This is a genomic window from Luteimicrobium album, from assembly GCF_030161555.1.
Taxonomy (GTDB): Bacteria; Actinomycetota; Actinomycetes; order Actinomycetales; family Cellulomonadaceae; genus Luteimicrobium; species Luteimicrobium album.
In genome coordinates this window covers 3,974,189-4,183,861 of record NZ_BSUK01000001.1, presented here as the reverse complement: position 1 = coordinate 4,183,861, position 209,673 = coordinate 3,974,189, and the positions used below count along the sequence as shown (strand labels likewise).

General features: G+C 73.1%; 230 protein-coding genes, 6 tRNA genes, 1 other RNA gene and 25 pseudogenes (1 of these 262 running past the window's edge). 145 read left to right on the top strand and 117 right to left on the bottom strand.

Translation table 11 applies throughout. The features are described from left to right. The 3 genes from QQK45_RS21650 to QQK45_RS21640 all read right to left on the bottom strand — a co-directional run. Positions 1 to 229, bottom strand: a 229-nt coding sequence (locus QQK45_RS21650) for a hypothetical protein (protein ID WP_284294880.1), incomplete at its 3' end; no start/stop codon positions are given. After that, positions 229 to 1,236, bottom strand: coding sequence for a major capsid protein (locus tag QQK45_RS21645; protein ID WP_284291177.1), 1,008 nt, complete (start codon positions 1,234 to 1,236; stop codon positions 229 to 231). The genes QQK45_RS21645 and QQK45_RS21650, both read right to left, overlap by 1 nt. A gap of 16 nt (positions 1,237 to 1,252) precedes the next feature. Continuing rightward, positions 1,253 to 2,008, bottom strand: coding sequence for a hypothetical protein (locus QQK45_RS21640; RefSeq protein WP_284291175.1), 756 nt, complete (start codon positions 2,006 to 2,008; stop codon positions 1,253 to 1,255). Positions 2,009 to 2,106: 98 nt separating this feature from the next. Between QQK45_RS21640 and QQK45_RS21635 the strand changes: the two genes are divergently transcribed. Further along, on the top strand, positions 2,107 to 2,268 hold the full coding sequence (locus QQK45_RS21635) for a hypothetical protein (protein WP_284291173.1): 162 nt from the start codon (positions 2,107 to 2,109) through the stop codon (positions 2,266 to 2,268). Position 2,269: 1 nt separating this feature from the next. On the opposite strand, the gene QQK45_RS21630 is transcribed toward QQK45_RS21635, so the two are convergent. The 5 genes from QQK45_RS21630 to QQK45_RS21610 all read right to left on the bottom strand — a co-directional run bounded on the left by QQK45_RS21630 (position 2,270) and on the right by QQK45_RS21610 (position 7,653). Beyond that, positions 2,270 to 3,373, bottom strand: a complete 1,104-nt coding sequence (locus QQK45_RS21630; protein WP_284291171.1) for a phage minor capsid protein — start codon at positions 3,371 to 3,373, stop codon at positions 2,270 to 2,272. 13 nt (positions 3,374 to 3,386) lie between these two features. Next, positions 3,387 to 4,940 carry a phage portal protein gene (locus QQK45_RS21625; protein ID WP_284291169.1) on the bottom strand — a complete coding sequence of 518 codons (1,554 nt, stop codon included), beginning with the start codon at positions 4,938 to 4,940 and terminating at the stop codon, positions 3,387 to 3,389. A gap of 155 nt (positions 4,941 to 5,095) precedes the next feature. Next, positions 5,096 to 6,433: a PBSX family phage terminase large subunit gene (locus QQK45_RS21620; RefSeq protein ID WP_284291167.1), complete on the bottom strand. Its 1,338-nt coding sequence runs from the start codon at positions 6,431 to 6,433 to the stop codon at positions 5,096 to 5,098. Beyond that, positions 6,420 to 6,923 (bottom strand): hypothetical protein, encoded by a 504-nt coding sequence (locus QQK45_RS21615; RefSeq protein ID WP_284291165.1) that lies wholly within the window; start codon positions 6,921 to 6,923, stop codon positions 6,420 to 6,422. Before QQK45_RS21615 ends, QQK45_RS21620 begins: the two co-directional genes overlap by 14 nt. A gap of 172 nt (positions 6,924 to 7,095) precedes the next feature. Then, on the bottom strand, positions 7,096 to 7,653 hold the full coding sequence (locus QQK45_RS21610; RefSeq protein ID WP_284291163.1) for a hypothetical protein: 558 nt from the start codon (positions 7,651 to 7,653) through the stop codon (positions 7,096 to 7,098). A gap of 675 nt (positions 7,654 to 8,328) precedes the next feature. Between QQK45_RS21610 and QQK45_RS21605 the strand changes: the two genes are divergently transcribed. Then, positions 8,329 to 8,979 carry a hypothetical protein gene (locus tag QQK45_RS21605; RefSeq protein ID WP_284291159.1) on the top strand — a complete coding sequence of 217 codons (651 nt, stop codon included), beginning with the start codon at positions 8,329 to 8,331 and terminating at the stop codon, positions 8,977 to 8,979. A 154-nt stretch (positions 8,980 to 9,133) separates the two neighbouring features. Here the strand turns inward: QQK45_RS21605 and QQK45_RS21600 are convergent, their stop codons facing one another. From QQK45_RS21600 to QQK45_RS21505, 20 genes are all read right to left on the bottom strand, one after another. Beyond that, entirely contained in the window at positions 9,134 to 9,688 is a 555-nt protein-coding gene (locus QQK45_RS21600; protein ID WP_284291157.1) for a GNAT family N-acetyltransferase, read from the bottom strand. Between the two features lie 28 nt (positions 9,689 to 9,716). Continuing rightward, positions 9,717 to 10,256, bottom strand: a complete 540-nt coding sequence (locus QQK45_RS21595) for a crossover junction endodeoxyribonuclease RuvC (RefSeq protein WP_284294879.1) — start codon at positions 10,254 to 10,256, stop codon at positions 9,717 to 9,719. Then, on the bottom strand, positions 10,253 to 10,543 hold the full coding sequence (locus tag QQK45_RS21590) for a hypothetical protein (protein ID WP_284291153.1): 291 nt from the start codon (positions 10,541 to 10,543) through the stop codon (positions 10,253 to 10,255). Before QQK45_RS21590 ends, QQK45_RS21595 begins: the two co-directional genes overlap by 4 nt. Before the next feature lie 16 nt (positions 10,544 to 10,559). Then, entirely contained in the window at positions 10,560 to 11,027 is a 468-nt protein-coding gene (locus tag QQK45_RS21585; RefSeq protein ID WP_284291151.1) for a hypothetical protein, read from the bottom strand. Next, positions 11,024 to 11,227 carry a hypothetical protein gene (locus QQK45_RS21580; protein WP_284291149.1) on the bottom strand — a complete coding sequence of 68 codons (204 nt, stop codon included), beginning with the start codon at positions 11,225 to 11,227 and terminating at the stop codon, positions 11,024 to 11,026. The genes QQK45_RS21585 and QQK45_RS21580 overlap by 4 nt, the downstream gene beginning before the upstream one ends. A 209-nt stretch (positions 11,228 to 11,436) precedes the next feature. Then, complete coding sequence (locus tag QQK45_RS21575) at positions 11,437 to 12,372, bottom strand: DNA primase family protein (RefSeq protein WP_284291147.1); 936 nt, start codon at positions 12,370 to 12,372, stop codon at positions 11,437 to 11,439. Next, positions 12,369 to 13,094 carry a hypothetical protein gene (locus QQK45_RS21570; RefSeq protein WP_284291146.1) on the bottom strand — a complete coding sequence of 242 codons (726 nt, stop codon included), beginning with the start codon at positions 13,092 to 13,094 and terminating at the stop codon, positions 12,369 to 12,371. Before QQK45_RS21570 ends, QQK45_RS21575 begins: the two co-directional genes overlap by 4 nt. 850 nt (positions 13,095 to 13,944) lie before the next feature. Next, positions 13,945 to 14,088 carry a hypothetical protein gene (locus tag QQK45_RS21565; protein WP_284291145.1) on the bottom strand — a complete coding sequence of 48 codons (144 nt, stop codon included), beginning with the start codon at positions 14,086 to 14,088 and terminating at the stop codon, positions 13,945 to 13,947. Beyond that, positions 14,085 to 14,330, bottom strand: a complete 246-nt coding sequence (locus tag QQK45_RS21560; RefSeq protein ID WP_284291144.1) for a hypothetical protein — start codon at positions 14,328 to 14,330, stop codon at positions 14,085 to 14,087. The genes QQK45_RS21565 and QQK45_RS21560 overlap by 4 nt, the downstream gene beginning before the upstream one ends. 102 nt (positions 14,331 to 14,432) lie before the next feature. Then, positions 14,433 to 15,941, bottom strand: coding sequence for a hypothetical protein (locus tag QQK45_RS21555; protein WP_284294877.1), 1,509 nt, complete (start codon positions 15,939 to 15,941; stop codon positions 14,433 to 14,435). After that, entirely contained in the window at positions 15,938 to 16,135 is a 198-nt protein-coding gene (locus tag QQK45_RS21550; RefSeq protein WP_284291140.1) for a hypothetical protein, read from the bottom strand. Before QQK45_RS21550 ends, QQK45_RS21555 begins: the two co-directional genes overlap by 4 nt. After that, entirely contained in the window at positions 16,132 to 16,329 is a 198-nt protein-coding gene (locus QQK45_RS21545; protein ID WP_284291139.1) for a type 2 periplasmic-binding domain-containing protein, read from the bottom strand. Before QQK45_RS21545 ends, QQK45_RS21550 begins: the two co-directional genes overlap by 4 nt. Next, positions 16,326 to 16,583, bottom strand: a complete 258-nt coding sequence (locus tag QQK45_RS21540; RefSeq protein ID WP_284291138.1) for a hypothetical protein — start codon at positions 16,581 to 16,583, stop codon at positions 16,326 to 16,328. The genes QQK45_RS21545 and QQK45_RS21540 overlap by 4 nt, the downstream gene beginning before the upstream one ends. Then, the gene (locus tag QQK45_RS21535) at positions 16,580 to 16,999 is read right to left on the bottom strand and encodes a WhiB family transcriptional regulator (RefSeq protein ID WP_284294876.1); all 420 of its coding nucleotides are present in this window, start codon (positions 16,997 to 16,999) and stop codon (positions 16,580 to 16,582) included. The genes QQK45_RS21540 and QQK45_RS21535 overlap by 4 nt, the downstream gene beginning before the upstream one ends. Before the next feature lie 31 nt (positions 17,000 to 17,030). Further along, entirely contained in the window at positions 17,031 to 17,405 is a 375-nt protein-coding gene (locus QQK45_RS21530; protein WP_284291136.1) for a hypothetical protein, read from the bottom strand. A gap of 16 nt (positions 17,406 to 17,421) precedes the next feature. Further along, positions 17,422 to 17,634: a hypothetical protein gene (locus tag QQK45_RS21525; protein WP_284291135.1), complete on the bottom strand. Its 213-nt coding sequence runs from the start codon at positions 17,632 to 17,634 to the stop codon at positions 17,422 to 17,424. Next, on the bottom strand, positions 17,631 to 17,996 hold the full coding sequence (locus QQK45_RS21520; RefSeq protein WP_284291134.1) for a hypothetical protein: 366 nt from the start codon (positions 17,994 to 17,996) through the stop codon (positions 17,631 to 17,633). Before QQK45_RS21520 ends, QQK45_RS21525 begins: the two co-directional genes overlap by 4 nt. Further along, the gene (locus QQK45_RS21515) at positions 17,996 to 18,343 is read right to left on the bottom strand and encodes a Kelch repeat-containing protein (protein WP_284291133.1); all 348 of its coding nucleotides are present in this window, start codon (positions 18,341 to 18,343) and stop codon (positions 17,996 to 17,998) included. Before QQK45_RS21515 ends, QQK45_RS21520 begins: the two co-directional genes overlap by 1 nt. Before the next feature lie 80 nt (positions 18,344 to 18,423). After that, complete coding sequence (locus QQK45_RS21510) at positions 18,424 to 18,618, bottom strand: hypothetical protein (protein WP_284291132.1); 195 nt, start codon at positions 18,616 to 18,618, stop codon at positions 18,424 to 18,426. Next, on the bottom strand, positions 18,615 to 18,881 hold the full coding sequence (locus QQK45_RS21505) for a helix-turn-helix transcriptional regulator (protein WP_284291131.1): 267 nt from the start codon (positions 18,879 to 18,881) through the stop codon (positions 18,615 to 18,617). Before QQK45_RS21505 ends, QQK45_RS21510 begins: the two co-directional genes overlap by 4 nt. Before the next feature lie 215 nt (positions 18,882 to 19,096). On the opposite strand from QQK45_RS21505, the gene QQK45_RS21500 reads away from it, so the two are divergent. From QQK45_RS21500 to QQK45_RS21455, 10 genes are all read left to right on the top strand, one after another. Continuing rightward, positions 19,097 to 19,603, top strand: coding sequence for a radical SAM family protein (locus QQK45_RS21500; protein WP_284291130.1), 507 nt, complete (start codon positions 19,097 to 19,099; stop codon positions 19,601 to 19,603). A 33-nt stretch (positions 19,604 to 19,636) separates the two neighbouring features. Continuing rightward, a complete protein-coding gene (locus QQK45_RS21495) occupies positions 19,637 to 20,611 on the top strand; it encodes a hypothetical protein (protein WP_284294872.1) in 975 nt (324 codons plus the stop codon). 364 nt (positions 20,612 to 20,975) lie between these two features. Then, positions 20,976 to 21,221: a hypothetical protein gene (locus QQK45_RS21490; protein WP_284291128.1), complete on the top strand. Its 246-nt coding sequence runs from the start codon at positions 20,976 to 20,978 to the stop codon at positions 21,219 to 21,221. Positions 21,222 to 21,229: 8 nt separating this feature from the next. Next, positions 21,230 to 21,682, top strand: a complete 453-nt coding sequence (locus QQK45_RS21485) for an ImmA/IrrE family metallo-endopeptidase (RefSeq protein WP_348525096.1) — start codon at positions 21,230 to 21,232, stop codon at positions 21,680 to 21,682. Positions 21,683 to 21,747: 65 nt separating this feature from the next. Beyond that, positions 21,748 to 22,398, top strand: coding sequence for a hypothetical protein (locus tag QQK45_RS21480; protein ID WP_284291126.1), 651 nt, complete (start codon positions 21,748 to 21,750; stop codon positions 22,396 to 22,398). 7 nt (positions 22,399 to 22,405) lie between these two features. Next, positions 22,406 to 23,857 (top strand): recombinase family protein, encoded by a 1,452-nt coding sequence (locus tag QQK45_RS21475; RefSeq protein ID WP_284294871.1) that lies wholly within the window; start codon positions 22,406 to 22,408, stop codon positions 23,855 to 23,857. Positions 23,858 to 23,989: 132 nt separating this feature from the next. Beyond that, a complete protein-coding gene (locus QQK45_RS21470; protein ID WP_284291224.1) occupies positions 23,990 to 24,355 on the top strand; it encodes a hypothetical protein in 366 nt (121 codons plus the stop codon). A gap of 114 nt (positions 24,356 to 24,469) precedes the next feature. Further along, positions 24,470 to 24,874, top strand: coding sequence for a hypothetical protein (locus tag QQK45_RS21465; RefSeq protein WP_284291222.1), 405 nt, complete (start codon positions 24,470 to 24,472; stop codon positions 24,872 to 24,874). 312 nt (positions 24,875 to 25,186) lie between these two features. Next, positions 25,187 to 25,624 carry an NYN domain-containing protein gene (locus tag QQK45_RS21460; protein WP_284291220.1) on the top strand — a complete coding sequence of 146 codons (438 nt, stop codon included), beginning with the start codon at positions 25,187 to 25,189 and terminating at the stop codon, positions 25,622 to 25,624. A gap of 115 nt (positions 25,625 to 25,739) precedes the next feature. Then, positions 25,740 to 26,072 (top strand): hypothetical protein, encoded by a 333-nt coding sequence (locus QQK45_RS21455; RefSeq protein ID WP_284291218.1) that lies wholly within the window; start codon positions 25,740 to 25,742, stop codon positions 26,070 to 26,072. Positions 26,073 to 26,188: 116 nt separating this feature from the next. Here QQK45_RS21455 and QQK45_RS21450 read toward each other — a convergent pair whose 3' ends face one another. From QQK45_RS21450 to QQK45_RS21350, 22 genes and pseudogenes are all read right to left on the bottom strand, one after another. Next, the gene (locus QQK45_RS21450; RefSeq protein WP_284291216.1) at positions 26,189 to 26,506 is read right to left on the bottom strand and encodes a hypothetical protein; all 318 of its coding nucleotides are present in this window, start codon (positions 26,504 to 26,506) and stop codon (positions 26,189 to 26,191) included. Beyond that, positions 26,503 to 27,102 carry a peptidoglycan-binding protein gene (locus QQK45_RS21445; RefSeq protein WP_284291214.1) on the bottom strand — a complete coding sequence of 200 codons (600 nt, stop codon included), beginning with the start codon at positions 27,100 to 27,102 and terminating at the stop codon, positions 26,503 to 26,505. The genes QQK45_RS21450 and QQK45_RS21445 overlap by 4 nt, the downstream gene beginning before the upstream one ends. 68 nt (positions 27,103 to 27,170) lie before the next feature. Continuing rightward, positions 27,171 to 27,605: a cation:proton antiporter gene (locus QQK45_RS21440; protein ID WP_284291212.1), complete on the bottom strand. Its 435-nt coding sequence runs from the start codon at positions 27,603 to 27,605 to the stop codon at positions 27,171 to 27,173. A gap of 39 nt (positions 27,606 to 27,644) precedes the next feature. After that, positions 27,645 to 28,340, bottom strand: a complete 696-nt coding sequence (locus tag QQK45_RS21435; protein ID WP_284291209.1) for a hypothetical protein — start codon at positions 28,338 to 28,340, stop codon at positions 27,645 to 27,647. Next, the gene (locus QQK45_RS21430; RefSeq protein ID WP_284291206.1) at positions 28,330 to 28,557 is read right to left on the bottom strand and encodes a hypothetical protein; all 228 of its coding nucleotides are present in this window, start codon (positions 28,555 to 28,557) and stop codon (positions 28,330 to 28,332) included. The genes QQK45_RS21435 and QQK45_RS21430 overlap by 11 nt, the downstream gene beginning before the upstream one ends. After that, positions 28,557 to 29,396: a hypothetical protein gene (locus tag QQK45_RS21425; RefSeq protein WP_284294875.1), complete on the bottom strand. Its 840-nt coding sequence runs from the start codon at positions 29,394 to 29,396 to the stop codon at positions 28,557 to 28,559. Before QQK45_RS21425 ends, QQK45_RS21430 begins: the two co-directional genes overlap by 1 nt. A 22-nt stretch (positions 29,397 to 29,418) precedes the next feature. Next, entirely contained in the window at positions 29,419 to 30,585 is a 1,167-nt protein-coding gene (locus QQK45_RS21420; protein ID WP_284291202.1) for a DUF5047 domain-containing protein, read from the bottom strand. A gap of 1 nt (position 30,586) precedes the next feature. Continuing rightward, the gene (locus tag QQK45_RS21415; RefSeq protein WP_284291200.1) at positions 30,587 to 31,387 is read right to left on the bottom strand and encodes a hypothetical protein; all 801 of its coding nucleotides are present in this window, start codon (positions 31,385 to 31,387) and stop codon (positions 30,587 to 30,589) included. After that, positions 31,387 to 32,724 (bottom strand): hypothetical protein, encoded by a 1,338-nt coding sequence (locus QQK45_RS21410; protein WP_284291197.1) that lies wholly within the window; start codon positions 32,722 to 32,724, stop codon positions 31,387 to 31,389. Before QQK45_RS21410 ends, QQK45_RS21415 begins: the two co-directional genes overlap by 1 nt. Then, positions 32,721 to 32,957, bottom strand: a complete 237-nt coding sequence (locus tag QQK45_RS21405; protein WP_284291195.1) for a hypothetical protein — start codon at positions 32,955 to 32,957, stop codon at positions 32,721 to 32,723. The genes QQK45_RS21410 and QQK45_RS21405 overlap by 4 nt, the downstream gene beginning before the upstream one ends. Next, positions 32,906 to 34,969 carry a hypothetical protein gene (locus QQK45_RS21400; RefSeq protein ID WP_284291193.1) on the bottom strand — a complete coding sequence of 688 codons (2,064 nt, stop codon included), beginning with the start codon at positions 34,967 to 34,969 and terminating at the stop codon, positions 32,906 to 32,908. Before QQK45_RS21400 ends, QQK45_RS21405 begins: the two co-directional genes overlap by 52 nt. Before the next feature lie 212 nt (positions 34,970 to 35,181). Next, positions 35,182 to 35,652 carry a DUF7426 family protein gene (locus tag QQK45_RS21395; protein WP_284291191.1) on the bottom strand — a complete coding sequence of 157 codons (471 nt, stop codon included), beginning with the start codon at positions 35,650 to 35,652 and terminating at the stop codon, positions 35,182 to 35,184. Positions 35,653 to 35,673: 21 nt separating this feature from the next. Then, positions 35,674 to 36,087, bottom strand: a complete 414-nt coding sequence (locus tag QQK45_RS21390) for an IPT/TIG domain-containing protein (protein ID WP_284291189.1) — start codon at positions 36,085 to 36,087, stop codon at positions 35,674 to 35,676. A gap of 26 nt (positions 36,088 to 36,113) precedes the next feature. Continuing rightward, positions 36,114 to 36,389: pseudogene (locus tag QQK45_RS23545) on the bottom strand (phage tail tube protein); the annotation flags it as partial. A gap of 88 nt (positions 36,390 to 36,477) precedes the next feature. Then, a complete protein-coding gene (locus tag QQK45_RS21385) occupies positions 36,478 to 36,918 on the bottom strand; it encodes a minor capsid protein (RefSeq protein WP_284291187.1) in 441 nt (146 codons plus the stop codon). Continuing rightward, positions 36,918 to 37,256 (bottom strand): hypothetical protein, encoded by a 339-nt coding sequence (locus tag QQK45_RS21380; protein ID WP_284291185.1) that lies wholly within the window; start codon positions 37,254 to 37,256, stop codon positions 36,918 to 36,920. Before QQK45_RS21380 ends, QQK45_RS21385 begins: the two co-directional genes overlap by 1 nt. Continuing rightward, entirely contained in the window at positions 37,256 to 37,573 is a 318-nt protein-coding gene (locus QQK45_RS21375; protein WP_284291183.1) for a hypothetical protein, read from the bottom strand. The genes QQK45_RS21380 and QQK45_RS21375 overlap by 1 nt, the downstream gene beginning before the upstream one ends. 167 nt (positions 37,574 to 37,740) lie before the next feature. After that, positions 37,741 to 38,169 carry a hypothetical protein gene (locus QQK45_RS21370; protein ID WP_284291181.1) on the bottom strand — a complete coding sequence of 143 codons (429 nt, stop codon included), beginning with the start codon at positions 38,167 to 38,169 and terminating at the stop codon, positions 37,741 to 37,743. 70 nt (positions 38,170 to 38,239) lie between these two features. Then, on the bottom strand, positions 38,240 to 38,563 hold the full coding sequence (locus QQK45_RS21365) for a hypothetical protein (RefSeq protein WP_284291179.1): 324 nt from the start codon (positions 38,561 to 38,563) through the stop codon (positions 38,240 to 38,242). Further along, positions 38,563 to 39,426 carry a major capsid protein gene (locus QQK45_RS21360; protein ID WP_348525379.1) on the bottom strand — a complete coding sequence of 288 codons (864 nt, stop codon included), beginning with the start codon at positions 39,424 to 39,426 and terminating at the stop codon, positions 38,563 to 38,565. Before QQK45_RS21360 ends, QQK45_RS21365 begins: the two co-directional genes overlap by 1 nt. Then, positions 39,423 to 39,569 carry a hypothetical protein gene (locus QQK45_RS21355; protein WP_284294873.1) on the bottom strand — a complete coding sequence of 49 codons (147 nt, stop codon included), beginning with the start codon at positions 39,567 to 39,569 and terminating at the stop codon, positions 39,423 to 39,425. The genes QQK45_RS21360 and QQK45_RS21355 overlap by 4 nt, the downstream gene beginning before the upstream one ends. A gap of 16 nt (positions 39,570 to 39,585) precedes the next feature. Then, the gene (locus QQK45_RS21350; RefSeq protein ID WP_284291175.1) at positions 39,586 to 40,341 is read right to left on the bottom strand and encodes a hypothetical protein; all 756 of its coding nucleotides are present in this window, start codon (positions 40,339 to 40,341) and stop codon (positions 39,586 to 39,588) included. A gap of 98 nt (positions 40,342 to 40,439) precedes the next feature. Here QQK45_RS21350 and QQK45_RS21345 point away from each other — a divergent pair, with 98 nt between their 5' ends. Next, positions 40,440 to 40,601: a hypothetical protein gene (locus QQK45_RS21345; protein WP_284291173.1), complete on the top strand. Its 162-nt coding sequence runs from the start codon at positions 40,440 to 40,442 to the stop codon at positions 40,599 to 40,601. Between the two features lies 1 nt (position 40,602). On the opposite strand, the gene QQK45_RS21340 is transcribed toward QQK45_RS21345, so the two are convergent. The 5 genes from QQK45_RS21340 to QQK45_RS21320 all read right to left on the bottom strand — a co-directional run bounded on the left by QQK45_RS21340 (position 40,603) and on the right by QQK45_RS21320 (position 45,986). Further along, positions 40,603 to 41,706 (bottom strand): phage minor capsid protein, encoded by a 1,104-nt coding sequence (locus tag QQK45_RS21340; RefSeq protein WP_284291171.1) that lies wholly within the window; start codon positions 41,704 to 41,706, stop codon positions 40,603 to 40,605. A gap of 13 nt (positions 41,707 to 41,719) precedes the next feature. Next, positions 41,720 to 43,273: a phage portal protein gene (locus QQK45_RS21335; RefSeq protein WP_284291169.1), complete on the bottom strand. Its 1,554-nt coding sequence runs from the start codon at positions 43,271 to 43,273 to the stop codon at positions 41,720 to 41,722. A gap of 155 nt (positions 43,274 to 43,428) precedes the next feature. Then, a complete protein-coding gene (locus tag QQK45_RS21330; protein WP_284291167.1) occupies positions 43,429 to 44,766 on the bottom strand; it encodes a PBSX family phage terminase large subunit in 1,338 nt (445 codons plus the stop codon). Further along, a complete protein-coding gene (locus QQK45_RS21325) occupies positions 44,753 to 45,256 on the bottom strand; it encodes a hypothetical protein (protein ID WP_284291165.1) in 504 nt (167 codons plus the stop codon). The genes QQK45_RS21330 and QQK45_RS21325 overlap by 14 nt, the downstream gene beginning before the upstream one ends. A 172-nt stretch (positions 45,257 to 45,428) precedes the next feature. Next, a complete protein-coding gene (locus tag QQK45_RS21320) occupies positions 45,429 to 45,986 on the bottom strand; it encodes a hypothetical protein (protein WP_284291163.1) in 558 nt (185 codons plus the stop codon). A 675-nt stretch (positions 45,987 to 46,661) separates the two neighbouring features. Here QQK45_RS21320 and QQK45_RS21315 point away from each other — a divergent pair. Continuing rightward, complete coding sequence (locus QQK45_RS21315; protein ID WP_284291159.1) at positions 46,662 to 47,312, top strand: hypothetical protein; 651 nt, start codon at positions 46,662 to 46,664, stop codon at positions 47,310 to 47,312. A gap of 154 nt (positions 47,313 to 47,466) precedes the next feature. Here the strand turns inward: QQK45_RS21315 and QQK45_RS21310 are convergent, their stop codons facing one another. The 11 genes from QQK45_RS21310 to QQK45_RS21260 all read right to left on the bottom strand — a co-directional run bounded on the left by QQK45_RS21310 (position 47,467) and on the right by QQK45_RS21260 (position 53,678). After that, complete coding sequence (locus QQK45_RS21310) at positions 47,467 to 48,021, bottom strand: GNAT family N-acetyltransferase (protein ID WP_284291157.1); 555 nt, start codon at positions 48,019 to 48,021, stop codon at positions 47,467 to 47,469. Between the two features lie 28 nt (positions 48,022 to 48,049). Further along, positions 48,050 to 48,235 (bottom strand): hypothetical protein, encoded by a 186-nt coding sequence (locus QQK45_RS21305; protein WP_284291155.1) that lies wholly within the window; start codon positions 48,233 to 48,235, stop codon positions 48,050 to 48,052. 349 nt (positions 48,236 to 48,584) lie between these two features. Then, a complete protein-coding gene (locus QQK45_RS21300) occupies positions 48,585 to 48,875 on the bottom strand; it encodes a hypothetical protein (RefSeq protein WP_284291153.1) in 291 nt (96 codons plus the stop codon). 16 nt (positions 48,876 to 48,891) lie between these two features. After that, a complete protein-coding gene (locus QQK45_RS21295; protein WP_284291151.1) occupies positions 48,892 to 49,359 on the bottom strand; it encodes a hypothetical protein in 468 nt (155 codons plus the stop codon). Beyond that, complete coding sequence (locus QQK45_RS21290) at positions 49,356 to 49,559, bottom strand: hypothetical protein (protein ID WP_284291149.1); 204 nt, start codon at positions 49,557 to 49,559, stop codon at positions 49,356 to 49,358. Before QQK45_RS21290 ends, QQK45_RS21295 begins: the two co-directional genes overlap by 4 nt. 209 nt (positions 49,560 to 49,768) lie before the next feature. Then, positions 49,769 to 50,704, bottom strand: coding sequence for a DNA primase family protein (locus QQK45_RS21285; RefSeq protein WP_284291147.1), 936 nt, complete (start codon positions 50,702 to 50,704; stop codon positions 49,769 to 49,771). After that, positions 50,701 to 51,426: a hypothetical protein gene (locus QQK45_RS21280; RefSeq protein WP_284291146.1), complete on the bottom strand. Its 726-nt coding sequence runs from the start codon at positions 51,424 to 51,426 to the stop codon at positions 50,701 to 50,703. Before QQK45_RS21280 ends, QQK45_RS21285 begins: the two co-directional genes overlap by 4 nt. Before the next feature lie 850 nt (positions 51,427 to 52,276). Further along, on the bottom strand, positions 52,277 to 52,420 hold the full coding sequence (locus QQK45_RS21275) for a hypothetical protein (RefSeq protein ID WP_284291145.1): 144 nt from the start codon (positions 52,418 to 52,420) through the stop codon (positions 52,277 to 52,279). Next, complete coding sequence (locus QQK45_RS21270) at positions 52,417 to 52,662, bottom strand: hypothetical protein (RefSeq protein WP_284291144.1); 246 nt, start codon at positions 52,660 to 52,662, stop codon at positions 52,417 to 52,419. The genes QQK45_RS21275 and QQK45_RS21270 overlap by 4 nt, the downstream gene beginning before the upstream one ends. Positions 52,663 to 52,764: 102 nt before the next feature. Further along, positions 52,765 to 53,400 carry a hypothetical protein gene (locus QQK45_RS21265; protein ID WP_284291143.1) on the bottom strand — a complete coding sequence of 212 codons (636 nt, stop codon included), beginning with the start codon at positions 53,398 to 53,400 and terminating at the stop codon, positions 52,765 to 52,767. 41 nt (positions 53,401 to 53,441) lie between these two features. Next, positions 53,442 to 53,678 (bottom strand): hypothetical protein, encoded by a 237-nt coding sequence (locus QQK45_RS21260; protein ID WP_284291142.1) that lies wholly within the window; start codon positions 53,676 to 53,678, stop codon positions 53,442 to 53,444. 147 nt (positions 53,679 to 53,825) lie between these two features. Between QQK45_RS21260 and QQK45_RS21255 the strand changes: the two genes are divergently transcribed. Beyond that, positions 53,826 to 54,299, top strand: a complete 474-nt coding sequence (locus tag QQK45_RS21255) for a hypothetical protein (protein ID WP_284291141.1) — start codon at positions 53,826 to 53,828, stop codon at positions 54,297 to 54,299. On the opposite strand, the gene QQK45_RS21250 is transcribed toward QQK45_RS21255, so the two are convergent. The 10 genes from QQK45_RS21250 to QQK45_RS21205 all read right to left on the bottom strand — a co-directional run bounded on the left by QQK45_RS21250 (position 54,271) and on the right by QQK45_RS21205 (position 57,215). Beyond that, entirely contained in the window at positions 54,271 to 54,468 is a 198-nt protein-coding gene (locus QQK45_RS21250) for a hypothetical protein (RefSeq protein ID WP_284291140.1), read from the bottom strand. The two genes, QQK45_RS21255 and QQK45_RS21250, sit on opposite strands and share 29 nt — an antisense overlap. Beyond that, the gene (locus tag QQK45_RS21245; protein WP_284291139.1) at positions 54,465 to 54,662 is read right to left on the bottom strand and encodes a type 2 periplasmic-binding domain-containing protein; all 198 of its coding nucleotides are present in this window, start codon (positions 54,660 to 54,662) and stop codon (positions 54,465 to 54,467) included. Before QQK45_RS21245 ends, QQK45_RS21250 begins: the two co-directional genes overlap by 4 nt. Then, on the bottom strand, positions 54,659 to 54,916 hold the full coding sequence (locus QQK45_RS21240; RefSeq protein WP_284291138.1) for a hypothetical protein: 258 nt from the start codon (positions 54,914 to 54,916) through the stop codon (positions 54,659 to 54,661). The genes QQK45_RS21245 and QQK45_RS21240 overlap by 4 nt, the downstream gene beginning before the upstream one ends. Beyond that, positions 54,913 to 55,368, bottom strand: coding sequence for a WhiB family transcriptional regulator (locus tag QQK45_RS21235; protein ID WP_284291137.1), 456 nt, complete (start codon positions 55,366 to 55,368; stop codon positions 54,913 to 54,915). The genes QQK45_RS21240 and QQK45_RS21235 overlap by 4 nt, the downstream gene beginning before the upstream one ends. Continuing rightward, a complete protein-coding gene (locus tag QQK45_RS21230; protein ID WP_284291136.1) occupies positions 55,365 to 55,739 on the bottom strand; it encodes a hypothetical protein in 375 nt (124 codons plus the stop codon). Before QQK45_RS21230 ends, QQK45_RS21235 begins: the two co-directional genes overlap by 4 nt. Before the next feature lie 16 nt (positions 55,740 to 55,755). Further along, complete coding sequence (locus tag QQK45_RS21225; RefSeq protein ID WP_284291135.1) at positions 55,756 to 55,968, bottom strand: hypothetical protein; 213 nt, start codon at positions 55,966 to 55,968, stop codon at positions 55,756 to 55,758. Then, positions 55,965 to 56,330 carry a hypothetical protein gene (locus QQK45_RS21220; protein WP_284291134.1) on the bottom strand — a complete coding sequence of 122 codons (366 nt, stop codon included), beginning with the start codon at positions 56,328 to 56,330 and terminating at the stop codon, positions 55,965 to 55,967. Before QQK45_RS21220 ends, QQK45_RS21225 begins: the two co-directional genes overlap by 4 nt. Continuing rightward, a complete protein-coding gene (locus tag QQK45_RS21215; protein ID WP_284291133.1) occupies positions 56,330 to 56,677 on the bottom strand; it encodes a Kelch repeat-containing protein in 348 nt (115 codons plus the stop codon). The genes QQK45_RS21220 and QQK45_RS21215 overlap by 1 nt, the downstream gene beginning before the upstream one ends. An 80-nt stretch (positions 56,678 to 56,757) precedes the next feature. Further along, positions 56,758 to 56,952 carry a hypothetical protein gene (locus QQK45_RS21210; protein ID WP_284291132.1) on the bottom strand — a complete coding sequence of 65 codons (195 nt, stop codon included), beginning with the start codon at positions 56,950 to 56,952 and terminating at the stop codon, positions 56,758 to 56,760. Then, positions 56,949 to 57,215, bottom strand: coding sequence for a helix-turn-helix transcriptional regulator (locus QQK45_RS21205; protein ID WP_284291131.1), 267 nt, complete (start codon positions 57,213 to 57,215; stop codon positions 56,949 to 56,951). Before QQK45_RS21205 ends, QQK45_RS21210 begins: the two co-directional genes overlap by 4 nt. 215 nt (positions 57,216 to 57,430) lie before the next feature. Between QQK45_RS21205 and QQK45_RS21200 the strand changes: the two genes are divergently transcribed. The 23 genes and pseudogenes from QQK45_RS21200 to ssrA all read left to right on the top strand — a co-directional run bounded on the left by QQK45_RS21200 (position 57,431) and on the right by ssrA (position 73,312). Further along, entirely contained in the window at positions 57,431 to 57,937 is a 507-nt protein-coding gene (locus tag QQK45_RS21200) for a radical SAM family protein (protein WP_284291130.1), read from the top strand. Positions 57,938 to 57,970: 33 nt separating this feature from the next. Beyond that, entirely contained in the window at positions 57,971 to 58,945 is a 975-nt protein-coding gene (locus QQK45_RS21195) for a hypothetical protein (protein ID WP_284294872.1), read from the top strand. Positions 58,946 to 59,309: 364 nt separating this feature from the next. Next, positions 59,310 to 59,555: a hypothetical protein gene (locus tag QQK45_RS21190; protein WP_284291128.1), complete on the top strand. Its 246-nt coding sequence runs from the start codon at positions 59,310 to 59,312 to the stop codon at positions 59,553 to 59,555. A gap of 8 nt (positions 59,556 to 59,563) precedes the next feature. Further along, positions 59,564 to 60,016: an ImmA/IrrE family metallo-endopeptidase gene (locus tag QQK45_RS21185; protein ID WP_348525096.1), complete on the top strand. Its 453-nt coding sequence runs from the start codon at positions 59,564 to 59,566 to the stop codon at positions 60,014 to 60,016. A 65-nt stretch (positions 60,017 to 60,081) separates the two neighbouring features. Then, positions 60,082 to 60,732, top strand: coding sequence for a hypothetical protein (locus QQK45_RS21180; RefSeq protein ID WP_284291126.1), 651 nt, complete (start codon positions 60,082 to 60,084; stop codon positions 60,730 to 60,732). Beyond that, complete coding sequence (locus QQK45_RS21175; protein ID WP_348525322.1) at positions 60,671 to 62,191, top strand: recombinase family protein; 1,521 nt, start codon at positions 60,671 to 60,673, stop codon at positions 62,189 to 62,191. The genes QQK45_RS21180 and QQK45_RS21175 overlap by 62 nt, the downstream gene beginning before the upstream one ends. After that, positions 62,188 to 63,093: pseudogene (locus tag QQK45_RS21170) on the top strand (TadA family conjugal transfer-associated ATPase); the annotation flags it as partial. The gene QQK45_RS21175 and the pseudogene QQK45_RS21170, both read left to right, overlap by 4 nt. Beyond that, a pseudogene (locus QQK45_RS21165) lies at positions 63,093 to 63,949 on the top strand (type II secretion system F family protein). The pseudogenes QQK45_RS21170 and QQK45_RS21165, both read left to right, overlap by 1 nt. After that, entirely contained in the window at positions 63,946 to 64,887 is a 942-nt protein-coding gene (locus tag QQK45_RS21160) for a type II secretion system F family protein (RefSeq protein WP_284294870.1), read from the top strand. Before QQK45_RS21165 ends, QQK45_RS21160 begins: the two are co-directional and overlap by 4 nt. 85 nt (positions 64,888 to 64,972) lie before the next feature. Then, positions 64,973 to 65,212, top strand: coding sequence for a hypothetical protein (locus QQK45_RS21155; protein WP_284295157.1), 240 nt, complete (start codon positions 64,973 to 64,975; stop codon positions 65,210 to 65,212). Continuing rightward, positions 65,209 to 65,619 (top strand): TadE/TadG family type IV pilus assembly protein, encoded by a 411-nt coding sequence (locus QQK45_RS21150; RefSeq protein WP_284294869.1) that lies wholly within the window; start codon positions 65,209 to 65,211, stop codon positions 65,617 to 65,619. Before QQK45_RS21155 ends, QQK45_RS21150 begins: the two co-directional genes overlap by 4 nt. Then, entirely contained in the window at positions 65,616 to 66,065 is a 450-nt protein-coding gene (locus QQK45_RS21145) for a pilus assembly protein (protein WP_284294868.1), read from the top strand. The genes QQK45_RS21150 and QQK45_RS21145 overlap by 4 nt, the downstream gene beginning before the upstream one ends. Next, complete coding sequence (locus QQK45_RS21140; RefSeq protein ID WP_284294867.1) at positions 66,062 to 66,517, top strand: pilus assembly protein TadG-related protein; 456 nt, start codon at positions 66,062 to 66,064, stop codon at positions 66,515 to 66,517. The genes QQK45_RS21145 and QQK45_RS21140 overlap by 4 nt, the downstream gene beginning before the upstream one ends. A gap of 345 nt (positions 66,518 to 66,862) precedes the next feature. Further along, complete coding sequence (locus QQK45_RS21135) at positions 66,863 to 67,294, top strand: hypothetical protein (RefSeq protein WP_284294866.1); 432 nt, start codon at positions 66,863 to 66,865, stop codon at positions 67,292 to 67,294. Positions 67,295 to 67,387: 93 nt separating this feature from the next. After that, on the top strand, positions 67,388 to 68,503 hold the full coding sequence (gene prfB, locus QQK45_RS21130; protein ID WP_284294865.1) for a peptide chain release factor 2: 1,116 nt from the start codon (positions 67,388 to 67,390) through the stop codon (positions 68,501 to 68,503). Positions 68,504 to 68,662: 159 nt separating this feature from the next. Next, complete coding sequence (gene ftsE, locus QQK45_RS21125) at positions 68,663 to 69,358, top strand: cell division ATP-binding protein FtsE (RefSeq protein WP_284294864.1); 696 nt, start codon at positions 68,663 to 68,665, stop codon at positions 69,356 to 69,358. After that, complete coding sequence (ftsX, locus tag QQK45_RS21120) at positions 69,355 to 70,110, top strand: permease-like cell division protein FtsX (RefSeq protein ID WP_348525321.1); 756 nt, start codon at positions 69,355 to 69,357, stop codon at positions 70,108 to 70,110. Before ftsE ends, ftsX begins: the two co-directional genes overlap by 4 nt. Next, a complete protein-coding gene (locus tag QQK45_RS22755) occupies positions 70,107 to 70,268 on the top strand; it encodes a hypothetical protein (RefSeq protein WP_348525320.1) in 162 nt (53 codons plus the stop codon). Before ftsX ends, QQK45_RS22755 begins: the two co-directional genes overlap by 4 nt. Before the next feature lies 1 nt (position 70,269). After that, the gene (locus QQK45_RS21115) at positions 70,270 to 71,391 is read left to right on the top strand and encodes a coiled-coil domain-containing protein (RefSeq protein WP_284294863.1); all 1,122 of its coding nucleotides are present in this window, start codon (positions 70,270 to 70,272) and stop codon (positions 71,389 to 71,391) included. Beyond that, a complete protein-coding gene (locus QQK45_RS21110; protein ID WP_284294862.1) occupies positions 71,388 to 71,753 on the top strand; it encodes a M23 family metallopeptidase in 366 nt (121 codons plus the stop codon). The genes QQK45_RS21115 and QQK45_RS21110 overlap by 4 nt, the downstream gene beginning before the upstream one ends. Before the next feature lie 124 nt (positions 71,754 to 71,877). Further along, the gene (gene smpB / locus QQK45_RS21105; RefSeq protein WP_284294861.1) at positions 71,878 to 72,348 is read left to right on the top strand and encodes an SsrA-binding protein SmpB; all 471 of its coding nucleotides are present in this window, start codon (positions 71,878 to 71,880) and stop codon (positions 72,346 to 72,348) included. Positions 72,349 to 72,591: 243 nt separating this feature from the next. After that, complete coding sequence (locus QQK45_RS21100) at positions 72,592 to 72,810, top strand: hypothetical protein (protein ID WP_284294859.1); 219 nt, start codon at positions 72,592 to 72,594, stop codon at positions 72,808 to 72,810. Positions 72,811 to 72,943: 133 nt separating this feature from the next. Beyond that, positions 72,944 to 73,312: a transfer-messenger RNA gene (ssrA, locus tag QQK45_RS21095) on the top strand. A gap of 57 nt (positions 73,313 to 73,369) precedes the next feature. Here the strand turns inward: ssrA and QQK45_RS21090 are convergent. Then, positions 73,370 to 73,750: a hypothetical protein gene (locus QQK45_RS21090; protein WP_284294858.1), complete on the bottom strand. Its 381-nt coding sequence runs from the start codon at positions 73,748 to 73,750 to the stop codon at positions 73,370 to 73,372. 563 nt (positions 73,751 to 74,313) lie between these two features. Between QQK45_RS21090 and QQK45_RS22750 the strand changes: the two are divergent. The 10 genes and pseudogenes from QQK45_RS22750 to QQK45_RS21040 form a co-directional block, all read left to right on the top strand. Next, positions 74,314 to 74,844, top strand: a pseudogene (locus QQK45_RS22750) (ROK family protein); the annotation flags it as partial. A gap of 478 nt (positions 74,845 to 75,322) precedes the next feature. After that, entirely contained in the window at positions 75,323 to 76,663 is a 1,341-nt protein-coding gene (locus QQK45_RS21080; RefSeq protein ID WP_284294857.1) for an extracellular solute-binding protein, read from the top strand. 180 nt (positions 76,664 to 76,843) lie between these two features. Further along, positions 76,844 to 77,704 (top strand): carbohydrate ABC transporter permease, encoded by an 861-nt coding sequence (locus QQK45_RS21075; RefSeq protein ID WP_284294856.1) that lies wholly within the window; start codon positions 76,844 to 76,846, stop codon positions 77,702 to 77,704. Further along, entirely contained in the window at positions 77,701 to 77,826 is a 126-nt protein-coding gene (locus QQK45_RS21070) for a hypothetical protein (RefSeq protein WP_284294855.1), read from the top strand. The genes QQK45_RS21075 and QQK45_RS21070 overlap by 4 nt, the downstream gene beginning before the upstream one ends. Before the next feature lie 35 nt (positions 77,827 to 77,861). Further along, positions 77,862 to 78,611 (top strand): carbohydrate ABC transporter permease, encoded by a 750-nt coding sequence (locus QQK45_RS21065; RefSeq protein WP_284294854.1) that lies wholly within the window; start codon positions 77,862 to 77,864, stop codon positions 78,609 to 78,611. Position 78,612: 1 nt separating this feature from the next. Next, on the top strand, positions 78,613 to 79,608 hold the full coding sequence (locus QQK45_RS21060) for an ROK family protein (RefSeq protein ID WP_284294853.1): 996 nt from the start codon (positions 78,613 to 78,615) through the stop codon (positions 79,606 to 79,608). A 35-nt stretch (positions 79,609 to 79,643) separates the two neighbouring features. Then, positions 79,644 to 80,426 carry a glucosamine-6-phosphate deaminase gene (gene nagB / locus QQK45_RS21055; protein ID WP_284294852.1) on the top strand — a complete coding sequence of 261 codons (783 nt, stop codon included), beginning with the start codon at positions 79,644 to 79,646 and terminating at the stop codon, positions 80,424 to 80,426. 145 nt (positions 80,427 to 80,571) lie between these two features. Further along, complete coding sequence (locus QQK45_RS21050; RefSeq protein WP_284294851.1) at positions 80,572 to 81,912, top strand: extracellular solute-binding protein; 1,341 nt, start codon at positions 80,572 to 80,574, stop codon at positions 81,910 to 81,912. Between the two features lie 30 nt (positions 81,913 to 81,942). Then, entirely contained in the window at positions 81,943 to 82,302 is a 360-nt protein-coding gene (locus QQK45_RS21045) for a DUF3039 domain-containing protein (RefSeq protein WP_284294850.1), read from the top strand. A 134-nt stretch (positions 82,303 to 82,436) separates the two neighbouring features. Further along, positions 82,437 to 84,188, top strand: a pseudogene (locus QQK45_RS21040) (DEAD/DEAH box helicase). Between the two features lie 80 nt (positions 84,189 to 84,268). On the opposite strand, the gene QQK45_RS21035 reads toward QQK45_RS21040, so the two are convergent. After that, the gene (locus QQK45_RS21035) at positions 84,269 to 85,651 is read right to left on the bottom strand and encodes a nicotinate phosphoribosyltransferase (RefSeq protein WP_284294849.1); all 1,383 of its coding nucleotides are present in this window, start codon (positions 85,649 to 85,651) and stop codon (positions 84,269 to 84,271) included. A 106-nt stretch (positions 85,652 to 85,757) separates the two neighbouring features. On the opposite strand from QQK45_RS21035, the gene clpS reads away from it, so the two are divergent. The 9 genes and pseudogenes from clpS (at position 85,758) to rdgB (ending at position 91,025) form a co-directional block, all read left to right on the top strand. Further along, the gene (gene clpS / locus QQK45_RS21030; RefSeq protein ID WP_431310354.1) at positions 85,758 to 86,057 is read left to right on the top strand and encodes an ATP-dependent Clp protease adapter ClpS; all 300 of its coding nucleotides are present in this window, start codon (positions 85,758 to 85,760) and stop codon (positions 86,055 to 86,057) included. After that, positions 86,027 to 86,727, top strand: a pseudogene (locus tag QQK45_RS21020) (DUF2017 family protein). The gene clpS and the pseudogene QQK45_RS21020 overlap by 31 nt, the downstream one beginning before the upstream one ends. After that, on the top strand, positions 86,724 to 87,158 hold the full coding sequence (locus tag QQK45_RS21015; RefSeq protein ID WP_284294847.1) for a MarR family transcriptional regulator: 435 nt from the start codon (positions 86,724 to 86,726) through the stop codon (positions 87,156 to 87,158). The pseudogene QQK45_RS21020 and the gene QQK45_RS21015 overlap by 4 nt, the downstream one beginning before the upstream one ends. Then, on the top strand, positions 87,155 to 87,541 hold the full coding sequence (locus QQK45_RS21010; protein WP_284294846.1) for an ROK family protein: 387 nt from the start codon (positions 87,155 to 87,157) through the stop codon (positions 87,539 to 87,541). Before QQK45_RS21015 ends, QQK45_RS21010 begins: the two co-directional genes overlap by 4 nt. Positions 87,542 to 87,975: 434 nt before the next feature. Next, positions 87,976 to 88,779, top strand: coding sequence for a glutamate racemase (gene murI, locus QQK45_RS21005; protein WP_284294845.1), 804 nt, complete (start codon positions 87,976 to 87,978; stop codon positions 88,777 to 88,779). Continuing rightward, positions 88,779 to 89,012: pseudogene (locus tag QQK45_RS22745) on the top strand (MBL fold metallo-hydrolase); the annotation flags it as partial. The gene murI and the pseudogene QQK45_RS22745, both read left to right, overlap by 1 nt. Before the next feature lie 134 nt (positions 89,013 to 89,146). Further along, on the top strand, positions 89,147 to 89,581 hold the full coding sequence (locus QQK45_RS22740; RefSeq protein ID WP_348525319.1) for an MBL fold metallo-hydrolase: 435 nt from the start codon (positions 89,147 to 89,149) through the stop codon (positions 89,579 to 89,581). Positions 89,582 to 89,601: 20 nt separating this feature from the next. Then, the gene (gene rph, locus QQK45_RS20995; RefSeq protein WP_284294844.1) at positions 89,602 to 90,393 is read left to right on the top strand and encodes a ribonuclease PH; all 792 of its coding nucleotides are present in this window, start codon (positions 89,602 to 89,604) and stop codon (positions 90,391 to 90,393) included. Next, positions 90,390 to 91,025, top strand: a complete 636-nt coding sequence (gene rdgB, locus QQK45_RS20990; protein WP_284294843.1) for an RdgB/HAM1 family non-canonical purine NTP pyrophosphatase — start codon at positions 90,390 to 90,392, stop codon at positions 91,023 to 91,025. Before rph ends, rdgB begins: the two co-directional genes overlap by 4 nt. A gap of 3 nt (positions 91,026 to 91,028) precedes the next feature. Here the strand turns inward: rdgB and QQK45_RS20985 are convergent, their stop codons facing one another. The 3 genes from QQK45_RS20985 to QQK45_RS20975 are packed head-to-tail and all read right to left on the bottom strand — an operon-like array spanning position 91,029 to position 92,655. Continuing rightward, a complete protein-coding gene (locus QQK45_RS20985; protein ID WP_284294842.1) occupies positions 91,029 to 91,445 on the bottom strand; it encodes a DUF3054 domain-containing protein in 417 nt (138 codons plus the stop codon). Beyond that, positions 91,442 to 92,086 carry a Pr6Pr family membrane protein gene (locus tag QQK45_RS20980; RefSeq protein ID WP_284294841.1) on the bottom strand — a complete coding sequence of 215 codons (645 nt, stop codon included), beginning with the start codon at positions 92,084 to 92,086 and terminating at the stop codon, positions 91,442 to 91,444. The genes QQK45_RS20985 and QQK45_RS20980 overlap by 4 nt, the downstream gene beginning before the upstream one ends. Further along, the gene (locus QQK45_RS20975; RefSeq protein ID WP_284294840.1) at positions 92,083 to 92,655 is read right to left on the bottom strand and encodes an NUDIX hydrolase family protein; all 573 of its coding nucleotides are present in this window, start codon (positions 92,653 to 92,655) and stop codon (positions 92,083 to 92,085) included. Before QQK45_RS20975 ends, QQK45_RS20980 begins: the two co-directional genes overlap by 4 nt. A gap of 115 nt (positions 92,656 to 92,770) precedes the next feature. Between QQK45_RS20975 and trxA the strand changes: the two genes are divergently transcribed. Next, positions 92,771 to 93,148 (top strand): thioredoxin, encoded by a 378-nt coding sequence (trxA, locus tag QQK45_RS20970; protein ID WP_284294839.1) that lies wholly within the window; start codon positions 92,771 to 92,773, stop codon positions 93,146 to 93,148. Positions 93,149 to 93,169: 21 nt separating this feature from the next. Here the strand turns inward: trxA and QQK45_RS20965 are convergent. Together QQK45_RS20965 and bcp are read right to left on the bottom strand one after the other, a co-directional pair. Then, a tRNA-Leu gene (locus QQK45_RS20965) sits at positions 93,170 to 93,252 on the bottom strand. Positions 93,253 to 93,353: 101 nt separating this feature from the next. Continuing rightward, a complete protein-coding gene (gene bcp / locus QQK45_RS20960; protein WP_284294838.1) occupies positions 93,354 to 93,833 on the bottom strand; it encodes a thioredoxin-dependent thiol peroxidase in 480 nt (159 codons plus the stop codon). A 269-nt stretch (positions 93,834 to 94,102) separates the two neighbouring features. On the opposite strand from bcp, the gene QQK45_RS20955 reads away from it, so the two are divergent. Together QQK45_RS20955 and QQK45_RS20950 are read left to right on the top strand one after the other, a co-directional pair. Further along, the gene (locus QQK45_RS20955) at positions 94,103 to 94,399 is read left to right on the top strand and encodes a GroES family chaperonin (RefSeq protein WP_284295138.1); all 297 of its coding nucleotides are present in this window, start codon (positions 94,103 to 94,105) and stop codon (positions 94,397 to 94,399) included. Between the two features lie 53 nt (positions 94,400 to 94,452). Then, positions 94,453 to 94,528 (top strand) — tRNA-Lys (locus QQK45_RS20950). 107 nt (positions 94,529 to 94,635) lie between these two features. Here the strand turns inward: QQK45_RS20950 and QQK45_RS20945 are convergent. Continuing rightward, positions 94,636 to 98,550, bottom strand: a complete 3,915-nt coding sequence (locus QQK45_RS20945; protein WP_284294837.1) for a discoidin domain-containing protein — start codon at positions 98,548 to 98,550, stop codon at positions 94,636 to 94,638. Positions 98,551 to 98,686: 136 nt separating this feature from the next. Here QQK45_RS20945 and trmB point away from each other — a divergent pair, with 136 nt between their 5' ends. The 3 genes from trmB to QQK45_RS20930 all read left to right on the top strand — a co-directional run bounded on the left by trmB (position 98,687) and on the right by QQK45_RS20930 (position 100,592). Further along, positions 98,687 to 99,442 (top strand): tRNA (guanosine(46)-N7)-methyltransferase TrmB, encoded by a 756-nt coding sequence (gene trmB, locus QQK45_RS20940; protein ID WP_284294836.1) that lies wholly within the window; start codon positions 98,687 to 98,689, stop codon positions 99,440 to 99,442. A 16-nt stretch (positions 99,443 to 99,458) separates the two neighbouring features. Further along, positions 99,459 to 100,397, top strand: coding sequence for an ATP-grasp domain-containing protein (locus QQK45_RS20935; protein ID WP_284294835.1), 939 nt, complete (start codon positions 99,459 to 99,461; stop codon positions 100,395 to 100,397). Between the two features lie 120 nt (positions 100,398 to 100,517). Then, positions 100,518 to 100,592, top strand: a tRNA-His gene (locus QQK45_RS20930). 52 nt (positions 100,593 to 100,644) lie between these two features. Here the strand turns inward: QQK45_RS20930 and orn are convergent. After that, positions 100,645 to 101,313 (bottom strand): oligoribonuclease, encoded by a 669-nt coding sequence (gene orn, locus QQK45_RS20925; protein WP_284294834.1) that lies wholly within the window; start codon positions 101,311 to 101,313, stop codon positions 100,645 to 100,647. Between the two features lie 541 nt (positions 101,314 to 101,854). On the opposite strand from orn, the gene QQK45_RS20920 reads away from it, so the two are divergent. After that, the gene (locus tag QQK45_RS20920; RefSeq protein WP_284294833.1) at positions 101,855 to 102,451 is read left to right on the top strand and encodes a phosphatase PAP2 family protein; all 597 of its coding nucleotides are present in this window, start codon (positions 101,855 to 101,857) and stop codon (positions 102,449 to 102,451) included. A 7-nt stretch (positions 102,452 to 102,458) separates the two neighbouring features. Here QQK45_RS20920 and QQK45_RS20915 read toward each other — a convergent pair whose 3' ends face one another. From QQK45_RS20915 to QQK45_RS20900, 4 genes are all read right to left on the bottom strand, one after another. After that, positions 102,459 to 103,082: an energy-coupling factor transporter transmembrane component T family protein gene (locus QQK45_RS20915; protein WP_284295137.1), complete on the bottom strand. Its 624-nt coding sequence runs from the start codon at positions 103,080 to 103,082 to the stop codon at positions 102,459 to 102,461. Further along, on the bottom strand, positions 103,082 to 103,774 hold the full coding sequence (locus tag QQK45_RS20910; RefSeq protein ID WP_284295136.1) for an energy-coupling factor ABC transporter ATP-binding protein: 693 nt from the start codon (positions 103,772 to 103,774) through the stop codon (positions 103,082 to 103,084). Before QQK45_RS20910 ends, QQK45_RS20915 begins: the two co-directional genes overlap by 1 nt. A gap of 86 nt (positions 103,775 to 103,860) precedes the next feature. Next, the gene (locus QQK45_RS20905) at positions 103,861 to 104,367 is read right to left on the bottom strand and encodes a biotin transporter BioY (protein ID WP_284294832.1); all 507 of its coding nucleotides are present in this window, start codon (positions 104,365 to 104,367) and stop codon (positions 103,861 to 103,863) included. A 5-nt stretch (positions 104,368 to 104,372) separates the two neighbouring features. Next, positions 104,373 to 104,495 carry a hypothetical protein gene (locus tag QQK45_RS20900; RefSeq protein WP_284294831.1) on the bottom strand — a complete coding sequence of 41 codons (123 nt, stop codon included), beginning with the start codon at positions 104,493 to 104,495 and terminating at the stop codon, positions 104,373 to 104,375. Positions 104,496 to 104,798: 303 nt separating this feature from the next. Between QQK45_RS20900 and QQK45_RS20895 the strand changes: the two genes are divergently transcribed. Further along, the gene (locus QQK45_RS20895) at positions 104,799 to 105,110 is read left to right on the top strand and encodes a TrmO family methyltransferase domain-containing protein (protein WP_284294829.1); all 312 of its coding nucleotides are present in this window, start codon (positions 104,799 to 104,801) and stop codon (positions 105,108 to 105,110) included. 9 nt (positions 105,111 to 105,119) lie between these two features. Here QQK45_RS20895 and QQK45_RS20890 read toward each other — a convergent pair. Beyond that, a tRNA-Arg gene (locus QQK45_RS20890) sits at positions 105,120 to 105,195 on the bottom strand. A 79-nt stretch (positions 105,196 to 105,274) separates the two neighbouring features. Between QQK45_RS20890 and QQK45_RS20885 the strand changes: the two genes are divergently transcribed. The 10 genes from QQK45_RS20885 (at position 105,275) to QQK45_RS20840 (ending at position 116,236) form a co-directional block, all read left to right on the top strand. Then, positions 105,275 to 107,026 (top strand): GTPase, encoded by a 1,752-nt coding sequence (locus QQK45_RS20885; protein ID WP_284294828.1) that lies wholly within the window; start codon positions 105,275 to 105,277, stop codon positions 107,024 to 107,026. Then, positions 107,023 to 107,286 carry a hypothetical protein gene (locus tag QQK45_RS20880; RefSeq protein ID WP_284294827.1) on the top strand — a complete coding sequence of 88 codons (264 nt, stop codon included), beginning with the start codon at positions 107,023 to 107,025 and terminating at the stop codon, positions 107,284 to 107,286. The genes QQK45_RS20885 and QQK45_RS20880 overlap by 4 nt, the downstream gene beginning before the upstream one ends. Continuing rightward, the gene (locus QQK45_RS20875) at positions 107,217 to 107,936 is read left to right on the top strand and encodes a GTP-binding protein (protein ID WP_348525378.1); all 720 of its coding nucleotides are present in this window, start codon (positions 107,217 to 107,219) and stop codon (positions 107,934 to 107,936) included. The genes QQK45_RS20880 and QQK45_RS20875 overlap by 70 nt, the downstream gene beginning before the upstream one ends. Further along, positions 107,933 to 108,562: a hypothetical protein gene (locus QQK45_RS20870; protein ID WP_284294825.1), complete on the top strand. Its 630-nt coding sequence runs from the start codon at positions 107,933 to 107,935 to the stop codon at positions 108,560 to 108,562. The genes QQK45_RS20875 and QQK45_RS20870 overlap by 4 nt, the downstream gene beginning before the upstream one ends. A gap of 90 nt (positions 108,563 to 108,652) precedes the next feature. Beyond that, complete coding sequence (locus QQK45_RS20865; RefSeq protein ID WP_284294823.1) at positions 108,653 to 109,225, top strand: single-stranded DNA-binding protein; 573 nt, start codon at positions 108,653 to 108,655, stop codon at positions 109,223 to 109,225. A 164-nt stretch (positions 109,226 to 109,389) separates the two neighbouring features. Then, positions 109,390 to 111,072 carry an energy-dependent translational throttle protein EttA gene (gene ettA / locus QQK45_RS20860; protein ID WP_284294822.1) on the top strand — a complete coding sequence of 561 codons (1,683 nt, stop codon included), beginning with the start codon at positions 109,390 to 109,392 and terminating at the stop codon, positions 111,070 to 111,072. 96 nt (positions 111,073 to 111,168) lie between these two features. Next, complete coding sequence (locus tag QQK45_RS20855) at positions 111,169 to 113,103, top strand: dynamin family protein (RefSeq protein ID WP_284294821.1); 1,935 nt, start codon at positions 111,169 to 111,171, stop codon at positions 113,101 to 113,103. A gap of 361 nt (positions 113,104 to 113,464) precedes the next feature. After that, positions 113,465 to 114,733, top strand: a complete 1,269-nt coding sequence (locus QQK45_RS20850) for a P-loop NTPase family protein (protein ID WP_284294819.1) — start codon at positions 113,465 to 113,467, stop codon at positions 114,731 to 114,733. A gap of 67 nt (positions 114,734 to 114,800) precedes the next feature. Beyond that, entirely contained in the window at positions 114,801 to 115,298 is a 498-nt protein-coding gene (locus QQK45_RS20845; RefSeq protein WP_284294818.1) for an acyl-CoA thioesterase, read from the top strand. A gap of 20 nt (positions 115,299 to 115,318) precedes the next feature. Further along, the gene (locus QQK45_RS20840; protein WP_284294817.1) at positions 115,319 to 116,236 is read left to right on the top strand and encodes an MOSC domain-containing protein; all 918 of its coding nucleotides are present in this window, start codon (positions 115,319 to 115,321) and stop codon (positions 116,234 to 116,236) included. Here QQK45_RS20840 and QQK45_RS20835 read toward each other — a convergent pair. Genes QQK45_RS20835 through QQK45_RS20825 form a run of 3 tightly spaced genes read right to left on the bottom strand, consistent with a single transcriptional unit; the run spans position 116,143 to position 119,078 of the window. Next, on the bottom strand, positions 116,143 to 117,714 hold the full coding sequence (locus tag QQK45_RS20835; RefSeq protein WP_284294816.1) for an SDR family oxidoreductase: 1,572 nt from the start codon (positions 117,712 to 117,714) through the stop codon (positions 116,143 to 116,145). The genes QQK45_RS20840 and QQK45_RS20835 overlap by 94 nt on opposite strands. Before the next feature lie 21 nt (positions 117,715 to 117,735). Then, a complete protein-coding gene (locus QQK45_RS20830; protein WP_284294815.1) occupies positions 117,736 to 118,677 on the bottom strand; it encodes an acyl-CoA thioesterase in 942 nt (313 codons plus the stop codon). A 2-nt stretch (positions 118,678 to 118,679) separates the two neighbouring features. Further along, a complete protein-coding gene (locus QQK45_RS20825; protein WP_284294814.1) occupies positions 118,680 to 119,078 on the bottom strand; it encodes a globin in 399 nt (132 codons plus the stop codon). 102 nt (positions 119,079 to 119,180) lie between these two features. On the opposite strand from QQK45_RS20825, the gene QQK45_RS20820 reads away from it, so the two are divergent. Then, complete coding sequence (locus tag QQK45_RS20820; RefSeq protein WP_284294812.1) at positions 119,181 to 119,702, top strand: PTS sugar transporter subunit IIA; 522 nt, start codon at positions 119,181 to 119,183, stop codon at positions 119,700 to 119,702. A 7-nt stretch (positions 119,703 to 119,709) separates the two neighbouring features. Here the strand turns inward: QQK45_RS20820 and QQK45_RS20815 are convergent, their stop codons facing one another. Further along, entirely contained in the window at positions 119,710 to 120,480 is a 771-nt protein-coding gene (locus QQK45_RS20815; protein ID WP_284294811.1) for a mechanosensitive ion channel family protein, read from the bottom strand. Between the two features lie 165 nt (positions 120,481 to 120,645). Here QQK45_RS20815 and malQ point away from each other — a divergent pair. Further along, positions 120,646 to 122,858 (top strand): annotated as a pseudogene (gene malQ, locus QQK45_RS20810) (4-alpha-glucanotransferase). 24 nt (positions 122,859 to 122,882) lie between these two features. On the opposite strand, the gene pepN reads toward malQ, so the two are convergent. After that, positions 122,883 to 125,453: an aminopeptidase N gene (gene pepN / locus QQK45_RS20805; protein WP_284294810.1), complete on the bottom strand. Its 2,571-nt coding sequence runs from the start codon at positions 125,451 to 125,453 to the stop codon at positions 122,883 to 122,885. 814 nt (positions 125,454 to 126,267) lie between these two features. Beyond that, complete coding sequence (locus tag QQK45_RS20800; protein WP_284295155.1) at positions 126,268 to 126,438, bottom strand: hypothetical protein; 171 nt, start codon at positions 126,436 to 126,438, stop codon at positions 126,268 to 126,270. On the opposite strand from QQK45_RS20800, the pseudogene QQK45_RS20795 reads away from it, so the two are divergent. From QQK45_RS20795 to QQK45_RS20785, 3 genes and pseudogenes are all read left to right on the top strand, one after another. After that, positions 126,356 to 126,906: pseudogene (locus QQK45_RS20795) on the top strand (mycothiol-dependent nitroreductase Rv2466c family protein). The gene QQK45_RS20800 and the pseudogene QQK45_RS20795 overlap by 83 nt on opposite strands. Positions 126,907 to 127,031: 125 nt before the next feature. Further along, complete coding sequence (locus QQK45_RS20790; protein ID WP_284294809.1) at positions 127,032 to 127,640, top strand: hypothetical protein; 609 nt, start codon at positions 127,032 to 127,034, stop codon at positions 127,638 to 127,640. Positions 127,641 to 127,725: 85 nt separating this feature from the next. Further along, entirely contained in the window at positions 127,726 to 128,226 is a 501-nt protein-coding gene (locus QQK45_RS20785) for a hypothetical protein (protein WP_284294808.1), read from the top strand. A gap of 78 nt (positions 128,227 to 128,304) precedes the next feature. Here QQK45_RS20785 and QQK45_RS20780 read toward each other — a convergent pair. Further along, positions 128,305 to 130,358 (bottom strand): annotated as a pseudogene (locus tag QQK45_RS20780) (M13 family metallopeptidase). A gap of 76 nt (positions 130,359 to 130,434) precedes the next feature. Between QQK45_RS20780 and QQK45_RS20775 the strand changes: the two are divergent. After that, positions 130,435 to 130,883: pseudogene (locus QQK45_RS20775) on the top strand (ribose-5-phosphate isomerase). A gap of 30 nt (positions 130,884 to 130,913) precedes the next feature. Continuing rightward, a complete protein-coding gene (locus QQK45_RS20770; protein WP_284294807.1) occupies positions 130,914 to 132,014 on the top strand; it encodes an Fpg/Nei family DNA glycosylase in 1,101 nt (366 codons plus the stop codon). 25 nt (positions 132,015 to 132,039) lie between these two features. Here the strand turns inward: QQK45_RS20770 and QQK45_RS20765 are convergent, their stop codons facing one another. Then, positions 132,040 to 132,942 carry a LysR family transcriptional regulator gene (locus tag QQK45_RS20765; protein WP_284294806.1) on the bottom strand — a complete coding sequence of 301 codons (903 nt, stop codon included), beginning with the start codon at positions 132,940 to 132,942 and terminating at the stop codon, positions 132,040 to 132,042. A gap of 93 nt (positions 132,943 to 133,035) precedes the next feature. On the opposite strand from QQK45_RS20765, the gene QQK45_RS20760 reads away from it, so the two are divergent. The 4 genes from QQK45_RS20760 to QQK45_RS20740 all read left to right on the top strand — a co-directional run bounded on the left by QQK45_RS20760 (position 133,036) and on the right by QQK45_RS20740 (position 136,817). Beyond that, a complete protein-coding gene (locus tag QQK45_RS20760) occupies positions 133,036 to 134,307 on the top strand; it encodes an MFS transporter (RefSeq protein ID WP_284294805.1) in 1,272 nt (423 codons plus the stop codon). Between the two features lie 72 nt (positions 134,308 to 134,379). Then, the gene (locus QQK45_RS20755) at positions 134,380 to 135,279 is read left to right on the top strand and encodes a GNAT family N-acetyltransferase (protein WP_284294804.1); all 900 of its coding nucleotides are present in this window, start codon (positions 134,380 to 134,382) and stop codon (positions 135,277 to 135,279) included. Beyond that, on the top strand, positions 135,219 to 136,478 hold the full coding sequence (locus QQK45_RS22735) for a sterol carrier protein domain-containing protein (RefSeq protein ID WP_348525318.1): 1,260 nt from the start codon (positions 135,219 to 135,221) through the stop codon (positions 136,476 to 136,478). The genes QQK45_RS20755 and QQK45_RS22735 overlap by 61 nt, the downstream gene beginning before the upstream one ends. A gap of 9 nt (positions 136,479 to 136,487) precedes the next feature. Next, the gene (locus QQK45_RS20740) at positions 136,488 to 136,817 is read left to right on the top strand and encodes an MGMT family protein (RefSeq protein WP_284294802.1); all 330 of its coding nucleotides are present in this window, start codon (positions 136,488 to 136,490) and stop codon (positions 136,815 to 136,817) included. A 6-nt stretch (positions 136,818 to 136,823) separates the two neighbouring features. On the opposite strand, the gene QQK45_RS20735 is transcribed toward QQK45_RS20740, so the two are convergent. The 8 genes and pseudogenes from QQK45_RS20735 to QQK45_RS20700 all read right to left on the bottom strand — a co-directional run bounded on the left by QQK45_RS20735 (position 136,824) and on the right by QQK45_RS20700 (position 143,636). Further along, the gene (locus QQK45_RS20735) at positions 136,824 to 138,053 is read right to left on the bottom strand and encodes a CynX/NimT family MFS transporter (RefSeq protein WP_284294801.1); all 1,230 of its coding nucleotides are present in this window, start codon (positions 138,051 to 138,053) and stop codon (positions 136,824 to 136,826) included. Then, on the bottom strand, positions 138,050 to 138,787 hold the full coding sequence (locus QQK45_RS20730) for a FadR/GntR family transcriptional regulator (RefSeq protein ID WP_284294800.1): 738 nt from the start codon (positions 138,785 to 138,787) through the stop codon (positions 138,050 to 138,052). The genes QQK45_RS20735 and QQK45_RS20730 overlap by 4 nt, the downstream gene beginning before the upstream one ends. An 81-nt stretch (positions 138,788 to 138,868) precedes the next feature. Further along, positions 138,869 to 139,925: pseudogene (locus tag QQK45_RS20725) on the bottom strand (LLM class F420-dependent oxidoreductase). Positions 139,926 to 140,001: 76 nt separating this feature from the next. After that, the gene (locus QQK45_RS20720) at positions 140,002 to 141,042 is read right to left on the bottom strand and encodes a DUF1648 domain-containing protein (protein ID WP_284294799.1); all 1,041 of its coding nucleotides are present in this window, start codon (positions 141,040 to 141,042) and stop codon (positions 140,002 to 140,004) included. A gap of 184 nt (positions 141,043 to 141,226) precedes the next feature. Further along, positions 141,227 to 141,322, bottom strand: a pseudogene (locus QQK45_RS23540) (GntR family transcriptional regulator); the annotation flags it as partial. Between the two features lie 182 nt (positions 141,323 to 141,504). Continuing rightward, a complete protein-coding gene (gene epsC / locus QQK45_RS20710; protein ID WP_284294798.1) occupies positions 141,505 to 142,101 on the bottom strand; it encodes a serine O-acetyltransferase EpsC in 597 nt (198 codons plus the stop codon). Between the two features lie 162 nt (positions 142,102 to 142,263). Continuing rightward, positions 142,264 to 143,199, bottom strand: a complete 936-nt coding sequence (gene cysK / locus QQK45_RS20705) for a cysteine synthase A (RefSeq protein WP_284294797.1) — start codon at positions 143,197 to 143,199, stop codon at positions 142,264 to 142,266. Between the two features lie 366 nt (positions 143,200 to 143,565). After that, positions 143,566 to 143,636 (bottom strand) — tRNA-Gly (locus QQK45_RS20700). A gap of 121 nt (positions 143,637 to 143,757) precedes the next feature. Here QQK45_RS20700 and QQK45_RS20695 point away from each other — a divergent pair. The 7 genes and pseudogenes from QQK45_RS20695 (at position 143,758) to QQK45_RS20665 (ending at position 149,313) form a co-directional block, all read left to right on the top strand. Then, positions 143,758 to 143,831: transfer RNA gene (locus tag QQK45_RS20695), tRNA-Pro, on the top strand. Between the two features lie 22 nt (positions 143,832 to 143,853). After that, the gene (locus QQK45_RS20690; protein WP_284294796.1) at positions 143,854 to 144,234 is read left to right on the top strand and encodes a cupin domain-containing protein; all 381 of its coding nucleotides are present in this window, start codon (positions 143,854 to 143,856) and stop codon (positions 144,232 to 144,234) included. A 161-nt stretch (positions 144,235 to 144,395) separates the two neighbouring features. Further along, positions 144,396 to 145,792: pseudogene (tig, locus tag QQK45_RS20685) on the top strand (trigger factor). A 255-nt stretch (positions 145,793 to 146,047) separates the two neighbouring features. Beyond that, positions 146,048 to 146,697: pseudogene (locus QQK45_RS20680) on the top strand (ATP-dependent Clp protease proteolytic subunit). A gap of 40 nt (positions 146,698 to 146,737) precedes the next feature. After that, positions 146,738 to 147,436: an ATP-dependent Clp protease proteolytic subunit gene (locus QQK45_RS20675; RefSeq protein ID WP_284294795.1), complete on the top strand. Its 699-nt coding sequence runs from the start codon at positions 146,738 to 146,740 to the stop codon at positions 147,434 to 147,436. 184 nt (positions 147,437 to 147,620) lie between these two features. Continuing rightward, the gene (gene clpX / locus QQK45_RS20670) at positions 147,621 to 148,919 is read left to right on the top strand and encodes an ATP-dependent Clp protease ATP-binding subunit ClpX (protein ID WP_284294794.1); all 1,299 of its coding nucleotides are present in this window, start codon (positions 147,621 to 147,623) and stop codon (positions 148,917 to 148,919) included. 68 nt (positions 148,920 to 148,987) lie between these two features. Continuing rightward, positions 148,988 to 149,313, top strand: a pseudogene (locus tag QQK45_RS20665) (chorismate mutase). A 7-nt stretch (positions 149,314 to 149,320) separates the two neighbouring features. On the opposite strand, the gene QQK45_RS20660 reads toward QQK45_RS20665, so the two are convergent. Further along, positions 149,321 to 150,208 (bottom strand): dihydrodipicolinate synthase family protein, encoded by an 888-nt coding sequence (locus QQK45_RS20660; protein ID WP_284294793.1) that lies wholly within the window; start codon positions 150,206 to 150,208, stop codon positions 149,321 to 149,323. A gap of 72 nt (positions 150,209 to 150,280) precedes the next feature. Here QQK45_RS20660 and QQK45_RS20655 point away from each other — a divergent pair, with 72 nt between their 5' ends. Together QQK45_RS20655 and QQK45_RS20650 are read left to right on the top strand one after the other, a co-directional pair. Then, positions 150,281 to 151,165, top strand: a complete 885-nt coding sequence (locus tag QQK45_RS20655; protein ID WP_284294792.1) for a LysR family transcriptional regulator — start codon at positions 150,281 to 150,283, stop codon at positions 151,163 to 151,165. A gap of 131 nt (positions 151,166 to 151,296) precedes the next feature. Next, positions 151,297 to 152,517, top strand: a complete 1,221-nt coding sequence (locus tag QQK45_RS20650) for a baeRF2 domain-containing protein (protein ID WP_348525317.1) — start codon at positions 151,297 to 151,299, stop codon at positions 152,515 to 152,517. 178 nt (positions 152,518 to 152,695) lie between these two features. On the opposite strand, the gene valS is transcribed toward QQK45_RS20650, so the two are convergent. After that, positions 152,696 to 155,470, bottom strand: coding sequence for a valine--tRNA ligase (valS, locus tag QQK45_RS20645; protein WP_284294791.1), 2,775 nt, complete (start codon positions 155,468 to 155,470; stop codon positions 152,696 to 152,698). Between the two features lie 506 nt (positions 155,471 to 155,976). Here valS and QQK45_RS20635 point away from each other — a divergent pair. The 6 genes and pseudogenes from QQK45_RS20635 to QQK45_RS20615 all read left to right on the top strand — a co-directional run bounded on the left by QQK45_RS20635 (position 155,977) and on the right by QQK45_RS20615 (position 160,358). Beyond that, the gene (locus tag QQK45_RS20635; protein WP_284294790.1) at positions 155,977 to 156,969 is read left to right on the top strand and encodes a helix-turn-helix transcriptional regulator; all 993 of its coding nucleotides are present in this window, start codon (positions 155,977 to 155,979) and stop codon (positions 156,967 to 156,969) included. 2 nt (positions 156,970 to 156,971) lie between these two features. Then, positions 156,972 to 157,970, top strand: a complete 999-nt coding sequence (locus QQK45_RS20630; protein WP_284294789.1) for a TIGR03557 family F420-dependent LLM class oxidoreductase — start codon at positions 156,972 to 156,974, stop codon at positions 157,968 to 157,970. Then, on the top strand, positions 157,967 to 158,359 hold the full coding sequence (locus QQK45_RS20625) for a hypothetical protein (protein ID WP_284294788.1): 393 nt from the start codon (positions 157,967 to 157,969) through the stop codon (positions 158,357 to 158,359). Before QQK45_RS20630 ends, QQK45_RS20625 begins: the two co-directional genes overlap by 4 nt. 45 nt (positions 158,360 to 158,404) lie before the next feature. After that, positions 158,405 to 159,061: pseudogene (locus QQK45_RS20620) on the top strand (coenzyme F420-0:L-glutamate ligase); the annotation flags it as partial. Positions 159,062 to 159,183: 122 nt separating this feature from the next. Beyond that, positions 159,184 to 159,336, top strand: coding sequence for a hypothetical protein (locus QQK45_RS23535; RefSeq protein WP_431310358.1), 153 nt, complete (start codon positions 159,184 to 159,186; stop codon positions 159,334 to 159,336). A gap of 41 nt (positions 159,337 to 159,377) precedes the next feature. After that, complete coding sequence (locus tag QQK45_RS20615) at positions 159,378 to 160,358, top strand: prenyltransferase/squalene oxidase repeat-containing protein (RefSeq protein ID WP_284294787.1); 981 nt, start codon at positions 159,378 to 159,380, stop codon at positions 160,356 to 160,358. Positions 160,359 to 160,380: 22 nt separating this feature from the next. Here the strand turns inward: QQK45_RS20615 and QQK45_RS20610 are convergent, their stop codons facing one another. Then, positions 160,381 to 160,611 (bottom strand): hypothetical protein, encoded by a 231-nt coding sequence (locus QQK45_RS20610; RefSeq protein WP_284294786.1) that lies wholly within the window; start codon positions 160,609 to 160,611, stop codon positions 160,381 to 160,383. A gap of 172 nt (positions 160,612 to 160,783) precedes the next feature. Beyond that, positions 160,784 to 161,386: an HhH-GPD-type base excision DNA repair protein gene (locus QQK45_RS20605; protein WP_284294785.1), complete on the bottom strand. Its 603-nt coding sequence runs from the start codon at positions 161,384 to 161,386 to the stop codon at positions 160,784 to 160,786. A gap of 57 nt (positions 161,387 to 161,443) precedes the next feature. On the opposite strand from QQK45_RS20605, the gene QQK45_RS20600 reads away from it, so the two are divergent. Together QQK45_RS20600 and QQK45_RS20595 are read left to right on the top strand one after the other, a co-directional pair. Beyond that, complete coding sequence (locus QQK45_RS20600; protein ID WP_284294784.1) at positions 161,444 to 161,935, top strand: 8-oxo-dGTP diphosphatase; 492 nt, start codon at positions 161,444 to 161,446, stop codon at positions 161,933 to 161,935. A gap of 385 nt (positions 161,936 to 162,320) precedes the next feature. Then, on the top strand, positions 162,321 to 162,728 hold the full coding sequence (locus QQK45_RS20595) for a glycosyltransferase family protein (RefSeq protein ID WP_284294783.1): 408 nt from the start codon (positions 162,321 to 162,323) through the stop codon (positions 162,726 to 162,728). A gap of 45 nt (positions 162,729 to 162,773) precedes the next feature. On the opposite strand, the gene cofD is transcribed toward QQK45_RS20595, so the two are convergent. The 4 genes and pseudogenes from cofD to QQK45_RS20575 form a co-directional block, all read right to left on the bottom strand. Then, entirely contained in the window at positions 162,774 to 163,772 is a 999-nt protein-coding gene (cofD, locus tag QQK45_RS20590; protein ID WP_284295134.1) for a 2-phospho-L-lactate transferase, read from the bottom strand. Between the two features lie 310 nt (positions 163,773 to 164,082). Next, positions 164,083 to 164,643 (bottom strand): annotated as a pseudogene (locus QQK45_RS20585) (ATP-binding cassette domain-containing protein); the annotation flags it as partial. After that, a complete protein-coding gene (locus QQK45_RS20580; protein ID WP_431310311.1) occupies positions 164,640 to 165,743 on the bottom strand; it encodes a putative F420-0 ABC transporter permease subunit in 1,104 nt (367 codons plus the stop codon). The pseudogene QQK45_RS20585 and the gene QQK45_RS20580, both read right to left, overlap by 4 nt. A 5-nt stretch (positions 165,744 to 165,748) precedes the next feature. After that, positions 165,749 to 166,801 (bottom strand): putative F420-0 ABC transporter substrate-binding protein, encoded by a 1,053-nt coding sequence (locus QQK45_RS20575; RefSeq protein WP_284294781.1) that lies wholly within the window; start codon positions 166,799 to 166,801, stop codon positions 165,749 to 165,751. A gap of 318 nt (positions 166,802 to 167,119) precedes the next feature. Between QQK45_RS20575 and QQK45_RS20570 the strand changes: the two are divergent. From QQK45_RS20570 to QQK45_RS20560, 3 genes and pseudogenes are all read left to right on the top strand, one after another. Further along, a pseudogene (locus tag QQK45_RS20570) lies at positions 167,120 to 167,844 on the top strand (SDR family oxidoreductase). A gap of 570 nt (positions 167,845 to 168,414) precedes the next feature. Beyond that, on the top strand, positions 168,415 to 170,361 hold the full coding sequence (locus QQK45_RS20565; protein ID WP_284294780.1) for a glycosyltransferase family 29 protein: 1,947 nt from the start codon (positions 168,415 to 168,417) through the stop codon (positions 170,359 to 170,361). Next, positions 170,358 to 171,443, top strand: coding sequence for a hypothetical protein (locus QQK45_RS20560; protein ID WP_284294779.1), 1,086 nt, complete (start codon positions 170,358 to 170,360; stop codon positions 171,441 to 171,443). Before QQK45_RS20565 ends, QQK45_RS20560 begins: the two co-directional genes overlap by 4 nt. A gap of 17 nt (positions 171,444 to 171,460) precedes the next feature. Here the strand turns inward: QQK45_RS20560 and QQK45_RS20555 are convergent, their stop codons facing one another. Then, positions 171,461 to 172,873: a basic amino acid/polyamine antiporter gene (locus QQK45_RS20555; RefSeq protein ID WP_284294778.1), complete on the bottom strand. Its 1,413-nt coding sequence runs from the start codon at positions 172,871 to 172,873 to the stop codon at positions 171,461 to 171,463. Positions 172,874 to 173,220: 347 nt separating this feature from the next. On the opposite strand from QQK45_RS20555, the gene QQK45_RS22730 reads away from it, so the two are divergent. The 16 genes and pseudogenes from QQK45_RS22730 to QQK45_RS20490 all read left to right on the top strand — a co-directional run bounded on the left by QQK45_RS22730 (position 173,221) and on the right by QQK45_RS20490 (position 189,393). After that, positions 173,221 to 173,484, top strand: a complete 264-nt coding sequence (locus QQK45_RS22730; protein ID WP_348525316.1) for a hypothetical protein — start codon at positions 173,221 to 173,223, stop codon at positions 173,482 to 173,484. Continuing rightward, the gene (locus tag QQK45_RS22725; RefSeq protein ID WP_348525377.1) at positions 173,436 to 173,984 is read left to right on the top strand and encodes a class I tRNA ligase family protein; all 549 of its coding nucleotides are present in this window, start codon (positions 173,436 to 173,438) and stop codon (positions 173,982 to 173,984) included. Before QQK45_RS22730 ends, QQK45_RS22725 begins: the two co-directional genes overlap by 49 nt. 16 nt (positions 173,985 to 174,000) lie before the next feature. Then, the gene (locus tag QQK45_RS22720) at positions 174,001 to 175,674 is read left to right on the top strand and encodes a class I tRNA ligase family protein (RefSeq protein WP_348525315.1); all 1,674 of its coding nucleotides are present in this window, start codon (positions 174,001 to 174,003) and stop codon (positions 175,672 to 175,674) included. Then, entirely contained in the window at positions 175,659 to 176,576 is a 918-nt protein-coding gene (locus QQK45_RS22715) for a DUF5915 domain-containing protein (RefSeq protein ID WP_348525314.1), read from the top strand. The genes QQK45_RS22720 and QQK45_RS22715 overlap by 16 nt, the downstream gene beginning before the upstream one ends. After that, positions 176,573 to 178,000 (top strand): bifunctional folylpolyglutamate synthase/dihydrofolate synthase, encoded by a 1,428-nt coding sequence (locus QQK45_RS20545; protein WP_284294777.1) that lies wholly within the window; start codon positions 176,573 to 176,575, stop codon positions 177,998 to 178,000. Before QQK45_RS22715 ends, QQK45_RS20545 begins: the two co-directional genes overlap by 4 nt. Positions 178,001 to 178,289: 289 nt before the next feature. Beyond that, positions 178,290 to 179,285 (top strand): dihydroxyacetone kinase subunit DhaK, encoded by a 996-nt coding sequence (dhaK, locus tag QQK45_RS20540; protein WP_284294776.1) that lies wholly within the window; start codon positions 178,290 to 178,292, stop codon positions 179,283 to 179,285. Positions 179,286 to 179,351: 66 nt separating this feature from the next. Continuing rightward, entirely contained in the window at positions 179,352 to 179,993 is a 642-nt protein-coding gene (gene dhaL / locus QQK45_RS20535; protein ID WP_284294774.1) for a dihydroxyacetone kinase subunit DhaL, read from the top strand. A gap of 89 nt (positions 179,994 to 180,082) precedes the next feature. Further along, positions 180,083 to 180,286 (top strand): annotated as a pseudogene (locus tag QQK45_RS22710) (PTS-dependent dihydroxyacetone kinase phosphotransferase subunit DhaM); the annotation flags it as partial. Positions 180,287 to 180,486: 200 nt separating this feature from the next. Next, entirely contained in the window at positions 180,487 to 180,741 is a 255-nt protein-coding gene (locus QQK45_RS22705) for an HPr family phosphocarrier protein (protein WP_348525313.1), read from the top strand. A gap of 223 nt (positions 180,742 to 180,964) precedes the next feature. After that, the gene (locus QQK45_RS20525) at positions 180,965 to 181,375 is read left to right on the top strand and encodes a DUF4233 domain-containing protein (protein ID WP_348525312.1); all 411 of its coding nucleotides are present in this window, start codon (positions 180,965 to 180,967) and stop codon (positions 181,373 to 181,375) included. Between the two features lie 42 nt (positions 181,376 to 181,417). Then, positions 181,418 to 181,852 (top strand): nucleoside-diphosphate kinase, encoded by a 435-nt coding sequence (ndk, locus tag QQK45_RS20520; RefSeq protein WP_284294773.1) that lies wholly within the window; start codon positions 181,418 to 181,420, stop codon positions 181,850 to 181,852. Between the two features lie 81 nt (positions 181,853 to 181,933). Next, positions 181,934 to 185,508, top strand: a pseudogene (smc, locus tag QQK45_RS20510) (chromosome segregation protein SMC). A gap of 444 nt (positions 185,509 to 185,952) precedes the next feature. Beyond that, positions 185,953 to 186,273 (top strand): hypothetical protein, encoded by a 321-nt coding sequence (locus tag QQK45_RS20505; protein ID WP_284294771.1) that lies wholly within the window; start codon positions 185,953 to 185,955, stop codon positions 186,271 to 186,273. Positions 186,274 to 186,359: 86 nt separating this feature from the next. Further along, positions 186,360 to 187,541, top strand: a complete 1,182-nt coding sequence (gene ftsY / locus QQK45_RS20500) for a signal recognition particle-docking protein FtsY (protein WP_431310310.1) — start codon at positions 186,360 to 186,362, stop codon at positions 187,539 to 187,541. A gap of 182 nt (positions 187,542 to 187,723) precedes the next feature. Further along, on the top strand, positions 187,724 to 189,058 hold the full coding sequence (locus tag QQK45_RS20495; protein ID WP_284294770.1) for an ammonium transporter: 1,335 nt from the start codon (positions 187,724 to 187,726) through the stop codon (positions 189,056 to 189,058). After that, entirely contained in the window at positions 189,055 to 189,393 is a 339-nt protein-coding gene (locus QQK45_RS20490; protein ID WP_036951550.1) for a P-II family nitrogen regulator, read from the top strand. Before QQK45_RS20495 ends, QQK45_RS20490 begins: the two co-directional genes overlap by 4 nt. Here QQK45_RS20490 and QQK45_RS22700 read toward each other — a convergent pair. Further along, a complete protein-coding gene (locus QQK45_RS22700; RefSeq protein WP_348525390.1) occupies positions 189,390 to 189,716 on the bottom strand; it encodes a hypothetical protein in 327 nt (108 codons plus the stop codon). The two genes, QQK45_RS20490 and QQK45_RS22700, sit on opposite strands and share 4 nt — an antisense overlap. Here QQK45_RS22700 and QQK45_RS22695 point away from each other — a divergent pair. The 17 genes and pseudogenes from QQK45_RS22695 to QQK45_RS20415 all read left to right on the top strand — a co-directional run bounded on the left by QQK45_RS22695 (position 189,630) and on the right by QQK45_RS20415 (position 203,556). Next, complete coding sequence (locus tag QQK45_RS22695; protein WP_348525311.1) at positions 189,630 to 190,679, top strand: [protein-PII] uridylyltransferase family protein; 1,050 nt, start codon at positions 189,630 to 189,632, stop codon at positions 190,677 to 190,679. The genes QQK45_RS22700 and QQK45_RS22695 overlap by 87 nt on opposite strands. Further along, positions 190,640 to 190,951: pseudogene (locus tag QQK45_RS22690) on the top strand (HD domain-containing protein); the annotation flags it as partial. The gene QQK45_RS22695 and the pseudogene QQK45_RS22690, both read left to right, overlap by 40 nt. Before the next feature lie 353 nt (positions 190,952 to 191,304). After that, a pseudogene (ffh, locus tag QQK45_RS20480) lies at positions 191,305 to 192,932 on the top strand (signal recognition particle protein). Positions 192,933 to 193,033: 101 nt separating this feature from the next. After that, on the top strand, positions 193,034 to 194,149 hold the full coding sequence (locus tag QQK45_RS20475; RefSeq protein WP_284294769.1) for an amidohydrolase family protein: 1,116 nt from the start codon (positions 193,034 to 193,036) through the stop codon (positions 194,147 to 194,149). 191 nt (positions 194,150 to 194,340) lie between these two features. Beyond that, positions 194,341 to 194,772, top strand: a complete 432-nt coding sequence (gene rpsP, locus QQK45_RS20470; protein ID WP_284294768.1) for a 30S ribosomal protein S16 — start codon at positions 194,341 to 194,343, stop codon at positions 194,770 to 194,772. Further along, on the top strand, positions 194,772 to 195,011 hold the full coding sequence (locus tag QQK45_RS20465; RefSeq protein WP_036951536.1) for an RNA-binding protein: 240 nt from the start codon (positions 194,772 to 194,774) through the stop codon (positions 195,009 to 195,011). The genes rpsP and QQK45_RS20465 overlap by 1 nt, the downstream gene beginning before the upstream one ends. Positions 195,012 to 195,119: 108 nt before the next feature. Beyond that, positions 195,120 to 195,449: pseudogene (locus QQK45_RS23530) on the top strand (ribosome maturation factor RimM); the annotation flags it as partial. Positions 195,450 to 195,550: 101 nt separating this feature from the next. Beyond that, on the top strand, positions 195,551 to 195,679 hold the full coding sequence (locus QQK45_RS23630; RefSeq protein ID WP_488803266.1) for a hypothetical protein: 129 nt from the start codon (positions 195,551 to 195,553) through the stop codon (positions 195,677 to 195,679). 1 nt (position 195,680) lies between these two features. Then, positions 195,681 to 196,480 (top strand): annotated as a pseudogene (trmD, locus tag QQK45_RS20455) (tRNA (guanosine(37)-N1)-methyltransferase TrmD). A gap of 229 nt (positions 196,481 to 196,709) precedes the next feature. Next, on the top strand, positions 196,710 to 197,069 hold the full coding sequence (gene rplS / locus QQK45_RS20450; RefSeq protein WP_284294767.1) for a 50S ribosomal protein L19: 360 nt from the start codon (positions 196,710 to 196,712) through the stop codon (positions 197,067 to 197,069). Between the two features lie 132 nt (positions 197,070 to 197,201). Beyond that, positions 197,202 to 198,014, top strand: a complete 813-nt coding sequence (gene lepB, locus QQK45_RS20445) for a signal peptidase I (protein WP_284294766.1) — start codon at positions 197,202 to 197,204, stop codon at positions 198,012 to 198,014. Between the two features lie 5 nt (positions 198,015 to 198,019). Continuing rightward, positions 198,020 to 198,862, top strand: coding sequence for a ribonuclease HII (gene rnhB / locus QQK45_RS20440; RefSeq protein WP_431310353.1), 843 nt, complete (start codon positions 198,020 to 198,022; stop codon positions 198,860 to 198,862). Positions 198,863 to 198,928: 66 nt separating this feature from the next. Continuing rightward, positions 198,929 to 199,228, top strand: coding sequence for a DUF2469 domain-containing protein (locus QQK45_RS20435; RefSeq protein WP_036951525.1), 300 nt, complete (start codon positions 198,929 to 198,931; stop codon positions 199,226 to 199,228). Positions 199,229 to 199,354: 126 nt separating this feature from the next. Next, positions 199,355 to 199,714: a YraN family protein gene (locus QQK45_RS20430; RefSeq protein ID WP_284294764.1), complete on the top strand. Its 360-nt coding sequence runs from the start codon at positions 199,355 to 199,357 to the stop codon at positions 199,712 to 199,714. Next, the gene (locus QQK45_RS20425; protein WP_284294763.1) at positions 199,711 to 201,243 is read left to right on the top strand and encodes a YifB family Mg chelatase-like AAA ATPase; all 1,533 of its coding nucleotides are present in this window, start codon (positions 199,711 to 199,713) and stop codon (positions 201,241 to 201,243) included. The genes QQK45_RS20430 and QQK45_RS20425 overlap by 4 nt, the downstream gene beginning before the upstream one ends. Further along, positions 201,236 to 202,486 carry a DNA-processing protein DprA gene (gene dprA, locus QQK45_RS20420; RefSeq protein WP_284294762.1) on the top strand — a complete coding sequence of 417 codons (1,251 nt, stop codon included), beginning with the start codon at positions 201,236 to 201,238 and terminating at the stop codon, positions 202,484 to 202,486. Before QQK45_RS20425 ends, dprA begins: the two co-directional genes overlap by 8 nt. 104 nt (positions 202,487 to 202,590) lie before the next feature. After that, positions 202,591 to 203,556 carry a tyrosine recombinase XerC gene (locus QQK45_RS20415; protein WP_431310309.1) on the top strand — a complete coding sequence of 322 codons (966 nt, stop codon included), beginning with the start codon at positions 202,591 to 202,593 and terminating at the stop codon, positions 203,554 to 203,556. A gap of 9 nt (positions 203,557 to 203,565) precedes the next feature. On the opposite strand, the gene QQK45_RS20410 is transcribed toward QQK45_RS20415, so the two are convergent. Continuing rightward, positions 203,566 to 204,165, bottom strand: coding sequence for a murein hydrolase activator EnvC family protein (locus QQK45_RS20410; protein WP_284294761.1), 600 nt, complete (start codon positions 204,163 to 204,165; stop codon positions 203,566 to 203,568). Between the two features lie 398 nt (positions 204,166 to 204,563). On the opposite strand from QQK45_RS20410, the gene rpsB reads away from it, so the two are divergent. The 6 genes from rpsB to rlmN all read left to right on the top strand — a co-directional run. Further along, complete coding sequence (gene rpsB, locus QQK45_RS20405; protein WP_284294760.1) at positions 204,564 to 205,580, top strand: 30S ribosomal protein S2; 1,017 nt, start codon at positions 204,564 to 204,566, stop codon at positions 205,578 to 205,580. A gap of 120 nt (positions 205,581 to 205,700) precedes the next feature. Further along, the gene (tsf, locus tag QQK45_RS20400; protein WP_284294759.1) at positions 205,701 to 206,540 is read left to right on the top strand and encodes a translation elongation factor Ts; all 840 of its coding nucleotides are present in this window, start codon (positions 205,701 to 205,703) and stop codon (positions 206,538 to 206,540) included. A gap of 228 nt (positions 206,541 to 206,768) precedes the next feature. After that, positions 206,769 to 207,509, top strand: a complete 741-nt coding sequence (gene pyrH, locus QQK45_RS20395) for a UMP kinase (RefSeq protein ID WP_284294758.1) — start codon at positions 206,769 to 206,771, stop codon at positions 207,507 to 207,509. An 80-nt stretch (positions 207,510 to 207,589) separates the two neighbouring features. Further along, positions 207,590 to 208,147, top strand: coding sequence for a ribosome recycling factor (gene frr / locus QQK45_RS20390; protein ID WP_284294757.1), 558 nt, complete (start codon positions 207,590 to 207,592; stop codon positions 208,145 to 208,147). Continuing rightward, positions 208,147 to 209,112: a phosphatidate cytidylyltransferase gene (locus tag QQK45_RS20385; protein ID WP_284294756.1), complete on the top strand. Its 966-nt coding sequence runs from the start codon at positions 208,147 to 208,149 to the stop codon at positions 209,110 to 209,112. The genes frr and QQK45_RS20385 overlap by 1 nt, the downstream gene beginning before the upstream one ends. Positions 209,113 to 209,147: 35 nt before the next feature. Beyond that, on the top strand, positions 209,148 to 209,673 hold the start of the coding sequence (gene rlmN / locus QQK45_RS20380; RefSeq protein ID WP_284295129.1) for a dual-specificity RNA methyltransferase RlmN. 620 nt of this gene lie beyond the right edge of the window; the window shows 526 of its 1,146 coding nt (coding positions 1-526); the start codon lies at positions 209,148 to 209,150; its stop codon lies beyond the right edge, outside the window.

Sequence of the window (209,673 nt, the reverse complement as noted above, 5' to 3'; positions counted from 1 at the left end):
CGAGGTCGACCCCGTGCTCGGCGGCGTACGCCTTGAGCTCGGGGGCCTTCCAGCTCGCCGACGGGTCGCCCTCCGGGAAGGGCGGCGTCTCAGGCGCCTCGACCGTGTAGCCGTGGCGCGCGAAGTACGCCAGCGCCGCGGCGTCCTCCGTCTCGCCGGTGCCGTCCTTGAAGTCGACGCCGACGACGGTCCCGTTGAACCCCGCTACGGGGGTGCGCACGGTAGCCATCAGTCGCCCTGCACCTTGATGTTGCGCAGGACGGCCGCGGCCTTCGTCGCCTTGAGAGCGACACCGACCGGGCCGAGCTCGACCTCGCCCTTCTTCACCGCGCCGGGCGTGGTGAAGTCGGGCAGGAACGTGGCCACGAGCTGGCCGCCGACGGTCGAGATTCCGTGGAACCCGTCGAGCCCGACGCGGTACGCGTACAGGTCCGTCAGGCCAGTCGTCGAAACGGTCGCGACCGTGCGGGTCTCGATCGGGATGATCGGGTCGTTCGTCCCGGCCTTCGCGCCCGGGTCGGCGAACACGATCGACCCGTACTGCTCGCGGACGATCGGGCGCCCGTTCTGCCCGACGAGCCCGTCGACCGGGTTCTGCGTGTACATCCCGGCGCGGCGGGCCGCGGCCCGGAATCGAGCGAGCGCCTTCGCGTTGCCGAGCACGATCGTCGGTGTGCCGTCGAGGAGCGCGAGGAACTCGTCGATGACGTCGAGCGCCACGTTCGCGGCGTTCGCGTCCGAGAACGAGGACCAGTCCGTGACCACGTCGACGTTCATCTCGGTGTCAGACCCGGTGAGGGCCTTGTCGAGACCGTCGAAGCCGTTGGCGTCGGTCGCGGTGTCGCCGTTGATGACGAGGTCCTGGAACTTCGTCCGCGTCGCCTTGATCTTCTGGTTGAGGTTGAGGGTCACGGCACCCGACGCGGCGGGCCCGAGCTTCGCGACGACGCGGTCCACCTCGAAGCTGCCGCCCATGACGGCAAGGTCGGTCGTGTACCGGGTCGTGGTGACGTTCTGGGCCGTGTACTCGCTGTTGATCGCGCGGGTCGCGGCGGTGGGCTGGGTGACGAGACGGCGGTACCCGTAGGTCAGGGTGTCGCCGCCGCCGGACGGGTTGACGACGTCGTCGAAGACGAGGGAGTCGAGGATCTCGGACTCCTTGCGGAACTCGTCGATGACGGCGACGTCGACGTCGTCCTGGGTGTTGTTCTTGGCCTCTACGAGGGTGACGGGCATGGGTAGGCTCCTTGGGCTACTGGCCGTACGCCGCGGTGACGGCGTCGGCGAGGGACTTGGGCTTGGTCTTCTCGCCGGTCCCGCCGGCGTGGTCGACGCTGGACGCTCCGACCGCCTGGGTCGCGAGCTTGGGGTTGTCCTTGACCGCGTCGGTGATGGCGGTCTTCACCGCGTCGGCGAAGCCGTCGTCGGTGGGGTCGAGGTCCGCGACCTTCGTCAGGAAGGCGCGGGAGTCGAGGAGGGCGCCGGGATCGGCCTTGAGGCCGGGGGCGGCGCGGAACACGGCGAGCTCGACGCGCGCCTGCCGAGCCTCGGACGCGGAGTCGGCGGCGGTCTTGGCGAGCTTGGCGGGGTCGGGTGCCTCGTCGCCCTTGACGAGGCCGAGGGCCTTGCCGATCTCCTGGGCGAGGGCGTCGCGGGCCTCCTGCGCGGCGCTCTGCTTCGCGTTGACGCGGGCGTCGCCGGCCTCCTTGCGCAGGTCGCCGATGAGCTTCTGGACGCCGGGCGGCAGGGAGTCGACCTTGCCGTCCCACTCGCCGCCGTCGTCGCCCTTCGGCTGCTGCACCTGGCGCTGCTGGACGGCCGCGGCGAGGTCAGCGGGCGACGGCGTGGTCGGCTTCTGCCCGTCGTCGCCCGGTGCGCTCTCCTGGCTGGCGCCGTCGGGGCCGGCGATGGCGTCGGCGGGCGCGGAGAAGAAGCGCAGGCGCTCGAAGCGGCGGGGCATGCCCGGGGTGGGCAGGGTGACGTGCGTGATGCTGGTGGTGTGGAACATGGTCCAGTGCCTCCCGGGCGCTGTTGTGGGTGGTCGGCCCTACGGTTCGGGCCAGGTCGCACGCACCAGGCGCGCGACCAACGAAGGGATCGGACGACATGGCAGAGAAGGCAAGCGCGGACGCGCTCGAGGCAGCGATCGTGAAGCTCGCGGCGAAGGCGCAGGAGGCGCCCGGGGCACACGCCCTGGAGTACTCCACGGCGGCGAAGGACCTCGCGGAAGCGCGCGCGTGGCTCCTGAACCCGGCGCAGCCGCACTGAGCTAGCGCGCCTTCCCGATCTGCTCGCGCGCCGACTGCCGCTTCAGCTCCGGGTTCGCCGCCAGGTGAGCCCGGAGTGCGGCCTGCCACTCCGCGACCTTCGCCGCCGCGGCCCGGCGGCCGGGCTCGTCGAGGGCGATCGCCTCGCGCATCTTCCACGTTCGGATCCCGCGCTCGAGCGCTCGCTGCCGCTGCTGCGCCTCGTACCCCTCAGGCGAGCTGCGCGGCTTCGGCGCGACCGTGGCACCCGGCACGTACGCGTTCAAGCTGTGCCGGCAGTTCGGGTGCTGGAACCCCGCCGCCCGCGCCTCGGCCACCGACCCGGCGACGTGGACCTTCACCGGCTGGCCCGTCGTCGCGGACCGGACCTCGACCGTCCCGACGGACTGCCCGCTGATCGAGAGAACCTTGCCCTCCCACGGTCGGCACAGCGGGCACTCCCGCGGCGCGTCCGACACGAGCACCAGGTCCAGGCCCGACGCCGAGAGCGTCGCGACGTGCCCTTGGATCGCGGCCCCGCCGGCGCCGGTGCGCACGGCCATCTCGACGTACGACGCGAGCTGCCACCGCCGCCCGGCCGAGTCCGTGAACCCGCCGATCCCGCGACCCAGGAGCCCGTCCATCGCCTGCTGCGCGGCCTGCCGGCGCGTCTGCGCCCCGACGACGACCGTCGACGCGGCCTGCGCGACGACCCGCTGGTACGCGTCCGTCGACGCCCGCAGCACCGTCGCCGGGAGGGCGCGGAGCTTCCACGTCGTCTCCGCGGCGATCTGCTGCACCGCGGCCTGCGCCGCCGGCGACAGTGACGGCACCTCGAGGCCGAGCGCGGTCAGGTCGGCGGCCGCCGCGCCCTCGCCCGCCGCCGCGGCGTCGAGGATCACCTGCAGCAGCTCCTTCGTCGCCGCGTCCTGCACGGTCGCGAGCTGCTCGGCGATCTCCCGGCGCAGCGCCTCGAGCTGCAGCGCCTTCTGTTCCGCCCAGTCCGGTGCGTCCAGGCCTCGTGCGACGCGGTCGCGGATGAGGCGGAGGACGACGAGCTCGGCCTGCGCGTACAGGGTGGAGACGCGGCGCGCGAGGCGCTCACCGAACGACGGGTCGACCGGCACGACGGGCCTCCCGTCAGAACGTCGGGACGGTGTCCGGGGACGTCAACGACTGCTCGGCGACGATCCGGGCGACCTCCTCGTCGACCTGCTCCTTGCCCCAGTCCGGGTGCACGAGCTGCACCTTGACCTGGGTCGAGGCGGCGCGGCCGGCTTCGAGGGCCTGCGCGGTCTGCGCGAGCGTCAGGACGCTGTCCTGCACGGAGTCCGGGAACGTGACCGTGACGTGCGCGCTCGTGTCGAGCTGGGTGCCGAACACCGAGGCGTCGATCGTGAGCATCTTGCCCATGAGCTGCTGCACCGCGGGCCGCTCGAGCCGGATCTTCCGGTCCCGCGTCTGGAACGACGCCCGCTCCCGGGCATGCACCTCGGTAGCTGTGATCGCCCCGCCGTCGCCGCCGTCCTCACCGAACGTCGCACCGGCGTACCCGGCGGACTGGATGATCCGTGCGACGAGGCTGTCGGCGGTGCGCAGGTGCTCGTCGACGCGGATAGCGAACTGCTGCGCCGTGATTGCGAGCGCGCCGTTGACGTCGCCGAGCGGGGCCTTGACGGCCTCGTACACCTCGGCGTCCAGGTCGAACGACGCGCCCTTGCCGGGCCCGGCGTCCTGGAGGTACGTCGTCGGGACGATGAGGCGGGCCTTCGCGAGGCGGATGTCCCGCATCAGCGACGACCACGTCTCGTCGAGGTTGTCCATCAGGCCCTCGACGCCGTCCAGGTCCGAGCGGCCGAGCGCGCGGCCGATCGGGTGGTCCCGCCACCGCCGCTGCGGTGTCTGGTTCGGCACGTACACGACGGCGAGGCCCGGGGTGCGGCCCGCGGCGAGCGCACCGTCCGCTGCGACGAGGTCGGCGAGCGGCGCCGTCGCCGGCTGCTCGACGAGCGGGACCCCGCGGCCGAGGTTGTCGCCGGTGCCCTCGTACAGGGCGTGGAAGACCAGCCCGAAGCCGGCCGGGTCGAGCTCGTGGCGCTCGAGGTGCCGCCACACGGTCCCGCCGTGGTGACCGACGACGTGCCAGAACGTGACAGCGACAAGGCGCCCCCACCGGAACTCGGGGAGCGCGGCGTCGGCGTCGACCGTCGTGACGAACGGGGCGTCGGCGAGCTGCGGGTCCCACGTGACCCGGTGGTACCGGCCACCGAGCGCGGCGCCGAGCTCCGCCCCGGCGGCGAGCGTGGTGGCGAGGGCGTCGTCGACGTACCCGGCCACGCGCGCGTTCGTCGCCGTGTCCTCGCTGTCGGTCGTGACGACGGGCGGTTCCGCGTACAGCAGGTCCGCCGACGCGCGGCACAGGTCCGCGGCGATCGGGACGTGGGTCTGGTCGCGGCGCTGCGCGAGCCCGTTGTCGGGTCGGCCCCACCAGAACCTGGCGAGGGACCCGACGACGCCGCCGGCGTACTGGGCCCGGCGTGTGGTGGACGCGCGGTCGTCGCGCTGCGCCGTCCGGTACGCCGCGGTGAGGCGGTCGGGGGTGCCGACGTACCAGGCGTCCCAGACGTCCTGCTGGGTGCGGATCGGGGCGAGGACCTTCGGGGGCCACGCGGTGCCGTTCTGGGGCAGCGGCATGCGGGCCTCCTCGGTGGTGTGGGACGCTCGGGCCGTGGACGGTGTGAGCTGGCTGTATCTGGTCGTGCTTCTCGTCGTGCCGATCGCCTACACCGTGTACATCCGGAGGCGCGACAACCCGGAGCTTCGGAAGCGTCGCCGCGGTCGGTAGCCGGTCAGTCGGTCGTGTCGGCGCCGGGCGCGTCGTCCATCGCGGGTGCGACGGGGACGGCGGAACGCCAGTCGTGGCGGGTCGTGTAGATCGCGTACCGCAGGGCGTCGACCTCGTCGTCGTCGGCCTTCACCGGCGCCGTCTCACCACGCGCGGTGGCCTTGTCGTCCCACACGTACCCGGTGATCCGTTCGATCAGACGAGGGCACGTCGCCGACACGACGAGCTTGTCGACGGCGAGCAGCGACGCGATGAGCTGGATGCCGGGCAGGACGGCTTTGTGGGCGTTGCGGACGCCGGGGACGCCGTCGTGGAACAGCTGGTGCCGGAACGACGCCGCGGCGGAGTCGACGGCGACCCACTCGGGTCGCTGCCACGCGTCGTGCGGCCGGGCGGCGAGCCAAGTGCGCAGCGAGGTGGCGTGCTCGCCGATCGTCGCGTGCCCCGGCGCCCACTCGTCGAGGACGTACAGCCGGTCCCCGGTCGCGCCGTCGCGCGTGTCGGGCCCGACGCCGAGGAGGTAGCCGCGGGTCGCGTGCTGGTCGCCGTAGTCCACGCCGAGCGCGAGCACCCGGTCCATCGTGGGGAGCGCGTCGGGGTCGATGACGTGGCGGGCTGGGTCCCACTGCTCGTAGACGGCGCCGGCGGCCTGGACCCACTCGCCGAGGATGAACCGGCGGTACCAGAGGCCCACGTACTCGCGCTGCACCTGCTCGACGTAAGCGGGGTCGAGGTGCGTGTTGTCGGTGAGGCGGAACCGGTGGACCTGGTAGCCGAGCTCGGCGGCGCGGTCGATGACCTGCCGCTTGAGCCAGTGCGCGGGCCCGTCGGGGTTCGTCGTCGCGAACAGCTGCGCTCCGGGCACGGACATGCGGCCGAGGAGCTGCGTCCAGAACGCCTCGCTGACGAGGGTCGACTCGTCGACGTACGCGCCGGCCACGGTCAGGCCACGCAGCACGGCCTCGGAGCGGGCGTCAGACGCGCCGAGGACGTGAACCGTCCGCCCGAGGATGACGCCAGTCGGTGCGCCCGCGGTGTACGCGACGTGCCGTGCCAGGGTGCCGAACAGGGACGGGTCCTTGAGGGGGCCGAAGACGTTGCGGGCGATGGACTCGCGGGTGCGGCCGACGACGACGAGCTCACCACCGCGCGGGGCCTTCGCGACGAACAGCAGCCAGCGCAGCAGCGACGCGATCGTCTTCCCTGACCGGATGCTCCCAGTCCACTGGACGACGCGGGCGTCCGCGTGGGCGATAGAGCGGATCTGCGCGGGGAGAGCTGCTGGCGGACGGCGGCGACGACGGCCGGCGTCGCGGTCGCGACGGGCGTCATGGTGCACCATCCTGGTCGGCGGCGGCAGTGATCGCGTTCGCGATGCCGTCGAGCATCGACAGGGCGTCGACGATCCCGCCGTCCGCGTCGTGCACGGCGATCTTCAGCGACCGGTCGATCGCGGCCCCGGCGGCCTGGACGAGCTTCAGCTTGTCCGAGGGGATCGGCTCCGGGGCTTCCTTCTCGTCGTAGTCGTGGTCCTTGCCGCCCCAGTCCCAGTACAGGTGCGGCCTCCACAGCTGGGACCGCAGGCGTTCGGCGTCCTCGAGGAGCGCGAGCTCGAGCGCCGCGCGCCGGCCGCGGGCGTCGGTGACGTTCGCGGTCGTCGCGGCGAGGGTCGCGGTGCGGTCGACGAGGATCCCGAGGTGCTGCATGCGGCGCCCGACGGCGGTCTTGGACCGGTCGAGCTCGGCGGCCATGTCGCGGACGGAGTGGCCGGCGGCGGCGAGGTCGCGCAGGTGTTGGTCGTCGGCGGCGGTCCAGGGGCGGGCAGCGGGCATCGCTCGTCACCTGCCTGGGCTGGTCTCACCGCGCCGGGCGGGCTGTTGACGTCGCGCGGACATGGGGCGACCCCCGGAGCTGGTGGGCTCGACGGGGGTCGTGTGGGTGTGTTCGGGCATGCCGAACGCACGCCCAGTATGCGGGCCTGTGGATAAGGGGTCAAGGCGCAGGTCAGTCCGGCGTGTCGTCGCTCGGCACGCCGTGCTCGTCGACGCGCTGCAGCCCGCCGTTCTCGAAGCGGCGCCACCACCGACCGGCCACATCGCGGAACGTCATAACGGCACGAGCGCGCCCGTCAGCTTCGAGCACGCGCTCGGGTGCGACGTAGGCCATGGGGGCGCCAGGTGGGAGGACGGCACAGTGCGTGACCTCGATCCAACGATTCGTGCTGTCGGTGACGAGGCCGACCTCGACGTCGAACACGGTCTGCTCCGAGCCGTTGAAGACGACTGCGGCGTCCACTGACGTCATGAACGTCGAGCCCAGCCGAGGGCCGACCTCGCGTTGCTGGACCTCATGCCAGGCGATGACCCTGAGCGCCTGCGCCTGGCGCGCAGCCGTGTCGCTTGCAATCTGCTCGGCGACGCGGACCTCGCGCGCCCGCTCGCGGTCATCGCGCGTGACCCACCAGCGAACGAGTGCGACGACGCTGGACGCGGCGACGATGACGAGCGCGCCGAACGATCCGATGGACGAGAGCACGTCCCACGTCGTGGTGGTGTCCTGCATGGGCCGGAGCGTACCGGCCGCCGCCCACCTCACGCCGCGGTGGCCGCGCTCCGGTGCGCGAGCACGGCGAGCCACGTCCCCGCGTCCCATCGCAGGGGCTGTCCGTCGTCGTCGCGGCAGGTGCGGCACAAGACATCGGCGGCGTCGCCGGCGTACTGCCATCCGGGCGCGAGGTACAGGCGCCGATTGCAGTCAGGGCACGGCGGGAGCGCCGAGGGTGCGGGCGTCCAGGGCTGCTCGTCGTCGTGGGCTTCGTCGAGGAGCGCGCGGCAGCGACGCGCCCAGGCGGTGAGGTCGTGGGCGGCGTCGCGGACCGGGGCCGGCCGCCGTGCCCTGACGCGATGGCGTGGTCGACGAGCACGGGCAGGCGCCCGATGGCGTCGAGGGTCTGGCGGTCGCCGTCGGGCCGGAACCGCGCCTGCTGGAACAGGAGCAGCGTGAGCGTGGACTCGTGGCGGCGGACGGCCGCGGCGATGTCGAGGGCGAGGTTCGCGGCGGGCCCGTTCCAGGGGATGCGGTGGATGTCGGCGCGCCCGCCGAGCTGCGACTCCGCGACGGTGTTCGAGGCGTGGGGGATGAGGGCGTTGACGCGGCGGAGGAGGCCGTGGGGTGCGGCGGTGAGGGTGCGGGCGGTGGTGTAGAGCTCGTCGACAGCGATCACGGTTCCTCCTGCTCGTGGATTCCATCCTTGACACGTGGCGTTCTCGGATGGAGCGTCTCGGCATGGGGCCGAAGAAGAAGAAGTGCGAGTCCTTCGCGATCTTCGAGAAGAACAACGCGCGAGCAAGCTTTCTGATCCAGGACTTCACGCTGGCTCGGAAGGCTGGGCGGCCGCAGGAGATCGAGCGCGCTCTGCTGCAGGGTGCAGTCGTCTTTTCGATCGGGGCGCTGGACAATTTTGTCCACGAACTGATCCTCGAAATTGTGCCCCGGTTCGGCGGAAACGGTGACGCGCTGCACGAGCCGCTTCGCAACATCGCGAGAGACGACCCGGCCCTCGCGCTCCGTGTTGCGCTGGCACCGACGCCTGAGCGTCGGCGTGAGGAGTTGCAAGCAGCGCTCGATAAGTGGCTGGAATCGAAGTCCTTCCACGGAGTCAGCGCGGTCGTCAACGGGCTGAAGTACTGCGGCGTTGACTTGTCGGAGGTGGGGTTGCCGACGAACTGGCGAGCGCGCGTCGAACACTTCACGGAGATGAGACACAAGATCGTGCATCGAGGGATGAGGCCGAGCCTGACCGTCGAGAACGCAACGGAGTGTGTCGATCTGATGGGTCGGCTCGCCGCCAACATCAACGACGAGGCTGTCAAGAAGTACCACCCGTAACTCGCGGCTTCGACGCAGCCAATGAATCTGCCAACGCGCGAAAACCGTGACATCGCCGCGATGTGAGCGAATCGTGACACCGACCATGGACCCATCGTCCACACTGCAGTCAACACACACGGGACGCCCATGGGACGTCCCGGCGACGACTCTGCTACTGGAAGCTCTGTGCCGCGGGGCGCTTGTAGAAGTAGAACGCGACCTCGTCGGCGCCACGCTCGGGGAACCACCTCTTGCCGAGCAGGTTCGGGAGCGGCTGGCCAGGCTCGGTGATGGTGAAGCCGTGGCGACGGTAGAACTTCTCGAGCTGGTCCGCCTGCAGGTCTGCGGTGACGACGCCGAACCATGCGCGGACGCCTGTGGAGGCGAGGCGAGTCTCGAGGTGGTGCACGAGCGCGCCGCCAATGCCGCGGCCGCGGGCGTTCGGCTCAACCGCCAGTAGGTCGAGTTCGCTGTGCTTGTCCAGCACGTTCGCGTAGGGTCCTCGGCTCCCCAGGATCGCGGAGCCGGCCGCGACTTGTGCACGGCACGAGAGTGCAGCGCCGAGGAGGTGACCGTCTTCGTCGCGGGCCTGAGCGATGACGGGGGCGTAGAGGTAGTCGTGCTCCGGCGCGGGCACGGCGTTGGGTGCGATGCCGTGAATCGCACTCGCGAAGAGCCGCTGGACGGCGGCGCGTTGAACGGTCGTGACTGCCTCGGTGATCTGCACGGCGTCACCGTATCGGTGAAGGTCACGTTCACGCAGCGAGCTCCTCGAGATCGGGCCACTGGCCGCCGTTCATGGCGGCGAGGTGCGTGGCGGGGACGTCGTCGATGGGGTGGCCGAGGTGGCGTGCGCCCATGGCGGCGAGGATGAGGGCGTCGGCTTCGTCGTTGCCGGTGATGTCGACGGTGGGGTGGCGGCGGATGACGGCGGCGAGCACCTGGTCCTTGCCGGCGTTGCCCTTGCCGGTGGCGTACTTCGCGCGGGTGGTGGGCGGGACGACGGCGACGGCGTCGACGTGCTGGACGATGCGGTCGATGACAAGCCACCACAGGCCGGCGCGTTCGGTGGCGTGCGGGGATCGTGCGGCGTAGGCGAGGCCTTCGATGACGACGAGGTCGGCGCCGTCGGTCCAGGAGGCGACGTTCGCGACGATGCGGCGGAGGCGGTTGTGGCGGCCGTGGAGGTCGTCGTGGTCGGGCTTGGTCTGGATGCGGTCGACAGCGGCGTGGCGGCCGGCGATGACGGCGACGCCGGTGGAGGTGAGGGAGAGGTCGAGGCCGACGATCTTCACGCGTGCGCCTCCAGTGTCCCGTACCAGGCGGCGTCGTAGCCGAGTCTGCTCAGGATGTCGGCCCGTAGCGTGTCGGTCTCTCCGGGGAAGCTCGCGGAGCCGTCGGCGAAGGTGGTGGCGAGGGCGGCGAGCATGTTCGCGGTGCGCAGCTCGTGGGCGACGGCGAGGCTCGCTTCCGTCTGGGCCTCGGCGAGCAGGTACCGGGCGTGGTCCGGGTCGGCTGTGTAGGCGCGGTCCAGGCGGTCTCCGGCCCGGTCGGCGTGGCTGTTCGAAGGCAGGTTGGGCATGGGGTGCTCCTTGGGGTCAGTACGGCGGTTCGCCGTGCATGGGGTCGGCGGTGCGGGTGGTGCGGAGGCGCAGGGGTGCGCGTGAGAGGGGTGGGCGCCCGCAGACGTGGGCGGCGAGGACGACGACGTGGTCGGCGGGTGCGAGGCGGGCCAGGGGTGGGACGTGGGGTTCGTGGCGGGGTGTGAGCTCGTGGCGGCCGGCGAAGGTCCAGAGCTGCCAGGTGGGGGTGTCGAGGATGACGGCGGCGGCTTCGAGTTGTGGGGTGAGGGGGTGGGGGTCGCAGCGTGCGAGGCCGGCGCAGCGGGGTGCGTCGAGGCCGACGACGGTCCAGCGTGCGCAGCGGGGGCAGGGGCGTGGAAGGGCTCGTCCGGAGGCGAGGGTGGGTGTGGCGCCGTGGGTGGTGGTGAAGGCGGTGACCCAGGCGGGCTCGGAGGTCGCGGCGGCGTCGAGGTCGTCGGGTTCGAGGTCGAACAGGGCAGTCATGCTCGTTTCGCCGCCTCGATGAGGAGTGCGGCGACGTCGCGGTGCAGCTCGTTGCGGCGTACGGCGTTGCTGGGCGGCGTCGCGGCCAGGGTCGCGAGGAGGTACGACCAGGCGTACCCCATGAGCTCCTTGTCGGTGCTGGAGCTCGCGAGGCGGTCGGCCCAGAAAGGGTCAGGCACCGAGGCGGCCGGGTCGTTCATCGGGTTCCTCCGTCGTGGTGGTCGTGACGCGTGATGCGTGGGTTGGGTATGACGGCAACGCACGTACGTACGTGCGGGCGTAGGGCGTCATGTTGGAAAGTCGCGTCATCGCGTCACCACGCGTCATAACTGCAGGTCAGAGCGCGTGACGCGTGCTGTGGGTACGCGTCACGAACAGGCACGCACGCGTCACGATTCGTTGCCATGGGCTACCGCCACCCCTGCTGGTCGAGGCGCTCGTCGAGGGTCGGTGACGCGTCCCGTGACGCGTCGGGGCCGTCGTCCTCGATGTCGTTGAGGCGGATGCCGGCGAGGTATCGGGCCGAGTTCGACCGCTCGGTGCGGATCCCGTACTTCGACCGCAGCGCGACGGTGAACGTCTTCGGGGACATGGGGGTTGCGCCGGCGTCGGTGCACCACCGCTCGTACGCGGTGCGCAGCTGCGCGGACCGCACGCGCAGGTCCTGCCGGTTCGGGTCGCCGGTGACGCAGCAGTCGGTGACGAACCCGGCGACGGTGTCCTGTTCGGTCTCGTACGCCTTCGTGGCTGCGGTGACGGCGTCGGGGGCGGCGAGGCCGCGGGCGAAGTAGTCGGCTGCGCCGCGGATCGCCCACGCGAGGATCGCGGGGCCCTCGTCGGCGATGAGGCGTTCCTCGAGGTCCTTGACGCGGGCGCCCTCGGGGACGGTGTGCACGAAGGGGACCATGACGACGCGCCGCCAGAACGCGAGCCCGCCGACCCGGACCTCCGGTTCGTGGTTGGACAGGACCCACAGGGTGTGGGTGGGCGTGAAGTCGAAGAGGTCCTCGCGCATGAACCGGGCGGAGATCGTGTCCTTGCCGGTCAGGGACTTGATGCGGGCCTCGTCGAACGTCTGGCCCTCGTTGATCTCGGAGGTGACGGTGAGGCGCTGTCCTTGCAGTCGGGCGAGCTCGGTGGGGTGCCCGTGGTTGCGGGTCGCGAGGAGCATCTCGGCGGGCGCTTGGCCGGAGTACCCGTCGGCGCCGAGGCCGACGATGTGCTGCAGGGTCGACATGAACGTCGACTTGCCGTTGGCGCCGGACCCGTGGGCGAAGAAGAAGACCTGGTCGAGGACGGCGCCGACGAGGGACATGCCGACGGCGCGCTGGACGAAGGCGATCATGTCGGGGTCGCCGGCGAACGTGTCGGCGAGGAACCGGTCCCACAGGGGTGGGACGCGTCGAAGTCGGGCGCGACGGTGGTGGTGCGGGTGTGCAGGGCCGCGGGGTCGGGTTGGGACAGTGTCCCGGTGCGCAGGTCGACGATGCCGGCGGGGGTGTTGAGCTCGTAGGGGCGAGCGTCGAGCTCCTTCGCGGCGACGACGATGCGCTGGTCGGATTGGGCGAGTCGCAGGACGTCGGTGACGCCGCGGGCGCTGAGGGCTTTCTTGCGGTAGGTCTCCCAGCCTTCGCCTCCGGGGAGGCGGCGGACGAGGGTGCGGGCGTGTTCGCGGACGAGCTCGCGGTCGTCGACGGACCAGTGGTGGCCGGTCCATGTGAGCCATCGTCCGCGGCCGGTGGCGTAGCGGACGGTGTCGGCGTGGGCGTCGACGAACAGGAGGGCGGTGTTGTCCTGGTCGGGGGTCGCGACGCGGTCGGCGACCTGCTCGGGGGCGGGCTCGTCGACGACGTGGAGCTGCGGGCGCGGCGCGGGCGGGACGGGGAGCGCGCCGTCGGCGGTGGGGGCGATGAGGCCGGCGAGGTCGTCGGCGGTCGGGTGGTCGGGCACGGGGCGCAGAGCGGTGGCGCGCTGCCCGAATCCGGCGGCGGCGAGGGCCTTGGCGGCGGCGGTGTGGTCGCCGCCGTGCTCGAGGACGGCGAGCGCGCCGAGCTTCGTGTACGGCACCTCGGGGGCGAAGTCGGTGGACGAGGTGAAGACGTAGAGGCGGTCGCGGTCGTCGGCGTGCCCGGTGGTCGCGCTGATGCCTTGCCCGCGGTCCTTGCCGGGGCGGAGCCAGTAGCGGGTGCGGCCGCGGGCGGAGACGAGGGTCCAGCCGTGGGGGTGAGGATGTCGGCCCAGTCGGTGCGGTTCTCGTAGTCGTCGCCGGGTGTGACGCCCTGGGTGGGGTCGTGCGGGGCGACGGGCGTCGACGTGGTGGCGTGCTCGGGCTGCTCGTCGAGGGTGCGCAGGATCGCGCAGAACGCGTCGAGCTCCTCGGGGGTGAGGACGGCAGCGTCTGCAGGACCGCCGGCGAGCCGCACCCACGGGCGCCCGGATGCGTGGTGGCGTGACGGGGCGACGACGACCTGGCCGCCTTCGCCGCGGGTCTCGGCGAGGACGAGGCCGTCGGCGGCCCGCGCGAGCTTCTGGTTGCCGAGGACGGGCTGGTGGGAGTCGGTGCGGACGTGGAAGTGGACGCCGCCGGACGGGGAGTGCTCGAGCCACCCGGAGGTGACGCGGGCCCACAGGTCGCCGAGGCCGGTGTCGGTGGCGAGCTGCGCGAGGTCGGGGAGGTGGTGGGCGGCGCGGCCCTCGATCTCGATCATGACGGCGTTGCCGGAGACGTGGCCTTGGACGACGCCGAGGTCGTAGCCGGGGTGGGTGAACCAGGCGCGAACCCGGGAGTCGTCGGGGCGCTGGTCGGTGTACTGCTTCCAGGCGGTGAGGGCGGGGGCCTTGGTGCCGTCGTCGCGGATGGGGATGACGGAGTAGCCGGCGTCCAGCAGCTCGAGGGCGGCGGTGAGGACGTCGTTGGTCACTGGGGCTCCTGGTCGTCTTCGGTGAGGCGGTCGATGCGGTCGTCGTCGAGTTCGTTGTCGGGCGGGTCGGGGTGCTCGGTCTCCCAGAGGTCGTGGGCGCGCCAGAAGGTGGTGTGTGCGGCGGCCGCGAGCGTCGTCATCGCGCGTTCCGGAGGCTCTTCGTCGCGACGGCGATGGCGCCAGCCGACCGGTGCAGGATCGACGCCGCGTTCCGGTTGACGTCGGCCCGCGCCGCGTCGTCGATCGGAAGGAGCCACCACGTCGACGACTCGGGCCCGGCAGACCACACCGACCAGCGACCGCGAAGACCGTCGACGGCGAGCACGTTGCCGGGTCGGACGTCGCCGGAGCGGAACGGCTGGGGGAGCTTGGTGTCGGTCATGTCGTCCTCCCGGGACGTCGAAGGTGTTGGAGGTGCTGGTGGTCCCCGCGCCCCGGATCGAACGGGCTGGGGCGCGCCGGTTGCGCGCGCGGGGTGCCGCGGTCAGGCGGCGGTGCGCAGGAGCGCGATGACGGACGCGTCGAGGCCGGTGGCGCCGGCGATCGTGGCGTCGTCGAGGCCGAGCGCGACGAGCTGCCGCGCCTTCTCCCCGGCGTCGGAGCCCGACGGCGCGGGGGCGGGCGGCGCTGCCTGGACCGGCGTCGTCGTCGGGGCCGGGGTGGTGCCGAGGAAGTCGCCCGACTGGGCCGCCTTGTCCGGGGCGGCGTACTGGGCCTCCCAGAGCTTGCGGTCGGAGTACCCGCGGGTCTTCGACGGCTCCGTCCCGACGAACGAGACGGTGAGGGTGCCCCCGACCTCGAGGCCCTTGGCGCCGGACTTCTGCACGGCGGCGCGGACGGCGTCGTGCACGGACTTCGACCCGGGCGCCTTGGAGCCCTTGACGTAGACGGCGCGCACGCCGTCGTCCTCGGGGTCGTCGCGCAGGTCGGTGGCGAGGGTGACGACGAGCTGCATGCGCGGGTCGCCGTTGTCCCAGGTGAGGAGGTTCCCGTCGAGGTCGGTCTGCTGGCGGACCTCGACGGACTGGACCTTGCCGGTCACGGTGTAGCCGACGGCGTCGTCGCGCCCGAAGGCGGACTTCGAGCCGGACCCCATGAGGAAGTCGTTGGTGTCGGTCATGGTGGTGCTCCTTGTGGTGTCGGTACTGCGGTGGGTTGGGGTCACCCGAGGAGGTCGGCGAACGCCTTCTCGGGAGCGTGGTGGCCGGGCGGGTTGAGCCCGGCGCCGTCGGGGAAGCGCGCGCAGTCGTAGCAGTGCCGCGCCCTGGGGAGGCTGGTGATCCACGCGTCGCGCTGCTCGACGCCCAGGGCGTCCTCGAGGGCGCGGAGGTTGTCGTGGAGGCGGTTGGCGCGGTCGAGGGCGGCGACGGCGCGGGCGCGGTCGTGGGGGCGTGCCACCAGATCGCGTCGTCGAGTCCGCGCACGCTGTTGCGGGGCAGGTAGACGATCGAGACGTGCTCGACGCGGATCCCGGCGTCGTTCCACCCTTCGCGTAGAGGTCGGCCTGGACCCGGTAGACGGGCGAGGGTCCGACCTTGGCGGCGGTGAGGGTGGACGCGCCGACGAGCTTCCAGTCGATGGTCAGGCCGGCGGCGACGTCGAGAGCGTCGGTGGATCCCCAGATCTCCTGGCCGCCGATGTGGCCGACCATCGTCTTCTCCTCGACGAGGTACCGGCCCGGCCGCTGGTTGAGCCAGGCGTTCATCTCGCGGTCGAGGAGGACGCGCTCGAGGTTCTCGTGCATCGCGGTCCCGACGTACGGGAGCCACGCTGTGCTCGGGAGCTGCTCCCACTGCGCGAGCTTCGCGGCGAGGCAGTGGTCGCAGTCGGTGCCGATCTCCGAGGGCCCGATGATCTTCTGGTGGTTCCGCGGCTTGTTGGCGATCGCGTCCTCGACGAGCGTGCGCAGCTCGCGCAACGCGACGTCGGGGGCGGTGCCGGTGTGCAGGTACGCGTCGCGGTACTCGGTCGCGAGCGCGGACATGGCCGTCATGACTCGCCCCGCGTCAGCTCGATGACCAGCTGGGCGTACTCGGCGGCCGCGTGGGCGTTGTTCTGCGCGGCGATGCCGGCGAGGTGAGCGAGCGCTCGGCGCGTCTCGGCGCCACGTGCGGCGATCACGCGAGCACGCGTCTCGGCGTTCATCTCCCGGAGCTGCCCGACGCTGATCGGGGGCAGTGTGCTCATCGGTACGTGTCCTTCCTGGCGTCGTTGCGGGACAGCTGGGCCGCGATGTCGCGGCGCTTGTGGCGTTCGAGGTAGCGGTGCACCTGGCGGGGGAGCCACCCGAGGTCTGCGGCGACGGCGAGCGTCGTCGCACCGTCCGCGGCGGCGGCTTCGATGCGGGCGAGGCGGTGCCGGGCCCGCAGGACGGCCGTCACGGGACGACCCGGTCGTCGGACCAGGCGTAGGCGCGCATGCTCTTGTCCTGGTGCGGGCCGTCGTGCCCGGGCCGCCGGTCGCAGACCGCGATGTGGTAGATCGGGTGGCCGGCCTGCGTCAGGTACGCGATCGAGTCCGTGATGCGCTCGGCCCCGCACTGCACGGCGCCGCGGGCGCGAGCGCCGGCGCGGATCGTGGGAAGGCCCGCCTGCGACGACGGCGGGTGCACGGTGGGCTGCTCGTCGCCGGTCATGCTGCGACCGCCACGACGTGGACGCGCTCCGGCTTGGCGTTGCGCTTCACGCCGCCCCACACCCCGTACTGCTCCCGTGCGGCCTCCGCGCGCTCGGCGCACAGGGCCTTGACCGGGCACACCGCGCAGAACGCTGCCGCGCGGGCGACGTCCGACGGCGCCTCGGAGAACCACAGATCGGGGTCGAGGGACCTGCACACCGCCGACTCGACCCAGTCGCCGGCCAGGGCGCGGCGCGCCGCGACGTGCGGCTCGACGACCTTCGTCGCGATCGTCTTCGGCATGACGGGGATGACACCGCCGCCGGCGAGCTCGCGGCTGTAGCAGGCGCCGCACTTCCCGTGACCGGCGAGCTGCTTGGACCCGGCGGGCCACTCGTCGCGCGGCAGACCGCGGACGCGGAGCGGACGCCGCACTCGGCGCAGGTCGTGGGCGCTGCGACGGCGGTCATCGGACCGTCACCGTGCGCGCGCCCGCGACCTGGAAGGGGCGCAGCTGGGCGGGGGACATGTGCTCCTTGACCGCGGCCGTGTCGATCGCGGCCCGGTAGAGCACCGGGTGCTGCGCCGGCCCGAACGCCTCGGCGAGCTTCTTCGTGTCCAGGCGCGCCGGGACGGTCACGATGACTTTGAGCTGCCCGGCCTGCGTCGTCCCGTCCGGGAGGAGCGCGCGGAGCTGGGTGTCGATCGCGGCGATCTCCTCGTCGATCGAGGTCTTCTCGTCGCGGAGCTTGGCCTTCCGGATCGCGAGCTGTTCGACGACGACGAGCTGGTCGTCGGTGAGGCCGTCCGACGTCGGGGTGGCGATGTCGTTGGTGGTCATGGTTGTGGGTCTCCGTTCAGGCGGCGAGGGCGTGGGTGGACAGCGGCTCGAAGGTGCGGAGCCGGGCGGCGAGGTCGTACCGGCCGAGGCGGTGCAGGGTCTTCTCGAGCGAGTTCGCGGAGCAGTACCCGAGGCGCTTCGCGGCGGCGGTGAGGCCGACGCCCCAGGACGCGAGGAACTCGGCGTCCTCGATGACGGCGGCGGCGCGCGGGGGACGGGCGGTCTTCATCGGGGCCTCCGGGTGTTGACGACGTGCAGGCGGACGAGGAGGCCGAAGCCCGCGGCGGCGAGCCCGACGGCCGTGAAGTGCGCGGCGGACAGGTTCCGCGCCGACAGGGCGAGGACGAGGCCGGCGGCGATGAGGCCGAACGCGGCGGCGGCGACGATCGCGACGCCGAGCGGGTTCGGGCCCGACGCGGGGCGGCGGGCGTGCCGGGGCGGACCGTCGGCCTGCTGGACGCGGGCGACGGCGGCGGCGGTCTGCTCGGCGAGGTGCGCGTCGAGGCGGTGGGCGCGGGCGGCGCGGAGGTCGAGGACCTCGGCAGGCGCGCGGTCGGCCGCGTGGGAGCTGAACTGCCAGCGCCCGCCCATCAGGCGGCCTGCTCGGTGAGCTCGTAGTCGATCGGCGCGTCGACCTCGGACGGGTCGGTGACGGCGAACCCGAAGTCGGTGCGGTCGAGGCGGTACCAGGTGTTGGTCTCGGGGTCCCACCACTCGCCGGTGATGGCGTTCGCGCCGGCGCGTCGCGCGCGGTCGGGGATGCTCAGCGTCGAGGTGACGGTGACGACGGTGTGCTTGGGGGAACCGCGGTGACGGCCTGGGACGGGCGGGCAGGTTTCGCCGTTGCGGGCGGCGAGCTTCGCGCGCTCTTCCTGGAACTGCAGCTTGCCGGTGAGGGGCCCGGGCTTCGCGTGTCGGGGGAGGTGCTGGGTGTTCATGGGACGATGTCTCCTGTTCGATCGATGAAGCCCGGTGTCTCGTGGTAGGGGTGCCGGGCTTCGTTGTGTTCTGCTTGGGTTCAGGCCGCGTCGGGTGCGGTCTGGGTCTGCTGGCCGCGCTGGGCGGCAATGAGCTGCTCGAGCTCTTCGATGGACGGCCCGCCGGCGACGTGGGCGCGGCGCGCAGCCTCCGCGACCGGCAGGGAGTCGCGGACACGCCGTCCCTCCGCGATGCACGCACCCGCCTTCGCGATCGCTTCGTCACGCGTCGTCACACCGCCACCTGACGAACGGAGCCGGCCGCGTTTGTCACTCGATGCGCGCGAGATCCGACATGGGCCTCGAAGAGGTCCTCCACGTCGCGGTCGAGGTACTTCGCAATCGTGCTGCCGAGATCTTGCGAGCAGCCGCGCATGGCGCCTGTCTCTAGGGCCGAGATTGCCGCCTGCGTGCAGCGCGCGAGCGCCGCGAGGTCGTACTGGGTGTATCCGGCTCGGAGCCTTGCGCGACGGATCGCACCGGGGTCCTTGACTCGCATCCACACCTCCCTGAGGAATCTGACTTTCGGTCGTCGGGTGACCATCGTGCCTCCGTTTGTCCCGGGTGACAAGTGGAGCCTGCCGCGCTTGTCACGCACTTGTCAAGAGGTGCGCACGAACTTGCAGGTCAGGCCGTAAGGTGGCGCTGTCACTTGTGTGTTCCCCTAGGGCCGAAGGTGGCATCAGCGAGAACAGCGCCGACAGGATCGGGACCGTGACCAAGAATCCACTCACGCTGAGGGACGTTGCGCTCAGGGCATCGGAGCGAGCTGGAGGGCTGCAAGGGCGAGCGCTCGATCGCGAAGCCAAACGGCGCGGCCTCACACTCTCGTACACGACGGTCGACAAGATCATCGCGGGCACCTACACCTCTCGGCCTACGCGCCGCACCCTCGAAGCGCTCGCCGAGCTTTCCGGCGTTCCGCTCGTCGAGGTCCTGCTGGCTGCCCGTGAACCGCTTCCGGTGCAGCCGCTCGCCGAACTCCTGCCGCCTGACGCGGATCTGCTCTCCGCCGACCAGCGTCGCGTGGTCGTTGACATCGTGCGGCAGTTCGCGCGGTCCAATCGTGAGCTCGACGAGGCGCGCCGCGATGCAGAGTCCTCCGCCGCGCTCGCCCCCGACGCGCTTGCGCTAGCGGCTCGCCCCGGAGTGCCGGCCGCCGCGCCTGACGCGACATCGGGGGAGGAGTCGCAGGACTCAGGCTCGGATGAGCCGTCGTGAGCGACAGCTCCAGGCGATAGATAGGGGTAGCAGGTGTTCGGAGCACGAGTCTTCGAGTTCTGGGTGACGCGGGGACCATCGAAGCGCACGCGCCTCGATCTCGGCGAGCCGTGGGGGAGCGCCAGTGCCTCTGCGGAAGACCTTCTGGTGGCGTGCGGCGAGTCGCTGATGACGCGCGGGCTGGTCTCCGGGGTGCCGGATCTTCGCCGACCTGCCGAGTGGGAGGAGGACCCGCACCCTCCACGCGAGACTCCCCAACTGCGCTGTGACGACGTCCGCGCCGTTGGCCCGGGGCAGACGCTCTACAAGCTGAAGCACGGCTACCACGGCGAGTTCGACGAAGCGCTAGGCCGCGACGGCGCGGTCGACATCTCGCAGCGTGCCCCAGTCCACGAATACCGAGCCCTGCTGTTTGTCCCTGAGTCAGGACCCGAAGGGCGTCTCGTGGTTGAAACGATCGCGAGGACATGCCCCATCACGATGTTGGTTCGATGGTTGGGCTACGAAGGCTTTCGGCTCGATGCTGACAGGTGGCTGCGTCCCAAGGTCAACCAGGTTGCGGATCGTCGCCGGATCATGGAGCTCATCCGGAACGCCGAGAAGGTCACCGCAGAACTGCGGCAGTACCGGCCCAGCGAACCGGGGCGTCGAAGGTCTGTCGCCACCAAGCTGACGCACCACGTCGACGCGGACTACGAGCGTGAGGGTCTCCTTCGCGAGGCCCTCCGATGGGCGGAGGGTGGCGGTGACTCCGAGTACGTCGTCAGGATCGAATCTATCGCCGGCTACAGCCCAGAGGCTCTCGATGAGACTGGCCTCCGGTTCGACGATGCCGCTCTGGTTGTCGAGAATGACGAGGGCCGCAAGACGATCCGGCCCGATTCGATCCGCGCACTGTTCACGTACGAGTTCAGCGCGGATCTACCGCTCGACGACGACTCCTGGATCGCAAGTGCGCGCTCCCTCCTCAGTGGGACACTGTCAGAGGGCACCGATATAACCATCTGAACCAGGGAGCCGATCTGAGGAGCGTGACGCGATGCCTATGGGTCCGGCCGAGCTCTTCTTGCGACACTGGGAGGGACTGGCCGATCTCAGGAACCACCGGGGCGGAGCACCCGACTGGTGGTCCCGTGGGTTCCTCTACGGCATCCCGGTCGCACTGGCCGCAGTAGCGTTCTGGCGCCATTGGTCCGTAGCGACAGTTGCCGATGCCCTGATCGGGGGCTTCGCCCTCCTTGGCGGGGTCCTCATAGCGGTCTTCGCTCAGATTGCGGCCTGGAGAAGCCGCCTCGACGAACGGGCTGGCCGGCGCCCCGCGTCAGAGGCTCCAGCTCGGAGATCCGTCGACGCAGCGGCCGCTCACGCTCTCGTGGGTGTCATCGCTTGCTGCGCTGCGACCGCGGTCGCCGTCTTCGTCAAGGCTGGATTGGCGCCGACGCGCCTTTGGAACAGCCTCGCTGTCGGACTCGGCGCTTACGTGCTCCTCCTGGTTGTCCTCATCGTCAACACGGTCTTCGAGGGGTACGAAGCGAACGTGGATCCGGCGGTTCGTGAAGCTGATGACGAACTGCAGCGCCGCGAACCTCCGGAGCTAACGGTGCGCCACACCGCCTAGATTCGAACATGCGTTCGACAGTGGCCTCGGGCGGCGGTACGTTCACCTCGATGTTCCATCCCTGGCGTGCACTCGCGAACCGGCCCCACATCCGACTCCACTGGGCCGTCCTACCTGGACTCCTCGGCTTCACAGACGGCCGCACCATGATCGTTCTGCACCCGCACCAGACCCAGGTGCAGCGCCGCTGCACCCTCGCGCACGAGCTCGCACACGTCGACCTCGGCCACACGGACGGATGCCGGCGCCGTGACGAACAGGCAGCACGTGCGCTGGCCGCCCGGCGGCTCATCGACCTCGACGACCTCCTCGCCGCATGGAAGTGGGCGACGTCCGAGGCTGAGCTGGCTGACGAGCTGTGGGTCGACGTCGACACGCTCCGCGCCAGGATCGAACACCTCACCGACGACGAGAAGGGTCGCGTCGCCGCGATGATCCTCAACCAAGACGACCCCGCATGACGCGCTCACAGACTTCACCCGTTCGCACGGTTCGTCGCCTCGGCGCGGTACGGGATGATCCGTCCATGCCTCGTAAGTACGCTCTCGCAACCATCACTGTCGTCGCAGCTGGGACGCTCGCCGCGTGCTCGTCATCGGGCCCCAGTGCACCGCCCGTCACGGTGACGGCGACCGTCACTCAGACAGTCCAAGCCCAGCTCAAGCCGACCCCCACCGCTGAGGTCACACCGACCGCGGCTCCGACGAGCGCGCGAGGGAACGTGGAGAAGAAGGCCGGGGAGTGGGGCTGGGTGTCAGGTTCGAACGGGGACAATCTCGGGGACGCGGCATTCCAGATCCGGGTCACGAAGATCAAGGTCGACCCCACATGCGACGGCCAGTTCGCCACCAAGTCGAAAGCTGGCCACCTCGTCGCGCTCACGGTCGAAGCGCGCACGTCGAAGGAACTCGTGAAGGCGCTGTCGCTCACCGGAGGCACGGCTCTCGGTATCGGTCCAGCCACCTGGTCGCTCATCGGTTCAGACGGCTACAACCAGTCGAACCCCGCGACAGCAGCCGCGTTCGCATGCGCAGATGACTCCGAAGTGATCCCCACATCGATCGGCCCAGCACAGAAGGCGAAGGGCTTGGTCGTGCTCGACTCCAAGACCAAGCATGGGGTCGTCGTGTACAGCCTCAACGGCCAGGGCGACACGGGCTGGGAGTGGAAGTTCTGACCCGCCTATGACTCCTCGTGCTGGCCTCCGCCCCGTCCCCGACACGCCGCCGCGCGCGGTCCTCTACCTGCGCCAGTCGACCTACCGCGAGGAGTCGATCAGCCTCGAGCTGCAGGAGACCGCCGGACGCGACTACTGCGCCCGCCACGGATACGACGTCGTCGCCGTCGAAGCCGACCCCGGCATCTCCGGGCGCACCTGGAAGCGGCCCGCTGTTCAACGCGTCATGGACATGATCGAGACCCGCGCCGCCGACGTCGTCGTCCTGTGGCGCTGGTCCCGCCTGTCCCGCAACCGCAAGGACTGGGCCATCGCAGCCGACCGCGTCGACGTCGCCGGCGGCCGCATCGAATCCGCCACCGAACCCAACGACGGCACCGCCGCGGGCCGGTTCGCGCGCGGCGTCATGACCGAGCTCGCCGCGTTCGAGTCCGAACGCATCAGCGAGCAGTGGCAGGAGGTCCACGCCTCCCGCGTCGCCCGCGGCCTCCCACCCGGCGGGAAGCTCCCCTGGGGGTGGGCCTGGGCCGACGGCGCCGTCACCCCCGACCCCGACACGGCCCCGTACATCGAGCAGGCGTACCGCCGGTACCTCGCCGGCGCAGGGCACCGCGAGCTCGCAGCCTGGTTCAACGGCCTCGGCCTCAAGCCGATGCACGCCCCCGCGTGGCACGACACGACGATCGTGCAGTGCCTCGACTCGCCGATCCACGCCGGGTACGTCGTCTACCACGGCGAGCTCCACGACGGCGCGCACCAGGGCATCGTCGACGTCGAGACGTGGGAGGCGTACCGGGCCGAGCGTGAGGCGCGCGCGGCAGAGCGGCAGGTGAAGCGCCGGTACCTGCTGTCTGGGATCGCGCGGTGCGAGTGCGGGGCCGGGATGAACGGGTACCGCATCGCCCCGTCGGCGCGGAACCGGCAGCGTGAAGGGTTCCTCGGGTACCGGTGCGGGGACTTCGGCCGCGCCGAGGGACACGGGCCGCGCTGGTCGATCTCCTTGCGCCTCGTCGAGGACGCCGTGCTCGCGTGGCTGCGCGACGTCGCGGACGACGTCGAGAACACCGCGGCCCGGGCCGCCGTCGAGGGATCGGACGCGCGCCTCGAGGCGCAGCGCATCGCCCGCGAGATCACCGGCCTGGACCGCCAGCTCGCCGCCCTCACCGGGCACCTCGCCTCGGGGCTTGTGCCGGAGGCCGCGTACCGGGTGACGCGCGACGAGATCATGGAGCGCCGCGACCGGCTCACGTCCGGCCTCGCCGCGGCGGAGCGGCTGATCGTGCGCATGCCCGACGACCCGTCGAAGATCGCGCGCGAGGTCCTGGCGGACTGGGTGACGCTCCCGGTCGAGGCGAAGCGGTCCGCGCTGCGGGCTCTGATCGCGCGGGTCGAGGTGCGCTTCGAGGAGCGGCGCGCCGACGTCGTCCCGGTCTGGAGCACTCTGCGTCCCATCGGATAGCGGACGGAAACCGGCGACGCCGAGAGTGCTGACCGGGTGAGAACAAGGCCTCCGACTTAAGTTGCCCGAATCAAGGGTTGAGGCTTCAACCATCGCGCGGCGCCGTGGGTGGCGGCGGGGACTCTCGGGGCCATGGGTAGGCAGGACGAGTTCACCGCGGCGTGGCGGGCGACGCGGCATGACCCGGTCGAGCGGCTGAAGATCGCGCGCACGACGACGGACCGTGAGGTGCTCGCGATCGTCGCGCCGGAGTGGTTCGACCATGACGCCGCGCTCGAGCTCGTGCACGCCGTGCTCGGCAACCCGGTGTGCAGCGGGTCGATCGCCGGCCGGTACGTCGGTCACCGCGACGCCGGGGTGCGCCTGCTGCTAGCACGCCGGTCCGACGCGCACGACCCCACCCTGCAGGTCCTGGCGCTCGATCTCGACGACGACGTGCGCGCCGCCGCGCGAGCCGCGCTCGACGCACGCCCGGTCCGGCCGATGCACGGCGTGTGACACGATTCTCGGCGTGGAAGCTCTGGACGCCGTTCTGTGGTGGCTCGCGAGCGTCGTCGTCGTGGTGCCCGTGGCCGTCCTGACGAAGCGCCGCATGGACCGCAAGGCGCGGCGGTGACCTGGACGGCAGCCCAGCTGACCGGCGAGCTCGGCGTGCGCGAGCACCGGGTCGCACGCCTCGCACGTACCTGGGGTTGGGAGCGGACCGGCCACGCGTGGCTCTTCACGGACGAGCAGGCCGACCTGATCCGTGAGCACGTCCGCACGTGGGACACGAGGACCCCGGCGGTGTGCAGCGTGGACGGGTGCGACGAGCGCGCCTCCGCGAAGGGGATGTGCCACCCCCACTACCTCCGTGTCTGGCGCCACGGGTCGACCGAGGCCCGGACCGGCGGCGAGCACCAGCGCGCCAAGACCCACTGCCCCCACGGGCACGAGTACACCCCCGAGAACACGATCGTGTACCCGTCCGACGGGCGGCGACGATGCCGGACGTGCCGGCTCGAGGCGTCGAGTTGACGGTGTGAGTTCCGACACCGTTACGGCTTCGTTACACCATCCGCCGAGCGAACTTGCTATGGTCCTCGCATAGCTCCCCACCGTCCTCCGGGACTGGTGGGGCTTTTTCTACCCGGAGGGGCACGATGGAGCGTCGCTCGGTCAAGCTGGTGATCGACTACCAGAACATCCATCTCACCGGCCATGGCGTGTTTGTGCCGGACTCCGTGCCGCGGCACGAGTCGCTCATTCACCCTCTACTTCGCGAATCAGTGGCTGTCCGTGCGCAACCATGTGCTCGCCAGCACCGCGATCGCAAGCCATGACGATCCGGTGCAGTACGTGATCGAGAAGGTCGTCGTCTATCGCGGCCTGCCGTCGAACACGGAGAACCCGAACGCGTACCGGAGGAACCTGGCGCAGCAGTCGGAGTGGACCCGCGACCCCCGCGTTGAGGTCATCCATCGCGGACTTCGCTACAGCTGGGTCAACGGGGAGCGGCACGCCCAGGAGAAGGGCGTCGACGTTCTCGTAGCCCTGGATTTCGTCCGCTCAGCCGATCGGGGTGACGCCGATGTCGTCGTCCTGGCATCTCACGACACTGACCTTGAGCCCGCGCTTGCAGCTGCCTTCGAGAGCGGCAAGGTCGGAGTCGAGACGGCAGGTTGGGACGGGTGTCGTGTGCTCAGGGTGCCGGGCCGACGCGTCTGGCACACCCGACTGCATGGAGACGCCTTCGTCAGAGCAAGAGATCGCAAGGACTACACGTAGCACGACAACGCCCCCGCTCACCTCGCGAGAGGTGAGCGGGGGCGGTGTCGTGTGCGGGGTGATACTTTCCGGTGGCATCTGGTGCCGCTGGCTCGAACGGTGGCAGGCTCCGCGCATGTCCACTGAGCGCAGGTTCATGCGGTTCGTCTACGAGTTCGAGGTCGAGGTCGAGGACCTCATCGATGGAGCGGTCTTCCGGAACGACGTCCTCGGGGACGGTGAGGGCAACATCGTCGGGATGCTTGCCCGTGAGGAGCCCGAGTTCGAGGTCGCCAGCACGTTGCTCCGGATGACGAGTGACATGTTCGGGCCCGGAGGGCGCCGCGCGGGGCTGAAGTTCGTCAGCGGATCCATGATGCCGCGGTACGTCGACGAGAACGGGAACTACACCGAGTTCACGTTGCCTCCGGTGCCGGGCCGCAACGACGGGTCGCTCGAGATGTCGTGAGGTCGTCGTCGCGGCCCCCGGCGCAGCACGACCGGACTGGCATGGCGCCTGCGGCCTCGTTGACAGCGAGCACGGCCCCGCAGTGTGGGCACTTCGTGATGATCACGTCACGGCCGTCAGGCATCGGGGGTGAAGTCCGGTGAGGGGTTGGTGACGTCGGGGTCGGAGATGACCGCCGTGCCGTCGTCGGGGACCGCGGGCGGCGCCTGGTCGGCGGGCTTGTCGGCGGTGAGGTGGAGGAGCGCGAGGACACCGCCCGCGGCGCCGACGACGCCGGCGAGCGAGGTCAGCCAGTCGGTGACGGACTGGGCGCGCTCGGACGCGTCGGCTGCGAGCGACGGGTCGACGATGCCGAGCCCGAGGGTCACGACGCCGGCGACCACGCCGATCACGTAGACGGCCTTGCGGTACTTCTTCGGGATCGTGATGCTCACAGGGTCACCCCGTAGGTCTTGAGGGCGGCGACGGTCTTCGGGCCGACGATGCCGTCGACGACCAGGCCCGCGCGCTTCTGGAACTCGCGCACGGCGGCCTCGACCTTCGGGCCGAAGATTCCGTCGACGGCGAGCTTCGCGTACGCGGGGAACTTCTTGTTCAGGCCGCGCTGGAGGTTCTTGACCTTCGTGCCGGTCGAGCCCTTCTTGAGCACGGAGCTCGATGCCTTCGCGGGCTTCGAGGGGGCGGGCTTGTGCGTGTCCCGGCTCGGCACGTAGTCGTAGTGCCACCGCTCGTTCTTGTCCTGGATCCACCCGTAGGCGGCGGCGTGCGCCTCGAGCCACGCGTAGTCCGCGGACCCGAAGTCGACCGCCTCGCCCCGGCAGTGGTTGGACTGGCTGGGCGGCAGGGCGAAGTTGTAGCCCGGCTTCCCGGCCTTGTACCCGTCGTAGAGGACCTGCTGGTCCGCGGTCGACCGGTAGGCGGACGTCACGTGGAACGCCGACCCACGGGCCTTCTGCATGCGCGCGAACGACGCCGCGGCGTCGGGCATGAGCCGGTGGCCGGCCTTGTCGATGGTGGTGAGCGTGCTCATCGTGGGTGCCTCCTGGGCAGGGCGAAGGGCCCCGACGTCGGGCGACGGCGGGGTGAAGGTGGGGTGGGTCAGTCGCGGGTGAGGTGCTCGTCGAGGCGTTCGGCGACCTCGGTGACTGCGGCCTCGACCCGGGAGAGCGTGCGGGCGGTGCGGCGTTGCGCGCCGGCGTTCTGTGCGGCGGCCTTCGCGACCCGTTCGACGGCGTCTGTCAGATGGTCGACGTCGTCGCGCAGGTTACGGTCGTGGTCGTTCTGGACCTGCGCGCGGATCGTCTCCGAGGTCTGCTCAGCGCGTGACTGCTGCTCGCGGATCTCGGCTAGGACCTCGCCGTGGTGGCGGAGCTCGCGGTGCGTGCGCCGGTTCAAGAGCCTCGCGAGGACCGGCGCGACGATCGCCGTGATGACCACGGACCCGATCGTCGCGATCAGCCAGTCGTGCCCGGTTGGCGCCGGGGCGGCGGTGTCGTCGGCGAACTCGGCCCAGAGGGTCACGACCAGGTGCATGCGGGGTCCTCCTCGCGTGGTGGGGGTGGCGCGTGGGTGTCAGTCGGCGATCTTCACGGCCGTGAGGAATGGGCTGTAGTAGGCGGAGGCGATGGTTAGCGCGCTGCCGCTGTTCTGGCCGAGCCTGATACCGAACGCCATTCCGCCCGTCGATGCGCGGTAGACCGAGCTGACGTTCAGCGAGTCGACGGACCCGGAGCTCTTCACCTGGGCGAGTGCGACGTTCGCTCCGAAGCTGCCGTCGGAGTTGACCACGCTGAGGTACAGGGACCGGACCCCGGTTGCGTTGGACGGGAACGCAGCCTGCGCGGACAGCGACCACAGGCCCTTGGGAACAATCAAGCACCCGACCTGTGACCCGGTCCCCAGGGTCACGCCGCCGGACAGCTCGGAGCCCGTCGCTCCTGCGAACGTGTACAGCGTGTCGGTTCCGGACGGGATCGACTGGCCGGCCACCGAGTTCTGGAAGCGGCGACCGAACACCGCCGGAGTGCTCTTCCAGACGAGGAGCCACTGTCCGCCGATCGCGTAATAGAGCGCCTTCTCACCCGTGACGGCCTTGAACATGCCGTCGGCTGGGGAGGGGATCGCGGACTGGAGCGCGGTGAGGGTCGGGTACTGCTCGGTGGACCTGTCGAGCAGGAAGCTGAACAGCCCGGATAGGTGGTCGGGGACCTTGGGCGGGTCGTTGTAGTCCGGGAGGCCGGTGAATCCCTGGCGCGGGTCAGTCTGCATCGGTGGGCTCCTCGGGCTGCGCGGGGACGGGTGGGTCGGGGTAGTCGGCCGCGACCGCGACCACGGACGTGGAGGTGATGACCACGGACCGCACCGTGTCGGGGTCGAAGCCGAGCGCCCGGAGCACGTCGACGGGCGGCGTGGTGTTGTCCACGGGTGTCGGGTCGGTGGCGGCCTGGGCGGTGTCGTCGCTCGCCCCGTCTGGGGTGTCGGTCATCAGGAGCCTCCCGAGTAGGTGATGAGCAGCTGCCCGGTACCGCTGTCGTCGCCGTCGCTGTCCTGGTGGGAGAAGAACGCGTCCAGGGACGTGGCGGGGGCGTAGAACCCGATCCCGGCGATGGTCGAGGCGAGCCACGCGGTGACCCACGCGGCGGGCACGGTGAGCACCTGGATCTCGCCGATGATGAACGTCGGGAACCGGATCGGCCCGTACCCGGGCGCCCACGCCGGCGCCCCTGAGGGCAGTGCGGTGTAGGTGTGGGCGTACATGATCGGGGCGACCGGGTGGGCCGAGCCGGAGCCGCCGGCGAACGTGGACGAGCAGCGCAGGATGATCTGGACCTGGGAGATCGTCGCGCCCGAGGGGACGGAGGCCGCGAGCGGGTAGGTCAGCGCCGTGGCGTGGAGGTAGTTGTACGGCGGCCGGTGCCCTTCGGTGTCGCCGGCCTGGGCGTCGGAGAGTCCCTGCTCGATGAACGTCCGAGAGAAGTCCGAGTCGGTGGCGTCGGTGTCGGCCCACCACCAGGCGCCGGGCGCGGACCCGTCGGTCGGGATCTCCTGCTCGCCGCCGTAGTTGTGCGACGGCAGCACGAGCACCTGCTGGTCGGGCACGAGCACGGGACGCGGGGTGGCCTTGGAGACCACGAGCCAGCCCGTGGTGTGCGGGACCACGGACACCCGGTCACCGACCGCGGGGGACGGGTAGGCCGACGACGCCCACGACAAGGACGTCGTCGTGGACCCGTCCTCGAACGCGACGGTCACGAGCTGCTGGCCGGTGTCCACGGCGGTGATGAACCCGAACCGGGGCTGGGCGGGGAGCATCTGGGCGACCATGCGCCGGATCGCGGCGGGGAGGTCATGAGTCCGTCACCGCCCCGACGTCGCGTGTCGCCACGGAGAACTGGCCGCCCGGGACGAGGGGCAACGTGAAGTTGTCGACCATGTGCCGCCGTGCTGTCGCGAACACCCGGCCGGGGTCGGTGACGATCTCGACGACGTCGAGGGCTTCGAGCCCGGCGTGCGGGATCGTGGCCAGGTCCAGGGACTCCGCCCCGCCCGTGGACAGGGCGAGCTGGGTGGACGCGGCAGCCTGGCAGTCGGCGAGCGTGGTCAGGCTGGGCATCGACACGACCTTGGTGACCTTCCCGTAGGCGCCCGTGTCGGGGTCGCCGTAGAACGTCGGGGACGTCGGGTCCTTGTCCCAGTCGACGCCCGTGGTCGCGACCGTCGCACCGTCCGGGGTCGAGCCCTGCACCGCGACCCGGTTGTAGACCCCGGTGCGCGAGGACGTCCGCGCCGCCTCGAGGAGCGACCCACCCGCCTGGGGTTGGAACCGCCACACCGGCTTCGTGGCCAGGGTCGGCAGGTCCGTGATGACGAACCGGCCCGTCGGGTCGGCGTAGACTTGGACGGACAGCGACGCCGCGAGCTCGCTGATCGCCGTCCACCGGTCATCCCACGTCGTCGGCGTCACCCGGCGGTCCCGGCGGGTCAGCACCGCGACCTCCGCGTCGGGCAGGGTCTCGAGGATGAGCTGGCGGATGATCGCGATCCCCGACGGGTTCGAGAACGTGCGGGGCGCGGTGAAGATGTCGTCGACCACGTAGGCCTCACGCGAGACGCCGGCGATCGTGACTTCCGTCAGGCCAAGGTCCGACCCGGCGCCGGAGTCGATGCGGAACCGGCCGACCGGGACCACGAGCAGCGTCCCGTCCGCAGCGACGAGGGCGTGCCGGACCCGGAGCTCTTGGCCGTAGTGGCCCAGGACGTCCGAGGGCAGCGACGGGAGCGCCGGGACCTGGGTGTAGGTGCCCGACCGCAAGAACGGCGGCACCGTGATGTTGATGCTGCGCCGCGCCGACTGGGTGCGGTCCACCGTGATGGACCCGCCCGTGATCGGCAGCGACACCACCGACCCGTCAGGCCAGCGCACCGGCTGGCCGGCCCGCCATACGTCGGCGAAGACCCGCAGCCCGTGCGAGGCGACCAGGGTCTCCCCGTAACCGCCGGGAACAGGCCACATGTCAGTAGCTCCCCGTCGCCAGGTCCAGGTACGTCGGCACACCGTCCAGGAGGTCCTGATAGGTCGCGAACCGGTCCGCGACCTGGTTGTAGGTCATGCCCGAGAAGCCCGTGGCGTCGCCGGCGGGCATCGCGACCTGGTCGACCGTGAGGGTGTGGACTCGCCACCCAGACACGTCCGAGCGTGCACGGCCCGGGTTCGACGTCGACCACGACGTCACCTGGTAGTACCCGGACGGGAGTTCCGGCTCGGCCGGTTGCCCGGTCTGCAAGAGCACGACCCCACCGGGTGCGCCTTCGAGGACCGCTGCGAGCGCGGCGAGCTGCCCCGGGGTCCTGGTCGCGACCTCGAGCGTCGAGGACGCCTGCGCGAGCCCGGACGACTCGGCGACTCGCTGCCCGCCCGGGACCTGCCAGGACCCGCCCTGCGTCTGGCGGGTGACCTGACCGAAGTCGCGCAGCGGGACCCGGCAGTTCAGGTCCGCGCGGCCCGGCACCTTGACCCACAGTCCCCACGCGGCACCCGTCGTCTCGACGGTGCCCGAGAGCGCGACCGGGTCGTCGTCGCCCACCGCGGTCGCCGCATACGTGACCGCGGAGTCCATGGGTGCTTCGTTGTCCGAGGACAGCAGCACCCCACCCACCACGGCCACGGCGACAGACCCGCGCACGGGGACCGGGGACGCCCCAGCCACCGTGCGCGTGACCGTCACCGAGGTAGCCGTCGACCACCCGGTGTCGCGCCCGTCGATGACGAGCTGGACCAGGTTCCTCGCGGTGTCGAACGTCGAAGCGAACGTCATCACAGGCTCCCTGTGGAGTAGGCGGCCTGAGCGTCCTGGCGGGCCGTGTGGGCGACGACCACGCGGGACGCCTCCACCTTCATCCGCCCGACGAGCGCCCCATCGGTGTCGACGACGACGAGCTCGCGCGGCATCGTCACCTCCACGCGCTGCCCGGCCGCCGCGGCCGGTACCGGGGTCGACGAGGGCCGCTGCACCGTGAGCACCGCCCCGGCGTTCCCCGCGGCGAGCGCGGACTGGTTGCGGGCCGTGGACGCCGTCGTGGACACGAACTCGTCCGGCATGAGGAGGGCGTGCACGGAGTCCGCGCCGGCCTGCCCGCCGACGACGAGCCCGCCGCCGGCCTTCTTCACGACGTTGCCCTTGGCGTCGAGCTTGAGCCCGAAGGGCTTGAGCATCGCGTTCGTGAGGGTGTTGCCGACCTTCGCGATCGCGTTGTTCGTGTCGGTCAGCGACTTCGTCAGCGAGTTGACCGCTGTCGTCGCCGCGGTGAGCCCGCCGATGGTGTTCGCGGACGTGAGCGACTGGCCTGCTGACGTCCCCGCCTTGGCGACGGTGTTGTAGTCCGACTTCACCGCGCCGAGGTCCTTCACGCTCATGGTGTTGAGCGCCTGGACGAACTGGATGCCCTGCTCGGGGCTCGAGGCGAAGATCGACAGCGCCTGGTTGACGATCGCCTCCGAGGCCGGGGAGGTCCCGAGCTTCTTCTGCAGGGCCTGCAGCGCGTTGGTGAAGGTGGTGGCGTCCTTCGCCTGCTTGTCCGCCGCCGACGTGATGCCGGCGCCCGTGTAGCCGCCCTTGGTCGCAGCCGTGGTGTCGGTCGTGTACCAGACGTTCCCGTACTTGTCGGAGTGCTGGATCTGGTTCGACGTCGCGTCGGTGGGCGCGACGTAGGCCGCCGACAGGTCGAACGTCCCCTTCACCGCTGACGCCGCCGAGTCGGCGAGCGACTTCATGTCCGCGAGGTGGTTGTTCGCCTTGTCGAGCGCCGCCTGGTACTTGTCCGCCGCCGCGTAGAGACTCGTGAGCGACTTCTCGGCCGTGTTCGCTGCCGTCGTCAGCGCGGTCTTCTGCTTCTTCGACAGCGTCGACGACGTGGCCTCCTGCCGCGCCTGGTCCGTAACCCCGAGCGCGGAGTCGAGCCCACCCGTGATCGCGTCAGCGACGTCCCCACGGCGGATGTCGGTCTTGAGATCGGACCCCAGAGACTTGAAGTCCGCCGCCGCCTGCTTGGCCGCGGCGGTGTCGGCCTTCTGCTTGTCCGACGCGGCCTTAGCGGCGGCCTTGTCCTTGTCGCGCTGCTTGATCGCGGCCGCGAGGCTGCCGTACTTCTTCACGAACGCCCGGGCGGTGTCCGCGTCCTCGAGGGCCTTCTTGTCCTCGTGCTCCTCGCTGTCGCGACCGACCGGTCCAGTCCGCGCAGCACGTACCGGGTCTTGTGCTGCTTACCGTGCTTGTCCTTCGGCCCGTACTTCTCGGTCTCGGCGAGGTCCCGCTTGTCGTCACGGACCGTCTGCTTCAGCTCGAGGTAGTCCGACCCAGACGCGTACCGGTCCTGCCAGTACTCCAAGCTGTGACCCTTGTACGACGTCGGGGTCTTGCTGACCTTCCTCCGCCCGCGTACTTCGGCAGAGTGTCGTTGTTGATCGCCTCGACCAGTGCGGCGTGCTTGCGGTAGGAAGCCGCGTTCACGACGAACTCGTCGTTCGATGCGGCGATGAGGATCTTGTCGTCCCGTGGGCCGCCCGGGCCCCTGATCTTCCCTCCGCCCGCGTAGAGGTCGACCTTCCCGTTCGCGACATGCACGCCGACGACGGACTGCGAGCTCTTCACGCCGACGAGCAGCGTCGGGCGGGCCGACTTGATCTTCTGCAGGAACGCCTGGAGCTGCAGCTGACCCTCGTGGGTGTCCAGGTCGAACGTCGTCTTGACCTTCTCCGGGACGAGCCCGAGCTGCTTCGCGTAGGCCTTCGCCGCGGCTTCGCTCATCCCCGCGGCGTGAGCCTGCTCGACGAACGCGTCGTAGCCCTTCGCGATGATGCGGTTCGCCTCGGTCTGCGACCCGGTCTGCTTCTCCGTCGCGTCCGCGTACGCCAGGACGTCCTGGGACAGCGCGAGGAGGGCGCGCTGGTTGTCGCGGCCGGCCTGCGTCGAGTCCTTGAGGGCCTTCCCGGCCTTGACGTCCGCGTCGGCTCGCGCGATCGCGGACTTCTCCTGGGCGTCGGTGAGCTTCTTGCCGCCGTTCGCGGCCTTCTCCTGCGCCTCGTAGGCCTTGATCTGCTCGGTGCGGTACTTCGCGACGCCGTCGGCGACCTTCGCGACGGCGTCCTCGTAGTCGAGCTGCGCGGACTTCGTGTCGCCCATCAGGGCGGCATGCTCGCGAAGGGCCTTGTTCGAGTCGTCGATGGCCCGGTTCGCCTTGACCTGCTCGACCGTGACGCCCTGTGTCGCGGCCGTCAGCTCGTCCGCGGCGTCGGCGGCGTCTTGGAGCTCGTCGACGTGCGCCGAGATCGCCTTGATCGCGTCCTTGGTGGCGTCGTTCTGGTCGACGAGCGCCTGGTCGCGGATGATGATCGGACCGGTCGACGTCGCGATCGTCTTCGTCGTGAGCCCGATCTGCGTCTCGAGGTCCGAGGACGACTTCGTGAGCTCGTCGAGGGTCTTCTTCGCGCCGGCGAGGTCGCCGCCGGCCTCACCCTGCAACAGGGTCCCGATGGACTGCCCGGTCGCCTCGGACTCCTTGCGGACCTTGTCGAGGTTCGTGACGGCGTCCTTCTGCCAGACCTCCCACCACGACTTCTGGTCCACGATCGTCGTCCCGAAGTCGACGAGCTTCGAGTCCCAGTCGACCGAGTTGATCTCGCCACCCGCGGACACGATGTCCTTCGCGAGGTCCTGCACGTCCTGCTTCGCCTGGTTCACCGCGTCCGCGGTCCCCGACAGCAGCGCCTTCCCGAGACCGATCCCCGCCGCGGCGAGCGCGCCGCCGATCAGGCCAGCGGGCCCGAGGTCCGCGACAACACCGCCGAGGGTGCCCTGCACGACGTCGACGGCGGAGTCCATCGACCCCTGGAACGAGGACGCGACCTCGGACAGGTTCGCCTTCGCCTCGTCCCGGAACGTCTCCACCGACTCCGACGCCCCGCGAAGACCCCGCTCGGTGGTGTGCTGGTCGATGTCGACCGGGATCTCGACCTTCTTCTTGCTCAGGGCCTTGATCTGGTCGTCGACCTGCTCCGCGGTCCGCATCGCCTGCTGCGCGTCCGCGGTGATCTCCGCGACGGTGCGCGTCCGGTTCACGTTCCGAAGCTCCGCCTCGAGCGCCGCCAGGTCCGCATGTGCCTGTGCGGCGTCCGCGACCACCGTCGGGGACGCCTTCGCCGCAGACAGGTCCTGAACGAGGCGCTGCACCCCGGTCAGGCCCTGGGTTGCAGCCGCGGTGTCGGCGCCGACCTTGACCTTCGGGTCCTGTGTCTGCGCGAGCTTCGCCATCGCAGCCTGGACCCCGGAGATCGACTTCTCCGCGGCGTCCGCGCCGTCGATGCTGATCTTGCCTGCAAGGGTCCCCAGGTCCAGGCTCATGCGTCACGCCTCCGTGAGTCCGAGGGCCCTCGCGAGCCGGGTCGTGTACGGGGGGTCGAGGAGCGCGAGGACCCGCAGAGACAGCCACCGCCACGACCGGGCGGCCAGGAGACCTGGGGTGGCGACGTCGAGGCCGAACCGTGCGTGCAGGTCGACCTCGACGTCGTCCCACGCGTCGAGGATCGCCGCCCAGGTGACCTGGACGGACGGTGTCAGGAGGCGTGTTTCTTCTTCGGGCGGGATGTCGTAGTACTCGGGGATCCCGTCGCCGTCGTCGCCTCGGGCGTAGTCGTCGACGGTTCGGGGTCGGTGCTCGTCGACGTCTCCGCTTCCCCCAGCGGACGCTCCCAGAACGCCCGCGCCACGTCGACGTTCGTCACCACAGCGAAGTAGGCGGTGTACGCGGCGTGCTTGAGGACCTCGAGCGTGATGCCGGCGTCGGCCATCTCGTCGAACACGGGTCCCAGGGCGTCGCGCATGAACTCCTCCTCGTCGCGGGCGAGGAGGTCGCGCTGGGCGTTGGTGCGCTGCTTCGCCGGCGTGGAGGCGGCGGCGAAGACGCGTTGCAGGCGGAGCCCGACGAGCGCCGGCGGCGAGGGCACCACGAAGGTGCGCCCCGCCACCGGCAGCTCGAGGAGGTTGCCGTCGAGGACGTCGGACAGGTCGGTGAACTGCTCGGCCACGGGTCAGCTCTCCCTCGTCGGTCAGGCGCCGCGCGTGTACGCGAGCGCGTCGGACGTGCCGGCCGGCGTGACGACCGTGATGTTCGCGGCGCCCGCCGACCCGGCCGGGACGACGGCGACGATCGTGGCCGAGTTGACGACGAGGAAGCTCGTGGCCGCGGTGGCCCCGAACTTCACCGACGTCGCACCGCCCAGGTATGCACCGCGGATCTCGACCTGCGCGCCCTGCGCGGCCGCCGACGGCGACGCGGACGTCAGGGCCGGCAGGGTCGCCTCCCCGGTCGGGTTCGTGATCGGCTCGCGGGCGCCCTGCCCGAGGAGTGTGATCGCGACGGAGTTGAGGCCGGTCGGGTCGCCACCGTTCGGTGCCCACTGCACGAGGGCGTCGCCCTCGTAGGCCTCGCCGTCGGAGCCCTGCCGCTCGTACCAGCGCACGTGCACGATCTCGAGGAGTCCGCGGCGCCGCGCAGGAACTCCTGGCCGACGTCGTAGGCCCCGGCGGAGTCGATCTTGCGGAGCGCGGTCGCGGTCAGCTGCCACTTGCGCTGCGTGACGGCGTCCGAGCCCCAGCCAGGGGAGTCGTAGTCGGATGCGTCCTGGGTAGTCGGGTTGACGACGGGCTGCAGGGCGTTGAGTCCGCGGACCTGCACCCACGACGGGTTGTCGGGGTCGGAGGCGACGTCGACGTCGCAGCGCCACGTCGTGTTGACGGTCGGGTTGAGGGCCTCGATGGGCATGGTGTCTCCCGGTGGTGGGGTGTGCTGGTGGTCGTGTGGGTGCGCCCGCCGCCCGGGCGGTGCGCGACGTGTCCCGCCTCCGGGGCGGTCAGTCGGTGACGTACACGGACGCGTGCGCGGTCGTGACGTAGAAGTTCGAGCTCGTCTCCTCGCGGCCGGCGTCGTCGGCGCCCAGGAGCGCGAGGGACGCGCGCCAGGCGTGCGCCACGTACACGCCTCCGAACGTGAGCTGCTCGACGCCGTGGAGGTGCTCGTACACGGCGTCCGTGAGGTCGTTGACGGGCCGCGGGTCAGCGCCACGCGGCCCGCGGGCGCGGACCTGCACACCGATCACGGTGTCCGAGAGGGCACTGGAGGTGACGGGGTAGGAGGTGATCGCGAGGACCTGGTCGGGGGACGCGGGCATGCGCCCGACGACGATCCCGACCTCGGACGCGGTGTACGCCGGCCCATCGGGCCGCCACACACCCACGCCCGCGTCAGCGAGCATCTGGGCGACGCCTTCGAGGAGGTCGGTGGTCCAGCCCATCAGCTGCTCCCGAGGGCTTCGCGAGCCGCCTGGGCGACGATGTCCCCGACGGTGCGGGCCTCGTCGTTCAGCGCGGACTCGAGGTACTTCGCCTGCCGGCCCTCGTCGTGCCGCAGTGACAGGTCCTCGTGCTGGCGGACCGCGTACGGCGTGTCGTACGAGATCGCGACCGTCGTGCCGTTCTGCGAGGTCGCGCCCGACCGCTCGAGGGTGCCTTCCTCGTGCGGGACGCGGGCGTTCGAGACGGTGAGGACGTGCTCGGCTGCGACGCCGAGACCGCGCTCGATGGCGGCGCGCAGGGCGCCGGGCCGGTACCTGCCGGGCTGCATGCTCGCCATCAGGTCACCGTCCATGCGACGTGGTCGGGCAGGTCGAGCGGCCCAGACGTGCGGCGAGCCTGCGTGATGACGGTCGAGACCCGGCCGTCCGGGAACGTGATCGTCGACCCGGGTGGCCCGTCGGGTGCACCGGGCGGCGCGTAGACGGTGGACGAGGAGACGACCTGTTCGCCGTCGGGGGCGCGGACGAGCTGCACGGTGTCGTCGACGAAGCACGCCACGTCGGTCGGGGTGCCGAAGGTGGGGCCGTAGCCGCTGTCTCCGGTCTTCGGGGTGAGGGTCACGGTGTGGACGAAGAAGTCGTCGAGCTCGCTCACGATCGCCTCCGATGACGCGTATGACGCGTATGACGCGTCTGCGGGTTGCTCTCAGGCGTGTGCGGGCGCGTAGGGCCGCAACCTAGAAAGTCGTGTCATCGCGTCATCTGCGTCATACGCGCAGGTCAGAGGCGTGACGCGTGAGATTCGGTCGCGTCATGCACGCGTCATCCGTGGGTGCGGACCCCACGAACCAGGCCCGCATCCGCGAGGATCCCCAGCGCCTCCGGGGTGAGGTCGTCGGCGAGCTGCGCGCGCCGCGCCGCGGTGTCGTCCGCGCCGGCGTACGAGATGTTCGCCGGGCCGAGGGCCCTCGACGCGACGACCCGCCCGCCCGTGCCCGTGTCCACGCCGGCCGTCGTCGGGTCGATCCCGAGCGTGGCCCACGTGGCGGCCTGCGCGCACGTCGCATCGCTGAACGCCTGCACGACGTCGGGGTCTGTCGGTGCGCCGGTGTCGTTGGTCGCGTACCAGGCGGTGACGGTCGCGCGGCGTACGAGGCCCGACGCGACCCGCAGCAGCGTCACCGCGTTCGCGGGCGCGGCCGTGCCCGTCCATGCGGCGAGGTCGGCGGGTGTGGCGTAGACGAGGCTCATCGTCGTGCCCTTCGTGTCGGTGGGTGCGCCGGGCCAGGGTGCGTGGCCGTCTCCCTGGCCCGGCGCGGTCTCACTCGGTCGGCTGCTCGCCGTCGCCGGTCTGCTCGTCGGAGGCCGCCTTGCCGACGAGCACGGCCAGGACGTCCTCCTTCTTGGTCGCGCCGCCGAGGTCGACCCCGTGCTCGGCGGCGTACGCCTTGAGCTCGGGGGCCTTCCAGCTCGCCGACGGGTCGCCCTCCGGGAAGGGCGGCGTCTCAGGCGCCTCGACCGTGTAGCCGTGGCGCGCGAAGTACGCCAGCGCCGCGGCGTCCTCCGTCTCGCCGGTGCCGTCCTTGAAGTCGACGCCGACGACGGTCCCGTTGAACCCCGCTACGGGGGTGCGCACGGTAGCCATCAGTCGCCCTGCACCTTGATGTTGCGCAGGACGGCCGCGGCCTTCGTCGCCTTGAGAGCGACACCGACCGGGCCGAGCTCGACCTCGCCCTTCTTCACCGCGCCGGGCGTGGTGAAGTCGGGCAGGAACGTGGCCACGAGCTGGCCGCCGACGGTCGAGATTCCGTGGAACCCGTCGAGCCCGACGCGGTACGCGTACAGGTCCGTCAGGCCAGTCGTCGAAACGGTCGCGACCGTGCGGGTCTCGATCGGGATGATCGGGTCGTTCGTCCCGGCCTTCGCGCCCGGGTCGGCGAACACGATCGACCCGTACTGCTCGCGGACGATCGGGCGCCCGTTCTGCCCGACGAGCCCGTCGACCGGGTTCTGCGTGTACATCCCGGCGCGGCGGGCCGCGGCCCGGAATCGAGCGAGCGCCTTCGCGTTGCCGAGCACGATCGTCGGTGTGCCGTCGAGGAGCGCGAGGAACTCGTCGATGACGTCGAGCGCCACGTTCGCGGCGTTCGCGTCCGAGAACGAGGACCAGTCCGTGACCACGTCGACGTTCATCTCGGTGTCAGACCCGGTGAGGGCCTTGTCGAGACCGTCGAAGCCGTTGGCGTCGGTCGCGGTGTCGCCGTTGATGACGAGGTCCTGGAACTTCGTCCGCGTCGCCTTGATCTTCTGGTTGAGGTTGAGGGTCACGGCACCCGACGCGGCGGGCCCGAGCTTCGCGACGACGCGGTCCACCTCGAAGCTGCCGCCCATGACGGCAAGGTCGGTCGTGTACCGGGTCGTGGTGACGTTCTGGGCCGTGTACTCGCTGTTGATCGCGCGGGTCGCGGCGGTGGGCTGGGTGACGAGACGGCGGTACCCGTAGGTCAGGGTGTCGCCGCCGCCGGACGGGTTGACGACGTCGTCGAAGACGAGGAGTCGAGGATCTCGGACTCCTTGCGGAACTCGTCGATGACGGCGACGTCGACGTCGTCCTGGGTGTTGTTCTTGGCCTCTACGAGGGTGACGGGCATGGGTAGGCTCCTTGGGCTACTGGCCGTACGCCGCGGTGACGGCGTCGGCGAGGGACTTGGGCTTGGTCTTCTCGCCGGTCCCGCCGGCGTGGTCGACGCTGGACGCTCCGACCGCCTGGGTCGCGAGCTTGGGGTTGTCCTTGACCGCGTCGGTGATGGCGGTCTTCACCGCGTCGGCGAAGCCGTCGTCGGTGGGGTCGAGGTCCGCGACCTTCGTCAGGAAGGCGCGGGAGTCGAGGAGGGCGCCGGGATCGGCCTTGAGGCCGGGGGCGGCGCGGAACACGGCGAGCTCGACGCGCGCCTGCCGAGCCTCGGACGCGGAGTCGGCGGCGGTCTTGGCGAGCTTGGCGGGGTCGGGTGCCTCGTCGCCCTTGACGAGGCCGAGGGCCTTGCCGATCTCCTGGGCGAGGGCGTCGCGGGCCTCCTGCGCGGCGCTCTGCTTCGCGTTGACGCGGGCGTCGCCGGCCTCCTTGCGCAGGTCGCCGATGAGCTTCTGGACGCCGGGCGGCAGGGAGTCGACCTTGCCGTCCCACTCGCCGCCGTCGTCGCCCTTCGGCTGCTGCACCTGGCGCTGCTGGACGGCCGCGGCGAGGTCAGCGGGCGACGGCGTGGTCGGCTTCTGCCCGTCGTCGCCCGGTGCGCTCTCCTGGCTGGCGCCGTCGGGGCCGGCGATGGCGTCGGCGGGCGCGGAGAAGAAGCGCAGGCGCTCGAAGCGGCGGGGCATGCCCGGGGTGGGCAGGGTGACGTGCGTGATGCTGGTGGTGTGGAACATGGTCCAGTGCCTCCCGGGCGCTGTTGTGGGTGGTCGGCCCTACGGTTCGGGCCAGGTCGCACGCACCAGGCGCGCGACCAACGAAGGGATCGGACGACATGGCAGAGAAGGCAAGCGCGGACGCGCTCGAGGCAGCGATCGTGAAGCTCGCGGCGAAGGCGCAGGAGGCGCCCGGGGCACACGCCCTGGAGTACTCCACGGCGGCGAAGGACCTCGCGGAAGCGCGCGCGTGGCTCCTGAACCCGGCGCAGCCGCACTGAGCTAGCGCGCCTTCCCGATCTGCTCGCGCGCCGACTGCCGCTTCAGCTCCGGGTTCGCCGCCAGGTGAGCCCGGAGTGCGGCCTGCCACTCCGCGACCTTCGCCGCCGCGGCCCGGCGGCCGGGCTCGTCGAGGGCGATCGCCTCGCGCATCTTCCACGTTCGGATCCCGCGCTCGAGCGCTCGCTGCCGCTGCTGCGCCTCGTACCCCTCAGGCGAGCTGCGCGGCTTCGGCGCGACCGTGGCACCCGGCACGTACGCGTTCAAGCTGTGCCGGCAGTTCGGGTGCTGGAACCCCGCCGCCCGCGCCTCGGCCACCGACCCGGCGACGTGGACCTTCACCGGCTGGCCCGTCGTCGCGGACCGGACCTCGACCGTCCCGACGGACTGCCCGCTGATCGAGAGAACCTTGCCCTCCCACGGTCGGCACAGCGGGCACTCCCGCGGCGCGTCCGACACGAGCACCAGGTCCAGGCCCGACGCCGAGAGCGTCGCGACGTGCCCTTGGATCGCGGCCCCGCCGGCGCCGGTGCGCACGGCCATCTCGACGTACGACGCGAGCTGCCACCGCCGCCCGGCCGAGTCCGTGAACCCGCCGATCCCGCGACCCAGGAGCCCGTCCATCGCCTGCTGCGCGGCCTGCCGGCGCGTCTGCGCCCCGACGACGACCGTCGACGCGGCCTGCGCGACGACCCGCTGGTACGCGTCCGTCGACGCCCGCAGCACCGTCGCCGGGAGGGCGCGGAGCTTCCACGTCGTCTCCGCGGCGATCTGCTGCACCGCGGCCTGCGCCGCCGGCGACAGTGACGGCACCTCGAGGCCGAGCGCGGTCAGGTCGGCGGCCGCCGCGCCCTCGCCCGCCGCCGCGGCGTCGAGGATCACCTGCAGCAGCTCCTTCGTCGCCGCGTCCTGCACGGTCGCGAGCTGCTCGGCGATCTCCCGGCGCAGCGCCTCGAGCTGCAGCGCCTTCTGTTCCGCCCAGTCCGGTGCGTCCAGGCCTCGTGCGACGCGGTCGCGGATGAGGCGGAGGACGACGAGCTCGGCCTGCGCGTACAGGGTGGAGACGCGGCGCGCGAGGCGCTCACCGAACGACGGGTCGACCGGCACGACGGGCCTCCCGTCAGAACGTCGGGACGGTGTCCGGGGACGTCAACGACTGCTCGGCGACGATCCGGGCGACCTCCTCGTCGACCTGCTCCTTGCCCCAGTCCGGGTGCACGAGCTGCACCTTGACCTGGGTCGAGGCGGCGCGGCCGGCTTCGAGGGCCTGCGCGGTCTGCGCGAGCGTCAGGACGCTGTCCTGCACGGAGTCCGGGAACGTGACCGTGACGTGCGCGCTCGTGTCGAGCTGGGTGCCGAACACCGAGGCGTCGATCGTGAGCATCTTGCCCATGAGCTGCTGCACCGCGGGCCGCTCGAGCCGGATCTTCCGGTCCCGCGTCTGGAACGACGCCCGCTCCCGGGCATGCACCTCGGTAGCTGTGATCGCCCCGCCGTCGCCGCCGTCCTCACCGAACGTCGCACCGGCGTACCCGGCGGACTGGATGATCCGTGCGACGAGGCTGTCGGCGGTGCGCAGGTGCTCGTCGACGCGGATAGCGAACTGCTGCGCCGTGATTGCGAGCGCGCCGTTGACGTCGCCGAGCGGGGCCTTGACGGCCTCGTACACCTCGGCGTCCAGGTCGAACGACGCGCCCTTGCCGGGCCCGGCGTCCTGGAGGTACGTCGTCGGGACGATGAGGCGGGCCTTCGCGAGGCGGATGTCCCGCATCAGCGACGACCACGTCTCGTCGAGGTTGTCCATCAGGCCCTCGACGCCGTCCAGGTCCGAGCGGCCGAGCGCGCGGCCGATCGGGTGGTCCCGCCACCGCCGCTGCGGTGTCTGGTTCGGCACGTACACGACGGCGAGGCCCGGGGTGCGGCCCGCGGCGAGCGCACCGTCCGCTGCGACGAGGTCGGCGAGCGGCGCCGTCGCCGGCTGCTCGACGAGCGGGACCCCGCGGCCGAGGTTGTCGCCGGTGCCCTCGTACAGGGCGTGGAAGACCAGCCCGAAGCCGGCCGGGTCGAGCTCGTGGCGCTCGAGGTGCCGCCACACGGTCCCGCCGTGGTGACCGACGACGTGCCAGAACGTGACAGCGACAAGGCGCCCCCACCGGAACTCGGGGAGCGCGGCGTCGGCGTCGACCGTCGTGACGAACGGGGCGTCGGCGAGCTGCGGGTCCCACGTGACCCGGTGGTACCGGCCACCGAGCGCGGCGCCGAGCTCCGCCCCGGCGGCGAGCGTGGTGGCGAGGGCGTCGTCGACGTACCCGGCCACGCGCGCGTTCGTCGCCGTGTCCTCGCTGTCGGTCGTGACGACGGGCGGTTCCGCGTACAGCAGGTCCGCCGACGCGCGGCACAGGTCCGCGGCGATCGGGACGTGGGTCTGGTCGCGGCGCTGCGCGAGCCCGTTGTCGGGTCGGCCCCACCAGAACCTGGCGAGGGACCCGACGACGCCGCCGGCGTACTGGGCCCGGCGTGTGGTGGACGCGCGGTCGTCGCGCTGCGCCGTCCGGTACGCCGCGGTGAGGCGGTCGGGGGTGCCGACGTACCAGGCGTCCCAGACGTCCTGCTGGGTGCGGATCGGGGCGAGGACCTTCGGGGGCCACGCGGTGCCGTTCTGGGGCAGCGGCATGCGGGCCTCCTCGGTGGTGTGGGACGCTCGGGCCGTGGACGGTGTGAGCTGGCTGTATCTGGTCGTGCTTCTCGTCGTGCCGATCGCCTACACCGTGTACATCCGGAGGCGCGACAACCCGGAGCTTCGGAAGCGTCGCCGCGGTCGGTAGCCGGTCAGTCGGTCGTGTCGGCGCCGGGCGCGTCGTCCATCGCGGGTGCGACGGGGACGGCGGAACGCCAGTCGTGGCGGGTCGTGTAGATCGCGTACCGCAGGGCGTCGACCTCGTCGTCGTCGGCCTTCACCGGCGCCGTCTCACCACGCGCGGTGGCCTTGTCGTCCCACACGTACCCGGTGATCCGTTCGATCAGACGAGGGCACGTCGCCGACACGACGAGCTTGTCGACGGCGAGCAGCGACGCGATGAGCTGGATGCCGGGCAGGACGGCTTTGTGGGCGTTGCGGACGCCGGGGACGCCGTCGTGGAACAGCTGGTGCCGGAACGACGCCGCGGCGGAGTCGACGGCGACCCACTCGGGTCGCTGCCACGCGTCGTGCGGCCGGGCGGCGAGCCAAGTGCGCAGCGAGGTGGCGTGCTCGCCGATCGTCGCGTGCCCCGGCGCCCACTCGTCGAGGACGTACAGCCGGTCCCCGGTCGCGCCGTCGCGCGTGTCGGGCCCGACGCCGAGGAGGTAGCCGCGGGTCGCGTGCTGGTCGCCGTAGTCCACGCCGAGCGCGAGCACCCGGTCCATCGTGGGGAGCGCGTCGGGGTCGATGACGTGGCGGGCTGGGTCCCACTGCTCGTAGACGGCGCCGGCGGCCTGGACCCACTCGCCGAGGATGAACCGGCGGTACCAGAGGCCCACGTACTCGCGCTGCACCTGCTCGACGTAAGCGGGGTCGAGGTGCGTGTTGTCGGTGAGGCGGAACCGGTGGACCTGGTAGCCGAGCTCGGCGGCGCGGTCGATGACCTGCCGCTTGAGCCAGTGCGCGGGCCCGTCGGGGTTCGTCGTCGCGAACAGCTGCGCTCCGGGCACGGACATGCGGCCGAGGAGCTGCGTCCAGAACGCCTCGCTGACGAGGGTCGACTCGTCGACGTACGCGCCGGCCACGGTCAGGCCACGCAGCACGGCCTCGGAGCGGGCGTCAGACGCGCCGAGGACGTGAACCGTCCGCCCGAGGATGACGCCAGTCGGTGCGCCCGCGGTGTACGCGACGTGCCGTGCCAGGGTGCCGAACAGGGACGGGTCCTTGAGGGGGCCGAAGACGTTGCGGGCGATGGACTCGCGGGTGCGGCCGACGACGACGAGCTCACCACCGCGCGGGGCCTTCGCGACGAACAGCAGCCAGCGCAGCAGCGACGCGATCGTCTTCCCTGACCGGATGCTCCCAGTCCACTGGACGACGCGGGCGTCCGCGTGGGCGATAGAGCGGATCTGCGCGGGGAGAGCTGCTGGCGGACGGCGGCGACGACGGCCGGCGTCGCGGTCGCGACGGGCGTCATGGTGCACCATCCTGGTCGGCGGCGGCAGTGATCGCGTTCGCGATGCCGTCGAGCATCGACAGGGCGTCGACGATCCCGCCGTCCGCGTCGTGCACGGCGATCTTCAGCGACCGGTCGATCGCGGCCCCGGCGGCCTGGACGAGCTTCAGCTTGTCCGAGGGGATCGGCTCCGGGGCTTCCTTCTCGTCGTAGTCGTGGTCCTTGCCGCCCCAGTCCCAGTACAGGTGCGGCCTCCACAGCTGGGACCGCAGGCGTTCGGCGTCCTCGAGGAGCGCGAGCTCGAGCGCCGCGCGCCGGCCGCGGGCGTCGGTGACGTTCGCGGTCGTCGCGGCGAGGGTCGCGGTGCGGTCGACGAGGATCCCGAGGTGCTGCATGCGGCGCCCGACGGCGGTCTTGGACCGGTCGAGCTCGGCGGCCATGTCGCGGACGGAGTGGCCGGCGGCGGCGAGGTCGCGCAGGTGTTGGTCGTCGGCGGCGGTCCAGGGGCGGGCAGCGGGCATCGCTCGTCACCTGCCTGGGCTGGTCTCACCGCGCCGGGCGGGCTGTTGACGTCGCGCGGACATGGGGCGACCCCCGGAGCTGGTGGGCTCGACGGGGGTCGTGTGGGTGTGTTCGGGCATGCCGAACGCACGCCCAGTATGCGGGCCTGTGGATAAGGGGTCAAGGCGCAGGTCAGTCCGGCGTGTCGTCGCTCGGCACGCCGTGCTCGTCGACGCGCTGCAGCCCGCCGTTCTCGAAGCGGCGCCACCACCGACCGGCCACATCGCGGAACGTCATAACGGCACGAGCGCGCCCGTCAGCTTCGAGCACGCGCTCGGGTGCGACGTAGGCCATGGGGGCGCCAGGTGGGAGGACGGCACAGTGCGTGACCTCGATCCAACGATTCGTGCTGTCGGTGACGAGGCCGACCTCGACGTCGAACACGGTCTGCTCCGAGCCGTTGAAGACGACTGCGGCGTCCACTGACGTCATGAACGTCGAGCCCAGCCGAGGGCCGACCTCGCGTTGCTGGACCTCATGCCAGGCGATGACCCTGAGCGCCTGCGCCTGGCGCGCAGCCGTGTCGCTTGCAATCTGCTCGGCGACGCGGACCTCGCGCGCCCGCTCGCGGTCATCGCGCGTGACCCACCAGCGAACGAGTGCGACGACGCTGGACGCGGCGACGATGACGAGCGCGCCGAACGATCCGATGGACGAGAGCACGTCCCACGTCGTGGTGGTGTCCTGCATGGGCCGGAGCGTACCGGCCGCCGCCCACCTCACGCCGCGGTGGCCGCGCTCCGGTGCGCGAGCACGGCGAGCCACGTCCCCGCGTCCCATCGCAGGGGCTGTCCGTCGTCGTCGCGGCAGGTGCGGCACAAGACATCGGCGGCGTCGCCGGCGTACTGCCATCCGGGCGCGAGGTACAGGCGCCGATTGCAGTCAGGGCACGGCGGGAGCGCCGAGGGTGCGGGCGTCCAGGGCTGCTCGTCGTCGTGGGCTTCGTCGAGGAGCGCGCGGCAGCGACGCGCCCAGGCGGTGAGGTCGTGGGCGGCGTCGCGGACCGGGGCCGGCCGCCGTGCCCTGACGCGATGGCGTGGTCGACGAGCACGGGCAGGCGCCCGATGGCGTCGAGGGTCTGGCGGTCGCCGTCGGGCCGGAACCGCGCCTGCTGGAACAGGAGCAGCGTGAGCGTGGACTCGTGGCGGCGGACGGCCGCGGCGATGTCGAGGGCGAGGTTCGCGGCGGGCCCGTTCCAGGGGATGCGGTGGATGTCGGCGCGCCCGCCGAGCTGCGACTCCGCGACGGTGTTCGAGGCGTGGGGGATGAGGGCGTTGACGCGGCGGAGGAGGCCGTGGGGTGCGGCGGTGAGGGTGCGGGCGGTGGTGTAGAGCTCGTCGACAGCGATCACGGTTCCTCCTGCTCGTGGATTCCATCCTTGACACGTGGCGTTCTCGGATGGAGCGTCTCGGCATGGGGCCGAAGAAGAAGAAGTGCGAGTCCTTCGCGATCTTCGAGAAGAACAACGCGCGAGCAAGCTTTCTGATCCAGGACTTCACGCTGGCTCGGAAGGCTGGGCGGCCGCAGGAGATCGAGCGCGCTCTGCTGCAGGGTGCAGTCGTCTTTTCGATCGGGGCGCTGGACAATTTTGTCCACGAACTGATCCTCGAAATTGTGCCCCGGTTCGGCGGAAACGGTGACGCGCTGCACGAGCCGCTTCGCAACATCGCGAGAGACGACCCGGCCCTCGCGCTCCGTGTTGCGCTGGCACCGACGCCTGAGCGTCGGCGTGAGGAGTTGCAAGCAGCGCTCGATAAGTGGCTGGAATCGAAGTCCTTCCACGGAGTCAGCGCGGTCGTCAACGGGCTGAAGTACTGCGGCGTTGACTTGTCGGAGGTGGGGTTGCCGACGAACTGGCGAGCGCGCGTCGAACACTTCACGGAGATGAGACACAAGATCGTGCATCGAGGGATGAGGCCGAGCCTGACCGTCGAGAACGCAACGGAGTGTGTCGATCTGATGGGTCGGCTCGCCGCCAACATCAACGACGAGGCTGTCAAGAAGTACCACCCGTAACTCGCGGCTTCGACGCAGCCAATGAATCTGCCAACGCGCGAAAACCGTGACATCGCCGCGATGTGAGCGAATCGTGACACCGACCATGGACCCATCGTCCACACTGCAGTCAACACACACGGGACGCCCATGGGACGTCCCGGCGACGACTCTGCTACTGGAAGCTCTGTGCCGCGGGGCGCTTGTAGAAGTAGAACGCGACCTCGTCGGCGCCACGCTCGGGGAACCACCTCTTGCCGAGCAGGTTCGGGAGCGGCTGGCCAGGCTCGGTGATGGTGAAGCCGTGGCGACGGTAGAACTTCTCGAGCTGGTCCGCCTGCAGGTCTGCGGTGACGACGCCGAACCATGCGCGGACGCCTGTGGAGGCGAGGCGAGTCTCGAGGTGGTGCACGAGCGCGCCGCCAATGCCGCGGCCGCGGGCGTTCGGCTCAACCGCCAGTAGGTCGAGTTCGCTGTGCTTGTCCAGCACGTTCGCGTAGGGTCCTCGGCTCCCCAGGATCGCGGAGCCGGCCGCGACTTGTGCACGGCACGAGAGTGCAGCGCCGAGGAGGTGACCGTCTTCGTCGCGGGCCTGAGCGATGACGGGGGCGTAGAGGTAGTCGTGCTCCGGCGCGGGCACGGCGTTGGGTGCGATGCCGTGAATCGCACTCGCGAAGAGCCGCTGGACGGCGGCGCGTTGAACGGTCGTGACTGCCTCGGTGATCTGCACGGCGTCACCGTATCGGTGAAGGTCACGTTCACGCAGCGAGCTCCTCGAGATCGGGCCACTGGCCGCCGTTCATGGCGGCGAGGTGCGTGGCGGGGACGTCGTCGATGGGGTGGCCGAGGTGGCGTGCGCCCATGGCGGCGAGGATGAGGGCGTCGGCTTCGTCGTTGCCGGTGATGTCGACGGTGGGGTGGCGGCGGATGACGGCGGCGAGCACCTGGTCCTTGCCGGCGTTGCCCTTGCCGGTGGCGTACTTCGCGCGGGTGGTGGGCGGGACGACGGCGACGGCGTCGACGTGCTGGACGATGCGGTCGATGACAAGCCACCACAGGCCGGCGCGTTCGGTGGCGTGCGGGGATCGTGCGGCGTAGGCGAGGCCTTCGATGACGACGAGGTCGGCGCCGTCGGTCCAGGAGGCGACGTTCGCGACGATGCGGCGGAGGCGGTTGTGGCGGCCGTGGAGGTCGTCGTGGTCGGGCTTGGTCTGGATGCGGTCGACAGCGGCGTGGCGGCCGGCGATGACGGCGACGCCGGTGGAGGTGAGGAGAGGTCGAGGCCGACGATCTTCACGCGTGCGCCTCCAGTGTCCCGTACCAGGCGGCGTCGTAGCCGAGTCTGCTCAGGATGTCGGCCCGTAGCGTGTCGGTCTCTCCGGGGAAGCTCGCGGAGCCGTCGGCGAAGGTGGTGGCGAGGGCGGCGAGCATGTTCGCGGTGCGCAGCTCGTGGGCGACGGCGAGGCTCGCTTCCGTCTGGGCCTCGGCGAGCAGGTACCGGGCGTGGTCCGGGTCGGCTGTGTAGGCGCGGTCCAGGCGGTCTCCGGCCCGGTCGGCGTGGCTGTTCGAAGGCAGGTTGGGCATGGGGTGCTCCTTGGGGTCAGTACGGCGGTTCGCCGTGCATGGGGTCGGCGGTGCGGGTGGTGCGGAGGCGCAGGGGTGCGCGTGAGAGGGGTGGGCGCCCGCAGACGTGGGCGGCGAGGACGACGACGTGGTCGGCGGGTGCGAGGCGGGCCAGGGGTGGGACGTGGGGTTCGTGGCGGGGTGTGAGCTCGTGGCGGCCGGCGAAGGTCCAGAGCTGCCAGGTGGGGGTGTCGAGGATGACGGCGGCGGCTTCGAGTTGTGGGGTGAGGGGGTGGGGGTCGCAGCGTGCGAGGCCGGCGCAGCGGGGTGCGTCGAGGCCGACGACGGTCCAGCGTGCGCAGCGGGGGCAGGGGCGTGGAAGGGCTCGTCCGGAGGCGAGGGTGGGTGTGGCGCCGTGGGTGGTGGTGAAGGCGGTGACCCAGGCGGGCTCGGAGGTCGCGGCGGCGTCGAGGTCGTCGGGTTCGAGGTCGAACAGGGCAGTCATGCTCGTTTCGCCGCCTCGATGAGGAGTGCGGCGACGTCGCGGTGCAGCTCGTTGCGGCGTACGGCGTTGCTGGGCGGCGTCGCGGCCAGGGTCGCGAGGAGGTACGACCAGGCGTACCCCATGAGCTCCTTGTCGGTGCTGGAGCTCGCGAGGCGGTCGGCCCAGAAAGGGTCAGGCACCGAGGCGGCCGGGTCGTTCATCGGGTTCCTCCGTCGTGGTGGTCGTGACGCGTGATGCGTGGGTTGGGTATGACGGCAACGCACGTACGTACGTGCGGGCGTAGGGCGTCATGTTGGAAAGTCGCGTCATCGCGTCACCACGCGTCATAACTGCAGGTCAGAGCGCGTGACGCGTGCTGTGGGTACGCGTCACGAACAGGCACGCACGCGTCACGATTCGTTGCCATGGGCTACCGCCACCCCTGCTGGTCGAGGCGCTCGTCGAGGGTCGGTGACGCGTCCCGTGACGCGTCGGGGCCGTCGTCCTCGATGTCGTTGAGGCGGATGCCGGCGAGGTATCGGGCCGAGTTCGACCGCTCGGTGCGGATCCCGTACTTCGACCGCAGCGCGACGGTGAACGTCTTCGGGGACATGGGGGTTGCGCCGGCGTCGGTGCACCACCGCTCGTACGCGGTGCGCAGCTGCGCGGACCGCACGCGCAGGTCCTGCCGGTTCGGGTCGCCGGTGACGCAGCAGTCGGTGACGAACCCGGCGACGGTGTCCTGTTCGGTCTCGTACGCCTTCGTGGCTGCGGTGACGGCGTCGGGGGCGGCGAGGCCGCGGGCGAAGTAGTCGGCTGCGCCGCGGATCGCCCACGCGAGGATCGCGGGGCCCTCGTCGGCGATGAGGCGTTCCTCGAGGTCCTTGACGCGGGCGCCCTCGGGGACGGTGTGCACGAAGGGGACCATGACGACGCGCCGCCAGAACGCGAGCCCGCCGACCCGGACCTCCGGTTCGTGGTTGGACAGGACCCACAGGGTGTGGGTGGGCGTGAAGTCGAAGAGGTCCTCGCGCATGAACCGGGCGGAGATCGTGTCCTTGCCGGTCAGGGACTTGATGCGGGCCTCGTCGAACGTCTGGCCCTCGTTGATCTCGGAGGTGACGGTGAGGCGCTGTCCTTGCAGTCGGGCGAGCTCGGTGGGGTGCCCGTGGTTGCGGGTCGCGAGGAGCATCTCGGCGGGCGCTTGGCCGGAGTACCCGTCGGCGCCGAGGCCGACGATGTGCTGCAGGGTCGACATGAACGTCGACTTGCCGTTGGCGCCGGACCCGTGGGCGAAGAAGAAGACCTGGTCGAGGACGGCGCCGACGAGGGACATGCCGACGGCGCGCTGGACGAAGGCGATCATGTCGGGGTCGCCGGCGAACGTGTCGGCGAGGAACCGGTCCCACAGGGGTGGGACGCGTCGAAGTCGGGCGCGACGGTGGTGGTGCGGGTGTGCAGGGCCGCGGGGTCGGGTTGGGACAGTGTCCCGGTGCGCAGGTCGACGATGCCGGCGGGGGTGTTGAGCTCGTAGGGGCGAGCGTCGAGCTCCTTCGCGGCGACGACGATGCGCTGGTCGGATTGGGCGAGTCGCAGGACGTCGGTGACGCCGCGGGCGCTGAGGGCTTTCTTGCGGTAGGTCTCCCAGCCTTCGCCTCCGGGGAGGCGGCGGACGAGGGTGCGGGCGTGTTCGCGGACGAGCTCGCGGTCGTCGACGGACCAGTGGTGGCCGGTCCATGTGAGCCATCGTCCGCGGCCGGTGGCGTAGCGGACGGTGTCGGCGTGGGCGTCGACGAACAGGAGGGCGGTGTTGTCCTGGTCGGGGGTCGCGACGCGGTCGGCGACCTGCTCGGGGGCGGGCTCGTCGACGACGTGGAGCTGCGGGCGCGGCGCGGGCGGGACGGGGAGCGCGCCGTCGGCGGTGGGGGCGATGAGGCCGGCGAGGTCGTCGGCGGTCGGGTGGTCGGGCACGGGGCGCAGAGCGGTGGCGCGCTGCCCGAATCCGGCGGCGGCGAGGGCCTTGGCGGCGGCGGTGTGGTCGCCGCCGTGCTCGAGGACGGCGAGCGCGCCGAGCTTCGTGTACGGCACCTCGGGGGCGAAGTCGGTGGACGAGGTGAAGACGTAGAGGCGGTCGCGGTCGTCGGCGTGCCCGGTGGTCGCGCTGATGCCTTGCCCGCGGTCCTTGCCGGGGCGGAGCCAGTAGCGGGTGCGGCCGCGGGCGGAGACGAGGGTCCAGCCGTGGGGGTGAGGATGTCGGCCCAGTCGGTGCGGTTCTCGTAGTCGTCGCCGGGTGTGACGCCCTGGGTGGGGTCGTGCGGGGCGACGGGCGTCGACGTGGTGGCGTGCTCGGGCTGCTCGTCGAGGGTGCGCAGGATCGCGCAGAACGCGTCGAGCTCCTCGGGGGTGAGGACGGCAGCGTCTGCAGGACCGCCGGCGAGCCGCACCCACGGGCGCCCGGATGCGTGGTGGCGTGACGGGGCGACGACGACCTGGCCGCCTTCGCCGCGGGTCTCGGCGAGGACGAGGCCGTCGGCGGCCCGCGCGAGCTTCTGGTTGCCGAGGACGGGCTGGTGGGAGTCGGTGCGGACGTGGAAGTGGACGCCGCCGGACGGGGAGTGCTCGAGCCACCCGGAGGTGACGCGGGCCCACAGGTCGCCGAGGCCGGTGTCGGTGGCGAGCTGCGCGAGGTCGGGGAGGTGGTGGGCGGCGCGGCCCTCGATCTCGATCATGACGGCGTTGCCGGAGACGTGGCCTTGGACGACGCCGAGGTCGTAGCCGGGGTGGGTGAACCAGGCGCGAACCCGGGAGTCGTCGGGGCGCTGGTCGGTGTACTGCTTCCAGGCGGTGAGGGCGGGGGCCTTGGTGCCGTCGTCGCGGATGGGGATGACGGAGTAGCCGGCGTCCAGCAGCTCGAGGGCGGCGGTGAGGACGTCGTTGGTCACTGGGGCTCCTGGTCGTCTTCGGTGAGGCGGTCGATGCGGTCGTCGTCGAGTTCGTTGTCGGGCGGGTCGGGGTGCTCGGTCTCCCAGAGGTCGTGGGCGCGCCAGAAGGTGGTGTGTGCGGCGGCCGCGAGCGTCGTCATCGCGCGTTCCGGAGGCTCTTCGTCGCGACGGCGATGGCGCCAGCCGACCGGTGCAGGATCGACGCCGCGTTCCGGTTGACGTCGGCCCGCGCCGCGTCGTCGATCGGAAGGAGCCACCACGTCGACGACTCGGGCCCGGCAGACCACACCGACCAGCGACCGCGAAGACCGTCGACGGCGAGCACGTTGCCGGGTCGGACGTCGCCGGAGCGGAACGGCTGGGGGAGCTTGGTGTCGGTCATGTCGTCCTCCCGGGACGTCGAAGGTGTTGGAGGTGCTGGTGGTCCCCGCGCCCCGGATCGAACGGGCTGGGGCGCGCCGGTTGCGCGCGCGGGGTGCCGCGGTCAGGCGGCGGTGCGCAGGAGCGCGATGACGGACGCGTCGAGGCCGGTGGCGCCGGCGATCGTGGCGTCGTCGAGGCCGAGCGCGACGAGCTGCCGCGCCTTCTCCCCGGCGTCGGAGCCCGACGGCGCGGGGGCGGGCGGCGCTGCCTGGACCGGCGTCGTCGTCGGGGCCGGGGTGGTGCCGAGGAAGTCGCCCGACTGGGCCGCCTTGTCCGGGGCGGCGTACTGGGCCTCCCAGAGCTTGCGGTCGGAGTACCCGCGGGTCTTCGACGGCTCCGTCCCGACGAACGAGACGGTGAGGGTGCCCCCGACCTCGAGGCCCTTGGCGCCGGACTTCTGCACGGCGGCGCGGACGGCGTCGTGCACGGACTTCGACCCGGGCGCCTTGGAGCCCTTGACGTAGACGGCGCGCACGCCGTCGTCCTCGGGGTCGTCGCGCAGGTCGGTGGCGAGGGTGACGACGAGCTGCATGCGCGGGTCGCCGTTGTCCCAGGTGAGGAGGTTCCCGTCGAGGTCGGTCTGCTGGCGGACCTCGACGGACTGGACCTTGCCGGTCACGGTGTAGCCGACGGCGTCGTCGCGCCCGAAGGCGGACTTCGAGCCGGACCCCATGAGGAAGTCGTTGGTGTCGGTCATGGTGGTGCTCCTTGTGGTGTCGGTACTGCGGTGGGTTGGGGTCACCCGAGGAGGTCGGCGAACGCCTTCTCGGGAGCGTGGTGGCCGGGCGGGTTGAGCCCGGCGCCGTCGGGGAAGCGCGCGCAGTCGTAGCAGTGCCGCGCCCTGGGGAGGCTGGTGATCCACGCGTCGCGCTGCTCGACGCCCAGGGCGTCCTCGAGGGCGCGGAGGTTGTCGTGGAGGCGGTTGGCGCGGTCGAGGGCGGCGACGGCGCGGGCGCGGTCGTGGGGGCGTGCCACCAGATCGCGTCGTCGAGTCCGCGCACGCTGTTGCGGGGCAGGTAGACGATCGAGACGTGCTCGACGCGGATCCCGGCGTCGTTCCACCCCTTCGCGTAGAGGTCGGCCTGGACCCGGTAGACGGGCGAGGGTCCGACCTTGGCGGCGGTGAGGGTGGACGCGCCGACGAGCTTCCAGTCGATGGTCAGGCCGGCGGCGACGTCGAGAGCGTCGGTGGATCCCCAGATCTCCTGGCCGCCGATGTGGCCGACCATCGTCTTCTCCTCGACGAGGTACCGGCCCGGCCGCTGGTTGAGCCAGGCGTTCATCTCGCGGTCGAGGAGGACGCGCTCGAGGTTCTCGTGCATCGCGGTCCCGACGTACGGGAGCCACGCTGTGCTCGGGAGCTGCTCCCACTGCGCGAGCTTCGCGGCGAGGCAGTGGTCGCAGTCGGTGCCGATCTCCGAGGGCCCGATGATCTTCTGGTGGTTCCGCGGCTTGTTGGCGATCGCGTCCTCGACGAGCGTGCGCAGCTCGCGCAACGCGACGTCGGGGGCGGTGCCGGTGTGCAGGTACGCGTCGCGGTACTCGGTCGCGAGCGCGGACATGGCCGTCATGACTCGCCCCGCGTCAGCTCGATGACCAGCTGGGCGTACTCGGCGGCCGCGTGGGCGTTGTTCTGCGCGGCGATGCCGGCGAGGTGAGCGAGCGCTCGGCGCGTCTCGGCGCCACGTGCGGCGATCACGCGAGCACGCGTCTCGGCGTTCATCTCCCGGAGCTGCCCGACGCTGATCGGGGGCAGTGTGCTCATCGGTACGTGTCCTTCCTGGCGTCGTTGCGGGACAGCTGGGCCGCGATGTCGCGGCGCTTGTGGCGTTCGAGGTAGCGGTGCACCTGGCGGGGGAGCCACCCGAGGTCTGCGGCGACGGCGAGCGTCGTCGCACCGTCCGCGGCGGCGGCTTCGATGCGGGCGAGGCGGTGCCGGGCCCGCAGGACGGCCGTCACGGGACGACCCGGTCGTCGGACCAGGCGTAGGCGCGCATGCTCTTGTCCTGGTGCGGGCCGTCGTGCCCGGGCCGCCGGTCGCAGACCGCGATGTGGTAGATCGGGTGGCCGGCCTGCGTCAGGTACGCGATCGAGTCCGTGATGCGCTCGGCCCCGCACTGCACGGCGCCGCGGGCGCGAGCGCCGGCGCGGATCGTGGGAAGGCCCGCCTGCGACGACGGCGGGTGCACGGTGGGCTGCTCGTCGCCGGTCATGCTGCGACCGCCACGACGTGGACGCGCTCCGGCTTGGCGTTGCGCTTCACGCCGCCCCACACCCCGTACTGCTCCCGTGCGGCCTCCGCGCGCTCGGCGCACAGGGCCTTGACCGGGCACACCGCGCAGAACGCTGCCGCGCGGGCGACGTCCGACGGCGCCTCGGAGAACCACAGATCGGGGTCGAGGGACCTGCACACCGCCGACTCGACCCAGTCGCCGGCCAGGGCGCGGCGCGCCGCGACGTGCGGCTCGACGACCTTCGTCGCGATCGTCTTCGGCATGACGGGGATGACACCGCCGCCGGCGAGCTCGCGGCTGTAGCAGGCGCCGCACTTCCCGTGACCGGCGAGCTGCTTGGACCCGGCGGGCCACTCGTCGCGCGGCAGACCGCGGACGCGGAGCGGGACGCCGCACTCGGCGCAGGTCGTGGGCGCTGCGACGGCGGTCATCGGACCGTCACCGTGCGCGCGCCCGCGACCTGGAAGGGGCGCAGCTGGGCGGGGGACATGTGCTCCTTGACCGCGGCCGTGTCGATCGCGGCCCGGTAGAGCACCGGGTGCTGCGCCGGCCCGAACGCCTCGGCGAGCTTCTTCGTGTCCAGGCGCGCCGGGACGGTCACGATGACTTTGAGCTGCCCGGCCTGCGTCGTCCCGTCCGGGAGGAGCGCGCGGAGCTGGGTGTCGATCGCGGCGATCTCCTCGTCGATCGAGGTCTTCTCGTCGCGGAGCTTGGCCTTCCGGATCGCGAGCTGTTCGACGACGACGAGCTGGTCGTCGGTGAGGCCGTCCGACGTCGGGGTGGCGATGTCGTTGGTGGTCATGGTTGTGGGTCTCCGTTCAGGCGGCGAGGGCGTGGGTGGACAGCGGCTCGAAGGTGCGGAGCCGGGCGGCGAGGTCGTACCGGCCGAGGCGGTGCAGGGTCTTCTCGAGCGAGTTCGCGGAGCAGTACCCGAGGCGCTTCGCGGCGGCGGTGAGGCCGACGCCCCAGGACGCGAGGAACTCGGCGTCCTCGATGACGGCGGCGGCGCGCGGGGGACGGGCGGTCTTCATCGGGGCCTCCGGGTGTTGACGACGTGCAGGCGGACGAGGAGGCCGAAGCCCGCGGCGGCGAGCCCGACGGCCGTGAAGTGCGCGGCGGACAGGTTCCGCGCCGACAGGGCGAGGACGAGGCCGGCGGCGATGAGGCCGAACGCGGCGGCGGCGACGATCGCGACGCCGAGCGGGTTCGGGCCCGACGCGGGGCGGCGGGCGTGCCGGGGCGGACCGTCGGCCTGCTGGACGCGGGCGACGGCGGCGGCGGTCTGCTCGGCGAGGTGCGCGTCGAGGCGGTGGGCGCGGGCGGCGCGGAGGTCGAGGACCTCGGCAGGCGCGCGGTCGGCCGCGTGGGAGCTGAACTGCCAGCGCCCGCCCATCAGGCGGCCTGCTCGGTGAGCTCGTAGTCGATCGGCGCGTCGACCTCGGACGGGTCGGTGACGGCGAACCCGAAGTCGGTGCGGTCGAGGCGGTACCAGGTGTTGGTCTCGGGGTCCCACCACTCGCCGGTGATGGCGTTCGCGCCGGCGCGTCGCGCGCGGTCGGGGATGCTCAGCGTCGAGGTGACGGTGACGACGGTGTGCTTGGGGGAACCGCGGTGACGGCCTGGGACGGGCGGGCAGGTTTCGCCGTTGCGGGCGGCGAGCTTCGCGCGCTCTTCCTGGAACTGCAGCTTGCCGGTGAGGGGCCCGGGCTTCGCGTGTCGGGGGAGGTGCTGGGTGTTCATGGGACGATGTCTCCTGTTCGATCGATGAAGCCCGGTGTCTCGTGGTAGGGGTGCCGGGCTTCGTTGTGTTCTGCTTGGGTTCAGGCCGCGTCGGGTGCGGTCTGGGTCTGCTGGCCGCGCTGGGCGGCAATGAGCTGCTCGAGCTCTTCGATGGACGGCCCGCCGGCGACGTGGGCGCGGCGCGCAGCCTCCGCGACCGGCAGGGAGTCGCGGACACGCCGTCCCTCCGCGATGCACGCACCCGCCTTCGCGATCGCTTCGTCACGCGTCGTCACACCGCCACCTGACGAACGGAGCCGGCCGCGTTTGTCACTCGATGCGCGCGAGATCCGACATGGGCCTCGAAGAGGTCCTCCACGTCGCGGTCGAGGTACTTCGCAATCGTGCTGCCGAGATCTTGCGAGCAGCCGCGCATGGCGCCTGTCTCTAGGGCCGAGATTGCCGCCTGCGTGCAGCGCGCGAGCGCCGCGAGGTCGTACTGGGTGTATCCGGCTCGGAGCCTTGCGCGACGGATCGCACCGGGGTCCTTGACTCGCATCCACACCTCCCTGAGGAATCTGACTTTCGGTCGTCGGGTGACCATCGTGCCTCCGTTTGTCCCGGGTGACAAGTGGAGCCTGCCGCGCTTGTCACGCACTTGTCAAGAGGTGCGCACGAACTTGCAGGTCAGGCCGTAAGGTGGCGCTGTCACTTGTGTGTTCCCCTAGGGCCGAAGGTGGCATCAGCGAGAACAGCGCCGACAGGATCGGGACCGTGACCAAGAATCCACTCACGCTGAGGGACGTTGCGCTCAGGGCATCGGAGCGAGCTGGAGGGCTGCAAGGGCGAGCGCTCGATCGCGAAGCCAAACGGCGCGGCCTCACACTCTCGTACACGACGGTCGACAAGATCATCGCGGGCACCTACACCTCTCGGCCTACGCGCCGCACCCTCGAAGCGCTCGCCGAGCTTTCCGGCGTTCCGCTCGTCGAGGTCCTGCTGGCTGCCCGTGAACCGCTTCCGGTGCAGCCGCTCGCCGAACTCCTGCCGCCTGACGCGGATCTGCTCTCCGCCGACCAGCGTCGCGTGGTCGTTGACATCGTGCGGCAGTTCGCGCGGTCCAATCGTGAGCTCGACGAGGCGCGCCGCGATGCAGAGTCCTCCGCCGCGCTCGCCCCCGACGCGCTTGCGCTAGCGGCTCGCCCCGGAGTGCCGGCCGCCGCGCCTGACGCGACATCGGGGGAGGAGTCGCAGGACTCAGGCTCGGATGAGCCGTCGTGAGCGACAGCTCCAGGCGATAGATAGGGGTAGCAGGTGTTCGGAGCACGAGTCTTCGAGTTCTGGGTGACGCGGGGACCATCGAAGCGCACGCGCCTCGATCTCGGCGAGCCGTGGGGGAGCGCCAGTGCCTCTGCGGAAGACCTTCTGGTGGCGTGCGGCGAGTCGCTGATGACGCGCGGGCTGGTCTCCGGGGTGCCGGATCTTCGCCGACCTGCCGAGTGGGAGGAGGACCCGCACCCTCCACGCGAGACTCCCCAACTGCGCTGTGACGACGTCCGCGCCGTTGGCCCGGGGCAGACGCTCTACAAGCTGAAGCACGGCTACCACGGCGAGTTCGACGAAGCGCTAGGCCGCGACGGCGCGGTCGACATCTCGCAGCGTGCCCCAGTCCACGAATACCGAGCCCTGCTGTTTGTCCCTGAGTCAGGACCCGAAGGGCGTCTCGTGGTTGAAACGATCGCGAGGACATGCCCCATCACGATGTTGGTTCGATGGTTGGGCTACGAAGGCTTTCGGCTCGATGCTGACAGGTGGCTGCGTCCCAAGGTCAACCAGGTTGCGGATCGTCGCCGGATCATGGAGCTCATCCGGAACGCCGAGAAGGTCACCGCAGAACTGCGGCAGTACCGGCCCAGCGAACCGGGGCGTCGAAGGTCTGTCGCCACCAAGCTGACGCACCACGTCGACGCGGACTACGAGCGTGAGGGTCTCCTTCGCGAGGCCCTCCGATGGGCGGAGGGTGGCGGTGACTCCGAGTACGTCGTCAGGATCGAATCTATCGCCGGCTACAGCCCAGAGGCTCTCGATGAGACTGGCCTCCGGTTCGACGATGCCGCTCTGGTTGTCGAGAATGACGAGGGCCGCAAGACGATCCGGCCCGATTCGATCCGCGCACTGTTCACGTACGAGTTCAGCGCGGATCTACCGCTCGACGACGACTCCTGGATCGCAAGTGCGCGCTCCCTCCTCAGTGGGACACTGTCAGAGGGCACCGATATAACCATCTGAACCAGGGAGCCGATCTGAGGAGCGTGACGCGATGCCTATGGGTCCGGCCGAGCTCTTCTTGCGACACTGGGAGGGACTGGCCGATCTCAGGAACCACCGGGGCGGAGCACCCGACTGGTGGTCCCGTGGGTTCCTCTACGGCATCCCGGTCGCACTGGCCGCAGTAGCGTTCTGGCGCCATTGGTCCGTAGCGACAGTTGCCGATGCCCTGATCGGGGGCTTCGCCCTCCTTGGCGGGGTCCTCATAGCGGTCTTCGCTCAGATTGCGGCCTGGAGAAGCCGCCTCGACGAACGGGCTGGCCGGCGCCCCGCGTCAGAGGCTCCAGCTCGGAGATCCGTCGACGCAGCGGCCGCTCACGCTCTCGTGGGTGTCATCGCTTGCTGCGCTGCGACCGCGGTCGCCGTCTTCGTCAAGGCTGGATTGGCGCCGACGCGCCTTTGGAACAGCCTCGCTGTCGGACTCGGCGCTTACGTGCTCCTCCTGGTTGTCCTCATCGTCAACACGGTCTTCGAGGGGTACGAAGCGAACGTGGATCCGGCGGTTCGTGAAGCTGATGACGAACTGCAGCGCCGCGAACCTCCGGAGCTAACGGTGCGCCACACCGCCTAGATTCGAACATGCGTTCGACAGTGGCCTCGGGCGGCGGTACGTTCACCTCGATGTTCCATCCCTGGCGTGCACTCGCGAACCGGCCCCACATCCGACTCCACTGGGCCGTCCTACCTGGACTCCTCGGCTTCACAGACGGCCGCACCATGATCGTTCTGCACCCGCACCAGACCCAGGTGCAGCGCCGCTGCACCCTCGCGCACGAGCTCGCACACGTCGACCTCGGCCACACGGACGGATGCCGGCGCCGTGACGAACAGGCAGCACGTGCGCTGGCCGCCCGGCGGCTCATCGACCTCGACGACCTCCTCGCCGCATGGAAGTGGGCGACGTCCGAGGCTGAGCTGGCTGACGAGCTGTGGGTCGACGTCGACACGCTCCGCGCCAGGATCGAACACCTCACCGACGACGAGAAGGGTCGCGTCGCCGCGATGATCCTCAACCAAGACGACCCCGCATGACGCGCTCACAGACTTCACCCGTTCGCACGGTTCGTCGCCTCGGCGCGGTACGGGATGATCCGTCCATGCCTCGTAAGTACGCTCTCGCAACCATCACTGTCGTCGCAGCTGGGACGCTCGCCGCGTGCTCGTCATCGGGCCCCAGTGCACCGCCCGTCACGGTGACGGCGACCGTCACTCAGACAGTCCAAGCCCAGCTCAAGCCGACCCCCACCGCTGAGGTCACACCGACCGCGGCTCCGACGAGCGCGCGAGGGAACGTGGAGAAGAAGGCCGGGGAGTGGGGCTGGGTGTCAGGTTCGAACGGGGACAATCTCGGGGACGCGGCATTCCAGATCCGGGTCACGAAGATCAAGGTCGACCCCACATGCGACGGCCAGTTCGCCACCAAGTCGAAAGCTGGCCACCTCGTCGCGCTCACGGTCGAAGCGCGCACGTCGAAGGAACTCGTGAAGGCGCTGTCGCTCACCGGAGGCACGGCTCTCGGTATCGGTCCAGCCACCTGGTCGCTCATCGGTTCAGACGGCTACAACCAGTCGAACCCCGCGACAGCAGCCGCGTTCGCATGCGCAGATGACTCCGAAGTGATCCCCACATCGATCGGCCCAGCACAGAAGGCGAAGGGCTTGGTCGTGCTCGACTCCAAGACCAAGCATGGGGTCGTCGTGTACAGCCTCAACGGCCAGGGCGACACGGGCTGGGAGTGGAAGTTCTGACCCGCCTATGACTCCTCGTGCTGGCCTCCGCCCCGTCCCCGACACGCCGCCGCGCGCGGTCCTCTACCTGCGCCAGTCGACCTACCGCGAGGAGTCGATCAGCCTCGAGCTGCAGGAGACCGCCGGACGCGACTACTGCGCCCGCCACGGATACGACGTCGTCGCCGTCGAAGCCGACCCCGGCATCTCCGGGCGCACCTGGAAGCGGCCCGCTGTTCAACGCGTCATGGACATGATCGAGACCCGCGCCGCCGACGTCGTCGTCCTGTGGCGCTGGTCCCGCCTGTCCCGCAACCGCAAGGACTGGGCCATCGCAGCCGACCGCGTCGACGTCGCCGGCGGCCGCATCGAATCCGCCACCGAACCCAACGACGGCACCGCCGCGGGCCGGTTCGCGCGCGGCGTCATGACCGAGCTCGCCGCGTTCGAGTCCGAACGCATCAGCGAGCAGTGGCAGGAGGTCCACGCCTCCCGCGTCGCCCGCGGCCTCCCACCCGGCGGGAAGCTCCCCTGGGGGTGGGCCTGGGCCGACGGCGCCGTCACCCCCGACCCCGACACGGCCCCGTACATCGAGCAGGCGTACCGCCGGTACCTCGCCGGCGCAGGGCACCGCGAGCTCGCAGCCTGGTTCAACGGCCTCGGCCTCAAGCCGATGCACGCCCCCGCGTGGCACGACACGACGATCGTGCAGTGCCTCGACTCGCCGATCCACGCCGGGTACGTCGTCTACCACGGCGAGCTCCACGACGGCGCGCACCAGGGCATCGTCGACGTCGAGACGTGGGAGGCGTACCGGGCCGAGCGTGAGGCGCGCGCGGCAGAGCGGCAGGTGAAGCGCCGGTACCTGCTGTCTGGGATCGCGCGGTGCGAGTGCGGGGCCGGGATGAACGGGTACCGCATCGCCCCGTCGGCGCGGAACCGGCAGCGTGAAGGGTTCCTCGGGTACCGGTGCGGGGACTTCGGCCGCGCCGAGGGACACGGGCCGCGCTGGTCGATCTCCTTGCGCCTCGTCGAGGACGCCGTGCTCGCGTGGCTGCGCGACGTCGCGGACGACGTCGAGAACACCGCGGCCCGGGCCGCCGTCGAGGGATCGGACGCGCGCCTCGAGGCGCAGCGCATCGCCCGCGAGATCACCGGCCTGGACCGCCAGCTCGCCGCCCTCACCGGGCACCTCGCCTCGGGGCTTGTGCCGGAGGCCGCGTACCGGGTGACGCGCGACGAGATCATGGAGCGCCGCGACCGGCTCACGTCCGGCCTCGCCGCGGCGGAGCGGCTGATCGTGCGCATGCCCGACGACCCGTCGAAGATCGCGCGCGAGGTCCTGGCGGACTGGGTGACGCTCCCGGTCGAGGCGAAGCGGTCCGCGCTGCGGGCTCTGATCGCGCGGGTCGAGGTGCGCTTCGAGGAGCGGCGCGCCGACGTCGTCCCGGTCTGGAGCACTCTGCGTCCCATCGGATAGCGGACGTCACGCGCGCTGAGATGGCGGTCAACATCCGCAAGCACGTCCTGCGCGCGTCGCACCTGGGCGACCTCGTCGCGCTGGGGTCCCTGACCGGGCAGGCGGCGTCGTTCCTCGACGCGACCGTGCGCGCCGGGCTCAACGTCCTCGTGTCGGGCGCGACGCAGGCCGGCAAGACGACGATGCTCAACGCGCTCGCCGGATCGGTGCCCGCGACGCAGCGGATCATCACCTGCGAGGAGGTCTTCGAGCTCCGGATCGCCGCGCGGGACCTCGTCGCGATGCAGTGCCGCCAGCCCAGCCTCGAGGGCACCGGCGAGATCACGCTCCGCCGTCTCGTCAAGGAGGCGCTGCGCATGCGCCCCGACCGCATCGTCATCGGCGAGGTCCGCGAGGCCGAGGCGTTCGACCTGCTGATCGCCTTGAACTCCGGCATCCCGGGCATGTGCACGCTGCACGCGAGCTCGGCCCGCGAGGCCATCGGCAAGATGACGGCCCTCCCGCTCCTCGCCGGCGAGAACGTGTCCGACCGGTTCGTCGTGCCCACCGTCGCGTCGTCGGTCGACGTCGTCGTCCACCTCGGCGTCGCGCCCGACGGGCGGCGCCAGGTCCGCGAGATCGTCGGCGTGCCCGGGCGCGTCGAGCAGGACGTCGTCGAGACGTCCACGATCTTCCATCGGGTCGGCGGCGGGCGGTCCGGTGGCGAGCTGGTGCGCGGCGACGGGCTCCCGCCGGCGCTCGACCGCTACGAGCGCGCGGGGATCGACGTCCTCGCGCTGCTCGCGACCGGACGCCCGCACGAGGCGCAGCGCGACCACGCGGCGCCCGGCGCCGCCGGCACCACGGTCTATCCCCCGCCGCCGGCCCAGCCGTTCGCCGACGCGTACCGGGGGCAGGCCTGATGGGCGTCGTCCTCGGCCTCCTGCTCGGCGCCGGCCTGTGCCTCGTGTGGACCGCGTGGTGGGCGCCGACCCCACGGACCCGGCGCAGCGACGGCTGGGCCGCCCGCACCCAGGACCTCCTCGTCCAGGCCGGCGCGACCGGCGTGACGCCGGGCGGACTCGTCGGGGCGAGCGTCGTCGTCGGCGTCGTCGTGGCGCTCGCGGGCTTCGTGTTCACCCGCTCCGGGACCATCAGCCTCGCGTTCGCGCTGCTCGCCGGGGGATCCCCGCGATGCTCGTCCGGTCGCGCGCCCGACGACGGCGCGTGGCCCTGCGCGAGGTGTGGCCCGAGGTCGTGGACAACCTGGCGTCGGGCGTGCGGGCGGGGTTGTCGCTGCCCGAGGCCGTCGCGCAGCTCGGCGAGCGCGGGCCCGTCGAGCTGAGGCCCCAGTTCCGGGCGTTCGCGAGCGACTTCCGCGCGTCGGGCCGGTTCTCCGAGTGCCTGGACGCGCTCAAGGCCCGGCTCGCGGACCCGGTCGGCGACCGGATCGTCGAGGCTCTGCGGATGACCCGCGACGTCGGCGGCACGGACCTCGGCCGCCTCCTCCGGACGCTCTCCACGTTCCTGCGCGAGGACGCGCGCACGCGCGGCGAGCTCGAGGCCCGCCAGTCGTGGACGATCAACGCGGCGCGGCTCGCGGTCGCCGGGCCGTGGGTGGTGCTGGCGCTGCTCGCGACGCGCCCCGAGACGGCCCAGGCGTACGACTCGGTGGCCGGTGTCGCCGTGCTCGGGCTCGGTGCCGCGTGCTGCGCGGTGGCGTACCGCCTCATGATCCGGATCGGGCGGCTGCCCGAGGAGACGCGGGTGCTGCGATGACCGCCGGCCAGCTCGCCGCCTGGGGCGCCTTCGTCGGCGCCGGGTTCTCGCTCGGTCTGCTCCTCGTCGTGGCTCGCCTGCGTGCCTGCCGTGCCATCCTCGCCGAACGCGTCGCACCGTGGCTCCGGGTGCACTCGGCGGAGTCCGCGCTGCTCGCCCCCACCCCGGTCCGCACGCCGTTCGGCGCGCTCGAGCGGCTCGTCGCGCCGTGGCTCGACGACATCGGTCGCGCGTTCGAACGGTTCGGCCCCACCCGGTCGGAGCTCGCCCGCCGGCTGGCCCGGGCGGGGCGGGCCGAGACCGTCGAGCAGTACCGGGCCCGGCAGGTGGTGTTCGGCGCGGTCGGGCTCGCCACCGGCCTGGCGTTCGCGGTGCTGCTGCTCGTGGCGCGCGGGGCCTCGGTCGTGCCGCTCTTCGCGCTCGTGCTCGTGTGCGGCGTCGTCGGCGCGCTGGTCTGCGACTACCTGCTCGGGCGCGAGGTCACGGCCCGCGAGGAACGGATCCTCGCCGAGTTCCCGACCGTGGCCGAGCTCCTCGCGCTCGCCGTGACGGCCGGTGAGTCGCCGGTGGGCGCGCTCGAGCGGGTCCGCCGCACCGCCCACGGCGCGCTCGCCGAAGAGCTCGGCACGGCGCTCGGCGCCGTGCGCTCGGGCACGTCCCTCGTCCGCGCGCTCGAGCAGCTCGCCGACCGCATCTCCCTGCCCGCGGTGACCCGCTTCGCGGACGGCCTGTCGGTCGCCGTCGAGCGCGGGACACCGCTCGCCGACGTGCTCCGCGCCCAGGCGCAGGACGTCCGGGAGGCCGGGCGACGCGCGTTGATGGAGACGGGCGGCAAGAAGGAGACGGCCATGATGATCCCTGTCGTCTTCCTGGTGCTGCCCGTGACGGTGGCCTTCGCCGTGTTCCCGAGCCTCGTGACGCTCCGGATCGGCCTGTGAGAGCCGAGCCCCCGATGCCCGTACCCCGAGAGGCCGCGCCCGCCGGCGCGCGTCGAACCCTGAGCCAGAACCACCGGAGGTAGCAGTGAAGAAGTCGCTGATCGAGCTCGCGAGCCGACGGGCGCACGTCTGGGCCGGCGCCGCGGCGCAGCGCGTGCGCGCGACGCAGGACGGCCGTCCGGGCGACGGCGAGCGGGGCGACGTCCCGGGCTGGGTCCTGGTGACGCTCATGACCGCGGGCCTCGTGATCGCGCTGTGGGCCGTCGCGGGCAAGGTGCTGCCGGACCTGTTCGGCAACGCGATCGACAGCGTCAAGGGGCCGTGACCTCGCCGAGGACCGCGCGTGGTGCGGGGCGGGGCGACGCCGAGGGCGGGTCGGCCGTCGTGGACTTCGTCCTCGTCTCGGTGCTGCTCATGGTGCTCTTCCTGGGTGTGGTGCAGGTCGCGCTGGCTCAGCACGTGCGGTCGATGCTCGTCGACTCCGCGGCCGAGGGTGCGCGCTACGGCGCCCGCGCGGACCGCGGCCCCGACGACGCGGTCCGGCGCACGCAGGAGCTGATCTCCGCCGACCTCTCGTCCCGGTACGCGCGCGACGTCACCGCTCGGTACACGACGCGCGACGGCGTCGCCGTCGTCGAGGTCTCCGTCGAGGCGCCGCTGCCCGTGGTCGGCCTCCTGGGTCCAGGTGGCGTGGTCGACGTCGTCGGGCACGCCGTCGCGGAGCCACGGTGAGCGCCCGCCGGGACGAGGGCAGCGCCCTCGTCGAGTTCCTGGGTGCGAGCCTCGTGCTCCTCGTGCCGCTGGTCTACCTGGTCCTCACGGTCGGGCGGGTCCAGGCGGCGTCCTTCGCCGCGGAGTCCGCGGCGAGCGGCGCGGCGCGCGTGTTCGTCGTCGCACCCGGCCAGGCGTCGGGCGAGGCGCTCGCGGTGGACGCGACCCGGCTCGCCTTCGAGGACCAGCACATCCCGCTCGACGACGCCGCGAGCGCGGTCTCGTTGTCGTGCCTCGGCGGTACGTGCGGGACGTCAGGCACGGCGGTCGTGGCGCGCGTCCGGGTCGAGGTGGCGCTCCCGCTCGTGCCGGCGTTCGTGCGCGCCCACGTGCCGCTCGCGGTGCCCGTCGAGGCGACCGCGCACGGCACGTTCCCGCGCTACGCGGACCTGACGGGGTGGTCGTGAGCGGCGGGGAGGACCGGGAGTCCGGTCAGATCATGCTGCTCACGATCGGCGTCGTGGTGCTCGCGCTCGCCCTGGTCTTCGCCGTCGCGTCGGCGTCGTCGGTCCACCTCGAGCGCAAGCGCCTGTACGACGTGGCCGACCAGATCGCGCTCGACGCCGCCGACCGGCTCGACCGCGGCCTGTACTACGACCGGCTCGACACGGGCCTGACGCCGCAGGTCGTGATCTCCGACACGGACGTGCAGGACGCCGTCGACGCGGTCCTCGCGGACTCGCCCGAGCTGGTCGACGGCTACGAGGAGGTCCGGGTCGTCGACGCGTCGACGCCCGACGGCCGCACGGCGGAGGTCGTCCTGCGGGCGCGCGTCCGCCCGACGCTGCTGACCTGGGCGACGGCGGCGTTCTCCGGGGGCGTCGTGGTGACTGCGGACGCCCGCGCCCGCGCGGACTGAACCGCGGGGACCGGTCGTCGGTCCCGGAGCGGGCCCGTGCCCGTCATATATCAGTGCGTGCCGTGTGTGAACACGGTGTTAACTTGTTCGTGGCATCCCGTTCGAGGGTGCGGCCCGGCGTCGGCGATCCGACGTCGTTGGCCCGGCAGTTCACCGGGGCCAGTGCAGCCGCACCGCGCCGGATGGTCGCACCGTCGCGCGGCCCGCACCTCGTCCTGCAGAGCTGTCCTCAGAGCTGACACCGTGGCGCGCGCGGCTGCGTCGTGCTGTGCGGTCGTGAAGGCGTCGGATGCCGGCGGTGACGTGACGAGAACGCATACGCAACTGACGAAGGAGCCCGTTCCCATGAAGAAGACAGCCCTCATCGCACTGCCCCTCGCCGCCCTGATCGGGTTCGGCGCCGCGGCGTGCAGCTCCGACGACGACTCCTCGTCGTCGTCGTCGACCACGACCTCCGCTGCGCCCTCCGAGGCCGCGACCCAGCGCCCCGCCGACGTGAAGGCGCAGGAGCTGAGCGACGCGATCGCGGCCAAGTTCCCGAACGCGAAGGTGACCGCGTACCACGGGCAGGTCAGCCTCAACGTGTCGAAGGATGACAAGGACGTCGTCACGTTCGTCGAGCAGCAGACCGGCATGACGGCCGACGCGAAGAAGCAGATCGCGGACGCGGGCAAGGACCCGTCGTCGGTCACCTACGACGCGTGGCTCGTCAACGTGACCCCCGACGACCAGGGCGGCTCGCAGTGGCGGATCGTGTCGATCGCGCCCAGCAACTGACCGACGGACCGGCCGACGACCGGTTGACGGGCCGCCTCCAGCTCATCGGGAGGCGGCCCGTCCGCGTCCGGTGGTCGCGTAGGGTAGAACCTCGTGGCGACCATCGACTTCCCGGCTGAGATCAAGGCCCTCCGTACCACTCTCGAGTCGATCGAGTCGGTGAGCGACCCGGCCGTGCTGGAGAAGAAGGTCGCCGAGCTGTCCGAGCAGGCCGCGGCTCCTGACCTGTGGGACGACCCCGAGGCGGCCCAGAAGGTGACGACCGCACTGTCGCAGACGCAGTCCGAGCTGGACCGCGTCACCCACATGGCGAGCAGGATCGACGACCTCGAGACCCTCGTCGAGATGGCGACTGAGGATGGGGGCGACGCGGAGACCCTGGCAGAGGCCGAGGGCGAGCTCGCCGCCATCCGCAAGGATCTCGACGCGCTCGAGGTCCGGACCCTGCTGAGCGGCGAGTACGACGCCCGCGAGGCCGTCGTCACGATCCGCGCGGGTGCGGGCGGCGTCGACGCCGCCGACTTCGCGGAGATGCTGCTGCGCATGTACCTGCGCTGGGCGGAGCGCCACGGCTACTCGACCCAGGTCCTCGACACGTCGTACGCGGAGGAGGCCGGCCTCAAGTCGGCGACGTTCGAGGTCAAGGCACCGTACGCGTACGGGAACCTGTCCGTCGAGGCCGGCACGCACCGCCTGGTCCGCATCTCGCCGTTCGACAACCAGGGCCGCCGGCAGACGTCGTTCGCCGCGGTCGAGGTGATCCCGCTGATCGAGCAGACGGACAGCGTCGACATCCCCGAGTCGGAGATCAAGGTCGACGTGTTCCGCTCGTCGGGCCCGGGCGGGCAGTCCGTCAACACGACGGACTCCGCGGTCCGCATGACCCACATCCCGACCGGGATCGTCGTCTCGATGCAGAACGAGAAGTCGCAGATCCAGAACCGTGCCGCCGCGCTCCGCGTGCTCCAGTCGCGCCTGCTGCTGGTCCGCCAGCAGGAGGAGGCCGCGAAGAAGAAGGAGCTCGCGGGCGACATCAAGGCGAGCTGGGGCGACCAGATGCGCTCCTACGTCCTCCAGCCGTACCAGATGGTCAAGGACCTGCGGACGGAGCACGAGGTCGGCAACCCGTCGGCCGTGTTCGACGGTGACATCGACGACTTCATCGAGGCGGGCATCCGCTGGCGCCGGGGTGCGTCGCAGGCCGCCTGACCCACGCTCAGCCCCCGTCCAGGCACGCTCCGCCCCGGCGTGTCGCCGTCGGGCGGGCGAAGGCCCGTGCTTAGTGTCGAAGCCGCCGTGCGTGGCAGCGCACGGTGAGGTGCGCCGCCGGCGCCGGCGACGACGACAGCACGGGAGGGGTGATCGGGCGTGATCAGGTTCGACGACGTCACCAAGGTGTACGCGCGTGGCGCCCGTCCGGCGCTCGACCGCGTCAGCGTCGACATCGAGCGCGGCGAGTTCGTGTTCATCGTCGGGGCGTCGGGCTCGGGCAAGTCGACGTTCCTCCACCTGATCCTGCGCGAGGAGCGCCCGACGGGTGGGCGGGTGTACGTCGCGGGCCGCGACCTGTCGCGGCTGTCGAGCTGGAAGGTCCCGCAGCTACGCCGCGGGATCGGCGTGGTCTTCCAGGACTTCCGTCTCCTGCCCAACAAGACGGTCTTCGACAACGTGGCGTTCGCGCTGCAGGTGATCGGGGAGCAGCGGCACACGATCCGGCTCCGCGTCCCCGAGGTGCTCGAGCTGGTGGGTCTGGACGGCAAGGAGAAGCGGCTGCCCGAGGAGCTGTCCGGCGGTGAGCAGCAGCGCGTCGCCATCGCGCGCGCCATGGTGAACCGTCCGCCGATCCTGCTGGCCGACGAGCCCACCGGGAACCTCGACCCCACGACGTCCCTCGGCATCACTCGGCTCCTCGACCGCATCCACCGCAACGGCACCACGGTCGTCATGGCGACCCACGACGACGAGATGGTCGACGAGCTGCGCAAGCGGGTCATCGAGCTCAAGACCGGCGAGGTGGTGCGCGACGAGTCGCGCGGCGCCTACGGATCGGAGCGCATCGCGTGAGGTTCCAGTACGTCCTGTCGGAGATCGGCCAGGGGCTGCGCCGCAACGTGACCATGGTGGTCGCGGTGGTGCTCGTGACGTTCGTGTCGCTCACGTTCGTGGGCGCTGCCGCGCTGCTGCAGATGCAGATCGGGAAGCTGCAGGACGACTGGTACGGCAAGGTCGAGGTCTCGGTCTTCTTGTGCCCGCAGGGCTCGACGGAGGCCGGCTGCTCGAGCGGCGAGGCCACGCAGCAGCAGATCGACGCGCTCTCGGCGCTGATGAAGTCGCCCGACGTCGCGCCGCTCGTCGAGAAGGTGCAGTTCGAGTCCAAGGCCGAGGCGTTCAAGGAGTTCCAGGCCCGCTACCCCGACGGGTACAACGGGACCCAGCTCACGCAGGACGACATGCAGGCCTCGTTCCGGATCAAGCTCAAGGACCCGTCGCGGTACCAGGTCGTCGCGGACGTGGTCACGGGCAGGCCAGGGGTCGAGTACGTCCAGGACGAGCGCCGGATCTTCGACTCGCTCTTCCTCGCGCTGAACCGCGCGTCGTACCTGTCCGCGGGTCTGGCGGCCGTCATGCTCCTCGCCGCCGTCCTGCTGACGACGACGACGATCCGCCTGTCTGCGATGAGCCGCCGTCGCGAGACGGGGATCATGCGCCTCGTGGGTGCGAGCAACTGGTTCGTGCACCTGCCGTTCATGCTCGAGGGGCGATCTCCGCCCTGCTGGGCGCGGGCCTCGCGATCGGCGGCCTGTGGCTGGCGGTGAAGTACCTGGTGGACGACTGGCTGGCCCGGTCGGTGACCTGGGCGCCGTATGTCACGGAGCGGGACGTGCTGACGATCGCGCCCGTCCTGCTCGCGATCGCGGTCGTGCTCGCGGCCCTGGCGAGCGTCCTGACCCTGCGGCGCTACACGAGGGTGTGAGATGCGAGCCTCGACGACGTTCCCCGACTCCGCCGCGCGTCCGCGGCCACGCCCGACGGCGCGGCTGTGGTTCGCCCGCACGCTCGCTGCCGCGGTGGGGACGGCCCTGCTCGCGGGGTCGGCCGTGGCGGCGCACGCCGACGACCTCGACGACCGCCGTGCCGCGGCGGTCGCGAAGCAGAAGGCGCTCGAGGCGAAGAACGAGGACCTCGAGTCGCAGCTCGAGGACACGTCGGCGGCACTGTCGAAGGTGTACCTCGAGCTCAAGGACGTCGAGGCGAAGATCCCCGTCGCGCAGGCCGACCTCGACGTCGCCAACGGCAAGGTCGAGGCGACGCAGCGCGCCCAGCAGCTCCTCGCGCAGCGCCTCGCCGACGCCCAGAGCCAGGAGAAGGAGCTCGCGGCGCAGGTGACGAAGGGCGCCACCCAGGTCGCGCAGGCGCACGACGACGTCGCCGCCATGGCCCGACGCGCGATGCGCGGCGACGGCGCCCTCACGAGCCTCGGCGTGGTCACGGGTGCGCAGAGCACGCAGCAGTTCGTCGACGACTACGCGCTCGCCAAGACCGTCTCGCGGACCCAGTCGCGCGAGCTCCGGTCGCTCCAGGACACCGAGGCCGTGGCGAAGAACCGGTCCGTCCGGCTCGAGGCCGTGCGCCAGCAGGTGGCGGACCTCAAGGCCCAGGCGGACGAGAAGGTCGCCGAGGCGAAGGCGGCGCAGGCGGACGCGACGAAGCGCAAGGCGACCCTCGACGCCCTGCAGGCCAGCAAGACGAAGAAGGCCGCGGAGGTCGAGAAGCAGAAGAAGTCCGCCGCGGCGGCGGTCGAGGCGAACGAGGCGCAGACCAAGGCGCAGCAGCAGACCATCGCGACGCTCGCCGCGCAGATCAAGAAGCGCAACGCCGCGCGCGCCGCGGCCGCCGAGAAGAAGCGTCAGGAGGAGCTCGCCAAGCAGCGCGCCGAGCACAAGGCGAGCGGCGGGTCGTCCGGGGGTCGGGGAGCTCGGGCGGCGGTTCGTCCGGGAGCTCGGGCGGCTCGGGCGGGGGCTCGTCCGGGGGCTCGTCGGGCGGCAGCGGGATCGGGCTGGGGCAGCTCTCGTGGCCGGTCGCGAACACGTACGTGACGTCCCCGTTCGGCTGGCGGCTGCACCCGATCCTCGGCTACTACCGCATGCACGAGGGCGTCGACCTGCACGCGCCGTGCGGCGTCCCGATCATGGCGGCGGCGAGCGGGACGGTCGTGTCGGCCGGCTGGGTCGACGGCTACGGCAACCGGGTCGTCGTCGACCACGGCCTGTACAAGACGCACGAGGAGTTCACGACCTACAACCACATGGTCAACTTCGTGGTGCACGCCGGGCAGCACGTGTCGCGCGGACAGGTCGTCGGGCACGCGGGCGACTACGGCCTGAGCACGGCGTGCCACCTCCACTTCGAGGTCATGCTGGACGGCACCTTCACGAACCCGATCCCGTTCCTGTCCTGACGCTCGGGGCGTTCGCCGACGACAAAACCTGCGCCCGGCCGAGGGCCGGTCACGTAGTCTGGTCGGTCGGATCGGACGGCGCACCCGGCGTCGTCGGGCGTCACCAGGTCAGGAGCTGAGCACGGTGCCGAAGGACACGGGCCGCCAGGTCGTCGCGAGCAATCGCAAGGCTCGTCACGACTACGTCATCGAGGACGTCTTCGAGGCCGGCATCGTGCTGAGCGGGACCGAGGTCAAGGCGCTGCGGCAGGGCCGGGCGTCGCTCGTCGACGGCTTCGTCCTCGTCGACCGTGGCGAGGCGTGGCTCGAGAACGTGTACGTGCCCGAGTACTCGCAGGGCACCTGGACGAACCACGCGCCACGGCGCAAGCGCAAGCTCCTGCTCCACCGCTCGGAGATCGACCGGCTCGAGGCGCGCACGCGCGAGAAGGGCCAGACGATCATCCCCCTGCAGCTCTACTTCCTCGACGGTCGCGCGAAGGTCGAGATCGCGCTCGCGCGAGGCAAGAAGGAGTACGACAAGCGTCAGTCGCTGCGCGAGCGCCAGGACAACCTGGAGGCCCAGCGCGCGATGCGGCACCGCGAGCTGTCCTGACGTCGCACCGGGTGACGAATCGGGCGCGGCGCCGTACGTTGGCTGCATGATCAAGCTGCACCAGCTCTTCCCACGGCTCGCTGCCGGCGCGTTCATCCTCAGCTCGGGCCTCGACAAGCGCAGCGTCGACGACGAGCACGCCGCGATGCTCCACGGCCAGGCCGCGGCCGCATACCCTTCCTCGCGGACTGGGAGCCGACGAAGTTCGTCCGGACCCTGTCGAACACGGAGATCGCCCTCGGGGTGGCGCTCGTCGTGCCGTTCATCCCGACGACGCTGGTCTCCCTGGCGCTGGGCGCCTTCTCGGGCGGTCTGGTCGGGCTGTACGTCAAGACGCCGGGCGCGACGCGCGACGGGAGCGTCCGCCCGTCGCCGCAGGGGATCGGCCTGGCGAAGGACACGTGGCTCGTGGGCATCGCCGCCGGTCTCTTCGTCGACTCGGTGAGCCGCGGCAAGCTCTGAAGCCCACCCGGGCGCCGCCGTCGGACGGAATACCGGTGCCCGACGCGCGGTTGATCCCGTAGGCTTGTCACGCACGCTCCGGCGTGCGTCGTCGTCGGGTTCCTCCGGGAGCCGGGCGTTGACAACTGCACACGGGGGTGATCGGTTTCGACGGTGGTCGTGCTTCGAGGAGAAGCGGGCCGAGAACGCAGGCTTATCTCGTTAACGATGCCTGCAAACCCATAGGTGCCGATTCCAAGCGCACCGACTTCGCCCTCGCCGCCTGAGCGAGGCTTCGAAGTCCGTCAGCCCGGGGATGCTCTCGCCCCGGTTCCTGGCGTCATCTAGAGAGCCACTGCTTGCTGCGCACGTCAACGGCGTAGCAGGGACTTTTAGTTGACTGAGCCCGTCAGCACCTTGTCTGCGTGAGTGCTGGGGCCGAGAAAATCAGCAGCAGACTGCGCCCGGAGAAGTCCTGGATCTGCGTCACCGGACCGGGGTTCGATTCCCCGCACCTCCACCCGTGAAGAAGGGCCCGTCCGAGTTCGCTCGGACGGGCCCTTCGTGCGTCCTGAACCGGTCACCAGCCGAGGTCGTGCCACGCGGCGTCCGCCTCGGGGCCGTCGAGCCAGGTGACATGCAGGTCCCGCGCGCCGAGGCGCAGGTGCCCGTCGCGGAGCGCGTCGAGCGCGGGCGTGCCCCGCACGGTCGCGTCGTCGCAGTAGATCTCGGTCTCGGCGTCGTCGAAGTGGACGCGCCACTCGAGGCGCTCCACGGGGTTGACGTGCGTGGGCGCCAGGTGCGGCCCGACCGTGTCCCAGTGCGTCACGACGCGAGTCACGACGTACCCGACGGGAAGCCCCCGGTGCGTGCTCCCGGCCGTGTCCGTGAGCCGGCCGATCCGCCGACGGTAGGCGGCGAGCTCGGGGACGGGACGGGGTCGTGCGGGGGCGTGGGGCACGGTGCTCCCTTCCGGGTCGTGGCCGGCGACGATGCCGACGTGGCGGCGCCTGGACCGTCAGCGTAGGCAGATCGCGACCGTGACGACACCTCTGGGAGCGTGCCCACGCGGGCCTTGTGAGCAAGTCGTGATCTTGGCGGCTGCGCTGTGCGGGCGGGGCCGCCCGCCATACGGACGGACGGTGTCGGGCCCGCAGGTGGAGCACAAGGTTACGGAATGGACACAGTCACCGGCGAAAAGTTGACGACGCTTCGTAAGGAGGGTCTACTAACCGCTATGACGACGACGGTCACCGGCGCGGGAGCGCCCGGAGAGGGCTCGGAAGCTCGCTCCGTCCGAGCACCAAGGTGCTCCCCGAGCACGCTCGGGCCCACAACCGGTCGCTCGTCCTGCGCCACCTCTTCCACGAGGGCCCGACGTCGCGCGCCGACCTGGCGCGAGCCACCGGCCTCACGCGCGTCACCATCTCCGACCTCGTCGCGGCGCTCATCGCCGAGGGACTCGTCGAAGAGCTCGGTGTGCGCCCCGGCCAGCGGGTCGGGAAGCCGGCCATCCTCGTCGGGATGCGCACTGACGCCTTCCAGATCGTCTCTGTGGACCTCACCGACGGCGCCGTGATGCACGGCGCGGTCTCGACCCTGACCGGTGACTTCGTCCACCGGCAGGAGCTCCCCATCGAGGGCCGGACCGGCTCCGACATGGTCGACCTCCTCACGCGCTTCGTCCGCCTCCTGCTCGCAGCGTCGACCCAGCCCGTCATCGGCGTCGGCATCGGCTCGCCCGGCGTCATCGACGCGGACGGCGTCGTGATCGAGGCCCCCAACCGCCGCTGGTACGGGGTGCCGCTCGCCGCGGAGCTGTCGGAGCGGCTGGGCCTTCCGGTGCACGTCGCGAACGACGCCAACATCGCCGCGCTCGGCGAGTACACCTTCGGCGGCGCCGACGGCGACGGGCTCCTGGTCATCACGGTCGGCGAGGGTGTGGGCGCCGGCGTCATGATCGACGGCGCGCCCCTGCGCGGTCGGCGGAGCGCTGCCGGCGAGATCGGCCACATCACCGTCGTCACCTCCGACGGCGAGCGGTGCGCCTGTGGACGTACCGGCTGCCTCGAGACTGTCCTGGCCGCGCCCGCCCTGCGCCGCGCCATCGACGGGCTCGACCCCCAGTCTGCCGAGGCGGCCCTCGCCTCGGTCGGCGTGCTGCTCGGCACGGCACTGGTGCCGGTGATCAGCACGCTCGACCTCGTGGACGTCCTGCTGAGCGGTCCCGCGGACCTGCTCGGGGGCCGTTGCGCGAGGCCGCTCTCGCGACCATCCGGGACCGCACGATGCCCGCCATCACCAGCGAGCTTCGGCTCGAGATGGCGTCACTCGGCGAGGACGACGTGCTCGCAGGCGCGGCCGTCCTCGTGCTCGCGAACCAGATGGGGGTCGCATGACTTCCGCTGGCTCACCCCTCACGACCCGGGCCGCAGGTGGCCCGGACGTGGACCACGCCCGACGGAGCGCCCATCGCAGTGGGAACCGTCGGACACCCTGGAATGCGCACCCGCGCACAACTCAAGGAGACGCGTTGAAGAAGACACGCACCCTGGCGATCGGCGCATTCACCGCCGTCGCTGCGCTCAGCCTGGCCGCCTGCTCCAGCAGCGGCAGCGGCGGCGACGACAAGACCGGTGGCGCGAGCGACCAGAAGACGATCGGCACGGTCGACGGCTCGGGCAAGACCCTCACGGTGTGGGCGATGTCGGGCGACTACACCGACGAGACGCTCAAGGCCATCAACGACAAGTTCAAGGCCGACACGGGCGCGGACGTGAAGGTCGAGACCCAGCAGTGGGCCGACATCGGCACCAAGCTCACGACGGCCCTTGCGACCACCACGCCGCCGGACGTCATCGACATCGGCAACACCCAGGTGTCGACGTACGCCGCGACCGGTGGCCTGGCCGACCTCAGCAAGTACAAGGACGCCCTCCAGCAGGGTGGCACGTGGCTCGGCTCGCTCGTCGACCCGTCCACGGTCGATGGCAAGCTCTATGCCGTCCCGTCGTTCGCGGGCAACCGCGCGGTGATCTACAACAAGAAGACCTGGGCCGACGCCGGCGTTACCGAGGCCCCGACGACGTACGCGGACCTCAAGTCGGACCTCGACAAGATCAAGGCGAAGAACACCGCCTCGGACTTCTCGGCCTTCTACCTGCCGGGTCAGTACTGGTACGCGGGCCTCAGCTGGACGTTCGACACCGGCTCGAAGATCGCCACGCAGCAGGACGGCAAGTGGGCAGCCGACTTCTCGGACAAGGGCGTCAAGGGCCTCGACGAGTACAAGGCGTTCCAGAACGCCTACTCGAGCAAGGCGTCGCAGACGCTCAACTCGGGCGGCGAGAACAACCCGGACCAGACGCAGCTCTTCGCGGACGGCAAGACCGCGACGATCATCGGTGCGCTCTGGGACCCGGCGTCGATCGTGAAGGCTGCGGGCAAGAAGCTGACCCTCGACGACCTCGGCACCTTCGCGCTCCCGAGCCCGTCCGGTGACGGCATGGCCTACAACTTCGGTGGCGGTGAGGTCTGGGGCGTGGCGCAGAAGTCCCAGAACCAGGACCTCGCCCTTGCGTGGCTCAAGGTCGCGACGAGCGAGGACATCCAGCTGAAGCTCGCCGCTCAGCCCTGGATCCCGAACACCAACGAGCTCGCGGCGCAGGCTGCCACGAACGCTGCACCGATCAACTCCGGCTTCTTCGCCGGTGCGAGCAAGACGTTCTCGACCCCGAACGCGACCAAGTGGGCCACGGTCGAGGCCAACAAGGTGATGGAGAACCTGTTCTCCTCCGTCGCCTCTGGCTCGAAGTCGAGCGCTGACGCGGCGAAGACCGCCGACGACGCGATCAACAGCACGCTCAACGGCTGAACCTAGCCGTCACCATCGGGTTCTCCACATCGAGAGCCCAGTAGGAGAACCTCGATGACAATCCCGACTGCAGCGACTGCTGCAGGCGAGGGCGCGGCTGCCGTGACCGGTGCGTCACGGCAGCCGCGGGGCCCTCGCCCGGCCGCCTCCCGGTCGCGCAACCGCGCACCCTGGCTCCTCATGTCGCCCGCGATGCTCGTGATGGCGATCCTGACCGCGATCCCGATCATCCTGCTCGTTCTGATCTCGTTCACCAACACGGACCAGCGCACGCTCTTCACCGGCGCGTACGACAGTGTCGGCCTCGCGAACTACACCGACATCTTCACCGATCCGGAGTTCTGGAAGTCGCTGGTCCGGACGATCGTCTTCACCGCTGCGCTCGTCGGCGGCAGCGTCGCGATCGGCATGCTGCTCTCGAACCTGATGACACGTCTGGGCACGGTCATGAGGTACGTGCTCACGATCGCCATGATCTTCGCCTGGGCGATGCCGAACGTCGCCTCGTCGCAGGTCTGGAACTGGCTCTTCCAGCCGGGCTACGGCGTCGTGAACTGGCTGCTCACCCAGCTGCACGTCTTCGGTGACATGACGCAGACGAGCTGGGCGAACAACACATGGCTCGGCTTCACCTCGATCTGGCTCCTCGTGATCTGGCAGGCCGTTCCGTTCATCGCGCTGACTCTCTACGCGGCGCAGAGCCAGATCGACCCAGCCTTCTACGAGGCGGCACGGCTCGACGGCGCGAGCGAGTGGCGGATCTACCGCTCCATCACGCTCCCGTTCCTCGCGCCGACCCTCACCCTGATCACGATCCTGTCGATCATCTGGGACTTCAACATCTTCAACCAGATCTGGCTGCTCACGCAGGGCGGTCCTGACGACACGACGGCGACCCTCGGCATCTGGACGTACAAGACAGCGTTCGTGAGCTTCGAGATCGGTGTCGGCTCGGCCATCGCCGTCGTCACGACGATCCTGCTGATGATCTTCACGGGCTTCTACATCCGGCGGCTCGTTCGTACGGGGGAGGACCTGTGACCACCGACAAGACGACGATCGACGGCGCGGTCCCGTCGCCGCCCGAGGTCACCCCGGGACGGTCGTCCCCAAGAACCGCCGTCCGCGGCGTCACCGCACGGGCAGCAACATCATCGCGCTGATCCTGAGCATCGTCTGGCTTTTCCCCGTCTACTGGATGATCAACACGGCCTTCAAGCCGCGGTCCGAGATCCTGACGACTACGCCGAAGTTCCTGCCGTCGTCCGCGACCTTCCACAACTTCTACGTGGCGTTCACGCAGGCGAACTTCCTCACGAACCTCAAGAACTCGGTGATCGTCGTCGGCGCGACCCTGATCATCGCGATCGCCCTCGCGTTCTTCGCGTCGGCCGCGGTCTCGCGGTTCCGGTTCCGCGGGCGGCGGACGATCCTCGTGGTGATCATCGCCGTGCAGATGCTCCCGGGCGGTGCTCTCCTGATCCCGCAGTTCCTCGCCTTCAACCAGATGGGCCTGCTGGGCACGTACATCGGCCTCATCCTCGCGTACGTGGCGGCGGTCCTGCCCTTCTCGATCTGGGTGATGCGCGGGTTCTTCATCGCGCTGCCGAAGGAGCTGGAAGAGGCGGCTGCTGTCGACGGGGCCGGTATCTGGACCACGCTCTGGCGCATCCTGTTCCCCCTGGTTGCTCCCGGGGTGATCGCGACGAGCGTTTTCGCGTTCATCTTCGCGTGGAACGAGTACCTCACGGCGTACGTGTTCATGAAGACGCAGAGCATGTACACGCTCCCGGTGTGGCTGGCCTCCTTCAACGTCCCCAACCAGCCGACCGACTACGGCGCGCAGATGGCGGCGTCCGTCCTCTTCTCGCTCCCGGTCGTGATCTTCTTCATGATCATCCAGCGCAGGCTCGTCACGGGCATGTCCGCAGGTGCGGTGAAGGGCTGACGTGAGCATCTCTGCCTCGTTCGACGAGACCTACGCGGAGACGATCGGGGACGGCGAGGCGGAGCAGCGACCTGGCACGTTCGCGGTCGGGCTGGACATCGGCGGCACGAAGGTGCTCGGTGTCCTGCTCGCCGCGGACGGCACGGTCGTGGACTCCGTCCGCCTTCCGACGATCCGTGGCGGGGACGGCGTCGTGCGCTCGGCGTCCGACGTCGTCCGGCGCCTCGCCGCTGCGGCGGACCTGAGCCTCGGAGAGATCGGTGCGGTCGGCGTCGGTGTGCCGGGCCTGGTGGATCCCGAGACGGGATCCGTGCACCACGCGGTGAACCTCGGCATCCATGCGGACCAGTTCCCCCTGGCGGACCGGATCAGCCGCGAGCTCGGGGGTACCCCGGTCCACGTGGACAACGACCTCAACGTCGCGGCCCTCGGCGCGTCGTTCGCGCTCGGGCCCGACGCCGACGACCTCGCCTACCTGGCCCTCGGGACGGGGATGGCGGCAGGCGTCGTGATGGGTGGTGAGCTGCGTCGTGGCGCGAGCGGTGCCGCGGGGGAGGTCGGCCACATCCCGATCCGTCCCGACGGTCCCGTGTGCGCGTGCGGACAGCGCGGCTGCGTCGAGCTCTACGCGAGCGGCAGCGCCCTGGCCCGGCTCTGGCCGACCACCTCCGAGGTCCCCGCGCCGCTGCTCGTCTTCCAGGCAGCCGCGGAGGGCGATCCTCGTGCCCTGGAGATTCGGCACGACTTCGCGGTCGCGCTGGCCGAGTGCCTGCGCATCGTGGTGCTGTCGTACGACGTGCGCCGGATCGTCATCGGTGGCGGCGTGACGGGTGTCGGCGCGTCGCTGCTCGAGGTCTTGTGCGAGGCGCTGGCGGAGCAGGCGGCGACGTCGGCGTTCCTCGAGAGCCTCCGCATCGCCGACCGCGTCTCGCTGGCGCCGTCGGACGTGCCCATCGCGGCTGTCGGCGCCGCGCTCGCCGGGCTGCGCAGCGAGTAGCCGGCCCGGCCGACCACCGAGCGAATGGAGTAGCCATGGAAGTTGTCATCGCACCCGCCGAAGAGCTCGCGCGGCTCGCGGCAGACGCCATCGAGAACCTCGTCCGGTCCAAGCCGGACGCCGTGCTCGGCCTTGCCACGGGCTCGAGTCCGCTCAAGGTCTACGACGAACTGGCGCGGCGCCACACCGAGAGCGGTCTGTCATTCGCGGGCGCGCGCGCGTTCATGCTCGACGAGTACGTCGGGCTGCCCGCGGAGCACCCGGAGCGCTACCGGAACGTCATCGAGAAGGAGATCGCCTCGCGTGTCGACTTCGCGCCCGGTGCCGTCCAGGGCCCCGACGGGCTCGCGGACGACCTGCCGGCCGCGTGTGCCGCGTACGAGGCTGCGATCGCGGACGCAGGCGGTGTCGACCTGCAGATCCTCGGGATCGGGACCGACGGCCACATCGCCTTCAACGAGCCCGGCTCGTCGCTCGCCTCGCGGACGCGCATCAAGACGCTCACGCAGCAGACCCGTGAGGACAACGCACGCTTCTTCGAGGACGACATCGACAGGGTCCCGCATCACTGCCTCACGCAGGGCCTGGCGACGATCATGTCGGCACGCCACCTCGTCCTCCTGGCGACGGGCAAGGGCAAGGCGGAGGCGGTTCACCAGCTCACCGAGGGCGCTGTGAGTGCGCTCTGGCCGGCGACGATCATGCAGCTGCACCCGCACGCGACCGTCCTCGTCGACGATGCCGCTGCCAGCCGGCTGCAGCTCGCCGGCTACTACCGGCAGACGTTCGAGTCCAAGCCGGACTGGCAGGGTCTCTGACCACCCCCGGTGCCGGGACCCGCGCCCGGCCTGGTTTCGTCGGACGACCCTCACGTCGGCCAGGACCACCTTGTAGGCTGTGCGCGCCTCCCCTCCGTGCGCGGACGGGCCGGGCGCAGCCGGAGCACGATCGAGAGGACCGTCCGTGTCGTCCCACCACATCACCTCGCCCCGTCGGCGAGCCGCCGTCCCGTTGGTCGCGGCGCTCGCCGTCTCCGGCCTCGTGCTGTCGGCGTGCTCCTCGGGCAAGGCCGACGCCGACGGCGACGACCCGGCGTCCCTTCCGACGGGACAGACGATCACGGTGACTCTGATCGCTCCGTCGGCCGCGCAGGAGGCGGCGAACGACTACCTCAAGGCGACGTTCGAGGATAAGTTCCCCGGCAACGAGCTCGTCTTCAAGGACGAGGCGTGGGGCACCTACCAGGACGACTACGCCAAGGAGCTCATCGACGGCAAGGGCGCGATCCCTGACGTCGTCGAGATGGGCAATACCCAGACCCCGGGCTTCACCGCGACCGGCGCGCTGCTCGACCTGACCGACAAGAAGGACGACCTCGGCGGCGACGACCTTCTGCCGTCGTTCGTCGAGATCGGCTCCTACGACGGACGCTTCTACGCGCCGCCCTACTACTCGGCTGGACGCGTCGTGATGTCGTCGAGCACGATCGCCGGCCAGACCGTCCCCCAGACCTTGGCCGAGTACGTCGCCACGGGCGTGAACCTCAAGGACAAGAGCAAGAGCAAGCTCTCGGGTATCTACCTGCCCGGCAAGGACTGGTACGACGTCATGCCGTTCGTGTGGGAGAACGGCGGCTACATCGCCAAGCAGGAGGACGACGGCACCTGGAAGGCGGGCTTCTCGTCGTCGGGCGGGATCGTCGGCCTCGCGCAGGCGCAGAACGTGATGCGCAAGGCCAACGACCAGAAGGTCGGCCCGGCGAACTCGGACGAGACCAAGGGGGCCCAGATCTTCTGCAAGGGACAGATCGGCTACCTCGCCGCGCCGCCCTGGAACGCAGCCCAGATCCAGTCCGCGAAGAAGGACGGCGGGTGCAAGGACACGGTCGGCGACCCCGACTCGTTCGTCGCGTTCGCCCTGCCCGGCAGGGAGAAGGGTTCCGTCGCCGCGACGTTCGCGGGCGGCTCGAACCTCGGCATCGCGGCGAAGTCCAAGAACCCCGAGCTTGCCTACCAGGTGCTGAAGATCATGACGTCGTCGGGCTATCAGGACCTCATGGCCCTCAACGGCTTCATCCCGGCGCGCATCTCGTCGTCGGCCAACCTGCCGCAGGACGCGCTCACCCTCGCGAGCGCGCAGGCGGCGCAAAACGCGATCCTGACGCCCGCGTCACCCAACTGGGCGACCGTCGAGTCGAAGGAGTTCTTGCAGAAGGCGTTCGCCGAGATCGCCGCCGGGGGCGACGTCCCGACGATCGCCAAGAAGCTCGACCAGGAGATCGAGGAGACGCTCAACGCGAAGTGAGCGTCGGCGCCCCGACGTAGGATCGAGACCATGACCGAACCGCTCTCCAGCCCGCAGCCCGCGTACGACGACCCGTCCGGCGGTTCGTCCACGGCGGTGCTGGAGCGGGAGGAGACCCGCGAGCTCGCGGAGCCGGGCGACCACGAGCGGTTCGCGCACTACGTGCGCAAGGAGAAGATCCTCGAGTCGGCCGTCACGGGCGCTCCGGTGATCGCGCTGTGCGGCAAGGTCTGGGTGCCGGGACGCGACCCGTCGAAGTTCCCCGTCTGCCCGGTCTGCAAGGAGATCTACGAGGGTCTGCGCGAGCCGCAGGACGGCGACGGTGACGGCAAGGGCTCCGGGGGCGGCTCGGGGCGCAAGGGATTCTTTGGGGGCAGAGGCGGCAAGTGACGGCGAACGAGAGCTCCCGCACCCGCCCGTCCTCTCGTCCCGCCCGTGACAGCTCCGCTGTCGAGCAGCCGTCGCTCTTCGCGCCGCACCCGCCTGCCGGCCCTCAGGCCGCGTCGACGTTCGCCGCGGAGCAGCTGAGCCCGGCGTACCCCCGGCGTGCCCCGTGGGGCACGGCGGGCAAGCTGCGCGCCTGGCAAGCCGCCGCGCTCGAGCTGTACCGCGAGCGGTCGCCGCGCGACTTCCTGGCGGTCGCGACCCCGGGCGCCGGCAAGACGACGTTCGCGCTGCGGATCGCGACCGAGCTCCTGGAGCAGCGGGTGGTCCGGCGCGTCACGGTGGTGGCGCCGACCGAGCACCTGAAGCACCAGTGGGCCGACGCGGCGGCCCGGGTGGGCATCCACCTGGACCCGTCGTTCAAGAACAGCCAGGGCCGGCACGGCGCGCACTACGACGGCGTCGCGCTCACGTACGCGCAGGTCGCGAGCAAGCCCGCGCTCCACCGCGCGCGGACGGAGGCGGCGCCGACCCTCGTGATCCTCGACGAGGTGCACCACGGCGGCGACGCGCTGAGCTGGGGCGACGCGGTCCGTGACGCGTTCGACGGGGCGTCGCGGCGCCTCGCGCTCACGGGGACCCCGTTCCGCTCGGACACCGCGCCGATCCCGTTCGTGCGCTACGAGCAGGGACCGGACGGGGTCCGGCGCTCGCGTGCCGACTACACCTACGGGTACGGGGAGGCGCTGCGCGACCACGTCGTGCGGCCCGTGATCTTCCTGTCGTACTCGGGCCAGATGCGCTGGCGCACGCGGGCGGGCGACGAGGTCGCGGCGACGCTCGGCGAGGCCCTGACCAAGGACATGACCGCGCAGGCCTGGCGCACGGCCCTCGACCCCGAGGGGAGTGGATCCCGTCGGTGCTCCAGGCGGCGGACACGCGCCTCACGGAGGTCCGCCGCGCGGTCCCCGACGCGGGCGCGATGGTCATCGCGACCGACCAGTCCGACGCCCGCGCGTACGGCGCGCACCTGCGTCGCATCACGGGCCAGGCTCCTACCGTCGTGCTGTCCGACGACGACGGCGCGTCCGCGCGGATCGAGGAGTTCTCGTCCTCGGACTCGCGGTGGATGGTCGCGGTCCGCATGGTCTCGGAGGGTGTCGACGTGCCGCGCCTGGCCGTCGGGGTCTACGCGACGAGCACCGCGACGCCCCTGTTCTTCGCGCAGGCGGTGGGTCGGTTCGTCCGGGCCAGGCGCCGCGGCGAGACGGCGTCCGTGTTCCTGCCCAGCGTGCCCCAGCTCCTCGCGCTCGCGGGCTCCCTCGAGGACGAGCGCGACCACGCGCTCGACCGGCCGTCGTCGGGCGAGGACGAGAACGGGCTCGAGGACGGTCTCCTCGCGGAGGCGAACCAGCAGCGCGACGCGCCGGACGCCGTCGGGCCGGACGGGCTCGAGGCCAGCTTCAAGGCACTCGAGGCGCAGGCCACGTTCGACCGGGTGCTGTTCGACGGCGGCGAGTTCGGGACGGGGGCCGAGGTCGGGTCCGCCGAGGAGCTCGACTTCCTGGGGCTCCCGGGCCTGCTCGACGCCGACCAGGTGACGACGCTGCTGCGCGAGCGGCAGGCCGGTCAGGCCGGGGCGCGCGGCGGCACCGGACCCCGAGGCTGCGGCGCGCGAGCGCGCCGCGTTCGACCACCGCCGGGCGGCCGAGCTGCGCAAGGAGCTGCAGAAGCTCGTGTCGGCGTGGGCGCGCAAGAGCGGGCAGCCGCACGGCAGCGTGCACACCGAGCTGCGGCGCCGCTGCGGCGGACCCGAGGTGCCGCTCGCGACCGTCGACCAGCTCGAGGCGCGCGTCGAGCTGGTCCGGAACTGGTTCGTCGGCAAGCGCTGAGCCGCCGTGCCCGGTCGTCTGTCAGAACGTGGTGAGCCTCGAGAGTCACCGCGCTCTGACAACTCGCGGGAGAGCGTCGCTCACGGCAGGCGGAGGGTGACCGTGTCGAGGGCGGGGTCTCCGGCCGAGAGCCGGCGGGCGCCCCGCGGCAGCTCGGCCCGCGACTCGGCGTGCCGGCGTACCGCCGCCTGGACGCCGCTCGGGCCGGTCCACCGCGTGTCGACGGCGCCGTCGGTGACGAGCGGGACGTGCAGCGGCCGGGCGTCGTCGGGCACGGCCCAGGACCGCAGCGCGAGGTCGTCGCCCGTGACCACGAGCTCCTCGACCGCGCGGCCGTCCCCGTCGAGGCGTCGTGCCGCGACCTTCCGTCCGCCCGACGAGGTCTTGAGGGTCGACGCCTTCGCGACCGGCTCCAGCAGCCCGCTGCGTCCCTCGCGGGCGACCAGCTTGTAGACCATCCCGCACGTGGGGGCGCCCGACCCGGTGACGAGCGACGTCCCGACGCCGTAGGTGTCCACGGGCGCCGACGCGAGCGCCGCGATGGCGTGCTCGTCGAGGTCGGAGGTCACGACGATCTTCGTGCCGGTCGCGCCGAGGTCGTCGAGCTGGCGGCGCACCTCGACGGCGAGCCCCATGAGGTCGCCGGAGTCGAGGCGCACGGCCCCGAGACCGGTCCCGGCTGCCGCGACGGCGTTCTCGACGCCTTCGCGGACGTCGTAGGTGTCGACGAGCAGCGTGGTGTCGTTGCCGAGCGAGACGACCTGGCTCGCGAAGGCCGACCGTTCGTCGTCGTGCAGGAGGGTGAACGCGTGCGCGGCGGTGCCGATCGTGGGCAGCCCGTACCGGCGTCCCGCCTCGAGGTCGGACGAGCCCGCGAAGCCCCCGATGACGGCGGCGCGCGCCGCGGCCACGGCGGCCTGCTCGTGCGCGCGGCGCGCCCCCATCTCGAGGCACGGCCGGTCGACGGCGGCGCTCGTCATGCGGGAGGCCGCGGCTGCGACCGCGGAGTCGTAGTTGAGGACCGAGAGCACGAGGGTCTCGAGGATCACGGCCTCGGCGAACGTCCCCTCGACCACGAGCACGGGGGACTGGGGGAAGTACGTCTCGCCCTCGGCGTACCCGGTGATGCTTCCGGTGAAGCGGTAGTCGGCGAGGAACGCGAGCGTCCGGTCGTCGACGACGCGCTCACGCCCCAGCCACTCGAGCTCGTCGGCCTCGAACCGGAACGCTCCGAGGGCCTCGAGCACGCGTCCGGTGCCCGCGAGCACGCCGTACCGGCGGCCGGGCGGCAGGCGCCGCGTGAAGACCTCGAACACGCAGTGGCGGTCGGCGGTCCCGTCTGCGAGCGCCGCCTGGAGCATCGTGAGCTCGTACCGGTCGGTGAGGAGCGACGTGCGACCGGGGGCGTTGGTCGGCTCAGGTACGAGGCGGGGCACGTCGCTGAGCCCCGGGAGCGTGGCCATGACCACAACCTAGGGCACGTGAGCGGGGGCGGCATGCGCGGCCGTGGCTCCTGGACGGCCGGGGCGTGCGGGTCGGCCCGGCCCCTAGCATGGGGGTGTGCACAGCATCACGCTCGCGGCGGCCGTCCCGGAGGCGGAGCTGCGCCCCGACGACGCCGCGCTGCGGGTCGCGGACGCCTGGTCGACGGTCGTCTGGAACGACCCGGTGAACCTCATGAGCTACGTCACGTACGTGTTCGAGAGCTACTTCGGCTACCCGTCGTCGCGCGCGAACGAGCTCATGCTCCAGGTCCACCACGAGGGCCGCGCGGTCGTCTCGCACGGGGGCCGCGAGCGCATGGAGGTGGACGTGCAGGCCATGCACGACTTCGGCCTGTGGGCGACGCTCCAGAAGGACGGCGCGTGAAGCCGTTCAGGGCGACGCGGCGGGGGTACGTGGCCCAGCTCGACACGCCGGAGCGGGTGGTGCTCGCGCACGTGGTGGGGGACGTCGTCGAGCTGCTCCAGGAGGCCGTGCCCGACGCCGACGGGTCGCCGTGGGGCACGCTCGAGGCCGACGCGCCCCCGCGCCCCGGGACGCGGCGCTGGCGCGGCTGCTGCCGGAGGCGTCGACGGACCCGGACGTGTCGGCGGAGTTCCGACGGCTGACGCAGGGCGAGCTCGCGGGCGCGAAGGCGAAGCGGCTGCTCGCGTTCGCGGAGCGGCTCCTGGACGACGAGGTGGCGCGCGCCGCTGCGACGGGCCGCCACGTCCGTGCCGAGCGCACGGACCTGCTGGTGCCGCGGGACGCGGCTCGGGACACCGCGGCGGCGCTCACCGACGTGCGGCTGGTCCTCGCGTCGCGCCTGGGCGTGACGACCGACGAGGACGCGGAGGGCCTCTACGCGGAGATCGAGGCCGGCGCCAACGGCGACGCGGAGCCGGAGGCCGACGACGGCGCGGCGGGCGGTGACGCGCCCCGGCAGTTCCTCGGTGCGGTGTTCGTGACGGCCGGGTGGCTCCAGGAGTCGCTCGTCGACGCGATGCTCACGGACCTACGCCGGCGGCCCCCTGCAGGTACCGGACGCGCGGGATGAGCCCGCAGCCGGGCAAGCCGGGGCTGCTGCGCACGCTCAACGACCGCCGGGCCCTCGAGCTGCTGTTCGCCCACGGGCCGCTGACACGGGGGCGGATCGGGGAGCTGAGCGGGTTGTCGAAGCCGACGGCGACGCAGGTCGTCCAGCGGCTCGAGGCGCTCGGGCTCGTCGGACCGGTTGCGCGGGTCTCCGGTGGGCGAGGCCCGGACGCCGTCGCGTACGGGCTGGTCACGGACGGGAACGTCGGGGTCGCCGTCGACGCGCGGGCGCACCGGCTGGCGGCGGTCGTCCTCGACGTCCTGGGCACCGAGCTGGCGCGCGTCGAGGCCCCGCGTGCGGTCGACGGCACCCGGCCCGCGGGAGCTGCGGGCACGGGGGACCCGAGGAGCTCGTCGCGCTGGTGGACCGGGCGTGCGACGCGGCCGGCGTGACGCGGGACCACGTACGGCTCGCGGTGGTCGGCGTCTCCGCGGCCGTCGACGAGGCGGACGACACCCTGCGCTTCGCCGAGGACTTCCCGCGGTGGCCCGCCACCGGTGTCCGGCGACGGCTCGCGGACGCCCTGGGCTGCGACGTCGTGCTCGACAACGACGTGAAGCTCGCGGCGGTCGCCGAGCGCGAGGACGGCGCGGGCCGCGGCGAGGACGCGTTCACCATCCTCTGGATGGGCCAGGGGTGGGCCTCGCGACCGACCTGGGCGGCGTCGTCGTGCGCGGCGCCGCGGGCGCGGCGGGGGAGATCGGCTACCTGCGGTCCCCGGCCGCGCTCGAGGCGGTCGACCCCGTCGAACCGTCGACCGTGCACCACCTGCTGAGCGTGTCCGCGGTCCTCGAGCTCGGCCGGCGGCACGGGATCGACCTCGGCCCGGACGTCGATCCGGGCGAGGCGCTCGCGGACGTCCTCGCGGACGACGGGGTGCTCGACGCCCTCGCGCGCCGGGTCGCGGAGTGCGTCGCGCCGGTCCTCGCGATGCTCGACCCGGGCCTGCTGGTGCTCGCGGGGCCGCCCGCGGTGGCCGGCGGCGACGCGCTCGCGGTACGCGTCGAGGAGCGGGTCGCCGCGGGGTCGCCCTGGCGGACGCGCGTCGTCCCGACGGGCGTCCCGGACGGCGCGGTGCTCCGCGGCGCCGGCACGGCCCTGCTGCGCGGGCTGCGCGCGGGCGCGCTCGAGCGGGCCGGCTCGGTCGACTGAACCCCTCGGGGGCGTGCCGGTGCCGGGCAGGGGCCGGCACCCCGTTAGGCTCGGACCGTGAACGACGCGCCCATCGGGATCTTCGACTCCGGTGTCGGCGGACTGACCGTGGCCCGAGCGATCCTCGACCAGCTGCCGAACGAGTCCCTGCACTACATCGGTGACACCGCCAACAGCCCGTACGGCCCCAAACCGCTCGCCGCGGTCCGTGCCCTGTCCCTCGCGATCATGGACCAGCTCGTCGACGAGGGCGTGAAGATGCTCGTCATCGCGTGCAACAGCGCGTCGTCCGCGGTGCTCCACGACGCCCGCGAGCGCTACACGGTGCGCCGGGGCGTTCCCGTGGTCGAGGTGATCCTGCCGGCCGCGCGGCGGGCGGTCGCGACGACGCGGACCGGTCACGTCGGGGTGATCGGCACCCGGGCGACCGTCGAGTCCCGGGCGTACGACGACGCGTTCGCGGTCGCGTCCGGCATCACGCTCGTGTCGCGCGCGTGCCCGCGGTTCGTGGAGCTCATCGAGGCGGGCGTCACGTCGGGGCCCGAGGTCCTCGACATCGCGCACGAGTACCTCGACCCGCTGCGCGCCGTCGGCGTCGACACGCTCGTGCTCGGCTGCACCCACTACCCGCTCCTGGCGGGCGCCATCGCGTACGTCATGGGCGACGACGTCACGCTCGTCTCGTCCGCGGAGGAGACCGCGCGCGACGTGTACCACACGCTCGTCGAGCACGGCCTCGAACGCTCGCCCGCCGCCGGGCCACCGGAGCACCGGTTCGTCTCGACGGGCAGCGCCCAGACCTTCGAGCGGCTCGCCCGCCGGTTCCTCGGGCCCGAGGTGCGCGCCGTGGAGACCGTCTGATGCGGCTCGTCGTCGTGGGCTGCGCCGGCTCGTTCGCCGGCCCGGACGGCCCGGCGTCGTCGTACGCGGTGCAGGCGGAGGACGGCTCAGGGCACACCTGGACCGTCGTCCTCGACCTCGGCAACGGGTCGCTCGGGGCGCTGCAGCGCGTCGTCGACCCGTTCGAGGTGGACGCCGTCGCCCTCAGCCACCTGCACCCGGACCACGTCGCCGACCTGTGCGGGCTGTACGTCTACCGGAAGTACCACCCCGGGCGCGGCGTCGTGCGCGACCCCGGCCTCGGGCCGCTGGCCGTCTGGGGCCCTCCGGGACCGAGGCCCGCGTCGCCGAGGCCTACGGCTCGCATGACGACGAGGACCTGCGGTCCGTGTTCGCGTTCCGGACCTGGGTGCCCGAGCGCCAGGTCCGGGTCGGGCCGTTCGTCGTCGAGGTCGTGCCCGTGCGTCACCCGGTCGAGGCGTACGCGATCCGCGTCACCGGACCGTCGACGGAGCGCCCCGGCGAGCAGGCCACGCTGGTCTACTCGGGCGACACCGACGCGTGCGCGGGCCTCGTCGAGGCGGCCCGCGGGGCCGACCTGTTCCTGTGCGAGGCCGCGTTCCAGGAGGGCCGCGACCTCGTCGACGGCATCCACCTGACCGGCTACCGGGCGGGCCGCGCTGCACGGGCAGCCGCCGTGCGACGGCTCGTGCTCACGCACCTGCCCGCGTGGAACGACCCGCAGGTCGCGCTCGCCGAGGCGGCGTCGGCCTACCCCGGCCCCGTCGAGCTCGCGGCGCCCGGCGCGACGTACACGCTCTGAGCCGCACCTAGGCTGAGGGCATGCCGAACGACACCACCACGTCCCCCACCGCCGCGCTCCGGGCCGACGGCCGCCGCACCGACGAGCTGCGCTCCGTCCGCATCACCCGCGGCTGGCTCGACTCCGCCGAGGGGAGCGTCCTCGTCGAGTTCGGCGGCACCCGCGTGCTCTGCGCGGCGTCGTTCACCGAGGGTGTCCCGCGCTGGAAGAAGGGCTCGGGCGAAGGCTGGGTCACCGCCGAGTACGCGATGCTGCCGCGCGCGACGTCCACGCGCAGCGACCGCGAGTCGGTCAAGGGCCGGGTGGGCGGCCGCACCCACGAGATCTCGCGCCTCGTCGGCCGGTCCCTCCGCGCCGTCGTCGACGTCAAGGCGCTCGGCGAGAACACGATCGTCCTCGACTGCGACGTCCTCCAGGCCGACGGCGGCACCCGCACCGCGGCCATCACCGGCGCCTACGTGGCGCTCGCCGACGCCGTCGCGTGGGGCCAGCGGTCCGGGCTGATCCGGCCGACCCTCGTGCCCGCCGGTACGCCCGTCCTCACCGACTCCGTCTCGGCCGTGAGCGTCGGCATCATCGACGGGACCCCCATGCTCGACCTGCCCTACGTGGAGGACGTGCGAGCCGAGACCGACATGAACGTCGTCGTCACCGGGTCCGGGACGTTCGTCGAGGTGCAGGGCACCGCGGAGCACGCGCCCTTCGACCGCGCGGAGCTCGACACCCTCCTCGACCTCGCCGTCGCGGGCAACGCGACCCTCGCGCAGCTCCAGCGCGCCGCGCTCGCCGCCGAGCCGGAGGGCCACCGATGAGCGTCCCCGGCGGCGCCCGCCTCGTGCTCGCGACCCACAACGCCCACAAGGTCGGCGAGCTGCGCGACATCTTGCACGCGGTCCCGGCGCTCGCGACCCTCGACCCCGCAACGGTCGTCGGGGCGGGCGACGTCGGCGCGCCCGAGCCCGTCGAGGACGGCGTGACGTTCGAGGAGAACGCCCTCATCAAGGCCCGCGCGCTCGTCGCGTTCACGGGTCTGCCCGCGGTCGCGGACGACTCCGGGATCGCGGTCGACGTGCTCGGCGGGGCGCCCGGCGTGTTCTCCGCGCGCTGGAGCGGCCGGCACGGCGACGACGCCGCGAACCTCGACCTCCTGCTCGCCCAGGTCGCCGACGTGCCCGACGCCCACCGCGGCGCCGCGTTCGTGTGCGCGGCGGCGCTCGTGACGCCGGACGGCGAGGAGGTCGTGCGGGTCGGCGAGCTGCGGGGGAGCCTGCTGCGCGAACGGCACGGCGACGGCGGGTTCGGGTACGACCCGGTCTTCCGGCCCGACGGCGAGACCCGGTCGACGGCGGAGCTGTCGCCCGCCGAGAAGAACGTCGTCAGCCACCGGGGCCGCGCGTTCCGGGCGCTCGCTCCCGACGTCGCTCGGGTCCTGGCCCGCGGCTAGGCGCTAGCGGGCCGGGCGGCGGCGGGCCACCACCCACGCGAGCGCGCGCCACCCGACCAGGCCCAGACCGAGGAACACCGCGGCGACGACCTGGAAGCTCGGCGCGATGCCCTGGCCGGTCGCGAGGCGCAGCAGCATGCCGACGGCCCAGGTCGCGGCCCACACGGCCACGGCCGTCGGCCACAGGGCGAGCGGGCGGCGCCACGCGCGGGCCACCAGCCAGCCGACCGCGACGCCCACGAGGAACGGCCACGCCGTCGCGAGGACGCCTGCGATCCCTTCGTGCTCGTCGTGCGAACGGCGACCGATCGCCGCGAACGCGACCACCCACACGACGTCCGCCAGCGCGGCGAGGACCGCCGGGCGCCAGGGCGGCGCTGCGGCTCGGGGCGAGGTGCTGGGGCTCGGCTCGGGGGTCATGCGGCGTCTCCGGGTCGGGGCGGGAGCTTGCGGTCCACGAACCCGGCGAGCGCGGCGAGCGCGAGGAGGAGCAGCGCCACGACGAGCGTCGCGGTGAGCGCTCCGGTGTAGCCGTGCAGCGTCACGTCGAGGAACGGGTACGGGTACCAGCCGACGACGGCGCCACGGACGAAGGTGTAGGCCACCCACGCGAGCGGAGCCACCGGTGTCCACGCAAGCGTACGGGCATCGATCCGCGGCCTGGGACCCGTCAGAAGCCACACGAGCACGCACAGCGGCGGGCACACGTAGTGGAGCAGAGCGTTCGACACCTGGCCGGCGGTCGTGAGGTCGGCGACCCCGCGCAGGACCGTCACGTAGACGAGCCCGGTCACCGTGATGCAGACGACGCCGTCGAGCCGTGCGACGCGGAAGACCCGGCCGTCGCGTCGTGGATCCAGCACGAGCAGCGCCGCCACGACCGCCACCAGGAGGTTCGACAGGATCGTGAAGTAGCTGAAGAGCCGGACGACACGCTCGAGGGTCGATCCGGCGGGGCCGGGGTCGTCGGTGAGCGCCCGCGCCAGCTCGATCCCGATCCCGGTGCCCGACACCACGAGGACCGCGGCGTGCAGGGCGCGGGCGGGACCCGACCGCGTCACGGCAGGCGGCCGACGTGCGCCATGGCCTGCCGCAGGAGCGTGCCCTGACCGCCGTGCATCTCGAGCTGCACCTCGTCGCTGCACGCCTGCTCGGGCGTCAGCCAGGCCAGGTCCAGCGCCGACTGCTGCGGCTGGGCGTCGCCCGAGATCGGCACCACGTACGCGAGCGACACGGCGTGCTGGCGCGGGTCGTGGTAGGAGGTGATGCCCGGCGTCGGGAAGTACTCGGCGACCGTGAACGGCTGCGGCGACGGCGGGACCAGGGGCAGCGCCACCGGGCCGAGATCCTTCTCGATGTGCCGCAGGAGCGCGTCCCGGATCCGCTCGTGGTACATCACGCGCCCGCTCACCAGGGCCCGGGTCATGGCGCCCGTGGGGCTCACGCGCAGCAGCAGCCCGACCGCGACCACGTCACCCGACTCGTCGACCCGCACGGGCACCGCGTCGACGTAGACGAGCGGGAGCTGGGCACGGGCCGCCGCGATGGCCTCCGGCGTGAGCCAGCCCGCGGGGTGGGGGCGCTCGGGCGGGAAGTCGTCGTCGGGCGGGAGGTCGGCGGTGTCGGTCACGGGTCCAGTTCTACCGTGTGCGTGCCCGACGGCGCACGGCCGAGTGCCGCCGACCCGGGAATACCGCGCCTCCCGGGATCGCTGTAGCGGGCGGAACCCGATGGAAGGAAGCCAGATGGCCACCCAGGCAATCACGGGCGAGACGTTCGAGAAGACCGTCCTCGACAACGACATCGTCCTCGTCGACTGGTGGGCGTCGTGGTGCGGCCCATGCCGCATGTTCGCGCCCGTCTTCGAGCAGTCCTCGGAGGAGAACTCCGACATCGTCTACGGCAAGGTCGACACCGAGGCGGAGCAGGGTCTCGCCGCGATGGCGCAGATCACGTCGATCCCGACGCTGATGGCGTTCCGCGAGGGCGTGCTCGTGTTCTCCCAGCCCGGCGCGCTGCCCGCGTCCGCGCTGCAGCAGGTCATCGACCAGGTGCGAGGCCTCGACATGGACGACGTGCGCGCCCAGATCGAGAAGGCCAAGGAAGCCGCGCCGCAGAACTGAGCCGGCTGTCGGCAGCACCGGTGCGCGAGGCGGGATTCGAACCCGCACGCCCGAAGGCACCGGAACCTAAATCCGGCGCGGCTGCCTGATTACGCCACTCGCGCGCGAGCGCCAGTCTACGCACGACGGCCGGTCACCCGTTCGGGTGATCGGCCGTCGTCGTCCGTGCGTGCGCCACTCGGCGCCGTGTCGGGCTGCTGCCCCGTCAGCTCGCGTCGATCCCGAGGTCGCGGCGCAGCTTCGCGACGTGGCCCGTCGCCTTCACGTTGTACTGGGCGAGCGCGACCTTGCCGTCCTCGTCGACGACGACCGTCGACCGGATCACGCCCGTGTAGGTGCGGCCGTAGTTCTTCTTCTCGCCCCACGCCCCCCACGCCTCGAGCGTCGTGTGCTCGGTGTCGCTCACGAGCGGGAACGTGAGCTGCTCGTCGGCGACGAACTTCGCGAGCTTGCCGGCGTCGTCGGGCGAGACCCCCACCACGTCATAGCCGGCGCCCTGGAGCGAGGCCAACGAGTCGCGGAAGTCGCACGCCTCCTTGGTGCAGCCCGGCGTCCCGGCCGCCGGGTAGAAGTACACGACGACCCTGCGTCCCCGGTGGTCCGCGAGGCGGTACGTGCCGCCGTCCGCGGTCGGCAGCGTGAGGTCGGGTGCGTCGTCGCCGACGGCGAGGCGGTGCGCGGTCATCGGGTTCCTCCGGTGGGTCGTGGGGTCCGTTGTGACTTTAGGCGAGCGGAGCGCCAGAGGCGGCACCGGTCGGTCGCCGAGGAGCCGAGATCCGTACGCCGAGGCCGGTCCGACGAACGGATCTCGGCTCCTCGACGACGACGCACAGCCCCGCGGGCCGTGGTGTGCGGACGGGCGTCGGACGGTCCCACCGCGGCCGGTAGCGTTGACCCGTGAGCACGACCCCCACCGCCGCCGAGACGCCCGGCCAGCCGCACCTGCCCGTCCGCATGCTGCACGACCGGCTCCTGGTGCTCCCCGAAACCGACTCGGCCGAACGTCAGACGTCCGCGGGGCTCGTGATCCCCGCGACCGCCGTCGGGCCCAAGAAGCTCGCCTGGGGCGGGGTCGTCGCGGTCGGCGAGAACGTCCGCCGGGTCGAGGTGGGGGACCGGGTGCTGTTCGACCCGGACGAGCGTGCGGAGGTCGACCTGGCCGGCAAGGACTACGTGCTGTTGCGCGAGCGCGACGTGCACGGCGTCTTCGAGCAGCCCGCCGCCGGCGAACGGACCGGCCTCTACCTGTAGCCCGAGGAGCCGATTTCAGGGTCAGGGCCGGAGGCTGCTACTCTTCTTCTCGCGCGCCATTAGCTCAATTGGCAGAGCAGCTGACTCTTAATCAGCGGGTTCGGGGTTCGAGTCCCTGATGGCGCACCACCACCCACACGCCGAAGGCCGCCCGCGCGTCGCGGGCGGCCTTCGCCGTTCCTGCAGGGCCTGGGCGTATCAGCGTCGCTTCACGACCGTGAAGACCTGCTTCCTCGTCACCGAGGACGTGGCGGAGCCCCGAGGTACGCGACGTCGAGCGTGTGCCGGCCCGCGCTCAGCGTGGCGGGCAGCGCCACCACGGTCGTTCCCAGGAGCAGGGTTGCCGTGCGCACGGGCGCGCCGTCGACGGACACGCGGACCGCCCCACCGAGCAGCGTGCCGCGCGAGCTCACGTGGACGCCGACGAGCTCGGGCAAGCCCTGGACCGTACGGTCGGGCGCCACCACGGTGAGCGCGGGAACGGGGTCCTGGGCCGCGCCCGGCGGCACGGCTGCCAGCGAGGCGAGGTCGGCGTCGCCGTCCTTCCACTGCGTGGACACCGCGACGTAGCGGGTGGTGGCGCCCACGTGGACGACGCCGGTCGGCGCACCCTTCGACGTGCCGCCCACGTCGTGGAACGTGAGCCCGTCGTCGCTCACGGAGACGACGGACGCGGGCACCTTGGTCCCGTCCCACTGGAGCACCACGGAGCCGACGGCGCGCGCGGCACCGAGGTCGACGACCATCCTCCCGTCCGGCCCGGGGGTCCAGGAGGTGGCGGGGTCGCCGTCCACCGCGCGGGCAGGCGAGGTCATCCCGTCCGGCAGCACGGAGCCCGGGAAGGTGATCGTGCTCAGCGCGAGGTCCTGGACCGGGAACGGTGAGGCCGTGGCGAAGGTGACGGTGGCCGGGCGCTGCGACGTGACCACGGCGGTCCGGCGGTCGCCGGTCTCGACGTTCTTCACGCTGAGCGTCCCAGCGGAGCCGCCCTGCACCGTCAGCGTCCGGCCGTCCTCGACGGTGGTCTCGAGCCCGCGGCGGGCCGCGGAGACCGGGACCTCGAACCGCGGTGCCAGGACGCCGGCGGTGCCCGCGGGCACCGTGACGGTGAGCGTGGACGAGCTTGCCCCGAGCTTCTGCCGCCCCTCGAACAGCGACACGTCGCCGCCGCCGTAGGGCAGCGTGACCTGCGTGGTGATCTCCGAACCGGTCAGGTTGAACAGGGACAGGTAGCCGTCGAGGGTGCTCGCGAGCAGCCCGGCGTCGCCCGTCGTCGGCTGAGGGAGCGCCGCCTCGCTCTTCGTGGCGGAGGCGTCGCCCGGGAGCATCTCCACGAGGAACGGCGAGGTGGCGCCGTCGGGCGAGTCGGCGAGACGCACGACGTGGTGCGCGTCGTCCTCGCGGGACACCGTGACCGGCGCGGCGGACCCGCGGACGACGAAGCCCGCCTTGCCGTCGACGTCGAGCCAGTTCCCCCGGGTGCTGGTGATCTGGTCCCCGGTGTACCGGAAGGTCGCGGCATCCGTCCACGTGGTGCCGTCGAGCGACGTCTGGACCCGGTACTGCCTGCCCGCGGCCGCCTCCCAGGCGAGCTGGACCGACGCCACCTGCGTGGGCGTGCCGAGGTCGACCTGGAGCCACGAGTCGTCACGGGAGCGGTCGGCCACCGACACGGCCCACCGGGTCGTCGCGCTCGCGTCCGTGACGGCGCTCGCGGGGTTCCCCGACGCCGCGCTGGACGCGGTGGCCGGACGGCCCGCAGCGGCGTCGACGCCCGCCGGCGTGTATGCGCGGAACGAGTACAGCGAGTAGCCGTAGGACGCGTCGCCCTGGACACCCTGCATCCGGACGTACCGGGCTTCGACGGGTGCCGGCGACGACGCGCCCGACGGCGTGAGGTCGACCGAGTCCACGCGCTTGGCGTTCGTGTCGAGCGGGTTGGCGGCGCCGTAGGCCGTGCGGGTGGTCCACGTGACGCCGTCGGTCGAGGTCTGCACGAGGTAGCGGGCGCCCGCGGCGGCCTCCCAGGCCAGCCGCACCGCGCCGACCGTCTGCTCCGTGCCGAGGTCGACCTGGACCCACGAGTCCGCGCGGGTGCGCTCGGCCGTGGACACGGCCCAGCGGGTCGCCGGGTCGCCGTCGGTGACGCGGACCGCCGTCCGGCCGTTCGCGGCGTCCTCGCTCGAGGCCGTGGCGGGCCGGCCCGCGGCCAGGTCGGCCGTGGCGGACCCGTCGGTGCCGTAGACGTGCAGCGCGTACAGCGAGTACCCGTACTTAGTGTCGCCCTGCTCGCCGAGCATGCGCACGTAGCGTGCCGTCACGGGCATGGTGAGCGCGAGATCGTCGACACGAGCCGCCTGGGCGTCCGCGGGGTCGGCGGGACGCGTGACCGGCAGGCTCTCGGTGGTCGAGCCCTCCGCCGTCGTGTAGGTGCGGGAGCCGTCGAGCCCGTCGTAGCCGGACATGTCGAGGTTGCGGACCGTCACCGTCCCGTCGTCGCGTCCCGCGCCGCTCGACGCGTACGCGGCGCCGCCCGTGGGGAGCGTCACCTGGCCCGCGTACCCGCCGCCGAGACGGAACATCGACGCGGTGCCCTCGAACCCGTCCCGCGGGGCCGTGTAGGTCGTCGTGGTCCGGTCGTCGACGGGCGTGCTGGTCCGCGGGTAGAGGAACGGGGTCGTGTCGGACTCGTAGAAGAGCCAGCTGTCGTGCTGCGGTGCCCACGGGAACTTGACGTAGCCGGCGCGGCTCGACGCGCCCGCCCAGGCGTCCGCCGACTGTTGCACGGTGAGGCCCGCCTCGTCGCCGTAGTCGCGCACCCCGGCCAGGTGCGAGAAGAAGTCGGCCTCGGAGGTCGGCTCGACGACGCCGTCGGCGGACTCCGCCGCGTGCACGTGCAGGAGGTAGGCGATGCCGATCTCGGCGCGTGCCTCGGGCTCATACTTCGGCTCGCCCGAGAACTTCGTGAGCCGGTCGGTCGGCGCGTACGCCTGGTAGTCGGCGAGGGCGTCCGCGAGGTTCGCCTCCGCACGAACCGCGTCAGGGTCGCGCAGCACCTGGCCGACGAACGCCACCGGGAGCACGTCGCGGCCGTAGAGGAACTCGCGGTCGTTCTTCATCGGCATGAACGGTTCGCCCTGGTCGGACATGAGCAGCTCGAGCGAGCGCCACAGCTCGGCCGAGTTCGGCTGCTGGGTCAGGATCGCGGGCAGCGGCTGGTCGTTGAGGATGAACTGGATCGCGTTGCGCCCGCCCGAGCGCCAGATGTCGGACTGGTAGTGCGGCTCGACCGACCCGTGGTTGTCGACGACGTACGTGTCGTAGATGTTGTGGGTCGTGTTGCTCGAGATCGGCTTGCCCGCGACGACGGCCGGGTTGTTGGCGTCGGCGGTCGGCTGGCCGGCGGCATTGCGCAGCCAGTCGCCGAACTGGGTGGACCAGCGTCCGGCGTCGGCGTCGTCGGGCGCCCACGCGAGCCCCGGGGCGAGGGCCTGACCGTAGACGCCGGACTCCTCCTGCGCGGTGTCGCCGTCGTACTTGCCCGTGGGCCAGTCCGCGGTCCAGGTCCCGGAGAGCGGGTCCTGCCCGTAGTCGAGGTCGGCCGTGTACTTCGCCTGCCCGACGGCGATGGTCGTGAGGTTCGCCTGAGTCTGCGCGTCCAGGTCGTCCCAGAGCAGGCGGCCCGCATCGAGGAAGTAAGACTCGAACGTCGAGTCCCAGAAGAGCTGCTTGCCCCACGTCCCCTTCGGGTTCACGAGCCGGTTGAGCGCGGCGTAGTGCTCGATCGTCGCGACGGTCTGTTGGCGCAGGACGTCCTTGGAGACGCCGGCGAGCTTCTCGTCGTAGTCGCCGTGCGTCAGCAGGACGGCGTTGCCCAGGACGACGTCGAAGTCGAAGTCGGCGGCCTTGAAGACACCGGCGGACGAGTCCCAGACGGTCTCTGCCCACCGCGTGTGGCGCAGCAGCGCCGCGTAGTACTGCGCCGCGATCGGGTCGGGGGCGTCGTAGGCGGCGCGCTGCGCCGACGCGGGGGCGCCGGCCGCGACGGCCGGCGCGATGGCGGCGCCGGGGATCGCGACGGCCGCGGCGGCGACGCCGACCACGGCCCGCCGGAAGAGGTCGCGGGCGCGCCGGCCCCGGGGTGACGACATGGTCTCCATGCTCGATTGCTTCCTCGGAATCGGGTGGAAAGGCGGGCCTGCGGTGCGGGTCCGAGGGCAGTCTCGACCCCATATGGCAACGCTGTCAATCCGGGACGACGACGGCCGCCCACCTAGACTGGGGCCCGTGCCCGATCCCGCCACCACCACCGGAGCGCCGTCGTCCTACCGGTCGGTGCCGGTCTCGTTCGTGCGCCGCAGCCGTCGGCTGAGCGACGCGCAGCAACGGCTCTGGGACGAGCAGCGGCGTCGTTACCTCGTCGACGTGCCGCGTGCCGCGGCGTCGACCTCCGTCGAGGCGAGTTTCGTCCTCGACCTCGGCGCCGTGCCGCCCGGTACGGGGCCGCTCGTCGTCGAGATCGGCTCCGGGCAGGGCGATGCCGTCGTCGCGGCCGCCGCAGCGCACCCGGGTGTTCGCTACGTCGCCGTCGAGGTGTACGAGCCGGGTCTCGCGCACACCGCCCGGCAGGCCGCCGAGGCCGGCGTCGAGAACCTGCGCCTCGTCCAGGCCAACGCGCCCGAGGTGCTCGCGTCCGCACTGCCCGAGGCGAGCGTCGACGAGCTCTGGGTCTTCTTCCCCGACCCGTGGCGCAAGTCCCGGCACACCAAGCGGCGCCTCGTCGACGAGGCGTTCCTCCCGCTCGCGTCGCGCGTCCTCGTCGACGGCGGCGTGCTCCGGTTCGCCTCCGACTGGCAGCCGTACGCCGAGCAGGTCCGCGATCTGCTCGAGGCTGCACCCGGGTTCGTGCGTCACGGTGAGACGAGGCCGGACGGGTGGGCGCCGCGCTTCGAGGGTCGCGTGCTGACGGGTTTCGAGCGCAAGGGCACCGCCGCGGGCCGCGTCGTGCACGACCTCGCCTACGCGCGCAGGCCCCGCCGCTGACGCCTAGGCTCGGGGTGTGACCGACGACTTCGCCCCCAGCCGTCTTCGTGCCGCGCTCGTGACCTGCGCGGAGCTTCCCGACCTCGACCACGACGACGTCCCCCTCATCGCCGCGCTCGCCGACCGGCGCGTGGCCGCCACCCCGGCCGTGTGGGACGACCCGGACGTCGACTGGGCGTCGTACGACCTCGTCGTCGTCCGCTCCGCCTGGGACTACGCGCCGCGGCGGGACGAGTTCGTCGCGTGGGCGCGGACGGTGCCCAGCCTGCTCAACCCGGCCGACGTCATCGCCTGGAACAGCGACAAGGCGTACCTGCGTGAGCTCGCGGAGCACGGCGTGCCCACCATCCCGACGGTGTGGCTCGACCCGGACCGGAACCTCAGCGCCCGGGCCGTGCACACCCGGATGCCGGCGCACGGCGACTTCGTGATCAAGCCCACCGTCAGCGCCGGGGCGCAGGGCACGGGGCGGTACGAGTCGGGGGACGCGACGGAGCGCGGGCTCGGGATCCGGCACGCGCTCGAGCTGCTCGGGCAGGGCCGGCACGTCATGATCCAGCCCTACCAGCAGGCCGTCGACACGACCGGCGAGACGGGCCTGGTCTTCGTCGACGGCCGGTTCTCGCACGCCATCTCCAAGCGCGCGCTCCTCAGCGGGCCGTACGACGCCGATGACGCCGCCTTGTACGTCAAGGAGCAGATCGACCGCGCTGTCGCCACGCCGGAGCAGCTCGCCGTCGCGGAGCGGACCCTGGCCGCCGCGGCGGAGGTCCTGCCGAGCGCGGCCAAGCCCCTCTACGCGCGGGTCGACCTTGTGCCCGACGCGCTCGGCGCGCCGCAGCTGATCGAGCTCGAGCTCACGGAGCCGTCGCTGTTCCTCGCGTACGACGGTGACGCGCTCGACCGGTTCGCCGACGCCATCGCGCTCCGGGCGCTCCGGGCCCGGGTGTCGTAGGCCGCGCAGTCGCCGGGGTGGTCACGGAGACCCCCGGCGACCGGGTACACTTTTCGTCGGCCCCGGGTGCGGCAAGCGCCGGGGTCGAACCGCGGGATTCGTGGCAGCACGCCCCGCATGGTGGGTATAGCTCAGCTGGTAGAGCACCTGGTTGTGGTCCAGGGGTCGCGGGTTCAAGTCCCGTTACTCACCCCAGAACGAAGGCCCGGGTCCGATCGGACCCGGGCCTTCGTCGTCCGCCGGTCCGTCAGGCCTCGGCCTCCGCGGCGGTCGACGAGCCGGCGCGCGACGGCTCCGCGAGCACGCGGGCCGCGACGGCCTTGGCCGACTTGGAGTCGGGACCCGGCTGCGGGACGAACAGCGCTTCGCGGTAGTAGCGCAGCTCGTCGATCGACTCGAGGATGTCGGCGAGGGCCCGGTGGCCACCCTGCTTCTTGGGGGCCTGGAAGTACACGCGCGGGTACCAGCGGCGGGCGAGCTCCTTGATCGACGACACGTCGACGATCCGGTAGTGCAGGTGCTCGACGAGCTCGGGCATGTCACGGTCGAGGAACGTCTTGTCGGTCCCCACGGAGTTCCCGGCGAGGGGCGCCTTGTTCGGCTCGGGGACCCAGGTGCGGACGTAGTCGAGGACCTGCGCCTGCGCGTCGGCCATCGTGGTGCCGCCGGCGAGCTCGTCGAGCAGGCCCGACGACGTGTGCATGGTGCGCACGTAGTCGCCCATCTGCTCGAGGGCCTCGGCTGGCGGGGTGATGAGGACGTCGATCCCGTCGCCGAGCACGTGGAGCTCGGAGTCCGTGACGACCGCGGCGACCTCGATCAGCGCGTCCGCGGTGAGCGACAGGCCCGTCATCTCGCAGTCGATCCAGACGATCCGGTCGGTGCTGGGGCTGGGGGATGGCGTCAGGGTGCTCACGACCACAGGGTACGTGCCGCGGCCGACGGTGTGCCGTCCGTCACCGGGCCGGGACGGACGAGTGCCCCGCCGCTCCGGCCGGGTGGGCCGGTGCCGACGGGGCACTCGGGGTCGTGCGTGCTGCGACGGGACCGTCGCCGGCTCTGCTCCGGCGGTTGGCCCCGGTGGTGCGGGTCATGCGGCCCTGCGGTGCGGCACGCGGGTGCGTGCCGGGACGCGCGAGGTGACGAAGCGCATGGCCTCTCGGCGTCGCGTCGCCTCCTCGAGCTCTCTCTCCTGGCGATGTCCGCGGCGCGGAACATCATCTCGGGATGCATCGTGTTCTCCCTGCTGTGCGTGTGATGTGCGAGCCGGCCGGGCTGATCAGACCTGGTCGCGTGCTGCGGATGTCCGCAACGTGCTCGTGGACCTCACCGCGGTGATGGCTCAAGCCTCCCAGCAGGGTGTGACACAGCGCACGGTCTTTTCGGCGCCCGTAGGGTGCGGGCATGGGGAGCCTCGTCGGACGGCGCGCACGGCCTGGTGGTCGTCGGCGGCGGCCGTGCTGGTCTTCGTCGCGGTGCTCGTGCAGGTGGCGACGGGCGCGGGGCTCGCGCACGCCGACGAGCCCGTCCTCGCCTGGTTCGTAGCGCACCGCACGCCCGCCGCGACACGTGTCCTGACGGTGGTCACGGACCTGTTCGGCGCCGTCGTCCTGCCGGCCGCGGTGGCCGTGGGCTGCGCGCTGTGGTGGTGGCGCGGGGCGCGGTGGTGGCGACCCGTGCTGCTGGCCGCGGCGATGGCCGTGCAGGCCGTCCTGGCGCTGGTGCTCAAGGCCGCGATCGCCCGCCCGCGCCCGCCCGACCTGACCCAGACCGTCCCTGGGGCGGTGGTCACGCACTCGTTCCCGTCCGGTCACACGATGGCGGCGGCCACCCTGACGACGGCCCTCGTCTGCCTGCTCGGGGTCGCCCGGGGAAGGTCCGCGCGGTGGCGGTGGGCGGCGTCGTCGGGCGCGGTGGCGGTCACGGCGCTCGTGGCGCTGAGCCGCCTGTACCTCGGCTACCACTTCGTCACGGACGTGGTCTCCGGGGCCGCCCTGGGGTTCGCGGTCGGGGTGCTCGTGCTCGTCCCGCATCGCCCGGCCCCAGCGCTCTGAGGGGCTGTCAGTCGTCGACGCCGCGCGCCCGCAGGGCGTCGCCGAGCGCGTCGGCCCGGCGCAGGGTCCCGACGACGAGCGGCACGGCGAACGCCCGGAGGTCCCGCTCGTGCCCGCGGGCGCGCTGGGCGTCGTGGACGTCGTCGGCGAGCGCGGCGAGGACCGGTACGGACCGGATCGCGAGCGCGAGGACGAGGGCGACCCGCTCCGGCCGGACGCCCACGACGCGCAGGGGCCGCGCGCCGTGCTCGATCGCGGTGAGCACCTCGGTCGTGCGGGTCGTCAGCACGACGAGCGCCGCGAGCGCCACGAGCAGCACGAGCCGCGCGCTCAGCACGGCCGCGCGCGCCGGGCCGTGCGCCCACCACTGGAGCGCGAGCACCGCGGGCACGAGCCAGACCAGCGGCCGGAGCTGCACGAGCAGGGCGCGCGGCCCGACCCGGGATGCGACGGCGACGGCGAGCACGAGGACCGCGAGCGCCCCGACGCCCGACCAGGAGCGCACCAGCAGCACGGCGACCGAGACGACCGCGAGTGCCGCGAGCTTGAGGCCCGCGGGGGCGCGGTGGACCACCGAGTCCCGCGGCACGTACGCGCCGAGCAGCCCGGCGCCCGAGCGGAAGCGGCCCATCACGCCCCCATGAGCCGGCGGTAGAAGGCGAGCGCGGGGGCGGGCTCGTCGTCGGCGACGACGCGGCCGTCGTCGACCACGAGGACGCGGTCGTAGCCGTCGAGGACGTCGAGGTCGTGGGTGACGACGACGACCTGCTGCTCGACGGAGCCGAGGAGCCGCCCGATCGCGCGGGCGTTGCGCAGGTCGAGGAGCGTGGTCGGCTCGTCGGCCACGAGCAGGCGCGGCCGGGTGACGAGGACCGACGTGATCGCGAGGAGCTGCTTCTGGCCGCCGGAGAGGAGGTGGGCGGGGTGGTCGGCGTGGCCGGCGAGACCACGCTCGACGAGGGCGGCGTGCACGACGGCGGCCCGCTCGGCCTCGGGGAGGCCGGGTTCGCCCCGTCGGGGGCGCAGGGAGTAGGCGACGTCCTCGGCGACGGTCGGCATGACGATCTGCGCGTCCGGGTCGGTGAACACGAACCCGACGAGGCGGCGCACCGCCGCACCCTGCGTCCGGGTGTCGAGCCCGCCGACGGCCACCTGACCGCGCGTCGGGACGACGAGCCCGTTGAGGAGTCGGGCGAGCGTCGACTTGCCCGAGCCGTTCGCGCCGACGACGCCGACCCGGTGCTCGGCGAGCTCGAGGTCGATCCCGCGCAGCACGTCGCGCTCGCCGAGCCGGACGTGGACGTCGTCGAGGCGGACGGTCAACGGGACGGCGGCGCCGGGCGCACCGTCGTGCCCGGCGCCGGCGCCGGTACCGGCGTCGGGCACGACGTTCGTGCGTCGGAGGAGGCTCACCGGCGGCGGGCTGCCGGCCCGGCCGGCGGGTAGGCGCGGACGACGGCGGCCACGACGAGCGCGGTGAGGACCGCCTTGATGAGGTCGCCCGGCAGGAAGACCCACGACCCTGTGATCGCGGTCCACAGCGGGATCCCGGCGACGGCCGCCGAGACGGGGATGCCGATCGCGTAGATCACGGCCACGCCGCCGACGATCGCGGCGCCGAACACCTTCGGCGCGGTGACGCGGCCGCGGATCCGGTCGACGAGCCAGCCCGTCGCCGCCGCACCGAGCACGAACCCGTACAGGTAGCCGGCGCTCGGACCCACGAACGGCTCGACGCCGCCCGTGCCGCCCGCCAGCACGGGGAGGCCGGCGAGCGCGAGCAGGAGGTAGGTCACGGCGGCCAGCGCGCCGCGCCACCAGCCGAGGAGCGCGCCGGCGAGCATCACGCCGAGCGTCTGCAGGGTGATCGGCGCGAGGGCCGAGCCGACCGAGATCGCCGGGGTCAGCGCGAGCACGCAGATCAGGGCCGCGAACGAGGCGATGCGGGCTGCGTCGGGTGCGGTGACGGCGAACCGGCGGGCTGCGGCGGGGGCGCGGGCTCGGTCGTGACGTCCGTGGTCGTGACGGGCTCGGTGGCGCTCATGGGTCTCCTGGGTCGCGGTCGGTTGGTGCGTCGTCGACAACTGTCCCGCATGGGCGGCCGCGGGGGAGCGCAGTTCGCGCGCGAGTTCGGGCCCGGTCGTTGGAGGCATCCGACAACACGCTGTCGGACTCCGACAAAACTGTGACGCCTGGCCCCGACCGTGCCCCCTTCGTACGCTGAGGCCATGCACGACGACCCGGCACGGCCCGCGACCGTCGAGCTGACCGTCCTCGGGCGGGTCTCCTCCGACCTCACCCGGCTCGACGACGCGCCCCGCCAGCCCGACGAGGGTGCGCCGCCCGCGTGGCTCGAGCTCGACCCCGCGCCGGCCCCGGCGGTCGCTGGGCTCGAGGCGGGGACGCCGTCGTCGTCGTCACCTGGCTGGACCGGGCGGACCGGTCGACGCTGGCGGTGCACCCGCGGGGAGACCTCGCTCGCCCGGTCCTCGGTGTGTTCGCGACCCGCTCCGCGGACCGACCCAACCCGATCGGGCTGCACACGGCGCGCGTCCTCGCGGTCGAGGGCGTGCGCGTCCGGGTCGATCATCTGGAAGCCGTCGACGGGACACCGGTGCTCGACCTCAAGCCCGCGCTCGGGCCCGTGGAGGGGCGTTGACGCCGTGGCTGGTGCCCCGAGCAGGACTCGAACCTGCAACCTACGGATTAGAAGGCCGTTGCTCTATCCATTGAGCTATCGAGGCGCGCGCCCATCGTAGTCACCCGCCGCGCTCCGGCGCGGCGCGGTTTGCGCTGGCGCGGTGAGCAGCAAAGATGATGGACGTGACCCAGCGACCACCGTCAGGCGCCGACCGAGGCGCGCCGGAGGCCGCCGAGGCGTTCACGCCCACCCTCTACGACGTCGTGCGCGACCTGCGCCGCGACGTGGCAGCGGTGCGTCTGCCGCTCGACCTGCCCGGACGCGCCGACGCCCTCGGCTCCCGCGAGCGCCTGCTCGGCCAGCTCGACCAGCACCTGCTGCCGCGGCTCAAGGAGCTGAGCGCGCCGGCGGTCGTCGTGGTGGCGGGCTCGACGGGTGCGGGCAAGTCGACGCTGTACAACTCGGTGCTGGGGGCCGAGGTCTCGCCGGCGGGCGTCCTGCGTCCCACGACGCGCGAGCCCGTGTACGCGCACCACCCGGCGGACGCGGACGTGGTGCCCGCGGAGGCACCGGTCACGACGCAGTCGCGTGTCGTGGCGAGCGAGGCGGTGCCCCGGGGGATCGCTCTGCTCGACGCACCCGACCTCGACTCCTTGGAGGAGTCGAACCGCGACACCGCCCGGCTGCTGCTCGAGGGTGCCGACCTGTGGCTGTTCGTCACGACGGCGGCCCGGTACGGCGACGCGCTGCCCTGGCAGACGCTCGAGCTCGCCACGGAGCGCGGCGCGAGCGTCGCGATGGTCCTCAACCGGGTGCCGCGCGACACCCTCCCGACGATCCGCGCGGACCTCATGGCGCGGCTGCGCGAGCACGGGATGGAGTCGACGCCGCTGTTCGTCGTACCGGACCTGGGACCCCACGAGGGCCTGCTCGACGACCCCGTGGTGGCGCCCGTGCGGCGCTGGCTCACGCTGCTCGCGGGCCGGGAGCGCTCGCGGTCCGTGGTGGTGCGTACGCTCCAGGGCTCGCTCGACGCGCTGCCCGCCTGGGTGGCACGGCTCGCGGAGGCGGTCGAGGCGCAGGTCGCGGCCGGCGCCGAGATCCGGTCGGCGGTCCGCGCGGCCCTGCCCGACGTGGCGGCCGCCGCGCGGCGCGGCGTCCTCGCGGGCGGCGTCGCGCACGGGTCGGTGGCGTCGGGCTGGGCGCAGCTCGCGCACGCGCGGGTCGACGCCGTCAAGGTGAAGGACGGCGTCGCCCGCTCCTCGAAGCGGGCCGGACGCAAGCGCGAGGCGGCGATCGAGCCGGTCCTCGCCGACCTGCTGGCGTCCGTCGGGCACACGTGGGAGAGCACGGCCGACGCGGCCGACGCCGCCCTGCAGGCGGCACTCACCGGGGACGGCGCCCCCGAGGGCGGCTCGGACGTCGCACCTCTCGTCAGCGAGGGCGCGCTCGATCGTCCGTCTCGGGCCCGCGCGGCGGCGAGCGCGTGGGAGGACGAGGCGACGTCCGCCGTCCGGGAGCTCACGGGCACCCGGGCCACGGCCGCCCGGCAGGCCTACGGCGACCGCGGCCTCGGGGCGCTCCTGCTGCTCGGGGCTGCGGGCCTCGACGACGCGGCGCGCGCGGCCGCGCGGGTCGTCGGCGACGACGCCGGCACGATCGTGGAGCGGCTCCGGGGCTCGCTCGCCGACCGGGTGGCGGCGGTCCCCGGCGCGATCGCGGAGGGCGTCCTCGCCCGCGTCGACGGCTCCCCGTTCGCCGACGACGCGGCGTCGGGTCTGCGCCTGCGCCGCGCCGAGCTCGTGCGGCAGACCCGCCACGCCCGCGCCATGCGGGGAGGCGGTGCTCGGACGCCGTCCGGCCCGGCCGCCGTCGGACGGGGAACGGGCCGCACGGCTGCGGCACCCACGCACGGGACGGAAGGAGCGGCATGACCGACGACGCCCGCCTGCGCGCGCGCACCGACGACCTCGAGAACGCGCTGCGGATCGCGCACGACCGGGTCGGCCCCGACGTGGTGTCCGACGTCGAGACCGCGGTCGGGTCGGTGCGCGAGCGGCTCGCGCTCGGCGTCGACCACACGGTCGTGGCGCTCGCCGGGGGACCGGCTCGGGCAAGTCGAGCCTGTTCAACGCGATCTCGCGGCTCACGTTCGCGGACGTCGGGGTCCGGCGTCCGACGACGGCCGAGGTGACCGCGTGCTCGTGGAGCGACGACGCCGAGCCGCTGCTCGACTGGGTCGGCGTGAGCCGGGAGCGCCGGATCACGCGCGAGTCGCTGCTCGACGGCGACGCCGAGGAGGGGCTGCGGGGGCTGGTCCTGCTGGACCTGCCCGACCACGACTCGATCCAGCCCGCCCACCGGCAGGTCGTCGACCGGGTCCTGCCGCTCGTGGACCTGCTCGTGTGGGTCGTCGACCCGCAGAAGTACGCCGACGACGCCCTGCACTCCGGCTACCTGCGCGAGTCCGTGGGCATGGAGGCGTCCATGGTCGTCGTGGTGAATCAGGTCGACACCATCCCCGAGGGGCGGCGCGAGTCGCTGCTCGCCGACGTGGAACGGCTGCTCGTCGAGGACGGCCTGCACGACGTCCCGGTGCTGGGCGTCTCGGCGCGCACGGGCGAGGGCGTGGGCGACCTACGCGACGTGCTCGAGCAGGCGGTCGCCCGCCGCTCCGTGGCCGCGGGACGGGCGGCGGCCGAGCTGGACCGTGCCAGCCGTGTCCTGCTCGACTCGACGCCGCCCGGCGCCCCGTGGGACGCGGACGCCGCGCTGCACGAGGAGGTCGGCGCGCTGGTGCAGGCCGTCGGGCTCGAGGGGTCGGCGCGCAGGTGCAGAGCGTGATCCGCCGCGGCTACGGCCGTCCGGAGTTCGGGGAGATCCAGACCGACGCCGTCGCCGGCTCCCGGTCGCGCTGGCTCGCCCGGGCCGGCAAGGGGCTGCGACGCGGGTGGGCCGACGCGCTCGCGTCCGGGCTCGCGACGCCGAGCGAGATCGTCCTCGCGTGCCGGCGCGAGCTCGAGACGATCCCGCTCGACACACGGGGGCCGTCGTCCGCGCGGCCGCTGCGTCGCACGGCGCTCGTCCTGCTCGTCGTGGCGCTCGTCGCCGGTGTGATCGCGGTCCTCGCGAGCCTGCACGTGATCCACGTCGGCGAGCCCTTCGGCGAGGTGCTCGCCATCGTCGCGGTCGCGGCGGTGGTCGTCGCGCTCGCCCTGCTCCTCGTGGCGCTGCGCACCCGCCGCACCCTCGCCCGACGGCGCCGCGAGGCCGTCGTGCGGTCGGGACGGATGGCGCTCGAGCGGGTCGTGCGGGGTGGGCTGCTCGCACCGACGGAGCGCATCCTCGGGCAGCGCGACGAGGTGCGCCGGCTCGCCGGACTCGCGCAGGACGCCCCGCGCGGAGCCCCGCTCACCGCGGCGCGAGGACTACCCACAGTCGCCGTCGAGGCCGAGTCGTCCACACCCTGAGGTCGCGGCCCGCCGCGGGGACGGCACCGGGCGGCACGCTGTGCGGGACGGGGCCGGCGACGGGCCGCCCCACGACCCGAGGAGACAGCGATGAGCGAGGCCCTGACGACCCTGACCGGATTCGTGGGCGACGACCCGCGCCAGTTCGTGTCCGCGACCGGCACGTCCTTCACGACGTTCCGGATGGCGACGACGCGACGGTTCTTCGACCGGACCAAGGGCGAGTGGGTCGACGGGCAGACCCTCTGGTTCACGGTCAAGTCGTGGCGCGACATGGCCCGCAACGTGGCGGAGTCGCTGCGCAAGGGCGAGCCCGTGATCGCGACGGGCGTGCTCGGCGTGGACGAGTGGATCAGCCCCGACGGGCCGCGGACCTCCCTCGTGCTCGAGGCGCGCGCCGTCGGCCACGACCTGTCGCGCGGGCAGGCGCGGTTCGCGCGGACCATCCACCGGGCCGCGCCGGACGAGCGCGACCGGACCGCCTCAGCGGCCGAGGGGCCGGCCGACGCCGCGCAGGCCGAGCCGCCGCTCGCGGACGACCCCTGGGCGGCGGGCCTGCCGGCGCTCGCGGACGACCTCGAGGCGACGGGCGAGCACACGAACGAGGCGGGCCGTGCCGGAGCGGGCGACGAGGAGCTCGAGCCGCTCGGGGCGAGCGCGTAGCACCTGGTGGCAGGCGTGGAGCGCGGCGCGGCGCCCCGACCGCGTAGGCTGGTGGGTCGCGGGCGCCCGGCCCGCGCCGGGCAGGCTCCCAGGAGCCGTCCCGGTGCCGCGGCGGGCGGCGCCCCTCGTCCTCCCGAACGATCGTGACAGGCGGAACACATCCGGTGGCTGAGTTCATCTACTCCATGTACAAGGCGCGCAAGGCGCACGGCGACAAGGTCATCCTCGACGACGTGTCGCTCAACTTCCTGCCCGGCGCCAAGATCGGCGTCGTGGGCCCCAACGGGGCGGGGAAGTCGACGATCCTCAAGATCATGGCGGGGCTCGACCAGCCGTCGAACGGCGAGGCCCGGCTGTCGCCCGGGTACTCGGTCGGCATCCTGCTGCAGGAGCCCCCGCTCAACGAGGACAAGACCGTCCTCGGCAACGTCGAGGAGGGCGTCGCCGAGATCAAGGGCAAGCTCGACCGGTTCAACGAGATCTCGAACCTCATGGCCGAGCCCGACGCCGACTTCGACGCGCTCATGGCCGAGATGGGCACCCTCCAGGAGGCCATCGACGCCGCCAACGCGTGGGACCTCGACTCGCAGCTCGAGCAGGCCATGGACGCGCTGCGCTGCCCGCCGCCCGACGCCGACGTCAAGCTCCTGTCCGGTGGCGAGCGCCGCCGCGTCGCCCTGTGCAAGCTCCTGCTCGAGCAGCCCGACCTGCTGCTGCTGGACGAGCCCACCAACCACCTCGACGCCGAGTCGGTGCTGTGGCTCGAGCAGCACCTCGCCGGCTACCCGGGCGCCGTCCTCGCAGTGACCCACGACCGATACTTCCTCGACCACGTCGCGGAGTGGATCTGCGAGGTCGACCGTGGGCGCCTGTACCCGTACGAGGGCAACTACTCGACGTACCTGGAGAAGAAGCAGGCGCGCCTCGAGGTCCAGGGCAAGAAGGACGCCAAGCTCGCCAAGCGCCTCAAGGACGAGCTCGAGTGGGTCCGGTCCAGCGCGAAGGGCCGCCAGACCAAGTCGAAGGCCCGCCTGGCCCGCTACGAGGAGATGGCGGCCGAGGCCGAGCGGACCCGGAAGCTCGACTTCGAGGAGATCCAGATCCCGGCCGGTCCGCGCCTCGGCGGCGTGGTCGTCGAGGTCAAGGACCTCGAGAAGGGCTTCGACGACCGCACGCTCATCGACGGGCTGTCGTTCACGCTGCCCCGCAACGGCATCGTCGGCGTCATCGGCCCGAACGGCGTCGGCAAGACGACCCTGTTCAAGACGATCGTCGGTCTCGAGCCCGCGGACGGCGGCGAGGTCAAGGTCGGCGACACCGTTCAGATCTCGTACGTCGACCAGTCGCGCGGCGGCATCGACCCCAAGAAGACGCTGTGGGAGGTCGTGTCCGACGGCCTCGACTTCATCAAGGTCGGCAACACCGAGATCCCGTCGCGCGCGTACGTCGCGTCGTTCGGGTTCAAGGGCCCGGACCAGCAGAAGCCGGCCGGCGTGCTGTCGGGTGGTGAGCGCAACCGCCTCAACCTGGCGCTCACGCTCAAGCAGGGCGGCAACCTGCTGCTCCTCGACGAGCCGACCAACGACCTCGACGTCGAGACCCTCGGCTCGCTCGAGAACGCGCTGCTCGACTTCGCGGGCTGCGTCGTCGTGACGAGCCACGACCGGTGGTTCCTCGACCGCATCGCCACGCACATCCTGGCGTGGGAGGGCACGGACGAGAACCCCGCGAGCTGGTACTGGTTCGAGGGCAACTTCGCGGCCTACGAGGAGAACAAGGTCCAGCGCCTCGGCGCCGACGCCGCCCGGCCGCACCGCGTGACGTACCGCAAGCTCACGCGCGACTGACGCAGGCGAGCCCACGAGAGGCCCGACCCGGATCCGTCCGGGCCGGGGCTCTCGTGCACCCGGGCGGGGGACGGCCGCCTCGGGCAGACTGGCGGCATGAGCAGCGACGACGCAGGCGCCGAGGCGCGTCTCGCCGCGGCCGTCACGGCCGCGCGAGAGGTGCTCGACGCGGCCTCGTTCCCGCTCGCCACCGACGACGCGGCGGACGCCCGGGCCACCCGGAGCGAGCTCCTCGGCCAGCTCGACGACTACCTGCTGCCGCGGCTCCGGTCGCGCGACGCGCCGCTGCTCGCGGTCGTCGGCGGGTCGACGGGTGCGGGCAAGTCGACGCTCGTCAACGCGCTCGTGGGCCAGGTCGTGAGCGCGCCCGGCGTCCTGCGCCCGACGACGCGCGCCCCCGTGCTCGTCCACCACCCCCTCGACGCGGCGTGGTTCACGTCGGACCGCGTGCTGCCGGGGCTGTCCCGCGTGCGGGTCGACCGGCCCGGGAGCCCCGTCGCTGCGCCGTCGGACCCGGGACCCCGCGCGCTGCGCCTGGTCGCGAGCGACCGCGTGCCGCGCGGCCTCGCGCTCGTCGACGCCCCCGACGTCGACTCGGTCGCGACCGAGAACCGCGAGCTCGCGCACCAGCTCCTCGCGGCGGCCGACCTGTGGGTGTTCGTCACCACCGCCGCCCGGTACGCCGACGCGGTGCCCTGGGACCTGCTCGCGGCCGCGGGGCGCCGTCGGGCGCAGGTCGCGCTGGTGCTCGACCGCGTCGACCCGGGTGCCGAGGCCGTGGAGGCCGACCTCGCCCGCCTCGCCGAGGCCGAGGGGCTCGGCGCCGCGCGCATCTTCCTGGTCCCCGAGACGGCGCCGGACGAGGACGGTCTCCTGCCCGAGCGGGTCGTCGCGCCCCTGGCGCGATGGCTGACCCGCCTCGCGGCGGACGAGGGCGCGCGCCGCGGCGTCGTCGACGCGACGCGCGACGGCGTCGTCGACGACCTCGTCCGGCGGCTGCGCGGGCTCGCCCAGCCGGCGTCCGCGCAGACGGCCGCGGACGCGGAGCTGCGCCGCGCGGTCGACCGCCCCTACGAGGACGCCGCGCGGGGCCTCGTCGAGGCGACCGCGGACGGCAGCCTGCTGCGCGGCGAGGTCCTGGGCCGCTGGCAGGAGCTCGTCGGCGGGAACGAGCTGTTCGCGGGCTTCCAGCGGGCGGTGGGCCGGGCGCGCGACCGGGTCGCCGCGTTCTTCCGGGGCAGGTCCGAGGCGGTCCCGCGGCTCGAGCGGGCGATCGGCTCGAGCCTCGAGGGCCTCGTGCTCGACGCCGCGGAGACCGCGGACCAGCGCGCCGCCGCGGCCTGGCGCGGCACGTCCGCCGGGCGCGCGCTCGTCTCGGGACCGGACGGCGCCGTCCCGCCGACCGCGCACGGCGCCCTGCGCGAGCGGACGGCGGCCGAGGTGCGGGCGTGGCAGGAGGACGTGCTCGCGCTCGTCCGCGACCGGGGCGCCGCGAAGCGCGGGACCGCGCGAGCCCTGTCGCTCGGTATCAACGGCGTGGGCGCGGTCCTCATGGTCCTGGTCTTCGCGTCGACCGCCGGCCTCACGGGTGCCGAGCTGGGGATCGCGGGCGGCACGGCCGCGGCCTCCCAGGCGGTGCTGTCGGCCGTGTTCGGCGACGAGGCCGTCCGGCAGCTCACCCGCGCCGCGCGGGACGCGCTCGAGGCCCGCGTCCGTGCGGTCCTCGCGGCCGAGGCGGACCGCTACCTGGCCGTCCTCGACGCCCTGGGTGCCGCCGACGACGCCGGGCCGGGTCTGCGCACGGCCGCGGACGACGTCGAGCGCGCGGCCCGGGACGAGCGCACGGCGCGAGCGACGGATGTGGAACCGGAGGCCGGTGCGGCGCCGCGTGCCGTCGTCGGCGGGCTGCGCGGCGCGGACCTCCCCGAGGAGGAGCCGCGCGGCGGCGCTGCCGGGGACGAGGCCGGGGGCTCGAGGGAGCGGGGCCGCGGCGGGTTCTGGCGCCGCGTCCTGCGGGGCGGCCGGACGTGAGCCCGCGTCGCCGCGGGGCCGCGCTGGGCCTGCCGCAGCGGGCGAGCGCGCTCGAGGCCGCGCGCCAGGCCGGAACCGGGCGCCTGGACCCCGATCTCCTCGCCCGGGTCGACGCGGTGCTCGGCGGCAGCCGGGCGCGCGCGGCGCTGTCGAGCGAGCACACCGTGGTCGCGCTCGCGGGCGCGACCGGCGCGGGCAAGTCGTCGCTGTTCAACGCGCTCGCGGGCGGCGACGTCCAGGACGTCGGGGTCCGGCGCCCCACGACGTCCGACGCGGCCGCCTGGGTGCGGGGCGGGGAGCCGGCCCGCTGCTCGACTGGCTCGGGGTGCGCGAGCGGCACGAGGCCGCCGACCCCGCCAGCATGTCCCCGGTCGGGGCGCCCGGGCTGCCCGACGCCCCCGAGGGCCTCGTGCTCCTGGACCTCCCGGACCACGACTCGGTCGTGGTCGAGCACCGGGAGCGGGCCGAGCGCCTCGTCGAGCGCGCCGACCTGCTCGTGTGGGTGCTCGACCCGCAGAAGTACGCCGACGCGGCGCTGCACGAGCGGTACCTGCGCCCGCTCGCCGGCCATGCAGACGTCATGGTGCTCGTCCTCAACCAGGTCGACCGGCTCGCGCCCGCCGACGCCGCCGCCTGCCTCGCCGACGTCCGGCGGCTCGCGCGCGAGGACGGCCTGGGCGACGTCCCGGTGCTCGGGGTCTCGGCGCGCACCGGCGCCGGTCTCGCCGAGCTGCGCGAGCTGCTGGCCGACGCCGTCCGACGGCGCGAGGCCGCGACCGCCCGCCGCACGGCCGACGTCCGGGCGGTCGCGCGCGACGTCCTCGCGGCGTGCGGGGACGACCTGCCGGACCGCGCGTCGCGCACCGCCCAGGCCGAGCTGCACCGTGCGCTCGAGGCCGCGGCGGGGGTCGACACGGTCGTCGACGCGGTCCGGGCGTCGGCGCTCAAGCGGGCGCGCGCCGCGACGGGGTGGCCCGTGACGCGCTGGCTCGGTCGCCTGCGCCCCGACCCGCTGCGGAGGCTGCGCCTCGACGGCCCGGACCGCGACCCGGACCTCGTGCGCTCGTCGCTCCCGTCGCAGGCGCCGGCGGTCGCCGCCCAGGCGCGCGTCGCCGTCCGGGGCTTCGTGCGGACCGTCACGCAGGGTGCGCCCGAGGCGTGGGCGCGCGCGGTCGACCAGCGGGCCGCCGACGCCGTCGCGAGCCTGCCCGACGCGCTCGACCGCGCGGTCGTCGCGACGCGGCTGTCCGCGGCCCGCCCTCCTCGCTGGTGGCGCGCCGTCGACGTCGTGCAGTGGGTGCTGCTCGGGGTCGCGGTGCTCGGTCTGCTCTGGCTCGGCGTGCTCGCGGCCCTCGGGTACCTGCAGCTCCCGCGCCCCGGCACCCCCACGTGGCACGGGATCCCGGTGCCGACGGGGCTGCTCGTCGCGGGCGTCGTCGCGGGCCTGCTGCTCGCGCTCGTCGCGCGCGGGCTCGCCGGGCTCGGGGCGCGCCGTCGGGCGCGGGTCGCCCGGTCGCGGCTGCGGGACGCGGTCGCGAGCGTCGCGGACGAGCGCGTGCGGCTCCCGGTCGGGGAGGAGCTCGCGGCGCTGTCGACGTGCCGCGCGTCCGCGGCGATCGCGGCGTCGTGAGGATCACACCCGCCCGGCGGGCGGCCTGCCTCGGACCGGGCGGTCCGCGGCGGTAGGTTCGGGAACCATGACCCGACTGCACGTCCCCGTCTCGCTGCGCTGGTCCGACCTGGACGCCTACCAGCACGTCAACAACGTCGAGATGTTCCGGCTCCTCGAGGACGCCCGCATCACCGCCTTCTGGCAGCACCCCGGCGCTGGAGAGGACGCGTGGCCGACGGCCGTCATCGAGAACGGCCCCGGCGCCTCGTCGCACACGTTCGTGGCACGCCAGGAGATCGAGTACCTGCGCCCCCTCGCGTTCACGCGCACGCCCGTCCGGGTCGAGATGTGGATCGGGAAGATCGGCGGCGCGAGCCTCGAGGTCTGCTACGAGGTGCACGACGGCGCAGCCCGGTTCGAGCGCGTCGGCCCGACCACCGGCGGCGAGCCGTACGCGCGGGCCGCGACGACGATCGTCGTGGTCGACGCCGCGAGCGGGCGCCCGCGCCGCATCTCGCCCGACGAGCGCGCCGCGTGGGAGCCGTTCGTCGAGGAGCCGATCGCCTTCCGGCGGCGCGGGTGAGCGGCGCGGCGAGCCCTCCGATGCGGGTCGCGTCGCTGCACGTCTACCCCGTCAAGGGCTGCCACCGGATCGACCTGGACGAGGCCGTCGTCGAGCCGTGGGGGCTGGCGGGGGATCGGCGCTGGCTGACGGTCGACGCGGACGGGAAGCTCGTGAGCCAGCGCGAGGTGCGCGCGCTGGCGACGGTGCGCCCGCGCCTCACCGGTGCGGGCGTCCGGCTCTCCGCGCCGGGTCTCGAGGACCTCGACGTCGGGGCGGTCCCCGGTCCGCCCGTCGAGGCGGACGTGTGGGGCAACCGGTTCCAGGCCACGTCGTGCGGGCCCGAGGCGGACGCGTGGCTCTCCCGGGTGGCCGGCCGGGAGCTGCGGCTCGTGTGGATGGACGACCCGACGCGCCGGCCCGTCGAGCAGGGCTGGTCTCAGCCCGGCGACGTCGTGAGCGCCGCCGACGGGTACCCGTTGCTGCTCGCGAGCGCGTCGTCGCTCGACGCGCTCAACGGGTGGATCGCGGCGGAGTCCTCACCCGACGAGGTCGTTCCGATGACGCGGTTCCGCCCGAACGTCGTGGTCGAGGGCGCGCCCGCGTGGGCGGAGGACGCGTGGACCGGGCGTCGGCTGCGCGTCGGCGACGTCGTGCTGCGGGTCGCCAACCCGTGCGCGCGCTGCGTCATGACGACGACCGACCAGGAGTCGGGGAGCGTCGCCGCGAGCCCCTGCGCACGCTGGCGCGGCACCGCAACGTCGACAAGCAGCTCCTGTTCGCCGTCAACGCCATCCCGGACGGCCCCGGCGTGCTGCGCGTGGGCGACGAGGTCGCGCTCGTGGACTGACGCGCCGGACGTGGCTCAGCCGTGCGCCCGCCGGGCCGCCTGGGCGGCGACGTTGCGCTGCATCCCGCCGAAGACGATGCCGTGGAACGGCTTGACCGACCACCAGTAGAGCTGGCCGAGCAGGCCGTGCGGCGAGAACAGCGCGCGCTGGGCGAAGTAGGTGCGGCCCGGCCCCGCCGCCGCCTCGGGCCCCGGGCCGGCGACGTCGGGCGTGCGCTCCGCGAGCTCCTCGGCGGCGGTGTCGACGCGCAGCTCGAGCCACGCCAGTCCGGGCAGGCGCATCTCGGCGCGCAGCAGCACCCGCCTGCCCGGCTCGATCGCCTCCACCCGCCAGAAGTCGAGGGCGTCGTCCACCCGGAGGTGGTGCTCGTCGCGTCGGCCGCGGCGCAGCCCCGGTCCGCCGGCGAGGCGGTCCATGAGGCCTCGGACGCGCCACGCGAGCGACCACGAGTACCAGCCCCGGTGGCCGCCGATCTCCTCGATGACCCCCCACAGCACATCGGCGGGAGCGTCCACGACGGTCCGCCGCTCGTCGACGTAGAACGAGCCGCCGGACCAGTCGGGGTCGGTCGGCAGCGGGTCGCTCGGTGCGCCCGGCAGTGCCGCGGACGACCACCGGGTGGTGACCTCGCCGTCGTGGATCCGCCGCAGCGCCAGCTCGATCGCCCGCTCGACGCCGACGAGCCCTTCGGGCGGGTCGGGCACGAGGGCGCGGACGTCGTGCTCGCGGCACACCGTCTCGTGCTCGAGGGACTCGACGAGCGGCTTCGCGATCCCGGCGGGGACGGGCGTCACGAGCCCGACCCAGAGGCTGGACAGGCGCGGGGTGAGGACCGGGACGGGGACGATGAGGCGGCGCGGCAGCCCGGCGACCCGCGCGTACGTCTGCATCAGCTCGCCGTACGTCAGGACGTCGGGCCCGCCGACGTCGAACGTGCGTGAGACGTGGGCGGGCATGTCCGCGCTGCTGACGAGGTAGCGCAGCACGTCGCGCACCGCGATCGGCTGGATCCGGTTCGCGACCCAGCGCGGCGTCGTCATGACGGGCAGTCGTTCGGTGAGGTAGCGGACCATCTCGAACGAGGCCGAGCCGGAGCCCAGGATCACGGCGGCCTGGAGGACCGTCGTCGGGACTCCGGAGGCGAGGAGGATCTCTCCGACCTCGCGCCGGCTCGCTAGGTGCCGCGACAGCGCCACACCCGACGGCGCCAGGCCGCCCAGGTAGACCACGCGCCCGACCTCGGCCTCGCGTGCGGCCTGTCCGAACGTGCGCGCGAGGTGCCGGTCGCGGGCCTCGAAGTCGCGCCCGGAACCCAACGAGTGGACCAGGTAGTAGGCCACGTCGACGCCCTCGAGCGCGGTGCTCAGCTCGTGGGGGTCGCCCACGTCGCACCGGACCAGCTCGACGTCGTCCGCCCACTCGCGCCCGGCCAGGCGTGCGGGGTCCCGTGCGAGCGCACGGACCCGGAAGCCGGCGGCCAGGAGCTCGGGGACGAGCCGGCCGCCCACGTAGCCCGTGACACCGGTCACGGCGGCGAGCCGTGGTGTCGGCGTGCGGGCGGCTCCGGTCGGGGGTGTCGAGGTCATCCCCAGTCTTGCCCGGGTGCCTCAGCTAGGCACCGGCAGCCGGACCATGCCCTCCTGGCTCATCGACGCCACCAGCACGCCGTCCCGCGTGAACACGCGCGCGGACGCGAGCCCCCGGCCGCCCTGCGCGCTCGACGCCTCCTGCTCGAACAGCAGCCAGTCGTCGACGCGCACGTCGCGGTGCCACCACATCGCGTGGTCCAGGCTCGCCATCGACAGGCCCGGGCTCGACCACGCGTGCCCGCTGACCCGCAGGACGGGCTCGAGCATGAGCTGGTCGCACGCGTACAGGAGCAGGGCGCGGTGCAGGAACTGGTCGTCCGGGACGGAGCCGCGCGAGCGGACCCAGACGTGCTGCCGGTCGGAACGCTCGGCCGCGGGGCCGAGGAACAGCGCGCCTTCGACGTGCCGTACCTCGAACGCGGAGTCGTGCGACCAGTGCCGCGCCTGCGGGTGGTCGATGCGGCCCAGCGTCTCGAGCGCTCCCGGGACGTCCTCGGGCGGCGGCACGTCCTTCGGCGCCGGCGCCTGGAACTCGATGCCGTCCTGCTGCTCCTGGAACGACGCGATCATCGACAGGATCGGCCGGCCGTGCTGGATGGCGTGGGTGCGGCGCGCGCTGAACGAGCGGCCGTCGCGCAGCCGCTCGACCGTGAGGTCCACCGGGACGTCGAGGTCGCCCGCCCGCAGGAAGTACCCGTGCAGCGAGTGGGGGAGCCGGGTGCCCGTGCCGTCGCCGTCGGGCCCGCCGACCGTCCGCCACGCCGCGGTGAGGGCCTGGGCGAGCACCTGGCCGCCGTACACGCGGCCGTTCGGCTGGTGGAGGGTCTCGCCCGTGAACAGGTCGTCGCCGACGTTCGCGCCCGAGCCGGCCTCCGTGACCGTGCCGTGCGCCGTGACATCGAGCACGTGCAGCAGGTGGGCGAGCCGGGCGGTGCCCTGGTCGCGCGTGGTGTCGGCCACGGCTACTCCTCGAAGGTGTTGACGAGCGAGTGGGCGGCGCGTTCGAGGTAGTCCCACAGCGTGGCCTCGTGCAGCGGCGACAGGTCGAGCGCGTCCACGGCCCCGCGCATGTGGGCCAGCCAGCGGTCCCGCGCGTCCGGGTTGACCTTGAACGGCGCGTGCCGCATGCGCAGGCGCGGGTGACCGCGGGTCTCGGAGTACGTCGTCGGGCCGCCCCAGTACTGCTCGAGGAACATCGTCAGGCGCTGCCGCGCGGGCCCGAGCTCCTCCTCGGGGTACAGGGGGCGCAGGACCTCGTCGGTCGCGACGCCCTCGTAGAAGACGTCCACCAGCCGGACGAAGGTCTCATGCCCGCCGACCTCGTCGTAGAAGGAACCGGGGGTGGTCGGTGCAGCGCTCACCGCCCTAGTATCGCCGGTGCGGGGGCCCGTTCTGCGTTCCCCCGGCGCGCTCGGCCGGCGCGGTCTAGGGTGGGCGAGGTTCACCACGAGACGGGAGGCTGCATGACGTCGCCGCACGAGGACGTCGTCGCTGTCGTCCCCGCGACCCGCCTCGTCCTGTCGGCCCCGCTCGACGGCATCGTGCACGCCCTCGAGGACGTGCCCGACCACGTGTTCGCGGCCGGGATCGCCGGCCCGGGCGTCGCGATCGAGCCGGACCGTCCCGTGCACGGGCCCGCCCTCGCGCACGCACCCGTCGCGGGCCGGCTCGTCACACTCTTCGCCCACGCGTTCGCGGTCGAGCCGTCACCCGGGACGACGGTCCTCGTCCACCTCGGCATCGACACGGTCCGGCTCGCGGGTGAGGGCTTCGCTCTGTACGCGGCGGAGGGCGAGGAGGTCGCGCAGGGCGACCCGGTCATCGGCTGGGACCCCGACGCCGTCGAGGCGCGCGGGCTGGGCGTGCTGTCGCCGGTCGTCGCGCTCCAGGCCGAGCCCGGCAGCGTCGAGCTCCTCGTGCAGCCGGGACGGCGGGTGACCGCGGGCACCCCGCTGCTCGCCTGGACGCTCGCCGCGGCGGCGTAGCGCGGGGCTACGCGGAGACGAGCGTCACGTCGGCGTCGCGCAGCTCGTCGCGCACGGCGAGACGCAGGGCCCGCTGCACGTCCCACTGCATCGCGGGGCGCGTGCGCACCGAGACCGAGAGCTGGACGCCGTCGGCGGTGATCGCATCGCCGACCTCGACCGTCGGCGGCTCGAGGAAGGCGCCGCCGAGGACGGCGTCGGCCTGGACCGAGTCGACCGCGCGCCGGACCGCGGCCTGCGCCGCGCCGAGGTCCGCGTCCGCCGCGACGACCACGGGCACGACGGCGTTGGCCCACTCCTGGGTCTGGTTCCCGACGCGGGCGATGTCGCCGTTGCGCAGGTACCAGAGGGTCCCGGCCGCGTCGCGCACCTTCGTCACGCGGAGCGCGACCTCCTCGACCGTGCCGTGGACGACCCCGAAGTCGACCGTGTCCCCGACGCCGTACTGGTCCTCCAGGAGCATGAACGTGCCCGACAGGAAGTCCTTGACCAGGCTCTGCGCGCCGAAGCCGAGCGCGACGCCGACGACCCCCGCGGACGCGATGAACGGCGCGAGATCGACGCCCAGGTCGCCCAGCACGAGCAGGACCGCGATCGTCCCGACGACGATCGAGGCGGTCGACCGGAGGACGGTACCGAGCGTGCGGGCCCGCTGGGCGCGCCGCTCGGCGACCACGGGGTCGACCTTGAGCAGGCCGCCGGTCAGAGACTCGGACTGGTAGCCGCGCGCGATCTTGTCGATGGTCCGGTGGATGAGCCAGCGGAACAGCACGAGCACCAGGATCGAGACGACGATCGTGATCGCGATCCGCAGCGGGACGCCGACGAACCAGTCCCACCACTGCGACGGGTCCGGCGGGGGAGCGGGCCGAGGTCGGTCGGGGACGGGCTCGGCGTCGGCGTGGTGGCGGCGTGGAGCATGGCCCCAGGGTAGTGGGCCGCCATGAGCACTTGCCGGGCGCGCCGGGCCACGTCGAGGCAGGTCGGCGACCGTTCTGGCAGGATCGCGAGTGTGAGCGACTCGTCCACCCCTGCCCCGGCCGGCGCGGCGCCCCTGCGCGAGCTCGCGGAGGCGTACGGCGTCGCGTCGGAGTACTGGAGCTTCTTCGGCGAGCGGGTCGTCGTCCCCGACGAGACCCTGCGCGCGGTGCTCGGCGCCCTCGGCGTGCCCGCGACGACGCCCGACCTCGTGCGCGTGCACCTCGCGCACCGCCGTGACGACCCGTGGCGTCGCATGCTGCCGGCGTCCGTCGTCGCCCGGCAGGGTCGGACGACGCCGTTCCCCGTCCACGTGGACCACGGCGAGCCCGTCGAGGTGTGGCTCGAGCTCGAGGACGGCGGCCGCCTCGATCCGCCCCAGGTGGACCGGTTCGTGGAGCCTCGCACGGTCGACGGGCGCCTCGTGGGTGAGGCGACCTTCGAGATCCCGGTCGACGCGCCGCTCGGCTGGCACGTGCTGCACGCCACGAGCGGGACGCGGACCGCGCACGCGACGCTCGTTGTGACGCCCGACCGGCTCGAGCTGCCGGACCTTGGCCCCGACGGGCGCGCGTGGGGCCTCATGGCGCAGCTCTACTCGGTGCGCTCGCGTCAGTCGTGGGGGTCGGCGACCTCGCCGACCTCGCGGACCTGGCCTGGCTCGCGGCCCGCCGCGAGGGCGCCGACTTCGTGCTCGTGAACCCGCTCCACGCGGCCGAGCCGTCGGCGCCCCTCACCCCTCCCCGTACCTGCCGACCACCCGGCGGTTCGTCCACCCGCTGTACATTCGCGTCGAGGACGTCCGCGAGACGGCTTACCTGTCGGCTGCGGACCGGTCGCTCGTCGAGTGGTCGTTCGACACCGTGCGCGACCTCGACACCGACCCCGGGCCGATCGACCGCGACACCGCGTGGGGCGCCAAGCGCTCGGCGCTCGAGGTCGTCTTCTCCCAGCCCCGCTCCGCCGCGCGCGACGCCGCGTTCGCCCAGTTCCGCGCCGACCAGGGCAAGGGGCTCGAGGACTTCGCGCTGTGGTGCGCGCTCGTCGACCACTACGACGGCGCCGAGTGGCCCGAGGAGGCGCAGGACCCCGCGAGCCCGCTCGTCGCGCAGCTGCGCCGTGAGCTCGCCGACCAGGTCGACTTCTGGTGCTGGCTGCAGTGGATCGCCGACGAGCAGCTCGCCCACGCGCAGGAGCAGGCCACGGGCGGCGGGATGCGGATCGGCGTCATGCACGACCTCGCCGTCGGCGTCCACCCCTTCGGGGCCGACCGGTGGGCGCAGCGCGGGGCGCTCGCCGCGGGCGTCGGCGTGGGCGCCCCGCCCGACATGTACAACCAGCAGGGGCAGAACTGGTCGCAGCCGCCGTGGAACCCGCTCGAGCTCGAGCGGCTCGGCTACGCGCCCTACCGAGACATGCTGCGCGGCGTCCTGCGGCACTCGGGCGGCCTGCGCGTCGACCACATCCTCGGCCTGTTCCGGATGTGGTGGGTCCCCGAGGGCACGACGCCCGACCAGGGCACGTATGTGCGCTTCGACCACGAGGCGCTCGTCGGGATCCTGTGCCTCGAGGCGCAGCGCGCCGGCGCGCTCGTCGTGGGGGAGGACCTGGGCACGGTCGAGCCCTGGATCCGCGACTACCTGGCCGACCGCGGCGTGCTCGGGACGTCCGTCCTGTGGTTCGAGAAGACCGACGACGGCGCCCCCGCGCGCCCGAGGACTACCGGGCCGCGACCCTCACGAGCGTCACGACGCACGACCTGCCGCCGACCGCCGGGTACCTCGCGGGCGAGCACGTCGAGCTGCGCGACCGCCTGGGGCTGCTCACGGAGCCCGTCGAAGAGGTCCGGCGTGACGCGCGCCGCGAGCGCGAGGCGATGGTGCGGGCGCTGAGGTCCCGCGGCCTCGTCGGCGACGAGCCCTCCGAGCGCGAGCTCGTCGAGGCACTGCACCGGTACGTCGCGCAGAGCCCTGCGGCGCTCGTCGGGGTGTCGCTCGCCGACGCGACGGGGAGCGGCGCGCCCAGAACCAGCCCGGCACCGACCAGGAGTACCCGAACTGGAAGGTGCCGCTCGGCGACGCGTCGGGCCGGCCCGTGCTGCTCGACGACCTGTTCGACTCGGCCCGGCTGCAGTCGCTGCTCCAGGTCGTCGACGAGGCCGTCCACCCGGAGGACTGAGCCCCCGGGCGGACGGCCTCCGCCTCAGGCGCGGGTGTCGGCCGCCTGCGCGGCGAGCGCGCGCTCGGTCGCGGCGAGGTTCTCGGTGACCAGGCGCCGCAGCGCCGGAGGCGCGTCGACGTTCGCGTCGAGCCACGCCTGGCCGGCGTCGCGCAGCGTCGCGTTCGCGAGCGGCGCCGGGTACAGGCCGTGGATGATCTGGTCGGCCATGTGGTAGCTGCGCTGCGTCCACAGCGGGACGAGCGCGGCGAAGTACGGCTCGACGAGGCCCTCGAGGACGGCCGGGTCGGTCACGTGCGTGAACCCGAGGCCCGTCGCGCGGACGATCGCGTTCGGCGCGTCCGTGCTGTCGACGAGCCGGTCGAACGCCGCACGCTTCGCCTCGGCCGTCGGGGTCGCCGCCGTCGCGCGCGCGGCGGCCTGCTGGCCGTTCGCGGTGTTGTCGGACGCGAGCGCCGCGTCGACCTCCGCCTGGTCCGCCCGGCCCGTCACGACGAGGCCCTCGAGGAGCTCCCAGCGCAGGTCGGTGTCGATCTCGAGGCCGTCGAGACGCGTCTGGCCGTCGAGGAGGGCGCGCAGCACCTCGGCGTGCGCGTCCGTGCCCGCGACGTTCGCGAACGACTTCACGAACTGGAACTGCGCGTCCGAGCTGGCCTCGGCCGCCTGCGCGAGCTCCCACAGCGCGTCGCCCACGTGCACGAGCGTCTCGGCGCGCCGCTCCGGTGCCACGTACGACGACGCCGCGAGCGCGAGCTGGCCGAGCGTCGTCCGGATCGTGGTGGACTCCGTCTCGGTGGCGATGTTGCCGAGGACGAGGCGCACGTAGTCGCTCGCCGGCATCTCGCCGTCGCGCGTCGCGTCCCACGCGCTGCCCCACACGAGCGACCGTGCGAGCGGGTCCTCGATCTTCGCGAGGTGCTCGATCGCCGTCGCGAGCGACACGTCGTCGAGGCGGATCTTCGCGTACGCGAGGTCGCCGTCGTTCACGAGGACCAGGTCGGGGCGGGCGACGCCCACGAGCTCCGGGACGTCCGTGCGCTCGCCGTCGACGTCCAGCTCGACGCGGTGCGTGCGCACCAGACGCTGCTCGTCGCCCTCGCCCACCAGGTCGTAGAAGCCGACCGCCAGGCGGTGCGGGCGCAGCGTGTCGTGGTCCGCGGGCGCCGTCTGCACGACCACGAACTCCGAGACCACGCCGCCCACCGACGACTCGACCTCCGGGCGCAGCGTGTTCACGCCCGCCGTCTCGAGCCACAGGCCCGACCAGCCCGACAGGTCGCGGCCGCTCGTCGCCTCCAGCTCGACCAGCAGGTCGCGCAGCTCCGTGTTGCCGTGCGCGTGCTTGCGGAAGTAGTTCCCGACCCCCGCGAAGAACGCGTCCACGCCCACCCACGCGACGAGCTGCTTCAGCACCGACGCGCCCTTGGCGTACGTGATGCCGTCGAAGTTGACCTGCACGTCCTCGAGGTCGTTGATCGTCGCCACGATCGGGTGCGTCGACGGGAGCTGGTCCTGCCGGTACGCCCACGTCTTCTCCATCGCGTTGAACGTCGTCCAGGCGCCCGTCCACTCCGTGGCCTCGGCCGTGGCGATCGTCGACGCCCACTCCGCGAACGACTCGTTCAGCCACAGGTCGTTCCACCACTTCATGGTGACCAGGTCGCCGAACCACATGTGCGCGAGCTCGTGCAGGATCGTGACGACACGGCGCTCCTTCACCGCGTCCGTCACCTTCGACCGGAACACGTACGTCTCGGTGAACGTCACCGCGCCCGCGTTCTCCATCGCGCCCGCGTTGAACTCCGGCACGAAGAGCTGGTCGTACTTCGCGAACGGGTACGGGACCCCGAACTTCTCCTCGTAGTAGGCGAAGCCCTCGCGCGTCTTGTCGAACACGTAGTCCGCGTCCAGGTAAGGCGCCAGCGACTTGCGCGCGTACACGCCGAGCGGGATCGGCCGGCCGTCCGACGACGTCAGCTCGCTGTGCTCCGACACGTACGGCCCCGCCACCAGGGCGGTGATGTAGGACGAGATGACCGGCGTCGGCTCGAACGTCCACGTCGCGGCGTCCTCGCGGCCGGCACCTGCCGGCGTCGGCTCGGGCGTCGGGGAGTTGCTCACCACCGCCCACGACGACGGCGCCGTCACCGTGAACGCGAAGGTCGCCTTCAGGTCGGGCTGCTCGAAGACCGCGAACATCCGCCGCGAGTCCGGCACCTCGAACTGCGAGTACAGGTACACCTCGCCGTCCGCCGGGTCCACGAACCGGTGCAGGCCCTCGCCCGTGTTCGTGTACGCGCAGTCCGCGTCCACCACGAGCTCGTTCGTGGCCTCCAGACCGTCCAGCGCGATCCGCGAGTCCGCGAACACCGTCGCGGGGTCCAAGGAGCGGCCGTTCAGCGTGACCGCGTGCACCGTCGGCGCCACCAGGTCCACGAACGTGCTCGCCCCCGGCGTCGCGTCGAACCGGATCGTCGTCGTCGAGCGGAAGGTCGTCGGGCCGGTCGTCAGATCCAGCACGACGTCGTACGAACGGGACTGCACCACCCCCGCGCGCTCCGTAGCTTCGACACGGGTGAGGTTCTCTCCGGGCACGGACGACTCCTTCGTAGCAAGCGGTCGGTCGCGCGCGGGCCGGGTGCGGTGCGCGCGAGCGGCGCGGCGGGTGGGCCGCAGCCACGGTCGATCATCCCACGCTGCTCGGAGGGGACCGAAGGGATTCGCCGACGGTGACGCCCTGTTCGCCGACGGTGACGTGGTGACGTGTCGTGGTCGGGTTCGCGGGTGGGTGCGGCGAGGTGGTTCGGGCTGTCGTGCTGCGGCCCTGGGGGCCGTGCGCACTCCTTGACGCCCTTCACCGCCTCCCCGCACCCACCCGCACGGCCGTCGTCTCCCCGTGTCCGCGTCGTCGGGATCGCTCGTCCGGTCACCGTCGTCGGCCCTCCCTCACCGCGAGTCAGCGCGTTTCGTTCGAGTCAGCGGGGAATTCGCGCTGACTCGGGTGATTCGCGCTGACTCGGCGGCGTCTGGGTCCCTTGGGGCCGGGACGTGAGCTGTCGTGAGCTGCCCCCAGCGGTCACGACCGCCGCGAGAGGTCAGGATCGGCGTCGAGCTCGCCTCGAGGCCGCCGATCGCGACCTCTCGTGCCGGGCGGCGCCGTCGGGCGGGGCGAGCATGCGATGACGCACGGTCGCCCGTGCCGACCATGGGGTTATGCCCCTTTTCGGCGTTGAAAGGTGCCTGTTCGTATGGTCGGCGGGCGGAGCCGCCCGACCGGACCACGGGCGCGCCCGTCGGCACCCTCGGTGAACCCTGCGTCGTCGACGGACGGAATAGGGAGATGCGGTGGGGGTGTTGCGAGCGTTGCGGGTGGCTCGGACGCCGCCCGCGACCATCCCACACATCTCACTCAGCGAGGAGCCCCCGTGACCGAGACCCAGGCCGCGACCACCACGACCGCCGACTTCTGGTTCGACCCCGTGTGCCCCTGGGCCTGGATGACCAGCCGGTGGATCGGGGAGGTCGAGCAGGTGCGTGACGTGCAGGTGCGGTGGCACGTCATGAGCCTCGCGGTGCTCAACGAGGGACGGGACCTGCCGGAGAGCTACCGCGAGCTGATGGACAAGGCGTGGGGCCCTGTCCGCGTCGTGATCGCGGCCCAGGCCGAGCACGGCGACGACGTCGTGAAGCCCTCTACGACGCGATCGGCACCCGGCTGCACCCGGGCGGACGCAAGGACTACGACGCCGTGGTCCGCGAGGCCCTCGCCGAGGTCGGCCTGCCCGAGTCGCTGGCCGACGCCGCGACCACCGACGCCTACGACGACCGCCTGCGCGCCTCGCACGCCGACGGGATCTCGCGCGTCGGCGAGGACGTCGGCACCCCGGTCGTCGCGTTCGGCGACGTCGCGTTCTTCGGTCCGGTGGTGACGCCCGCCCCGAAGGGCGAGGCTGCGGGCCGGCTGTGGGACGGTGCCGTGCTCGTCGCCTCGACGCCCGGCTTCTTCGAGCTCAAGCGCACCCGCACCCAGGGGCCCGTCTTCGACTGATCCGCCCGAGGTGTCCCACCCGTCGACGCCCACCGGTCGGTACCACTTGTCCGGTAGCGACCATTTGGCGTCGGCGGGTGGTCGCGTGTCATGCTGCCCGGTGACCCCGCCAGGAAGGAGCGTGGATGTCGGGCACCGACCCCACCACCCCGCACCCGACCGAGTCCGGCGTGCCCGTGCCCAAGCCGCCGGCACCGCCGGCGGCCGTGCCACCGGCACAGCGCCCCGCGCCCGCCGTGCACGTCGCCGGGTCGGCGCAGGCCGCCCCCGACGACGCCCCCACGAGCCTCATGCCGGCGCTCGGAGCGCCGACGCCGCCGGCCACCCACGACAGGGCTGACGCCACCCGTGTCGCCGCCCCGCTGCGGCCCGTCCCGGGCGACTCCGACCCGACCCGCTACCTGTCGCCGACGACGAACCCCGCACCGTCCGCCGCCCCGGTCCCCACCCGGACGCCGTCGTACTCGGCGCGCCGTGCGCCGGCGACGCCGCCCGCCGGGCCGTACGGGGGCTGTACGCCGACCCGCTGGCGGTCCACGTCGGGACCGTGCCGTACCCGGGCGCGCAGGACGACGCCCAGGCGACCTGGGTCGCCGGGCAGATCTCCGCGCCCCCGCCCCCGCCGCAGCCACGCGACCTTCGGCGCCCCGGCCCGTCGCCCCGTCGTCGGCACCCCGGGTCGCGGCCCCCTCGGCGCAGCCCGCGGCGGGGGTCCCGCCGTCGCCTGTCGGTGACGCCCAGCCGGAGCCGACCCCTGCCGCGCCAGGGCAGCCCGCTCCTCGCCGCGCCACGGCCGCGCTCGGTCGTCCGGAGCCGCGGGTGATGGTGCTGGGCGGCGTCGTCGGCGTGCTGGTGGTCGTGGCGTTCGTGCTCGGGTTCACCCTGTTCGGCGGCTCGGACAGCCCCGCGGCCACGCCGTCGGCCGGCGCCTCGTCGAGCGCGGGGACCGGGACAGCCGCCCAGCCCGTCGTCTCGGAGCAGTTCGCGTCGCCGAGCAGGAACATCTCCTGCACCGTGACGGCGTCCGAGGCCACGTGTGGGATCGCGAGCCTCGCCAAGAAGCCGACCCCGGTCGAAGGGTGCGACGGCACCGTGGGCTACGTGGCGAAGGTCGCGGCCGACGGGACCGTGACCACGCCGTGCGTCCCGCGCGGCGGCAAGCCGAAAGCCGCGGCGAAGTCGGTCCACGTGCTCGACTACGGCGAGTCGGTGACCGTGGGCAAGCTCGCGTGCACGAGCTCGGAGACCGGCGTCCGGTGCCTCGACAAGTCCACCGGCAAGGGCTTCACGATCGCGCGCGCTGGCATCGGCGGCGTCTGAGCGCCCCCGCGCCCGGACGCGGACGCCCGGCTCCGACGTCGTCGGGGCCGGGCGTGCGCGTTCACGGGCGCGTGCGCGTCACCAGATCCGCACGCGATCCGCGGGGTCGAGGTAGAGGGCGTCCCCGGGCGCCACGTCGAACGCCTCGTAGAACTCGCCCACGTTCCGCACGACCCCGTTGCAGCGGAACTCGTCGGGGAGTGCGGGTCCATCGACAGGCGGCGGCGGACCTCCTCGTCGCGGCCCTTGGTGCGCCAGACCTGCGCCCAGCCGAGGAACACCCGCTGGAGCGCCGTCAGCCCGTCGATGACGGGAGCCCGCTCGGCGGCGCCGTCGAGCGAGCCCTCCGGGTCGCCGGTCACCGCGATGCGGTAGGCCGTGATCGCGATCGAGAGCCCGCCGAGGTCGCCGATGTTCTCGCCGATCGTGAGACCGCCGTTGACGTGGGGGCCGTCGGGTCCGAGCTGCTGCGGCACGAACGCGTCGTACTGGGCGATCAGGGCGGAGGTCCGCTTCTCGAACTCGGCCCGGTCCTCCTCGGTCCACCAGCTCTCGAGCCGGCCGGCGCCGTCGTACTTGGAGCCCTGGTCGTCGAACCCGTGCCCGATCTCGTGCCCGATGACGGCGCCGATGCCGCCGTAGTTGACGGCGTCGTCGGCGTCGGGGTCGAAGAAGGGCGGGCGCAGGATCGCCGCCGGGAAGACGATCTCGTTCATGCCCGGGTTGTAGTAGGCGTTGACGGTCTGCGGCGTCATGAACCACTCGTCGCGGTCGATCGGCTTCCCGATCTTGCCGAGCTCGCGGTCCTGCTCGAAGGCGTTCGCCCGGCGGACGTTCCCGACGAGGTCGTCGCGCTCGACGACGAGGCTCGTGTAGTCGCGCCAGCGCGCCGGGTAGCCGATCTTCGGGGTGAACGCGTCGAGCTTCGCGAGGGCCTTGACGCGGGTCTCCTCGCTCATCCAGTCGAGCCCGCTGATCGACGCCCGGTAGGCCTCGACGAGGTTCCCGACGAGCTCGTCCATGTGGGCTTTGTGCGCGGGCGGGAAGTGCCGCTCGACGTAGACCTTGCCGACGGCCTCGCCCAGCGCTCCCTGGACGACCGCGACGCCGCGCTTCCAGCGGTCGCGGACCTGCTCGGTGCCCTGGAGCACGCGGCCGTAGAACGAGAAGTTCTCCTGCACGAACGCGTCCGACAGGTAAGGAGCACGGGCCGAGGCGACGTGGAACGCCGCCCACAGCTTCCAGTCCTCGAGCGGGGCGTCCTGCCACACCGTGGCGAAGCCCTCGAGGAAGCTCGGCTCCCGGACGACCAGCCGGTCGAACGCGCCGTCCGGCACCTCGAGCGCGTGCGCCCAGGCGTCCCAGTCGAAGCCCGGGACGGTTCGCGCGAGCTCGGCCCAGGTCGTGGCGTTGTACGTGAGGTCGGCGTCGCGGTCCTTGACGACGTCCCAGTGGTGCGAGGCGAGCGCCGTCTCGAGCCCGAGGACGCGCGCGCCGGCGTCGGCCTGCGCGGTCTCGTCGGTGTCGGCGCCCAACGAGCCGGCGAGCGCCAGCAGCCGCCCGACGTGCGCCGCGTACTGCGCACGGATCTCCGCGTACTGGTCCTCGCGGTAGTAGGCCTCGTCCGGCAGGCCCAGGCCCGACTGGGTGAGGTGCACGACGTAGCGCTCGGGGTCCTTGGCGTCGTTGTCGACGAAGAACGCGACGGCGGACAGCGCACCGGTGCGCTGGAGCGCGCCGAGCGCACCCGTGAGCTCGGCCTGCGTCGTCGCCTCGGCGACGAGGTCGAGGTCGGTGCGCAGCGGGGTCGCACCGAGGCCCTCGACGGTCTCGGTGTCCATGAACGAGGCGAACAGGTCGCCGACCTTGCGCTCCTCGGCCGACGACGCGGTGCCGTCGCCCGAGCCGGCGGCGGCGTCCTGGATGATCTCCCGGACCTGCTCCTCGGCCTCGTCGAAGAGGCGGCGGAACGTGCCGTCCATCGCGCGGTCGGCCGGGATCCGGTGAGACGAGATCCAGCGCCCGTTGACGTGGCGGTACAGGTCGTCCTGGGGTCGGGTGGCGGGGTCCAGTCCGTCGAGCTCGATGCCCGACGGCGCCGCGCCCGCGGTGGGAGTGGTGTCGGTCGTCATGCGCACACGCTATGCCACCGCCGGTCGCGGGCGGACGTCCCGGACGCGCCGGGTCCGGGTGCGGCATGATGAGTCCATGCGCGTCCACATCGCCTCCGACCACGCCGGATACGAGCTGAAGTCCTACCTCGTCGCCCACCTGCAGGCCTCGGGCCACGATGTGGTGGACCACGGCGCCCACGCCTACGACCGCGAGGACGACTACCCGTCGTTCTGCATCGAGGCCGGCGAGGCCGTGGTCGCCGACCCGGGGAGCCTCGGCGTCGTGATCGGGGGTCGGGCAACGGCGAGCAGATCGCCGCGAACAAGGTCGCGGGCGTGCGGGCCGCGCTGGCCTGGAACGCCGCGACGGCCGAGCTGGGCCGCCAGCACAACGACGCGAACGTGATCGCCGTCGGTGCGCGCCAGCACACCGTCGAGGAGGCCACGGGCTTCGTCGACACGTTCCTCGTGACCCCGTTCTCGGGCGACGAGCGCCACGCGCGACGGATCGGTCAACTCGCCGACTACGAGGCGTCCCGCTGACGGCGCGCCGCTGACGAGGACGGACCGGCCGTGCCCGAGGGTCACACCGTCCACCGGCTCGCGCGCGCCCTCACGGACCTGTTCGCGGGTCAGCGGCTGACCGTGACCAGCCCGCAGGGTCGGTTCGCGGGCGGCGCGGCACTCCTCGACGGGCGCGTGCTCGCGGGCGCGAGCGCGTGGGGCAAGCAGCTCTTCGTCGACTTCGTCCCGGCCGACGGCGGTACGCGCGCCCCCGACGACGTCCGCGTGCTCCGCGTCCACCTGGGGCTCTACGGGGCCTGGACGTTCGCGGGCGACGGGAGCGCCGTCGTCGTGCAAGCGATCGGGGCGCCGCGCAGACGGATAGGCGAGACCGAGACCCTGCCTCCTGTGGCCGGGGCGCTCGACGAGCCGGTCCCGCTGCCGCGCGGCGACGAGTCGCCCGCGTCGGCCTCGGGGCCCGAGGGCGACGTGGCGCTCGAGGTCGTCGCGGACGCGCCCGTCCCGGACTGGCAGCCGCCTGCGCCGCGGGGCGCGGTGCGGGTGCGCCTGCGCGGCGTCCACGCGGTGGCGGACCTGACCGCGCCCACGACGTGCGAGGTGCTCACGCCCAGCGAGGCCCGCGCCGTCGTGGAGCGGCTGGGACCGGACCCGATCCGCTGGGGCGACGCCGCCCGGGCCGGCACGGAGCCGGACCCGCACGACGACCCGCAGCGGTTCGTCGATGCCGTGCGGCGGTCCCGGACGCCCGTCGGCGCGCGGCTCATGGACCAGTCGGTCGTCGCGGGCGTCGGGAACATCTACCGCGCGGAGGTGCTGTATCGGGCGCGGCTGGACCCGTTCCGGCCGGGCTCGTCGGTGCCGGTCGAGGACCTCCGGGCGGTGTGGGACGACCTCGTCGAGCTCATGCTCGACGGCGTGCGGACCGGCGCGATCGTCACGACGCTCCCCGAGGACCGCGTCCCCGGCGGGACGACCGGTCGCCACCGGGTCCGGCAGAACAGCGACGCCGTGCCCGGCGCGGTCCCGTCGGACGCGTCGTTCTACGTCTATCACCGTGAGGGACTGCCGTGCCGCGTGTGCGGGAACCCGGTGCTCGTCCGCGAGGTCGCCGGCCGCAACCTCTACTCGTGCGCGACCTGCCAGCGGTGACGCTCGCGGTGCTCCAGGGCCCCGCTCAGTCGCCGCGAGCCGGAGGCCGCCCGGCTCGCTCCTGCAGCAGGTCGAGCAGTCGTGCCGTCGCGGGCTGTCCGCGCGCGTGCCGGGGAGCGACGGCGTGGAGGGACCACTCGAGGTGGGGGTCGACCTCGACGGTGACGACGCCCGGAGCGTCCACGGTGCCCATCAGGGGGACGATCGCGACGCCGAGCCCGGTGCGGACGTAGCCCGGCACGGTCGCGAGGTCCGCGACCTCGGTCCGGACGTGGCGCGCGAGGTCGGCCGCCGCGAACGCCCGGTCGAGCTGGACGCGATGGCCGAAGCCTTCGGGCGTGTCGACGAACGGCTCGTCCGCGAGGTCTGCGAGCGTGACCGTGCGCCGGTCGGCGAGCGGGTGCCCGTCGGGGAGCAGCGCGACGAAGCGGGTGCGAAGGAGCTCGATCCGCTCCAGCCCGACGAGGCTTTCCGCGGGCAGCCCGACGAACGCGACGTCGACCCGGGCGCGGGCGAGGTCCTCCAGGAGGCCCGTGGAGCCCTCGGGGGACGTGGCGAGCCGGAGCCCGACGAGCGGGTAGGAGCGATGGAAGTCGCCGAAGAGGTCGGGCAGGTCGAGGTCACCGAGGTTGCTGATCATCCCGACCCGGACACGCCCCCGCAGCCCGGCGGCGGACTCGTCGGCGGCCGTCCGCATGCGGTCGACGGCGTCGATCGCGTCCCGGGCCTCGGCGAGGACGGCCTCGCCCACGGCGGTGAGGCTCACCCGGCGCGTCGAGCGGTCGAAGAGCGTGGCGCCGAGCTCGTGCTCGAGCGACTGGACGGCCGCCGAGACGGTCGACTGGGCGGCGTAGAGCCGCTCGGCGGCGCGCGTGAAGCTGAGCTCCTCCGCGACGGCTTCGAAGATCTCGAGCTGGCGCAGGTCCATGGGGTCATCGTCCCACACTGATCGTCAATGGCGATAAGTCTATGCGGAAGGATTCGTTGGACACGATGAGTCGGTGCAGCGCACGATCGAGGCATGACCACCACCACGAGCCCCGCGCCCTCGGCGTCGCCGATCGCAGGACGGGCCGCCGCCCGCAGCAGCCGCCCGACCCTTCAGCACGCGCCGGTCAGCGGCCGGCTCGGGCACGGCACCGGCTTCTGGGTCGTCGCGGGCGCCTTCCTGGTCACCATGGCGTTCTCGACGCTCCCCACCCCGCTCTACCCGCTGTACCAGGCCCGTGACGGCTTCGCGACGACCATGGTCACGGTGATCTTCGCGGCCTACGCCGTCGGGGTCATGGCTGCCCTGTACCTCGTCGGCCACGTGTCCGACTGGGTCGGACGCAAGCCGGTGCTCGTCGCGGCGCTCGCGACCGAGCTCGTCGCGGCGGGCCTGTTCCTCGCCTGGAAGGACACGGCCGGGCTGATCGTCGCGCGCCTCGTGTGCGGTCTGGGCGTCGGCGCGCTCACCGCGACGGCCACCGCGCACCTCGGCGAGCTCGGCGACCGATCCGGACGCGCGCGCACGGCCGGCACCGTCGCCACCGTCGTCAACACGGGAGGCCTGGCCCTCGGTCCGCTCGTCGGCGGGATCCTCGCCCAGTACGTCGCGGGCCCGCTCGTCACGCCCCATGTCGTCTTCGGCGTCCTGCTGGCCGCCGCGCTCGTCGGCGTGGCCCTCGTCCCCGAGACCGCCGTCCTCCCGGACCCTCGCCCGTCCTACCGGCCGCAGCGCGTGTCGCTGCCGCGCGAGGCGCGTCGGCCGTTCGCGGTGGCAGCGGCCGGCGCGGCAGCCTCGTTCAGCGTGATCGGGGTCTTCACGTCGCTGACCGCGTCGTTCGTCTCGGGCACCCTCCACGTCGCGTCGCACCTCGCCGCCGGCGCGATCGTCTTCGGCGTCCTGGGCGCCGGCGCGCTCGCCCAGCTCGCGCTCGTCCGGGTCCGCCCGTGCGCGCAGCTCGTGCTCGGCGGCTCGCTCATGGTGGCCGGGCTGGCGGTCGTGGCAGTGAGCGGCCCTGCGCTCTCGCTCGTGCTGTTCGTCGTGGGCGGCGTCCTCGCCGGGGCGGGACAGGGGCTCGTGTTCCGGTCGACGATCGGCGTCGCGGTCGCCTCGTCGGCCCCCGAGAACCGCGGCGAGGTGCTCGCGGCGATGTTCCTCGCGGCCTACGCCGGGCTCACGGTGCCCGTCGTCGCCGTGGGCGTCGCCCTCGCGCACTTCGGCGCCCCGTCCGTGCTGTGCGTCTTCGCGCTCGTGGTGCTCGTCGCCGTCGCGGCGTCGTGCGCCCTCATGCTGCGCCGTCGCTGACGACATCGCCTCCCGGCCCCCGCACGGCGAAAGACCGTGCGGGGGTCGCAGTCGTCTGCCAGAGTCGACGCCATGCCCCACCGCTCCCCACGCGCATCCCTGCCCGACGGCTACGACTTCCGACAGCTCGCCGCCGACGACCTGCGCGACGTCCTCACCCTCGACGCCTGGGCGTTCCCCACCGGCAAGGACGTCGAGGCCCTCGCGGCCGAGCCGTCACCGCTGAGCTGGGACCGCGCCGTCGGGGTGGTCGCCGAGCCGGACGACCCGGACGCGGCGCCCGCCGACGGCGCGGTCCCCGTCCGGACCGAGCTGGTGGGCGTGCACGCGTCCTACCCCTTCGCGCGGTTCCCCGTGCCGGGCGGCGTCGTCCCGGTCTCGGGGCTCACGTGGGTCGGGGTCCACCCCGCGCACCGGCGGCGGGGGATCCTCACCGCCATGATCGACGAGCACTTCCGCCGCTCGCTCCTGCGACGCGAGCCCGTGTCGGCGCTCTTCGCGGCCGAGGCCGCCATCTACGGCCGGTTCGGCTACGGCAAGGCCGCGGACGACCTCCGCGTGACGATCCCGCGCGGAGCCGCTCTGCGCGACGTGCCCGGCGCCGCCGACCACACCGTCCGCATCGAGACGAGCGACTACGAGCGCCACGCGGCACTCGTCGAGGACCTGCACGAGCGCGCCGGCGCGGACGTGGGCGGCTCGGGCCTCAACCGGCCCGGCTGGGTCGGGCGCGAGACCTCCGAGCTCCAGCGGTACTTCTGGGCCGACACGCCGCTGCGCCGCGACGGCCGCGAGCCCGAGCGCATCGTCATCGTCGAGCGCGACGGCGAGCCCCGCGGGTACACGACGTTCCGCCGCAAGCTCGACTGGGAGCTGCAGGGTCCGCGCGGCCACGTCAGCGGGGAGAGTTCGTGGCGCTCGACGCCGCGGCGGCGCGCGCCCTGTGGGACGTGCTGCTCGACCTCGACCTGACCGACGACGTCCACCCGTTCATGATCCCGACCGACGACGTCGTCGCGCAGTGGCTCGTCGACCGCCGCAAGGCGACGCCCACCCTCTTCGACAACCTGTGGGTCCGGGTCCTCGACGTCCCGACGGCGCTCGCGGCCCGGCAGTACGCGGCCGACGTGGACGTCGTCCTCGGCGTGCACGACGCGCGGCTCGCGGGGAACAGCGGGAGCTGGCGACTGCGGGCACGGGCGTTCGCGCCGGGTGCCGAGGTCGTGCGCACGGACGAGCCCGCCGACGTCACGCTCGACGTGCGCGAGCTCGGGGCCGCGTACCTGGGCGGGGAGACGCTTGTCGCCCTCGCCGCCGCCGGGCTCGTCGCCGGTCACCGGCCGGGGCGCTCGCGCGGGCGTCGGCCGCGTTCGCGTGGCCGGTCGCGCCGTGCTCGAGCTGGGTGTTCTGAGGCCGTGCGCCCCTACGACGACCTCGTCGCCGACGCCGCTGCCGCCGACGTCGACGGGTGGGACTTCTCGTGGCTCGACGGCCGCGCGACCGAGGAGCGCCCGAGCTGGCGGTACGCGAAGCGCCTCGCGGCGGCGCTGACCGGGGTCGGCTCCGCGCTCGACCTGCAGACCGGTGGCGGTGAGGTGCTCGCGACGGCGGCGCCCTTCCCCCGCGTCATGGTCGCGACCGAGGGCTGGCCGCCCAACGCGGCCCGCGCGACCGCGCTGCTTCACCCGCTCGGCTGCGCCGTCGTGACGGCCCGGGACGACGCGCCGCTCCCGTTCGCCGACGGAGCCTTCGAGCTCGTGACCAGCCGGCACCCCGTCGTGCCGCCGTGGGCCGAGATCGCACGCGTGCTCGCGCCCGGCGGCACGTACCTGGCGCAGCACGTCGGGCCCGCGAGCGGGTTCGAGCTGATCGAGGCGTTCCTCGGTCCGCTCGACGAGGAGCACCGGCGAGGGCGCGACCCGTTCGCGGAGGCCGCCGAGGCACGGGCCGCCAGGCTCGAGGTCGCCGAGCTACGGACCGAGCGGCTCCGGATCGAGATCGCGGACGTCGGCGCGGTCGTCTACCTGCTCCGCAAGCTCGTCTGGTGGGTGCCGGGGTTCACCGTCGAGCGCTACGGCGCGGAGCTGAGCGCGCTCGACGCCCGGATCCGGCGGGACGGTTCGTTCGTCGCGCACTCGAGCCGGACGCTCGTCGTCGCCCGCCGGGCCTAGGCTGCCCGCGTGGACGACGCCTACCTCGACGCGGTGCTCTCGGTCGTCGAACGGGTCCCGCCCGGCCGCGCGACGACGTACGGACTGATCGCCGAGTACCTGCGCGACCACTCCGACCCCGACCTGGGCGTCCGCGACCGCGGCGGTCCGCGTCAGGTCGGGACCGTCCTGTCCCGGGCGGGCGGTGACGTGCCCTGGTGGCGCGTCGTCAACGCGACCGGCAACCCGCCCGCCCGGCACCGTGTGCGTGCCCTCGACGAGCTCCGCGCGGAGGGTTGCCCGCTCACCGCCGACGGCGCCCGCGTCCGGCTGCGCGACGCGGTCTGGCTCCCGGACTGACTCGCCTCAGGCGAGCGTGCGCGCCCTGCCGGCGAGCGTCCCGAACACGGCCTGCCCCGCAGACACCCCGAGCAGCGTCACGAGCGGCGCGTGCCACGAGCCGGTCGCGTCGTGCAGCGCGCCGAACACGATCGGTCCCGCGGCAGCGAGCACGTAGCCCACGGACTGGGCCATGCCCGACAGGCTCGCGGCCTGGTGGTGGTCCGTGGTGCGCAGACCGAACAGCGAGAGCGCGAGCACGATGCACATGCCGCCTGCGACGCCCGCGAGGCACGCCCACAGCGCCGCCGCTCCAGGGGCGGCCAGCAGGCCCGCGACGGCGCTCGCGAAGAGGAGCGGCCCGCCGAGGCCGAGGATCCGCTGGTCGCGCAGGCGGTGCAGCAGCGCGGAGCACGCCAGGCTCCCCGCGATCCCGAAGCCGTTGAGGAGCAGCAGGTGGACGCCGGCGGCCGACGCGCTGACGCCGTGGTCGTGCTCGACGGAGGGCAACCAGGTGATGAGCACGTAGAACGTGACGGACTGCAGGCCCATGAAGAGCGTCACCTGCCACCCGAGCGCGGTGCCCCACGGCGACCGTCGTCCGGGATCCGGAGGGGCGGGCGAGACCGCCGGGGCGTCGTCGAGCGCGACCGCGTCCTGCGCGGACGAGACGACCGTCGGACGGTGACGCTGCGGCAGCACGAAGGCCAGGGCGACGAGCGCGAGACCCGCCCAGATCCCGAGCGCGAGCCGCCAGCCCGACGTCGCCGCGTCTGCGACGGGCACGGCCAGCCCCGCGGCCAGCGCGGCGAACGTCGACTGGACGGCGGAGTAGGCCCCGGTGAGCGTGCCGATGCGGGTCGGGTGGTCGCGCTTGACGACGGCCGGGAGCGCCACGTTGAGGACCGCGATCGCGACGCCCAGGAGCACCGTGCCGACCCAGAGGAGGCCTGGGCCCGGCACCGACCGCAGGACGACGCCGACGGCCAGCACGCCCAGCGCGCACGCGAGCGCGCGCTCGAGGCCGAGCCGCCGCGCGAGAGCCGGGGTCACCGGGGACACGAGGGCGAACGCGACGAGCGGCAGGCTGATGAGAGCGGAACCGGCGGCCGACGACAGGTGCAGGTCGCTGCGTACGTCGTCGAGCACCGGGCCGACGGACGTGATCGAGGCGCGGAGGTTCGCGGCGACGAGGAGCACGCCGACCAGCGCGAGCAGGGCGCGAGGCGCGCGGGGCGCGGGCGCCGCGGGGCTCACCGCGCGCCTCCTGCCACGCTGCCCGGAGTTCCCTGTGTTCCGATGTCGGTCCAGGACCCCAGCGCCCGGGCGAGGCCCATCATGGTCTCGACGGCGGCGGCCGCGCGGTCGGGGTCGCCGGCCCGGACCGCGACGACCACATCGGCGTGCGCGTCGTCGAGACGACGGGTCGAGGCGCGGAAGTCGGTGAACGTCGCGTCGAGCGGGGTCGTCCGGAGCAGGCTGTCCTCGACGCCGCCGGTTCCGCGGTGCAGCTCGGCGAGCAGCAGGTTGCCGCTCGCGTCGAGGAGCGCGTGGTGGAAGTCGAGGTCCGCGGCCGCGTACGTCGCACCGGTGCCGGCGGACTCACGCGCGGCGAGCGCGTGCTCCAGCGCGCCGAGCTGCACGGGCGTCGCTCGCGCCGCGGCCAGGCGTGCGGCCTCGCGCTCGAGCACGAGCCGCACCTCCGCGACGTCGGCCACCCGTGCGCGCTCGAGCTCGCGCTCGAGGGCGGGCGCCAGCTCGCTCGTCGCGGTGACGTAGGTGCCGTCCCCGGCGCGGGCGCGCAGGAGCCCGGCGTGGGCGAGCGACCGCAGGGCCTCGCGGACGCTGTTGCGGCTCACGCCGAGCTCGTCGGTGAGCTGCGCCTCGGTGGGGATCCGGGAGCCGACGGGGAACTCGCCGTCGGCGATGCGACCGCGCAGCTGGTCGGCGACCTGGGTCGACAGGGGGACGTTGGGGGAGAGCTTGGGCACGTCCGTCACCGTAGCCGATGAGCCATTTGTAGGACAAATGAAGACGACGACGGGACGAGCCTCCCCGCGGCCCCCGCGGCGTCAGCGCGTGAGCAGCCCCGTCGCGGCCGCGGCGCCTACGACCGTCCGGACGGCGTCGGCGTCGGCCTGGAGGAGCATCGTCGTGACGGCGCTCGCCTCCCAGCGCGGCAGCTCGGCGGCGATCTTCTCCGCCGGCCCGACGAGCGCCACGTCCTCGACGAGCGCCGTCGGCACAGCCCTCGCGGCCTCCTCCTTGCGCCCCGCGAGGTAGAGGTCCTGGATCTCGTCCGCGGCGTCGGAGTAGCCGAGCAGGTCGACGGCGTTGCGGTGGAAGTTCGCGCCCTTGGCGCCCATGCCGCCCACGTACAGCGCGATCCACGGGCGGAGGTGGTCGGCGGCGCGCTCGACGTCGTCGTCGAGGCTCACCGGGACGCTCGCGGCGACCTCGAAGCGCTCGACCGGCGCGAGGTCGCCCGACCGGGCGGCGAACCCGTCCGCGAGGAAGCCGCGGAACATCGCGTCGAGCCGGGGGCGTAGAAGACCGGGAGCCAGCCGTCGCAGATCTCGGCGGCGAGCGCGATGTTCTTGGGCCCCTCGGCGGCGAGGAGGATCGGCAGGTCCGCACGCAGCGGGTGGACCGTCGGGCGCAACGGCTTGCCGAGCCCGGTGCCGCCCCGCTCGGCGGACAGCGGGAGCTGGTAGAACTCGCCGTCGAGCGCGACGGGCGCCCCCGTCGGAGCACCTGGCGGACGACGTCGACGTACTCGCGCGTGCGGGCGAGCGGGCGGCGGTAGGGCTGCCCGTACCAGCCCTCGACCACCTGCGGCCCGGACGCCCCGAGCCCGAGGACGAACCGGCCGCCCGAGAGGTGGTCGAGCGTGAGCGCCTGCATGGCCGTGGCGGTCGGCGTGCGCGCCGACATCTGCGCGATGGCGGTCCCGAGCCGCACGTGCGACGTCTGCGAGCCCCACCACGCCAGCGGGGTGAACGCGTCGGAACCGTACGCCTCGGCGGTCCAGACCGAGTCGATGCCGAGCCGGTCGGCCTCGACGATCGCCTCTTGCACGCCCTCGGGAGGGCCTGCGGACCAGTAGCCGGTGGTGATGCCGAAGCGCATGGGGTCTCCTCCGCGTCGAGGTCGTGCGCGAGCCGCGCAACTTCCTGAGACCGTCCGTCTCAGGTAGTTGCGCACTCTACCGCGCGGCCCGCGCCCGTTCGGCCATCGTGTTGAGCAGCGCGGCGGCGTCCGCCGCGTCGTCGACCGTGACCACGAGCCGCCGGCCACCCGTGCGTGTGACCTCGAGGGCCTCGCCCGACCGCAGGACGATGCCGGTGCGGCCCTGCCGCCCGAGCCGCCAGCCGTAGCCGCCGAAGTCGCGCGTCGGGCGCACCCGGACGACGTCGGCGCGCTCGACCTCGTCCGCCGGGACGGCCGTGCGGGGCCACCCGAAGACCGACCGGACCGTCAGTCCGCTCTCCGACACGCGGACGTGGAACGACGCCATCGACAGCAGCAGCACCAGCAGGACCACGGCGACGGCGAGCAGGAACCAGAGCTGCGAGGCGACGGCGACTGCGAGGACCACGATCGTCGTCCCGAGGACGACGGCGGGCAGCGCCCGGCCCGACGCGCGCCCTACCCAGGCGGCGCGCTCGTCCGGGCGCAGGGTGGTCCGCGGCGCGTCGGAGGCCAGGATGCCGGTGGCGGGCAGCGGCGGGTCGGGGTGCACGAGCAGGGCCGCAGCCGCGGCCGGCAGCAGTGGCACCAGGACGGCCATGAGAAGGACGCCGTTCACCGAGCCGGCCTGGTGCGCGTCGGGGAGCCCTCGCTGCTGGTCGAGCATCCCGACGAGCGCCAGCGAGATCAGCCCGGCCATCCAGATCATGGCCGCGGCCATGATGCGGCGCGTCGAGGCCTGCCTCCCCCAGAACCAGGTGATCGCCGCGAACACCACGACGCAGAGGGCGCCGATCCCGAGCCCGACCGCGATCGTGCTGCCGAGCGACGAAAACCCGTCGGGGCTGCCGCTCCCGCTCCAGTGGCTCGCGACAGGGTCCGGGAGCTCGTCTCCCCAGGAGGCGGCGACGAGCGCCGAGGCGACCAGGAGCGCGAGCGCGACACCGCCGCTCCAGAGCGCCGTCGCGCGGGCGTGCCTGCGCCAGCCCTCCGGCGCGGGAGGGTCCGGTCGGGCGCCCGGTACCGGGAACGGATCGGGCCGTGGGGTCGTCGTCATCGCTGGAACGCCTCCTGGACGAGGGTCGTGGTGGTGGTGGCGGACAGATGGGCGGAGCGTGCGGCCTGCACGAGCGCGGCGACGGCGTCCTGCACGGCGTCGAGCTCGGCGGGGGTCGCCCCGCGACGACGGCGCCGCGGCCGCGACGGAGCTCGACGAGGCCCTCGTCGCGGAGCTCCCGGTACGCGTGCAGGACGGTGTGCATGTTGACGTCGAGCGCCTGGGCGAGCTCGCGTGCGGCGGGCAGTCGCTCGCCGGGCCGCAGCTCGCCGCGCAGCACGGCGAGCCGCGCCTGCGCGGCGAGCTGCGCGAACAGAGGTTCGCCGCTCGTGACGTCGAGTCGGAAGATCACACCATCACTCTAGTAGTTCTATTACTACTAGAACAACTTCTCGCTAAGTGCGGAACTTTTGCGCGACACGCCAGGCGTCTCGCGCAAAAGCTCCGCACTCACGGCGAGGGTCAGATGACGTACTCGATGAGCTGCGACGGGTCCTCGACCGACTGGGGGTGGCGGGCGGGCGGCTGCGGGAGGCGGATCTTCGCGGGTACGCCCACGGCGACGGCGCCCGGTGGGACGTCCTTGACGACGACGGCGTTCGCGCCCACCTGGGCGTCGTCGCCGACCCAGATGGGGCCGAGGACCTTCGCGCCCGCGCCGACCGTGACCCGGTCGCCGATCGTGGGGTGGCGCTTGCCCTTGGTCATCGAGCGGCCGCCGAGGGTCGTGCCGTGGAAGAGGAGGACGTCGTCGCCGATGACCGTGGTCTCTCCGACCACGACGCCCATGCCGTGGTCGATGAACAGGCGCCGGCCGATCGTGGCGCCGGGATGGATCTCGATTCCCGTGGCGGCGCGGGCGAGCTGGGAGACCAGCCGAGCCGGGAGGCGCAGCGCGGGGTTGCGCCACATGGTGTGCGCGACCCGGTACGCCCACACGGCGTGGACGCCGGGGTACGCCAGGGCGACCTCGAGAAGGGAGCGTGCCGCGGGGTCGCGCTGGCGCGCCACCTCCAGGTCCTCGCGGACGGTGGACCAGACACTGCGCAGACGGCTCACGCGACTCCTTCCCGAGGGGGCAACGTCACGGCCGCCCGCGCGCTTCCCCGCGGGTGGTGCGGCGGGGCCGACGGCGCCCGCCGCGCGCGTCGAGGTCCCGGCCCCCTGTCGGGGTGGGACGGGGCGCGACGCGCGCGGCAGGACACCGGTCATGTCGGGTGCTCAGTCCAGCAGGTCCGAGTAGAGGATGGTCGACAGGTACCGCTCACCGAAGTCGGGGACGATCACCACGATCAGCTTGCCCTTGTTCTCGGGCCGCTTCGCGACCTCCAGGGCGCCCTCGATGGCGGCACCCGACGAGATGCCGACGAGGAGGCCCTCCTCCTTGGCGGTGGCGCGCGCCGTCGCGACGGCGGTGTCCGCGTCGATGTCGAGGACCTCGTCGTAGATCTCGGTGTTGAGGATCTCCGGGACGAAGTTCGCGCCGAGGCCCTGGATCTTGTGCGGGCCGGGCTGGCCGCCCGTGAGGATCGGCGACTCGGCCGGCTCGACGGCGACGATCTTGACCTCGGGCTTGCGCTCCTTGAGGACCTCGCCGACGCCCGTGATGGTGCCGCCGGTCCCGATCCCCGCGACGACGATGTCGACCGCGCCGTCGGTGTCGGCCCAGATCTCCTCCGCGGTGGTCTTGCGGTGGATGGCCGGGTTCGCCTCGTTGGCGAACTGGCGGGCGAGGATGGCGCCCGGACGCTCGGCGGCGATCTGCTCGGCCCGCGCGACGGCACCCTTCATGCCCTCGGCGCCGGGGGTGAGCACCAGCTCGGCCCCGTAGGCGCGCAGGAGCGCGCGGCGCTCCTTGGACATGGTCTCGGGCATGGTCAGCACGACGTTGTAGCCGCGGGCGGCGCCGACCCACGCGAGCGCGATGCCGGTGTTGCCCGACGTGCCCTCGACGATCGTCCCGCCCGGCTTCAGCTCGCCCGACGCCTCGGCGGCGTCGATGATCGAGACGCCGATACGGTCCTTGACCGAGTTCGCGGGGTTGTAGAACTCCAGCTTGGCGACGACGGTCGCCTCGAGGCCCTCGGTGAGCTTGTTGAGACGCACGAGCGGCGTGTTGCCGATGAGCTTCGTCGCGTCCTCGTAGATGCGTGCCATGTGTTCCTCTTCGGTGGGCTGGCCCGTGACAGGGCGGGGGTGGGGTCAGGTGCCCGGGGTGTGCCGGACGGCCCGCACGGGCAGCACGAGGGCCGCCGGCGGGCGTGGGGGAGAAGAGCGTTGACGCGCTCGGGCGAGCCTTCCGGGAGACCGGAGGTCAACGCTCTACCGACAGCAGCGACAGGTGGGGGTGGCGGCACGCAGGACGAGGCCGCGCGTCGTCGCGCGGTGACCGGTCAGGGCCTCGCCCATGAACGGATCCCTCCTGGGTGCGGATGGTGTGCTGCGGGTCGAGGCTATCGCCGCGTGTCCACATGCTGCAACGGCGCGACGACTGGTGAGACGGCGGCCGCGAGGGGAACGGGGAGCGGATGACGGGAATCGAACCCGCGTCATCAGTTTGGAAGACTGAGGCTCTACCATTGAGCTACATCCGCACAGGTCGCCGGCGCCGCGGACAGCGGTCGGGCCGACGTGCGGGCCCCACCTTAGCAAAACCGCGACCCGGCGCTGCGACCTGGATAGACTCGCACGGTCGCGCTGCCCCGCAGCGCGTCACGGGGTGTAGCGCAGGTTGGTAGCGCATCCGCTTTGGGAGCGGAAGGTCGCAGGTTCAAATCCTGTCACCCCGACCTCGCATGGCACGATCGCCGGGTGCGCCTCTACGAGCTGCCCCGCCGTGAGATCGACCGGTTCGCGAGCACCGGCGTCGTGATGGACTTCCTCCCGGACGTCGTCGCCGCCGACGCCGACGAGGCGACGAGCGTCCACGTCGCTCACCTCGCCGCCGGTGGGGCGCTCGGCCGCCACCCCGCGACGCGGCGCCAGGTCTTCGCCGTCCTCTCCGGCGGGGCACGCGTGGCCGCTGGTGACGACGCCCCCGTCGACCTCGTCGCCGGGCGGTGCGCCGTCTGGGAGCCGGGCGAGACGCACCAGACCTGGGCCGACACCGACGTCGTCGCCGTGATCGTCGAGACGGACGGCGAGGTCACGCTCACCCGGCACCACCGGCCCGTGCTCGGGCCCGGGAGCTGACCCCGGCCCTTGGTCGCGCCGGCCCTCGATGACGTACGATCGTTGGGTTGCCCGTACGCCCGTGTGCCGGCCCCCGATGCCCGAGAGCGAGCGTCAGGCCCACACGAACCCCCGCGCCGACCTGACCGTAGGCGCGCGCCCACCGGTTGGAGATCATCGAAGTGAAGAGCGCCGTCGAGAGCCTGGACCCCACCAAGGTCAAGCTGACCGTCGAGGTGGAGTACGACGAGCTCAAGCCGAGCATCGAGCACGCCTACGAGCACATCGCGAGCGAGGTGCAGGTGCCCGGCTTCCGCAAGGGCAAGGTCCCGCCGCGCGTCATCGACCAGCGCGTCGGCCGTGCCGCGGTCCTCGAGCACGCCATCAACGACGGTCTCGGCGGGTTCTACAGCGAGGCCGTGCGCGAGAACGACCTGCGCCCCTCGGCCAGCCCGAGGTCGAGGTCACCCAGGTGCCCGACCCGTCGGAGAAGGACGGCGAGCTCCACTTCACCGCCGAGGTCGAGGTCCGCCCCGAGATCGAGCTGCCCGAGCTGTCCGGCCTCGCCGTGACCGTCGACGCGGCCTCGGTCACCGACGAGGACGTCGCCGAGCGCCTGGACGCGCTGCGCGAGCGCTTCGGCACCCTGGTCGGCGTCGACCGTCCCGCGAAGGACGGCGACTTCGTCGTGCTCGACCTCAAGGCCGAGATCGACGGCGACGAGATCGACTCCGTGTCGGGCGTCAGCTACCAGATCGGGTCGGGCACCATGCTCGACGGCCTCGACGAGGCGCTCGTCGGCCTGTCCGCGGGCGAGACCACGACCTTCCGCTCCCCGCTGGCCGGCGGCGAGCACGAGGGCAAGGACTCCGACATCACCGTCACCGCGACGCAGGTCAAGGAGCGCGACCTGCCCGAGGCTGACGACGACTTCGCCCAGCTCGCCAGCGAGTTCGACACCCTCGACGAGCTCAAGGACGACCTGCGCGAGCAGGTCAAGGGCATCAAGACGCAGAACCAGGTCGTCGCCGCCCGCGACCTCCTGCTCGAGGCCATCCTCGAGAACCTCGAGGTCCCCGTGCCCCAGGGCGTCGTCGAGGCCGAGGTGCACCGACACCTCGAGTCCGAGGGCCGCCTCGAGGACGACGCCCACCGCACCGAGGTGACCGAGGAGACGCAGAAGGCGCTCCGCAACCAGATCGTCCTCGACACGCTCGCCGAGCAGCTCGAGGTCCAGGTCGCCCAGGAGGAGCTGCTCGAGTACCTCGTGCAGTCGTCGCGCCAGTACGGGATGGACCCGAACGAGTTCGTCCAGACCATCGACCAGAACGGCCAGATCCCCGCGATGGTCGGCGAGGTCGCGCGCTCCAAGGCGCTCGCGGTCGCGCTCCGCCGCGTCGAGGTCAAGGACTCCGAGGGCAACGTCGTCGACCTGTCCGACCTCATCGGCTCGGACGAGGCCGACGCGGACGCCGCGGACGCCGACGCCCTCGCCGACTCGGCCGCCGCCTCCGCGGTCGCCGACGCCGCCTCCGAGGCCGCGTCGGACGCGGCCGACGAGACCGCCGACAAGGCCTGAGCCACCCGCCGGCGACCCCGGCACCCGCGCACGGCCCCCGCCTCCTGGAGGAGGCGGGGGCTGTCGTCGTCGGGGCGGGGGAGCGCGGCGGCGGCGCACGGTGCGCCGATCGCCCGGCCAGGTGCGCCGTCAGCGAAAAGGCCGCCGGACGGGACGTGGCGGGCCCGCCGGGGACGTTAGGGTCACATCAGCCGGACGGACCGCGGGGGCACCGCAGGGACGACCGGACGGACGACGACGAGGAGCGACGAGAACATGGCCGAGCACTCCGCCAGCACCACCCACGACGCGACGGCGCCCGCCCTGCGCGCCGAGGGCCAGGGCTTCGGGCTCAACGACTCGATCTACAACCGGCTCCTGCGCGAGCGGATCATCTGGCTCGGTTCCGAGGTGCGCGACGAGAACGCGAACGCGATCTGCGCACAGATGATGCTGCTCGCCGCTGAGGACCCGGACAAGGACATCTGGCTGTACATCAACTCGCCGGGCGGGTCGATCACGGCCGGCATGGCGATCTACGACACCATGCAGTACATCCAGCCCGACGTCGCGACCATCGCGGTCGGGATGGCGGCCTCGATGGGGCAGTTCCTGCTCTCGTCGGGCGCCAAGGGCAAGCGCTACGCGACCCCCACGCGCGCGTCATGATGCACCAGCCCTCGGGCGGCATCGGCGGCACCGCGACCGACGTGCGGATCAACGCGCAGCTCATCATGCACATGAAGAAGGTGCTCGCCGAGCTCACGGCCGAGCAGACGGGCCAGCCGCTCGAGAAGGTCCTCCAGGACAACGACCGGGACAACTGGTTCACGGCCGAGGAGGCCCTCGAGTACGGGTTCGTCGACCACGTCGTGACGAGCTCCGAGGCCGTCTCGGGCGGCGGCGGCACGGCCAGCGAGTCCTGACCGCGGTCCCCGCACCCATCGACCTTCCGAGGAGGACCTAGTGAGCACCGAATCCCAGTACCTGTCCACCGCGCAGCGCCTCGCGGGCGCCGGCGGCCTCGCGCTTCCGTACGGGGCGCCGTCGTCGCGCTACGTGCTCCCGCAGTTCGAGGAGCGCACCGCCTACGGCTTCAAGCGCCAGGACCCCTACACCAAGCTGTTCGAGGACCGCATCATCTTCCTCGGCGTGCAGGTGGACGACGCGTCGGCCGACGACGTGATGGCGCAGCTCCTCGTCCTGGAGAGCCAGGACCCGGACCGCGACATCATCATCTACATCAACTCGCCGGGCGGGTCGTTCACGGCCATGACGGCGCTGTACGACACGATGCAGTACATCAAGCCGGAGATCCAGACCGTCTGCCTCGGGCAGGCGGCCTCGGCCGCGGCCGTGCTGCTCGCCGCCGGCACGCCCGGCAAGCGCCTCGCGCTGCCGAACGCACGCGTCCTCATCCACCAGCCCGCGATGGAGGGCGGCGGCTACGCGCAGGCGTCCGACATCGAGATCCACGCCAACGAGCTGATTCGCATGCGCGAGTGGCTCGAGGACACGCTGGCGCACCACTCGGGCAAGTCGGTCGAGGAGGTCCGCCAGGACATCGAGCGCGACAAGATCCTCACTGCCGCGCAGGCCAAGGACTACGGCCTCGTGGACGAGGTCCTCGAGAGCCGCAAGGCGGCAGCGCTCACCCGGGCCTGAGCCCGGCGCGAGCATCCGCCCGGCACCGGCCTCCCGGCCGGTGCCGGGCACCCGTCCCGACACGAGACCGGTAACGCGGCTGACATCCGACGCTCCGGTGGTGTGCAATGGGACGATGAGGGGCCGGCGGGGGACCGCCGGTGCCAGCCCCCGCGCGCGGGGGTCCGACGGACGGAGGCAATCCGTGGCGCGACTCGGTGATGGTGCTGACCTGCTCAAGTGCTCGTTCTGCGGCAAGTCGCAGAAGCAGGTCAAGAAGCTCATCGCAGGCCCAGGGGTGTACATCTGCGACGAGTGCATCGAGCTGTGCAACGAGATCCTCGAGGAGGAGTTCACCGAGGCGGTGGAGCTCGGGATGTCCGAGCTGCCGAAGCCGAAGGCGATCTTCGAGTTCCTCGAGCAGTACATCGTCGGGCAGGAGGCCGCCAAGCGGTCGCTCGCGGTGGCGGTCTACAACCACTACAAGCGGATCCAGGCGGGCGAGGCCGGTGCCGGTGGGGCGTCGTCCGGCAAGGCGGGCGGAGACGACTCCGGCTCCGTCGAGATCGCGAAGTCGAACATCCTGCTGATCGGGCCCACGGGCTGCGGCAAGACGTACCTCGCGCAGACCCTCGCCAAGATGCTCAACGTCCCGTTCGCACTGGCCGACGCGACGGCGCTCACGGAGGCGGGGTACGTCGGCGAGGACGTCGAGAACATCCTGCTCAAGCTCATCCAGGCCGCGGACTTCGACGTCAAGAAGGCCGAGACCGGGATCATCTACATCGACGAGATCGACAAGATCGCGCGCAAGGCCGAGAACCCGTCGATCACGCGCGACGTCTCGGGCGAGGGCGTGCAGCAGGCGCTGCTGAAGATCCTCGAGGGGACGCAGGCGTCGGTCCCGCCGCAGGGCGGCCGCAAGCACCCGCACCAGGAGTTCATCCAGATCGACACGACGAACGTGCTGTTCATCGTGGCCGGGGCGTTCGCGGGCCTCGACGAGATCATCTCCTCGCGCGCGGGCCGCCGAGGGATCGGGTTCGGCGCGAAGGTCGACCGCGACGACACGGCGGACCTGTTCGCCGACGTCATGCCCGAGGACCTGCTGAAGTTCGGTCTCATCCCGGAGTTCATCGGCCGGGTGCCCGTCATCACGACGGTCGCGCCGCTCGACCGCGAGGCGCTCGTGCGGATCCTCACCGAGCCCCGCAACGCCCTCGTCAAGCAGTACCAGCGGATGTTCGAGATCGACGGCGTGGAGCTCGAGTTCGAGGACGAGGCCCTCGACGCGATCGCCGAGCAGGCGCTCCTGCGCGGCACGGGCGCGCGCGGCCTGCGGGCCATCATGGAGGAGGTCCTCCAGCAGGTGATGTTCGAGGTGCCGAGCCGGGACGACGTGGAACGCGTCGTCGTGAGCCGTGAAGTCGTCCTCGACAACGTGAACCCGACGCTCGTGCCGCGTGCCGTCTCGCGGCGAACCCCGCGCGAGAAGAGCGCCTGACCCCGGACGCGCCGTCGTCGGAGCCGGACGTGGACGGGGTGCCCGGATCCGCGTGGGAGGATCGGGACATGCCCGAGATCCCCTCCGAGATCCTCACCCTGCGCGCGAGCATCGACAACGTCGACGCCGCGCTCATGCACCTGCTGGCCGAGCGCTTCAAGTTCACGCGCCGCGTCGGCGAGCTCAAGGCGCAGGGCGGGCTGCCCCCGCGGACCCCGAGCGTGACCGCCAGCAGATCGCGCGGCTCACGGCGATCGCCGACTCCGCGGGCCTCGACCCGGAGTTCGCGGAGAAGTTCCGTGAGTTCATCGTCGCCGAGGTCATCCGGCACCACGAGCTGATCGCCGCCGCGCACGCGGGCACCGAGGTGCCCCCGCTCGACACCTACGCCTGAGCGACACCTACGCCTGAGTGACCGCGGGCTCGACCGCGTCGAGCGCCGCCAGGGCGGCGTCCACGCTCGCCGCGCTCGCCGGCAGCAGGGGCAGGCGGACCGCGGCGGTCGGGATGCGTCCCTGCGCGTGCAGCGCGCCCTTGACGACGGCGGGGTTCGGCTCCGCGAAGCAGGCGGCGGACAGCCGGGCGAGCCGTGCGCCGAGCTCGCGCGTGCTCGCCGTGTCGACCCGCGGCCCCGCCCACGCCGCGACCAGCCGTGCGAACGCCGCGGTCGCCAGGTGGGCCGACGCGAGCACACCACCGGTCGCGCCCAGCGCGAGCATCGGTGCGAGGACCGCGTCGTCGCCGGCGAGCACGTCGAAGCCGTCGGGCAGATCGCCGAGCAGCGCCGCCGCCGCAGCGTCGGCGGGCGTGCTCAGCTTCGTCCCGACGATCCCGTCCACGTGGGCGAGCCGGCGCAGCGCGTCGGGACGAAGCTCCTGACCCGTCCGGTGCGGCACGTGGTAGACGACGAGCGGCACGGGGCTGAGCCGGGCGAGCGCCGTCAGATGGGCGACCGTTCCAGCCTCGCCGGGGCGGACGAACGGCGGGACGAGCGTCAGGGCGGCCGTGACCGCGGCGCGACCTCGCAGCGCCACCAGGTCCTCGGCGCTGCTCGCGCCGACGAGGAGCGTCGCCCGGCGATCCTCCGCGACCCGCTCGACGACGTCGAGGATTGCCTGCCGCTCGGCCGCCGAGAGGGACGAGGGCTCCGCGGTGGTGCCGAGCGCGACCAGGCCGGTGGCGCCGTCGTCGAGCACCCGGCGGGCGAGCGATTCGAGCGCGTCGAACGCGACGGCCCCGCGCTGGTCGAACGGCGTGACGAGGGGGACGAGGACTCCGGTGAGGGCCATGCGTCCCAGCCTGGCCGGCTCCGAGCATCAGTGTCGAGCGCGTAAACGTGGTGGTAGCCGTAAGGTGTGCTGATGCTCGATCCTCGCCGCCTGCGGCTGCTCGACGACCTGTCCCGGCTCGGGACCATCGCCGCGGTGGCCCAGCTTCGCGGGTACACGGCGTCCGCCGTCTCGCAGCAGCTCGCGACGCTCGAGCGCGAGGCGGGCATCCCTCTGCTCGAACGCACGGGCCGGCGCGTCCGCCTGACGGACGCCGGGGCCGCGCTCGCTGCGGCGACCGACGACGTGCTCCTCGCGCTCGAGCAGGCCGAGGCGTCCGTCCTCGCGGCCCGCGGCACCGCAGTGGGGACCGTGCGGATCGGCGCCTTCCCGACGGCCGTCCGCACGCTCCTCCCGACGGCGCTCGCCCGGCTCGCGGAACGGCACCCGGGGCTCCGGCTCCACGTCGTGGAGCTCGACCCCGCCGACGTGCCCGCGGCGCTCCGCGACGACCGGGTCGACATCGGCCTGGTGCAGGACTACGACGTCGTCCCACGGGCGGCGGCGCGGGGCATCCAGAGCGCGCCCCTGCTCGAGGAGGCCGTGCACCTCGCGACGCGCGGCCGGGCGGCGCGCACGGTCGCGGACGTCCGCGACGAGCCGTGGATCCTCGCCGGGCCCGGCACGCTGTGCCGCGCGGCCGCCGTGCATCTGTGCCGTGCCGCGGGCTACGAGCCCGTGACGCGGCACGTCGTCGACGACTTCGCCACCGTGCTCGCGCTCGTCGCCGCGGGCCAGGGCGTGGCGATCGTCCCGCAGCTCGCGGCGGTGGACGTGCCGCCGCCGGTCCGCCTCGACCCCGTCGGGACCACCCGCCGCACCCGCGTCGCCCACCGGGCCGGCGCCGGTCGCCGCCCGGAGATCCGCGCGTTCGTCGACGTCCTGCGTGCCGTCGCCGAGGAGCTCCCGCACGCCTGACGCCGTCCGGTGGCGGGCACGCCCGATCAGGACGACGCTGGGGGAACCCGGGGCGCCGGCCCGCACGAGGGGATCGTCGGGCGACTCCACCGAGCGGCCAGCGCCCGCCGCCTGCGCCCGGAGGTGCGTACGTGAAGATCGACTGGCTGCGGCCCCTGGCCGGACACCCCGGCCCGTTCGCGACCGTCTACCTCGACGCCACGCGAGGCATCGAGGCCGCCGACCCGGACGTCGAAGGGCGGTGGCGCGTCCTCAGGCGCGACCTCGCCGCGCAAGGGGCGCCGCAGGGCGTGTGCGACGCCCTCGAGGCCCGCGTCCTCAAGCCGCTCCGGCTCGCCGGACCCCACGGCCGGGTCCTCATCGCCACCGAGGACGACGGCATCCTCCTCGAACGGGTGCTCGCCGAGCCGCCGACCGTCTCGCGCGCCGAGTACGGCCCCGTGCCCGTCCTGCTCGACGCCGCCCGCTCGGCGGACGAGTCGGTCGACTACCTGGTCGTCGTCGTCGACCGGGTCGGCGCCGACCTGACGTGGTCCTGGGGAGGCGACCCCGCGCGCCAGCCCGAGCCCCTCACCGTCGAGGCCGGGCACGACGTCCTCAACAAGGTCCGCACCGGCACCACCGCCGACAAGCGCATCGACCACCGTGTCGAGGACTCGTGGGACCGCAACGCCGAGGCCGTCGCCCACGAGGTCGACAAGCAGGTGACCGAGCACCGGCCCGAGCTCGTCGTGCTGACCGGCGACGTCCGCGCGCTCGCGCTCGTCCGCGCGGCGCTGTCGCGGCAGACCCTCGACCTCGCCGTCGACGTGCCCGGAGGCTCCCGCGGCGCGGGGGCGAAGGAGGGCGTGTTCGCGGCCCGCCTCGCCGAGGCCGTCACCGCCTGCCGCGACCGGCGCCGCGCACGCGTCGTCGACGCCTACCGGACCGGCCAGGGGCGCGACGACGGCAGCGTCACCTCGCTCGGCGACGTCGTGACCGTCCTCCAGCGGGGACAGGTCTCCGACCTGCTGCTCGCCGAGGGCTTCGGCGGCGAGGGCGAGCTCGACGACCGCGAGATCTGGGTCGGGCCCGAAGCGCTCCAGGTCGCGCTCGACCGCGGCGACGTCGAGGACCTTGGCGCCACCGACGGCGTCCACCCCTGCCCGCGTCCGTCGCGCTCGTGCGAGCCGCGCTCGGCCAGGACGCCGGGCTCACGTTCGTGCCCGACGGCGCGGCGGAGCTCGTCGACGGCGTGGGCGCCGTGCTGCGGTGGCACGACGCGGGCACGCCGAGCGAGGCGGCGCCGACGATGTCGTCGGACCGGGGTCGGTTGCGCGACGTCGTCTAGGTCGGTCGTCTTGGGTGGGTGAAGCGGAGGCGGGGGTAGGCGCGCGGTCTACCATCCGCCTCCGCTCGTTCCTCGCTCCGGCTCCCGCCAGGCCCCCCACGACCGCGCGCCTACCCCCGCCTCCGCTCCTCGGCGGTCGGGTCACCCCTGCGGGCGTCGGCTTGCCGGGCCCCGGCGGGGATGCTGCGGGTCGGCTCAGATCAGGCGCGGGGACTCTTCGGCTCCGGCTCGCCCAGCTCCGAGCTCACGACGACGATCCCGCCCTGGACGGCCGGGTCGCCCTGGCCCTCGGCCGGCTCGACGATCTCGAGGGGGCCCGTGACGCGCCCGGCGCCACGCACGTCGTCGACGGCGGAGCGGACGCCCGGCTGGAGGTCGGCCGGGATCGCGACGGTCGCCGCGAGGATCGGGACCCGCATGGAGACCTTCGCCTCGGACTTGATCTTGCGGAGCGCGGCCAGCGCGTGGCCGGCGGCGGTGAGCACGAGCGGGTCGGCGTCGCCGGCGGCGTCCCGCAGCGGGGCGGCCACGGGCCAGGTCGCGCGGTGGATCGAGCCGGCGCGCCACCAGGACCAGACCTCCTCGGTCGCGAACGGTACGAACGGCGCGAAGAGGCGCAGCAGCGTGTCGAGCGCGAGCGCGAGCGCGGCGCGGGCCGACGCGGTCTCAGGGGACGCGTCGTCGGCGCCCGCGCCGGCGCCGTACGCCCGGTCCTTGACGAGCTCGAGGTAGTCGTCGCAGAACGTCCAGAAGAACGTCTCGGTGACCTCGAGCGCGCGCGTGTGGTCGTACGCCTCGAACGCCTCGGTGGCCTGCTGGACGACCGTCGCGAGCCCCGCGAGCATCGCCTTGTCGAGCTCGACGGTCACGAGGGACGGGTCGAGCGAGACGGTGTGCGACTCGTCGGTGCCGTCGCCCTGCGACGCCCCGAACGACAGTGCGAACTTGCTGGCGTTGAGGATCTTGATCGCGAGGCGGCGACCGATCTTCATCTGGCCGACCTCGAACGCCGCGTCGGTGCCGAGGCGCGCGGCTGCGGCCCAGTAGCGGACGGCGTCGGACCCGTGCTCGTCGAGCAGACCCTGCGGCGTGACCACGTTGCCCTTGGACTTGCTCATCTTCTTGCGGTCGGGGTCGAGGATCCAGCCGCTGATCGCGGCGTCCTTCCAGGGGAGCGTCCCGAACTCGAGGTGCGAGCGCACGACCGTGGAAAACAGCCACGTGCGGATGATGTCCTGGGCCTGGGGGCGCAGGTCCATCGGGAAGACGCGCGCGAACAGCTCGGGGTCCTCGAGCCAGCCGCCCGCGATCTGCGGGGTCAGCGAGCTCGTGGCCCACGTGTCCATGATGTCCGGGTCGCCCACGAAGCCGCCCGCGACGCCGCGCTGGTCCTCGGTGTAGCCGTCGGGGACCTGCGACGACGGGTCGACGGGGAGCTGCTCCTCGCGGGGCACGATCGGGGCGTCCCACTGCGGCTCGCCGTCGGCGTCGACCGGGTACCAGACGGGGATCGGGACGCCGAAGAACCGCTGGCGCGAGACCAGCCAGTCGCCGTTGAGGCCCTTGACCCAGTTCTCGTAGCGGACGCGCATGAAGTCGGGGTGGAAGCCCAGCTCGTCGCCGCGGGCCAGGAGCTCGGCGCGCAGGTCGCGGACGGGCTCACCCTCGGGCGAGAGCCACTCGCGCCCGCCGTTGCGGATGTACCACTGGCGGCTCGTGACGATCTCGAGGGGCTTGTCGCCCTTCTCGTAGAAGTTCGCCTTGCGCTGCGTCGCGACCGGCTCGGCGACCAGGTCGCCGCTCGCCCGGAGCGCGTCGACGACGGCCGTGCGGGCGGAGAACGTCGTCTTGCCGGCGAGCTCCGCGTACACGGCGCGCCCGCCCGCCGAGATGACCCACTCGGGGGTGTCCGCCACGATGCGCCCGTCGCGGCGCACGATCGACCGCGTCGGGAGCTGCAGCTCGCGCCACCACTGCACGTCGGTCAGGTCGCCGAAGGTGCAGCACATCGCGATGCCGGCGCCCTTGTCGGGCTCGGCGGCGGGGTGCGCGAGGACCGGGACCTCGACGTCGAACAGGGGCGTGCGGACCGTGGTCCCGAACAGGTGCTGGTAGCGCTCGTCGTCGGGGTGGGCGATGAGGGCCACGCACGCCGGGAGGAGCTCCGGTCGCGTCGTCTCGATCTGCACGGTCGCGCCGCCCGGCGCGTGGAACGAGATCTTGTGGAAGAAGCCCGGGTAGTCGCGCGCCTCGAGCTCGGCCTGCGCGACCGCCGTCTGGAACGTCACGTCCCACAGGCCCGGGGCCTGCGCCTGGTACGCCTCGCCGCGGGCGAGGTTGCGCAGGAACGCGGTCTGGGCGACGCGCTGCGAGGAGCGGCCCACCGTCTGGTAGTGCTGCGACCAGTCCACCGACAGCCCGAGGTTGCGCCACAGCGCCTCGAACTGCTTCTCGTCCTCGGCGGTGAGCCGCTCGCACAGCTCGATGAAGTTGCGGCGGGACACGGGCTGCTGGTCGGCGGCCCGGCCCTTGCCCGACGAGGTGTCGCCCTGCAGCGGCGGCTCGTAGCCCTCGACGTACGGCAGCGACGGGTCGCAGCGCACCCCGTAGTAGTTCTGCACGCGGCGCTCGGTGGGCAGGCCGTTGTCGTCCCAGCCCATCGGGTAGAACACCTCGCGACCCTGCATGCGGCGGTAGCGAGCGACCAGGTCGGTGTGCGTGTAGCTGAAGACGTGGCCCACGTGCAGCGAGCCCGAGACCGTCGGCGGCGGGGTGTCGATCGAGAAGACCTGGTCGCGCGTCGCGGACCGGTCGAAGTCGTACGTGCCCTCCTCGCGCCAGCGAGCGCCCAGCTTGTCCTCGAGGCCGTCGAGCGAGACCCGGTCCGGTACGCCCTGCACCACCGCGTCTACGACGGTGCCGGGCACGGCCGGGACGTCGGGGCGGGTCGGGGCGGTCGGATCGAGGTCAGTCATGGCCGACATTCTTTCAGATCCGCGACCCGTGTCCGACGGCGTCCACCGGGGCGAACAGGTTGACGAGGTTGCCGTCCGGGTCGCGCAGCAGCAGCGAGCGGTTGCCCCACGGCATGTCGCGCGGCTCGCCCACGACGGTCGCCAGGCCGGGGGAAGCTGCGCGAAGGCGGCGTCGACGTCGTCCACACGGAAGTCGAGGACGACGGACCGGTTCGCGCCGGCCTCGGCGACGCCCGGTCCCATCGCGGGGACCGTGCGGGAGCTCGCGATCGCCAGGACGCCCGAGGGCGTCCGGAGCTCAGCGAAGAGCTCGTGCAGCCGGGTCGCCGTGACACCGCTCAGGGCTTCGTAGAACGCGACCAGCCGGTCGACGTCGTCGGTGATGATGCGGGTCGCTGCCAGGTTCACGGTGTACCTCCGGTGCTCGGCGCGCGGCGGGCCCGCGCGCTCCGGATCCACGCTAGGAAAGATAGGGGACGGAATCAGTCCACTTGGGTGAGGAGATCATGGTCGTCATGGGGTCGGGGACGGGCGCGCGGATGCTGGCGCTGCTCGACCTCCTGGAGTCGGGTGGGTTGCGCGGACGCACCGAGCTCGCGCGGCTGCTAGGTGTCGACGAGCGCACGGTCCGGCGCGACGTCGTCCGGCTCCTGGACGCCGGCGTGCCCGTCGAGTCGGTGCGCGGGCGCTACGGGGGCTACCGGCTCGGCCGCGGGTACCGGCTCCCGCCCCTCATGCTGACCGACGACGAGGCGGTCGCCGTGCTGGTGGCGCTCGCCGACGCCTCCGACCGGACGGGCGACGTCCCGGCCGCGACGGCCGCGGCGAAGGTTCGGCGCGTGCTGCCCGCGGCGTCCGCCGCGCGGCTCGAGGGGCTGGTCGAGGCGGCGGTCGTCCCGGGCGACGTGACCGCCGTCGACGCCGACGTCCTACTCACGGTGGCGGGCGCCGTCCGGGAGCACCGTCCGATCGAGATCGCGCACCGACGCCGCGGCGACCCCGCGGGCGAGCCGGCGGCGAGGCGCGTCGTCCACCCGTACGGGCTCGTCCGGCGGGACGGCCGGTGGTACCTGCTCGGCCTCGCGCTCGACCGCGGCGCCGAGCGCACCTTCCGCCTGGACCGGGTCGAGCGGGCGCGCACGCTCGCCGGACGGTTCCGCCCGCCGCCCGGCTACGACCCGGTCGTCCGGCTCGAGGCGCTCCAGGGGACCGGCTACCGGTACGCCGTCCGGGTCCGCGTCCGCGCGACGGAGGCCGAGGTCCGGCGGTTCCTGCCCGCCTCGGTCGCTCGGGTCCGCCCCGCGGGTCCGCCTGCCGACGGCGCGTGGCTGAGCGTCGAGCTCGGGGCGGACCGCCTCGACTGGCTGCCCGGGGTGCTGGCCGCGCTCGACCGGCCGTTCGTCGTCGACGAGCCCGACGAGCTGGTGACCCGCCTGCGCGAGCTCGCGGATCGGCTGGCAGCGCGCGTGAACGCGGCGTCGCCGGACGTAGGCTCGTGACCATGGGTCTGACGATCGGATATGTGGCAGAGCTCGAGCAGTTCCACCCCACCGAGGCCGTCGAGCTGTCCGCCTACGCGGAGCAGCACGGCTTCTCGGGCGTCATGGCGGCGGACCACTTCCAGCCGTGGGTGCCGGCGCAGGGACAGTCGCCGTTCGTGTGGAACGTCCTGACGGCGCTGGGGGAGCGGACGACGGGCGACATGGGTCCCGGCGTGACGGCGCCGACGTTCCGCTGGCACCCGGCGATGGTGGCGCAGGCGTCGGCGACGCTCGCCGCGATGTACCCGGGCCGGCACTGGCTGGGCCTCGGCTCGGGCGAGGCGCTCAACGAGCACATCACCGCCCAGTACTGGCCCGAGGCGCCCGAGCGCATCAACCGGATGTTCGAGGCCATCGACATCATCAAGAAGCTGTTCACCGCATCCCTCGCGGGCAAGGACGCGAAGCACGCGGGCCAGTTCTACAAGCTCGAGTCGACACGCCTGTGGACCATGCCGGAGGAGGCGCCCGAGATCCTTGTCGCGACCGGCGGTCCGGTGACCGCGAAGCGCGCGGGCAAGGTGGCCGACGGCCTCATCACCGTGGGCGCTCCGCTCGAGAAGATCTCGATGCTGTTCGGGAAGTTCGACGAGGGCGTGCGCGAGTCCGGGCGCGACCCCGAGCGCATGCCGCGCGCGCTGCAGATCCACCTGTCGTGGGCGCCGACCGACAAGGAGGCGCTCGCCAACGCGATGCACGAGTGGCCCAACGGCGGCATGAAGTTCCCCAAGGCCGACATCCGCTCGCCGTTCGAGTTCGAGCAGATGGCCAAGCTCGTGCGCCCCGAGGACTTCGAGGGCCGCATGGTCATCTCGTCCGACCCCGACGTCCATCGCTCCGCGATCCAGAAGTACGTCGACCTGGGCTTCGACCGCGTGTACCTGCACAACGTGGGGCGCAACCAGCGCGAGTGGATCGAGGTCTTCGGCCGCGACGTGCTCCCGAAGCTCAGCCGGTGAGCCCGCTCCCGGCCGACTGGGTGCCCCACCGTCGCCCGGACGACCGCGAGGTGCTCGGCTGGCTGCGGCCCGACGGCGACGACTGGGTCGCGGTCTCGTTGCTCGGCCGCGACCTCACCGGGCCCCTCGACTGGACGGCCGCCGAGGAGGCGCTCGAGGACGTCGGCCTCACGTGGCTCGGTGACGTCTGGACGCTCGAGCAGGACGGCGGCGGGCTTCTGCGCGTGCGCCTCGTCGAGGTCACGCCTGAGCGCGTCGTCGTCCAGACCGACGACTTCGGTGCGGTCGACGCCGTCGTCGAACGTCATGTGCTGCCGTGGCCCGCGCCGCCGCGGCTCCGTCCGCGCGGCGCCGGCGACCCGGACGCCCACGTCCTCTTCGCGGACTGAGGGGTCGAACGGGGCACGCCCGCCCGGCTGGACAAGGTCGGCACAATGGACGCAGGCCCGGCGACAGCCGGGTCCGCGCGGTACGGAGAGTTGAGGGGCATGACGACGAGCGGGCTGTGGGTGCGGCCGGTGCAGGGCATCGGCGAGGTCGAGGCCGGCGACGACGTCGCGCGCCTCCTGCTCGATGCGCTGGACGCCGCAGTGCGTGAGGGAGACCCGGCGGCCGCGCTCGAGGACGGGGACGTCGTGGTCGTCGCGAGCAAGATCGTCTCGAAGGCCGAGGGCCGGCTCGTGCGTGCGGACGACCGCGAGCAGGCGATCACCGACGAGACCGTGCGCGTGGTCGCGACGCGCGAGCACCCCGGCGGCGTGACTCGCATCGTCGAGAACAAGCAGGGTCTCGTGCTGGCCGCTGCCGGCGTCGACGCGAGCAACGTCCCGCCCGGGACGGTCCTCCTGCTCCCCGAGGACCCGGACGTCTCTGCCCGCCGCATCCGCGCCGGGATCGCCGAAGCGACCGGTCGCAGCGTCGGGGTGGTCGTCGCGGACACCGCCGGTCGGGCGTGGCGCCAGGGGGTGACGGATATCGCGATCGGCGCCGCCGGCGTCGTCGTGCTCGACGACCTGCGCGGCTCGGTCGACCGCGAGGGACGCCCGCTGACCGCGACCGTCGTGGCGGTGGCCGACGAGCTCGCCGCCACCACCGAGCTCGTGCGCGGCAAGAGCGCGGGCGTGCCGGTCGCCGTCGTGCGGGGGCGGCCGCGTGGGTCACCGCGGAGGACGGCCCCGGCGCCCGCGCGATCGCGCGCCCCGCGGAGGACGACATGTTCCGCACCGGCAACGCCGAGGCGTACGACGAGGGCTACGACGCCGGGTACGACGAGGGCGTCGAGGCGGGCCGTTCCGAGGGCTTCTCGAGCGGTTACGAGCAGGGGTACAGCGACGGCGAGTCGCGCGTGGAGTCCAGCGCGCTCTGACCGGGTCGTCGGCCGGGCACGCACGTCGGGGAGGCGAGGCGGTGACCGAGCGGGACGTGGCGTCCTGGCTGCTCGACCAGGACCCGGCGCTGCGCTGGCAGGTCGAGCGCGACCTCCTGCACGAGCCTCCCGCGGTCTGGGAGGCGACCCGGGCGCGCGTCGGGACCGAGGGATTCGGTGCGCGGCTCCTCGCGCTGCAGGACGACGACGGGCAGTGGGCGGGCGGCGCCTTCTTCCCGGCGGACTTCGACTTCGAGGGCCCCGAGGCCGCCCCGGGCGCGGGCCAGCCGTGGACCGCGACCACGTGGAGCCTCGACTCGCTGCGCACGTGGGGGCTCGACGCCGCCGTGCTGCGCGAGCGCCGGACCGTCGAGCGGCTCGCCGAGAGCTGCCGGTGGGAGTACGACGGCTCCCCGTTCTGGGGCGGCGAGGTGGACTGCTGCATCAACGGGTTCACGCTCGCGAGCGGCGCGTGGCTCGGGGCCGACGTGGACGGCATCGCGGAATGGTTCGTGGAGCACGCCACGGAGGAGGGCGGCTGGAACTGCGAGTGGGTCGAGGGCTCGACGCGGTCGTCGGTGCGGTCGACCCTCAACGGGCTGTTCGGCCTGCTCGAGCTCGAGGAGCGCGGCGGCGGCACGAACGAGACCCGGGCAGCACGGCACGCGGGCGAGGACTACCTGCTCCGACGCGGGCTGCTCCGGCGGCTGACGACGGGTGAGCCGGTCCTCGACGGCATCGACGTGCACGCCTACCCGTTCCGCTCGCACTACACCGCGCTGCGGGCCGCCGACTACTTCCGGCGCGCGTCGACGTTCGATGACCGCGCGCCCGACTCGCGGGTCGCGGAGGCGATCGAGATCGTCCGCGCCGCGCGTCGTGCCGACGGGACGTGGGTCCAGCACGAGCGGTACCCGGGCCGGGTCTGGTTCCACGTCGACGTCCCGCCCGGCGAGCCGTCGCCGTGGCTCACCCTCTACGCCACCCGGGTGCTGGACTGGTGGGACGGCGCCGCCCGCTGAGCTGCGCCGTCGGGCGGTCCGCTCAGGACACGCGGCGAGGCCGTGCCAGCAGGACGTCCTCCGTGCCCAGCGCCCCCAGGAAGTACCGGGGGAACCAGGGGAGCAGCGCCATGGCGTCCGGGCCGTGGACGAGCCGGAGGTCGTCGAGCCGGTAGCGCTCGCCCTTGCGGACGAGCGCGAAGCCGCCCGCCGCCTCCCCGTTGCGGACCCAGTCGACGCGCGGGCCGTAGGGCAGCGCGAAGACGGCTTCCACCCCGCCGTCGAGCCGGCGCCGCGCCATCGCGACCACGGGTGTCCGGTAGGTGCGTCCGCTGCGCCGTCCGACGTGCTCGACGACGGCGAACGGGGGACCCGCTCGGTCAGCGGCAGGACCCGCGGGTTGAACCAGCGCTTCGCGGCCTGCGGGATCGCGGACGGCAGCGGCATCAGCGTGACTTCCGCTTCGCAGCGGCCTCGGCCTTGACCGCCTTCTTGGTCGCCCGGACCTCCTGCAGCGAGGTCTCGTCGACGACGTCCGCCACCGACCGCCGCGAGCCCGGCTCCCCGTACGGTCCGGCGACCTCGCGCCAGCCGTCGGGCTCGACGCCGTGCTGCTTGCCGAGGAGCGCGAGGAAGATCCTCGACTTCTGCGCGCCGAAGCCGGGCAGGGCCTCGAGCCGCGCGAGGACCGTCGTGGCGTCGGGCGTGCCACCGGACTCGTCGACTGCGGTCCACAAGCGGGACGCGTCGCCGTCGTACCGCTCGACCAGGAGCTGGGCGAGCGCCTGGACCCGCTGCGCCATCGACCCCGGGAACCGGTGCACCGCCGGCGGCTGCGCGAAGAGCGCCGACAGCTCGTCCGGCGGGGCCTCCGCGACCGCGCGGACGCTGAGCCCACCCATCCGGTCGGCGATCTTCGCGGGACCCGCGAACGCCGTCTCCATCGGCACCTGCTGGTCGAGGAGCATCCCGACGAGCAGGGCGAACGGGTCCTTGGTCAGGAGCGCGTCGGCGTCGGCGTCCCCGGTGAGGTGCAGCGCAGCAGCCATGCCTTCCACCGTAGCGGTCGAGGGAGGCTAGAGTCCGACGGCGTGACACCGATACCCATGTGCCTGGTCTTCGTCGTCGACCGTCGCGGGCCTGGGAACGGGCGCGTCCTGCTGGGGGAGAAGCACCGAGGGATCGGGGCGAGGAACGTCGTCGGGCTCGGGGGTCACGTCGAGCCCGAGGAGTCGGCCGTCGACGCCGCCGTCCGCGAAGCGCACGAGGAGGCGGGTGTCGTGCTCGACCCGACCGCGCTGGCGCACGCCGGATCGGTCCGGTTCCGGTTCCCGTCCCGGTCCTCGTGGAACCAGGACGTCGAAGTGTTCCTCACCGGCGCGACGGATGACGTGCTCGTGCCGTCGGACGAGATCACCCCGGCCTGGTACCCGGTCGACTACCTTCCGCTCGCCTCGATGTGGGACGACGCGCGGTACTGGCTCCCCACCGTGCTGGGCGGTGGACGGGTCGACGCGACCATCACGTTCGCGGCCGACGCCCGGACCGTCGAGGCCACCGATCCCGTGCTGACACCGGTGCCGCTCGCCCGGCACTGATCGCGCTCGGGTCGTCCCGCTTCATCTCCGCGAGATGCGGCGATCTGCAGTTTCCCGTCGCTCCGATGGCAGATCGCCGCATCTCGGAGTGGACGGGGGCGCTCTCCGCGATTGATCGGACACAGCGCGGCACTCGGGGACGCGAGAATGGGGAGATGACTCTCCCCGCGAACGGCTGGACCGTCGTCGTGCCCGTGAAGGGCGGGCCCGACGCCAAGTCGCGGCTCGCGGGCCACGTGGACGACGGCGCCCGGCGGGCGCTCGCCGACGCGCTCGCCGGCGACACGCTCGACGCGGTGCTCGCGACGCCGTCGGTCGGCTGCGTCGTGGTGGTCACGAGCGAGGCGCGGCTCGTGCCGGAGCCCGGGGGTCCGGACCGCGCGTCGTGCACGTCGACGACCCGGGGCTCGGTCTGCGCGCCGCCGTCCAGACGGGGATCGACGCGGCCCCCGACGGGCCGTGCGCCGTGCTGCTCGGCGACGTCCCGGCGCTGCGGCCGGCGGACCTCGAGGCGGCGCTCGCGGACGCGACGGAGCACGAGCGCGCGCTCGTGCCCGACGCGGACGGCACCGGCACCACCCTGCTGACCGGCCGCACGCCGGGCTCTCTGCGCCCGCGCTTCGGGCCCGGCTCGGCGGAGGCGCACGCCGCGGAAGGTCACGTGCGCCTCGGCGCGGAGCCGAGCCTGCGGCGCGACGTCGACACGGCCGCGGACCTCGACGACGCGGCGGCGCTCGGCGTCGGGCCGCGGACGGCGGCGTTCCTGGTCGCCACGGCCGAGCGTGCCTCCTGACGGATCGCAGGTCACCGTCGGCGCACCGAGCGTCACCGTCGGCGGTCAGCGCAGGCGAGACCCCAGGCCCACCAGGTCGAGCGCGGCGAGGACGATCGCGTCGGTCGCCGTCAGGCCGTCCGGGCCGGCGTCGTCGCCCATGAGCAGCGGCAGCGCCCGCGCCTCGATGCCCGCCTCCGCGAGCGCGGGTACGGCGTCGGCGTCGGTGTCGTCCACGAGCCACCCGTCGAGCAGGCCGCCGCGCGACCGCGCGCCGTAGTGCTCGCCCACCGCGAGGGCCGTCGTCTCGACCCCGATCGTCGTCAGGCACGCGTCCGCCATGCCGCGCACCGGCGCGTCGCCGACGATCGGCGCGACCCCGACGACGGGCGCGGCCGTCGCCCGCAGAGCGTCCCGGATCCCGGGCACGCCCAGGACCGTCCCGATCGACACGACGGGGTTCGACGGCGGGAGCAGGACGACGTCCGCCCCGGCGATCGCGTCGAGCACGCCGGGCGCCGCCACCGCCTCCTCGACGCCGACCTGCACGAACCGCCTGGCCGGTGTCGCGGCGCGCAGCCGCACCCACCACTCCTCGAAGTGCACGACGCCGAACCCGTCCGCGAGCTCCACGTGCGTCTCGACGCTCTGGTCGCTCATCGGCAGGAGACGGGCGCCGAGGTCCCAGCGCCCGGAGAGCCGCGCCGTCACCTCGGACAGCGGCAGGCCGCGCCGCAGGAGCTCGGTCCGCGCGACGTGCGTCGCGATGTCCAGGTCGCCCAGCGTGAACCACGGCCAGCCCAGGCCGTACGCGTGCAGCTCGGCCGACACGCGCGTCGTCTCGCCCTCGCGCCCCCAGCCCTGCTCCGGGTGCACGACGCCCGCGAGCGTGTACATGACGGTGTCGAGGTCGGGGCACACGCGCAGGCCGTCGAGCCACATGTCGTCGCCCGTGTTGACGACGACGGTCAGCTCGGCGGGCACGCCGCGCCGGGCGAGCAGGTCGCGCAGCCCGCGCGTGAAGCGGGCGCCGCCGACGCCGCCGGCGAGCAGGGTGATGCGCAGGGGCGGGCGCGGGCTCACGGAACCTCCGGGTGATGGGGCGGGTGGGGGAGCGTGCTCAGGACTCGGCATAAGCGAGGACGGGGCGCCCGGTGCGCGGGTGGCGCAGCACGTCGACCCGCACCCCGTACACGGGCTCGAGCACCTCGGGGACGAGGACGTCCTCGACGGTCCCCGCGGCGACGACCCGGCCCGCCGCGAGCAGCACGACGTGGTCGCACGCGTGCGCGGCCATCGTGAGCTCGTGCAGCGCCGTGACGACGGTGACGCCGTCGGCGACGAGCTTGCGCAGCACGGTCATGGTCTCGAGCTGGGCGCGGACGTCGAGGTGGTTGGTGGGCTCGTCGAGAAGCAGCAGGCGGGGTTGCTGGGCGAGCGCGCGGGCGAGGTGGACGCGCTGGCGCTCGCCGCCGGACAGGGTCGTGACCTCGCGGTCCCGGAGCGCGGCGGCGCCCGCGGCGTCGAGCGCCTCGAGGGCAGCGGTCCGGTCCGACGCGCGGGGTCCGGCGAGGAGCGAGCGGTGCGGGATCCGGCCGAGCAGGACTGCGTCGAGCACGGTGATCGGCAGGTCGGTCGTCGCGTCCTGCTCGACGAGCGCCACGGCGCGCGCCCGCGCCCGCGCCGACGCGGCGTGCAGGTCCGTGCCGTCGAGGACGACGGTGCCGTCCTCGGGCCGTCGCACACCCGCGAGCAGCCGGAGCAGCGTCGTCTTGCCGGAGCCGTTCGGGCCGAGCAGGCCGGTCACGGTGCCGGGCGGTGCGGTCACGTCGACCCCGTCGACGAGCAGCCGCCCGCCCGCGCCCCAGCGCAGCCGCTCGGCCGCCAGACCGCCGGGGGAACGGGCATCGCCCGGTCCGAGGACGTCGTCGGTCATGCTCGACCCCTCCCTCGCCACAGCAGGAACGCGAACACGGGCGCGCCGACGGCGGCCGTCATGACCCCGACCGGGATCTCGCGGGGCGCGAAGACGGTCCGCGCGGCGGTGTCCGCCCAGACGAGGAAGCTCGCCCCGAGCAGACCGGACAACGGCAGGAGCAGCCGGTTGCGCGTCCCGACGACGAGCCGCACGGCGTGCGGCAGCACGAGCCCCACGAACCCGATCGACCCGGACTGGGACACGAGCGCGCCCGTGAGGATCGCGACGAGCACGAGCAGGATCCGCCGCGCCCGCTCGACGGGCACCCCGAGCGCCGCCGCGGCGGTGTCGCCGAACGTGAACGCGTCGAGCAGCGACCCGGTGGCGGCGAGCACGCCCCCGAGGACGAGCGTCGCGCCGCACGTGACCGCGACCGACGTCCACGTCGCTCCCGCGACGGACCCGAGCAGCCACGACAGGATGTCCTGGTACGAGTCGCCGGTCGACGTCCAGAAGATCACGAAGCTCACGCCCGCGGCGGCGAGCTGGCTCACCGCGAGCCCCGCGAGCACGGTGCGCGACGGCGTCAGACCGCCCGCCGCCCCGGCCAGCCCGAGCGTCGCGAGCAGGGCGAGCAGCGCGCCGGCGAACGCGGCCACCGGGAGCACCATCGCGACGCCGAGCCCGAGCACGCACACGGCCCCGAGCGACGCCCCCGACGACAGCCCCAGCAGGTACGGGTCGGCGAGCGGGTTGCGCGTGAGCGACTGCATGACGACCCCGCACACCGCGAGCCCTGCGCCCACGCCCGCGGCCGTCAGGACGCGCGGCAGGCGCAGCTCCCAGACCAGCCCGTCGGGCAGTGGCGCGAGCCGGTCGAGCCCGAGCGGCCCGTCGAGCCCGAGGTGCTGCGCGACCGAGCGCCACACGTCGGAGACGGGCAGGTGCGCCGGCCCCAGCGTGACCGCGACCGACACGCTCAGCACGAGCACGATGGCGGCGCCCACGAGCCACACGGCGGCCCGCGGCCCGGACGACCCGCGCGGCGCCGGGGCCGCGCCCGACGTCGAGGGCGTACCGGGCGCCGTCGGGCGCTCGGTGGAGACGGGGACGGTCACCGGCGTCACGACCAGTCGAGCTGCAACAGGTCGGCGGCGAGCTGGGCCGCGGCGTCGACGTTGCGGACCCCGGCCTCGGTGCTCGCGAACGGGAGCACGACGTACCGGTGGTGCTTGACGGCCTGCAGGTTCTTCGTCGCGCCGTTCGACTCGAGGAACTCCTTCTTCGCCTCGGCCGTGTTCCACGACGCGTCGACCAGGACGATCACGTCCGGGTCGGCGGCGACGATCTTCTCCCAGCCGAGCGACGTCCACGTCATCGGCACGTCGGCCGCGACGTTCTTCAGGCCGACGGCCTTCATGATCATCTCCGGCGCGCCGATGCCCGCCCCGACGTACGGGGTGCCGTTGCCCGACGACCACCACAGGACGGTGTGCCCGTCGCCGTCCTTCGGGACGGCCGCGAGCTGCTTCTTCTGCTCGGCGACGAGCGACGCGGCCCGGTCCTGGACGTCGAAGACCTGCCCGACCTGGGCGATCTCCCCGAAGACGTCGTCGAAGGTCAGCGGGTTCGGCTGGTACGCCTTCTCCTGGCACGCCGACGGCGACACGTACGTGTTGACGCCCAGCTTGGCGAGCGTGGGCCGCGCCCCGGCGCCCTGGGCGGAGACGTTCGACTCCCAGCCGGCGTAGACGAGGTCGGGCTGGAGGGCGAGCACCGCCTCCGACCCGGGGACCTGCGCGGCCATCGGCGAGCTGATCGCCTTGTTGCCCTCGGCGGCGGGCGCGAGCGAGTCGGGCAGCGGGCCGTCCAGGAACGCCGACCCGACGACGTGGTCGCCGAGGCCCAGGGCCAGCATCATCTCGGTGGTCGACGACTTGATGGTCACGACGCGGTCCGGAGCGGCCTGGAAGGTGACCTTCGTGCCGCAGTTGTCGAGCGTCACGGGATAGGTGGTGCGGGGGCCCGCGGCGTCGGTGGCAGCGGTGGACCGCGGCGAGGTGTCGGCCTCGCCGGAGCCCGACGAGCAGGCGGCGAGGGAGAGGGCGAGGAGGCCGCCGGCGCCTGCGAGCGCGAGGCTGCGGGCGCGGCGAGGACGGGTGCGAACGGTCGACAAGGACGGAGCCTTTCCGGCGAGCGGGAACTCTGCGGCGAGCGAGGTGCGTGGCGTCAGCAGGCCCGATGACGGGCGCCGGGCGCGCGACGACGGCGCGCGCCGGGGACACGCGGTCCAAGTCCGGGCCGCCGCGACGAGCCAGGCACGGCTCGCGATCCCACGGCCAGCGTAGTCGCGCTCGCGCCGTCCCGGTACACGTGCGGGGCGACGGGTAGCGTTCCGTCCATGAGCGAGGACGGGACGGCCGGGCAGGCCGGGAGCACAGCAGGCACGACGACGGCCGGCGGCGGCCCCCAGGGGCGGACCCGTCGCGCGGTGGTGACGGGTGCGTCGTCGGGAATCGGCGCGGCGAGCGTCGCGGCGCTGCGCGCGGACGGCTGGGACGTGGTCGCGGTCGCGCGCCGGGAGGACCGGCTGCGCCAGGTCGCGGATCGCACGGGCGCGACGTACGTGGTCGCGGACGTCACGAGCGACGACGACGTCGCGCGGCTCGTGGAGCGGGTCGTCGCCGACGGCCCGGTGGACGCGCTGGTGAACGTCGCGGGCGGGGCGCTCGGCGTCGACCAGGTCGCGGAGGCCGACCTCGACCAGTGGCGCCGGATGTACGAGCTCAACGTGCTCGGCACGGTCCGCGTGGTCCAGGAGCTCCTGCCCGCCCTCCGCGACGCGGAGGGGACGGTCGTCGTCATCACGTCGACCGCGGCCCACGAGCCCTACGAGGGCGGCGGTGGCTACGTGGCGGCCAAGACGGCGGAGCGAGCCGTCGCCCGGACACTGCGGTTCGAGCTCCTGGGGGAGCCGGTCCGCGTCATCGACATCGCGCCCGGCATGGTGCAGACCGAGGAGTTCTCGCTCGTCCGGTACGGCGGCGACCAGGCCAAGGCCGACGCGGTCTACGCGGGCGTGCCCGGACCCTGACCGCCGACGACGTCGCCGAGGCCGTGCGCTGGACCCTGTCGCTGCCCCCGCACGTCGACGTCGACGAGCTCGTCATCCGCCCGCGCGCCCAGGCGTCGGCCCAGCGCGTCGACCGGCACGCCTGAGGAGCCCTCACCGCCGACGTCGCCCCGCCACCGGCGGGTCGTGTCCTGTTCACCCGAGGTTCTCCGCCGGTTCGGACCGGTCCGCCTACGATCCGCGGACCAACCCGCGCTGTCGAAACGGTGAGATGAACAGGAACCTCAGGAAAGTCCCGCTCGTGCGTGCCGCCGCGTGGCGGATCCGAGCCCTCGACAAGCGGCTGTTCGGTCACGCTGCCCGGCTGGCGGCCGACCGTGGCCGTGGAGGCGGCAAGGGCACGTACGTCGACGACCTGGCCCTCACGCGCGCCGAGTGGCGCGACCAGGGCCCGACACCGACGCTCCTCGCGCGGGCGCGCTCGATGAGCCTGAACTCCGTCGCGTGGACGGTGCTCCCGACGAAGCTGTGGCTCGTGTTCTGCGGCGCGCTCCTCGAGGCGGGGACCGGGACGCCGCCGAGCGGCTCGTGCACACGCTGCTCCTCAAGCGGCCCGACGACCTGGACCTCCTCGCCGAGTGCCTGCCGGTCGCGCGGTTCGCGCGCGAGCTCGGCGTGCCGGGGGCGACGTCGCGCGCGCCGCCGAGGCCGCGGACGTGCTCGCCGCCAACCTCGAGGCGGACGTCTTCGGGCGGCTCGTGGCCGGACGCACCGTCGCCGTCGTGGGCAACGGGCCCGGGTGCCTCGGCGCGGGCCTGGGCCCGGAGATCGACGCGCACGACCTCGTCGTCCGGTTCAACAACTACCCGTCGGGGTACGAGGCGGACTACGGCGCGCGGACCGACGTGTGGGTCCGCGGCGCCCACCGCGACGTCCGGGACCGCCCGGAGATCGAGGACCTCCAGCTCGTCGTCTGGGAGATGGACTTCTTCCGCAACCTCCTCGAGCTGCCCGAGCACGGCGACGTCCTCCACCGCGACACGCAGTTCTCCCCGGAGAAGGTCACGCACGTCGGGACGGCGTCCAAGCAGGCCCTGCGCGACGCCTCGGGGCTGCTCCTGCCGACGAGCGGCGCGCAGCTCCTGTGGCTGCTGCGCGAAGCGCGGGGCGACCTGCGCGGCGTCGACGTCTACGGCTTCTCGACGATCGACGGCAGCGAGGAGCTCGGCCACTACTTCGACGCGCTCGGCGACATGGGCCACCGGCACGACGCCGGCGGCGAGGGCGCGTTCCTCCGCTCGCTCCTGGCCGACGGGACCCGCGGGGCAGGTGCCTCCGACGCCGTCGTGACGGACGAGCTCGCCGCTCGCCGGTCGACCCGCTCGGGCGCCGACGTCCACGCGGGCGAGGTCACCGTGGTGAGCTGCGCCTACCGCCAGTACGACCCGGCCACCGGGAAGACGGGCGGCCCTGGCGGCGTCCTCGCGACGCAGCGGCTCGCGCTCGGCGACGAGTACCGCGGCCAGGAGCTCGCCTACGTGTTCGACGAGGGCGGCAAGGGTGCGCTGCGCGACCGCCTGTCCGTCCAGCTCACGGGCCTGAGCGCCAAGGTCGCGGACCTCGTGCTCGGCGCCGAGTACGTCCGGACGGCCCCCAGGTCCTGCGCGCGCAGGCGGAGGGCCGGCGGCTCCTGCTGGTGTGCCACGAGCTCGGGTCGGCGTACGGAGCTCACCTGCTCGGCGTGCCGTACGTGCTCGTCTACCACCAGCAGGGCAGCACATGTCAGGAGATGCGGTCCCTCGGGCGCGTCCCGACGTCGCACGAGGCCCACGTCGCCGACCGGCTCGAGCGGCTCGTCCTCGAGAACGCCCGCAAGGTGTACTTCCCGAGCCTCGGGGCGCGCGAGGCCTACCGGTCGACGTCGCGCATCGACGAGGCGGGGCACGTGGCGTTCGCCGGCACCGCGCTCTACAACACCGTCTCGGCCGTGGACCACGACGACAGTCCTGGCGCCGTCGCCGACCGGGGACGCTCCTCGCCGGTCTGTCGCGCGAGCTCCACCTCCCGGCCAAGGACGCGCACACCGACGTCTTCGTCAGCGTCGGGGACTACAACAGCGACAAGGGGCTCGACCGCGTCCCCGCGCTGCTCGACCGCTACGCCGAGCTCACGGGACGCAAGGTCGTCTGGGTGGCGGTGGGCGCCGTCGGCGACCGCGCGCAGTTCCTGGCGTTCCGCGACGCGCAGAAGGGCCGACGCTTCACGGCCCGGCTGGTGGGGAGCGCATGGAGCACGACAAGCTGCTCGCGCTCCTCGACTACGCGGACTACTACGTCATGCTGCACCGCAGCTCGATCTTCGACCTCGCCATGCTCGAGGCGATGCGAGCCGGCAAGCCGCTCGTCCTGTCGCCCGTCGGTGGGAACCTCGAGGTCGACCTCGACGGGAACGTCCTGTTCGTCGACGAGGGCACGCTCGACGACGCGTGCCGGGTGATCGAGAGCCGCGACCGCGTCGCCTGGGGCGAGCGCAACCGGAAGGTCTTCGAGGACCACTTCTCCCTGGAGCACTTCGCCGAGCGCTACCGGGCGATGCTCGACGAGCAGCTCGACGCCCTGCTCGAGCCCGCCCCGTCCGACGCGGCCGAGGGGCGGGCGTCGTGAAGCGCGCGCTCTGGATCACGTGCGGTCCCCGGGGCAACGCCGGCGACGCCCTCCTCTACGAGGTCACGCGCGCGCTCTTCGACGGGCTCGTCGAGCTCGACTTCCGGCACGCGAGCGACCCCGTCTACCTGCGTCGCGGTGACAGGCGCACGGACAACGTGATCATCGGACCGGGCGGACTGTTCGTGCAGACGAACTCGTCGCGCCACCTGCACGCCAAGCTCGCGAAGCAGTGGGACACGTTCGAGAGCAAGAAGTTCTTCCTCTGGTCCACGGGCGTCCTCCAGCAGCCGACCGAGGACGAGGAGGCCGCGGTCCGGCGGGTCACGTCACGCTCCCGTCAGATCGTCGTCCGCGCGACCAAGGAGGCCGAGCTCCTGCGGAAGATCGGCCCGGTCACGGCCCCCGAGTGGGCGCCGTGCGCGTCGCTGTTCACCGACCGCCTCCTGGACGTCCCGAACCGGACGCGCGACGTCGTCGTCGTGAACCTCGACGGGTTCCTCTTCACGGCGGAGAACGCCGCGTCCCACCCGCTGCGGCGGTTCGTGGACCACGCGAACGCCCAGGGTCTCGAGGTCCGTTCGATGATCAACGCGTCGGGCGACTTCAACCCCTGGCTGCTGGACCTGCTCCCGCCCATCGAGATCGACGCAGCCCCGTTCAAGGCGGCCCTGGACCCCGCGCTGCCCGGCCCCGAGTTCCACCGCAGGTTCAACGAGGCCCTCGCCGCGCACCCGTCCTACGGCGCCCGGTACACCGACTGCCGGTTCGCGTTCGGCAAGCGGCTGCACGGCTGGCTGCCGTTCCTCGCGTTCGACAAGCCCGCGGCGTTCGTCGGGATGCAGGCCCGGCGCGGCATGCCCCGCGACTACTTCGGCGACGACACCTTCCTGTGCGACGTTCCGCGCCGGAACCCCATGTCGACAGCCCAGCTCGATGCCACCGCCGACGGGATGATCGCGAAGCTGGACGAGTTCGTGGCCCACGAGGAAGCCCTCGCCGCCCGGGTCGCGGAACGCCGCGAGGAGCTCTGGGCGCAGCTCCAGGGCCAGGCGCGGGCGCTCGCGGACGCCCTCGTCTGAGCCGGGCCGGCCCGCGCTCACAGGTGCACCGCACCCGCGGCCAGGCACACGATCCCGACGACGGCGCCCAGGCAGATCGCGCACAGCCCGGCGAGCTCGCCGCGCGTGAAGGCACGGCGGCCGGCCTCCCGTCGGGCGCGCGCGAAGAGCACGCTCGCGGGCGCGTACACGACGAGGATCACGAGCAGGTAGGCCGGACCCGCGGCCACCAGGAGGAACAGGGTGTACGCGGTCGCGAGGACGGCGACGACCGTCTCCCCGCGCCGCGCGTCGCGCACGCCGACGCGCACCGCGAAGCCGGCCGCGAGCACGTAGGGGACGATCGCGAGCGTGGCCGTGAGGTCGAGCGCGAAGTCGAAGGCGTCGGCGGACAGGAGCGTCACGAGCAGCAGCACCTGTGCCAGCGCGGACGTGAGGAACAGCGCCGGGACGGGGGTGTCCCGCGCGTCCGACCGCGACAGGAGCCGCGGCAGGTCGCCGTCGCGCGCGGCCACGAGCAGCACCTCCGCGGCCATCAGGGTCCAGGCGAGGTACGCGCCGAGCACCGACACGACAAGCCCGACGCTCACGACGACGCGGCCCCATCCTCCGACGGCGGCCTCGAGCACCCCGGCCATCGACGGCTGCCGCAGGCCCGCGAGCTCGTCGCGCGGCAGGATCCCGTACGACACGACCGACACCGAGGCGAACAGCGCGAGCACGGACACGAACCCGAGGACGGTCGCGCGGCCGACGTCGCGCCGCCGGCGGGCGTGGCGGGAGTAGACGCTCGCGCCCTCCACGCCCAGGAACACGAAGACCGTGACGAGCGTGACGCCGCTGAGCTGCGAGAAGAACGACCCCGCGGACGAGGGTGCGGACAGGTTCTCGGCGAGCACGCGGGGGTCGAGCAGCGTCGCGCAGAGCACGACGAACACGACGATGGGCACGACCTTCGCGACCGTCACCACGCGGTTCACCACGACCGCCCCGGTCACGCTGCGTCGCACGAGCGCGAAGACGGCCCACAGCCCGACGCTCGCGAGGACGACGGCGAGCACCGAGTCGCCCTGCCCGAGCGCGGGGAAGGCGGCGCCCAGCGTCGACATCACGAGCACCCAGTAGGTGACGTTGCCCGCGCACGCGCTCGCCCAGTAGCCGATCACCGACAGGAAGCCGGGGTACTCGCCGAAGCCCGTCTTCGCGTACGCGTAGATGCCGGCGTCGAGCCCGGGCCGGCGCACGGCGAGCGTCTGGAAGACGAGGGCGAGCGTGAGCGTCCCGGCCCCGGCGACGGCCCACGCCCCGAGGGTGCCCCACACGCCCGTCCGCTCCGCGAAGCGCGCCGGCAGGGAGAACACGCCCGCGCCGACCATCGAGCCGACGACCATCGCGGTGAGCGCACCGATGCCGACGGTCGTGGTCCGGGCGGTGGTCGTCGGGTCGGCCATGGTCCCTTTCCGCTGTCCGGGGCCCGCGGCGGCCCGCTACGATGGGGGCACAAGGCGTCGACCCGGCCATCACCGGCGAGCCTCCGGAAGAACGGCCTCAGCGTCGCGCTCCCGCCCCGACCAGTCTGGTCTCCGGCGCAGCGCACGGCACGGCGAGGCTCAGTAGAACCGGACGGGAGGGCCCGTCACAGCCCTGAAGGAGCGGTCGCCGGAGCGCCGGCGACAAGCGGGGTGGTACCGCGGTCCGCCGAGCCGGGTCACCGGTCGGCCGGGTCGTCCTCGCACGAGTGCACGACCCAGGTCCACCGCAGGCTTGCCGCCCTTCGATCGCCCAGGAGCCGAACCCCATGGCCCACTACCCCCAGCACCGTTCCGGTGACGACGCGCGCGTCCCGGCGTCCCCGAACCTGCCCGACGTCGAGCGGGGCACGCTCGCCTTCTGGAAGTCGGACGGCACGTTCCAGGCGTCGATCGACCAGCGGCCGGCGGGCGAGGACGGCAGCAACGAGTTCGTCTTCTACGACGGCCCCCCTTCGCGAACGGGCTTCCGCACTACGGACACCTGCTCACGGGCTACGTCAAGGACGTCGTCCCGCGCTACCAGACCATGAAGGGCCGCCGGGTGGAGCGGCGCTTCGGGTGGGACACGCACGGCCTGCCGGCGGAGCTCGAGGCGGAGCGGATCCTCGGGATCACGGACAAGTCGCAGATCGACGAGATGGGCATCGCGGCGTTCAACGACGCGTGCCGGACCTCGGTGCTGAAGTACACGAAGGAGTGGGAGGAGTACGTCGAGCGGCAGGCCCGCTGGGTGGACTTCGAGCACGACTACAAGACGCTCGACGTCACCTTCATGGAGTCGGTGCTGTGGGCGTTCAAGCAGCTCCACGACAAGGGCCTCGCGTACGAGGGCTACCGCGTGCTGCCGTATTGCTGGCGCGACGAGACCCCCTGTCCAACCACGAGCTGCGCATGGACGACGACGTGTACGCGTCGCGCCAGGACCCGGCGGTCACGGTCGGCCTGCGCCTGGCGGGTGCGCGCGACGGCTCGCCCGCGGCGGCGCTTGCGCCCGAGGTGCGCTCCGTCGTCGACGGCGCTCTCGTCCTGATCTGGACCACCACGCCGTGGACGCTGCCCTCCAACCTCGCGGTCGCCGTCGGGCCGGACGTGGACTACGTCGTCGTGCAGCCGCAGGACGGGTCACCGTTCGCCGACGAGCACCCGGGCGAGCGCGTCCTGCTCGCGCAGCCGCGGCTCGCGGCGTTCGCGCGCGAGCTCGGCGACGAGCCGACGGTCCTCGCGACCGTGCGCGGCGCGGACCTCGCCGGCGCGACGTACCACCCGCCGTTCGACTACTTCGTCGGGCACGAGAACGCCCACCAGGTGCTCGTCGCGGACTTCGTCACGATCGAGGACGGCACCGGCGTCGTGCACCTCGCCCCCGCGTTCGGCGAGGACGACATGGCGGCCTGCGACGCGGCGGGGATCCGGCCCGTCGTGCCCGTCGACGCGCGCGGCCGGTTCACGACGCAGGTCGGCGACTACGCGGGCGAGCAGGTCTTCGACGCGAACCCGACGATCATCGCGGACCTCAAGCGCGTCGCCGGCCCCGTCGAGCGGCGCGCCGTCGCCGAGCGCCCCGTGCTCGTGCGCCACGAGACCTACCAGCACTCCTACCCGCACTGCTGGCGCTGCCGGAACCCCTGATCTACAAGGCCGTGTCGAGCTGGTTCGTGCGCGTCACCGCGTTCCGCGACCGCATGGTCGAGCTCAACCAGGAGATCTCCTGGACGCCCGAGCACATCAAGGACGGCCAGTTCGGCAAGTGGCTCGAGGGCGCCCGCGACTGGTCGATCAGCCGCAACCGCTACTGGGGCTCGCCCATCCCGGTGTGGCAGAGCGACGACCCGGCGTACCCGCGCGTCGACGTGTACGGGTCGCTCGCGGAGCTCGAGCGCGACTTCGGCCGCGTGCCCACGAACGAGGCGGGCGAGCCCGACCTGCACCGCCCCTTCATCGACGAGCTCACGCGCTCCAACCCCGACGACCCCACGGGCCGCTCGACGATGCGGCGCATCCCCGACGTGTTCGACGTGTGGTTCGACTCGGGCTCGATGCCGTTCGCCCAGGTGCACTACCCGTTCGAGAACACCGAGTGGTTCGAGCACCACTTCCCGGGCGACTTCATCGTCGAGTACGTCGGGCAGACGCGCGGCTGGTTCTACCTGCTGCACGTCCTGTCGACCGCGCTGTTCGACCGGCCCGCGTTCCGTTCGTGCGTCTCGCACGGCATCATCCTCGGCGACGACGGCCGCAAGGCCAGCAAGTCGCTGCGCAACTTCCCCGACCCCATGGAGATGTTCGACGCGTACGGCTCGGACGCCGTCCGCTGGTCCCTCATGAGCAGCCCCGTGCTGCGCGGCGGGAACCTCGTCGTCGCGGAGGAGAACATCCGCGACTCCGTCCGCCAGGTGCTGCTGCCGCTGTGGAGCACGTACTACTTCTTCACGCTGTACGCGGGGGCCGCGAACGGCGGGGACGGGTACGTCGCGCGGACGGTCGGCGCCGACGACGCCGCGAGGCTGGGGGCGCTCGACGGCTACGTCCTCGCGCGCACCAGGTCGCTCGTGGAGCGGACCACCGCGCTCCTCGACGCGTACGACGTCGCGGCCGCGTGCGAGGCGGTGCGCGAGCACCTCGACGTGCTCACCAACTGGTACGTGCGCACCCAGCGCGACCGGTTCTGGGCCGAGGACCCCGTGCGTTCGACACCCTCTACACGGTGCTCGAGCTGCTGACCCGCGTCATGGCGCCGCTCGCCCCGCTGGTCACCGAGGAGGTCTGGCGCGGGCTCACTGGCGGGCGCTCTGTGCATCTCGTCGACTGGCCGACCGTGGACGAGCCGGCGCTCGCGGCCTTCGGGGACGCCGCCGCCGACGCGCTCGTGGCGTCGATGGACGAGGTCCGCGCCGTCGTCTCCGCCGCGCACGGCGTGCGCAAGGCACACCAGATGCGCGTGCGTCAGCCGCTCGCGAGGCTCACGGTCGTCGTCGCCGACCCCGAGGCCCTCGCCCCGTACGCCGACCTGCTCGCCACCGAGCTCAACGTCAAGGCCGTCGAGCTGGCCGGGCTCGAGTCCGGGGCCGCCGAGCGGTTCGGGATCAGCCAGCGGCTCGCGGTCAACGCGCGCGCCGCCGGCCCGCGCCTCGGACGCGGGGTCCAGGCCGTCATCAAGGCGGCGAAGGCGGGGGACTGGTTCGTGTCCGACGCGGACGCCGTCGTCGTGCGCACGCCCGACGGCGACGTGCCGCTCGAGCCCGCCGAGTACGAGCTGAGCACGGTCGTCGGGGGCGGCGAGGGTGGTGCCGGGGACACCGGCGGCGACGTGGGGGCCGCGGTCCTGCCGGGCGGCGGGTTCGTCGTCCTCGACCTCGCGCTCGACGACGCCCTGCGCGCCGAGGGCTACGTGCGCGACCTCGTGCGCGCCGTCCAGGACGCGCGCAAGGCCGCCGACCTCGACGTCGCCGACCGCATCGACCTGCACCTCGAGGTGCCCGCCGAGCACCTGGCCGACGTCGAGGGGCACCGCGACTTCCTCGGCGCCGAGACGCTCGCGACGAGCATCGAGCTCGCCCCGCTGGCCGACGCCGCGCAGGACCGCGCGCCCGTCGTCGCCGTGAGCCGGGCGGTGCGGGCATGAGCGCCCGGCCGGCGGGTGCGGGGAAGGGGCAGGCCCGGAAGAAGGGCGCCGACGCGAAGCGCGCCGCCGAGGACGTGGCCGCGCAGGCGGACCTCGACCGGATCTGGGCGCACATCGTCGCGCGGGCGCCCGAGCACGAGATCAACCCGTCGCTCGACCGGGTGCAGCGCGTCATGGAGGTCCTCGGCGACCCGCAGCGCGCGTTCCGCGCCATCCACGTGACCGGGACCAACGGCAAGACGAGCACCGCGCGCATGGCCGAGCGGCTCGTGCGCGAGCACGGCCTGCGGACCGGGCTCTTCACCAGCCCGCACCTCACGAGCGTGACCGAGCGGATCCAGGTCGACGGGGAGCCGATCAGCGCCGAGCGGTTCGTCGACATCTGGAACGACGTCTTCCCGTACGTCCAGATCGTCGACGCCGAGCTCGAGGGCGAGGGCCGTGCGCGCCTGTCCTTCTTCGAGGTGCTCGTCGTGCTCGCGTACGCGGCGTTCGCCGACGCGCCGGTGGACGTGGCCGTCGTCGAGGTGGGCATGGGCGGCGAGTGGGACTCGACGAACGTGCTCGACGCGGAGGTCGCCGTCATCGCGCCGGTGGCGCTCGACCACCAGGCGTGGCTCGGCGACACCATCGAGGAGATCGCGCACACCAAGGCGGGCATCATCAAGGACGGCGCGACCGTCGTCGTCGCCGACCAGGTCGAGGAGGCCGCGGAGGAGATCGCCGCGGTGGTACGGGCGCGCCACGCCCGGCTGCTCCGGGAGGGCGCGGAGCTCGCCGTCGTCGAGCGGACCGTCGCCGTCGGCGGGCAGATGCTCACGCTGCGCACCCCGGGCGCCGTCTACCAGGACGTCTACCTGCCGCTGTTCGGCGAGCACCAGGCGCACAACGCGCTGCTGGCGCTCGCGGCGGGCGAGGCGCTGCTCACGGGCGGGCGCGCGCTCGACGGCGGGGTCGTCGAGGCCGCGTTCGGGGACGCGACGTCGCCCGGGCGACTCGAGGTCGTGCGGTCGTCTCCGACGGTCGTGGTCGACGCGGCGCACAACCCGGCCGGCGTCGAGGCTCTCGTGGCCGCGCTCGACGAGGCGTTCGCCTTCACGCGCCTCGTGGGCGTCGTCGGGATCCTGGGCGACAAGGACGCCGAGGGCGTCCTCGCGACGCTCGAGCCGGTCCTCGCGGAGATCGTCGTGACGCAGTCGTCGTCGCCGCGCTCGACGCCGCCCGACGAGCTCGCCGAGATCGCGAACGACGTGTTCGGCGAGGACCGAGTGCACGTCGCGGATCAGCTCTCCGAGGCGCTCCAGGTCGCCGTCGACCTCGCGGAGGCCGGCGACGAGACCGGCGTGGGTGCGGGCACGGGCGTCGTCGTCACGGGCTCGGTCATCATGGCGGCGGACGCCCGCATCCTCCTCGGCCGCGGCTGAGGGGGTCGACGCGGCGGAGGAAAGGGGCGCGCGGTCTTCCATCCGCCTCGCTCGTCCCTCGCTCGGCTCCCGCCAGACCCACCACGACCGCGCGCCCCTTCCCTCCGACGCGTCTGCGTCAGGCACGTCCTGCGGGGGCTGTCGTGCACGTTGTTTCAGGTGCCGCGCGCAGACGCGCGCCCCGGTGTTTGATGGTTTCAGACGGCGGGCACGGCGGGGGCGGCGCACGCCGACGACGTCGCCCCGGAGCCTCCGGGGCGCTGGACCACTGCCACGGAGGGCGAGCACAGTGAAGAAGCTGCTGAACGATCCCGCTGACGCCGTCGTCGAGTCCGTCGAGGGCTTCGTCGCGGCGCATTCCGACATCGTCGAGGCCCACTACGACCCGATCTACGTGAGCCGCGTGGGCGGGGCCGTCGAGGGCAAGGTCGGCCTGGTCTCGGGCGGCGGCTCGGGCCACGAGCCGCTCCACGCCGGGTTCGTCGGGCAGGGCATGCTCGACGCCGCGGTCCCGGGACCCGTGTTCACGTCGCCGACGCCGGACCAGATCGCCCCGGCGCTGGTGGCCGCGAACGGGGGTGCGGGCGTCCTCGCGATCGTGAAGAACTACACGGGCGACGTCCTGAACTTCGAGACGGCGGTCGAGCTCGCCGAGGCGGAGGACGTCGAGGTCGCGACCGTCATCACCAACGACGACGTCGCCGTCCAGGACTCCCTGTACACCGCGGGCCGGCGCGGGGTGGCCGGGACGGTCTGCGTCGAGAAGATCGCGGGAGCGGCCGCGGACCGCGGCGACGACCTCGCGGGAGTCGCGGCTGTGGCGACGCGCGTCAACGCGAACGTGCGCTCGATGGGCGTGGCGCTGACGGCGTGCACGGTGCCGGCGAGCGGCAAGCCGAGCTTCGACCTGCCCGAGGACGAGGTCGAGATCGGCATCGGGATCCACGGCGAGCCGGGCCGGCACCGCATCAAGCTCGAGCCCGCCGACGCGATCACCCAGCGGCTGCTCGACCCGGTCGCGGAGGACCTGCACCTCGCCTCGGGCGAGAACGTGCTGCTGTTCGTCAACGGCATGGGCGGGACGCCGTCGTCGGAGCTGTACGTGGTCTATCGTCAGGCGCGCAAGCTGCTCGAGGCACGCGGCGTCGTCGTCGCGCGGTCGTTGGTCGGCAACTACGTGACCTCGCTCGAGATGCAGGGCGCGTCGGTGACCGTCCTGCGGTTCGACGACGAGCTGACGACGCTCTGGGACGCCCCGGTGCACACGGCCGCGCTGCGGTGGTGACGCGGCCGCGTGAGGCTGGACCCGGGGTGCGCGGCGAGCGCGGACGACGAGAACGAGGAGGGCGGAATGGCGGCTGACGTGGCTTGGGCGGAGCGTTGGGTCCGGGAGACGGCGCGCAGCATCGCGGCGAACAAGGAGGAGCTGACCGAGCTCGACCGGCAGATCGGCGACGGCGACCACGGCGAGAACATGAACCGTGGCTTCACGGCGGTCGTCGCGAAGCTCGACGCCCTTCCGGAGCCGCCGGCGCACGTCTCCGACGTGCTCAAGCTCGTCGCGACGACGCTGATGTCGACCGTCGGGGGCGCCGCAGGCCCGCTGTACGGGACGGCGTTCCTGCGGGCTGCCAAGGTGGCCGACCTGCCCGAGCTGGACGGCCGCGGCGTCGTCGCCGTCCTCGAGGGGGCGCTCGAGGGCGTGCAGGCGCGCGGCAAGGCGACGGTCGGCGAGAAGACGATGGTCGACGCGCTCAGCCCCGCCGTCCAGGCCGCGGTGCAGGCAGCCGACGGCGGCGGTGACGCGCGCGCCGTGTTCGCGGCGGCGGCCGAAGCGGCGCAGAAGGGCGCCGAGGGGACGATCCCGCTGCTCGCGACCAAGGGCCGCGCCAGCTACCTGGGCGAGCGGAGCATCGGCCACCAGGACCCGGGCGCGACGTCGACGGCGCTCATCCTCGCGGCCGGCGTGGTCGCGTCGGAGCCCGAGCCGTGACGGATCCCGGCGGTCGCACCCCGACGGCGCTCGTCCTCGTCTCGCACGCCGACGAGCTCGCTCGTGGGACGGCGCGGCTGGCCGCGCAGATGGCGCCCGCGGTGACGATCGAGGCGGCGGGCGGCCTGCCCGACGGCGGCCTGGGCACCGACTTCGACCGGGTCCAGGACGCGATCGGCCGGGCCCTGGCGGCGGCCGACGGCGTCGTCGTGCTGGCCGACCTGGGTTCGGCGATCCTCACGGTCGAGTCGGTGGTCGAGTTCCTCGACCCCGACGCCGCCGCCCGCGTGCACCTGGCGACGGCGCCGTTCGTGGAGGGCGCCGTCGCGTCGGCCGTCGCCGCGAACGGGGAGAGCCCGCGGACGCCGTCCTGCGCGTCGCGGAGGAAGCGGGCCGTACGTTCGCGCCGACCGCGAGCCCCGGGCCGCCCCCGACGTCCCCGCCTCCGGAGGGCGGCGGCGAGGCCGGTCCCGGTGCACGCGATGCTGCCGCGGTGCTCCGCCGGACCGTCACGATCCGCAACCCGCTCGGTCTGCACGCCCGCCCGGCTGCCGAGCTCGCCCGGACCGCCTCCGGCTTCGATGCCGAGGTCACCGTCGGCGGGGTCGAGGCGGCGAGCGTGCTCGAGCTCATGGGTCTCGGGGTCACTGGCGGCCAGGAGGTCGAGGTCACCGCGAGCGGTCCGCAGGCGCACGAGGCTCTCGACGCCGTCGCGGGCGCGATCGAGGGCGGCTTCGGCGAGGCCTGACCCGCGCCCCGCCGACCACGCCTGACCGCGAGGTAGATGGCGCGGACGTCTACTTCGCGGGCCGAAGCGCCCGCGCCGGACCGTATCCTGGAGCGGTGAGCAGCACCCCTCCGACGGCCCCGCGCGCCCCGAGCCCCAGCGTCGCACCCTGCCCAAGGACGTCCCGCTGCCGGGCGACCGGATCAAGCCGCGCGCCGCCGCCAAGCCCCAGTTCACGCAGACCGTGCTGCTGCTCGAGGCGTTCGTCGTCTTCTTCTGCACCCTGGTGGCGTACGGGCTGCGGACCGTCCCGAACGCCTGGCCGCTGTTCGACCCGCCGAGCGGAGCCGTCATCTGGACGGTCGGCCTCGTGCTGTCGGTCGTGCTGCTCGTCCTGTCCCGGCTCGTGACGGCACCGGGCGGCTACCTCGCCGGCACCCTCGTGCAGGTCCCGGTCATCGCGGGCGGGCTCGCGGTGCCGTTCATGTTCGTCGCCGGCGGCATCTTCGCCGTGCTCTGGGTGGCCGCGCTGCGGCTCGGCGGGCGCGTCGACGCCGAGCGCGCCGTGTACGACGCGGAGCACCCCGAGACGGCGCCGAACGTCGAGCCGAAGGTGCGCGGCCGCCGTCGGGCAGGCACCGGTCCGGACGCCTGAGCAGGGCGAGGACGCCGTCGTCGCGCCGGTAGGGTGTGGCCCATGAGCACGCCGAACAGCACCGAACGCACCCTCGTCCTCGTCAAGCCCGACGGCGTCCGCCGCGGCCTCGTGGGGGAGGTCCTGCGACGGATCGAGGCCAAGGGCTACGCGCTTGCCGCCGTCCAGCTGCTCACCGCCTCCGACGAGCTCCTCGCCGCGCACTACGCCGAGCACGAGGGCAAGCCGTTCTACGCCCCGCTCGTCGAGTTCATGAAGTCCGGGCCCGTCGTCGCGGTCGTCGCCGAGGGCCAGGGCGTCATCCCGGGCTTCCGCTCGCTCGCGGGCGCCACGGACCCGACGGCCGCCGCGCCCGGCACGATCCGCGGCGACCTCGGCCGCGACTGGGGCCTCAAGGTCCAGCAGAACCTCGTCCACGGCTCCGACTCGGTCGAGTCCGCCGAGCGCGAGATCGGGCTCTGGTTCCCCGGCCTGTGAGGTTCCGGCACGAGCCGACCCGGAGTGAGGTCGGCGTCGAGGTCCCTGGATTCCTTCGCCTCCCGAACTAGGCTCGGCGTCGTGCACCTCAAGACCCTCACGCTCCGCGGGTTCAAGTCGTTCGCGTCGTCGACGACGCTGCGGTTCGAGCCCGGCGTGACGTGCGTGGTGGGCCCGAACGGCTCCGGGAAGTCGAACGTCGTCGACGCGCTGGCCTGGGTGATGGGCGAGCAGGGGGCCAAGTCGCTGCGCGGCGGCAAGATGGAGGACGTCATCTTCGCCGGCACAGCGGGGCGCCCCCGCTCGGCCGTGCCGAGGTCTCGCTCACCATCGACAACGCCGACGGCGCGCTGCCCATCGAGTACTCCGAGGTCACGATCAGCCGCACGCTGTTCCGCAGCGGCGGCAGCGAGTACGCGATCAACGGGTCGTCGTGCCGACTCCTCGACATCCAGGACCTGCTCTCCGACTCGGGGATCGGGCGCGAGATGCACGTCATCGTCGGGCAGGGACAGCTCGACGCCGTCCTGCGGGCCACGCCCGAGGAGCGCCGCGGGTTCGTCGAGGAGGCCGCTGGCGTCCTCAAGCACCGCAAGCGCAAGGAGAAGGCGGTCCGCAAGCTCGACGCGATGCAGGGCAACCTCACGCGGCTCGCGGACCTCACGTCGGAGGTGCGGCGCCAGCTCGGGCCGCTCGGCCGCCAGGCCGAGGTGGCGCGCAAGGCCCAGTTCATCCAGGCCGACGTGCGCGACGCGCGGTCCCGTCTGCTCGCCGACGACCTCGCCCAGGCGCTCGCGTCCCTCGAGCAGGACCTCGCCGGCGAGACGGCGCTGCGCGAGCAGCAGGCGCGCGTCGAGGCGGCTCTCACCGCGGCGCGCGAGGCGCTGACCGGGCTCGAGCAGCAGGCCGCCGCGGCCAGCCCGGCCGTCACGGAGGCCAACGACACGTACTACCGGCTGTCGGCGCTGCGCGAGCGGCTGCGCGGCACCCAGACGCTCGCGGCCGAGCGGCTCCGGCTGCTCGGCTCCGCGGAGCCGCTCCAGCGCGGCGCCGACCCCGACGACCTCGACGCGCAGGCGGAGCGTGCCCGCGACGCGGAGCGTGAGCTCACGAGCGAGGTCGAGCTCGCCCGCGCTGGGCTCGAGGAGGCCGTCGAGGCGCGGGCCGGGGCCGAGGACGCCGCGACCGCCGCGGAGCGCGCGCTCGCGGCGTTGCAGCGTGCGTCCGCCGACCGGCGCGAGGGGCTCGCCCGGCTGTCCGGCCAGGTGGCCGCCCAGCGCAGTCGGGTCGAGGCGACCCAGGCCGAGCTCGGCCGGATCCGCGAGGCGGTCGCCGAGGCGGAGCGGCGCGGGGCCGAGGCCGGCGCGCGCTTCACCGAGCTGGAGGCCCGAGTCGTGGGCGACGAGGCCGGCGAGGTCGATCTCGACACCGAGCACGAGGAGGCGGCCGGGGCTCTCGAGGCCGCGGTCGCCCGGGTCGCCGGGCTCAAGGAGCAGGCCGCCGATGCCGAGCGCGACCGCACGCAGTGGTCCGCGCGCGTCGAGGCGCTCGAGCTGAGCCTCGACCGCAAGGACGGCGCGGGCGCCCTGCTCGCCGACGACCAGCCGGGCACGCTCGGGTCCGTCGCGGCGACGCTCGCCGTCGAGCCCGGGTTCGAGGACGCGGTCGCCGCCGCCCTCGGCCCGCTGGCCGACGCCGTCGCCGTCGAGTCCCTCGACGCCGCGGTCGACGCGCTGCGCTGGCTGCGCGAGCAGGACGCCGGTCGCGCGACGCTCGTCGTCGGGGAGCCCGGTGCCGCCGGCCCCTCTCGTCCGGGCGGCGTCACGCTGCCCGACGGTGCACGGTGGGCCACCGAGGCCGTCACCGCGGCCCCTTCGGCGCGGGCGGGGCTGGACGCGCTGCTCGCGGACGTCGTCGTCGTGCCGGACCTCGCCCACGGGCGGGCGCTCGTCGCCGCGCACCCTGCCGTCCGCGTCGTGACGCTCGGCGGGGACCTGCTCGCGGGCGCGCACGCCGCGGGCGGGTCGGCGTCGTCCCCCGGTGTCCTGCACCTGCAGGCCGCGCTCGAGGAGGGGCGCCACGCGCTCGAGGTCGCGGTCGCGGCGGGGGAGCGGGCCCGCTTCGAGCTGGCCGGTGCTACCCAGGCCGAGGAGTCCGCCCGCGCCCGCCACGACGAGACCCTCGCACGCCTCAACGAGTCCGACGCGCGCCTCGCGGCCGTCGCAGAGGAGCTCGGGCACCTGGGCGCGACCGCCCGCGCGGCGCGCGCCGAGGCCGAGCGCGCGGGCGACCGCCTCGCGACGGCGGAGGCGTCGCTCGTCGAGCAGGAGGAGGCGCTCGAAGCGCTCACGGCTCGCCTGGAGGCCGCCCAGCTCGCCCCCGAGGAGTCCGAGGACGCGATCGAGGCAGCCACCGAGGAGCAGGACGCCCGGGCGCAGGCGGCGACGGCGGCACGGCAGCAGGAGACCGAGGCGCGCCTCGCCCTGCGCACGAGCGAGGAGCGGGCGCGAGCGCTCGCGGGGCGCGCCCAGTCGCTCGCTCGCGCGGCCGCCGCCGAGCGCGAGGCTCGCCGCGTCGCCGCCGAACGCGAACGGGCCCGCGCCGTCCAGGCCGCACGCGCCCAGGCCGTCGTCACCGGCGCCGGGCTGGCGCTCGCCGCCGTCGAACGGGCCGTCGCCCAGGCCGCCGACGAGCGCGCCGCCGCTGAGGCCGCCCGCGCCGAACGGGAGGTCGGGCTCGTCAGCGCGCGGGCCGACGTCGAGAAGCTCGTCGGCGAGCTCCGCGACCTCACCGACGTCGCCCACCGCGACGAGGTCGCACGGGCCCAGCAGCAGCTCCGGGTCGAACAGCTCCAGCAGCGCGCCGTCGACGAGCTCGGGGTCGACCCCGAGGTGCTCGTGGACGAGTTCGGCCCGCACCGGTCCGTCCCGGTCCTCGATGCCGCGCCCGACGACGACCCCGACGCCCCGCCCCGCGAGGTGCCGTTCGACCGGGCCGAGCAGGAGAAGCGCCTGCGCACCGCCGAACGCCGCCTCGGCCAGCTCGGGCGCGTCAACCCTCTCGCCCTCGAGGAGTTCGCCGCCCTCGAGGAGCGCCACACCTTCCTCACCGAGCAGCTCGCCGACCTCAAGAAGTCCCGCGCCGACCTGCTCGAGATCGTCAAGGAGATCGACGAGCGCGTCGAACGGGTCTTCGCCGAGGCCTACGCGGACACCGCCGCCCAGTTCGAGCAGGTGTTCCCCCGGCTGTTCCCCGGCGGCGAGGGGCGGCTCGTGCTCACCGACCCGTCCGACATGCTCGCCACCGGCATCGAGGTCGAGGCACGCCCCGCCGGCAAGAAGGTCAAGCGGCTGTCCCTGCTGTCCGGCGGCGAGCGCTCCCTGACCGCCGTCGCGCTCCTCGTGTCCATCTTCAAGGCGCGGCCCAGCCCGTTCTACGTGATGGACGAGGTCGAGGCCGCCCTCGACGACACCAACCTCGGGCGGCTCCTCGAGATCTTCGCCGAGCTCCAGCGCGACTCCCAGCTCATCGTGATCACGCACCACAAGCGCACCATGGAGATCGCGGACGCCCTCTACGGCGTGACGATGCGCGGCGACGGCGTGACGACGGTCATCTCGCAGCGGCTGCGGTCGGAGGAGCCGGTCGGCGCGTAGGTGGTGCCCCGTTCGTGGGTCTGGTCCGCGGGGGACGGGGTGTGTTGTGCGCCGGCTTCCATCCGCCTCCGCTCGTTCCTCGCTCCGGCTCCCGCCAGACCCGCCACGACGGCGCACAACACACCCCGACCCCCGCTCACGTCGTCGGGTCGCCTTCGCGCGTCGGTGCCCGGCCGGCTCGTCTTCGCTCCCGAGTACGAGCGTTTCCGTCGAGTACGAGGGACGAGTGCTCGAACTCGGCGGAAGCCCTCGTACTCGGCGCCGCGGGCCCGTCGCGCCCTCACCCCGCCCTGCGCCCCCAGGCAGGACCGTCGGGCCCCGCCCACATCACGGCGAGGTCACGGATACGGAGCAGTTGTGTGCCCTGGGTGAAGGTCGGTATCGATTCGGAAACGCACAGGGTGCCCGAGGTGCGGCCCCAGGCTGGTCGCCGATACTGGGACCGTGGTGCAGCTCTGGTTCTGGATGGTCGTCGCTCTCGTCGCCGCGGTCGCGGTGCTCTACGCCGTGCTCCGGGTCGAGCGTCGGGACAACCCCGAGCTGCCCGCTACCGGCATGCGCGGGTTCGTCGCCGACTTCCGGGCGGGCTGGCAGGACATCCGCGCCGAGCGGCTCGCGCGCAAGCACCCGGACCGCGCGACCGCCGTGGCCGCGCACCTCGCGCCGCCCGTCGTCGACACGCAGCTCGACGACGTCTTCGAGTGGTCGGAGCCCGACGACGCGAACCGCGACTGGCACGACTGGCGGCACGCCGCGCGCGGCTGAGCGCGCCGACGCCGCCGACCGGCTGAGCGCCTCGCCCGGCGCGGGTCGGGTGGGCCGGGACCTCCGAGCCTGGGACACTGGTCCGCGTGGACCTCTGGCTGTGGATCGTCATCGCTGTCGTGCTCGTCGCCGTCGTGGCGGGCCTCGTCGGGAACCGGGTCGGCGCGTCGCGTCGGCGTCGGGCCGGTGGAGCGCCCGCGGCCCCTCCGGTCGCCGAGGCCCCGCCGTCTCCTGAGTCACCGTCGCCGACCGCCACGGCCCCGCAGGCGCCGGCCGTCGAGCCCGAGGTCGCCGAGGCCGAGGTCGCGCCCGAGCTCGAGCGCCCGGAGCCCGTTGCCGGCCGCCTGGTCCGGCTCCGCGGCCGTCTGGCCCGTTCCGGCTCGCCGCTCGGTGCGCGCCTGCTCGCGGTCCTGTCCCGCGACCACCTGACCGAGGACGACTGGGACGAGCTCGAGGAGACCCTGCTCCTCGCCGACGTCGGTGCAGGCCCGACGGGCGAGATCGTCGAGGCGCTGCGGACCCGCGTCCGCGTCGAGGGCGTCAAGGATGCGGCAGCGGTGCGCGAGCTCCTGCGCTCGGAGCTCCTCGCGATCGTCGACCCGACCCTCGACCGCTCGCTCGCGACCGAGCGCCACCCGGGTCCGGACGGGAGCGAGGTGCCCGCCGTCGTGCTCGTCGTCGGGGTCAACGGCACCGGCAAGACCACGACCATCGGCAAGCTCTCCCGGGTGCTCGTCGCGGAGGGGCGCAGCGTCGTCCTCGGCGCGGCGGACACCTTCCGCGCGGCTGCCGCGGACCAGCTCGAGACGTGGGGCTCGCGCGTCGGCGTCCCGACGGTGCGCTCCGACCGCGACGGCGCGGACCCTGCCGCGGTCGCGTTCGACGCGGTCCGCAGGGGGCGTACGGAGGGCGTGGACGTCGTCGTCGTCGACACCGCGGGGCGCCTGCAGAACAAGGCCGGCCTCATGGACGAGCTCGGGAAGATCACGCGGGTGATCACCAAGGAGGCGCCCCTCACCGAGGTGCTCCTCGTGCTCGACGCGACGACCGGCCAGAACGGGCTCACGCAGGCCCGCGTGTTCGGCGAGGTCGCGGGCGTCACGGGCATCGTGCTGACCAAGCTCGACGGCACGGCGCGCGGAGGGATCGTCGTCGCCGTGCAGCGCGAGCTAGGGGTGCCGGTCAAGCTCGTCGGCCTCGGCGAGGGTCCCGACGACCTCGCGCCGTTCGACCCGGAGGCCTTCGTCGACGGTCTGCTCGGCGACTGACGGGGACGCCCGACCGGCCGCCCGCGGCCGCCGCGAAACCCAACATTTACGCCCGGGCGGCGTATGTCACCTGCCTGTAACACGCTCCGCGACCGGGCGAAACCCGTCGCCGAGAACGTTGTCCCCGACCGGCCGCCCAGGTCGGCGGAGGGAGAGACGGGCACATGGCAACAGGAGCCTTGATGGCGGCGGACGCCTTCAAGCTGGACACGGGCAACACGGCCTGGATGATGACGTCCGCGGTCATCGTCCTCATGATGACGGTCCCCGGGCTGGCGTTCTTCTACGGCGGCATGGTCCGCTCGAAGTCGGTCCTCAACATGATGGTGATGAACTTCGTCGCCGCCGGGGTCGTCGGCTTCATCTGGATCCTCTACGGATACTCGATGACCTTCTCGACGGACACGTCGGGCATCAACGAGATCTTCGCGAACCCGTTCAAGTACTTCGGGCTCGTCGGGCTGACCGACGACAACAGCCTCCTCGGCGGCGGCGGCGTCCCCGCCCTGGTCGCGGTCGGGTTCCAGGCGACGTTCGCGGTCATCACGGTCGCGCTCATCACCGGCGCGATCGCCGACCGCATCAAGCTCGGCAGCTGGATCGCCTTCTCGGCGGTCTGGGTGACGGCGGTCTACTTCCCGCTCGCCCACATGGTCTGGGGCGGCGGCCTGCTCAGCGGCGACGGCCCCATCGCGAGCGCGCTGTCCACGCCGATCGACTTCGCGGGTGGCACGGTCGTCCACATCGACGCCGGTGCGGCGGGCCTCGCGCTCGCGCTGATCCTGGGCCGCCGCAAGGGCTGGCCCAAGGAGCCCATGCGGCCCCACAACCTGCCGTACGTCATGCTCGGCGCCGCGCTCCTGTGGGTCGGCTGGTTCGGGTTCAACGCCGGCTCCGAGGGTGCCGCGGACGGCACGGCCGGCCGCGCGTGGATCAACACCTTCGTGGCCACGTGCGTCGCGATGCTCGCCTGGATGGCCACGGAGAAGTTCCGTGACGGCAAGGCCACGTCGCTCGGCGCGGCGTCCGGCGTCGTCGCCGGCCTGGTCGCGATCACCCCGGCCGCGGCCGCGGTCGACTCCTACGGCGCGATGATCATCGGCCTCGTCGCGGGCGTCCTGTGCGCTCTCGCGGTGGGCCTGAAGTTCCGGTTCGGTTTCGACGACGCGCTCGACGTGGTCGGCGTCCACCTCGTCGGCGGCATCGTCGGCACCGTCCTGATCGGCTTCCTCGCCACCGACAAGCAGGGCGGGTTCCTGCCCGAGGGCGCGGAGCGGGGCCTCCTCTACGGTGGAGGTGTGACCCAGCTCGCGACCCAGGTCGTGGTCGCAGCCATCGCGGTCGTCTTCTCGTTCGTCCTGACCTACGTGATCGGCCTCATCATCAAGGCGATCACCGGTCTGCGGGTCGCGGAGGCCGACGAGGTCGGCGGCGTCGACTTCGCGCTCCACGGCGAGACCGCGTACGACACCACCCCCGCCACCGGCGGGCGCGTCAAGGAGGGCATCTCGGCATGAAGCTCGTCACCGCAATCATCCAGCCCCACCGGCTCGACGACGTGAAGTCGGCCCTCGAGGCCGCCGGCGTCAAGGGCATGACCGTCTCGGAGGCGAGCGGGTACGGGCGCCAGAAGGGTCACACCGAGGTCTACCGCGGCGCGGAGTACACGGTCGACCTGGTCCCGAAGGTCCGCGTCGAGGTCCTGGTCGACGACCCGGACGCGTCGGCCGTGACCGAGGCGATCGTGTCGGCGTCGCAGACCGGCAAGATCGGTGACGGCAAGGTGTGGACCGTCCCGGTGGACGCGGTCACCCGGGTCCGCACCGGTGAGACCGGCGCGGAGGCCCTCTAACCGATGACCCACGGACAGCCTGCCGGGGGCAGCAGCCTGTCGAGGAGCAGCCGCAGGTCCCGGGCCCCGTCGGGGTCCGGGACCTGCGGTCCGCCCTCCTCGAGACCGGCGCCCGGCTCTCCGGGCCCGGTCGCAGCGGGGTCGCGCGGCGTGCCGCGCTCGTCGCGCTCGTCGACGGCGCGCTGGGGACGCTCTGGGCGGAGGCGACCGCGGGCCTCGCGGACGACGACGGCGCGGTGCCGGGCCTCGCGCTGGCGGCGGTCGGGAGCCTGGGCCGCGGCGACCTCGGCCCGGCCAGCGACCTCGACCTCGTGCTGGTCCACGACGGCCGGACCCACGACGCCGAGACGGTCACCCGGGTGGCGGAGCGGCTCTGGTACCCGCTCTGGGACGCGAAGGTCGAGCTCGACCACGCGGTCCGCACGCTCTCGCAGTGCCGTCAGGTCGCGTCCAAGGATCTGCCCGCCGCCGTCGGCTGGCTCGACGTGCGCCCGGTGGCCGGCGACCCCGTCGTCGTGCACCGGGCGGCGTCCGCGGTGCTGGGGGACTGGCGGTCGGCGTCGCGTCGCCGGCTCCCGGAGCTCCTCGCGTCGACCAAGGAGCGCGCCGACCGGTTCGGCGAGCTCGCGTACCTGATCGAGCCCGACCTCAAGGAGTCGCGGGGCGGGATCCGCGACGCCGTGGTGCTCTCCGCGCTCGCCGCGACCTGGCTCACCGACCGTCCCCACGGCGACGTCGACCGTGCCACCACGCACCTGCTCGACGTGCGCGACGCCGTGCACGTCGTCGCGCGGCGCCGCACCAACCGGCTCGTGCTGCAGGACCTGGAGGAAGTGGCCGGCGTGTCCGGCTACGACGACGGCGACGCGCTGCTCGCGGGGCTCGCCGAGGCGGGCCGCGAGATCAGCTACGCGCTCGACACGACCGTCCGGCGCGCGCGCCAGGCCCTCCAGCGACCGCGCCTCGCGCGGCCGGTGCTCGTCCGGGGACGGCGCGCGGCCCCCGGCTGCGTCCGGTGGGCGACGGGCTCGTCGAGCACGACGGCGAGCTGGTCCTCGCGGTCGACGCGCACCCCGAGGCCGACCCGGTCCTCCCGTTGCGCGCCGCGGCGACGGCCGCGCGCACGGGTCTCGTGTTCTCGCCGGTCTCGGTCGGCTCGCTGGCGCGCTGCCCGGCCCTGCCCGAGCCGTGGCCCCGCGCGGCCCGTCAGGCGTTCCTCACGCTGCTCGGCAGCGGGCACGCCCAGGTGCCCGTGTGGGAGGCGCTCGACCTGGCCGGCGTCGTGACGACGTGGATCCCGGAGTGGGCGGGCGTCCGGAACCGGCCGCAGCGCGCCGCGATCCATCGGCACACCGTGGACCGGCACCTCGTCGAGGTCGTCGCCCGTGCTGCCCGCGACAAGCGCCAGGTCGCGCTGCCCGATACGCTCCTGCTCGCCGCGCTGCTGCACGACATCGGCAAGCGCGCAGGCGCCGAGGACCACGCCGTCGAGGGCGCCCGGCTCGTGCCGGCGATCCTCGACCGGATGGGCTTCGAGCCGTCGGTGCGCGACGACGTCACGCTGCTCGTCCGCGAGCACCTCACGCTGTCCCGGCTCGCGGTGGGCTCGGACCCGGACGACCCGGCGACGGTCGCGGAGCTCGCGGCGGCCGTGGACCACCGGCCCGACCTGCTCGAGGCGCTCCGCGCGCTCACGGAGGCGGACACGTCGTCGCTCGGGCCGGGGGCGTGGACCGCGTGGCGGCGCCGGCTCGTCGACGACCTCACCGGGCTGACGATGATCGCCCTCCGCGAACACCCGTCGGGGGCGCCGACACCGGGGAGGCCGAGCCCGCCGGGTAGGCTGGGGACGCCCTGGCAGACCGGGCTCCGTCCCCGTGCCCCACGTTCCCGAACCACTGAGGTCCCCTGGTGTTCAACACGCTCTCCGACCGGCTCGCGCAGACCTTCAAGAACCTGCGCACCAAGGGTCGTCTGTCCGAGGCGGACATCGACGCGACCATCCGCGAGATCCGCCGTGCCCTGCTCGACGCGGACGTCGCGGTGCCGGTCGTGCGTGAGTTCACCGGCCAGGTGCGCGAGCGGGCGCTCTCGGCCGAGGTGTCGGGCGCCCTCAACCCGGCGCAGCAGGTCGTCAAGATCGTCAACGAGGAGCTCGTCGGCGTCCTCGGCGGCGAGACCCGGACGCTGCGCTTCGCGAAGACCCCGCCGACCGTCATCATGCTCGCGGGCCTCCAGGGCGCCGGCAAGACGACGTTCGCGGGCAAGCTGGGCCGCTGGCTCAAGGACCAGGGGCACACGCCCTCCTCGTGGCGGCCGACCTGCAGCGCCCCAACGCGGTCACCCAGCTCTCGGTCGTCGCCGAGCGCGCGGGCGTCCCGGTGTTCGCGCCGCACCCGGGCAACCAGAGCGGCGCCGACGCGGAGAACGGACCCGTCATCGGCGACCCGGTCGCCGTCGCGCGCGACGGCGTCGAGACCGCGCGCCAGCGTCAGCACGACGTCGTGATCATCGACACCGCGGGCCGCCTCGGCGTCGACGAGCTGCTCATGCGCCAGGCCACGGACATCCGCGACGCGACGCAGCCCGACGAGGTCCTGTTCGTCATCGACGCGATGATCGGCCAGGACGCCGTCGCGACCGCGAAGGCCTTCGAGGAGGGCGTCGACTTCACCGGCGTCGTCCTGTCCAAGCTCGACGGCGACGCGCGCGGTGGTGCCGCGCTGTCGGTCACGGGCGTGACGGGCCGGCCGATCCTGTTCGCGTCGACGGGCGAGAAGCTCACCGACCTCGAGGTCTTCCACCCGGACCGGATGGCGTCGCGCATCCTCGACATGGGCGACGTGCTGACGCTCATCGAGCAGGCGGAGAAGGCGTTCGACGCCGAGCAGGCCGCTCAGATGGCCGCGAAGGTCGAGGCCGGCCAGGACTTCACGCTGGCCGACTTCCTCGTCCAGATGCAGCAGCTCAAGAACATGGGCTCGATGAAGAAGATGCTCGGGATGCTCCCGGGCATGGGCCAGATGCGTGACGCGATCGAGAACTTCGACGAGCGGGAGGTCGACCGCATCGAGGCGATCGTCCGCTCCATGACCCCCGCCGAGCGCGAGAACCCGAAGATCATCAACGGCTCGCGCCGCGCGCGCATCGCCAAGGGCTCCGGCTCGACGACCACGGACGTCAACCAGCTCCTCGAGCGGTTCGAGAACGCGCAGAAGATGATGCGCCAGGTCGCGCGCGGGGGCGGCGTCCCGGGCATGCCCGGCATGGGTGGGATCCCGGGTCTCGGCGGCGGCAAGAAGGCCCGCGGACGCCAGGCGCCGCAGCGCAAGGTGAAGGGCAAGTCCGGCAACCCCGCGAAGCGGGCGGCGCAGGAGCGGGCCGCCGCGGCGCGGGCCGCGGGCGAGACCGTCGCGGGCCCGAGCGCTCCTGGCTCGGCGTTCGGCGTCGGGCGCGGGACGGGGCCGTCCGCCTCGACCGGCGGCGGGCTCGACGGCCTGGAGCTGCCCCCGGACCTGGAGAAGTACCTGGGTCGATGACGGCTCGCCGAGCCGTTATCGTTTCGTCGCCGGGCCGGTCGCGTCGCTGATCGCCCGGGCCCCAGCGACCCGTGTCGGGTCGCGAGTCGTGAAGGAGCCAGATGTCCGCGCTCGAGGGACCGTCGCTGCACATCCGCGGGCACGTGCTGCTGGGGGACGACCGGGAGCTCACGGAGCTGTGGGTCAAGGACGGCGTCGTGTCGTTCACCCGGCCGTCCGCGCCCGGCACGCACCAGCGGACCATCGAGGGGTGGGTGCTCCCCGGGCTCGTCGACATGCACGCGCACGTCGGGCTCGGCCCGGACGGCGCCGTCGGGCTGGCGGAGGCCGAGGAGCAGGCGCGCGCCCACCGCCGGGCGGGCGTGCTGGCCGTGCGCGACGCCGGCTCGCCGACGGACACCTCTCCGCTCGTGCACCGCCCCCACCTGCCCCGCATCGTGCGTGCCGGCCGCCACCTGGCCCGGCCGAGGCGGTACGTGCGCGGCCTCGCCGAGGAGCTCGCCGACGTCGCCGACCTGCCCGAGGCGGTGCGCCGCGAGGCCCGCGCCGGCGACGGCTGGGTCAAGCTCGTCGCGGACTGGATCGACCGGGACCTCGGCGTGGACGGCGACCTCACGCCGCTGTGGCCCGACGACATCCTCGCGGAGGCGGTCGCGGTGGCGCACGGCGAGGCGGCCCGCGTCACCGCGCACACGTTCTCCGCGGAGGCCCTCCCCGGTCTGCTGGCCGCGGGCGTCGACTGCCTCGAGCACGGCACGGGCGTGCCGCCCGAGCTCATGGGCGAGCTGGCCGAGCGCGGTATCCCCGTCGTGCCGACGCTCCTGCAGGTCGCGCAGTTCGACCGGTTCGCCGCGCAGGCGGACGGGAAGTACCCGCGGTACGCCGAGCGCATGCGCCGGCTGCACGAGAACCGCTACGCCCAGGTGCGCGCGCTGTTCGACGCGGGCGTCCCGCTGCTCGTCGGCACGGACGCGGGCACCACGATGGAGCACGGCCGGCTCGCCGACGAGTGCGTGGAGCTCGTGAAGGCGGGCGTCCCGGCGTCGGAGGTCGTGGCCGCGGCGAGCTGGCGTGCCCGGCAGTTCCTCGGCCTCGGGCATCTCGTCGAGGGCGCAGTCGCCGACCTCGTCGTGTACGACGCGGACCCGCGCGAGGATATCGCGGTGCTCCGGTCGCCGCGCGCCGTGATCGTCGCGGGGGAGAACCCGCGCCGGTAGGGCGCCGCCCGCCGGTGCACGGTCGGGCGGCTCGGCTTGGAGCCGGTTGTCGTCGTCTGGCACAATGGACCCGTACTCGGCGTGCCCGGCCCCTCTCTCCGCGCACTGCCGCGTCCCTGGTCCATCACCGCCCCTGGCCCCACCGGGTGCGGGCACGGACCTCACCCCACGAACCAGGAGAGACCACCACTGTGGCCACCAAGATCCGTCTGAAGCGCCTCGGCAAGATCCGGGCCCCGTACTACCGCGTCGTCGTCGCCGACTCGCGCACCCGTCGTGACGGCCGCGCGATCGAGGAGATCGGCAAGTACCACCCGACCGAGGAGCCGTCGTTCATCGAGATCGACAGCGAGCGCGCGCAGTACTGGCTGGGCGTCGGTGCGCAGCCGACCGAGCAGGTCCTCGCCCTCCTCAAGATCACCGGCGACTGGCAGAAGTTCAAGGGCCTGCCGGGTGCCGAGGGCACGCTGAAGGTCAAGGGCGACAAGGCCGACGCCGCGACCGCGGTCGCCGCCGCCGCCGAGGCCGCCGAGAAGCACAAGGCCACCGTCGCCGAGAAGGCCGCCGCCAAGGCGACCGAGCCGGCCGAGGAGCAGGAGCCCGGCTCCGACGAGCAGGCCTGATGCTCGCCGACGCGCTCGAGCACCTCGTCCGGGGGATCGTCGACAACCCGGACGACGTGCGTGTCGCGTCGCGTGCGACGCGTCGCGGCGACCTTCTCGAGGTCCGGGTCCACCCGGACGACCTCGGGCGGGTCATCGGTCGTGGCGGGCGCACGGCGCGTGCGCTGCGCACGGTCGTCGGCGCGCTCGCGGGTGACGAGCCGGTGCGCGTCGACGTCGTGGACGTCGACCGCCGCTGACCGGCATCCGATCGATGCGGCCCGCAGCCTGAGCACGACGCGTGAGGCCCGGTCCCGGTGGGACCGGGCCTCACGCGCACTCACACCACCCCAAGGAGACCGGACGCCATGGAGCTGACCGTCGCACGCATCGGGCGCGCCCACGGGCTGCGCGGTGAGGTACGCCTCGACGTGCGCACCGACGACCCCGCGTCGCGGCTGCGGGTGGGCGAGCGTCTCACGACCGTCCCGGCGTCCGCGGGACCGCTCACGCTCGACGGCGTCCGCACCCAGAACGGCGCGTGGTACGTGCACTTCGCGGAGGCCTCGGACCGGACCGCGGCGGAGGGGCTGCGGGGCGTCGAGCTCGTCGTCGAGGCGGACGCCTCCGACGAGGAGGACGCCTGGTATCCGCACGAGCTCGCGGGTTTGCGGGCCGAGCTCGCGGACGGGACGGTCGTCGGCACCGTCGAGGGGCTCGACCCGTCGCCCGCGCACGACCTCCTGGTGGTCCGCGAGACGGGGGCGAGCGGACGCTGGTCCCGTTCGTCCGCGCGATCGTGCCCGTGGTCGACGTCCCGGGAGGAAGGGTCGTGCTCGACCCGCCCGGCGGCCTGCTGGCCCGCGACGCCGACCGGCTCGAAGTCGACCTCCCCGACGCGGGCGCGGCCCCCGAGGGCGGGGTCTGACGTGCGCGTCGACGTCGTCTCGATCTTTCCCGACTACCTCGCGCCGCTCGAGCTGTCGCTCGTCGGGAAGGCCCGCCGCGCCGGGCTGCTCGACCTGCGCGTGCACGACCTGCGGGACTGGACGACCGACCGGCACCGGACCGTCGACGACACCCCGTTCGGCGGGGGCGCAGGCATGGTCATGCGGCCCGACGTCTGGGGCCGGGCGCTCGACGACGTCCTCGGCGAGGCGGCGGACGACACGGCCGGTGACGGGGGCGACACCGTGGGCGCGCCCGTGCGCCTGGTCGTCCCGACGCCGTCGGGCGAGGTCTTCACGCAGCGCACGGCCGAGGCGTGGGCCCAGGACGCGCGGCTCGTGATCGCGTGCGGGCGCTACGAGGGCATCGACGCCCGCGTCGCCGAGCACTACCGCGAGCGCGGCGTGGCCGTGAGCGAGGTCTCGATCGGCGACTACGTGCTCAACGGGGAGAGGTCGCGGCGCTCGTCGTGGTCGAGGCCGTCGGGCGCCTGCTGCCGGGCGTCGTCGGGAACCCGGAGTCGCTCGTCGAGGAGTCGCACGGCGCGGCCGGGCTCCTCGAGTACCCCGTGTACACGAAGCCGCCGGAGTGGGAGGGGCTCGAGGTGCCCGAGGCGCTGCTGTCGGGCCACCACGCCCGGATCGCGCGGTGGCGACGGGACCGCGCGCTCGAGCGGACAGCCGCGCGTCGCCCGGACCTGCTCGAGGCCCTCGGCGTGGACGCGTTCGACGCGCACGACCGCGACGTCCTGCGCGCGGCCGGGTGGGAGCCCTCCGCCTGACGGTGCTCCCGGCGGCGGACGGCGACCACGATTGGTCGCCGTCGGCGCCGCTGTGGCAAGATTGACCCTTGGTGCGCGCCCGGCGCAGTCGTCCCACCCGCTCTGCCACGGGGGAGCAGGGACGCACGGGCACCGCGCACCGCACCCGCATCCCGCACCGGACCGTCCGCGGCACGCCCGCCGACGGCCACGAGATCGGACCTGACCCGTGGCAGGCCAGGAGACCGACATGCACACGCTCGACAGCGTCGACGCAGCCTCGCTGCGCAGCGACGTCCCGGAGTTCCGCGCCGGCGACACCCTCAAGGTCAACGTCAAGGTCGTCGAGGGCAACCGCTCCCGCGTCCAGGCGTTCCAGGGCGTCGTCATCGCCCGCCAGGGCGGGGGCGTCCGCGAGACCTTCACCGTGCGCAAGATCAGCTTCGGTGTCGGCGTGGAGCGCACGTTCCCCGTGCACTCCCCGCAGATCGACACCATCGAGGTCCTGACGCGCGGTGACGTGCGTCGCGCCAAGCTGTACTACCTGCGCAAGCTCCGCGGCAAGAAGGCCAAGATCAAGGAGAAGCGCGAGACCACGCCCTCCAAGTAAGGGCTCTCGCAGCACCCCACGACGGGCGGTCGTCCTCACCGGACGGCCGCCCGTCGTGCGTCTCCGGGGCGAGCGTGTCCGGCGGGCGAGCCGCGTTTCGTCCGTCACAGGTCGAGATGGCACAGTGGGCGCGTGAGCGCACCCACGTCGTCCGACGACGCCCAGCCCGCCGAGGGCACCGACCTGACCGCCGTACCGCTGACGGACGGCCAGGGTGGCCCGGACGACGGAGGGCGGGCCGCGACGAACCAGGGTGGTGCGGCGAGCCGCCCGGCCCCGCGCCGGTCGTCGGTCCTGCGGGAGACGGCGATCATCGTCGTGGCCGCGCTCGTCCTGTCGTGGCTCATCAAGACGTTCCTGGTCCAGGCGTTCTACATCCCCAGCGAGTCCATGGAGGACACGCTCCAGATCGGCGACCGGGTCATGGTGTCGCGGCTCGTGCCGTCGCACCTCGACGTGCACCGCGGCGACATCATCGTGTTCAAGGACCCCGGCCACTGGCTCCCCGAGCAGGAGAAGGCCGACCACGGGCCGGTGGGCAACGCCGTCGTCGACGCGCTGACGTTCGTGGGACTGCGGCCCAACGACGCCGTGGGCCACCTCATCAAGCGGGTCATCGGGCTCCCGGGCGACACGGTCGCGTGCGCGGGCCCGGGCAAGCCCGTCACGGTGAACGGCGTGGCGATCGACGAGCCGTACCTCAAGCCGGGCTCGGAGCCGAGTCAGGACGCGTTCAGCTACACCGTCCCTGCGAAGTCGCTCTTCGTGATGGGTGACAACCGGCAGGACTCGAGCGACTCGCGGTACAACACGGGCAAGCCGGGCGGCGGGTTCGTCCCGATGGACGACGTCGTCGGCACGGCGTTCGTCAAGGTCTGGCCGCTGTCCGACGCGGGTCTCCTGCGCAACCCCGGCGACACCTTCAAGGACGTGCCGAACCCGTGACGACTATGCCGTCTCGACCGGCCCGGCCACCCCGGACCGACCGGACGACCCCCGGTCGTCCGGCGGCCCGCGTGCGCACCGCCCACCTCAAGCGCGAGACGGCGTGGTTCGAGGCGGGCGCACGCACGGTCGCGGGCATGGACGAGGTGGGTCGCGGCGCGCTCGCCGGGCCGGTGAGCGTCGGTGTCGTCGTGGTGGACGCGACGACCCGGCGTGCGCCGCGCGGGCTGACCGACTCCAAGCTCCTCGCTCCCGCGCTGCGCGAGGAGATGGTGCCGAAGGTCCGCCGGTGGGGGCTCGCGTGGGCGGTCGGGCACGCGAGCAGCGCCGAGATCGACGACGTCGGGATCATCGGCGCGCTGCGGCTCGCGGGGCGCCGTGCCCTCGCGACCGTCGCGGCAGCCGGCATCCAGGTCGACGCGGTCCTGCTCGACGGCTCGCACGACTGGCTGTCCGACCCGCAGCCGGACCTGCTCGACGTCCTGGACGATCTCGGGCCGGCGCCCGACGACGGAGCCGCGGTCCCCGTCGTCCCGGGCGTCCGTGCGTACCGGCCGCTCGACCCGGCGTCGCTCCCGGCCCCGGTGCCGTCGCTCGGCGTCCGCACGCTCGTGAAGGCGGACGTGCAGTGCGCGTCGGTCGCGGCCGCGAGCGTCCTGGCGAAGTGCGAGCGCGACGCGCTCATGCGCGAGCTCGCCGGCGAGCACCCCGCGTACGACTGGCACCAGAACAAGGGCTACGCGACCGCCGCGCACGTGCGGGCCCTCGAGGAGCACGGCCCGAGCATCCTGCACCGCACGAGCTGGAATTTGCCCGGTGTGACGGGGCCCGGCGTCACCGCCGGATGAGGCCCGCCCGCCCGACGTGCGCGGACGGCGACGCGTCCGGGCAGGTCGATGGTCCATGATGGACGCGTGAGTGCGGAGGACCTCGAGAACTACGAGACCGAGATGGAGCTCGCGCTCTACCGCGAGTACCGGGACGTCGTCGGACTGTTCTCGTACGTGGTGGAGACCGAGCGACGCTTCTACCTGGCGAACCACGTCGACCTGCAGGTGCGGTCGGCGGCGGGCGAGGTCTACTTCGAGCTGCGGCTCGCGGACGCCTGGGTCTGGGACGTGTACCGGTCGGCGCGCTTCGTGAAGTCGGTGCGCGTCGTGACGTTCAAGGACGTCAACGTCGAGGAGCTCGCGAAGGCCGAGCTGCAGCTCTGACGCCCGTGGGCCGCGGCACGTGGCCCACGCACAACCGACGCGCCGACGGCCCCGTGCACACCGGCCGTACCGGCCTCCGCAGCGTCGCCCGCTCCCCGGGCAGGGTGGCCCGCGGAGGTGAGGCCCATGCGGGCGAAGGACGCGGTCGGACGGTACGGCGAGAAGGTGGCGGCACGCCACGTGGAGGGGCGCGGCTGGCGGGTCGTGGACCGCAACTGGCGCGGACCGGGCGGCGAGCTCGACCTGGTGGCGTTCGACGGCGACGTGCTCGTGGTCGTCGAGGTCAAGACGCGTCGAGGCCTGGGGTTCGGGCATCCCGCCGAGGCCGTGACCCCCGTGAAGCTCGCGCGGCTGCGCCGGCTCACGGCGGGCTGGCTGACGGCGCACCCGGAGGTCCGGTACCGCTCCGTGCGGATCGACGTCGTCGCCGTCCAGCTCCCGCGCGCCGGGGCCGCGCGGATCGAGCACCTCGAGGACGTCGCGTGAGCCGGCTCGGGACGACGCGCGCGGTCGCGCTCGTCGGCCTCACCGGGCACGTCGTCGAGGTCCAGGCGCACCTCGCGGCGTCCGTGCCCGGGTTCACGCTCGTCGGCCTGCCCGACGCCGCCCTGAGCGAGTCGCGCGACCGGGTCCGTGCCGCGGTGACGTCGTCGGGCCTGGACTGGCCGAACAAGAAGATCACGGTCAACCTCTCGCCCGCTTCGCTGCCCAAGACGGGTTCGGGGTTCGACCTCGCGATCGCCGTGGCCATGCTCGCGGGCGCTCGGCTCATCGACCACGTCCGGCCCCAGCACGTCGTGCACCTCGGTGAGCTCGGCCTCGACGGGCGCGTCCACCGGGTGCGCGGGGTGCTGCCCGCGGTCGCCGCCGCGGTCGCCGCCGGGTACCGGCGCGTCGTGGTCCCGGCCCAGGACGCCGACGAGGCGCGGCTGGTCCCGGGGGCCGACGTGCTGGGCGTCCGGCACCTCGCCGAGCTCGCGGCGCACTACGGCGCCGAGCTCGACGAGCTCCCCGAGCCGCCCAACGACGGCCCGACCGCCCAGCGCCCGCGGGGACCGTCCGCTGGCGACCTCGCGGACGTGCTCGGCCAGACGGAGGCGCGGGCGGCGCTCGAGGTCGCCGCCGCGGGCGGACACCACCTGCTCATGGTCGGTCCGCCGGGCGCCGGGAAGACGATGCTCGCGTCCCGGCTGCCCGGGATCCTGCCCGACCTCGACGAGGCCGCGGCGGTCGAGGTGACGGCGATCCACTCGGTCGCCGGGACCTTCGACGCCGCGGACGGTCTGCTGCGACGGCCGCCGTTCGAGGACCCGCACCACACGGCGACGCCGGCGTCGGTCGTCGGTGGCGGGTCGGGGCTTCCCCGGCCCGGGGCAGCCTCGCGTGCGCATCGCGGCGTCCTCTTCCTGGACGAGGTGCCCCACTTCGGCTCGCGCGTCCTCGAGACGCTGCGCCAGCCGCTCGAGCACGGCGAGATCGTGATCCACCGGGCCGCGGGCACCGCGCGCTACCCGGCGCGGTTCCAGCTCGTGCTCGCGGCCAACCCGTGCCCGTGCGGCAAGGCCGTCGGCAAGGGCCTCGACTGCACGTGCACCCCGATCGAGCGGCGCCGGTACCTCGCGCGGCTGTCCGGCCCGCTGCTCGACCGCGTGGACGTCCAGGTCGAGCTGCCGCGCGTCAGCGCCGTCGACCGCGACGAGCGGGGAGAGCCGAGCGCGGCCGTCGCCGCCCGGGTCGCAGCGGCACGCGCCGCGTCCGCCGACCGGCTGCGGGGGACCCCGTGGACGCTCAACGGTGACGTGCCCGGGTCGTGGCTGCGTGAGCGGCTCGGCGCCGACCGTGGGCTCCTCGTCGACGTCGACCGGGCGCTCGAACGAGGCAGCATCAGCCTGCGCGGCGCCGATCGCGTGCTCCGGCTCGCCTGGACGCTCGCCGACCTCGCGGGCCGGGACGCCCCGGGCCGCACCGACGTCGGACGGGCCCTGGCCCTGCGGACGCGGGGGCACCGTGGCTGACGCGCGCGCCTCCGGCATCGTCGACACGGCCGACCCCCGAGCGGTCGCGGCCGCCTGGAGCCGGCTGGCCGAGCCCGCCGACCCGGCCGCGGGCCACGTCGTCCGGGCTCTCGGCCCCGCCACCGCGCTGACCTGGCTGCTCGACGCCGCGGCCGGCCCGGACGTCGCGGAGCGAGCCATCCGACGCCTGCACGGCGACCGCCCGGGCCTGCCCGACGAGCTCGCCCCCGCTCGGCTCCTGCGTGCCGTGTCCCGCTGGGCGCCGCGGACGCGCGGGCTCGACCCACGTCGCGAGCTGCGTTCCCTCGAGCTGCTCGGAGGCACGCTCCTCCTGCCCGACGACCCGCGGTGGCCGCGCGCGCTCGACGACCTCGGCGTCCTCGCGCCGCACTGCCTGTGGGCGCGCGGCGAGCCGGACCTCGCGGGAGCGTCCACGAGGTCCGTCGCGCTCGTCGGCGCCCGCGCGTGCACCGAGTACGGGCGGCACGTCGCCGCGGAGCTCGCGCACGGGCTCGCCGGCCGTGGCGTCGCGGTCGTGTCCGGCGGCGCCTACGGGATCGACGCGGCGGCGCACCGGGCTGCGCTCGCGGGTGGCGGGACGACGGTCGCCTACCTCGCGGGCGGGGTCGACCGGCTCTACCCGGCCGGCAACGCCGACCTGCTCCGGGGCGTGCTCGACGCCGGCGGCGCGGTCGTGAGCGAGGTGCCGCCCGGCTCGGTGCCCAGCCGCGTGCGGTTCCTGCTGCGCAACCGGCTCATCGCCGCCACGGCGCGGGCGACGGTCGTCGTCGAGGCGGCCTGGCGCTCCGGGGCGCTGTCGACGGCGGCGCGCGCGGCCGAGCTCCTGCGGCCGGTGGGCGCGGTACCCGGGCCCGTCACGTCGATGGCGTCGTCCGGGTGCCACCGGCTGCTGCGCGACGGCGCCGCCGTGTGCGTGACGGACGTCGACGAGGTCGCCGAGCTGGCGCTGCCGGCCGGCGACGGCCTCCCCGACGAGGGCTCCGGCGCGGGGGCCCGGGGAGGGACCGCGTCCGGCCGTGACGTCCCCGACGACCTCGACGGCGTCGGCCGGAGGCTCTTCGACGCCCTGCCCCTGCGGCGGGCGGCCGACGTCGCATCGATCGCGCGCACCGCCGGGCTCGCGCTCGACGAGACGCGCGGCGCGCTCGGCCTGCTCGAGCTCGCGGGGTTCGCCGTCCAGGAGGGCGGTGCGTGGCGGCGGGCCCCGAGCGGCAGGCGGTAGCGCACGGGGCGCGGGTCACGTCGGCCGGCTCGGTCGGTGGACGCGCTCGCTCGAGGTCCGCGCGGCGCCTTGCCCCGCGCCAGAGTCTTCGTGACGCTGGGGGCGTGACCGCACCGCACGCACGCGACGACCGGGCGCCCGACACCTCGGTGCCGGGCGCCCGGGAGCTCACGTTCGACGACACGATCGAGGCGTTCGTCCGACACCTCGACCTCGAGCGCGGCGCCAGCACGCACACCGCGCGCGCCTACGCGGGCGACGTCGCAGGCCTCGCCGCGTTCGCCGTCAGGCGCGGGGCCCGGGGGCCTCAGGACGTCGACCTGACGCTCCTGCGGGCCTGGCTCGCCGACCTCGCCGCGACCGGGCACGCCCGCTCGACGCTCGCGCGGCGCAGCGCCGCCGCGCGGGCGTTCTTCGCGTGGACGCACCGGACGGGCCGCACGACGACCGACCCCGCGTCACGCCTCGGCTCGCCGAAGGTCGACCGGCACCTGCCGCAGGTGCTGTCGGTCGACGCGGCACGCGCGCTCGTCGAGCACGCGCAGGCGCTCGCGGCCGACGGCGAGCCTGCCCGGCTGCGCGACTGGGTGACGGTCGAGCTCCTGTACGCGACGGGCCTGCGGGTCGGGGAGCTCGTCTCGGTGGACGTCGACGACCTCGAGCTGACCACGCGGACCGTGCGGGCCCTCGGCAAGGGACGTAAGGAGCGCGTCGTGCCGTTCGGCGTGCCGGCCGCGCGGGCCGTGGAGCGGTGGCTCGCGGCAGGCCGTCCGGCGCTCGCGACGGCGACGAGCGGTCCCGCGCTCCTGCTCGGCGACCGCGGGGGCCGCTGGGACCAGCGGCGCGCGCGCGAGGCCGTGCACCGTCTCGCGGAGGGCGCGGGCGTGCCGGACGTCGCCCCGCACGCCCTCCGGCACACCGCCGCGACCCACCTGCTCGAGGGCGGCTCCGACCTGCGCAGCGTCCAGGAGGTCCTCGGGCACGCGAGCCTCGCGACGACGCAGCGCTACACGCACGTGAGCGCCGAGCGGCTGCGGTCGTCGTACACCCAGGCGTTCCCGCGCGCGTGATCGGCAGACTCAGGACAGCGGTAGGAGCACGATCGGGTCCGTCGCGACGAGCGCCATCGGGTCGAGGTACGTCTCGCCGCGCCGCACGCCCCAGTGCAGGCAGGACGCGGGCAGGCAGTGACCGCCGCCCCCGGGCTGGTCGACGGTGGCGACGGCATCGCCCTGGGCCACCCGGTCGCCGACGCGCAGCACCGTGGTGACGGGTTCGAACGAGCTGCGGAGGCCGTCGTCGTGCAGGAGCGTGAGCACACCCCGGCCGGCGACCGTGCCTGCGAACGCGACCACGCCGGCCGCGGGTGCGCGGACCACGTCGCCCGCGGCCGCCGCGAGGTCCACGCCGCGGTGTCCCGAACCCCAGCGCACGGCCGGCGGGTCGAACGCCCGCACGACGGCGCCGGGGACGGGCACGCGATAGCGCGTGTCGGACACCGGGGCCGGGGCGGCGCCCGCGTCCGAGGCGAGGGCGGCCCCCGGTGCCTCGGCCCGCGCCGCTCCGCCGCCCGCCCCGCCCGTGACGAGGACGAGGAGGAGCGCGACGGCGGCGGCCGACCGACGGGCCGGCGAACGGGCGGCGCTCCGACTGGCCGGGAGCGAACGGAGGAGCGACATGGGCCCAGCCTGCCCGGCCGGCCCGAGGTCCCGGCGCGGACGGTACCGTCCCTGTGCACGGACGGTGGTCGCGCGAGCCCGGTGGACGGCGCCCGGACCGCGCCGTCCGGCGGCCGGGCGTCCACCCGCGATCCGGTAGACTTGTCGACGCATGCGCCTTGCGCATGACATCGCGCACCACCTCACGCTCCCCGCGCTCGTCGCGCCGGGGCTGCGGCGTGGGCGACGGTCTCCCGGATCCTGTCCTCGGACGGGGCCCGGTGGCGTCCCGCCGCGTGGTGCCAGGGACGACGGCCGACCGGCCGGCGTCGACAACCGGAACAGCGGTCCCGCCACGCGGGCCGCGCAACCACGTGCGCACGGCGAGGGACTCGCGGCGCACGACGAAAGGACGTGCCATGGCCGTCGTGACCATGCGCCAGCTCCTCGAGAGCGGTGTCCACTTCGGGCACCAGACCCGCCGTTGGAACCCGAAGATGAAGCGCCACATCCTCACGGAGCGCAACGGCATCTACATCGTCGACCTGCAGCAGTCGCTGTCCTACATCGACCGCGCGTTCGAGTTCGTCAAGGAGACGGTCGCCCACGGTGGCTCGATCCTCTTCGTCGGCACCAAGAAGCAGGCGCAGGAGCCCGTCGCCGAGCAGGCCGCGCGCGTCGGCATGCCGTACGTGAACCACCGCTGGCTGGGCGGCATGCTCACCAACTTCACCACGGTGCACAAGCGCCTCCAGCGCCTCAAGGAGCTCGAGGAGATCGACTTCGACGACGTCGCCGGCTCGGGCCTCACCAAGAAGGAGCTCCTGGTCCTGCGTCGCGAGAAGGACAAGCTCGCCCGCACGCTCGGCGGCATCCGTGACATGGCCAAGGTTCCCTCGGCCGTGTGGATCGTCGACACGAACAAGGAGCACCTCGCGGTCGACGAGGCGCGCAAGCTCGGGATCCCGGTCGTCGCGATCCTCGACACCAACTGCGACCCCGACGTCGTCGACTACCCGATCCCGGGCAACGACGACGCGATCCGCGCCGTGACGCTCCTGACCCGCGTGGTCGCGGACGCCGTCGCCGAGGGCCTGCTCCAGCGCCACTCGGGCCGCTCGAACGCGGAGGCCGGCCCCGACGCCGACGCCGAGCCGCTCGCCGAGTGGGAGCGCGAGCTCCTCGCCGGTGCCGAGAAGCAGCTCGCCACGGACGAGGCCGCCGCTGACGCCGAGGTCACGGCCGCCGTGACCGAGGCCGTCGCCGAGGAGGCTGCGGTCGAGGCCGCCGAGGCCGAGGTCGTCGCCGAGACCGCCGTGGAGGCTGCTGCCGAGGCTGAGGTCGTCGCGGAGGTCGCCGCTGAGGCTGCTGCCGAGGCCGACGCCGAGGCGATCGTGGCCGAGGACGCCGCTGAGGGCGACGCCGACGCGAAGTGACGCAGCGGGACGTGCCGCGCACCGGTGACCGGTGCGCGGCACGTCCCCGTCGCGCGGGCTCGCCCCGCCACCCGCACCGCCCGGCTCGTGCCGGGCACCCCACCAGCCGAAGGAATGACCATGGCGAACTACACCGCCGCTGACATCAAGGCGCTGCGTGAGCGCACCGGTGCCGGCATGCTCGACGTCAAGAAGGCGCTCGACGAGGCCGACGGCAACGCCGACAAGGCGATCGAGATCATCCGCAAGAAGGGCCTGGCGCGTGCCGCCAAGCGCGAGGGCAACGCGACCACCGAGGGCCTCGTGGCCGTCAAGGTCGAGGACACCGCTGACGGCCAGGTCGCCACGCTGATCGAGCTGGACGCCGAGACCGACTTCGTCGTCAAGAACGACAAGTTCGTCGCGCTGGCCGACGCCGTCCTCGAGGCCGCTGCCGCGGCCGGTGCCACCGACGCGGAGTCCGCGCTCGCCGCCCCGGCCGGCGAGGGCACCGTCGCCGACACGATCGCCGCCCAGGGCGCGACCCTCGGCGAGAAGATCGTCCTGAACCGCGTGGCGCGGGTCGAGGCCCCCAAGGTCACGACGTACCTGCACCGCACCGCGAAGGACCTCCCGCCGTCGATCGGCGTGGTCGTCGCGACCGACGACGCGGCCGAGCCGGTCGCCAAGGACGTCGCGCAGCACATCGCCGCGCTGGCTCCGCGGTACCTGTCCCGCGAGGACGTCCCGGCGGACGTCGTCGACAAGGAGCGCGAGATCGCGCGCGAGGTCTCGATCGCCGAGGGCAAGCCCGAGGCCGCGCTGCCGAAGATCGTCGAGGGCCGCCTGAACGGCTTCTTCAAGGACGCCGTGCTCGTGGACCAGCCGCTCGCGAAGGACACGAAGACGACGGTCGCCAAGCACGTCGCCGCCACCGGTGGCAACCTGCTCGGCTTCGTCCGGTTCCGCGTCGGCAGCTGAGGCTCGACGACACACGATCCGTACGTGCACCCCGGGGCCCGGGTCGCCGCTGTCGCAGCGGCCCGGGCCCCGGTGCGCACCGGCGGACGCGCGACGCCCAGGCGTCGCGGCACGGCGCGGCCCAGTGCCGCGAGCGCGGCGTTCCGGCGCCGCTAGGGTGGGACGGGTGCTCGTCCGGGGACGGGCGCAGACGACGAGAGAACGGGTGAGCTCGTGACGGACGGTGTCGTGACGGACGGTGCGGTGGCCGAGGCGGCCCCCGCCAAGAGGCGCGTCCTCCTCAAGCTCTCGGGCGAGGTGTTCGGGGGCGGCGAGGTCGGCCTGGCGGTCGACGTCGTCCAGGAGACGGCGGCCCAGGTCGCGGCGGCGGTGGCTCGCGGCGTCCAGGTCGCGATCGTCGTCGGCGGCGGGAACTTCTTCCGGGGCGCCGAGCTGTCGCAGTCGGGCCTCGACCGGGCACGCGCCGACTACATGGGCATGCTGGGCACCGTGATGAACTGCCTCGCGCTCCAGGACTTCCTCGAGCAGCAGGGCGTCAAGACGCGCGTCCAGACGGCGATCGCGATGGGGCAGGTCGCCGAGCCCTACATCCCGTTGCGGGCGATCCGGCACCTGGAGAAGGGCCGCGTCGTGATCTTCGGCGCGGGCGCCGGCATGCCGTACTTCTCGACGGACACGGTCGCCGTGCAGCGGGCGCTCGAGACCCACTGCGACGAGGTCCTCATGGGCAAGAACGGCGTGGACGGCGTCTACACCGCGGACCCGCGGACGGACCCGACGGCCGAGAAGCTCGACCACATCACGTACACGGACGCGCTCGTGCAGGAGCTCGGTGTCATGGACACGACCGCGCTGAGCATGTGCCGCGACAACGACGTCGAGATGCGCGTCTTCGGGATGAGCGAGCCCGGCAACGTGACGCGCGCGCTCGTGGGCGAGAAGATCGGCACGCTGCTCACGACGAGCTGACCGGCCCGACGGCTTCCCCCGGCGTCGGAGACGGCCGGACGACGGACCACAACCGCGACAGACCGAACCAAGGAGCACCGGTGATCGACGACACCCTCCTCGAGGCCGAGGACAAGATGGACAAGGCGATCGAGGTCGCCAAGGAGGACTTCGCGGGGATCCGCACGGGCCGGGCGAGCGCGGGCATGTTCGCGAAGATCTCGGTCGACTACTACGGCGCGCCGACACCGCTGCAGCAGCTCGCGTCGTTCAACACCCCGGAGGCGCGCACGATCCTCGTGTCTCCGTTCGACAAGACGGCGACGCCCGCGATCGAGAAGGCGATCCGCGACTCGGACCTGGGCGTGAACCCGGCGACCGACGGCAACGTGATCCGCGTGGTCCTGCCCGCGCTCACGGAGGAGCGCCGCCGCGACTACGTGAAGCTCGCGAAGGCGAAGGCCGAGGACGCCCGCGTCTCGGTCCGCAACGTGCGCCGCCGCGCCAAGGAGGAGCTGGACCGCATCGTCCGCGACGGCGAGGCCGGCGAGGACGAGGTCGCCCGGGCGGAGAAGGAGCTCGAGTCGCTCACCAAGAAGCACGTCGACGCGATCGACGCGCTGCTGGCGGGCAAGGAGAACGAGCTGCTCGAGGTCTGATGGCGGCCGCGAAGCGTAGGAAGTCCGACCGGCCGACGCCGTCGTACCGGCGGGCCGCCGCGGCGGCGGACGCGCCGGCCGCCGGCGACCCGTTCACGGGGACCGAGCCGGCGGCCGCGGACCCGGTCCCTGCGGCGACCCCGGACGCGCCCGTGGCCAAGAAGGCGGGCCGGAACCTGCCGGCCGCGATCGCGGTCGGCGTGCTGCTGCTCGCGGTGGTCGCGGCGTCGCTCGTGTTCCGGCCCGAGTTCTTCGTGGCGTTCGCCGTCCTCGCGGTGGGCGGCGCCGTCTGGGAGCTCGCGCAGGCGTTCAAACGCAAGAACATCCGGCTCCCGCTGCTGCCGCTCCTCGTGGGCACGGCTGGGATCCTGGTCTCGTCGTACTACTCGGGCTCCGAGGCCCTCATGGTCTCGTTCCTGCTCACGGTCGGCGGCGTGGTCGTGTGGTGCGCGCTCGACGAGTCCGGGGCGGCCGGGGTGCGCGACGCCGCCGCCGGCGTGTTCGCGACGGCCTGGCTCCCGTTCATGGCCGGGTTCGTCATGCTCCTGCTGGCCGAGCCGCGAGGCGAGCTCCGGGTCGCCCTGTTCGTCCTCCTGGCCGTGGCGAGCGACACGGGCGGCTACGTGGCGGGCGTCCTGTTCGGCCGCCACCCGCTCGCGCCGACGGTCAGCCCGAAGAAGAGCATCGAGGGCCTGATGGGGTCGTTCGTGCTCGCGATCGCGGTCGGCCTGGTGGGCGCTCACCTGCTCGACGCCGACCCGTGGGTGGGCGTCGCGCTCGGCGTGCTCGCCCCGCTGACGGCGACGCTCGGGGACCTCGCCGAGTCGCTCCTCAAGCGCGACCTAGACTTGAAGGACATGGGACGCCTGCTGCCGGGCCACGGCGGCATCCTCGACCGGCTCGACTCGCTGCTCATCACGGCCCCGCTCGTGTACGTGCTCCTCGCGACCGCCGTGCCGGGCTGACCGCGGCCACCACCCCCACACGCCGACCGACCCCGATCGTCTGGACCCGACATGCCGACCGTCACCCCGCCCGCGGGCCGCACCCCGCTGCAGCTCGCCGCCCCCGCCGGGGCAAGCCGCCGCGCCACTTCGCGGACCTCACGCCCGCCGAGCGCGCGCAGGCGGTCGTGGACCTGGGGGAGAAGCCGTTCCGGGCCAAGCAGCTCGCGACGCACTACTTCACGCACCTGACGTCGGACCCGCAGGCCATGACCGACCTGCCGGCAGCGACGCGCGACGTGCTCGCCGAGACGCTCTTCCCGCCGCTGCTCGAGAAGGCCCGTGTCCTCGAGGCCGACGGCGGCACGACCGTGAAGACGCTGTGGCACCTGTTCGACGGGGCCAAGGTCGAGTCGGTGCTCATGCGCTACCCGCACCGCAGCACGTTGTGCGTGTCGAGCCAGGCGGGCTGCGGCATGGCGTGCCCGTTCTGCGCCACGGGCCAGCTCGGCCTGACCCGCAACCTGTCGACGGCGGAGATCGTCGAGCAGGTGCGCTCGGCGGCGCGCTCGCTCGCCGACG

Coding starts and splice junctions, on each gene's coding strand:
- QQK45_RS21645 (WP_284291177.1), bottom strand. CDS start 1,236: ATGCCCGTCACCCTCGTAGAGGCCAAGAACAACACCCAGGACGACGTC.
- QQK45_RS21640 (WP_284291175.1), bottom strand. CDS start 2,008: ATGTTCCACACCACCAGCATCACGCACGTCACCCTGCCCACCCCGGGC.
- QQK45_RS21635 (WP_284291173.1), top strand. CDS start 2,107: ATGGCAGAGAAGGCAAGCGCGGACGCGCTCGAGGCAGCGATCGTGAAG.
- QQK45_RS21625 (WP_284291169.1), bottom strand. CDS start 4,940: ATGCCGCTGCCCCAGAACGGCACCGCGTGGCCCCCGAAGGTCCTCGCC.
- QQK45_RS21620 (WP_284291167.1), bottom strand. CDS start 6,433: ATGGTGCACCATGACGCCCGTCGCGACCGCGACGCCGGCCGTCGTCGC.
- QQK45_RS21615 (WP_284291165.1), bottom strand. CDS start 6,923: ATGCCCGCTGCCCGCCCCTGGACCGCCGCCGACGACCAACACCTGCGC.
- QQK45_RS21610 (WP_284291163.1), bottom strand. CDS start 7,653: ATGCAGGACACCACCACGACGTGGGACGTGCTCTCGTCCATCGGATCG.
- QQK45_RS21590 (WP_284291153.1), bottom strand. CDS start 10,543: ATGCCCAACCTGCCTTCGAACAGCCACGCCGACCGGGCCGGAGACCGC.
- QQK45_RS21585 (WP_284291151.1), bottom strand. CDS start 11,027: ATGACTGCCCTGTTCGACCTCGAACCCGACGACCTCGACGCCGCCGCG.
- QQK45_RS21580 (WP_284291149.1), bottom strand. CDS start 11,227: ATGAACGACCCGGCCGCCTCGGTGCCTGACCCTTTCTGGGCCGACCGC.
- QQK45_RS21575 (WP_284291147.1), bottom strand. CDS start 12,372: ATGATCGCCTTCGTCCAGCGCGCCGTCGGCATGTCCCTCGTCGGCGCC.
- QQK45_RS21565 (WP_284291145.1), bottom strand. CDS start 14,088: ATGACGACGCTCGCGGCCGCCGCACACACCACCTTCTGGCGCGCCCAC.
- QQK45_RS21560 (WP_284291144.1), bottom strand. CDS start 14,330: ATGACCGACACCAAGCTCCCCCAGCCGTTCCGCTCCGGCGACGTCCGA.
- QQK45_RS21555 (WP_284294877.1), bottom strand. CDS start 15,941: ATGACGGCCATGTCCGCGCTCGCGACCGAGTACCGCGACGCGTACCTG.
- QQK45_RS21550 (WP_284291140.1), bottom strand. CDS start 16,135: ATGAGCACACTGCCCCCGATCAGCGTCGGGCAGCTCCGGGAGATGAAC.
- QQK45_RS21540 (WP_284291138.1), bottom strand. CDS start 16,583: ATGACCGGCGACGAGCAGCCCACCGTGCACCCGCCGTCGTCGCAGGCG.
- QQK45_RS21530 (WP_284291136.1), bottom strand. CDS start 17,405: ATGACCACCAACGACATCGCCACCCCGACGTCGGACGGCCTCACCGAC.
- QQK45_RS21525 (WP_284291135.1), bottom strand. CDS start 17,634: ATGAAGACCGCCCGTCCCCCGCGCGCCGCCGCCGTCATCGAGGACGCC.
- QQK45_RS21520 (WP_284291134.1), bottom strand. CDS start 17,996: ATGGGCGGGCGCTGGCAGTTCAGCTCCCACGCGGCCGACCGCGCGCCT.
- QQK45_RS21515 (WP_284291133.1), bottom strand. CDS start 18,343: ATGAACACCCAGCACCTCCCCCGACACGCGAAGCCCGGGCCCCTCACC.
- QQK45_RS21505 (WP_284291131.1), bottom strand. CDS start 18,881: ATGCGAGTCAAGGACCCCGGTGCGATCCGTCGCGCAAGGCTCCGAGCC.
- QQK45_RS21485 (WP_348525096.1), top strand. CDS start 21,230: ATGCGTTCGACAGTGGCCTCGGGCGGCGGTACGTTCACCTCGATGTTC.
- QQK45_RS21480 (WP_284291126.1), top strand. CDS start 21,748: ATGCCTCGTAAGTACGCTCTCGCAACCATCACTGTCGTCGCAGCTGGG.
- QQK45_RS21475 (WP_284294871.1), top strand. CDS start 22,406: ATGACTCCTCGTGCTGGCCTCCGCCCCGTCCCCGACACGCCGCCGCGC.
- QQK45_RS21470 (WP_284291224.1), top strand. CDS start 23,990: ATGGGTAGGCAGGACGAGTTCACCGCGGCGTGGCGGGCGACGCGGCAT.
- QQK45_RS21455 (WP_284291218.1), top strand. CDS start 25,740: ATGTCCACTGAGCGCAGGTTCATGCGGTTCGTCTACGAGTTCGAGGTC.
- QQK45_RS21445 (WP_284291214.1), bottom strand. CDS start 27,102: ATGAGCACGCTCACCACCATCGACAAGGCCGGCCACCGGCTCATGCCC.
- QQK45_RS21440 (WP_284291212.1), bottom strand. CDS start 27,605: ATGCACCTGGTCGTGACCCTCTGGGCCGAGTTCGCCGACGACACCGCC.
- QQK45_RS21435 (WP_284291209.1), bottom strand. CDS start 28,340: ATGCAGACTGACCCGCGCCAGGGATTCACCGGCCTCCCGGACTACAAC.
- QQK45_RS21430 (WP_284291206.1), bottom strand. CDS start 28,557: ATGACCGACACCCCAGACGGGGCGAGCGACGACACCGCCCAGGCCGCC.
- QQK45_RS21425 (WP_284294875.1), bottom strand. CDS start 29,396: ATGGTCGCCCAGATGCTCCCCGCCCAGCCCCGGTTCGGGTTCATCACC.
- QQK45_RS21420 (WP_284291202.1), bottom strand. CDS start 30,585: ATGTGGCCTGTTCCCGGCGGTTACGGGGAGACCCTGGTCGCCTCGCAC.
- QQK45_RS21415 (WP_284291200.1), bottom strand. CDS start 31,387: ATGACGTTCGCTTCGACGTTCGACACCGCGAGGAACCTGGTCCAGCTC.
- QQK45_RS21400 (WP_284291193.1), bottom strand. CDS start 34,969: ATGAGCCTGGACCTGGGGACCCTTGCAGGCAAGATCAGCATCGACGGC.
- QQK45_RS21385 (WP_284291187.1), bottom strand. CDS start 36,918: ATGGGCTGGACCACCGACCTCCTCGAAGGCGTCGCCCAGATGCTCGCT.
- QQK45_RS21380 (WP_284291185.1), bottom strand. CDS start 37,256: ATGGCGAGCATGCAGCCCGGCAGGTACCGGCCCGGCGCCCTGCGCGCC.
- QQK45_RS21370 (WP_284291181.1), bottom strand. CDS start 38,169: ATGAGCCTCGTCTACGCCACACCCGCCGACCTCGCCGCATGGACGGGC.
- QQK45_RS21365 (WP_284291179.1), bottom strand. CDS start 38,563: ATGGCTACCGTGCGCACCCCCGTAGCGGGGTTCAACGGGACCGTCGTC.
- QQK45_RS21355 (WP_284294873.1), bottom strand. CDS start 39,569: ATGCCCGTCACCCTCGTAGAGGCCAAGAACAACACCCAGGACGACGTC.
- QQK45_RS21350 (WP_284291175.1), bottom strand. CDS start 40,341: ATGTTCCACACCACCAGCATCACGCACGTCACCCTGCCCACCCCGGGC.
- QQK45_RS21345 (WP_284291173.1), top strand. CDS start 40,440: ATGGCAGAGAAGGCAAGCGCGGACGCGCTCGAGGCAGCGATCGTGAAG.
- QQK45_RS21335 (WP_284291169.1), bottom strand. CDS start 43,273: ATGCCGCTGCCCCAGAACGGCACCGCGTGGCCCCCGAAGGTCCTCGCC.
- QQK45_RS21330 (WP_284291167.1), bottom strand. CDS start 44,766: ATGGTGCACCATGACGCCCGTCGCGACCGCGACGCCGGCCGTCGTCGC.
- QQK45_RS21325 (WP_284291165.1), bottom strand. CDS start 45,256: ATGCCCGCTGCCCGCCCCTGGACCGCCGCCGACGACCAACACCTGCGC.
- QQK45_RS21320 (WP_284291163.1), bottom strand. CDS start 45,986: ATGCAGGACACCACCACGACGTGGGACGTGCTCTCGTCCATCGGATCG.
- QQK45_RS21300 (WP_284291153.1), bottom strand. CDS start 48,875: ATGCCCAACCTGCCTTCGAACAGCCACGCCGACCGGGCCGGAGACCGC.
- QQK45_RS21295 (WP_284291151.1), bottom strand. CDS start 49,359: ATGACTGCCCTGTTCGACCTCGAACCCGACGACCTCGACGCCGCCGCG.
- QQK45_RS21290 (WP_284291149.1), bottom strand. CDS start 49,559: ATGAACGACCCGGCCGCCTCGGTGCCTGACCCTTTCTGGGCCGACCGC.
- QQK45_RS21285 (WP_284291147.1), bottom strand. CDS start 50,704: ATGATCGCCTTCGTCCAGCGCGCCGTCGGCATGTCCCTCGTCGGCGCC.
- QQK45_RS21275 (WP_284291145.1), bottom strand. CDS start 52,420: ATGACGACGCTCGCGGCCGCCGCACACACCACCTTCTGGCGCGCCCAC.
- QQK45_RS21270 (WP_284291144.1), bottom strand. CDS start 52,662: ATGACCGACACCAAGCTCCCCCAGCCGTTCCGCTCCGGCGACGTCCGA.
- QQK45_RS21265 (WP_284291143.1), bottom strand. CDS start 53,400: ATGACCGACACCAACGACTTCCTCATGGGGTCCGGCTCGAAGTCCGCC.
- QQK45_RS21250 (WP_284291140.1), bottom strand. CDS start 54,468: ATGAGCACACTGCCCCCGATCAGCGTCGGGCAGCTCCGGGAGATGAAC.
- QQK45_RS21240 (WP_284291138.1), bottom strand. CDS start 54,916: ATGACCGGCGACGAGCAGCCCACCGTGCACCCGCCGTCGTCGCAGGCG.
- QQK45_RS21235 (WP_284291137.1), bottom strand. CDS start 55,368: ATGACCGCCGTCGCAGCGCCCACGACCTGCGCCGAGTGCGGCGTCCCG.
- QQK45_RS21230 (WP_284291136.1), bottom strand. CDS start 55,739: ATGACCACCAACGACATCGCCACCCCGACGTCGGACGGCCTCACCGAC.
- QQK45_RS21225 (WP_284291135.1), bottom strand. CDS start 55,968: ATGAAGACCGCCCGTCCCCCGCGCGCCGCCGCCGTCATCGAGGACGCC.
- QQK45_RS21220 (WP_284291134.1), bottom strand. CDS start 56,330: ATGGGCGGGCGCTGGCAGTTCAGCTCCCACGCGGCCGACCGCGCGCCT.
- QQK45_RS21215 (WP_284291133.1), bottom strand. CDS start 56,677: ATGAACACCCAGCACCTCCCCCGACACGCGAAGCCCGGGCCCCTCACC.
- QQK45_RS21205 (WP_284291131.1), bottom strand. CDS start 57,215: ATGCGAGTCAAGGACCCCGGTGCGATCCGTCGCGCAAGGCTCCGAGCC.
- QQK45_RS21185 (WP_348525096.1), top strand. CDS start 59,564: ATGCGTTCGACAGTGGCCTCGGGCGGCGGTACGTTCACCTCGATGTTC.
- QQK45_RS21180 (WP_284291126.1), top strand. CDS start 60,082: ATGCCTCGTAAGTACGCTCTCGCAACCATCACTGTCGTCGCAGCTGGG.
- QQK45_RS21175 (WP_348525322.1), top strand. CDS start 60,671: ATGGGGTCGTCGTGTACAGCCTCAACGGCCAGGGCGACACGGGCTGGG.
- QQK45_RS21160 (WP_284294870.1), top strand. CDS start 63,946: ATGACCGCCGGCCAGCTCGCCGCCTGGGGCGCCTTCGTCGGCGCCGGG.
- QQK45_RS21135 (WP_284294866.1), top strand. CDS start 66,863: ATGAAGAAGACAGCCCTCATCGCACTGCCCCTCGCCGCCCTGATCGGG.
- QQK45_RS21115 (WP_284294863.1), top strand. CDS start 70,270: ATGCGAGCCTCGACGACGTTCCCCGACTCCGCCGCGCGTCCGCGGCCA.
- QQK45_RS21075 (WP_284294856.1), top strand. CDS start 76,844: ATGTCGCCCGCGATGCTCGTGATGGCGATCCTGACCGCGATCCCGATC.
- QQK45_RS21065 (WP_284294854.1), top strand. CDS start 77,862: ATGATCAACACGGCCTTCAAGCCGCGGTCCGAGATCCTGACGACTACG.
- nagB (WP_284294852.1), top strand. CDS start 79,644: ATGGAAGTTGTCATCGCACCCGCCGAAGAGCTCGCGCGGCTCGCGGCA.
- QQK45_RS21045 (WP_284294850.1), top strand. CDS start 81,943: ATGACCGAACCGCTCTCCAGCCCGCAGCCCGCGTACGACGACCCGTCC.
- QQK45_RS21035 (WP_284294849.1), bottom strand. CDS start 85,651: ATGGCCACGCTCCCGGGGCTCAGCGACGTGCCCCGCCTCGTACCTGAG.
- QQK45_RS21015 (WP_284294847.1), top strand. CDS start 86,724: ATGAGCCCGCAGCCGGGCAAGCCGGGGCTGCTGCGCACGCTCAACGAC.
- rph (WP_284294844.1), top strand. CDS start 89,602: ATGCCGAACGACACCACCACGTCCCCCACCGCCGCGCTCCGGGCCGAC.
- rdgB (WP_284294843.1), top strand. CDS start 90,390: ATGAGCGTCCCCGGCGGCGCCCGCCTCGTGCTCGCGACCCACAACGCC.
- QQK45_RS20985 (WP_284294842.1), bottom strand. CDS start 91,445: ATGACCCCCGAGCCGAGCCCCAGCACCTCGCCCCGAGCCGCAGCGCCG.
- trxA (WP_284294839.1), top strand. CDS start 92,771: ATGGCCACCCAGGCAATCACGGGCGAGACGTTCGAGAAGACCGTCCTC.
- bcp (WP_284294838.1), bottom strand. CDS start 93,833: ATGACCGCGCACCGCCTCGCCGTCGGCGACGACGCACCCGACCTCACG.
- QQK45_RS20955 (WP_284295138.1), top strand. CDS start 94,103: ATGCTGCACGACCGGCTCCTGGTGCTCCCCGAAACCGACTCGGCCGAA.
- QQK45_RS20945 (WP_284294837.1), bottom strand. CDS start 98,550: ATGTCGTCACCCCGGGGCCGGCGCGCCCGCGACCTCTTCCGGCGGGCC.
- QQK45_RS20915 (WP_284295137.1), bottom strand. CDS start 103,082: ATGGGCCGCTTCCGCTCGGGCGCCGGGCTGCTCGGCGCGTACGTGCCG.
- QQK45_RS20900 (WP_284294831.1), bottom strand. CDS start 104,495: ATGAGCGCCACCGAGCCCGTCACGACCACGGACGTCACGACCGAGCCC.
- QQK45_RS20880 (WP_284294827.1), top strand. CDS start 107,023: ATGACCGACGACGCCCGCCTGCGCGCGCGCACCGACGACCTCGAGAAC.
- QQK45_RS20865 (WP_284294823.1), top strand. CDS start 108,653: ATGAGCGAGGCCCTGACGACCCTGACCGGATTCGTGGGCGACGACCCG.
- QQK45_RS20855 (WP_284294821.1), top strand. CDS start 111,169: ATGAGCAGCGACGACGCAGGCGCCGAGGCGCGTCTCGCCGCGGCCGTC.
- QQK45_RS20850 (WP_284294819.1), top strand. CDS start 113,465: ATGTCCCCGGTCGGGGCGCCCGGGCTGCCCGACGCCCCCGAGGGCCTC.
- QQK45_RS20845 (WP_284294818.1), top strand. CDS start 114,801: ATGACCCGACTGCACGTCCCCGTCTCGCTGCGCTGGTCCGACCTGGAC.
- QQK45_RS20840 (WP_284294817.1), top strand. CDS start 115,319: ATGCGGGTCGCGTCGCTGCACGTCTACCCCGTCAAGGGCTGCCACCGG.
- QQK45_RS20835 (WP_284294816.1), bottom strand. CDS start 117,714: ATGACCTCGACACCCCCGACCGGAGCCGCCCGCACGCCGACACCACGG.
- QQK45_RS20820 (WP_284294812.1), top strand. CDS start 119,181: ATGACGTCGCCGCACGAGGACGTCGTCGCTGTCGTCCCCGCGACCCGC.
- QQK45_RS20790 (WP_284294809.1), top strand. CDS start 127,032: ATGTCGGGCACCGACCCCACCACCCCGCACCCGACCGAGTCCGGCGTG.
- QQK45_RS20765 (WP_284294806.1), bottom strand. CDS start 132,942: ATGGACCTGCGCCAGCTCGAGATCTTCGAAGCCGTCGCGGAGGAGCTC.
- QQK45_RS20760 (WP_284294805.1), top strand. CDS start 133,036: ATGACCACCACCACGAGCCCCGCGCCCTCGGCGTCGCCGATCGCAGGA.
- QQK45_RS20755 (WP_284294804.1), top strand. CDS start 134,380: ATGCCCCACCGCTCCCCACGCGCATCCCTGCCCGACGGCTACGACTTC.
- QQK45_RS20720 (WP_284294799.1), bottom strand. CDS start 141,042: ATGACGACGACCCCACGGCCCGATCCGTTCCCGGTACCGGGCGCCCGA.
- cysK (WP_284294797.1), bottom strand. CDS start 143,199: ATGGCACGCATCTACGAGGACGCGACGAAGCTCATCGGCAACACGCCG.
- QQK45_RS20660 (WP_284294793.1), bottom strand. CDS start 150,208: ATGGCCCTCACCGGAGTCCTCGTCCCCCTCGTCACGCCGTTCGACCAG.
- QQK45_RS20655 (WP_284294792.1), top strand. CDS start 150,281: ATGCTCGATCCTCGCCGCCTGCGGCTGCTCGACGACCTGTCCCGGCTC.
- valS (WP_284294791.1), bottom strand. CDS start 155,470: ATGACTGACCTCGATCCGACCGCCCCGACCCGCCCCGACGTCCCGGCC.
- QQK45_RS20635 (WP_284294790.1), top strand. CDS start 155,977: ATGGTCGTCATGGGGTCGGGGACGGGCGCGCGGATGCTGGCGCTGCTC.
- QQK45_RS20630 (WP_284294789.1), top strand. CDS start 156,972: ATGGGTCTGACGATCGGATATGTGGCAGAGCTCGAGCAGTTCCACCCC.
- QQK45_RS23535 (WP_431310358.1), top strand. CDS start 159,184: ATGTTCCGCACCGGCAACGCCGAGGCGTACGACGAGGGCTACGACGCC.
- QQK45_RS20605 (WP_284294785.1), bottom strand. CDS start 161,386: ATGGCTGCTGCGCTGCACCTCACCGGGGACGCCGACGCCGACGCGCTC.
- QQK45_RS20600 (WP_284294784.1), top strand. CDS start 161,444: ATGTGCCTGGTCTTCGTCGTCGACCGTCGCGGGCCTGGGAACGGGCGC.
- QQK45_RS20555 (WP_284294778.1), bottom strand. CDS start 172,873: ATGGCCGACCCGACGACCACCGCCCGGACCACGACCGTCGGCATCGGT.
- QQK45_RS22730 (WP_348525316.1), top strand. CDS start 173,221: ATGGCCCACTACCCCCAGCACCGTTCCGGTGACGACGCGCGCGTCCCG.
- QQK45_RS20545 (WP_284294777.1), top strand. CDS start 176,573: ATGAGCGCCCGGCCGGCGGGTGCGGGGAAGGGGCAGGCCCGGAAGAAG.
- dhaL (WP_284294774.1), top strand. CDS start 179,352: ATGGCGGCTGACGTGGCTTGGGCGGAGCGTTGGGTCCGGGAGACGGCG.
- ndk (WP_284294773.1), top strand. CDS start 181,418: ATGAGCACGCCGAACAGCACCGAACGCACCCTCGTCCTCGTCAAGCCC.
- QQK45_RS20495 (WP_284294770.1), top strand. CDS start 187,724: ATGGCGGCGGACGCCTTCAAGCTGGACACGGGCAACACGGCCTGGATG.
- QQK45_RS20490 (WP_036951550.1), top strand. CDS start 189,055: ATGAAGCTCGTCACCGCAATCATCCAGCCCCACCGGCTCGACGACGTG.
- QQK45_RS20475 (WP_284294769.1), top strand. CDS start 193,034: ATGTCCGCGCTCGAGGGACCGTCGCTGCACATCCGCGGGCACGTGCTG.
- QQK45_RS20465 (WP_036951536.1), top strand. CDS start 194,772: ATGCTCGCCGACGCGCTCGAGCACCTCGTCCGGGGGATCGTCGACAAC.
- rplS (WP_284294767.1), top strand. CDS start 196,710: ATGCACACGCTCGACAGCGTCGACGCAGCCTCGCTGCGCAGCGACGTC.
- rnhB (WP_431310353.1), top strand. CDS start 198,020: ATGCCGTCTCGACCGGCCCGGCCACCCCGGACCGACCGGACGACCCCC.
- QQK45_RS20430 (WP_284294764.1), top strand. CDS start 199,355: ATGCGGGCGAAGGACGCGGTCGGACGGTACGGCGAGAAGGTGGCGGCA.
- QQK45_RS20410 (WP_284294761.1), bottom strand. CDS start 204,165: ATGTCGCTCCTCCGTTCGCTCCCGGCCAGTCGGAGCGCCGCCCGTTCG.
- rpsB (WP_284294760.1), top strand. CDS start 204,564: ATGGCCGTCGTGACCATGCGCCAGCTCCTCGAGAGCGGTGTCCACTTC.
- tsf (WP_284294759.1), top strand. CDS start 205,701: ATGGCGAACTACACCGCCGCTGACATCAAGGCGCTGCGTGAGCGCACC.
- QQK45_RS20385 (WP_284294756.1), top strand. CDS start 208,147: ATGGCGGCCGCGAAGCGTAGGAAGTCCGACCGGCCGACGCCGTCGTAC.